The 229,143-nt window shown below is 63.3% G+C and carries 218 protein-coding genes, 1 tRNA gene, 3 rRNA genes and 1 pseudogene (2 of these 223 running past the window's edge); 84 read left to right on the top strand and 139 right to left on the bottom strand.

Annotated elements, in window-relative coordinates:
* Positions 1-1,099, bottom strand: the 5' portion of a protein-coding gene (locus HMI60_RS01360; protein ID WP_227453631.1) for a serine/threonine-protein kinase. The gene continues 8 nt to the left of window position 1, outside the view; 1,099 of the gene's 1,107 nt are visible here — the first part of the coding sequence; its start codon is at positions 1,097-1,099; its stop codon lies off the left edge, out of view.
* Between the two features lie 155 nt (positions 1,100-1,254).
* Between HMI60_RS01360 and lipB the strand changes: the two genes are divergently transcribed.
* From lipB to HMI60_RS01345, 3 genes are all read left to right on the top strand, one after another.
* Positions 1,255-1,923: a lipoyl(octanoyl) transferase LipB gene (gene lipB / locus HMI60_RS01355; protein WP_018778719.1), complete on the top strand. Its 669-nt coding sequence runs from the start codon at positions 1,255-1,257 to the stop codon at positions 1,921-1,923.
* A complete protein-coding gene (gene lipA / locus HMI60_RS01350; RefSeq protein ID WP_064722886.1) occupies positions 1,920-2,927 on the top strand; it encodes a lipoyl synthase in 1,008 nt (335 codons plus the stop codon). The genes lipB and lipA overlap by 4 nt, the downstream gene beginning before the upstream one ends.
* Before the next feature lie 102 nt (positions 2,928-3,029).
* Entirely contained in the window at positions 3,030-3,791 is a 762-nt protein-coding gene (locus tag HMI60_RS01345) for a DUF4191 domain-containing protein (RefSeq protein ID WP_018779321.1), read from the top strand.
* A 115-nt stretch (positions 3,792-3,906) separates the two neighbouring features.
* Here the strand turns inward: HMI60_RS01345 and HMI60_RS01340 are convergent, their stop codons facing one another.
* Positions 3,907-4,344 (bottom strand): RDD family protein, encoded by a 438-nt coding sequence (locus tag HMI60_RS01340; protein ID WP_055977749.1) that lies wholly within the window; start codon positions 4,342-4,344, stop codon positions 3,907-3,909.
* Positions 4,345-4,657: 313 nt separating this feature from the next.
* Between HMI60_RS01340 and glnA (HMI60_RS01335) the strand changes: the two genes are divergently transcribed.
* Positions 4,658-6,082: a type I glutamate--ammonia ligase gene (glnA, locus tag HMI60_RS01335; RefSeq protein WP_018779319.1), complete on the top strand. Its 1,425-nt coding sequence runs from the start codon at positions 4,658-4,660 to the stop codon at positions 6,080-6,082.
* Between the two features lie 72 nt (positions 6,083-6,154).
* Here the strand turns inward: glnA (HMI60_RS01335) and HMI60_RS01330 are convergent, their stop codons facing one another.
* Entirely contained in the window at positions 6,155-6,508 is a 354-nt protein-coding gene (locus HMI60_RS01330) for a hypothetical protein (protein ID WP_064723205.1), read from the bottom strand.
* A 105-nt stretch (positions 6,509-6,613) separates the two neighbouring features.
* A complete protein-coding gene (locus HMI60_RS01325) occupies positions 6,614-7,183 on the bottom strand; it encodes a GNAT family N-acetyltransferase (RefSeq protein ID WP_055977755.1) in 570 nt (189 codons plus the stop codon).
* Between the two features lie 60 nt (positions 7,184-7,243).
* Between HMI60_RS01325 and HMI60_RS01320 the strand changes: the two genes are divergently transcribed.
* A complete protein-coding gene (locus HMI60_RS01320) occupies positions 7,244-8,731 on the top strand; it encodes an arylsulfatase (protein WP_193590408.1) in 1,488 nt (495 codons plus the stop codon).
* Positions 8,732-8,749: 18 nt separating this feature from the next.
* Here the strand turns inward: HMI60_RS01320 and HMI60_RS01315 are convergent, their stop codons facing one another.
* Together HMI60_RS01315 and glnA (HMI60_RS01310) are read right to left on the bottom strand one after the other, a co-directional pair.
* Positions 8,750-11,761 (bottom strand): bifunctional [glutamine synthetase] adenylyltransferase/[glutamine synthetase]-adenylyl-L-tyrosine phosphorylase, encoded by a 3,012-nt coding sequence (locus HMI60_RS01315; protein WP_193590407.1) that lies wholly within the window; start codon positions 11,759-11,761, stop codon positions 8,750-8,752.
* A 9-nt stretch (positions 11,762-11,770) separates the two neighbouring features.
* On the bottom strand, positions 11,771-13,111 hold the full coding sequence (gene glnA, locus HMI60_RS01310; protein ID WP_018779314.1) for a type I glutamate--ammonia ligase: 1,341 nt from the start codon (positions 13,109-13,111) through the stop codon (positions 11,771-11,773).
* 190 nt (positions 13,112-13,301) lie between these two features.
* Between glnA (HMI60_RS01310) and panB the strand changes: the two genes are divergently transcribed.
* Positions 13,302-14,207, top strand: a complete 906-nt coding sequence (gene panB, locus HMI60_RS01305; protein ID WP_055977763.1) for a 3-methyl-2-oxobutanoate hydroxymethyltransferase — start codon at positions 13,302-13,304, stop codon at positions 14,205-14,207.
* An 11-nt stretch (positions 14,208-14,218) separates the two neighbouring features.
* Here the strand turns inward: panB and HMI60_RS01300 are convergent, their stop codons facing one another.
* Complete coding sequence (locus HMI60_RS01300) at positions 14,219-14,383, bottom strand: SPOR domain-containing protein (protein ID WP_011774435.1); 165 nt, start codon at positions 14,381-14,383, stop codon at positions 14,219-14,221.
* A gap of 108 nt (positions 14,384-14,491) precedes the next feature.
* Between HMI60_RS01300 and map the strand changes: the two genes are divergently transcribed.
* The 3 genes from map to HMI60_RS01285 all read left to right on the top strand — a co-directional run bounded on the left by map (position 14,492) and on the right by HMI60_RS01285 (position 17,021).
* Positions 14,492-15,370, top strand: a complete 879-nt coding sequence (gene map / locus HMI60_RS01295; protein WP_055977766.1) for a type I methionyl aminopeptidase — start codon at positions 14,492-14,494, stop codon at positions 15,368-15,370.
* 72 nt (positions 15,371-15,442) lie between these two features.
* Positions 15,443-16,246, top strand: a complete 804-nt coding sequence (ppgK, locus tag HMI60_RS01290; RefSeq protein WP_018779311.1) for a polyphosphate--glucose phosphotransferase — start codon at positions 15,443-15,445, stop codon at positions 16,244-16,246.
* Positions 16,247-16,253: 7 nt separating this feature from the next.
* Positions 16,254-17,021 carry an SDR family oxidoreductase gene (locus HMI60_RS01285; protein WP_193590406.1) on the top strand — a complete coding sequence of 256 codons (768 nt, stop codon included), beginning with the start codon at positions 16,254-16,256 and terminating at the stop codon, positions 17,019-17,021.
* 60 nt (positions 17,022-17,081) lie between these two features.
* On the opposite strand, the gene nrdR is transcribed toward HMI60_RS01285, so the two are convergent.
* The 3 genes from nrdR to HMI60_RS01270 all read right to left on the bottom strand — a co-directional run bounded on the left by nrdR (position 17,082) and on the right by HMI60_RS01270 (position 19,655).
* On the bottom strand, positions 17,082-17,585 hold the full coding sequence (gene nrdR / locus HMI60_RS01280; protein WP_193590405.1) for a transcriptional regulator NrdR: 504 nt from the start codon (positions 17,583-17,585) through the stop codon (positions 17,082-17,084).
* 173 nt (positions 17,586-17,758) lie between these two features.
* Positions 17,759-19,117, bottom strand: coding sequence for a histidinol dehydrogenase (gene hisD / locus HMI60_RS01275; RefSeq protein WP_193590404.1), 1,359 nt, complete (start codon positions 19,115-19,117; stop codon positions 17,759-17,761).
* Positions 19,118-19,121: 4 nt separating this feature from the next.
* Positions 19,122-19,655, bottom strand: a complete 534-nt coding sequence (locus HMI60_RS01270) for a hypothetical protein (protein ID WP_193590403.1) — start codon at positions 19,653-19,655, stop codon at positions 19,122-19,124.
* A 108-nt stretch (positions 19,656-19,763) separates the two neighbouring features.
* Between HMI60_RS01270 and HMI60_RS01265 the strand changes: the two genes are divergently transcribed.
* Positions 19,764-20,264 carry a flavin reductase family protein gene (locus HMI60_RS01265; protein WP_018779306.1) on the top strand — a complete coding sequence of 167 codons (501 nt, stop codon included), beginning with the start codon at positions 19,764-19,766 and terminating at the stop codon, positions 20,262-20,264.
* Between the two features lie 18 nt (positions 20,265-20,282).
* Here the strand turns inward: HMI60_RS01265 and dnaE are convergent, their stop codons facing one another.
* From dnaE to HMI60_RS21220, 24 genes are all read right to left on the bottom strand, one after another.
* The gene (dnaE, locus tag HMI60_RS01260) at positions 20,283-23,840 is read right to left on the bottom strand and encodes a DNA polymerase III subunit alpha (RefSeq protein ID WP_193590402.1); all 3,558 of its coding nucleotides are present in this window, start codon (positions 23,838-23,840) and stop codon (positions 20,283-20,285) included.
* 70 nt (positions 23,841-23,910) lie between these two features.
* Positions 23,911-24,837 carry an RluA family pseudouridine synthase gene (locus HMI60_RS01255; protein WP_018779304.1) on the bottom strand — a complete coding sequence of 309 codons (927 nt, stop codon included), beginning with the start codon at positions 24,835-24,837 and terminating at the stop codon, positions 23,911-23,913.
* The gene (lspA, locus tag HMI60_RS01250; RefSeq protein ID WP_055977774.1) at positions 24,830-25,429 is read right to left on the bottom strand and encodes a signal peptidase II; all 600 of its coding nucleotides are present in this window, start codon (positions 25,427-25,429) and stop codon (positions 24,830-24,832) included. Before lspA ends, HMI60_RS01255 begins: the two co-directional genes overlap by 8 nt.
* 98 nt (positions 25,430-25,527) lie before the next feature.
* Positions 25,528-26,217 (bottom strand): DivIVA domain-containing protein, encoded by a 690-nt coding sequence (locus HMI60_RS01245; RefSeq protein WP_018779302.1) that lies wholly within the window; start codon positions 26,215-26,217, stop codon positions 25,528-25,530.
* A 155-nt stretch (positions 26,218-26,372) separates the two neighbouring features.
* Complete coding sequence (locus HMI60_RS01240; RefSeq protein WP_018779301.1) at positions 26,373-26,660, bottom strand: YggT family protein; 288 nt, start codon at positions 26,658-26,660, stop codon at positions 26,373-26,375.
* Positions 26,661-26,767: 107 nt separating this feature from the next.
* Entirely contained in the window at positions 26,768-27,304 is a 537-nt protein-coding gene (locus tag HMI60_RS01235; RefSeq protein WP_018779300.1) for a cell division protein SepF, read from the bottom strand.
* 85 nt (positions 27,305-27,389) lie between these two features.
* On the bottom strand, positions 27,390-28,139 hold the full coding sequence (locus HMI60_RS01230; protein WP_193590401.1) for a YggS family pyridoxal phosphate-dependent enzyme: 750 nt from the start codon (positions 28,137-28,139) through the stop codon (positions 27,390-27,392).
* Entirely contained in the window at positions 28,132-28,845 is a 714-nt protein-coding gene (locus HMI60_RS01225) for a polyphenol oxidase family protein (RefSeq protein WP_193590400.1), read from the bottom strand. The genes HMI60_RS01230 and HMI60_RS01225 overlap by 8 nt, the downstream gene beginning before the upstream one ends.
* A gap of 25 nt (positions 28,846-28,870) precedes the next feature.
* Entirely contained in the window at positions 28,871-30,091 is a 1,221-nt protein-coding gene (gene ftsZ / locus HMI60_RS01220; protein WP_018779297.1) for a cell division protein FtsZ, read from the bottom strand.
* Positions 30,092-30,309: 218 nt separating this feature from the next.
* Complete coding sequence (locus tag HMI60_RS01215) at positions 30,310-31,293, bottom strand: FtsQ-type POTRA domain-containing protein (RefSeq protein ID WP_018779296.1); 984 nt, start codon at positions 31,291-31,293, stop codon at positions 30,310-30,312.
* On the bottom strand, positions 31,286-32,656 hold the full coding sequence (gene murC, locus HMI60_RS01210) for a UDP-N-acetylmuramate--L-alanine ligase (protein ID WP_193590399.1): 1,371 nt from the start codon (positions 32,654-32,656) through the stop codon (positions 31,286-31,288). The genes HMI60_RS01215 and murC overlap by 8 nt, the downstream gene beginning before the upstream one ends.
* Positions 32,653-33,768, bottom strand: coding sequence for an undecaprenyldiphospho-muramoylpentapeptide beta-N-acetylglucosaminyltransferase (gene murG, locus HMI60_RS01205; RefSeq protein ID WP_193590398.1), 1,116 nt, complete (start codon positions 33,766-33,768; stop codon positions 32,653-32,655). Before murG ends, murC begins: the two co-directional genes overlap by 4 nt.
* A 6-nt stretch (positions 33,769-33,774) precedes the next feature.
* Positions 33,775-35,076 (bottom strand): putative lipid II flippase FtsW, encoded by a 1,302-nt coding sequence (gene ftsW, locus HMI60_RS01200; protein WP_018779293.1) that lies wholly within the window; start codon positions 35,074-35,076, stop codon positions 33,775-33,777.
* Positions 35,077-35,078: 2 nt separating this feature from the next.
* Entirely contained in the window at positions 35,079-36,668 is a 1,590-nt protein-coding gene (murD, locus tag HMI60_RS01195) for a UDP-N-acetylmuramoyl-L-alanine--D-glutamate ligase (protein ID WP_055977788.1), read from the bottom strand.
* Positions 36,650-37,759, bottom strand: a complete 1,110-nt coding sequence (gene mraY / locus HMI60_RS01190) for a phospho-N-acetylmuramoyl-pentapeptide-transferase (RefSeq protein WP_018779291.1) — start codon at positions 37,757-37,759, stop codon at positions 36,650-36,652. Before mraY ends, murD begins: the two co-directional genes overlap by 19 nt.
* Entirely contained in the window at positions 37,756-39,246 is a 1,491-nt protein-coding gene (murF, locus tag HMI60_RS01185) for a UDP-N-acetylmuramoyl-tripeptide--D-alanyl-D-alanine ligase (protein WP_039240734.1), read from the bottom strand. Before murF ends, mraY begins: the two co-directional genes overlap by 4 nt.
* Before the next feature lie 6 nt (positions 39,247-39,252).
* Positions 39,253-40,896: a UDP-N-acetylmuramoyl-L-alanyl-D-glutamate--2,6-diaminopimelate ligase gene (locus HMI60_RS01180; protein WP_193590397.1), complete on the bottom strand. Its 1,644-nt coding sequence runs from the start codon at positions 40,894-40,896 to the stop codon at positions 39,253-39,255.
* Between the two features lie 102 nt (positions 40,897-40,998).
* Positions 40,999-42,795, bottom strand: coding sequence for a penicillin-binding protein 2 (locus HMI60_RS01175; RefSeq protein WP_018779288.1), 1,797 nt, complete (start codon positions 42,793-42,795; stop codon positions 40,999-41,001).
* Positions 42,796-42,837: 42 nt separating this feature from the next.
* Complete coding sequence (locus HMI60_RS01170) at positions 42,838-43,509, bottom strand: hypothetical protein (RefSeq protein WP_039240731.1); 672 nt, start codon at positions 43,507-43,509, stop codon at positions 42,838-42,840.
* The gene (gene rsmH / locus HMI60_RS01165) at positions 43,506-44,534 is read right to left on the bottom strand and encodes a 16S rRNA (cytosine(1402)-N(4))-methyltransferase RsmH (protein ID WP_051088534.1); all 1,029 of its coding nucleotides are present in this window, start codon (positions 44,532-44,534) and stop codon (positions 43,506-43,508) included. Before rsmH ends, HMI60_RS01170 begins: the two co-directional genes overlap by 4 nt.
* Before the next feature lie 133 nt (positions 44,535-44,667).
* Complete coding sequence (gene mraZ, locus HMI60_RS01160) at positions 44,668-45,099, bottom strand: division/cell wall cluster transcriptional repressor MraZ (RefSeq protein WP_018779285.1); 432 nt, start codon at positions 45,097-45,099, stop codon at positions 44,668-44,670.
* 448 nt (positions 45,100-45,547) lie between these two features.
* The gene (locus tag HMI60_RS01155) at positions 45,548-45,916 is read right to left on the bottom strand and encodes a DUF3040 domain-containing protein (RefSeq protein ID WP_039240730.1); all 369 of its coding nucleotides are present in this window, start codon (positions 45,914-45,916) and stop codon (positions 45,548-45,550) included.
* 238 nt (positions 45,917-46,154) lie between these two features.
* The gene (gene dinB / locus HMI60_RS01150; protein WP_193590396.1) at positions 46,155-47,417 is read right to left on the bottom strand and encodes a DNA polymerase IV; all 1,263 of its coding nucleotides are present in this window, start codon (positions 47,415-47,417) and stop codon (positions 46,155-46,157) included.
* 92 nt (positions 47,418-47,509) lie between these two features.
* Positions 47,510-47,788 (bottom strand): hypothetical protein, encoded by a 279-nt coding sequence (locus HMI60_RS21220; RefSeq protein ID WP_306765510.1) that lies wholly within the window; start codon positions 47,786-47,788, stop codon positions 47,510-47,512.
* Between HMI60_RS21220 and HMI60_RS21215 the strand changes: the two genes are divergently transcribed.
* Together HMI60_RS21215 and HMI60_RS01140 are read left to right on the top strand one after the other, a co-directional pair.
* Positions 47,787-48,077 carry a hypothetical protein gene (locus HMI60_RS21215; protein WP_370584080.1) on the top strand — a complete coding sequence of 97 codons (291 nt, stop codon included), beginning with the start codon at positions 47,787-47,789 and terminating at the stop codon, positions 48,075-48,077. The genes HMI60_RS21220 and HMI60_RS21215 overlap by 2 nt on opposite strands.
* The gene (locus HMI60_RS01140; RefSeq protein ID WP_110504070.1) at positions 48,074-49,168 is read left to right on the top strand and encodes a polyprenyl synthetase family protein; all 1,095 of its coding nucleotides are present in this window, start codon (positions 48,074-48,076) and stop codon (positions 49,166-49,168) included. Before HMI60_RS21215 ends, HMI60_RS01140 begins: the two co-directional genes overlap by 4 nt.
* A 122-nt stretch (positions 49,169-49,290) precedes the next feature.
* Here the strand turns inward: HMI60_RS01140 and HMI60_RS01135 are convergent, their stop codons facing one another.
* Entirely contained in the window at positions 49,291-49,644 is a 354-nt protein-coding gene (locus HMI60_RS01135) for an Rv2175c family DNA-binding protein (protein WP_018779279.1), read from the bottom strand.
* Positions 49,645-49,902: 258 nt separating this feature from the next.
* Between HMI60_RS01135 and HMI60_RS01130 the strand changes: the two genes are divergently transcribed.
* On the top strand, positions 49,903-51,246 hold the full coding sequence (locus tag HMI60_RS01130; RefSeq protein WP_026267378.1) for a LysM peptidoglycan-binding domain-containing protein: 1,344 nt from the start codon (positions 49,903-49,905) through the stop codon (positions 51,244-51,246).
* Positions 51,247-51,323: 77 nt separating this feature from the next.
* Positions 51,324-53,378, top strand: coding sequence for a Stk1 family PASTA domain-containing Ser/Thr kinase (gene pknB, locus HMI60_RS01125; protein ID WP_193590395.1), 2,055 nt, complete (start codon positions 51,324-51,326; stop codon positions 53,376-53,378).
* A 91-nt stretch (positions 53,379-53,469) separates the two neighbouring features.
* Here pknB and HMI60_RS01120 read toward each other — a convergent pair whose 3' ends face one another.
* Together HMI60_RS01120 and HMI60_RS01115 are read right to left on the bottom strand one after the other, a co-directional pair.
* Complete coding sequence (locus HMI60_RS01120) at positions 53,470-54,873, bottom strand: class II 3-deoxy-7-phosphoheptulonate synthase (RefSeq protein ID WP_039240719.1); 1,404 nt, start codon at positions 54,871-54,873, stop codon at positions 53,470-53,472.
* Between the two features lie 66 nt (positions 54,874-54,939).
* Complete coding sequence (locus HMI60_RS01115) at positions 54,940-55,731, bottom strand: 1-acyl-sn-glycerol-3-phosphate acyltransferase (protein WP_026267377.1); 792 nt, start codon at positions 55,729-55,731, stop codon at positions 54,940-54,942.
* 109 nt (positions 55,732-55,840) lie between these two features.
* On the opposite strand from HMI60_RS01115, the gene HMI60_RS01110 reads away from it, so the two are divergent.
* The 3 genes from HMI60_RS01110 to HMI60_RS01100 are packed head-to-tail and all read left to right on the top strand — an operon-like array spanning position 55,841 to position 57,940.
* Positions 55,841-56,626 (top strand): carboxylesterase, encoded by a 786-nt coding sequence (locus tag HMI60_RS01110; RefSeq protein WP_026267376.1) that lies wholly within the window; start codon positions 55,841-55,843, stop codon positions 56,624-56,626.
* Positions 56,623-57,426, top strand: a complete 804-nt coding sequence (locus HMI60_RS01105) for a carboxylesterase (RefSeq protein WP_064723224.1) — start codon at positions 56,623-56,625, stop codon at positions 57,424-57,426. The genes HMI60_RS01110 and HMI60_RS01105 overlap by 4 nt, the downstream gene beginning before the upstream one ends.
* Positions 57,413-57,940, top strand: a complete 528-nt coding sequence (locus HMI60_RS01100) for a hypothetical protein (protein ID WP_079582337.1) — start codon at positions 57,413-57,415, stop codon at positions 57,938-57,940. Before HMI60_RS01105 ends, HMI60_RS01100 begins: the two co-directional genes overlap by 14 nt.
* 28 nt (positions 57,941-57,968) lie before the next feature.
* On the opposite strand, the gene HMI60_RS01095 is transcribed toward HMI60_RS01100, so the two are convergent.
* Entirely contained in the window at positions 57,969-59,027 is a 1,059-nt protein-coding gene (locus tag HMI60_RS01095) for an ROK family protein (RefSeq protein WP_018779271.1), read from the bottom strand.
* Positions 59,028-59,213: 186 nt separating this feature from the next.
* On the opposite strand from HMI60_RS01095, the gene HMI60_RS01090 reads away from it, so the two are divergent.
* Entirely contained in the window at positions 59,214-61,028 is a 1,815-nt protein-coding gene (locus tag HMI60_RS01090; protein ID WP_193590394.1) for a long-chain fatty acid--CoA ligase, read from the top strand.
* 97 nt (positions 61,029-61,125) lie between these two features.
* On the opposite strand, the gene HMI60_RS01085 is transcribed toward HMI60_RS01090, so the two are convergent.
* On the bottom strand, positions 61,126-64,521 hold the full coding sequence (locus HMI60_RS01085; RefSeq protein WP_064723227.1) for a pyruvate carboxylase: 3,396 nt from the start codon (positions 64,519-64,521) through the stop codon (positions 61,126-61,128).
* A gap of 303 nt (positions 64,522-64,824) precedes the next feature.
* On the opposite strand from HMI60_RS01085, the gene HMI60_RS01080 reads away from it, so the two are divergent.
* Positions 64,825-65,634 carry a ParA family protein gene (locus HMI60_RS01080; protein WP_018779267.1) on the top strand — a complete coding sequence of 270 codons (810 nt, stop codon included), beginning with the start codon at positions 64,825-64,827 and terminating at the stop codon, positions 65,632-65,634.
* Positions 65,635-65,727: 93 nt separating this feature from the next.
* Here the strand turns inward: HMI60_RS01080 and HMI60_RS01075 are convergent, their stop codons facing one another.
* The 5 genes from HMI60_RS01075 to gcvH form a co-directional block, all read right to left on the bottom strand.
* A complete protein-coding gene (locus tag HMI60_RS01075; protein WP_193590393.1) occupies positions 65,728-66,321 on the bottom strand; it encodes a MerR family transcriptional regulator in 594 nt (197 codons plus the stop codon).
* Positions 66,322-66,556: 235 nt separating this feature from the next.
* Positions 66,557-67,060, bottom strand: coding sequence for a bifunctional nuclease family protein (locus HMI60_RS01070; RefSeq protein WP_018779265.1), 504 nt, complete (start codon positions 67,058-67,060; stop codon positions 66,557-66,559).
* On the bottom strand, positions 67,060-67,776 hold the full coding sequence (locus tag HMI60_RS01065) for a MerR family transcriptional regulator (RefSeq protein WP_079582343.1): 717 nt from the start codon (positions 67,774-67,776) through the stop codon (positions 67,060-67,062). The genes HMI60_RS01070 and HMI60_RS01065 overlap by 1 nt, the downstream gene beginning before the upstream one ends.
* A 20-nt stretch (positions 67,777-67,796) precedes the next feature.
* Positions 67,797-68,273: an FHA domain-containing protein gene (locus HMI60_RS01060; protein WP_018779263.1), complete on the bottom strand. Its 477-nt coding sequence runs from the start codon at positions 68,271-68,273 to the stop codon at positions 67,797-67,799.
* Between the two features lie 138 nt (positions 68,274-68,411).
* Complete coding sequence (gene gcvH / locus HMI60_RS01055) at positions 68,412-68,798, bottom strand: glycine cleavage system protein GcvH (protein ID WP_018779262.1); 387 nt, start codon at positions 68,796-68,798, stop codon at positions 68,412-68,414.
* A 117-nt stretch (positions 68,799-68,915) separates the two neighbouring features.
* Here gcvH and HMI60_RS01050 point away from each other — a divergent pair, with 117 nt between their 5' ends.
* Positions 68,916-69,503, top strand: a complete 588-nt coding sequence (locus tag HMI60_RS01050) for a hypothetical protein (protein WP_189075748.1) — start codon at positions 68,916-68,918, stop codon at positions 69,501-69,503.
* Between the two features lie 95 nt (positions 69,504-69,598).
* On the opposite strand, the gene HMI60_RS01045 is transcribed toward HMI60_RS01050, so the two are convergent.
* Positions 69,599-70,807: an MFS transporter gene (locus tag HMI60_RS01045; RefSeq protein WP_018779260.1), complete on the bottom strand. Its 1,209-nt coding sequence runs from the start codon at positions 70,805-70,807 to the stop codon at positions 69,599-69,601.
* Positions 70,808-70,979: 172 nt separating this feature from the next.
* Between HMI60_RS01045 and HMI60_RS01040 the strand changes: the two genes are divergently transcribed.
* Positions 70,980-71,426: a MarR family winged helix-turn-helix transcriptional regulator gene (locus tag HMI60_RS01040; protein ID WP_039240712.1), complete on the top strand. Its 447-nt coding sequence runs from the start codon at positions 70,980-70,982 to the stop codon at positions 71,424-71,426.
* Between the two features lie 388 nt (positions 71,427-71,814).
* Entirely contained in the window at positions 71,815-72,387 is a 573-nt protein-coding gene (locus HMI60_RS01035) for a hypothetical protein (RefSeq protein ID WP_193590392.1), read from the top strand.
* 279 nt (positions 72,388-72,666) lie between these two features.
* Here HMI60_RS01035 and HMI60_RS01030 read toward each other — a convergent pair whose 3' ends face one another.
* Positions 72,667-72,897 carry a helix-turn-helix domain-containing protein gene (locus tag HMI60_RS01030; RefSeq protein ID WP_193590391.1) on the bottom strand — a complete coding sequence of 77 codons (231 nt, stop codon included), beginning with the start codon at positions 72,895-72,897 and terminating at the stop codon, positions 72,667-72,669.
* A gap of 202 nt (positions 72,898-73,099) precedes the next feature.
* Between HMI60_RS01030 and HMI60_RS01025 the strand changes: the two genes are divergently transcribed.
* From HMI60_RS01025 to HMI60_RS01015, 3 genes are read left to right on the top strand one after another with little or no spacing between them, the layout of a single operon-like run.
* Positions 73,100-73,369 carry a hypothetical protein gene (locus HMI60_RS01025; RefSeq protein ID WP_193590390.1) on the top strand — a complete coding sequence of 90 codons (270 nt, stop codon included), beginning with the start codon at positions 73,100-73,102 and terminating at the stop codon, positions 73,367-73,369.
* A 7-nt stretch (positions 73,370-73,376) separates the two neighbouring features.
* Positions 73,377-73,895, top strand: coding sequence for a hypothetical protein (locus HMI60_RS01020; protein ID WP_193590389.1), 519 nt, complete (start codon positions 73,377-73,379; stop codon positions 73,893-73,895).
* Positions 73,896-73,897: 2 nt separating this feature from the next.
* Positions 73,898-74,170, top strand: a complete 273-nt coding sequence (locus HMI60_RS01015) for a hypothetical protein (RefSeq protein WP_193590388.1) — start codon at positions 73,898-73,900, stop codon at positions 74,168-74,170.
* Between the two features lie 155 nt (positions 74,171-74,325).
* Here the strand turns inward: HMI60_RS01015 and HMI60_RS01010 are convergent, their stop codons facing one another.
* The 12 genes from HMI60_RS01010 to HMI60_RS00960 all read right to left on the bottom strand — a co-directional run bounded on the left by HMI60_RS01010 (position 74,326) and on the right by HMI60_RS00960 (position 85,874).
* Positions 74,326-75,420, bottom strand: coding sequence for a BNR-4 repeat-containing protein (locus tag HMI60_RS01010; RefSeq protein WP_255520265.1), 1,095 nt, complete (start codon positions 75,418-75,420; stop codon positions 74,326-74,328).
* Positions 75,308-75,865 (bottom strand): BNR-4 repeat-containing protein, encoded by a 558-nt coding sequence (locus HMI60_RS21140; RefSeq protein WP_255520223.1) that lies wholly within the window; start codon positions 75,863-75,865, stop codon positions 75,308-75,310. Before HMI60_RS21140 ends, HMI60_RS01010 begins: the two co-directional genes overlap by 113 nt.
* Before the next feature lie 275 nt (positions 75,866-76,140).
* A tRNA-Pro gene (locus HMI60_RS01005) sits at positions 76,141-76,217 on the bottom strand.
* A gap of 141 nt (positions 76,218-76,358) precedes the next feature.
* Positions 76,359-77,909 carry a ribosome biogenesis GTPase Der gene (gene der, locus HMI60_RS01000; RefSeq protein ID WP_193590386.1) on the bottom strand — a complete coding sequence of 517 codons (1,551 nt, stop codon included), beginning with the start codon at positions 77,907-77,909 and terminating at the stop codon, positions 76,359-76,361.
* Between the two features lie 10 nt (positions 77,910-77,919).
* Complete coding sequence (locus HMI60_RS00995) at positions 77,920-78,654, bottom strand: 1-acyl-sn-glycerol-3-phosphate acyltransferase (RefSeq protein ID WP_193590385.1); 735 nt, start codon at positions 78,652-78,654, stop codon at positions 77,920-77,922.
* On the bottom strand, positions 78,644-79,357 hold the full coding sequence (cmk, locus tag HMI60_RS00990; protein ID WP_079582339.1) for a (d)CMP kinase: 714 nt from the start codon (positions 79,355-79,357) through the stop codon (positions 78,644-78,646). The genes HMI60_RS00995 and cmk overlap by 11 nt, the downstream gene beginning before the upstream one ends.
* Positions 79,357-80,463 (bottom strand): prephenate dehydrogenase, encoded by a 1,107-nt coding sequence (locus HMI60_RS00985; protein ID WP_039240699.1) that lies wholly within the window; start codon positions 80,461-80,463, stop codon positions 79,357-79,359. Before HMI60_RS00985 ends, cmk begins: the two co-directional genes overlap by 1 nt.
* 3 nt (positions 80,464-80,466) lie before the next feature.
* On the bottom strand, positions 80,467-81,681 hold the full coding sequence (locus tag HMI60_RS00980) for a pseudouridine synthase (RefSeq protein ID WP_039240696.1): 1,215 nt from the start codon (positions 81,679-81,681) through the stop codon (positions 80,467-80,469).
* Between the two features lie 152 nt (positions 81,682-81,833).
* On the bottom strand, positions 81,834-82,490 hold the full coding sequence (locus HMI60_RS00975) for an SMC-Scp complex subunit ScpB (protein ID WP_039240695.1): 657 nt from the start codon (positions 82,488-82,490) through the stop codon (positions 81,834-81,836).
* Entirely contained in the window at positions 82,483-83,367 is an 885-nt protein-coding gene (locus HMI60_RS00970) for a ScpA family protein (protein WP_039240693.1), read from the bottom strand. The genes HMI60_RS00975 and HMI60_RS00970 overlap by 8 nt, the downstream gene beginning before the upstream one ends.
* Positions 83,368-83,373: 6 nt before the next feature.
* A complete protein-coding gene (locus HMI60_RS00965) occupies positions 83,374-84,273 on the bottom strand; it encodes a ParA family protein (RefSeq protein WP_018779251.1) in 900 nt (299 codons plus the stop codon).
* Between the two features lie 254 nt (positions 84,274-84,527).
* Positions 84,528-85,874: a C4-dicarboxylate transporter DctA gene (locus HMI60_RS00960; protein WP_018779250.1), complete on the bottom strand. Its 1,347-nt coding sequence runs from the start codon at positions 85,872-85,874 to the stop codon at positions 84,528-84,530.
* Between the two features lie 138 nt (positions 85,875-86,012).
* Between HMI60_RS00960 and HMI60_RS00955 the strand changes: the two genes are divergently transcribed.
* The 6 genes from HMI60_RS00955 to HMI60_RS00930 all read left to right on the top strand — a co-directional run bounded on the left by HMI60_RS00955 (position 86,013) and on the right by HMI60_RS00930 (position 92,750).
* Positions 86,013-87,659 carry a sensor histidine kinase gene (locus HMI60_RS00955; RefSeq protein ID WP_039240744.1) on the top strand — a complete coding sequence of 549 codons (1,647 nt, stop codon included), beginning with the start codon at positions 86,013-86,015 and terminating at the stop codon, positions 87,657-87,659.
* Positions 87,656-88,369 (top strand): response regulator, encoded by a 714-nt coding sequence (locus HMI60_RS00950; protein ID WP_018779248.1) that lies wholly within the window; start codon positions 87,656-87,658, stop codon positions 88,367-88,369. Before HMI60_RS00955 ends, HMI60_RS00950 begins: the two co-directional genes overlap by 4 nt.
* Positions 88,370-88,442: 73 nt before the next feature.
* Complete coding sequence (locus HMI60_RS00945) at positions 88,443-89,084, top strand: GntR family transcriptional regulator (RefSeq protein WP_026267373.1); 642 nt, start codon at positions 88,443-88,445, stop codon at positions 89,082-89,084.
* Positions 89,085-89,106: 22 nt separating this feature from the next.
* Positions 89,107-90,627, top strand: a complete 1,521-nt coding sequence (locus tag HMI60_RS00940; protein WP_039240691.1) for an MmgE/PrpD family protein — start codon at positions 89,107-89,109, stop codon at positions 90,625-90,627.
* Positions 90,628-91,533: a methylisocitrate lyase gene (gene prpB, locus HMI60_RS00935; RefSeq protein WP_064723236.1), complete on the top strand. Its 906-nt coding sequence runs from the start codon at positions 90,628-90,630 to the stop codon at positions 91,531-91,533. It abuts the gene before it with no gap.
* A gap of 77 nt (positions 91,534-91,610) precedes the next feature.
* Positions 91,611-92,750 (top strand): bifunctional 2-methylcitrate synthase/citrate synthase, encoded by a 1,140-nt coding sequence (locus HMI60_RS00930; protein ID WP_018779244.1) that lies wholly within the window; start codon positions 91,611-91,613, stop codon positions 92,748-92,750.
* 78 nt (positions 92,751-92,828) lie between these two features.
* Here HMI60_RS00930 and HMI60_RS00925 read toward each other — a convergent pair whose 3' ends face one another.
* A complete protein-coding gene (locus HMI60_RS00925) occupies positions 92,829-93,326 on the bottom strand; it encodes an 8-oxo-dGTP diphosphatase (RefSeq protein WP_018779243.1) in 498 nt (165 codons plus the stop codon).
* A gap of 56 nt (positions 93,327-93,382) precedes the next feature.
* On the opposite strand from HMI60_RS00925, the gene HMI60_RS00920 reads away from it, so the two are divergent.
* Entirely contained in the window at positions 93,383-94,150 is a 768-nt protein-coding gene (locus HMI60_RS00920; protein WP_193590384.1) for a hypothetical protein, read from the top strand.
* A 48-nt stretch (positions 94,151-94,198) separates the two neighbouring features.
* Here HMI60_RS00920 and xerD read toward each other — a convergent pair whose 3' ends face one another.
* From xerD to HMI60_RS20960, 9 genes are all read right to left on the bottom strand, one after another.
* Positions 94,199-95,158, bottom strand: coding sequence for a site-specific tyrosine recombinase XerD (xerD, locus tag HMI60_RS00915; protein ID WP_193590383.1), 960 nt, complete (start codon positions 95,156-95,158; stop codon positions 94,199-94,201).
* 2 nt (positions 95,159-95,160) lie between these two features.
* Positions 95,161-95,823 carry an NUDIX hydrolase gene (locus tag HMI60_RS00910; RefSeq protein ID WP_018779240.1) on the bottom strand — a complete coding sequence of 221 codons (663 nt, stop codon included), beginning with the start codon at positions 95,821-95,823 and terminating at the stop codon, positions 95,161-95,163.
* 28 nt (positions 95,824-95,851) lie between these two features.
* Positions 95,852-97,597, bottom strand: a complete 1,746-nt coding sequence (locus tag HMI60_RS00905; RefSeq protein WP_193590382.1) for a CTP synthase — start codon at positions 97,595-97,597, stop codon at positions 95,852-95,854.
* Positions 97,598-97,741: 144 nt separating this feature from the next.
* Positions 97,742-99,481 (bottom strand): DNA repair protein RecN, encoded by a 1,740-nt coding sequence (recN, locus tag HMI60_RS00900; protein ID WP_193590381.1) that lies wholly within the window; start codon positions 99,479-99,481, stop codon positions 97,742-97,744.
* A 3-nt stretch (positions 99,482-99,484) separates the two neighbouring features.
* Positions 99,485-100,516, bottom strand: coding sequence for an NAD kinase (locus HMI60_RS00895; protein WP_026267372.1), 1,032 nt, complete (start codon positions 100,514-100,516; stop codon positions 99,485-99,487).
* Positions 100,517-100,529: 13 nt separating this feature from the next.
* Complete coding sequence (locus tag HMI60_RS00890; RefSeq protein WP_039240683.1) at positions 100,530-101,342, bottom strand: TlyA family RNA methyltransferase; 813 nt, start codon at positions 101,340-101,342, stop codon at positions 100,530-100,532.
* Between the two features lie 3 nt (positions 101,343-101,345).
* Positions 101,346-101,606, bottom strand: coding sequence for a hypothetical protein (locus HMI60_RS00885; RefSeq protein ID WP_039240682.1), 261 nt, complete (start codon positions 101,604-101,606; stop codon positions 101,346-101,348).
* A 9-nt stretch (positions 101,607-101,615) separates the two neighbouring features.
* Positions 101,616-102,602 carry an HAD-IIA family hydrolase gene (locus HMI60_RS00880; RefSeq protein ID WP_110504042.1) on the bottom strand — a complete coding sequence of 329 codons (987 nt, stop codon included), beginning with the start codon at positions 102,600-102,602 and terminating at the stop codon, positions 101,616-101,618.
* Positions 102,595-103,419: a hypothetical protein gene (locus HMI60_RS20960; protein ID WP_227453629.1), complete on the bottom strand. Its 825-nt coding sequence runs from the start codon at positions 103,417-103,419 to the stop codon at positions 102,595-102,597. Before HMI60_RS20960 ends, HMI60_RS00880 begins: the two co-directional genes overlap by 8 nt.
* Positions 103,420-103,473: 54 nt before the next feature.
* On the opposite strand from HMI60_RS20960, the gene HMI60_RS20955 reads away from it, so the two are divergent.
* On the top strand, positions 103,474-104,469 hold the full coding sequence (locus tag HMI60_RS20955) for a hypothetical protein (RefSeq protein WP_227453628.1): 996 nt from the start codon (positions 103,474-103,476) through the stop codon (positions 104,467-104,469).
* 243 nt (positions 104,470-104,712) lie between these two features.
* Here the strand turns inward: HMI60_RS20955 and rrf are convergent.
* The 19 genes from rrf to dacB all read right to left on the bottom strand — a co-directional run bounded on the left by rrf (position 104,713) and on the right by dacB (position 127,114).
* Positions 104,713-104,829 (bottom strand): 5S ribosomal RNA (gene rrf / locus HMI60_RS00870).
* A gap of 152 nt (positions 104,830-104,981) precedes the next feature.
* Positions 104,982-108,125: ribosomal RNA gene (locus tag HMI60_RS00865) — 23S ribosomal RNA — on the bottom strand.
* Positions 108,126-108,670: 545 nt separating this feature from the next.
* Positions 108,671-110,189: ribosomal RNA gene (locus HMI60_RS00860) — 16S ribosomal RNA — on the bottom strand.
* Together the 16S, 23S and 5S rRNA genes form the textbook arrangement of a ribosomal RNA operon.
* Positions 110,190-111,017: 828 nt before the next feature.
* Complete coding sequence (locus HMI60_RS00855) at positions 111,018-112,505, bottom strand: DHA2 family efflux MFS transporter permease subunit (RefSeq protein ID WP_018778333.1); 1,488 nt, start codon at positions 112,503-112,505, stop codon at positions 111,018-111,020.
* 105 nt (positions 112,506-112,610) lie between these two features.
* On the bottom strand, positions 112,611-113,513 hold the full coding sequence (panC, locus tag HMI60_RS00850; protein ID WP_018778334.1) for a pantoate--beta-alanine ligase: 903 nt from the start codon (positions 113,511-113,513) through the stop codon (positions 112,611-112,613).
* A 6-nt stretch (positions 113,514-113,519) separates the two neighbouring features.
* Positions 113,520-114,428: a Rossmann-like and DUF2520 domain-containing protein gene (locus tag HMI60_RS00845; RefSeq protein WP_018778335.1), complete on the bottom strand. Its 909-nt coding sequence runs from the start codon at positions 114,426-114,428 to the stop codon at positions 113,520-113,522.
* Positions 114,421-115,965: a PH domain-containing protein gene (locus tag HMI60_RS00840; RefSeq protein WP_227453627.1), complete on the bottom strand. Its 1,545-nt coding sequence runs from the start codon at positions 115,963-115,965 to the stop codon at positions 114,421-114,423. Before HMI60_RS00840 ends, HMI60_RS00845 begins: the two co-directional genes overlap by 8 nt.
* Positions 115,962-116,474, bottom strand: a complete 513-nt coding sequence (locus tag HMI60_RS00835) for a PH domain-containing protein (RefSeq protein WP_018778337.1) — start codon at positions 116,472-116,474, stop codon at positions 115,962-115,964. The genes HMI60_RS00840 and HMI60_RS00835 overlap by 4 nt, the downstream gene beginning before the upstream one ends.
* Positions 116,455-116,976 (bottom strand): DUF3180 domain-containing protein, encoded by a 522-nt coding sequence (locus tag HMI60_RS00830; RefSeq protein ID WP_018778338.1) that lies wholly within the window; start codon positions 116,974-116,976, stop codon positions 116,455-116,457. The genes HMI60_RS00835 and HMI60_RS00830 overlap by 20 nt, the downstream gene beginning before the upstream one ends.
* On the bottom strand, positions 116,973-117,518 hold the full coding sequence (gene folK, locus HMI60_RS00825) for a 2-amino-4-hydroxy-6-hydroxymethyldihydropteridine diphosphokinase (protein WP_055976521.1): 546 nt from the start codon (positions 117,516-117,518) through the stop codon (positions 116,973-116,975). Before folK ends, HMI60_RS00830 begins: the two co-directional genes overlap by 4 nt.
* The gene (folB, locus tag HMI60_RS00820; protein ID WP_193590379.1) at positions 117,515-117,874 is read right to left on the bottom strand and encodes a dihydroneopterin aldolase; all 360 of its coding nucleotides are present in this window, start codon (positions 117,872-117,874) and stop codon (positions 117,515-117,517) included. The genes folK and folB overlap by 4 nt, the downstream gene beginning before the upstream one ends.
* Before the next feature lie 12 nt (positions 117,875-117,886).
* On the bottom strand, positions 117,887-118,792 hold the full coding sequence (folP, locus tag HMI60_RS00815) for a dihydropteroate synthase (protein ID WP_018778341.1): 906 nt from the start codon (positions 118,790-118,792) through the stop codon (positions 117,887-117,889).
* Positions 118,793-118,798: 6 nt separating this feature from the next.
* Entirely contained in the window at positions 118,799-119,431 is a 633-nt protein-coding gene (folE, locus tag HMI60_RS00810) for a GTP cyclohydrolase I FolE (protein WP_018778342.1), read from the bottom strand.
* 10 nt (positions 119,432-119,441) lie between these two features.
* Entirely contained in the window at positions 119,442-121,511 is a 2,070-nt protein-coding gene (gene ftsH / locus HMI60_RS00805) for an ATP-dependent zinc metalloprotease FtsH (RefSeq protein WP_018778343.1), read from the bottom strand.
* 193 nt (positions 121,512-121,704) lie between these two features.
* Positions 121,705-122,550 (bottom strand): hypothetical protein, encoded by an 846-nt coding sequence (locus HMI60_RS00800; protein ID WP_064723247.1) that lies wholly within the window; start codon positions 122,548-122,550, stop codon positions 121,705-121,707.
* A gap of 171 nt (positions 122,551-122,721) precedes the next feature.
* On the bottom strand, positions 122,722-123,273 hold the full coding sequence (gene hpt, locus HMI60_RS00795; protein ID WP_011772910.1) for a hypoxanthine phosphoribosyltransferase: 552 nt from the start codon (positions 123,271-123,273) through the stop codon (positions 122,722-122,724).
* 31 nt (positions 123,274-123,304) lie between these two features.
* Positions 123,305-124,375: a tRNA lysidine(34) synthetase TilS gene (gene tilS / locus HMI60_RS00790; protein WP_055976800.1), complete on the bottom strand. Its 1,071-nt coding sequence runs from the start codon at positions 124,373-124,375 to the stop codon at positions 123,305-123,307.
* 110 nt (positions 124,376-124,485) lie between these two features.
* On the bottom strand, positions 124,486-125,607 hold the full coding sequence (locus HMI60_RS00785; RefSeq protein WP_018778346.1) for a zinc-dependent metalloprotease: 1,122 nt from the start codon (positions 125,605-125,607) through the stop codon (positions 124,486-124,488).
* Between the two features lie 61 nt (positions 125,608-125,668).
* Entirely contained in the window at positions 125,669-127,114 is a 1,446-nt protein-coding gene (dacB, locus tag HMI60_RS00780) for a D-alanyl-D-alanine carboxypeptidase/D-alanyl-D-alanine-endopeptidase (protein ID WP_193591108.1), read from the bottom strand.
* 212 nt (positions 127,115-127,326) lie between these two features.
* Between dacB and HMI60_RS00775 the strand changes: the two genes are divergently transcribed.
* The 6 genes from HMI60_RS00775 to HMI60_RS00750 all read left to right on the top strand — a co-directional run bounded on the left by HMI60_RS00775 (position 127,327) and on the right by HMI60_RS00750 (position 131,852).
* Positions 127,327-127,818 (top strand): inorganic diphosphatase, encoded by a 492-nt coding sequence (locus HMI60_RS00775; RefSeq protein WP_039239147.1) that lies wholly within the window; start codon positions 127,327-127,329, stop codon positions 127,816-127,818.
* Positions 127,819-128,038: 220 nt separating this feature from the next.
* On the top strand, positions 128,039-129,052 hold the full coding sequence (locus HMI60_RS00770) for a hypothetical protein (protein WP_018778349.1): 1,014 nt from the start codon (positions 128,039-128,041) through the stop codon (positions 129,050-129,052).
* Positions 129,049-129,855 carry a hypothetical protein gene (locus HMI60_RS00765; protein ID WP_193590378.1) on the top strand — a complete coding sequence of 269 codons (807 nt, stop codon included), beginning with the start codon at positions 129,049-129,051 and terminating at the stop codon, positions 129,853-129,855. Before HMI60_RS00770 ends, HMI60_RS00765 begins: the two co-directional genes overlap by 4 nt.
* 46 nt (positions 129,856-129,901) lie before the next feature.
* Positions 129,902-130,537: an RDD family protein gene (locus HMI60_RS00760; protein WP_026267254.1), complete on the top strand. Its 636-nt coding sequence runs from the start codon at positions 129,902-129,904 to the stop codon at positions 130,535-130,537.
* Complete coding sequence (locus tag HMI60_RS00755; RefSeq protein ID WP_227453625.1) at positions 130,509-131,159, top strand: hypothetical protein; 651 nt, start codon at positions 130,509-130,511, stop codon at positions 131,157-131,159. The genes HMI60_RS00760 and HMI60_RS00755 overlap by 29 nt, the downstream gene beginning before the upstream one ends.
* Before the next feature lie 93 nt (positions 131,160-131,252).
* Positions 131,253-131,852 (top strand): hypothetical protein, encoded by a 600-nt coding sequence (locus HMI60_RS00750; protein ID WP_018778353.1) that lies wholly within the window; start codon positions 131,253-131,255, stop codon positions 131,850-131,852.
* 81 nt (positions 131,853-131,933) lie between these two features.
* On the opposite strand, the gene HMI60_RS00745 is transcribed toward HMI60_RS00750, so the two are convergent.
* From HMI60_RS00745 to HMI60_RS00735, 3 genes are read right to left on the bottom strand one after another with little or no spacing between them, the layout of a single operon-like run.
* Positions 131,934-132,509 carry a DUF3618 domain-containing protein gene (locus tag HMI60_RS00745; RefSeq protein ID WP_018778354.1) on the bottom strand — a complete coding sequence of 192 codons (576 nt, stop codon included), beginning with the start codon at positions 132,507-132,509 and terminating at the stop codon, positions 131,934-131,936.
* Positions 132,506-132,937, bottom strand: coding sequence for a phage holin family protein (locus HMI60_RS00740; RefSeq protein ID WP_193590377.1), 432 nt, complete (start codon positions 132,935-132,937; stop codon positions 132,506-132,508). Before HMI60_RS00740 ends, HMI60_RS00745 begins: the two co-directional genes overlap by 4 nt.
* The gene (locus HMI60_RS00735) at positions 132,934-133,869 is read right to left on the bottom strand and encodes a hypothetical protein (protein ID WP_193590376.1); all 936 of its coding nucleotides are present in this window, start codon (positions 133,867-133,869) and stop codon (positions 132,934-132,936) included. Before HMI60_RS00735 ends, HMI60_RS00740 begins: the two co-directional genes overlap by 4 nt.
* A gap of 183 nt (positions 133,870-134,052) precedes the next feature.
* Here HMI60_RS00735 and HMI60_RS00730 point away from each other — a divergent pair, with 183 nt between their 5' ends.
* The gene (locus HMI60_RS00730; protein WP_227453624.1) at positions 134,053-135,135 is read left to right on the top strand and encodes an aromatic acid exporter family protein; all 1,083 of its coding nucleotides are present in this window, start codon (positions 134,053-134,055) and stop codon (positions 135,133-135,135) included.
* 13 nt (positions 135,136-135,148) lie between these two features.
* Here the strand turns inward: HMI60_RS00730 and HMI60_RS00725 are convergent, their stop codons facing one another.
* Positions 135,149-136,183 carry an NAD-dependent epimerase/dehydratase family protein gene (locus tag HMI60_RS00725; RefSeq protein ID WP_193590375.1) on the bottom strand — a complete coding sequence of 345 codons (1,035 nt, stop codon included), beginning with the start codon at positions 136,181-136,183 and terminating at the stop codon, positions 135,149-135,151.
* Between the two features lie 10 nt (positions 136,184-136,193).
* Positions 136,194-137,735, bottom strand: a complete 1,542-nt coding sequence (gene rfaE2 / locus HMI60_RS00720; protein ID WP_193590374.1) for a D-glycero-beta-D-manno-heptose 1-phosphate adenylyltransferase — start codon at positions 137,733-137,735, stop codon at positions 136,194-136,196.
* Positions 137,736-137,846: 111 nt separating this feature from the next.
* On the opposite strand from rfaE2, the gene HMI60_RS00715 reads away from it, so the two are divergent.
* On the top strand, positions 137,847-139,013 hold the full coding sequence (locus tag HMI60_RS00715) for a glycosyltransferase family 9 protein (protein WP_227453623.1): 1,167 nt from the start codon (positions 137,847-137,849) through the stop codon (positions 139,011-139,013).
* Here HMI60_RS00715 and HMI60_RS00710 read toward each other — a convergent pair.
* The 7 genes from HMI60_RS00710 to HMI60_RS00680 are packed head-to-tail and all read right to left on the bottom strand — an operon-like array spanning position 138,979 to position 145,740.
* Positions 138,979-139,674 carry an SDR family oxidoreductase gene (locus tag HMI60_RS00710; RefSeq protein WP_018778361.1) on the bottom strand — a complete coding sequence of 232 codons (696 nt, stop codon included), beginning with the start codon at positions 139,672-139,674 and terminating at the stop codon, positions 138,979-138,981. The two genes, HMI60_RS00715 and HMI60_RS00710, sit on opposite strands and share 35 nt — an antisense overlap.
* Positions 139,675-139,703: 29 nt before the next feature.
* Entirely contained in the window at positions 139,704-141,131 is a 1,428-nt protein-coding gene (locus HMI60_RS00705) for a PfkB family carbohydrate kinase (RefSeq protein WP_193590373.1), read from the bottom strand.
* Entirely contained in the window at positions 141,128-141,760 is a 633-nt protein-coding gene (locus HMI60_RS00700; protein ID WP_052247085.1) for an SIS domain-containing protein, read from the bottom strand. The genes HMI60_RS00705 and HMI60_RS00700 overlap by 4 nt, the downstream gene beginning before the upstream one ends.
* A 56-nt stretch (positions 141,761-141,816) precedes the next feature.
* Entirely contained in the window at positions 141,817-143,085 is a 1,269-nt protein-coding gene (locus HMI60_RS00695; protein ID WP_193590372.1) for a glycosyltransferase, read from the bottom strand.
* The gene (locus tag HMI60_RS00690) at positions 143,082-144,104 is read right to left on the bottom strand and encodes a glycosyltransferase (protein WP_193590371.1); all 1,023 of its coding nucleotides are present in this window, start codon (positions 144,102-144,104) and stop codon (positions 143,082-143,084) included. Before HMI60_RS00690 ends, HMI60_RS00695 begins: the two co-directional genes overlap by 4 nt.
* Positions 144,101-145,189, bottom strand: a complete 1,089-nt coding sequence (locus HMI60_RS00685; RefSeq protein ID WP_193590370.1) for a glycosyltransferase family 9 protein — start codon at positions 145,187-145,189, stop codon at positions 144,101-144,103. Before HMI60_RS00685 ends, HMI60_RS00690 begins: the two co-directional genes overlap by 4 nt.
* Positions 145,186-145,740, bottom strand: coding sequence for an HAD-IIIA family hydrolase (locus HMI60_RS00680; RefSeq protein WP_018778367.1), 555 nt, complete (start codon positions 145,738-145,740; stop codon positions 145,186-145,188). The genes HMI60_RS00685 and HMI60_RS00680 overlap by 4 nt, the downstream gene beginning before the upstream one ends.
* 86 nt (positions 145,741-145,826) lie before the next feature.
* Between HMI60_RS00680 and HMI60_RS00675 the strand changes: the two genes are divergently transcribed.
* Positions 145,827-146,789 carry a glycosyltransferase family 9 protein gene (locus HMI60_RS00675; RefSeq protein ID WP_193590369.1) on the top strand — a complete coding sequence of 321 codons (963 nt, stop codon included), beginning with the start codon at positions 145,827-145,829 and terminating at the stop codon, positions 146,787-146,789.
* A gap of 13 nt (positions 146,790-146,802) precedes the next feature.
* Here the strand turns inward: HMI60_RS00675 and HMI60_RS00670 are convergent, their stop codons facing one another.
* Positions 146,803-147,579: a sigma-70 family RNA polymerase sigma factor gene (locus tag HMI60_RS00670; protein WP_018778369.1), complete on the bottom strand. Its 777-nt coding sequence runs from the start codon at positions 147,577-147,579 to the stop codon at positions 146,803-146,805.
* 134 nt (positions 147,580-147,713) lie between these two features.
* Between HMI60_RS00670 and HMI60_RS00665 the strand changes: the two genes are divergently transcribed.
* Positions 147,714-148,454: a GAF and ANTAR domain-containing protein gene (locus tag HMI60_RS00665; protein WP_189076516.1), complete on the top strand. Its 741-nt coding sequence runs from the start codon at positions 147,714-147,716 to the stop codon at positions 148,452-148,454.
* 10 nt (positions 148,455-148,464) lie between these two features.
* On the opposite strand, the gene HMI60_RS00660 is transcribed toward HMI60_RS00665, so the two are convergent.
* Entirely contained in the window at positions 148,465-149,310 is an 846-nt protein-coding gene (locus tag HMI60_RS00660) for a Cof-type HAD-IIB family hydrolase (protein WP_039239123.1), read from the bottom strand.
* 81 nt (positions 149,311-149,391) lie between these two features.
* Positions 149,392-151,575 (bottom strand): RNA polymerase recycling motor ATPase HelR, encoded by a 2,184-nt coding sequence (gene helR / locus HMI60_RS00655; protein WP_193590368.1) that lies wholly within the window; start codon positions 151,573-151,575, stop codon positions 149,392-149,394.
* A 186-nt stretch (positions 151,576-151,761) separates the two neighbouring features.
* Between helR and HMI60_RS00650 the strand changes: the two genes are divergently transcribed.
* A complete protein-coding gene (locus HMI60_RS00650) occupies positions 151,762-152,502 on the top strand; it encodes a class I SAM-dependent methyltransferase (RefSeq protein WP_193590367.1) in 741 nt (246 codons plus the stop codon).
* Here HMI60_RS00650 and serS read toward each other — a convergent pair whose 3' ends face one another.
* A complete protein-coding gene (gene serS / locus HMI60_RS00645; RefSeq protein ID WP_026267258.1) occupies positions 152,503-153,783 on the bottom strand; it encodes a serine--tRNA ligase in 1,281 nt (426 codons plus the stop codon).
* 111 nt (positions 153,784-153,894) lie between these two features.
* Here serS and HMI60_RS00640 point away from each other — a divergent pair, with 111 nt between their 5' ends.
* On the top strand, positions 153,895-154,956 hold the full coding sequence (locus tag HMI60_RS00640; protein WP_018778375.1) for a diacylglycerol kinase family protein: 1,062 nt from the start codon (positions 153,895-153,897) through the stop codon (positions 154,954-154,956).
* Here the strand turns inward: HMI60_RS00640 and HMI60_RS00635 are convergent.
* From HMI60_RS00635 to HMI60_RS00625, 3 genes are all read right to left on the bottom strand, one after another.
* Positions 154,953-155,183: a hypothetical protein gene (locus HMI60_RS00635; RefSeq protein ID WP_193590366.1), complete on the bottom strand. Its 231-nt coding sequence runs from the start codon at positions 155,181-155,183 to the stop codon at positions 154,953-154,955. The two genes, HMI60_RS00640 and HMI60_RS00635, sit on opposite strands and share 4 nt — an antisense overlap.
* A 106-nt stretch (positions 155,184-155,289) precedes the next feature.
* Positions 155,290-156,222, bottom strand: coding sequence for a prephenate dehydratase (gene pheA / locus HMI60_RS00630; RefSeq protein WP_018778377.1), 933 nt, complete (start codon positions 156,220-156,222; stop codon positions 155,290-155,292).
* A 50-nt stretch (positions 156,223-156,272) separates the two neighbouring features.
* The gene (locus HMI60_RS00625; RefSeq protein WP_018778378.1) at positions 156,273-156,599 is read right to left on the bottom strand and encodes a rhodanese-like domain-containing protein; all 327 of its coding nucleotides are present in this window, start codon (positions 156,597-156,599) and stop codon (positions 156,273-156,275) included.
* Positions 156,600-156,752: 153 nt separating this feature from the next.
* On the opposite strand from HMI60_RS00625, the gene HMI60_RS00620 reads away from it, so the two are divergent.
* Genes HMI60_RS00620 through HMI60_RS00610 form a run of 3 tightly spaced genes read left to right on the top strand, consistent with a single transcriptional unit; the run spans position 156,753 to position 160,478 of the window.
* Positions 156,753-157,496: a peptidase E gene (locus tag HMI60_RS00620; protein WP_018778379.1), complete on the top strand. Its 744-nt coding sequence runs from the start codon at positions 156,753-156,755 to the stop codon at positions 157,494-157,496.
* A complete protein-coding gene (locus HMI60_RS00615; RefSeq protein WP_227453622.1) occupies positions 157,489-158,937 on the top strand; it encodes an amidase in 1,449 nt (482 codons plus the stop codon). Before HMI60_RS00620 ends, HMI60_RS00615 begins: the two co-directional genes overlap by 8 nt.
* Before the next feature lie 41 nt (positions 158,938-158,978).
* Positions 158,979-160,478 carry a peptide MFS transporter gene (locus tag HMI60_RS00610; protein WP_079581996.1) on the top strand — a complete coding sequence of 500 codons (1,500 nt, stop codon included), beginning with the start codon at positions 158,979-158,981 and terminating at the stop codon, positions 160,476-160,478.
* A gap of 174 nt (positions 160,479-160,652) precedes the next feature.
* Here HMI60_RS00610 and HMI60_RS00605 read toward each other — a convergent pair whose 3' ends face one another.
* Complete coding sequence (locus HMI60_RS00605) at positions 160,653-161,360, bottom strand: DUF4190 domain-containing protein (protein ID WP_193590364.1); 708 nt, start codon at positions 161,358-161,360, stop codon at positions 160,653-160,655.
* Between the two features lie 251 nt (positions 161,361-161,611).
* Here HMI60_RS00605 and pgm point away from each other — a divergent pair, with 251 nt between their 5' ends.
* Positions 161,612-163,282 carry a phosphoglucomutase (alpha-D-glucose-1,6-bisphosphate-dependent) gene (pgm, locus tag HMI60_RS00600; protein WP_026267259.1) on the top strand — a complete coding sequence of 557 codons (1,671 nt, stop codon included), beginning with the start codon at positions 161,612-161,614 and terminating at the stop codon, positions 163,280-163,282.
* Positions 163,282-163,767: a DUF3806 domain-containing protein gene (locus tag HMI60_RS00595; RefSeq protein ID WP_193590363.1), complete on the top strand. Its 486-nt coding sequence runs from the start codon at positions 163,282-163,284 to the stop codon at positions 163,765-163,767. The genes pgm and HMI60_RS00595 overlap by 1 nt, the downstream gene beginning before the upstream one ends.
* A 100-nt stretch (positions 163,768-163,867) precedes the next feature.
* Here HMI60_RS00595 and HMI60_RS00590 read toward each other — a convergent pair whose 3' ends face one another.
* Complete coding sequence (locus tag HMI60_RS00590) at positions 163,868-164,473, bottom strand: malonic semialdehyde reductase (RefSeq protein ID WP_018778385.1); 606 nt, start codon at positions 164,471-164,473, stop codon at positions 163,868-163,870.
* A gap of 205 nt (positions 164,474-164,678) precedes the next feature.
* Here HMI60_RS00590 and opgC point away from each other — a divergent pair, with 205 nt between their 5' ends.
* Positions 164,679-167,156 (top strand): OpgC domain-containing protein, encoded by a 2,478-nt coding sequence (opgC, locus tag HMI60_RS00585; protein ID WP_193590362.1) that lies wholly within the window; start codon positions 164,679-164,681, stop codon positions 167,154-167,156.
* Between the two features lie 80 nt (positions 167,157-167,236).
* On the top strand, positions 167,237-168,592 hold the full coding sequence (locus tag HMI60_RS00580; protein WP_018778387.1) for a uracil-xanthine permease family protein: 1,356 nt from the start codon (positions 167,237-167,239) through the stop codon (positions 168,590-168,592).
* Between the two features lie 305 nt (positions 168,593-168,897).
* Here the strand turns inward: HMI60_RS00580 and HMI60_RS00575 are convergent, their stop codons facing one another.
* Positions 168,898-169,485 carry a recombinase family protein gene (locus HMI60_RS00575; RefSeq protein ID WP_193590361.1) on the bottom strand — a complete coding sequence of 196 codons (588 nt, stop codon included), beginning with the start codon at positions 169,483-169,485 and terminating at the stop codon, positions 168,898-168,900.
* 295 nt (positions 169,486-169,780) lie between these two features.
* On the opposite strand from HMI60_RS00575, the gene HMI60_RS00570 reads away from it, so the two are divergent.
* From HMI60_RS00570 to HMI60_RS00520, 11 genes are all read left to right on the top strand, one after another.
* The gene (locus HMI60_RS00570) at positions 169,781-169,918 is read left to right on the top strand and encodes a lasso RiPP family leader peptide-containing protein (RefSeq protein WP_018778389.1); all 138 of its coding nucleotides are present in this window, start codon (positions 169,781-169,783) and stop codon (positions 169,916-169,918) included.
* Between the two features lie 103 nt (positions 169,919-170,021).
* Positions 170,022-171,686 (top strand): asparagine synthase, encoded by a 1,665-nt coding sequence (locus HMI60_RS00565; RefSeq protein WP_193590360.1) that lies wholly within the window; start codon positions 170,022-170,024, stop codon positions 171,684-171,686.
* Positions 171,683-171,985: a PqqD family protein gene (locus HMI60_RS00560; protein ID WP_081623356.1), complete on the top strand. Its 303-nt coding sequence runs from the start codon at positions 171,683-171,685 to the stop codon at positions 171,983-171,985. The genes HMI60_RS00565 and HMI60_RS00560 overlap by 4 nt, the downstream gene beginning before the upstream one ends.
* The gene (locus tag HMI60_RS00555; protein WP_110504859.1) at positions 171,982-172,413 is read left to right on the top strand and encodes a lasso peptide biosynthesis B2 protein; all 432 of its coding nucleotides are present in this window, start codon (positions 171,982-171,984) and stop codon (positions 172,411-172,413) included. The genes HMI60_RS00560 and HMI60_RS00555 overlap by 4 nt, the downstream gene beginning before the upstream one ends.
* Entirely contained in the window at positions 172,410-174,230 is a 1,821-nt protein-coding gene (locus HMI60_RS00550) for an ABC transporter ATP-binding protein (protein ID WP_193590359.1), read from the top strand. Before HMI60_RS00555 ends, HMI60_RS00550 begins: the two co-directional genes overlap by 4 nt.
* Before the next feature lie 244 nt (positions 174,231-174,474).
* Positions 174,475-175,347, top strand: coding sequence for a sensor histidine kinase (locus HMI60_RS00545; RefSeq protein ID WP_193590358.1), 873 nt, complete (start codon positions 174,475-174,477; stop codon positions 175,345-175,347).
* Positions 175,344-175,997, top strand: a complete 654-nt coding sequence (locus HMI60_RS00540) for a response regulator transcription factor (RefSeq protein WP_193590357.1) — start codon at positions 175,344-175,346, stop codon at positions 175,995-175,997. Before HMI60_RS00545 ends, HMI60_RS00540 begins: the two co-directional genes overlap by 4 nt.
* Before the next feature lie 65 nt (positions 175,998-176,062).
* Positions 176,063-176,884 carry a hypothetical protein gene (locus HMI60_RS00535; protein WP_193590356.1) on the top strand — a complete coding sequence of 274 codons (822 nt, stop codon included), beginning with the start codon at positions 176,063-176,065 and terminating at the stop codon, positions 176,882-176,884.
* 47 nt (positions 176,885-176,931) lie between these two features.
* A complete protein-coding gene (locus tag HMI60_RS00530; protein WP_227453621.1) occupies positions 176,932-177,630 on the top strand; it encodes an ABC transporter ATP-binding protein in 699 nt (232 codons plus the stop codon).
* Positions 177,627-178,424: a hypothetical protein gene (locus tag HMI60_RS00525; protein ID WP_193590354.1), complete on the top strand. Its 798-nt coding sequence runs from the start codon at positions 177,627-177,629 to the stop codon at positions 178,422-178,424. Before HMI60_RS00530 ends, HMI60_RS00525 begins: the two co-directional genes overlap by 4 nt.
* A 244-nt stretch (positions 178,425-178,668) precedes the next feature.
* Positions 178,669-179,235 (top strand): type 1 glutamine amidotransferase domain-containing protein, encoded by a 567-nt coding sequence (locus HMI60_RS00520; RefSeq protein ID WP_018778399.1) that lies wholly within the window; start codon positions 178,669-178,671, stop codon positions 179,233-179,235.
* A gap of 183 nt (positions 179,236-179,418) precedes the next feature.
* On the opposite strand, the gene HMI60_RS00515 is transcribed toward HMI60_RS00520, so the two are convergent.
* On the bottom strand, positions 179,419-179,625 hold the full coding sequence (locus tag HMI60_RS00515; RefSeq protein ID WP_193590353.1) for a hypothetical protein: 207 nt from the start codon (positions 179,623-179,625) through the stop codon (positions 179,419-179,421).
* Between HMI60_RS00515 and HMI60_RS00510 the strand changes: the two genes are divergently transcribed.
* The 3 genes from HMI60_RS00510 (at position 179,619) to HMI60_RS00500 (ending at position 183,171) form a co-directional block, all read left to right on the top strand.
* Positions 179,619-181,412: an alpha/beta fold hydrolase gene (locus HMI60_RS00510; RefSeq protein WP_193590352.1), complete on the top strand. Its 1,794-nt coding sequence runs from the start codon at positions 179,619-179,621 to the stop codon at positions 181,410-181,412. The genes HMI60_RS00515 and HMI60_RS00510 overlap by 7 nt on opposite strands.
* A 131-nt stretch (positions 181,413-181,543) precedes the next feature.
* Positions 181,544-182,200: a YitT family protein gene (locus HMI60_RS00505; RefSeq protein ID WP_193590351.1), complete on the top strand. Its 657-nt coding sequence runs from the start codon at positions 181,544-181,546 to the stop codon at positions 182,198-182,200.
* A 416-nt stretch (positions 182,201-182,616) separates the two neighbouring features.
* Positions 182,617-183,171, top strand: a complete 555-nt coding sequence (locus HMI60_RS00500; protein WP_193590350.1) for a GNAT family N-acetyltransferase — start codon at positions 182,617-182,619, stop codon at positions 183,169-183,171.
* A gap of 85 nt (positions 183,172-183,256) precedes the next feature.
* Here the strand turns inward: HMI60_RS00500 and HMI60_RS00495 are convergent, their stop codons facing one another.
* The 5 genes and pseudogenes from HMI60_RS00495 to HMI60_RS00475 all read right to left on the bottom strand — a co-directional run bounded on the left by HMI60_RS00495 (position 183,257) and on the right by HMI60_RS00475 (position 186,553).
* Positions 183,257-183,607: a hypothetical protein gene (locus tag HMI60_RS00495; protein ID WP_193590349.1), complete on the bottom strand. Its 351-nt coding sequence runs from the start codon at positions 183,605-183,607 to the stop codon at positions 183,257-183,259.
* Positions 183,608-183,903: 296 nt separating this feature from the next.
* On the bottom strand, positions 183,904-184,284 hold the full coding sequence (locus HMI60_RS00490) for a hypothetical protein (protein ID WP_193590348.1): 381 nt from the start codon (positions 184,282-184,284) through the stop codon (positions 183,904-183,906).
* Positions 184,285-184,383: 99 nt separating this feature from the next.
* On the bottom strand, positions 184,384-184,617 hold the full coding sequence (locus tag HMI60_RS00485) for a hypothetical protein (RefSeq protein ID WP_193590347.1): 234 nt from the start codon (positions 184,615-184,617) through the stop codon (positions 184,384-184,386).
* An 86-nt stretch (positions 184,618-184,703) separates the two neighbouring features.
* Positions 184,704-185,213: an AAA family ATPase gene (locus tag HMI60_RS00480; protein WP_193590346.1), complete on the bottom strand. Its 510-nt coding sequence runs from the start codon at positions 185,211-185,213 to the stop codon at positions 184,704-184,706.
* A gap of 170 nt (positions 185,214-185,383) precedes the next feature.
* A pseudogene (locus HMI60_RS00475) lies at positions 185,384-186,553 on the bottom strand (IS30 family transposase).
* A 459-nt stretch (positions 186,554-187,012) separates the two neighbouring features.
* Here HMI60_RS00475 and HMI60_RS00470 point away from each other — a divergent pair.
* Both HMI60_RS00470 and HMI60_RS00465 read left to right on the top strand, forming a co-directional pair.
* Positions 187,013-187,348, top strand: coding sequence for a hypothetical protein (locus HMI60_RS00470; protein WP_079582011.1), 336 nt, complete (start codon positions 187,013-187,015; stop codon positions 187,346-187,348).
* A gap of 11 nt (positions 187,349-187,359) precedes the next feature.
* Positions 187,360-187,911 (top strand): dihydrofolate reductase family protein, encoded by a 552-nt coding sequence (locus tag HMI60_RS00465; protein ID WP_193590345.1) that lies wholly within the window; start codon positions 187,360-187,362, stop codon positions 187,909-187,911.
* Positions 187,912-187,961: 50 nt separating this feature from the next.
* On the opposite strand, the gene HMI60_RS00460 is transcribed toward HMI60_RS00465, so the two are convergent.
* On the bottom strand, positions 187,962-188,915 hold the full coding sequence (locus HMI60_RS00460) for a DUF5937 family protein (RefSeq protein WP_193590344.1): 954 nt from the start codon (positions 188,913-188,915) through the stop codon (positions 187,962-187,964).
* Between the two features lie 55 nt (positions 188,916-188,970).
* Here HMI60_RS00460 and HMI60_RS00455 point away from each other — a divergent pair, with 55 nt between their 5' ends.
* Positions 188,971-190,230 carry an MFS transporter gene (locus HMI60_RS00455; protein ID WP_193590343.1) on the top strand — a complete coding sequence of 420 codons (1,260 nt, stop codon included), beginning with the start codon at positions 188,971-188,973 and terminating at the stop codon, positions 190,228-190,230.
* Positions 190,231-190,566: 336 nt separating this feature from the next.
* A complete protein-coding gene (locus HMI60_RS00450) occupies positions 190,567-191,688 on the top strand; it encodes a VanZ family protein (RefSeq protein WP_193590342.1) in 1,122 nt (373 codons plus the stop codon).
* Between the two features lie 330 nt (positions 191,689-192,018).
* Here the strand turns inward: HMI60_RS00450 and HMI60_RS00445 are convergent, their stop codons facing one another.
* The gene (locus HMI60_RS00445; RefSeq protein WP_193590341.1) at positions 192,019-192,462 is read right to left on the bottom strand and encodes a YdeI/OmpD-associated family protein; all 444 of its coding nucleotides are present in this window, start codon (positions 192,460-192,462) and stop codon (positions 192,019-192,021) included.
* A gap of 95 nt (positions 192,463-192,557) precedes the next feature.
* Between HMI60_RS00445 and HMI60_RS00440 the strand changes: the two genes are divergently transcribed.
* Positions 192,558-192,800, top strand: a complete 243-nt coding sequence (locus tag HMI60_RS00440) for a DUF2630 family protein (RefSeq protein WP_018778415.1) — start codon at positions 192,558-192,560, stop codon at positions 192,798-192,800.
* A gap of 15 nt (positions 192,801-192,815) precedes the next feature.
* On the opposite strand, the gene HMI60_RS00435 is transcribed toward HMI60_RS00440, so the two are convergent.
* Positions 192,816-193,958 (bottom strand): glycerate kinase, encoded by a 1,143-nt coding sequence (locus HMI60_RS00435; protein ID WP_193590340.1) that lies wholly within the window; start codon positions 193,956-193,958, stop codon positions 192,816-192,818.
* A gap of 105 nt (positions 193,959-194,063) precedes the next feature.
* Positions 194,064-195,026 carry a D-2-hydroxyacid dehydrogenase family protein gene (locus HMI60_RS00430; protein WP_018778417.1) on the bottom strand — a complete coding sequence of 321 codons (963 nt, stop codon included), beginning with the start codon at positions 195,024-195,026 and terminating at the stop codon, positions 194,064-194,066.
* Between the two features lie 73 nt (positions 195,027-195,099).
* On the opposite strand from HMI60_RS00430, the gene HMI60_RS00425 reads away from it, so the two are divergent.
* On the top strand, positions 195,100-196,923 hold the full coding sequence (locus HMI60_RS00425) for a glycoside hydrolase family 2 protein (RefSeq protein WP_110504846.1): 1,824 nt from the start codon (positions 195,100-195,102) through the stop codon (positions 196,921-196,923).
* Positions 196,924-196,938: 15 nt separating this feature from the next.
* Here HMI60_RS00425 and HMI60_RS00420 read toward each other — a convergent pair whose 3' ends face one another.
* Complete coding sequence (locus HMI60_RS00420; protein ID WP_193590339.1) at positions 196,939-197,718, bottom strand: glycerophosphodiester phosphodiesterase; 780 nt, start codon at positions 197,716-197,718, stop codon at positions 196,939-196,941.
* An 82-nt stretch (positions 197,719-197,800) separates the two neighbouring features.
* Positions 197,801-198,049, bottom strand: a complete 249-nt coding sequence (locus HMI60_RS00415; RefSeq protein WP_039239057.1) for a hypothetical protein — start codon at positions 198,047-198,049, stop codon at positions 197,801-197,803.
* A 133-nt stretch (positions 198,050-198,182) separates the two neighbouring features.
* On the opposite strand from HMI60_RS00415, the gene HMI60_RS00410 reads away from it, so the two are divergent.
* A complete protein-coding gene (locus HMI60_RS00410) occupies positions 198,183-199,049 on the top strand; it encodes an NAD-dependent epimerase/dehydratase family protein (RefSeq protein WP_193590338.1) in 867 nt (288 codons plus the stop codon).
* Positions 199,050-199,102: 53 nt separating this feature from the next.
* Positions 199,103-199,984 (top strand): isoprenylcysteine carboxylmethyltransferase family protein, encoded by an 882-nt coding sequence (locus HMI60_RS00405; protein WP_193591105.1) that lies wholly within the window; start codon positions 199,103-199,105, stop codon positions 199,982-199,984.
* Here the strand turns inward: HMI60_RS00405 and HMI60_RS00400 are convergent.
* Entirely contained in the window at positions 199,981-200,790 is an 810-nt protein-coding gene (locus tag HMI60_RS00400) for an HAD family hydrolase (RefSeq protein WP_189076525.1), read from the bottom strand. The genes HMI60_RS00405 and HMI60_RS00400 overlap by 4 nt on opposite strands.
* Before the next feature lie 85 nt (positions 200,791-200,875).
* Between HMI60_RS00400 and HMI60_RS00395 the strand changes: the two genes are divergently transcribed.
* Positions 200,876-201,934, top strand: a complete 1,059-nt coding sequence (locus HMI60_RS00395; RefSeq protein WP_193590337.1) for a glutathione S-transferase family protein — start codon at positions 200,876-200,878, stop codon at positions 201,932-201,934.
* A gap of 13 nt (positions 201,935-201,947) precedes the next feature.
* Here the strand turns inward: HMI60_RS00395 and HMI60_RS00390 are convergent, their stop codons facing one another.
* Positions 201,948-202,883 (bottom strand): carbohydrate kinase, encoded by a 936-nt coding sequence (locus HMI60_RS00390; RefSeq protein ID WP_193590336.1) that lies wholly within the window; start codon positions 202,881-202,883, stop codon positions 201,948-201,950.
* 40 nt (positions 202,884-202,923) lie between these two features.
* Positions 202,924-203,745, bottom strand: coding sequence for an alpha/beta hydrolase (locus HMI60_RS00385; protein WP_039239051.1), 822 nt, complete (start codon positions 203,743-203,745; stop codon positions 202,924-202,926).
* 110 nt (positions 203,746-203,855) lie between these two features.
* On the opposite strand from HMI60_RS00385, the gene HMI60_RS00380 reads away from it, so the two are divergent.
* From HMI60_RS00380 to HMI60_RS00360, 5 genes are all read left to right on the top strand, one after another.
* Complete coding sequence (locus tag HMI60_RS00380) at positions 203,856-204,962, top strand: GTP pyrophosphokinase family protein (protein WP_193590335.1); 1,107 nt, start codon at positions 203,856-203,858, stop codon at positions 204,960-204,962.
* A 6-nt stretch (positions 204,963-204,968) separates the two neighbouring features.
* The gene (locus HMI60_RS00375; protein ID WP_193590334.1) at positions 204,969-206,465 is read left to right on the top strand and encodes a SulP family inorganic anion transporter; all 1,497 of its coding nucleotides are present in this window, start codon (positions 204,969-204,971) and stop codon (positions 206,463-206,465) included.
* A 96-nt stretch (positions 206,466-206,561) separates the two neighbouring features.
* Positions 206,562-207,557: a bile acid:sodium symporter family protein gene (locus HMI60_RS00370; protein ID WP_018778429.1), complete on the top strand. Its 996-nt coding sequence runs from the start codon at positions 206,562-206,564 to the stop codon at positions 207,555-207,557.
* Between the two features lie 115 nt (positions 207,558-207,672).
* On the top strand, positions 207,673-208,077 hold the full coding sequence (locus tag HMI60_RS00365) for a VOC family protein (protein ID WP_018778430.1): 405 nt from the start codon (positions 207,673-207,675) through the stop codon (positions 208,075-208,077).
* On the top strand, positions 208,074-208,373 hold the full coding sequence (locus tag HMI60_RS00360; RefSeq protein ID WP_018778431.1) for a helix-turn-helix domain-containing protein: 300 nt from the start codon (positions 208,074-208,076) through the stop codon (positions 208,371-208,373). Before HMI60_RS00365 ends, HMI60_RS00360 begins: the two co-directional genes overlap by 4 nt.
* A 25-nt stretch (positions 208,374-208,398) precedes the next feature.
* On the opposite strand, the gene HMI60_RS00355 is transcribed toward HMI60_RS00360, so the two are convergent.
* Positions 208,399-209,439, bottom strand: a complete 1,041-nt coding sequence (locus HMI60_RS00355) for a LacI family DNA-binding transcriptional regulator (RefSeq protein WP_193590333.1) — start codon at positions 209,437-209,439, stop codon at positions 208,399-208,401.
* Between the two features lie 125 nt (positions 209,440-209,564).
* Between HMI60_RS00355 and HMI60_RS00350 the strand changes: the two genes are divergently transcribed.
* Positions 209,565-210,812 carry a D-arabinono-1,4-lactone oxidase gene (locus HMI60_RS00350; RefSeq protein ID WP_193590332.1) on the top strand — a complete coding sequence of 416 codons (1,248 nt, stop codon included), beginning with the start codon at positions 209,565-209,567 and terminating at the stop codon, positions 210,810-210,812.
* Here the strand turns inward: HMI60_RS00350 and HMI60_RS00345 are convergent.
* Genes HMI60_RS00345 through HMI60_RS00310 form a run of 8 tightly spaced genes read right to left on the bottom strand, consistent with a single transcriptional unit; the run spans position 210,802 to position 219,973 of the window.
* Complete coding sequence (locus HMI60_RS00345) at positions 210,802-211,512, bottom strand: copper homeostasis protein CutC (RefSeq protein WP_227453620.1); 711 nt, start codon at positions 211,510-211,512, stop codon at positions 210,802-210,804. The two genes, HMI60_RS00350 and HMI60_RS00345, sit on opposite strands and share 11 nt — an antisense overlap.
* Complete coding sequence (locus HMI60_RS00340) at positions 211,512-213,080, bottom strand: M81 family metallopeptidase (RefSeq protein WP_193590331.1); 1,569 nt, start codon at positions 213,078-213,080, stop codon at positions 211,512-211,514. Before HMI60_RS00340 ends, HMI60_RS00345 begins: the two co-directional genes overlap by 1 nt.
* Complete coding sequence (locus tag HMI60_RS00335) at positions 213,077-214,573, bottom strand: arylsulfatase (RefSeq protein ID WP_110504834.1); 1,497 nt, start codon at positions 214,571-214,573, stop codon at positions 213,077-213,079. The genes HMI60_RS00340 and HMI60_RS00335 overlap by 4 nt, the downstream gene beginning before the upstream one ends.
* Entirely contained in the window at positions 214,574-215,449 is an 876-nt protein-coding gene (locus tag HMI60_RS00330; protein WP_110504833.1) for an ROK family protein, read from the bottom strand.
* Positions 215,446-216,780, bottom strand: coding sequence for an alpha-L-fucosidase (locus HMI60_RS00325; protein WP_110504832.1), 1,335 nt, complete (start codon positions 216,778-216,780; stop codon positions 215,446-215,448). The genes HMI60_RS00330 and HMI60_RS00325 overlap by 4 nt, the downstream gene beginning before the upstream one ends.
* 30 nt (positions 216,781-216,810) lie before the next feature.
* Positions 216,811-217,707, bottom strand: a complete 897-nt coding sequence (locus tag HMI60_RS00320; protein ID WP_110504831.1) for a carbohydrate ABC transporter permease — start codon at positions 217,705-217,707, stop codon at positions 216,811-216,813.
* Complete coding sequence (locus HMI60_RS00315; RefSeq protein ID WP_110504830.1) at positions 217,697-218,632, bottom strand: carbohydrate ABC transporter permease; 936 nt, start codon at positions 218,630-218,632, stop codon at positions 217,697-217,699. Before HMI60_RS00315 ends, HMI60_RS00320 begins: the two co-directional genes overlap by 11 nt.
* 48 nt (positions 218,633-218,680) lie before the next feature.
* Positions 218,681-219,973 carry an ABC transporter substrate-binding protein gene (locus HMI60_RS00310; RefSeq protein ID WP_193590330.1) on the bottom strand — a complete coding sequence of 431 codons (1,293 nt, stop codon included), beginning with the start codon at positions 219,971-219,973 and terminating at the stop codon, positions 218,681-218,683.
* A gap of 119 nt (positions 219,974-220,092) precedes the next feature.
* Between HMI60_RS00310 and HMI60_RS00305 the strand changes: the two genes are divergently transcribed.
* Positions 220,093-221,277, top strand: a complete 1,185-nt coding sequence (locus tag HMI60_RS00305) for an ROK family transcriptional regulator (protein ID WP_193590329.1) — start codon at positions 220,093-220,095, stop codon at positions 221,275-221,277.
* A 73-nt stretch (positions 221,278-221,350) separates the two neighbouring features.
* Here HMI60_RS00305 and HMI60_RS00300 read toward each other — a convergent pair whose 3' ends face one another.
* From HMI60_RS00300 to HMI60_RS00285, 4 genes are read right to left on the bottom strand one after another with little or no spacing between them, the layout of a single operon-like run.
* Positions 221,351-223,111 (bottom strand): biotin carboxylase N-terminal domain-containing protein, encoded by a 1,761-nt coding sequence (locus HMI60_RS00300; protein ID WP_193590328.1) that lies wholly within the window; start codon positions 223,109-223,111, stop codon positions 221,351-221,353.
* Between the two features lie 7 nt (positions 223,112-223,118).
* Positions 223,119-224,762, bottom strand: a complete 1,644-nt coding sequence (locus HMI60_RS00295) for a 5-oxoprolinase/urea amidolyase family protein (protein ID WP_193590327.1) — start codon at positions 224,760-224,762, stop codon at positions 223,119-223,121.
* 6 nt (positions 224,763-224,768) lie between these two features.
* Positions 224,769-226,118 carry an MFS transporter gene (locus tag HMI60_RS00290; RefSeq protein WP_110504825.1) on the bottom strand — a complete coding sequence of 450 codons (1,350 nt, stop codon included), beginning with the start codon at positions 226,116-226,118 and terminating at the stop codon, positions 224,769-224,771.
* Between the two features lie 43 nt (positions 226,119-226,161).
* Positions 226,162-226,929, bottom strand: a complete 768-nt coding sequence (locus HMI60_RS00285; protein WP_079582029.1) for a LamB/YcsF family protein — start codon at positions 226,927-226,929, stop codon at positions 226,162-226,164.
* 109 nt (positions 226,930-227,038) lie between these two features.
* Here HMI60_RS00285 and HMI60_RS00280 point away from each other — a divergent pair, with 109 nt between their 5' ends.
* The gene (locus HMI60_RS00280) at positions 227,039-227,737 is read left to right on the top strand and encodes a GntR family transcriptional regulator (protein ID WP_193590326.1); all 699 of its coding nucleotides are present in this window, start codon (positions 227,039-227,041) and stop codon (positions 227,735-227,737) included.
* Here HMI60_RS00280 and HMI60_RS00275 read toward each other — a convergent pair whose 3' ends face one another.
* Entirely contained in the window at positions 227,738-228,463 is a 726-nt protein-coding gene (locus tag HMI60_RS00275) for a LysR family transcriptional regulator substrate-binding protein (protein ID WP_039239037.1), read from the bottom strand. It abuts the gene before it with no gap.
* Between the two features lie 33 nt (positions 228,464-228,496).
* On the opposite strand from HMI60_RS00275, the gene HMI60_RS00270 reads away from it, so the two are divergent.
* The gene (locus HMI60_RS00270; protein ID WP_018778440.1) at positions 228,497-228,946 is read left to right on the top strand and encodes a DUF5997 family protein; all 450 of its coding nucleotides are present in this window, start codon (positions 228,497-228,499) and stop codon (positions 228,944-228,946) included.
* Positions 228,947-229,003: 57 nt separating this feature from the next.
* On the opposite strand, the gene HMI60_RS00265 is transcribed toward HMI60_RS00270, so the two are convergent.
* On the bottom strand, positions 229,004-229,143 hold the 3' portion of the coding sequence (locus HMI60_RS00265; protein WP_079582030.1) for a VOC family protein. The gene runs 241 nt beyond the window's last position; only the last 140 of its 381 coding nucleotides appear in the window; the start codon falls outside the window, past its right edge — the gene reads right to left on this strand; the stop codon is at positions 229,004-229,006.

Below are 229,143 nucleotides of genomic sequence, written 5' to 3'. Positions count from 1 at the left end.
GAAACTCCTTGGCTCGAGACCACCCCCTTGCCACAGGTTCCAAGCCATGACGCCGATCAGCGTGCCGCCCACCCCCCCCCAGAGCCACGCGGACAGCCAGGACGCTCCTGGAGGTACCGGGCCGTCGGGCTCCTGATTGTCCCTCCACCCGGGGCAACGGCAGGAGCCTGCGCATCCAAGAGTGCCCACGGCTTGCCCGGCGTGCCTGACGACCGTGCACTTCGCGCCGGGTGAGCAACTCAGGAATCACGGAATCATGCACCGCTCCGGACAGGTCAAGGGTCTCCGGGGCAGCACTCCTGAAGATAGCCGTGCCGAACTCCTTTGCCGTCGGCCGCATCTGCGGGTCCGGTGCCAACCCGGCCTCAAGGGCTGCGGCCAAGCCTTTCGGCACGTCAGGAACCAGCATTGACAATGGTGGCCTCACCTGGGGCGGCCCGGGTACGACGCCGGTCAGGCAGTACCAGCCGACTGCCGCCAAGGAGTACACGTCCCGTTGCGGCCGCAGCCCATGTTCTGAGGTCCCATGCGTGGATACCGGGCTGAACGGATCCTTGAATCCCGTGGTTCCGGCATCAAGGTTCTGATGCGTATCCCCCACCCTCACTGCAAGGCCCAGATCCGCCAGGACCGGCATGCCCACCGCTGTGAACAGGACGTTTCCCGGCGAAACGTCACCGTGCACGATACCGTTGAGGTGCAAATAGTCCAACGCCTGTGCAATGGGCGTCAGCACCGTCACTGTTTCGCCGACGCTCAACCGTTTTCTCCCCGGCACCAGGTTCGCCAGCGATCCCCCTGCGGCGTAATCCATAACGATCCCGGCCGTCCCGCCGGAACCATCATCCGCTGGGAGGACCTCGTGGATGCGCACAAGATGTTGGTGCACCAGGTGCGACAGCAGCGTGACCTCGCGGGCGGCGCTCCCCAAGGCTTCAGCCTGCACTTCTCCACGCGGACATTTGACCGCCAACAGGGCCCGGTCGCTGAGCCGGTTGACGAGCCAGACGTCGGAGCTGCTGCCCTGACCCAGGAGTCGGGAAATTTCGTAGCCCGGAAGCAGGGGTGCCACGGCATTGGCGGTTTCCAGAGTTTCCATGGATCAGGTCTACCGGACCTTGCGATTCTCTGCAGAAGTTATCCACAGCCACGGCACTTTTGCCGTTGTCGCACTTGTCGCGACAGCACGTGATGCGACTGAGAGCTTCACCACAAAACCATGGGCAATCCCCTGCTGGGTCTAAGCTTGAACGCATGACTCTTGAGTTTTCACAACTGGGTCTTGCCCCGGATTTCGTTGACTACGTACAGGGCTGGGACCTGCAGCGCGAGATCCACAACAAAGTTGTTGCGGGTGAGCAGAACAGCACCGTCCTGCTTCTGGAGCACGCCGCCGTTTACACTGCCGGCAAGCTCACGGAAGATCACGAGCGGCCCTTCGATGGAACCCCCGTGGTTCCCGTGGACCGTGGCGGCAAATTGACGTGGCACGGTCCCGGTCAGCTGATCGCTTACCCGATCCTCAAACTGAAAAACCGAGCCGGCATCCGCGACTACGTCGAGCGCCTCGAGGCCATCATGATCGCCGTCATGGTCGACTACGGAATCAAAGCCGTCACCGTCAAGGGCCGCGCTGGAGTATGGATCCTTGCCGACGACAAGGGACCGGACCGGAAGATAGCCGCAATCGGCATCCGCGTCCTGGAGGGTGTCACCATGCACGGCGTCGCCATCAACTGCAGCAATGACCTGGCACCCTACGACCAAATCATTGCCTGTGGAATCACTGACGCCAGCGTCACCACCATGACGCTGGAAACCGGCCGGACCATCAATCCCGCCGATATCGTTGACCGCTTCGTGGAAGAATTCCGCAAGCATGAAGAAGCACTCGTTTCCACCCCCGAAGGAGCACTCCAGTGACCTTGGCACCTGAAGGCCGTAAGTTGCTGCGCGTTGAGCAGCGTAATTCTGCGGTACCGGTTGAACGTAAGCCTGAGTGGATCAAGGCCAAGGTCCAGATGGGGCCTGAGTTTGTCCAGCTCAAGAACCTGGTGAAGAAGGAAGGCCTGCACACAGTCTGTGAAGAGGCCGGCTGCCCAAACATTTTCGAGTGCTGGGAAGATAAGGAAGCGACGTTCCTGATCGGCGGGTCCGAGTGCACCCGGCGCTGTGATTTCTGCCAGATCGACACCGGCAAGCCCTCCCCGGTGGACATGTTCGAACCCACCAAGGTGGCCCGGAGTGTCCAGGCGATGCAGTTGCGCTACGCCACCGTGACCGGGGTGGCCCGTGATGACCTGGCCGATGAGGGTGTCTGGTTGTACGCCGAAACGGTCCGGAAGATCCATGAACTGAACCCGGGCACCGGGGTGGAGTTGCTGATCCCGGACTTCTCCGGCAAGCCTGAGCACATCGCGGCGATCTGTGATTCCAAGCCCGAGGTGTTCGCCCACAACGTCGAGACCGTGCCGAGGATTTTCAAGCGGATCCGTCCGGCGTTCCGGTACGAGAGGTCCCTGGATGTCATTACCCAGGGCCGGGATCTGGGCATGGTGACCAAGTCGAACCTGATCCTGGGCATGGGCGAGACCCGGGAGGAAATCTCCGAGGCCCTGCGCGACCTGCACCAGGCCGGTTGTGACCTGATCACCATCACCCAGTACCTTCGCCCGTCCGAACGGCACTTGCCGGTGGACCGGTGGGTCAAGCCGCAGGAATTCGTGGACCTCCAGCACGAAGCCGAAGAGATCGGCTTCCTCGGTGTCATGTCCGGGCCGTTGGTGCGGTCCTCATACCGGGCCGGCCGCTTGTGGGCCACCGCGATGCGGAAGAAGGGCTGGGAAATCCCCGAAGCCCTGGCACACATCGAGTCCTCCGGCACCACCCGCCAGGAAGCCTCCACCATCCTCGCCGCCCACGGCTAACCCAAAACGGCACAGAAGTAACAGCAAGCAGTTCTGAAGGACCGGATGCCCCACGTAACGGCGTCCGGTCCTTCGACGTACATCACGTAGAATTAAGGCACTATGGCGAACTCCTCTGATTCCAGCAATTCGACCCCCTCGGCCGACGCACCCAAGCGTGGGCTGTTCCAGCGCAAGCCCAAGGAAGCCAAGGCCAAGAAGCCGAGCCAGCTGAAGCAGATCGCTGAAGTCTTCAAGATGACCCGGCGAAATGATCCCCAGGTTGTCTGGATCATGCTGCTGGCATTCCTCGCTGTGGTTGCCGTTGCCTTCCTTATCGGCTTCCTGTTGGAGAACTGGGTCACCGGCCTGATCATCGGTATCCCTTTGGGCCTTCTCGCAGCCGTCTTTATCCTTTCCCGCCGCGCGGAGAAAGCCGCCTTCGCGCAAATCGAGAACCAGCCCGGCGCCTCCGGTGCTGCATTGGGCACGCTTCGGCGCGGGTGGGTCACCCAGGATCAGCCGGTTGCTGTCAACCCCCGCACCCAGGATGCCGTCTTCATGGCGATCGGACGTCCCGGCGTCGTTCTCGTCAGCGAAGGACCCAGCCACCGCGTGAAGACGCTGGTGGATGCGGAGCGCAAGCGCCTTACGCGCATCCTCCCCAACGTCACCATCCACGTCCTGGAGTCAGGCCGCGGCGAGGGCCAGGTCCCTCTCAACAAACTTGCTAAGACCATGGGCAAGATGAAGAACGAACTGACCAAGGTTGAGGTCAACGCAGTTTCCAAGCGCATCAACTCCCTTGGCAACCGTCTCCCGATCCCCAAGGGCATCGACCCCTACAAAGCTCGTCCCGACCGCAAAGCCGCACGCGGCCGCTGATATTCCTGAACCAGGCACAAAACCGCCCCCGCCTCTGGGTAACAGAGGCGGGGGCGGTTTGTTTTGTCGTTGGTCCGGGGACAACCGGCGGTCTTCACCGCCCGGTCCCACAGAATCACATGCGGATAAGGATGGTGTTCATGGCTTTGTCGTGAAGACCGCGTTGGTCGGGATCGAAAACAACGGCCGGTATGACCAGGCACAGCAGGAGGGTTCGCACTACGGCGGCCAGCGGGCCTGCAGGACCGCCGCCCAAGCGGACCACATGGATACCGGCAATCCTGTGTCCCACGCTGTATCCCAACGTGCCGATCAGCAGGATCTGTTCCACGGCAAAAATGGCCAGCGTTGCCCACTGATTTCCGCCGAAGGCAAAGTTGCTGATGACCAAGGCGATGGTCCAGTCGATCACGATGCCGAGGATCCGGCGCCCGGCACGCGCCATGGAGCCAGGACCGGACTCGGGCAGGCCGAGCCTTTCACCAGGATATTTGGAGATGCCGGAAGTGTCCGGACCGCTCAACCAGGAGCCAATGTCTTTTCGATCTACCACCCTCCAAGCCTACCGCTGGAGGATGGTTGGGCATGCCGGGCGGAGGCCCCGGGACAGAGTCCGAACCGGCCGGGTGTTCGACCAGCGGACCCGCGTGGACCTGGCACCGGAAAGCAGACTACCGTTTACACAACAGATGATTCTGTAACCTGCCGGAAACAATACTGACACCCCCGGGAAATCCCACCTCCCTATGGTGGTATGAGTTGCCAGCCGCCATGGCAAGGGGACCGTTTTGTGTTTCCTGCGTCTTGGTCTGGGCTGCACCACGCGGCCTTCCGGGCCTGTTACTTGATATGCATAAGGAGCATAGATGTTCAAGACTGCGGACGAAGTCCTCAAGTTCATCAAAGACGAAGACGTCAAATTCGTCGATATCCGCTTCACCGACCTTCCTGGTGTCCAGCAGCACTTCAATGTGCCTGCCAAGAGCGTTGACCTGGACTTCTTCGTCCACGGCCAGCTCTTCGACGGATCCTCCATCCGCGGCTTCCAGGGCATTGCCGAGTCGGACATGCAGCTCATCCCGGATGTGACCTCGGCCTTCATCGACACCTTCCGCATCGAGAAGACCCTTGCCCTGAACTTCTCCATCGTGAACCCCCGCACGGGCGACCCTTACCACCGCGACCCCCGTGGCGTGGCAGAGAAGGCAGAGGCCTACCTGGCTTCCACCGGCATCGCCGACACCGCATTCTTCGCGCCGGAAGCCGAGTTCTTCGTCTTCGACAACATCCAGTACGAGTCTTCCCCGCAGGGCAGCTTCTACAAGATCGACTCTGAAGAAGCACACTGGAACACGGGCCGCAAGGAAGAAGGCGGCAACCTCGGTTACAAGACCCCCGTCAAGGGCGGTTACTTCCCGGTGTCCCCCACCGACAAGCAGGCTGACCTCCGCGACGCCATGTGCGTTGAGCTGGACAAGGCCGGCCTCGAGGTCGAGCGTTCCCACCACGAAGTTGGTTCTGCCGGCCAGGCGGAGATCAACTACAAGTTCACCACCCTGACCGCAGCTGCTGATGACCTGCAGAAGTTCAAGTACGTCATCAAGAACACCGCTGACGCCTGGGGCAAGTCCGTGACGTTCATGCCGAAGCCCGTCTTCGGCGACAACGGCTCCGGCATGCACTGCCACCAGTCGCTGTGGAGCAACGGCGATCCCCTGTTTTACGACGAGAAGGGCTACGCCGGGCTCTCCGACACCGCCCGTTGGTACATCGGCGGCCTGCTCAAGCACTCCTCGGCAGTTCTGGCGTTCACCAACCCGACCGTCAACTCCTACCGCCGCCTGGTCAAGGGCTTCGAGGCTCCCGTGAACATGGTTTACTCGCAGGGCAACCGCTCTGCCGGTATCCGCATCCCGATCACGGGCACCAACCCGAAGGCCAAGCGCATCGAGTTCCGCGCTCCGGACCCCTCGTCCAACCCGTACCTGGCGTTCGCCGCACAGCTGATGGCCGGAATCGACGGCATCCGCAACCGCATCGAACCCCCGGCTCCCATCGACAAGGACCTCTACGAGCTCCCGGCCGAAGAAGCCAAGGACATCCCCAAGGCTCCGGGTTCCTTGGAAGAAGCCCTGGAGGCCCTGCGCGAGGACAACGAGTTCCTGCAGGCCGGCGGCGTCTTCACCCAGGACCTCATCGATACTTGGATTGACTACAAGTACGAAAACGAGATCCGCCCGCTGTCGCTCCGCCCGAACCCCTACGAGTTCGAGCTCTACTACGGCGTCTAAGCCCTTGGGCACATACTGAGAAGGCCAGCCCCATCCGCGAGGATGGGGCTGGCCTTTTTCAATGCGCAGGGATTACTGCCCAGGCTTCCCCTGTTCACGGTCCCTGATGTTCCGGGTGATCTCATCCAACTTCTCTTTCACGAAGCTTGCTGCCTCGGAAAGACCCTTTTCTGCGCTTCCCAAGGGGTCGAGCTGGAGATAGACCTTGTGGTCGATCGACAGGTCGTATTCATCCTTCAGATGCGTTCCGCCGCCGACTCCGTCGAGAGACAGATAGACGAGGGCCTCAGTCCGGGCGATGCCTGCGATGGTGCCGAAGACAACTGTGAAGTCATTTGGTTGAAAGCTAACCGATTGACCCACGTGGCGCCGGTCGAGTTCTCCGGCAGGAATTGCCCTTTCAGTGGGGCTTCCGTTGTATTCCATGGACGTTCCCTCCGATTCGAGATCAGTGACACGCCAAGTCTATAAGGTTGCTTAGTTTTATGTGCAACGCGTGACTCCGGCCAGCCAACGGCGATGCATACCGCGTCACAGGAAGGACTTGAACATCGTCCTCTGCGGTCCGGAATTGCCGCCCGAATACCGCCCGGCGTCCACAAAGCCGGCCTTCTTGTAGGCGGCCAACCCTGCAGGGTTGCGCTCATTGACAGAAAGCACGACGCCGGACTGGCCGCCTCCCAGCCTCGCTGTCAGCTTGCGGGCTTCGGCCACGGCAGCGCGGGCAGCCCGGGTACCCAGACCACGCCCCTGGCTCCCGGCGTCGATAAGGAAACCCCTGAGCAGCCATGCCGAATCGTCATCTCCCCAGCCCGCCAGCGACGCCGCACCGGTCTGCAGTGTCAGCACCCCTACACCCACACCACCCGACTCAATGACAAAGGGCAGCCTGGACTCCTCCTCCAGAGCTATCAGCATCATGCGCAACGGATCCCCCACAAACTCCCGCTGCCCATCCCCAACGGACAGTTCAGCCACGGCGCCAAGCTGGATGGCACGGGCGTCGGCGTCGAGCATCTTCAGCGGAATCAACCACACATCGCCAACAGGATCTTGATCGCTTCCGATTGAAAAAGCTTTTTTTGAGTCATATTCACGCATTAAGTGCTTTCCTCCCCTTAGGGTTGTCTCAACAGTTTCCTACGGCAAAGGAACCCTTCGATGAGCCAGCCCAACGTCATCCTGATCTGCGTTGACGAATGGAGGGGCGACTGCCTGTCCTCGGACGGTCACCCTTATGTGGAGACACCCCACCTCGACGAACTCGCCAGGAACGGCGTCCGATTCTCCAAAGGCTATTCTGCTACGCCGTCGTGTGTGCCAGCCCGCGCAGCACTGTTCACCGGACAGTCCCAGGAGAGGCATGGCCGGGTTGGCTACAACGATGGCGTTCCTTTCCATGCGGTCCACCCGGTGACGGTACAGGAGGAGTTCAGAAAGGGCGGGTACCACACGCAGGCCATAGGAAAGATGCACGTGTGGCCCGAACGCTCCAGGCTCGGTTTCGACGACGTCATCCTCCACGATGGCTACCTCCACCACGCCCGCCGGGAGCACCAACAGCATTTCGCGATGTTTGATGACTACGTGCCATGGCTCCGCAGGCAACCCGGCATGGGCCCCGACGCCGAGTACTTCGACCACGGCGTCAACTGCAATTCCATCGTCGCCCGCCCGTGGGACAAGGCTGAAAGTCTGCACCCGTCGCACTGGGTCGGCACGCAAGCCATTGAATGGATGCACCGCCGGGACCCCGTGAAGCCCTTTTTCCTGTATCTGTCCTTCCACCGCCCCCATCCGCCGTACGATCCGCCGTCGTGGGCTTTCGAACAGTACCTCGGCATTCCCGCCTACGAAGCCGTGGAGGGCAACTGGGAACACCACTGGGACGCCCACCGGCAGGACAGCGACTACCAAGCCAGCTACGGCACCATTCCCGACCACGTTGTACATAGAGCCAGAGCGGGGTACTACGGCCTGATGGCCCAGATTGATCTGCAGATCAACCGGATCAAAGAGTCGCTGGCGGACTTCGGTCTCGACCTGAATACCGTGATCGCTTTTACCAGTGACCACGGGGAGATGATGGGCGATCACCATATGTTCCGCAAGGCCGTGCCCTATGAGGGGTCGGCCCGGGTCCCGTTCATCATCGCCAATGCACCCACCGCGGAGCATGCCGTCCGCGGAGCCGTGGTGGACCACGTAGTGGAACTCAGGGACATCATGCCCACTCTGCTGGAACTCGCCGGACTCCCGATCCCCGATTCCGTGGACGGCAAGTCCCTGGCATCAATCATCCGTGGTGAAAACACTGACGCCGTTCGGGAGGTACTGCACGGCGAACACGTGTACTGGGGGCAAAACCTGCACTGGCTGACGGACGGCCGTTACAAGTACATATGGGGCTCGGCCGAAGGCACTGAGGAACTGTTCGACCTCGACGCCGATCCGCAGGAACGCAACAACCTCGCCGACGACGCAACCCATCAGGCGGAATTGACGATGTGGCGCCAACGCATGGTGGAGGCACTGACAGACCGCGAAGAAGGGTACGTCGTTGACGGCGAGCTGGTCACCGGGGTGCCGGTGGTGACGATGCTGCGGCATGCCCGGGAGCTGGCCGCCTCGGCCGCTGTCACGAGGTAACCCGTAATCCCTTTGGCCTTAGGTGGCGTAGAACATCTTCTCGAAAACCGCCCTGGCCCGACGACTCAGCCGGAGGTAGTCCTCCTCAAAATGGCCGGCGTTCCCGGGCGGGTAGCCGCACCAACGCGCAACAGCTTCAAGGTCCTTGCGCGAGGAAGGCAGGACATCGGAGGCACGCCCGGTCACGATCACATTGGCCGACCGGATGCGGCTGGCCAGACGCCAAGCATCCCGCAGCAGTGACGCGTCGTCCCTGCCGATGAACCCCAACTCCCCAGCGGCAGCCAGGGCCTCAAGGGTGGAGCTGGTCCGCAAAGCGGGATGCTTCCCGGCATGCTGCAACTGAAGCAGCTGCACCAGCCACTCGACGTCGCTCAGACCACCACGGCCAAGCTTGACGTGCCTGGCGGGATCTGCGCCCCGGGGCAGCCGTTCAGACTCTACCCGCGCCTTGATCCGCCGGATCTCCCGAACATCCTGCTCCTGCAGTTTCTGCGGATACCGGATGGGATCGATCAGCTTAACGAAGTCTGCCGCCAACTCATCGGAACCAGCCATGGGACGGGCACGCAGCAGCGCCTGGGCTTCCCAGATCAAAGACCACCGGCGGTAATACTCAGCATAGGAGTCCAAGGACCGCACCATCGCACCGTTCTTGCCTTCCGGCCGGAGGTCGGCGTCCACCATCAGCACCCGCTCGGCCATGATTGCCGGCTTGAGCGGCTGTGTGAGGAAGCCGGAGACCTTGGCGACGATCGCCGTCGCCTGTTCCTGCGCCTCGGCATCGCTGAAGCCAGGGCGGGCACGGTGCACATACATCACATCCGCGTCCGAGCCGTAGCCGATCTCGCGGCCGCCCTGCCTACCCATGGCAACCACAAGTACATCGGTTTTCAACGGGCCTGAGCCAGCCACTACGGCCTCGGCCACATGCAGGGCTCCCAGTACGGCAGCGCGGTCAGTCTCGGCCAAAGCCAAACCGACGGCGTCCTGGTCAAGGAGTCCGGCGCTGTCCGCAATGGCTGTCCTGAGGATCTCGCGTCGCCGGATCAACCGGATAAGCCTCATGGCACTCTCAGGGTCAGGATGCCGGGACAGCTTGGATTGGATTTCCTGCCATTGGGCTTCGAAACGAACGGGGGCCAATTCCTTGTCGCTGCCAAGCCACGCCACGGACTCCGGTGATACTTCCAGGAGGTCCGAAATCAAACGGGAATTGGCCAGGACCTGGCATAGGCGTTCGGCGGCAGCCTGCGAATCACGGAGCAGGCCCAGGTACCAGTGCGTGGTGCCAAGGGCTTCGCTGACCCGGCGGAACGCAAGCAGGCCGGCATCGGGGTCGACGCCCTCAGCAAGCCAACCCAGAAGGATCGGCAGCAACTGCCGTTGCAAAGCAGCACGGCGGCTGACGCCCGCCGTCAAAGCTTCAATGTGTCGCAGAGCTCCCTGGGGATCCAGGTAGCCGAGAGCCGCCAGCCGGCCCTGGGCTGCCTCAGGACTGAGCTTTGCGTCTTCGCTGCTCAACTTCGCAGCAGTGTTGAGCAGCGGACGGTAGAAGATCCGTTCATGGAGTTCCCGCACGGACTTCTTGGTCTTTTGCCATGCAGCCATGAGCTGGTCCGGATGGGGGCGCTCAAGGGAAAACGGACCCAGGACAGCTTTGGCCAGGAACCGCTGGGCATCCTCAGCCACTGGCATCAGGTGGGTGCGCCGCAGCTGGAACAGCTGGATCCGATGCTCCAGCAAGCGGAGGTACCGGTAAGCGCTGTCGAAGGCAGCGGCATCGGCACGCCCGATGTAGCCACCCGCCGAAAGTGCGGCGATGGCCGACGTCGTGTCTTTGCAGCGGAGGGATTCATCGGACTTGCCGTGTACCAACTGCAGCAACTGGACGGTGAACTCGACATCCCGCAGTCCGCCACGTCCCAGCTTGATCTGCCGCCGCTCCTCGGATGCGGGGATGTAGTCGGTCACCCTGCGGCGCATCGCCTGCACGGACTCCACAAAGCCCTCACGGCCGGCAGAAGACCAGACCAACGGCTCCACGGCCTTTTCATAGCGCTGGCCAAGTTCCCGGTCGCCGGCGATGGTCCGCGCCTTGAGCAGCGCCTGGAACTCCCAGCTTTCGGCCCACCGTGCGTAGTAGCTCAGGTGGGAAGGAAGGGTGCGTACAAGAGGGCCAGATTTTCCTTCCGGGCGGAGATTCGCATCCACTTCCCAGAGGCCCGGTTCGGGAGCAAAGGAGGAAATTGCCCGGGAAATACCCGAGGCCAGGGCGGTCCCGATGGTGGACGCCCGGGCATCCTCCAGCTCTTCGGACTCGATGACATAGATGACATCGACGTCCGAAATGTAGTTCAGCTCGCGGGCTCCGCATTTGCCCATTCCGATGACGGCCAGTCCGACGTCGGCGATGTCGTCAGCGTCGTAATGGCCTGCCGCTTCAGCCCGGGATACGGCAAGGGCGGCTTCGATCGCGGCACCGGCGAGGTCGGCCAGTTCAGCTCCGGCTGCAGGCATGAAGTCCTGGGGCGAAGCTGCACACAGGTCTTTGATGGCGAGCTCAGTCAGGCCCCGGCGGTACGCCGTCCGCAATGCGGCATAGGCGGGCTGCCCGGTGATGCCTGCCACGGGCCTGTGGGCGCCGGGCTCAGCCTTGACGGAACGAAGCAGTGTGGCGCGGAGCTCGTCGCTGGAAGCCTGCAGGGGCTCCGGACTGACAGGAGCATCAAAGACATCCAGGTGCTCAGGCCGGCGCATCAGGAACTCCCCCAGCGCCTCCGAGGCCCCCAGCAAACGGTACAGGGGCTCGCAGGTGTCCGGATCCGCCGCGGCCAGCTTCTTCAGGCCAGGATTCTTCTCAATGAGCCGGACCAGTGACTGCAGGGCTGTATCGGGACTGGCCGCCATGGAAAGGCCGGCAAACAGTGCGTCCTCGTCAATACCCTCAAGCTCGGGGGCAGCAAGGAAGCGCTCCCCCTTCTCAAGGTCGCTGAATCCGGCTGAGATGAGCCGTCGTGCAAGGCTCACTGGCCCTGCCTAAAGAATGCCGAGGTTGCGCTGCAGCTCATAGGGGGTGACCTGGAGCCTGTAATCCTGCCACTCTGCCCGCTTGTTGCGGAGGAAGTGCTCAAAAACCTGCTCGCCGAGGATTTCGGCCACCAGTTCGGATTCCTCCATGGCCCGGATGGCGTCGTGGAGGCTGGCCGGAAGAGGCGCGTGCCCCATCGCCTTGCGCTCCGCGGTGGTCAGTGACCATACGTCGTCCTCAGCGGCAGCGGGAAGCTCATAGCCCTCCTCGATGCCCTTCAGGCCCGCCCCGAGCAACACGGCGTAGGCCAGGTAAGGGTTGGTGGCGGAGTCGATGCCACGGTATTCGATCCGCGCAGACTGTCCCTTGCCGGGCTTATAGAGCGGAACGCGGACCAGCGCAGACCGGTTGTTGTGTCCCCAGCTCAGGTAGCTCGGGGCCTCGCCGCCGCCCCAAAGCCGCTTGTAGGAGTTCACGAACTGGTTGGTGACAGCCGTGAATTCCGGAGCGTGCTTGAGGATGCCGGCAATGAACTGGCGTGCGGTCTTGGAGAGCTGGAACTCCGCACCGGCTTCGAAGAAAGCGTTGGTGTCGCCCTCGAACAGCGAAAAGTGCGTGTGCATGCCGGAACCGGGGTGGTCGGTGAACGGCTTGGGCATGAACGTGGCGTAGGTACCCTGCTGGAGCGCAACTTCCTTGATGACGGTACGGAACGTCATGATGTTGTCCGCGGTCTGAAGCGCATCGGCGTAACGAAGGTCGATCTCGTTCTGCCCCGGGCCGCCCTCGTGGTGGCTGAACTCCACGGAGATGCCCACGGATTCGAGCATGGTGACCGCAGTACGGCGGAAGTCCTGTGCCACACCACCGGGAACGTGGTCGAAGTAGCCGCCCTCGTCCACAGGTACCGGCGAGCCATCCGGGCCCAGGTCCTTGGACTTGAGCAGGTAGAACTCGATCTCAGGGTGGGTGTAACAGGTGAAGCCCATGTCCGCGGCCTTGGCCAAGGTCCGCTTGAGGACGTTGCGGGGGTCCGCGGCCGACGGTTCGCCGTCCGGAGTCAGGATGTCGCAGAACATCCGTGAGGTTTGTTCGGTCTCACCACGCCAGGGCAGGATCTGGAAGGTGGAGGGATCCGGCTGCGCGAGCATGTCGGATTCGAACACACGCGCCAGGCCTTCGATCGCTGAGCCATCAAAGCCAAGGCCTTCTTCAAAGGCACCCTCGACTTCGGCGGGCGCAAGCGCCACCGATTTAAGGGAACCCACGACGTCGGTGAACCACAAGCGTACGAAGCGCACGTCACGCTCTTCGATTGTCCGCAGAACGAACTCTTGCTGGCGGTCCATAGGGCCTCTTTTCCGATTCGTTGTCCATGCCGCTGGTTTCAAGGGACAGAAGCCACGGCAGCTCAGCCTTCACTCTACTAAGAGTTCCCCCCTAAAGCCGCAGCAGTAGCTGCGTGTAACACACCGTTTACAAAAGGTGACGCTGGGCACACTGCTGGCAGCCGCCGTCGGCACCGCTTAGGCTCTATCCATGGCCCCGAGCAACCTTCCTGAGTCCACCACGCCCGCCGAAGTTTCCGCCCCTTACGGAAGCGGTCCCGGAACCGGTGCGCAGGCGCCATCAGCGACCGGCAGGAAGCCGGCCGGCCGGATACGGATCCACCACCTCCAGCAGGCCAAGGACAACGGCGAACACTTCGCCATGCTGACCGCGTATGAGCAGTACGCGGCGGAGATCTTCGACCAAGCGGGAATCGAAGTGCTGCTTGTCGGCGATTCGGCGTCCAACAACGTCTTCGGCAACGAAACCAGCCTTCCCGTCACCGTGGATGAGCTTCTTCCCCTGACCCGGGCAGTGAGCCGCGCAGCCAAGCGGGCATTGGTCATTGCCGACCTGCCTTTCGGCAGTTATGAGGTCTCTCCCGGCCAGGCCGTGGCTACCGGCGTGCGCTTCCTGAAGGAAGGCCTTGCACACGCGGTCAAGATCGAGGGAACCGCGTACTACGCGGACACTGTCAAAGCGATGGTCCAGGCAGGCATCCCCGTCATGGCGCATATCGGCTTCACACCGCAAAGCGAACACTCCCTCGGCGGTTACCGCGTCCAGGGGCGTGGGGATGACGCGCAGCGGCTCGTGGACGACGCTGTGGCCCTCCAGGATGCCGGAGCGTTCAGCGTCCTGATGGAAATGGTCCCCGCGGAAACGGCCGCCATTGTGGACGCTGCGTTGCGCGTACCAACGGTGGGCATCGGAGCAGGCAAGAGCACCACGGGCCAGGTCCTCGTCTGGCAGGACATGGCGGGACTCCGGGGCGGCAAGATGGCCAAGTTCGTCAAGCAGTACGCAGACCTGCGCACAACCCTGACCGACGCAGCTGCCGCATTCGGCGAGGACGTCCGGTCCGGGCAGTTCCCCGGACCGGAACACTCCTTCTAGGCAGGCCTTGGCTAATCGTCGTCCTGGGCATCCCAGGCGTCATTGCGGGCTTTGACCTTCTCCAATGCGTGCTCGGCTTCTTCCCTGGTTTTGTAGGGGCCAATCAGCTGGGTCCAATCGGACATGGCGTCCTCTTCGATCTCGTGCGTCTTGACGTTGTACCAGTACTCCGTCACGTCTCCTCCTCATCGCCGGGGCCGTTGAACGCGTAACGTTGGCGCGGCCACAGGAGCCTTGCCGTGCATTGTTACTTACGTCTCTTGCGTGCCTTATATGATCAATCTATGCCTTCTCTTGCTTCGACTGCACCCATTGGCGCCCTCACCCCGGGAACCATCAGCCCTGAACGCCCCGTCCCCGCATCGATTCCCCGGCCGGAGTACGTCGGCAAGAAGGCGCCTGCGAAGTTCACGGGCTCCGAAGTGAAGTCGCCGGAGACGATTGAGAAGATCCGCGTAGCAGGCAGGATTGCCGCCCAGGCGATAGTAGAAGTAGGAAAGCACATCCAGCCGGGTGTCACTACCGACCAGCTGGACAAGATCGGCCACGAGTTCCTCCTGGATCACAACGCCTACCCGTCCACCCTGGGCTACCGGGGGTTCCCCAAGTCCCTCTGCTCCTCCCTCAACGAGGTGATTTGCCACGGCATCCCGGACTCCACCGTGGTCCAGGACGGCGACATTCTTAACATCGACATCACCGCCTTTATTGACGGTGTGCATGGGGATACCAACTACACTTTCCTGGTTGGCGACGTGGATGAAGAGTCCCGTCTGCTGGTTGAGCGTACGCAGGAGTCGCTCAACCGGGCCATCAAGGCCGTGGCCCCGGGCCGCGAAATCAACGTAATCGGCCGTGCCATCCAGTCCTACGCCAAGCGCTTCGGTTATGGTGTGGTCCGGGACTTCACAGGCCACGGCGTGGGTGAGGCCTTCCACACGGGCCTCATCATTCCGCATTACGACGCAGCCCCGGCATACAACACCGTGATCGAGGCGGGCATGGTGTTCACCATCGAGCCCATGCTTACCCTCGGCACCATCGAATGGGATATGTGGGCAGATGACTGGACAGTCGTCACCCGCGACCACAAACGAACGGCCCAGTTCGAACACACGCTGCTGGTCACTGAGACCGGCGCGGAAATCCTTACCCTTCCCTGAGCTCACCGGAAGGTCCAAGCAGCCCGGCCGGCTGTGCCTTGCCCATCCCCTCCTGCCATGATCGGAAATGCATTGTCCAAGAAGGATGAGAAAACCCACAAGAACGCGCCGCTGATCGGTATCGACATCGGCGGTACCGGCATCAAAGGCGGCATCGTCGACCTCAAGAAGGGGAAGCTGATCGGCGACCGCTTCCGGGTCCCCACACCGCAGCCTGCTACACCGGAAGCGGTGGCCGATGTCGTAGCCGAGATTGTCGCGGAGCTGTCCAAGCGTCCCGAGGCCCCGGCAGCGGACTCCCCGGTGGGCGTCACTTTTCCCGGCATCATCCAGCACGGCGTTGTCCACTCCGCAGCAAATGTGGACAAGTCCTGGCTCGAAACCGACATAGACAAGAAGTTCACCGAGCGCCTCGGCCGTCCGGTTGAGGTCATCAACGACGCCGATGCAGCGGGCCTCGCGGAAGCACGTTACGGAGCCGGTGAAGGTGTCGACGGTACCGTCCTGGTGATCACCCTGGGAACGGGCATCGGGTCAGCATTCATCTTCAACGGCCAGCTGGTCCCCAACGCCGAGCTCGGCCACCTTGAGGTGGACGGACATGACGCCGAAACCAAAGCATCCGCCGTGGCCCGCGAACGGGATGGCCTCAGCTGGGACGAGTACGGCGTGTTGCTCAACCGCTACCTCCAGCACGTGGAATTCCTGTTCTCCCCTGAGCTCTTCATCGTGGGCGGTGGCATCTCCAAGCGCTCGGACGAGTACTTCCCGCACCTGGACCTCCGTACCAGGATCGTGACTGCAAAGTTGAAGAACGACGCCGGCATCGTGGGCGCAGCCCTCGAAGTTGCCCTGCACCACAAACTCGCCAAGTAACCCGGACATGGCCGAGGCTACAGAAAGCGGCTCAGGCATCGCGATCGTCACCGGCGCAAGCCGCGGGATTGGCGCTGCCGTCGCCCAAGCAGCGGCCTTGGCGGGATACGGTGTCGTCGTCAATTACTCGTCTGACGCCGCGGGCGCGGATGCCGTGGTTAACAGCATCCGCGCCCGCGGCGGCGAGGCACACGCCGTCCGGGCAGACGTCAGCCAACCCGCCGACGTCGAGCGTTTGTTTGACGAAGCTGCGCGCCGCGGACCCGTGACTGCCGTTATCAACAACGCAGCCATCACGGGCGATCTGATCGGGCCGCTGGTGGACGTACCCTCGGGGACTGTTCAGCGGGTATGCGACGTTAACATCGCCGGCCTGATCTATATGTGCCAGGAAGCTGTCCGGAGGCTCTCGTTGGATTCCGGCGGACCCGGCGGTTCCATCATCAATATTTCGTCGACGGCCACCAAAGCCGGTTCTCCCGGAACCTGGGTCCACTACGCCGCAACCAAAGGCGCAGTGGACGTTCTGACCGTGGGCCTGGCTGCCGAGGTCGCCAAACAGGGAATCCGGGTTAACGCCGTAGCGCCCGGAAGCACGAACACCGGGTTGCATGCCGCAGCCGGAATGCCGGATCGTGTGGAGAGGCTCAATCCCACCATTCCCATGGGCCGCGGAGCCGAACCCGAGGAAATCGCGGCAGCTGTGACGTGGCTGATGTCCGATGACGCCGGGTACATCACGGGTGCAGTGCTGCCGGTCTCCGGCGGCCGCTGATACGGCCATGCCTTGGTGCCGGTGGCGGCTGCGGCTTCCCCTCCGCTGCCGCCACCGGAGCTAGAGTTGGCTCGCCTCGGAGCCTTTGGGTTGCTTGCTGCCCGTTTTTGCGTGAGCTTCATGCTCGTGTCGGAGCAGCGAAATAGCGGATTCGAAGTCTTCCAATGATTCGAAGGCCTGGTACACACTGGCGAAGCGGAGGTAGGCAACCTCGTCCAATTTGCGGAGCGGTCCAAGGATGGCGAGCCCGACCTCGTGGGCATCAATCTCCGCCGCGCCGGATGAGCGGATGTTTTCTTCAACTTCCTGGGCAAGCATGGCGAGGTCGTCCTCGGTCACCGGCCGCCCCTGGCAGGCCTTGCGGACGCCGCTGATGACCTTGATGCGGCTGAATGGTTCACCCACGCCGGAGCGTTTGATGACGGAGAGGCTGGTTGTCTCCACCGTGGTAAACCGGCGGCCGCATTCCGGGCATTGCCGACGGCGGCGAATGGAAGAGCCGTCGTCCGCCATGCGGCTGTCGACAACACGGGAATCGGGATTCCGGCAGAACGGACAATACACGCTGGGCCTCCCCTGACAACTCCGGCACGGGCACCACCCGGCAAGCCGCCGGATGCGCAAAAGGTGCCGGAAGATTCACTTCCGGCACCAGTTTACGTAGGTACACACCGTAATGACAAGCTTGTAATTACTACATGTAGTGGTGGTGACCCTTATATGTAGTGGTTGACCTGCTATTCGAAGCGGATCCGCACCGCATCTCCGTGACCCGGCAGGTCCTCGGCACCGGACAGGCTCACGATGTGGCTGCTGACCTCCTCCAGGGCACCGCGGTCGTAGTTGATGACCTGGACGGCCCGCAGGAAGGTGGTCACGTTCAGTCCGGAGGAGAACGCCGCCGTGCCGCTGGTGGGCAGGACGTGGTTGGATCCGGCGCAGTAGTCGCCGAGGCTGACAGGGCTGTAATCCCCCACGAAGATGGCCCCGGCGTTGTGGATGCGTCCGGCTACCGCTGCGGCATCCGCCGTCATGATTTCCAGGTGCTCCGCAGCGTAGGCGTTGCAGACTGCAATCCCCTGCTCAAGGTCATCCACGAGGACCACGCCGGACTGCGGGCCGGAGAGGGCCTCAAGAACACGGGCGCTGTGCTTGGTTGCCGCCGCCTGACGCGCCAGCTCACGCACGACGGCGTCAGCGAGTTCGGTCGAATCCGTCACCAGGACTGAGGCTGCTTTGGGATCGTGCTCTGCCTGGCTGATGAGGTCGGCCGCCACAAGCGGGGCTTGGGCAGTGGAGTCAGCGAGGATGGCGATCTCCGTAGTGCCCGCCTCCGAGTCAATACCCACCACGCCCTTGACCAGCCGCTTGGCCGTGGCCACGAAGATGTTGCCCGGGCCTGTCACGACGTCCACAGGTTCGATGGGCAGTTCGTCCCCCGAGCCCGGAATCCCGTAGGCGAAGGACACAATGGCCTGCGCACCGCCGATGGCGTAGACCTCATCAATGCCCAGAAGCTTGGCGGCCGCGAGAATAGTGGGGTGCGGAAGTCCGCCAAAGTCCTTCTGCGGCGGTGAGGCCAGGGCGATGGATTCGACGCCGGCGGCCACCGCAGGAACGACGTTCATGATGACGGAGGACGCCAACGGAGCGAGTCCCCCGGGAACGTACAGCCCCACCCGGCCCACCGGAATCCAGTTCTGGCTGACGACTGCACCGTCCCCCAGCGAAACGTCCACGTTGCGGGGTCGCTGCCGGTCGGCAAACTGCCGAGCCCTGCTGATTGACTCTTCAAGGGCGGCCCGGACGTTGGGATCAAGCCCGGCGAGAGCCTGGGTCAGGGCCTCCGCGGAAACCCTTGGATGCGACTGCTCAACGCCGTCGAACGTGCGTGCCAGCTCGGCCAAGGCACTGAACCCGCGGCTGCGAACGGCGGCAATGATGTCCTGGACCTTCTGTTCCGCATCCGCCATGGTCTGATGGCGCGCCCTGGGAACAGCTCCGCGGAGTTCCGCCAGGGTGAGGCGACGACCCCGGAAGTCAATGCTCCGGAAGTTAAGGGCGGCTGGGGCGGAAGTATCGGAGGAAGTGGTCACCCCGCTATTTTACGGGCTTCTTGGAGAGAACCCCGAATAAAGACAGGACGAAGGTGACAAACGCCGTCGCACCGGTCCATAGCAGGAGGACAGCATAGGACCGGAGCGTGAACCCATAACCAGGGCCGAGGGCCGGGTTGGCTGGAGGACCCCATAGCTGGGCGGCCAGCAAGCCGGTCAGCCATGCGAGGAGTGCACCCGCCGCACCCCCGAGAAGCGCCAACACCAAACGCCGGGAGGCGCTGGCACCCTCGAGCTTGCCATCGAGCATGAGCCCGGCAGCGCATCCCGATACCAGCATCAAGGCCGCCAGGATCAGGTCACGCGGGAGCCACGACTCAGGGTTGTCAGGATTCGACAGCTCGGGATTGCCGGAGACGAGGTTGAGGCCGCCCGGAGCCAGCAACCACCAGAGCAGCCCCACAACAATTCCGGAAGCGGCCAGGACAACCAGCCAAAGGAAGTCCCGCGCCGGGCGGGAAGCGGTGGCCGGAGCCGGTTCGGAAGCAGCTTGGAGGTTCACACTGGGCTCGGTCATGCACTCACATTAACAAAGGTTCACGCTGGCTCCGCAAAATAGGGGAACCGCTGCGTGGGAGGAATACTCTGGGAGGAGAGCATAGGCCCACCCCAGGAGAACACCACCGTGGCAAGCGAACCATCCGGCTTCGAACAGACTTTCAGGGAGATGTTCCGCAGGCACGCCGCCGGAGTCGCCATCATTACGGCCAACCTCAACGGCAAACCCTTTGGTTTCACCGCAACATCCGTGGCATCGCTGTCCGCCGAGCCGCCCCGTTTCACCTTCAACATGGCCAGGAGCTCCAGTTCCTGGCCCGCCGTCGCGAACGCGGAATATATCGGTGTCCATATGCTGGGGCTGGAGAACCAGGCGTTGGCCGACAGGTTCGCACGGACCCGCGACAGGTTCGACGGCGACCACTGGGAACCCGGCCCCCACGACGTTCCCATCCTCAAGGACGTCAGCGGCTGGCTGGTCGGCAAGATCCAGATGCGCTTGTCTTTTGAGAACAACGCAGTGGTTGTGGTCGAGGTCGTCGACGGCCAAGTGGGCGGGGAAGGGACCCCGCTGCTGTACCACGGCGGCGCTTACAGCAAGCCTGCGCCGCTCGACTACGAGATCTGACTACCGCGGGCCCGGCTGTCAGTTGTCCAGACAGGCCGGACCGAGCAGGACCTTGAGGTCTCCAAAGAGCGACGGACTGGGATTCACCCGAAGATGCACTGGCAATCCCATGACCTCCACCTTGGTATCACCCATCAGCTTCAACCGGACCTCCGAGTTCCCGCGGTGGGTGCGAAGGACGTCCCGCAGATCCGTTACCACTGCCTCCGTGGCCTTGAACGTGGGAATGGTGATCACGACTGGACCGTTGACGCTTTCGCTCAGGTCCGGCACCGACAGTTCCATGCAGTTCAATGTCACGGCGCCGTCATCCCGGCGCTGCAGGCGCCCCTTGACCACAACGATCAGGTCTTCGGCCAGCACAGAAGCAATGGGGCCGTAGACCTGGCCGAAGAACATGACCTCCATTGATGCACCGAGGTCCTCGATCTCCGCCCTGGCATAGGCATTGCCGCTGGCCTTGGCGATCCTGCGGCTCAGGGAGGTGATCATGCCTGCAATGGTGACAATGGCGCCGTCGTGTGGTCCGTCCTCGGCGATGATCGACGCAATGGACTGCTCGGCGTGCTGGCTCAGGACACCCTCCAGCCCCTGCAGGGGGTGGTCTGAAACGTACAGTCCCAACATGTCGCGCTCGAAGGAGAGTTTGTCCTTCTTTTCCCATTCAGGGAGATCGGGAATTTCCGTGGTCAGCGAAGCTTCCGGTTCCTGGTCTTCGAACCCGGCGAAGAGGTCGAACTGGCCAATGGCCTCGTTTCGCTTGAGCGTGATCACCGAATCAATGGCTTCTTCGTGGATCATCGCCAGCGCCCTGCGATGGTGGCCGAGGGAATCGAAGGCGCCCGCCTTGATCAGCGATTCAATGGTGCGCTTGTTGCACACCACCGCCGGGACCTTGAGGAGGAAGTCCTTGAAGGACGTGTAGTTTCCCTCCGTTGCCCGGGTGGACACCATCGCGTCCACCACGTTGACACCAACGTTGCGGATGGCTCCCATGCCGAAACGGATGTCCTGGCCCACCGGGGTGAAGTTCAGCGACGATTCGTTGACGTCCGGCGGAAGCACCGTGATGCCCATGCGCCGGCACTCATTGAGGTAGATCGCGGACTTGTCCTTGTCATCACCCACCGAGGTCAGCAGTGCGGCCATGTACTCCGGTGCATAGTGCGCCTTCAAGTAGGCAGTCCAGTACGAAATAACCCCGTACGCGGCCGAGTGCGCCTTGTTGAAGGCGTAGTCGGAGAACGGAAGCAGGATGTCCCAGAGCGTTTTGACCGCGGCCATGGAGTAGCCGTTGTCCTGCATGCCTTGGGAGAACCCGGCGAACTGCTTGTCCAGTTCGGATTTCTTCTTCTTACCCATCGCGCGGCGAAGGATATCTGCCTGGCCAAGCGAGTAACCGGCCAGTTTCTGGGCGACGGCCATGACTTGCTCTTGGTAGACGATCAGGCCGAAGGTGCCACCAAGGATCTCCTTGAGCGGCTCTTCCAGCTCCGGATGGATGGGAATGACTTCCTGGATGCCGTTCTTGCGCAAGGCATAGTCCGTGTGGGCGTTGGCGCCCATGGGACCCGGCCGGTACAGGGCCAGGACGGCGGAGATGTCTTCGAAGTTGTCAGGCTTCATGAGCTTGAGCAGCGACCGCATGGGTCCGCCGTCGAGCTGGAACACGCCCAGGGTGTCGCCGCGGGCCAGAAGCTCATACGACGCGGCGTCGTCCAGCGCGAGGTTTTCGAGATCCAGGTCCACGCCGCGGTTCATCTTGATGTTTTCCAGGGCGTCCGAAATGATCGTGAGGTTTCGGAGGCCCAGGAAGTCCATCTTGATCAGGCCGAGGCCTTCAGAGGTGGGGTAGTCGAACTGCGTGATGACCTGGCCGTCCTGGAACCGCCGCATGATCGGAATAACGTCGATGATGGGGTCCGAGGACATGATGACGCCGGCGGCGTGTACACCCCATTGGCGCTTCAGGCCCTCAATGCCCAGCGCCGTCTCGAAGACCTTGGCTGCCTCCGGGTCGGTGGCAATGAGCTGCCGGAAGTCCCCGGCCTCGCTGTAGCGCTTGGACTCCGGATTCTGGATGTCCGCGAGGGGAATGTCCTTGGCCATGACGGCCGGCGGCAGGGCCTTGGTCAGCTGCTCGCCCATGCTGAACGGATAGCCCAGCACGCGGGAGGAGTCCTTGAGCGCCTGCTTGGTCTTGATGGTTCCGTACGTCACGATCATCGCCACGCGCTCGTCGCCGTACTTCTTGGTGACGTAGTCGATCACTTCCGAACGGCGACGATCATCGAAGTCGACGTCGAAGTCAGGCATGGAAACGCGGTCCGGGTTGAGGAAGCGTTCGAAGATCAGACCGTGCTGGAGGGGGTCGAGGTCGGTGATGCGCATGGCGTAGGCAACCATGGAACCGGCACCGGAACCACGTCCGGGACCCACCCGGATGCCGTTGTTCTTGGCCCAGTTGATGAAGTCGGCCACCACGAGGAAGTACCCGGGGAAACCCATTGAGGTGATGACGCCAAGCTCGTAATCGGCTTGTTTGCGGACCTTGTCCGGGATGCCCTGGGGGTAGCGGTACTTCAGGCCGGCGTCGACTTCCTTCACCAGCCACGAGGTCTCGTCTTCGCCTGGCGGGCAGGGGAAGCGGGGCATGTAGTTGGCGCCGGTATTGAAGGAAACTTCGCAGCGCTCGGCGATCAGGAGCGTGTTGTCGCAGGCTTCCGGATGGTCACGGAACAGCTCCCGCATTTCCTGCGGTGATTTCAGGTAGTAGCCACTGCCGGAGAAGGCAAAGCGGGACCCGCCGTTGTCGTAGGTTGGCTCAAGCAGAGTGGAACCGGACTGGATGGCCAACAGGGCTTCGTGCGCCTTGGCATCGTGTTCGTGCGTGTAGTGGAGATCGTTGGTGGCCACCAACGGCAGGTTGAGCTCCTTGGCCAGGCGGAGCAGGTCGCCGGTGACGCGCCGCTCAATGTCCAGACCGTGGTCCATCAACTCGCAGAAGTAGTTTTCCGCGCCGAAGATGTCGCGGAACTCGGCTGCGGCTTCCACGGCCTCCCGGTAGAGTCCCAGGCGGAGCTTAGTTTGGACTTCTCCGGAGGGGCAGCCCGTGGTGGCAATGAGGCCTTCGGAATAGGTGTTGAGCAGTTCACGGTCCAGGCGCGGCCACTTACCGAAAACAGAATCCAACGACGCAATCGACGAGGCCCGGAACAGGTTCCGCATGCCCACGTTGTTGTAGCTCAGCAGGGTCATGTGGGTGTAGGAGCCACCGCCGGAAACGTCGTCCTTGCGCTGGCTCTCATCGCCCCAACGGACCCGCTCTTTGTCACCGCGGGCCGTTCCCGGGGTCACATAGGCTTCGACGCCGATGATCGGCTTGATGCCTTTATCCGTCGCCTTGCGCCAGAAGTCGAAGGCGCCAAACAAATAGCCGTGGTCTGTGGTTGCGAGGGCCGGCATGCCCAGGCGCTCAGTTTCGTCGAACAACTCCCCCAGCCGTGCCGCTCCATCCAGCATGGAGTATTCGGTGTGGGTGTGAAGGTGGACGAACGAATCATTGCTGGAAGTCACCACGACAGTCTACCGTCCCGGGTCGGGGAGGAAACGGACCGCAACGGCACCAGACTTCAGGTCAATGGAATCAGGCCGAACCTGTTTCCAACAGATCCAAGGCGTACTGGAGGTCCGCCGGATAATCGCTGGCAACTTCCACCCATTCGCCGGTGCGGGGGTGCGTGAAGCCGAGCTGGCGGGCGTGCAGCCACTGCCTGGTCAGCCCCAGCGTTGCCGCAAGACGGGGATCGGCGCCATAGGTGAGATCTCCGGCACACGGGTGGCGCAGCGCCGAGAAGTGGACACGGATCTGGTGCGTCCGTCCGGTCTCCAGATGGACTTCCACCAGGGTCGCCTTACCGAAGGCTTCCAGGACCTCGTAGTGGGTAACGGACGGACGACCGTCCTCGATGACGGCGAAGCGCCAGTCGTGGCCCGGGTGCCGGCCGATCGGTGCATCAATGGTTCCGACCAAGGGATCGGGCAGCCCTTGGACAACGGCGTGGTAAACCTTGTCCACGGTGCGCTCCTTGAAAGCCCGCTTGAGCACCGTGTACGCATGCTCGGTCTTGGCTACGACCATGACACCGGACGTGCCAACGTCGAGCCTGTGGACGATGCCGGCGCGCTCCGGCGCTCCGGACGTGGAAATCCTGTACCCCGCCCCGGCGAGACCGCCAACCACTGTGGGTCCAACCCACCCGGGAGACGGATGCGCCGCAACCCCCACAGGCTTGTCGATGACAACGAAGTCTTCGTCATCCAGCAGGATTTTCAGGCCTTCCACAACTTCCTCCACCACTTCAAGGGGGTCACGCCGGTCGGGAACCGTGACGTCCAGCACCGCACCGGCCACAAGCTTTGCCGACTTCCCCAAGGGCGCACCGGCGCTCGTAACGTTCCCTTCGGCGATCAACAGGGCCGCGGCCGAGCGGGATATGTCCAGCAGCTGGGCCAGTCCGGCATCCGCGCGGACGCCGGCCAGATGGTCAGGTACAACCACAGCGTCACTCACCGGCGGGGCCTCCGCCGGCCGGCTTGGCGTCCTTGGAAGACTTCGCGGCGGCGACATGGCGCTTGCCGTCCATGCCAATACCCCGCAAGGTCAGCAAACAGATGATGACGACGCCGGACACCACCGCGGAGTCAGCGATGTTGAAGATGGCGAAATTCGGCAGCTGGATGAAATCGACCACGTGACCCATGGCGAACGAAGGCTCCCGGAACAAGCGGTCCGTCAGGTTGCCCAGTGCTCCTCCCAGGAGAAGGCCCAAGGAGAGCGCCCACCATGCAGAGCCCAGGCGACGAAGCTGGAACAGGATGGCCACCGATACCGCCGCCATAATGATCGTGAAAATCCACGTCACATTCTCGCCAATGGAGAACGCGGCCCCGGAGTTCCTGATGAAGTACCAGTGCAGCAACGGAGGCAGGACCGGAATGCGCTCCCCCTCGGTCATGGTGCTCGTAACCCAGAGCTTGGTGAGCTGGTCAAACGCGTAAGCGAACGCAGCGAAGCCGGCAAAAAGCCACAGCATGGCCGGACGCCACTTACGTTGCACGGTGGGTGCCGGCTGTGAGGCGTCGTCAGTTAGGTCGTCGGTCATAGTGCTTTCATTCGGGAGGCGTGGCGGTCTGTTATTGGTCTTTAACAGCAAAGGCCGGTGGCCGAGGAGTCCTCAGCCACCGGCTTTCAGAATACTTGCTAAACGTCTGCGGTTGCTTCGCCGACCTCGGGGGCAGCAACGGAACCACGGGCATCGAGATCGCGCAGCTGGCCTTCGATGTAAGCCTTCAGGCGTGAACGGTAGTCACGCTCGAAGCCACGGAGCTGCTCAACCTTGCGCTCCAGGACGGAACGCTGCTGCTCGAGTGCACCAAGGATCTTGCGGGACTTTTCCTGGGCATCGTTCACGAGGCTGGAAGCCTCGATCTGAGCCTCGGCAATGATCTTTTCCTTCTGCTGCGCACCGTCGGAGACGTGCTTGTCGTGCATCTGCTGCGCCATGGCGAGCAGGCCTGCAGCGGATTCAGCGGAGGGGGTAACGCTGTTGCTGGCGGCCGGGGCCTTGGCAGCGGCGGCAGCCTGCTCAGCTTCCTTCTTCTTGGCAGCTTCGGCGGCCTTCGCTTCAGCCTCGGCCTTCGCCTCGGCTTCCTTGTCGACCTTGACGGGAGCCGGAACCTTCTCGACGACCGGAGCCGCAGCAGTTGCAGCGGGCACAGCCGAACCAGCCTCGCCGAGCTTCTTGCGGAGCTCGTCATTTTCCTGGTTCAAGCGGCGCAGTTCCACCACGATCTCGTCCAGGAAGTCATCGACCTCGTCCTGGTCGTAGCCTTCGCGGAACTTGGTCGGCTGAAAGCGCTTGTTGACAACGTCTTCTGGCGTCAAAGCCATCTGGTCACCTCGTTGGTCTAGTTAGTCAGTAGGCCTTCCGGCCGTTCAAAACTACGGTACCTAAATAACATCTTGTTCCTCCAATTCAACACCATCGTGTTGATTTGGAGAATTTGCGGCCTGTGAACCATCGGTGGTCCAGGTTCCGCGGGCAATCAGGCCAGGCTGAAGGTCACTGCCATGGCGATGCTCACGGCAATGATCAGGATCAGGAAGCCCAAATCCAGGGATATTCCACCCAGCTGCAATGGCGGTATCAGTCGACGAAGCCTTCCCAGGGGAGGATCCGTGACGGAGTAGACCACATGTGCTGTAACCAACGCCACACCCCTGGGGCGCCACTGGCGCGCAAACATCTGCACCCATTCAAAGACCAGGCGGATGATCAGGGTGATGAAGAACAGAAACAACACAATATGGATAAGGCCGAAAACAATGCCCACGAGTTAGCTCAGATCTCCCACTTGTTCCGGAATGCGGATCGGTCCCTACTATTGCAACACAGATGCCAGGCAGGTTGACCCGCCTGGCATCCGCGAAAAGACTGTTGTCAGCTCTGATTGAAGAAGCTGGCCTGCGTTTCGCTGGCCTTCTTGTCATCTCCGATGACTTCAACGTACGACGGCGACAACAGGAAGACCTTGTTGGTAACCCGCTCGATACTGCCGTGCAGGCCGAAGACCAGGCCGGCGGAGAAGTCCACCAGGCGCTTGGCGTCCGCTTCACCCATGTCGGTGACGTTCATGATGACCGGAATGCCATCCCTGAAACTTTCACCGATGACCTTGGCATCGTTGTAGGAGCGGGGATGAACGGTGGTGATCTGCCTCAAGCCAGAGGCATCTTCGCGGCTGGACGCCGCACGCTTAATTGGTGTCACGGGTGCGCGGTATTCCTCTTCGACCTCAACAGGGGGCATTTCACGGACAACTTCCCGGACGGGAGCGGGCGCGCGTCGCTCTTCCCGATCCTGTGTCTGGGGGCGTTCTTCGTCGTGGTGCGCGGCGACGGACTGCTCAGATTCGTAGTGTTCATCGCCGTCGGCGAGCCCAAGATAGATCATTGTCTTGCGCAGAGCGCCAGCCATGGTGCACTCCTATCATTTCTGCAGTAGGCGGGCCGCCATGACTTGACATATTGGAACCCCGGCCCGTCATTCCAATACTTTGACGCTACCCCACGGCCGGACGTGAACCGAGAATATCGGAGCCAATTCTCAGGTGTGTCGCCCCGAACTTCACAGCGGCCTCCAGGTCCTGGCTCATGCCGGCGGAAATCGCCATCGCGGACGGATGGTCGGCACGCAGTGCGGCAGAAATGCCGGCCAGGTTCGCGAACGCTTCTTCGGGGTCCGCGCCGAGTGGCGCAACCGCCATGAGCCCGCACAAACGCAGGCCGGCCGCCGACTCGATCTGGGCGGCGAGGTCCCCGACCATTGCCGGAGCGGCACCGCCCCGGTGGGTACCGGCGTCGTTCTCCAAGCTGACCTGGATGAAGCAATCAAGGTCTGCCCTGCCCGTGGCGTCCTGCTCACGGGCGACAGCCTTTGCCAGGGCATCAACGAGTTGGGGCCTGTCGATCGATTGGACCGAAGACGCATATTTGGCCACGGATTTGGCCTTGTTGCTTTGAAGCTGGCCGATGAAATGCCAGCGGATGTCCAGTTCAGTAAGCCCGGCAGCCTTTGCGGCGGCCTCCTGGTCGCGATTTTCTCCAACATCGGTGATCCCGAGGGCGGCCAACCTGCGGACATCGTCCGCGGGATGGAACTTGGTCACGACGATCAGCCGGGGAGTGTCGGAGCGGGCGGCGGCAACAGTAGCGGCCTTGATCCGGTGACTTACAGCATCGAGACGCTCCGCAAGTTCCGCAGAACGCGCGTCACCGTGCCGCGGGGCGTCGCCGTTGCCTGGGCTAGTCATGCGTCCACACCAATCCTGCGAATCGACCGGTACGGGAGTCCCGCCGGTATGAAAACAGCGAGTCGCTCTCCAACGTGCACTCCCCCAGGTACTCCACGGCAACGCCGGCAGCGTCCAACTGGGTCCGGACACCCGCAGGCAGGTCCAGGGAAGGAGTTCCCCACGACGTGGAAGACCACGTCGCAGGAACCTTTTCCGCAACCTCGGACCGCAACTGCTCCGGGACCTCATAGCAGTTTCCGCAAATTGAGGGACCCACCCATGCCTGGATATCCAGTGCACCCCGGTGCCGCATTTCGGCCACCGTGGAAGAAACGATTCCGGCGGCAACACCCGGGCGACCGGCGTGGGCCACGGCGATAACGGGGCGATCTCCGGAGTCGATCCCTACCAGAACCACCGGTACGCAATCGGCGACCATGACTGCCAACGGTTGGGGCGCACCGTTGGGCAGTACGGCCGCAGACACCATGGCATCGGCGGTGGGCCCGGAACCGTGCGAAGCGATGAACTCCACATGGTTTCCATGCACTTGGTCCATGAATTGGAATCGCTTGGAGCCCAACCCTGCCGACTGCTCCACCCCGGTACGGCGGAGCTGCACGTCGCCGGGATTGTCCCCCACGTGGAGGGCCAGGTTCCCGGCGCCCGTGTCAGTGAATGCTACGGAGACGCCGGGCCGGACCTCATCGCGCCACAAAAACACCAAGTACTTCTTCTCCGAACGGGGCTTACTTCAGGAAGTCAGGAACATCGAGATCGTCCGAGCGGCTGCCCGAAAGATCGGGCTCCACCACTGCGGGGAGGTCGACGTCGAAGCCTGAGTCCGCGGGCAACGCGGCAGGACGCTGCTGGCCCCAGTTGCTCAAGCCGGCGGCGCCGATGCCAGCCGTTGCGTGCTGCGGAGCCGCAGCGTTCGACGGCGCGCTGGACGGCGCAGCAGGGCGGTCGGCCGGTACGGGGTTCTGGGCCGGACGGGACTGATCCATGGAGGGCGAAGTGGCCTTGACGTCGTCAAAGCCTGCAGCGATGACAGTTACGCGTGCTTCGTCGCCAAGGGCGTCGTCGATAACAGCACCGAAGATGATGTTGGCCTCAGGGTGGGCAACTTCCTGGACAAGGCGTGCTGCCTCGTTGATTTCGAAGAGGCCGAGGTCCGAGCCACCCTGGATGGAGAGCAGAACACCATGCGCACCATCGATGGAAGCCTCCAGGAGCGGCGAGGCAATGGCAAGTTCCGCTGCCTTGACCGCGCGGTCCTCGCCGCGGGCCGAGCCAATGCCCATCAGGGCCGAGCCGGCACCCTGCATGACCGACTTGACGTCGGCGAAGTCCAGGTTGATGAGGCCGGGGGTGGTGATGAGGTCCGTGATGCCCTGGACACCTGAGAGGAGCACCTGGTCCGCGGAACGGAAGGCGTCAAGGACAGAGACATTGCGGTCGCTGATGGACAGGAGGCGATCGTTGGGGATCACGATCAAAGTGTCGACTTCATCGCGGAGGGCGTCGATTCCGGCCTCGGCAGAACCTGCACGGCGACGGCCCTCGAACGTGAACGGACGGGTGACCACACCAATGGTCAGCGCGCCCAGGGAGCGGGCGATGCGTGCAACAACGGGGGCGCCACCGGTTCCGGTGCCACCGCCCTCGCCGGCGGTTACGAAGACCATGTCAGCGCCGCGGAGAACTTCTTCGATCTCATCAGCGTGGTCCTCGGCGGCCTGCTTGCCGACCTCAGGGTTTGCGCCGGCGCCAAGGCCGCGCGTCAGCTCGCGGCCGACGTCAAGCTTGACATCGGCGTCGCTCATGAGCAGCGCCTGCGCGTCAGTATTGATGGCGATGAACTCGACTCCCCGAAGGCCGACCTCGATCATGCGGTTGACTGCGTTCACGCCACCGCCGCCGATGCCGACGACCTTGATGACGGCCAGGTAATTCTGCGGTGCTGCCACGTTTCGTGCCCCTTGCTTGTGTCCTATAGCGAAACTGATCGAGTCCAACTTGAATCCTTGGACCTTAACCCTCTAGTTGAAGGTTATAGTTATGTCAAGTAACTCTACTGCGACGGTATTTCCTATGGTTCGCACATGCAATGACCGCTTGCGCGTGTCGTGGGAATGTCGCAAATTAAGGGCTACCGGCGGCAGTGGATTTACATCGGCAAAGCTGCCTATTTGGTGAATGGATGCCGTGGAACACTGACGTCATAGACGCTGACGGGAACCTTCGGATCGGCAGGCATCTTGAGCAGTGCCTCAAGTGCCTTCGCCTTCAGCTCCCTGTCCTCGGCATTGCCCCACACTACAGTCTTTCCGTCCACGAGTTTGAGTTCCACGGCGTCGACCGAAGCCGCAGACGCCGTCGACATCCGGGCCCGAACATCCGCAGGCAAGGTATCCAGGACCGCGGCGATCGCCTTGAACAATTCCGTATTGGTCGATCCGGCACCAGCATCGATCAACGGCAGTGCCACGGCAGAGGGATCCTGCGTCGCACCTAACTGGACCCCATCAACGTCAACCATGATGTAGGAATCGCCCTGCTTCAACAGCGCCACCGGAACACGCTCATTGATGTGCACCAACAGCCCCGACGGCGGCCGGGCCTCCATCGTTGCCGATCGGACCTGGACCAGGGGTTTGAGCAGCTCATTGATGTCCTGCTCAGTGACCTGCGGCAGCGGCTTGCCCTCGAGGCCGGACAACGCCTTCTGCACGGCGTCGGGCGTCAGCAGGGTGGTGCCGTCAACCGTGATGGTCCGTACTGCCAATACCGGCGAGAAGATGGCCCCGGCAATAAGCACGGCAATAAATGCGGTCACCACGGAAACCGTCCACCACACGATGCGGCGTTGGCGCCTGCGCTTGGGTTCGGGGAACGCAATGATGTTGTCCCCGGATGACGCAGCAGACTTGGTTGCCGTCGCGCCTGCCTTCCCGCCGGACTTCCCGGCAGGTTTTCCGGGGGCTTTGTCAGCAGTCTTCTCAGGCAACTTGCGGCCGGCTTTATCTGCCGGTTTCACGTCAGGTTCAAGATCCCGTTGCGCACTGATGATGGCGCCGGAGTCACGGCCCCCGGGCTTGGCCGAACGGCCCGCCGCAGGTTCCGGTTGGCGGGCAGCCGGCTTGAAAGTGGGCTTCCGGGTGCTAGCCACCCAACGCCTCCACAATGGCGGGACCATAGGCTGTAACGTCCCCGGCCCCCACCGTGATCACCACGTCGCCCTCCGTTGCAACCGCCGCAATGGCGTCCACGGCCTCGGCCCCGGTCACAATGCGCCCATTCGACAGCCGGTCGGAGATCAGCGAACTGGTCACGCCGGGAATCGGGTCCTCGCGCGCCGGATAAATATCCAGGACCAGCGCTGTATCTGCCGCCCCGAGTGCCGAGGCAAACTCCCCGGCGAATTCCCGCGTGCGCGAGAAGAGGTGCGGCTGGAAGAGAACGTGGACTTTGTGGCCGCCGGCTACCGAACGGGCAGCAGACAGGGCGGCACGGACTTCCGTGGGGTGGTGAGCGTAGTCGTCGTAGACCCGCACGCTCCTCCCCTGCCCCTTCAGCTCGAACCGGCGCGAGGCTCCAGTGAAGTGTCCCAGCGCTGCCGCGGCAGCCGCAGGTGCCACCCCCAGTTCAAGCGCGACAGCGAAGGCAGCCGCTGCGTTAAGCGCGTTGTGGCGTCCGGGTACCTGGAGTTCGAGGCGGTGAATGTCGTTGCCAAGACCCACCGACACTTCTCCGGGTCCACCATCGTGGAGCCTGATGTCGGCGTCGGGTGACGTTCCGTACGTCAAGACCCGGGTGCTTTCCTTGGCCGCTGTTCGTTCGGCGAGTGCCAGCGCTCCAGGGTCGTCGGCGCACGCCAGCAGTACGCCGTCGGCGGGCAGCAGCGCTGCGAACGCGTCGAAGGAAGCAAAGACAGCTTCGGGTGTGCCGTAGTGGTCCAAATGGTCCGCTTCGACATTCGTCACGACGGAGATGAGCGGCTGGTAGTTCAGGAATGAGCCGTCTGATTCGTCCGCCTCGGCCACGAAAATATCCGAGGAGCCATGCGCTGCATTGACCCCAAGCGCGGGAACGTTCGCCCCAATGGCGAAGGACGGGTCCAGGCCGGCCTCCTTGAGCAGGACTGCAACCATGGACGTTGTGGTGGATTTCCCGTGCGTACCGGCTACGGTGACCACCCGGTGTCCCGCCATGGTGGCCGCCAGGCCTTCTGAGCGGTGCAGGACAGGCAGCCCGGCACTTCGTGCCGCCACGAGTTCAGGATTGTCGGCCCGGATGGCTGATCCAGCGACGATGGTCTGTGCGTCACCCAGGTTTGCCGCGTCGTACCCGACGGCGATGCGTGCTCCGGCAGCAGCCAGATCCTGCATGACCGGCAGATCCTTGGCGTCGCTGCCGCTTACGGTAACTCCACGGGCAACCATGATGCGTGCAACGGCGGACATGCCGACACCGCCGATACCAATGAAGTGGACCCGGCCGAGGGTCTCAAGGGGTGCGATGCTGGTGGTCATGCGGATACCGCTTCCAGGACGAGATCAGCCATGCGCTGATCGGCGTTTCTAATACCAAGGGCCTCGGATTTCCGGGCCATGTCGTTCAGTCGTTCGCGGTCCGAGAGCAGGGGAATGAGCTCGCGTTCCAGCCACTGCGGGTCAAGGTCCTGGTCCGCGATCAACAACGCACCGCCGGCTTCCACCAAGGGAGCCGCGTTCAGGGCCTGCTCCCCGTTTCCGATCGGCAACGGCACAAAGACCGCCGGCACGCCGACTGCTGCCACTTCGCTGACCGTTCCGGCTCCCGCGCGGGCCAGCAGGACGTCAGCAGCAGCGTAGACGTTCTCCATCCCGTCCACGTACTCAACCTGCCGGTAGCCTTCACCGGCCAGCAGGCCGCCGTCGTCGTTCTTGACGGCTTTGCCAACACCTGTGATGTGGAGCGTCTGGACCCCTGCAGCCCCGAAGGCAGGCAAAGCTGCGGCGATGGCACGGTTGATGCTGAGCGCTCCGGAAGAGCCTCCGGTCACGATCAGGGCCGGCCGGTCCGGATCGAGGCCGAGCATGGCTTTGGCAGCCGGACCCGCTGCGCTCCGGTCGAGAGTGGAGATGGCACGCCGCATGGGCATGCCTACATGGCGGGCGCCCCTCAGGCGGGTACCGGCAAAAGCCACGGCGACGTGGTTGCTGAACCGGGCGCCGACCCGGTTGGCCAGCCCTGCCTTCATGTTGGCTTCGTGGACCACGATCGGGATGCCGAGCTTCCGTGCTGCAAGGTACATGGGGGTGCAGACGTAGCCGCCCACACCCACCAGGACGTCGGCCCGTGCGTTCTCCAGGATCCGACGGGCTTGCTTGACTGCCCCGCCCAGGCGGCCCGGAAGCTTGAGCAGATCAACGGAAGGCCGTCGGGGGAACGGGACACGGTCAATGGTGGCGAGCTCGTAACCGGCCGCCGGGATGAGCCTGGTTTCCATTCCCGACGGCGTGCCAACAGTCAGGATGGACGCCTCCGGACGCTTTTCCCTGATGGCATCAGCAATGGCGAGCAAAGGGCTGATGTGCCCGGCAGTTCCGCCGCCTGCGAGGACGACGGACAAAGGCTTGGTCGCGTGGGAATCAGAAGTCATGAAGTGCTAGGTACGCTTTCGTGCGGGTTTGGGTGAGCGGCGCGGCAGGAATCGTGGACGTTGCTGGGGTGGCAGCTGGCCGCGGGCCAAGGACAACACTACGCCCACACCGCACAGGGACATGATCAGCGCCGAACCGCCATATGAGATGAACGGCAAAGGCACTCCCACCACTGGCAGCAACTGCGTTACCACCGCCATGTTCATGCTCGCCTGGCCCAGGAGCCACACCATGATGCCGCCGGCAAGGGTCCGTTGGAACGGGTCCGTCTGGCGGACCACGACCCGGAAAATCGCAATGCCCAGGATGGCAAACAGCACCAGGACCACAATGGTTCCCACAAGGCCGAGCTCCTCACCGATGATGGCGAAGATGAAGTCGTTGTGGGCTTCCGGAAGCCAGTTGTACTTCTGCCGGCTCTGGCCAAGGCCCAGGCCTGTCCAGCTACCCTGGGCCAGGCCGTACATGCCGTTCGTTGACTGGAAATCGAAGTCGAACTGTTCGGTGCACGTCGCGGACGCCGTTCCGAGCCATGACGTGATGCGGCAGATCCGGTTGGAGCTGCTGACGGTGGCCAGCACAGCCCCGACGATACCCACGGCGCCGGCGATGCCGAGCATGCGCCCCGGAACGCCGGCGAAGTAGAGCCCTGCGGCGGCGATGGCTGCAATGACAATGACTGTTCCGAGGTCATTACCGAGCATCACCAAACCGATGACCAGTCCGGCACCCGGCACAACCGGGATGATCACGTGCATCCATCGGTTAAGGAGCTTTTGTTTCCGGGCAAGCACGGCGGCAATCCAGACACAAAGGACCAGCTTGGACATCTCCGAAGGCTGGAGTGTGACACCGCCGATGTCGATCCAGTTCTTGTTTCCGTTGACGCTGTTGCCCATGACCTGGACCAAGGCCAGGAGGACCACGACGGCGCCAAGAGCCCACCAGGAAAGTTTCTTCATCCAGTTCACGTTGGTTCGTGAAATGACGTACATGGCGACCAGGCCGACGACGCCGAACACGGCCTGCTTCAACGCATCCGCGTAGGGGGACTTTCCCTCCGAGATGGCTTCGACGCTGGAAGCGGACAACACCATCATGATGCCAATGGCCGTCAACGCCAGGGCACAACCGAGAATGAGGTAATAAGTGGAGCTGTTGGGCGCCTTGCTTTTGCCCTCTAGGCTCTCCCAGAAGCTGCGCCAGTGCCGGCGTAACCCTTTGGGCTGCCTGGCGGCCGGGGGCGTGGCCTTGTTCTTCCCGTCCCGTGGCTCTTTGCCGCGGGTGCGGGTGGGCGTGCTGACCATTGTTACTCCTCGGTGGTCTGTGCCTGCCCTTCCACAAGCTCGCGAACTGCCTGGACGAATGCGTCGCCACGGTGAGCGTAGGAAGAGAACTGATCCATGGATGCAGCCGCTGGTGCCATGAGGACGGTATCGCCCGAGGTTGCCACTCCGGCTGCGGACGCCACGGCCTGGGCCATGATGGTCTCGCCGAAAATTGGCGAAGCGGCGTTACCGGCTGCGGTCTGCACACTCTCAGTGTCACCCTTGGCCTGGGCTATCACCGGGACATCCGGCGCGTGTCGCTGGAGGGAGGCCTCCAGCGAGGCGGTGTCGGTTCCGATGAGCACCACGGTCTTGAGCCGCCGTGCATGTTCCTTGACCAGCTCGTCGTAGTTGACGCCCTTGGACAGGCCGCCGGCAATCCACACCACGTTCTGGAAGGCCGAGAGTGCCGCCGATGCCGCATGCGGATTCGTCGCCTTCGAGTCGTTGATCCACAGGATGTCGTTGTGCTTGGCCACCAGCTGAATCCGATGCGCGCCGGGGAGGTAGTTGACCAGTCCCTGCTTCACAGCCGAGGGTTCCACACCGTAGGCCCGGACCAATGCCGCGGCGGCCAGCGCGTTCGCTACCATGTGGCGCGGGGCCACCGGGCCAAGATCTGTCATGGCGGCCAGTTCCGCTGCCGAATCCTTGCGTTCGGCGATGAAAGCGCGGTCCACCAGCAGACCGTCCACGACGCCCAGCATGCTGATGGCAGGCGTGTTGGTGGTAAAACCGATGGCCCGGCAACCCTCCACAACATCCGCATTCTCGACCATGCGCTCGGTTTCGATTTGCTCGGCGTTGTAGATCGCTGCCTTTTGGGTGTTCTCGTACACCTTGGCCTTGTCCGCGAGGTAGGACGCATAGGAACCGTGCCAGTCCACATGGTCCTCGGCGACATTGAGGCACACACTTGCCACCGGTGAGAGCGAGTGGCTCCAATGCAGTTGGAAGCTGGACAGTTCCACAGCGAAGACGTCATAGTCCACCGGGTCCCGCAGGGCGTCCAGGATCGGCGTTCCAACATTGCCGACCGCGATAGCCTTCAAGCCGGCAGCCTGCAGCATTGACTCGGTCATCCCCACCGTGGTGGTTTTGCCGTTGGTGCCGGTGATGGTTAGCCAGTCGGTGGTCTTGCGCCCTTCACGGACCCGGAGACGCCACGCCAATTCGACGTCGCCCCACACGGCGATGTGCTTGCGCTTGGCCGCCGCCAGCAGGGCCTGATCCGGCCGCCAGCCGGGAGAAGTTACCACGAGGTCGGGCAGGCTGTCCTCAATCAGCGGGAGGGTGCTGACAGCGTCCTCCCCCAGCAGGACGTCAACGGCGCCGACAATTTTCAGGGTGTCTGCCTGAGCTTTGGCTTTGTCGGTGGTTGCGGCGTCCACCACTATTACCTTGGCTCCGAGCTCAATCAGGGTGTCGGCAGCGGAAAAGCCGGACAGGCCGATACCCGTCACCACGACCCGCAGCCCGCTCCAGTTGGAATCCCAGCTGGTCAGCTCCTTGAGCCGGTCGGATGAAGAAGACATGGTTCCAGGGGCCTCGTTCACAGCAGCACCACCCATTCAGCGTAGAAAATTCCCAGGCCTGCGGCCACGAACAGCCCGGCGAGGATCCAGAAGCGGACCACCACGGTGACCTCGGCCCAGCCCTTCAGTTCGAAGTGGTGCTGGAGCGGGGCCATTTTGAACACACGTTTACCGCCTGAGAGCTTGAAGAAGCCCACTTGGATGATGACCGACAGGGTGATGAGCACGAACAGGCCGCCGATGAAAGCCAACAGCAGCTCAGTCCGGGAAAGGATGGCAAATGCTGCCACAGCTCCGCCGATGGCCAGCGAGCCGGTGTCGCCCATGAAGATCTTGGCCGGTGACGTATTCCACCAGAGGAACCCGACCAGGGCTGCGCTGAGGATGGCCGCGAGCAAGGCCAGATCCATGGGGTCGCGGACCTGGTAGCAACCGCTGCCTGCTTCCTTGGGTGAACCGCATGCTTGGTTGTTCTGCCAGATACCCATGATGGTGTAGGCGCCGAAGACCATGATGGATGCTCCGGCGGCCAGCCCGTCCAGGCCGTCTGTCAGGTTCACGCCATTGGTTGCTGCCGTGATGATCAGGTTGGACCAGACAATGAACAGGATGGCGCCCAGTACTGTCCCGCCGAAGGCGAGATCCAGCCAGGGAATATCCCGTACCAGCGAGATCTGCGTCGAGGCCGGACGGAGCCCGTCCTCATTCGGGAACTGCAGGACCAGCACGGCGAAGATGATGCCAACGGCTGCCTGGAGGATGAGTTTGGCTCGGGCGTTCAGGCCCAGGCTGCGTTTGTTCGAGATCTTGATGTAGTCATCCAGGAATCCCACGAAGCCCATGCCGACCATGAGGAACAGCAGAAGAAGACCTGACGCCGATGGCCCGGCGGACCGCGGGTTCATCATCCACATGATCAGGTGCGTCACAAAGTAGCTGATGAGCACAGCCGCCACCACGACGGTCCCGCCCATGGTGGGGGTGCCGCGCTTGGTGTGGTGCGAAGTGGGGCCGTCATCGCGGATGAACTGCCCGTAGCTCTTGGCTACCAGGAACCTGATGAAGAGGGGTGTGCCTATCAAGGCCACCAGAAGGGCGACGCCGGCGCCGATCAAAAGTGCAATCACAGCTGCTCGTTCCCTTCGCTTGCGGCAGCTTCAGCCGCGCTTTCTCCGGTGGGCTCGGCCCGTGGAGGTAATGCTATCCGATCCCCCAAGTGCCTGAGCCCCACACCATTGGAGGACTTGAACAACACGAGGTCGCCTGGTCTGAGTTCGTTCTGCAGGAGTTCGTATGCTTCCTCCACAGTCTCGGTGAAGGAACATTCATCCCCCCAGGAGCCTTCCTGGATGGCAGAGACGTAGAGGGCGCGGGCTTCGCGTCCCACCACCACCAGCCTGGAGATGTTCAGCCGGACCACCTGAGTGCCAACCGCAGTGTGTTCGCGGATGGAGTCTTCGCCCAGCTCGAGCATGGCGCCAAGGACAGCCCAGGTCCTCCTGCCTTGTCCAAGGTCTGCAAGAGTGCGCAGAGCAGCGCGCATGGATTCCGGGTTCGCGTTGTAGGCATCGTTGATGATGGTCACGCCGTCTTCACGTTCTGTTCGCTCCATGCGCCAACGGCTGGCTGCCGACTGGGAGCTGAGTGACGAGGCGATGTCGACGGCTGGGATCCCGGCCGCAAAAGCCGCTGACGCAGCTGCGAGCAGGTTGGTCATGTGGTGGCCACCGATCAGGCGGCTCCGCACCGGAACAGAAGGACCGCCGTCGGGAAGTATGAGGTCGAAGTCGGGGAAGCCCTGGTCGTTGACCACGACGTTGCGGGCTTCCACCTCTTCGGTCGTAGCGGGCGAGGCCGTGAACCCCAGGACCTTGGCCTTGGTGCGGGCGCGCATGGCAGCTACGCGGCCGTCGTCGAGGTTGATGACCGCAGTGCCGTTTTCGCTAAGGGCTTCGACCAGTTCACCCTTGGTTTTGGCGATGTTCTCCACACCGCCGAATTCGCCGGCATGGGCGGTCCCGACTACCAGGACTACACCGATGTCCGGCTTGACCATCTCCGCGAGGTACTTGATGTGGCCCAGGCCGGTGGCACCCATCTCGATGACAAGGAAGCGCGTATCGGTGTCAGCGGCAAAAACCGTGAGCGGAACACCCACCTCGCCGTTGTACGAACCCTGTGGCGCCACAGTGGCGCCTGCCGTCGACAACACGCCGGCAAGGAGATCCTTGGTGGTGGTCTTGCCGGCTGAGCCGGTGATTCCAATGACCGTGAACTGCTCGCCGCGCTGTTCGCGGTCGGCCCGGATGCGCCGGACCGCTTCAGCCGCCAGGGCGCCCATGGCCAGGACAGCGTCATCGACCACGACGGCGGGATATGGGCTGCCGTGGGCATCGGTCACCTCACGTTCGGCGAGGACCAGAACGGCGCCACGCTCAAACGCGGCGTCGACGAAGTCGTGGCCATCGGCGTGCTCGCCGGGTTTGGCCACGTACAACGAGCCGGGCGTCGCCTCCCGTGAGTCAGTAACCACAGAGGAGGGCACGATGCCCGGATCTCCGGTCAAACGGCCATGGGTGATGTCGGCGATCTCCGCCGCAGTAAGTGCAATCATCTCGGTTTAGGACTCTATCCGCTGGTCGGATGAAACGCTGAATCCCTTGGATGTCAAGGCGGCCCGCAACTCGACCCTGTCGTCCAGGGCGAGGTTTACGCCTTGTACTTCCTGCCACACCTCGTGGCCGCGTCCTGCGATGAGGATGGTGTCCTTCGCCGTCGCCAGGTCAACGGCGAGGCGGATGGCAGCATCCCTCGGGTAGGACTCGATGATCTCGCTGCCCAGGTTCTCTCCCTCCCGCGCAGCAAAGGCGCCCGCCAGCACCTCAGCGCGGATGGCGGCGGCATCCTCATCGTGGGGGTCGTCATCGCTGATAATCACGACGTCGGCCAGACGGGCCGCGATTGCGCCCATGGTAGGCCTTTTGCCTTGGTCACGTTGTCCTGTGGCGCCAAAAACCACGATGACGCGCGACTCTTCCTCCGGTGACCGGACCGCCATCAGTGCACGGGCCAGGGCATCGGGATTGTGGGCAAAATCAACAACGGCGGCGGGCTCCGTGGAGACGAGCTGCATGCGCCCGGGAACAGCAACCGTAAAAGGATCGTGGGCATCCAAGGCGTCCTGGAGCTCGGATTCATTCACCCCGGACGCCAGGACCATGACGGTAGCCAACGCCGCGTTTGCCACGTTGAAGTCGCCCGGCAAGCCGGTGTGGACCCGCAAGGTCCGGCCGTCCGTGTGGTGCAGTTCGAATTCCGAACCCAACCCGCGCGGGTTGATGGACGCGACGTGCCAGTCAGCGTCCGGGGCGCCACTGGAAGAAGCCGCTGAAAGTGTGGTGACCGGAATGTCCGCCAGGCCGGCAAGCTTGCAACCCCATTCGTCGTCGACCGTGACAACAGCCTGGCGTGCGCGTCCGGCGGTGAAGAGTTCGGCCTTGGTGTGGAAGTACTCCTCCATGCTGCCGTGGAGGTCCAGATGATCCTGGGTGAGGTTGGTGAATCCAGCGACGTCGAACATGACAGAGTCCACCCGGCGGTAGGAGATCGCGTGCGATGAAACCTCCATGGACGCCGCGTCCAGGCCCCGCTCCCGCATCAATGCGAGCAGTGCGTGGACATCCGGGGACTCCGGGGTGGTCAGGAGGCTCGGGATGGGTTCTCCCCCGGCCACTATCTCGATGGTCCCGATCAGGCCAGGCTGCTTGCCCAAGGCACGCAGCAGCGAGTTGATGAAGTAAGTGGTGGTGGTCTTGCCATTGGTCCCCGTGACGCCGAAAAGCGACGGGAAGGCCGCATCCTCCGGTTGGCTGCGATAGATCAGCGCGGACAAAGGCCCGACGGCGGCCCGCGGCTCCGCAATGATGAGGACAGGGACGGGCTGCTCGGTTGCCAGCGCAAGCTGGCGTGCACCGGCGTCGTCCGTAACCACTGCGACGGCACCGGCCTCCACGGCTTGGGGTACGAAATCGGCACCATGGCGCGTGGCGCCCGGCAGGGCCATGTAGAGGTCGCCCGGTTCAACGGCACGGGAATTGAGCGTGATGCCGGTGACGCCAAGGTCCTGGCTGCCGTCAGGGGCCGTTACTCCCAGCGCTCCCGCTATGGCCGCCAGGGGCACCGCAGCAACGGATGCGGGACGGAAAGCTGACCGTCCGGCATCCGGCGTCGCGGTATTGGAAGCTGCCTCTTTGTGCTCTGACACGTGGTTCTCCGTTGGTGCTCGTGGAACGACCGGCCGGGGGCCAGCGGCGCCCGGGCCGTTAGTGGTGGATCGAATGGTGGCCGAAACAGACGCCCAAGAAGCTTACTTGACGAACTGGGGCAGCCGCGCGGGAGTCCCGGTGGATGGGGCCACGTTGTAGGTCCTCAGGACCTGTGCCATCACTGACCGGAACACCGGGCCGTTGGTGACTCCATAGATGTTTCCCTTGGGGCGCTGCAAGACCACTTCCACGATGAACCGGGGGTCATCCATGGGGGCCATGCCAACCATCGAGGCAGTGTAGCCATCGAAGCCCGGCAGTCCGTCCTCACGGGGGGCCTGGGATGTACCGGTCTTGGCGCCGACACGGTAGCCGTCGATGGCGGCGTCCTTGATCTGTCCCTCGGTCACTGCGCTCTCCAGGATGTCCCTGACCTGTTGGGCGGTCTCCTTCGAGACCACTTGGCGCGGATCCTTGGCAGGGGCCTTCTGCTCCTGGCCGTCGGGGCCGATGTAACCGTCTATCAGCCGGGGTTGGAGCATCACGCCGTTGTTGGCGATGCTCTGGAAGGCCCGGACCGTCTGCAGCGTCGACTGCGACACGCCCTGTCCGAAGAGCACCGTGTACTGCTGGCGTTCATCCCATTGGTCTGGCGTGGCGAGGATGCCCGTCGCTTCGGCCGGCAGCCCGATGTCCGTCTGCTCTCCGATGCCGAACTTCTTCAGCCAGTCATACCGCTGCTCTTTGCTCAGGCGGCTCCCGACCATCACGGTGCCGGTGTTCATGGACCAGCCCAGGATGCCGGCGAGTGTGCGTTCTTCGGTGCCGTGCTCGAAAGCGTCCGTGAAGGTCTGCCCGTCAATGGTGTATGCGGGCGGAATGGTGAAGTGGTCCAGCGGGAAGGACTTGCCCTCCTCGATTGCCGCCGCAGCGGTGATCATCTTCTGGACGGAGCCGGGCTCGTAGGCGGCAGTCACCGAACGCACGCCACGGTCCTTGGCGTCGACTTTGCCGGGGTCGTTCGGGTCCGGGGCATTGGTGTCGGCCAGGGCGATGAGGTTGCCGGTCTTCGTGTCGATCACGACGATCGAACCCCACTCGGCATTCATTTTGTTGACCTGGCTCTGAATAGCCTGTTGAGCGAAGTACTGGATGTCGGTATTGATGGTCAGTTTGACGTCACTGCCGTCGACGGCGGGTGTGAGTTCGTCAGTGGCCACGGGAATACGGAGGCCGTCGGCACCGATCTCGAAGACGCGCTTGCCTTCAGTACCGCGGAGAATCTCGTCCTGGGTTTGCTCGATGCCCGCCTGGCCGGTGGTCCCGTCCTTGAGGAAACCCACTACCCCGCCGGCCACACTGCCATTCGGGTAGACGCGTTTGCTGATGCCTTCAGCTTTGAGTCCCGGGATGTAGAGCTTGGTAATCCGGTCCTCCAGCTCAGGCTTGATGTCCTTGGCGACCACAAAGTAGCGCTTATCCCCCGTCAGGGACTCCCGGACCTTGGCGACGTCGGTCCCGAGCAAGGCCGCAAGATCAGCAATGCCCTGGTCACGCGTGATTTCGTCGAGCTTTTCCGTTTTCTCGTTGTAGCGGTGGAACGTCTCGGTGTTCGTATTCACGGTCTGGTCTACGACGATGTTGTACCGGATGACGCTGCTGGCCAGAACAGTGCCGTTCGCGTCCAGGATCTGCCCACGCTCAGCAGGGAGGACCTGGGGGGTCAGGCGCTTGGCAAGGGCAGCCTCGGCCATCCCGCCCATGTCCAGGCCCTGGACCATGAACAACTTGCCCCCGACCACCAGCAGCAGGGTCAGCATGATGCCGAGCCCAACGCGCAGCCGCCTTCGTGCCGCCGGCGTCTTCGTTTTATTCGATGTGCCGGGGTTCTGAGCCACGTTGATTCCTTGCTGCTGGCCTTGGTTCAGTGGACGGGTGGACTACTGTCCGGGAGTCTTCTGCTGGGGGGCCGGGACCGACCCTCCATGAAGATCCACCGGCGGTTTCGCTGCCGGGGACGCCGGAGCTGCCGGCGCAGTTGCCTGCGCGGCCGACGCTGCCGGCGCCGCGGGGGTGACTGGCTTGAGGTTCTCCAACGGATCCTTGGTGGTCACCGAGGGAACAACATCCAATACGCCCCCGACGGCCGGAGGAGCAAGAACAGCCCCGGGGTTGTCGCCCTTGACTGCGGGAGTAGCCTTCCCGGTCACCGTCATGGTGTTCAGGTCGATCTGGCCTTTGACCGTGGAAGGAACCATACCCAATTCTGTAGCCTTGGCGGCCAGATTCTGGGGAGCTTCGAAGTTCTGCTTCTTCTGTGTCAGGTCCTGGTTTTCCTTGTTAAGGGTCGCGGCCTGCGCCTTGAGCTGCACCAGCTGGTACTGCGCCGTCGACACGGAGATGTTCAGCACCAGGACCGTCAGGAGCGCCGCTGCCATGGCCACGAAGCACAGAACCACGAAGGGGGTCCTCCGCCTGCCGGGAGCACTGCGTACAACGGAGAGCGGCGTGCGCGGCCGGCGGGCGACATCCGGCTTCCCTGCCGGTGTTGGAAGCGCGCGGGCAGTGTTGCCCACCACGGAGGGCAAAGTCCTCGCTGCGGCGTTGCTCATGCGTCTCTCCTCGATTTGATGCGTTCGACGGCCCTCAGCCGCGCAGAAGCCGCGCGCGGGTTCTCTGCGATTTCTGCCGCTGTAGGCACTTCCGTGCCTTTGGTGATTGTCTTCAATTCAGCTTTGTGTTCCTCAAGCTCCACCGGGAACCCGAGCGGCGCCGAGGATTTCGAGCCCTTCTGGAATACGGACTTCACGATCTTGTCTTCCAGCGAGTGATAGGACATCACCACCACGCGGCCACCCAACGCCGTGGCGGCCACCGCGGCCGGAACTGCGCGTTCCAGGACATCGAGTTCCTCGTTGACCTCGATGCGCAAAGCCTGAAAGGTCCGCTTGGCAGGGTGTCCCCCGCTTTTGGCTGCGGCGGCAGGAACCACGCTGCGAATCTGCTCCACGAGCTCACCCGTGGTGGCAAATGGCTTCTCCGCCCTCGCGTTGACGATCCTGTTGGCAATCCGTCCGGCGAACTTCTCCTCGCCCCATTTGCGGATGATGCGGACAAGATCTTCTTCGCTGTAGGTGTTCACGACGTCGGCGGCGGTCTGCCCGCGGCTTGTGTCCATGCGCATGTCCAGAGGAGCGTCATAGGAGTAGGCGAATCCACGTTCGCGTTCGTCCAACTGCAGCGAGGAAACTCCCAGGTCCATCAGGATGCCGTGGACCTCCGGAATTCCGAGGTCAGCCAGCACGTCCTCGATCTCGTCATAGACGGCGTGAACAAGGTCAGTGCGCTGCGAAAAGGGCTCCAGCCGGGCGCCGGCCAGTGAAAGTGCTTCTTCGTCCCGGTCAATGCCAACGAGGTGAAGATCGGGAAAGCGCTGCAGCATCGCTTCGGAGTGCCCACCCATGCCGAGAGTCGCATCGATGGCAACAGGAGTCTCTCCCCTGCTCCTGGCAGCTTCGAAGCCGGGAGCGAGCAGGTTGATGCAGCGGTCTTTCAGGACGGGCACGTGGCGCTCCGATGTGGGCTTTGCCGCGTCCTGCTCTTCCACGCTGCCTCCTCTTTCCTCAGTTACGTGCATGGTGATTCTTGAACCGGATCCCCATCCGCGCCTATCGTCCGCCGGCCTGGCTCAGGGGAAGTTGAGCCAGGAAGACTGTCCGATGGGCGGCTGGAGATCCCATTCAAGAAGCGGTACTGCTTCCACCGACCGGTTAGATGAACCCGGGCAGATTGTCGTCATCCGTTTCCGAGAAGGCTGCTTCCTTCTCGTTGAGGTACTCGTTCCAAGCGTCTGCATCCCAGATCTCGGCCCGGGTGCCGGCACCAATCACTGCCAGCTCCCTTCCCAAGCCTGCGTATGCACGGAGCGCCGGTGGAATGGTCACGCGCCCCTGCTTGTCAGGTACTTCGTCCGAGGCTCCGGACAGAAAGACCCGGATGTAGTCACGTGCCTGCTTGGAAGACAATGGCGCTTCCCGCATCGACTCGTGGATACGTTCGAATTCCTTCTGGCTGAAGACGTAGATGCAGCGCTCCTGGCCCCTTGTGAGGACCAGTCCCTCTGCAAGCTCCTCACGGAACTTGGCGGGAAGTATGATCCGGCCCTTTTCATCGAGACGCGGCGAGTGAGTGCCCAGAAACACTGGCCCCACCGCCCCTCAGTCAAGGTGCCCGTACATACCCAACACTGCCACTACCCTCTTATGTGCTCCACTTTACTCCACAACGCACCACAGTCAACGCACCCGTGGGCGTTTCTCCACCACTTTGAGATTCCTCGGGGCCGAATTGCCGCGGGTTTTCCGGGGGTGGAGTGAAGTGGAGGTATCGACGCATCGGCCGACGTCCAAGTCCCGCGCCGGCAAGCTGAAAGGCGCCTGGGAAGCGCTCTGCACCCCAAAACCGCTTTCGGCGGGAGGAAAGTGGAGCTGGTGGTGGGAAATGGAGGGTCCCGGCGTGGCAACCCTTAAATGCGAAAGGACCCGCTTGGCGGGTCCTTGTCAAAGCTTTGGAAGTGTTTGATCCACGAGCGGACTCAGGGGCGCGACTGACTCACGATGGCCTGCTGCCGGAGAAGTGACACGCCCTCCGTCAGTGGTCGTCGCGGCGCCGTTCATCCCAGCGCTCTTCGAGGCTGCTCATGAATGTGCTCTTGGGCTTGGCCTTGGCGGGCTTTCCCTTACCGGATTTCCCGAAAGCCGCTCCACGCAACGTCGCGAAGTACACGCCAGCACCCATGACTATGAAGCCGAGGACACCCACAGGTATCGCCTGCAGCGAGACGCCGACCAGCAGGAGAAGAATGCCGGCGATTGCCCCAAGGACGCCAATGATGACGTGCCTGGTCGACCAGCTGCGGATGGGATCCGAACCCATGGTGTTGGCAAACTTCGGATCGTCCTCATGAAGTTGCTTTTCAAGTTGCTCAAGCAGCTTCTGTTCGTGCTCCGAGAGGGGCATCGCGACCTCCTTTAGTCAGCCAGCGTCTGGACATAACGCGTCCTGTGCGTCTGTTTACCCCAACGATCGGACCAAGAATTTCGTTCCCAAAATACCCTCTTGTTCAGCGGATACCTCAGGGCCGACTGTTCAGGAAACAGTTTGTCCAGACGATCTAAATCTCTGTAATAAATAGGATAGTTTGTCCGGGGCCGTTCTGAAAGACGCCTGGGGCCGTGCGGGACCAAGGTCACAGGGTTCAGGCCTCCGAGGCAGGTTTACCGGGTTCCAGGAGCCGGGCCGGAAGCAGGGTTTTGGAACCAAATCGCTGGGAAACCCTGTCCAGGGCCTGCTCGGCTGCCCGCCAGTTGTCATCCCGGCGGTCCAGGCTCAATTGCATCGACGTCTGACCTGCCGGTTCCAATTGCTCCGCCCGCACTCCCACCAGCCTGACGCTCATGGAACGCGGACCCAAGGAGTCGAGCAGCTGCATGGCCACCTGGTAGATCAACTGGGCACTGTCTACCGGCGTTTGCACAGTGCGGCTCCGGGACACCGTGGAGAAATCGGCATACCGGAGCTTCAAGGCGACCGTCCGTGCGAGCATTCCGGAACTCCGGAGACGGCTGGCCGTCCGGTGGGACAACCTCAACAACTCCCTGTGCAGCAGTTCTTCATCTGCTGTGTCTACGGAGAAGGTCTCTTCAGCACCAATGCTCTTCTCAACCCTGGTGGGCGTCACTGGACGGGGATCAATTCCCATGGAGAGCCTGTACACATGTTCCCCGCTTGCGCCAAGAACCTTCTTCAGCGAGGACAAGGGTGTGGCGGCCACATCGGCGACCGTTCGGATGCCCATACGCGCCAGGACCTCCCCGGTCTTGCCACCCACACCCCAGAGGGCACTGACAGGAAGGCTGTGAAGGTAGGAAAGGGTGTCCTCGGCGTCGATCTGCAAAATGCCGTCGGGTTTGCACCGGGTGGAGGCGATCTTGGCAACGAACTTGGTGCCGGCAATCCCCACGGAAGCCGTGATGCCAAGCTCTGATTGGACCCTGCGCCTGATGAGGTGGCCAATTTCCAAGGGCGTGCCCAGCCGGCGGATGGCCCCGCCAACGTCCAGGAAAGCTTCGTCCACGCTCAAAGGCTCCACCAGGTCCGTAATGGACCCGAAGATCTCCATGAGCTGCGCTGAGACCTCGTAGTACAGAGTGTGGCGGGGATTGATGACAACCGCCGCTGGACAGCGCCTCATCGCAATGGACATCGGCATGGCCGACTTGACCCCTGCGGTCCGGGCTTCATAGGAAGCAGAGAGGACCACGGACCTGTCCGCGGGGAATCCCACGATCACGGGCTTGCCCCGCAGTTCGGGACGGCTGCGGAGTTCGACGGAGACAAAGAATGCGTCCATATCCACGTGCAGGATGCTGGTTCGCCTCAATTCCCGCAGGGCTTCTTCAGCGCTGCGGGCCGGTCTGTGTCCAGCGCTTGACTCGCCGCCGGGTGCTTCCTGCCTCACAACGGCAATACTATGCCCGGGCACTGACTAAACTGGAGGCAAAGTCCGGCTCAGCCCCAGGAAGGATACCCTGTGAAGCTCTTTGGAACTCCTCAATCGCGAGGGTTTGCCCTGCTCGCAGTCAGTGTCGCAGTGGCGGTCTCCGCATGCACGCCGTCCCCCAGCGGTTCGGCGGCTCCGTCATCCACCGGCGCTGCTTCATCTTCGTCAGCTTCGCCGGCGCCCTCACCCTCCGGGACAGCGTCTTCGGCGAGCAGCACCCCCTCGCCTGAAACCACCGGGTTCACCGAGTCCAGCGCACCCGACCCCAATGCCACGGCCACGGTCAATGCGCTTGTTCCCGGATTCCCTGAGAAGCTCATTCCCGTCATGCCAAAGACCTCGGTACGGTCCAGCAGCTTCGACAAGAACGCCTCCCTGGCCACCGTGGCGCTGGTAGGGACCATCAAAGCGCCTCCGCAGGGCGTGGTGGACTACTACAAGTCCTCGCTCGAGGCCCAGGGCTTTAAGCTTGTCCCCGGACCGGAAGCGGTGGGCAACGTCACCTCCCTGGACTTTGTCCGCGGTGATGGTGAAACAGTGAATGTCTCGATCATGCAAAAGGAAGGCGTCTCTACCTTCACCATCGGCGCCAATGTGGCAGCCGGGTCCATCAAGTGACGTCAACGTCCCCCGTCGCGTCCGAGCAGGCCCGATACATTGAAGGCGTCGCCGGCAGCCTCAGCAGTTTCCTGTCGGGACAGCGCGACGTCATGGCTACCGTTTCACCCGACGTCGATCCGCTCATCGGGTCGATCTCGACGTTGGTAACCGGCGGCAAGCGGCTGAGGGCGTTGATGTGCTACTGGGGTTGGCGCGGCGCAGGCGGCCCCGCCGGCGACGCGGACATTGTCACAGCCGGATGTGCCCTGGAACTTTTCCAGGCTGCGGCACTGATACACGACGACATCATCGACCGTTCCGATACTCGGCGCGGCGGCCCAAGCGTGCACAAACGGTTCAGCCAGCTTCATGAAACGAACGGCTGGGCCCTGGACAGCGAACATTTTGGAGATGCTGCCGCAATTTTGACCGGTGACCTCTGTCTCTCCTTCAGCGAAGAGGCTTTCACCGGGATTGGGCCCCGCGCCGTTTCAGGGAGCCCTGCCCGCCGCATCTTCAACGTGATGCGGGCAGAGGTGATGGCCGGTCAATACCTTGACATCCTTGAAGAGGTGGCCGGCCCCGTGCGCGATCGGGCGGGATCGGTGGACCGGGCCCGCTCCATCATCCGCTACAAGTCAGCCAAGTACTCCACGGAACATCCGTTGGCATTGGGCGGTGCCCTTGCCGGCGCTTCCACGGAACTACTTGCCGGGTACTCCGGTTTTTCGCTCCCGCTCGGTGAAGCGTTCCAAATGCGCGATGACGTTCTTGGGGTCTTTGGAGACCCAGCAACGACAGGAAAGCCGGCCGGAGATGACCTGCGGGAGGGCAAGCGCACTGTGCTGGTTGGCTTTGCCCTTAATCAGGCTTCGGCGGCCGAAGCCGATTACCTTGACCGCATGCTGGGGAACCCGGAACTCGCTGAGGAGGACGTTGCCAGGATCCGCCATCTCATGGTTGATTGCGGGGCTCTGGACGCGACGGAATCGCTGATCGCGCAGCTGAGCACTGACGCATTCGAAGCGTTGGAACGCCTGCCACTGGATGCACTCCCGCTGCAGGCTTTGGGAGAACTGGCCGAAGCGGCCGTCAGCCGCGCAGCCTGACACCGGGTGCAGGTCAGCCGCGCGGAGCAAGGCAAAGAAGACATGAGACGACGACGGCGGTTTGGGGACCGCCGTCGTCGTCGCTTTAAGTAGTTGCCGCTTTAGGAAGTGAACCGGCGCAATTACCAGGCCAGGGACTGGGCGCGGCGCCTGATCTCCGTTTTACGCCCCTCACGCAAGGCGTCAATGGGACGGCCACGCAGTGATTCATCGGGAGTAAACAGCCAGGTGATCAACTCTTCGTCGTTGTAGCCGGCGTCACTAAGGACCGCAATGGTCCCCTTCAAGCTGTCCACAACATGGCCATCCTGAATAAACAAGGCCGGGACGGAGCGGATATTCCGTTCTCCCCGCCTGACGGCGACGAGCGCACGCTCATCCAAAAGTCCATGGACTTTGGTGATGGAAACTTCCAGCAACCCGGCAACATCCGGAAGCGGCAACCACTCGGAAACAAGGCTTTCTACATTACTCACGGATCAAGGTTGCCATGCCGGCCCACCCGTCGCCTAGCCGGAGCCCGAAAGGGACCACGTCGAAGCCCTCATTACCTGCAATTCCCATACCAACAAATGGCATCAAGAATCTTCCCCCGCGGGAATTGTTGTGTCCACGGAATAAGTATGAGAGATTCACACTGATCACACTTGCACCATTGATAACATCAGTAACATTGGCAACACTGACAACAGCGTTAACAATCAACCCCCGCTGTTTGAGATGAGGACTCCTTCATGACGACGCCCCGCTCGCCGAAACGAACCATGAGCATGCCCGTTATCGCGGCAACCACGGCCGCGCTTCCCGCTGTGGTTTTGTCGTCGCTTGCGCTGGCCCAACCGTCCATCGCAGCGCCCGCACCCCAACCCCGCAAAATTCCGGCCACGCTCGCTGCCGCCATGAAGGCCCAGGCAGTCACGACCGGTACGGTGATCCCCGCGCAGGCAGTGGCCGCCACGCTTCCTGCGGCGCTCCGCCCGATGGCCCCCGCAACTCCGGACAGCTACACCGTGGTTCGAGGCGACACCATCAGCGCCATCGCCCGACGTTTCAACCTCGACACCTCCGCGGTGCTCCAGCTGAACAACCTGACTCCCACCACGCTGATCTACCCGGGGCAGAGCATCAAGCTCACCGGAACGGCTGCGTCGGCCCCGGCGCCCAGCGCCCCGCCTGCCTCCGGCACCGCGAGCACCGCCACCGTCTACACGGTTGTCTCCGGCGATACCCTCGGCGGCATTGCGGCCAAGCACGGCGTTCCGCTGTCCAGCATCTTCAGCTGGAACAACCTCAATGGCAGCTCCATCATCTACCCGGGCCAAAAAATCAAGGTCAGTGGCGGATCGGCGCCGTCCGCGCCCGCAACTCCGGCACCCGCACCAGCGCCGGCACCAGCACCTGCCCCCCTGGCAAGCACGGGTTCCTACACCATCAAGGCCGGCGACACCCTCAGCTCCATCGCCTCACGGTTGGGCGTTTCGCTTTCCGCACTCATGTCGGCCAACAACGTGAACGCCAGCACGGTCATCTACCCCGGCCAGAAGCTGACCATCCCCGGCGGCAGCCTGCAGCCTGCCGGAGAGACCACACCGCTGGTGCCCAGCACATTCCTGGGGTTCACCTATCCCCCGGCCGTGGTCAGCTCCGCGAATGAAAACAAGGCACTCCTCAACGCTTCGCCGGTGCCCAGCCGCGCTGAAATGAAGACCATTGTGGCTGACACGGCACGGCGCATGGGCGTCAGCCCGTCGCTGGCCCTCGCGTTCGCAGAGCAGGAATCCGGTTTTGACCAGCGGGCCGTTTCCCCGGCCAACGCCATTGGCACCATGCAGGTCATTCCGTCCTCCGGCCAGTGGGCCTCTGACCTGGTTGGCCGGAAACTCAACCTCCTGGACCCCTACGACAACGCCACGGCCGGCGTCGCGATCATCCGCGTCCTGGTGGCCACCAGCAAGGATCTCGATACGGCCATTGCCGGTTACTACCAGGGACAGTATTCGGTGAGCAAGTACGGTATGTACGAGGACACCAAGCGCTACGTCGAATCGATCAAGGCACGTCAGCGCACGTTCGGCTAGGCCTGTTGCAGCACCCTCGGAAGGGGCCCGCATCCCACCGGGGATTCGGGCCCCTTCCCTGTCTCGTTTAGGATCGTATGGTGCAAGAAGCAACGCAGGACCACCTCATCGGTACCACCGTGGACGGGCGCTACGTGGTCCGTTCCCGCTTGGCGAAAGGGGGAATGTCCACCGTCTACCTGGCCACTGACAGACGCCTGGAGCGCGACGTGGCCCTCAAGGTCCTGCACCCGCATCTGGCAAACGACCAGACCTTCCTGGAGCGCCTGAGCCGCGAAGCAAAAGCCGCAGCCAGCCTCTCCCACCCCCACGTTGTCGGCGTCCTGGATCAAGGCGAAGACGGCCATATCGCGTACCTGGTCATGGAGTACGTCAAGGGGCACACCCTCCGTGATGTCCTCAATACCCAAGGAGCGCTGCCCCCGCGCCTCGCCCTGGCCTTGATCGATCCCGTGATCGAAGGTCTGGCGGCCGCCCATTCATCAGGCTTGATCCACCGCGACATCAAGCCTGAGAACGTCCTGATCGCAGACGATGGGCGGATCAAGGTCGGGGATTTCGGTTTGGCCAGGGCCATCTCTGCCAACACCAGCACCGGGGCCCTGATCGGGACTGTGGCCTACTTGGCTCCGGAGCTTGTCCTTGGCCGGCCTGCCGATGCCCGCAGCGACATCTACTCGGCCGGAATCATGCTCTACGAAATGCTGACCGGCAAGCAACCGTACAACGGCGACTCCCCCATCCATGTGGCCTACCAGCACGTGAACGCCTCTGTGGGCCGCCCATCGGACGCAGCCCCCGGGTTGGCCGAAGACCTGGACGAACTGGTGCAGTGGTGCACGTCCGTTGACGCAGAGAACAGGCCCATAGACGGGTCCGCACTGCTGACTGAACTGCGCCACATCCGTACGACGCTCACCGACGAACAGCTGGATCTCAAGCAACAGTCAGCCACCGCTGTCCTCCCTGCCGCTCCCACCACAGCCATGGCAGCCTCCGGGCCGGACACGAACGCCACTGAAGCCATTGCCACCACTGCATCACCAACGGAATTCATTGCCCGGCAAAGCAACCCCACCACCATCATGGCCGCCGGTGGCGCGTCCTACCAGTCGCCAAAGGGTGCCACGGAGGTGGAGTCACGCCCGCCCGGAAAAAGGGACCTGAAACGGATCGAACGGCAGCAGGCAAAGGACCAGGCCCGGGCGGCGGCAACCCCGGTCCGACCACTGCGGGAAGGTAATCCACGCCGTCGTGGCTTGATCTGGACCGTGGTGATCGTCATTCTTGCGCTGCTCGCGGCAAGCGCCGGCTGGTTCTTCGGCATGGGGCCGGGGTCGCCAGGCACCGTTCCGGACGTCAAGAACAAGACTGTCGCCGAGGCCCAGCAATTGCTTCGCACTGCCGGCTTCCAGTCAGAACCCCAGGATGTTTTCGATGACGATATCCTCTCCGGCCTCGCTGTTGGCACCAAGCCGGAGTCAGGTGCCGAAGTCCGGAAGTTTCAGCCCATCACCCTTTTCGTGTCCAAGGGAGCCCAGCTCTTCCCTCTCGAGGACCTCACCGGCGGCACCCTGGACGAAGCCAAAACTGCCTTGAATTCAGCCCAGATGGCCCTGGGCAACGTCACTGAGGCTTTCGATGACAAAGTGCCTGCCGGCGTGGTCATCGCCCAGGATCCCGCGAAGGGCACGGAAGTCAGGCACGGCACTCCCATTGCCCTGGTCGTCTCCAAGGGTCCCCAGCCAATCCCGGTCCCGGATGTACGGGGTCTTGCGCAGGACGCGGCAGTCAAGGCCATCCAGGATGCCGGGCTGAAGGCCGTGATCGCCCCGGAGACGGTGAACGACAAGTCCGTCCCCAAAGGCTCGGTTGTCTCGCAGGCGCCCGCCAATGGCACGCTCGTCAAGGGTGAGACGGTGACGTTGACGGTCTCGAAGGGACCAAAGATGGTCAAGATACCGAGTTTCATCGGGAAGCAGGCCGCCGAAGCGGAGAAAGAACTCAAGAAGCTGGGCTTCAAGGTAGAGATCAACAAGATCCTGGGCGGCTTCTTTGGAACGGTACGGGATCAGAATCCCGTCAATACCGAGGCACCCGAAGAATCGGTCGTGACGCTGACAGTGGTGTAGTAACCCGGCCACGCAGCGACCCAGTACCCAAGAAGGCGCGGCCCGGAGAAATCCGGACCGCGCCTTCTTCTGTGGCAGCAGGGACTGTCAGCTACCGCTTGGACAGGGCGCCGGCCACCAGGAACGCCATCTCCAGCGACTGCATGTGGTTCAGGCGCGGGTCGCATACGGACTCGTAGCGGTCCAGGAATGCGTCCTGGTCGATCGGGTCTGCGCCGCCCAAGCACTCAGCGACGTCATCGCCCGTCATTTCAACGTGCAGACCACCGGGGACGGTGCCGAGCGAGTGGTGCACCTCGAAGAAGCCACGGACTTCATCGATGACGTCGTCGAAGTTGCGGGTCTTGTAGCCGTTGGGTGAGGTCACCGTGTTGCCGTGCATCGGATCGGTCACCCACAGCACCTGGGCACCGGATGCCGTGACACGCTCGACGACGGCCGGCAGCTTTTCGCGGATGTTCCTCGCGCCCATGCGGGTGATGAACGTCAGGCGGCCGGGTTCGCGGTTCGGGTCCAGCTTGTCGATGAGGCGCAGGGCGTCGTCACCGCTGGTGGTCGGCCCGAGCTTGACGCCAATGGGGTTCCGGACACGCGACAGGAAGTCCACGTGCGCGTGGTCAAGTTCCCTGGTCCGCTCCCCGATCCAGAGGAAGTGGGCGGAGGTGTCATAAGGGAGGCCGGTACGGGAGTCGATGCGGGTGAGGGCGCGCTCATAGTCCAGCAGCAATGCTTCATGGCTGGCGAAGAATTCAACACGCTTCAGTGCCTCGAAGTCTGCCCCGCAGGAATCCATGAACATAATGGCGCGGTCGATGTCACGGGCCAGCGACTCGTAGCGTGCATGGGCAGGGTTTTCAGTGAATCCCTTGTTCCACTGGTGCACCAGGCGCAGATCAGCAAAGCCGCCCTGGGTGAAAGCACGGATCAGGTTCAGGGTGGAAGCCGAGGTGTGGTAGGCCTTCAACATGCGACCGGCATCGTGTGCGCGGGACTCAGGTGTGAACTCGTAGCCGTTGACGATGTCCCCGCGGTAAGCGGGCAAAGTCACGCCGTCGCGGGTCTCGTCATTGGACGAACGCGGCTTGGCGAACTGGCCGGCCATCCGTCCCATCTTGATCACGGGCATTGCTGCGCCGTAGGTCAGCACCACGGCCATCTGCAGGATGGTTTTGACGCGTGCGCTGATCTTGTCGGCCGTGGCAGCCTCGAACGTTTCTGCGCAGTCTCCGCCCTGGAGCAGAAACGCCTTGCCCTGGGCTGCGGCAGCCAGACGTTCCCGAAGAACATCCACTTCTCCGGCAAAGACCAATGGCGGAACAACGGAGAGTTCGTTGACCGAGGCCTTGAAGACATCGGCATCCGACCACGTTGGCTGCTGCGAAATCGGCAGGTCACGCCAGGCATCCAGCCCGGGATAGTTTGCCGCTCCGCTCTGGGCGGTGCTGGCGAGGGGATCTACTGTGGAAGGTGCGGTGTTCGCGGTTAGCTCAGTCACCCTTCAAGAGTAGTAGCCTCCGGCGGGGTTGAGGCACTGCAGGCGTAACTGATGCCGCCGTCTGCGTCACAGTTTCCTCGGTGGTTCCTGGCCTTCGGGATTGGGGTCGTCCCTGTCTTCGGCGATGTCCGCGACGGCGTCTTCCGTCCCTTCGAGCTTGTGGAGGGGCTCCGGCCCCTTACCGGCCAGCCGTGCCTTGACGACGGCGGCATACTCGTCCACATATTCCTGGCCGGAGAGGCGCATCAGTTCGTACATGATTTCGTCGGTGACCGCCCTCTGGACCAGGCGGTCGTCCTCCATGCCGTAATAACGGCTGAAGTCCAAGGGTTGCCCAAAGATGATGCCAATGCGGCGAATGCTTGGAAGCCTCTTGCCGATGGGTTGGACCTTCTCCGTGCCGATCATGGCTACCGGAACCACCGGAACACGGGTCTGCAGGGCAAGCCGGGCAACGCCCACCTTGCCGCGGTAGAGCCGGGCATCGGGGCTTCGCGTGCCTTCGGGGTAGATACCCAGGAGGCCGCCCGACGTGAGGACGTCTTTGCCTGCCTGCAGCGACATCTCGGACGCGGCGCCTCCGGACCGGTCCATGGGGAGCTGGTTGCTCAGCCTGAAGAACAATGCCGTCAGGCGTCCTTTAAGCCCTTTGCCGGTGAAGTACTCCGACTTCGCCAGGAAGATCACCGGACGATGCACCATCAGGGGAAGGAAGATGGAGTCCGAAAAGGAAAGGTGGTTGGAGGCCAGGATTGCTGCGCCGTTCTCAGGGACATTGTCCAGGCCTTTGACCCAGGGGCGGAACAGGAGTTTGAGGATCGGACCCAGAAAGATCCTCTTCATGACCCAATAGAACACGTTTGTCCTCTCACGGCCGTTGGCAGGCATGCGTCCGGCAACCCGGCCGGCATTCAACTGCAACCCTACTCCAGTGTGAAATGTCCGGAACAATGACACGATGGAACGCATGACGGAACGCAAACCACCAGCCGCGGCCGCTTTCCACTACGCCGGACATGGGCCGAACGCCTCCACTGGCGTAGCGATCTGCCACGGATTTACCGGCAGCCCGTTGAGCATGCTGCCGTGGGCTGAATATCTGGCCGCGCAAGGCTTCGCTGTCACGGTCCCCCTGCTTCCAGGACACGGGACAAGTTGGCATGACCTGGCCACAACCCGCTGGCAGGACTGGTACCGGGCCTTTGAAAAGAGCTACCTGGACCTCGCTGCCACAACGGAAACCTGTTTCGTGGCGGGGCTGTCCATGGGTGGGGCCGTAGCCCTCCGTCTGGCGTCCCTCCACGATGTTCCGGGCGTCGTGCTGGTCAATCCGGGTTTGAGCTTCTATGACCGCCGTGTGAAGTACGTGGGCGCGTTGAAATACGTCATGCGCACCACGGATCCCATCGTGGAGGATTCCCCGGCACCTGAGCTCATCGAAGACAGTGACTACTCCAAGACACCCTTGAAGTCCGTGCACGAGCTCAAGAAGCTGTTCCGGTCCGCGACCCGGGGATTGACCCAGGTGAAGGCGCCGGCATTGGTCTTCAAATCGTCGGTGGATGGGGTCATTCCGCCCAGCTCGGTGGACACGATCCGCAGGCACATCGACTCGGCGCGCCTGAAAGTTGTGACCCTCCCACACAGCGGGCACGTGGCCACCCTGGACGTTGACGCACCCACCATTTTTGAAGAATCAGCAGCATTTTTCCGCCGGCACGCCAATCACAGAGTAGCCTCGGAGTCATCATGAAGATGACCCCGGATTTCTCACCGTTCCTCAGCAGCTGGAGCGGAACTGGACCGCGCGTCGGCGTGGTCATGTCCCACGGCTTCACCGGGAGCCCGCACAGCGTGCGGCCCTGGGCTGAGCATTTGGCCGCTGCCGGCTATGCCGTCCGCCTGCCGTTGCTGCCGGGCCACGGCACTACCTGGCAGGATATGGCGAAGCGATCCTGGCAGGAATGGCACAGGGCAGTGGATGATGCCTACCTTGAACTGGCTGCGGAGTGCGACTACGTCTTCGCCGCGGGCTTGTCCATGGGCGGCACCCTGGCATTGCGAATAGCAGCCACGCGGCCCGTCGCGGGGACTGTGGTGGTCAATCCCGGCCTCGTCCTGGACGATCCACGCGCCGTGATCGTCGCCGCACTCAAGTACGTGGTGAAGACGACGCCGGCCATCGCCAACGACATCCTCAAACCGGACCAGGACGAAGGTGCGTATGCACGCACCCCTGTTGCCGCGGCCCATCAGTTGAAGAAGATGTACAAGGACACGGCCGCGATCCTGCCACGCATCAGCGCCCCGGTGCGCGTCTACCGGTCAACAGTGGACAACGTCATATCGAACGCCAGCCTGGAATTTCTCCGCTCCCGCGTGAACGCTCCGGTTGACATCAGCTATCTTCACAACAGCCACCACGTGGCCACCCTCGATAACGACGCACCGGAAATCTTCTCCGGTACGGTCGATTTCATTCAACAGACACTTGCCGCCTTGGCCGGACAGGGGCCATCTCCCGATAAGGACGCAGCCCATGAACAGGCCTGATCCCAACTCCGCCGACCAAAGCGCCAATAAAGACGACGACGCGGTCTGGCAGGACCTCGTGGCCCGGCTTGAGGCAACCAGGTCCACGCCTGATGAACAAGAACCGGAGCCCACCGCCGGCCCCGGCGAGGCTCCGGCGGGTCCAGCCAGGTCTTTCCGGGATTTCGATCCCCTCGGCCTTTCCACCCCCGCTGCAGTGCCGGCCGCTGATCCCATGGCCGGAGAGGGTCAGGGGCGTGCGCCGGGACCGCGTGACTTTGAGGTGGACGACGACGACGAGTCGTTCGTCCCGGAAGAACCGCCGAGCCTGGCAGGTACCGAACCGCTGACCATGCTGGCCTGGGTAGGCGCTGTGGGCGGACCCATCGCGCTGCTCTTCACTGCCATGTTCTGGCGATCAGCGCCGCTGGCAGCCATCCTCGGAATCGTCGCCGCGTTTGTGGTCTCGGTGGTTTTCCTCATCATGAGGCTTCCGCAGGAGAAGAACGAGGACGACGACGGCGCCCGCATCTAGGTGCCGACGCTCCAGGTCCCGCTGAGGCTTAGCTGTGCGTCCGGCCGCTGACCCGTGAGAGGTCGGCGGCGCCAATCATGCCGGCACGTGGGCCCAGGGCGGCAAGTTCAATCCTGGCCATGGGCCGGAAGCCACGCCCTGTGAGGTTCTTGGCAAAAGAGTCGCGGGCAGGACCAGCCAAAAGGTCTCCGGCGTCGCAGAGTCCACCACCGATGACAAACATTCCCGGGTCCAGGGCAGCTGCAAGGTTGGCCAGGCCCAGGCCAAGCCAGTCGCCCTGGTCCGCCAGCAACTCCCGGGACGTAGCGTCCCCGGCCAGGGCGAGGGCGGTGACGACCGCCCCCGTGATGTTGTCGGCGGTGCCTCCGGCGCGATCCAGCAAGGCCCGGCCTTCGGGCGAATTTGTCCTCACCAGCTGGCGGGCTTCACGTCCCAGCGCGTTGCCCGAAGCGTATTGTTCCCAGCACCCTCGGTTCCCGCATTCGCATCGGTGGCCGCCGGGAAAAATGATCTGGTGACCGAATTCGCCGGCGACACCGTAGCGGCCCCGTTCCACCCGGCCGTCCATCACCATGGCACCGCCAATGCCAGTACCAAGGGTGATGCACACAAGCCGGCTCTCTCCTTGACCGGCCCCGAAGCGCCATTCCGCCCATGCTGCGGCATCGGCGTCGTTGGTGAGCAGGACCGGGCGCCTGAGCAGTTTCTGCAGGCTGGCCCTGAGCGGTTCGTTACGCCAGGCGAGGTGCGGGCTGAAAAGCACCGTGCCGCCGTCGAGGTCCATCCAACCGGCGGCGCCTATCCCCACGGAGGCCACCCTGTGCCCCGCACTGAGTTCGTCCACGAGTTCCACAATGGTCTGTTCAACTGCCCGCGGATCGGCGCCCGGGGTGGACCGGCGCGCCTCGGCGAGGACCCTGCCGTCGGCGTCCACCACACCGGCGGCAACTTTGGTGCCCCCGATATCGATTCCGATGGCCAGTCCCCTGCGGCCCAAGTGGCTTCGCCGGGCGGCCCAGGGGACGTCCTTCCAGGCAGCGGCCGGGGGCCTGGAGTTTACGCGGGTGCTGGACCGAAATGCGGGCATCCCATCATCCTATTCCGCCATCGGGCACGCCCCCGCATCGCCGGGTCCAGAAGTCCCCGAGTTGCTTGAAATGGGGCCTGATCCGTAAAGTTACTCGCCAGTAGGTGAAATAGAACACACCTCCGCGAGCGGGCATACTAGAGTGGAAGAAGCCCCTCGTGGCCCGTGGATATCAAAGGAGCTACCGTGCGTGAAATCAGTGTTCCTCCCCTCGTGAACATCTCCCCTGAAACCAACATCACGGACCTCGTGCTTCGGGAGGCGGGAAAGGCGTCCAATCCCCCGCTGTTCTCCAAGCTGGATGCCAGCGGGCAGTGGGCGGACGTCCGCGCCACCGACTTCCTCGCTGACGTCCGGGCTCTGGCCAAGGGCCTCATCGCCAGCGGCGTAGGACAGGGCGACCGTGTAGGCATCATGTCCCGGACACGCTACGAGTGGTCGCTGGTGGACTTCGCGATCTGGTTCGCCGGGGCCGTCTCCGTCCCGATCTACGAAACGTCGTCGCCGTCGCAGGTGGCATGGAACCTTGGTGACTCAGGCGCAGTAGCCGCCTTCGGCGAGTCAGCCCACCATGAGGACATCATCCGCCAGGCCGTCGTCGCGGAGGACATCACGTCCGTTGCCAACGTCTGGCAACTCGAAGGCGCCGGCCTCGATGCCCTGCGCACTGCGGGAGCGGGAGTTCCCGACGACGAACTCGAGTCCCGGCGGTCCGCGGCAGGCCTGCGGGACATCGCCACCATCATCTACACCTCCGGAACCACGGGCAGGCCGAAGGGCTGCGAACTGACCCACGGAAACTTCGTGGAACTTTCCGAGAATGCCCGCGCCTCGTTGCCGGAAATCATCAACGAATCCGGCAAGACCATCATGTTCCTGCCATTGGCCCACGTTTTTGCCCGCTTTATCTCTGTGCTGGCCGTGGCCGGCGGCGTCAAGGTTGCCCACACCCCGGACATCAAGAATCTGCTGGGCGACCTCCAGAGCTTCCAGCCGACGTTCATCCTCGCCGTGCCCCGCGTGTTCGAGAAGGTATACAACTCGGCGCTCACGAAGGCCGAAGACGGTGGCAAGGGCGCCATCTTCCACCGGGCGGTAGACACCGCGATCGCCTATTCCAAGGCGCGCCAGGACGGGAATCTTGGCCTGGGGCTGAAGATCAAGCATGCCGTGTTCGACAAGCTGGTCTACGGAAAGCTCCGGGCGGCGATGGGTGGCCACGTGGCCCACGCGGTATCCGGTGGCGGGCCGCTCGGCGAACGCCTGGGCCACTTCTTCCAGGGCATCGGCCTGCAAATTCTCGAAGGGTACGGGCTGACCGAAACCACGGCTCCGATCTCCGTCAACACTCCATCCATGATCCGGATCGGCTCGGTGGGCGCTCCCCTTCCGGGGAACTCAGTGAAGATCGCGGACGACGGCGAGATTCTCGCCAAGGGCGTCTGCGTGATGCGCGGCTACTACAAGCGACCTGACCTCACGGAAGAGACCTTCACGGCCGACGGATGGTTCCGAACCGGCGACATCGGAGAGCTGGACAGCAACGGCTTCCTGAAGATCACTGGCCGCAAGAAGGAGATCATCGTCACCGCAGGCGGCAAGAACGTGGTCCCTGCGCTGTTGGAGGACCAGATCCGCGCAGACGCCTTGGTGTCCCAGGTCCTGGTGGTTGGTGACAACCGTCCTTTCATCGGCGCGCTGGTGACCTTGGACGAGGAAGCCCTGCCCGGCTGGCTCGAACGCCACGGACTTCCGGCCGGCACGACTTTGGCCGAGGCCACCGAAAACTCCGTGGTCAAGGCTGCGGTGCAGGAGCTGATCAGCAAGGCGAACCAGTCCGTCTCCCAGGCAGAGGCCATCAAGGCCTTCCGTGTGGTTCCGGCTGACTTCACCGAGGCCTCCGGTCACCTGACACCGTCGTTGAAGGTCAAGCGCGCGCAGGTCATGAAGGACTTTGACGCCGTGATCGAGGAAATGTACTCGGCTCCCCGCGCCTCCTAGACCGCCTTCCGGCCAAACAGCCGGACAGCACAAAGCAAAAAGCAAAAAGTACCCCGCCCGGATGACTCCGGGCGGGGTACTTTTTCGTGGCCGCTAGCTAGCTGATGACCAGCAGCAGATCGCCACCCTGCACTTGCTCCACCGCTGAGATGGCCAGGCGCGAAACCGTGCCGGCCACCGGCGTCGTAATTGATGCCTCCATCTTCATCGCCTCAATGGTGGCCACAGTGTCACCGGCCTTCACGGCATCGCCGGCCTTGACCGTAACGGTCACGGCACCGGCGAACGGTGCTGCAACCTGTCCGGGCTGGGCGGGGTCGGCCTTTTCTGCAGCCTTGACGTTGCTGACCACGGAGCGGTCGCGGACGACCACGGGCCGGGACTGGCCGTTGAGCGTGCACATGACCGTGCGCATGCCCTTCTCGTCGGCTTCGGAAACGGCTTCGAGCTGCGCAATGAGGCGGACGCCCTTTTCCAGTTCGATGACGTGCTCGGAGCCCTGCTGGAAACCGTAGAGGTAGTCACGGGTGTCGAGAACGGAAAGGTTGCCGTAGGTGTCCACGCTCTTCAGGTAGTCCTTGGTGGGACCAGCGAACAGCAGGCGGTTCAGCGTGTGCTGGCGCGTCTTGGAGTCGCCCTTGAGGGCTGCGCTGTCTTCCGGGCTGATATCGACGTCGCGGACCTTCACGCTGCGGCCCTGGAGGGCCTTGGTGCGGAAGGGTTCGGGCCAGCCACCGGGAGGATCACCAAGTTCACCGGACAGGAAGCCGATGACGGAATCCGGAATGTCGTAGTTCTGCGGGTTCTCGTTGAAGTCCGCCGGGTCTGCGTTCAGTCCCACCAGGTGCAGGGCGAGATCGCCCACGACCTTGGAGGACGGTGTCACCTTGACGAGGCGGCCGAGGATGCGGTCTGCCGCGGTGTACATGTCCTCGATCGCTTCGAACCGCTCCCCCAGTCCCAGGGCAATGGCCTGCTGGCGCAGATTGGACAGCTGGCCGCCCGGGATCTCGTGCTGGTAGACACGGCCGGTCGGGCCCGGGAGGCCGGATTCGAAGGGTGCGTAAACGCGTCGCACAGCTTCCCAGTACGGTTCCATGGCGCCGACGTTGGCCAGGCTGAGGCCGGTGTCACGGGGAGTGTTGGCCAAAGCGGCAACCAACGCGGAGGCAGCAGGCTGGCTGGTGGTACCGGCCAGGGAAGCCGCGGCGACATCCACCGCATCCACGCCGGCGTCGACAGCTGCCAGCAGGGTGGCCAGCTGGCCGCCGGCGGTGTCGTGCGTGTGCAGGTGCACGGGCAGGTCGAAACGCTCACGGAGTGCGGTAACGAGCTTGGCCGCGGCGGCCGGGCGAAGGAGCCCGGCCATGTCCTTGATGGCGAGGATGTGCGCACCGGCATCGACGATCTTCTGGGCCAGGTCCAGGTAGTAGTCCAGCGTGTACAGGTCCTCGTTGGGATCCAGGAGGTTGCCGGTGTAACACATGGCCACTTCCGCTACAGCTGTTCCCGTGGCCCGAACCGCCCGGATGGCCGGAGCCATCTGGTTGACGTCATTGAGGGCGTCGAAGATCCTGAAGATATCGATGCCCGTAGCGGCGGCTTCCTCGACGAAAGCTTCCGTCACTTCTTCCGGGTAGGGCGTGTACCCGACGGTGTTTCGTCCGCGAAGCAGCATCTGGAGGCAGGTGTTCGGAAGGGCCTGGCGCAGTGCGGCCAAGCGGTCCCAGGGATCCTCGCCCAGGAACCGTAGGGCGACGTCGTACGTCGCGCCACCCCATGCCTCCACTGAAAGCAGCTCAGGCATCAAAGCTGTCACGGCCGGACCGGCCGCGACCAGATCGCGGGTGCGGACCCGTGTGGCAAGGAGCGACTGGTGGGCGTCACGGAACGTGGTGTCCGTGACCGCCACAGCGTTCTGCTCGCGCAGAGCCTTGGCGAAGCCCTCCGGACCGAGCTCGATCAGCTTCTGCCGCGAACCCGACGTCGGAACAGGACCGTCGACGGCGGGCAGCTTGCTTGCGGGATCGCTGTGGACCTTGAGTTCGCCGTTCGGCTTGTTGACAGTCACCTCAGCCAACCAGGTGAGCAGCTTGGTGCCACGGTCGGCGGAGATGTGCGACTTCAACAGTTCAGGACGCTTGTCGATGAAATCCGTCGCCACATTGCCGGCGTTGAAGTCCGGATCGGCCAGGACGGCCTGCAGGAACGGGATGTTGGTGGACACGCCACGGATACGGAACTCGGCGAGTCCGCGCCGGGCGCGGGCAACAGCGGCCGGGTAGTCGCGGCCGCGGCAGGTCAGCTTCACCAGCATGGAGTCAAAGTGGGGGCTGATCTCGGCACCCGAGTAGACCGTGCCGCCGTCGAGCCTTACACCGGCGCCACCGGCTGAACGGTAGCCGGTGATCTTTCCGACGTCAGGCCGGAAGCCGTTGGCGGGGTCTTCAGTGGTGATACGGCACTGCAGGGCAGCGCCCTTGATGGAGACGGTTTCCTGGCTCAATCCCAGATCCGCCAGGGTCTCCCCCGACGCAATGCGCATCTGCGCCTGCACGAGGTCGACGTCGGTGATTTCCTCCGTCACGGTGTGCTCCACCTGGATGCGGGGATTCATTTCGATGAAGACGTGCTGTCCCGCACGCTCACCTTCGGTGTCCACCAGGAACTCGACCGTTCCGGCGTTGACGTAGTTCAGTGCTTTGGCGAACGCCACGGCATCGCGGTAGAGCGCCTGGCGGATGTTCTCATCCAGGTTCGGTGCCGGGGCGATTTCAACGACCTTTTGGTGGCGGCGCTGCAGGGAACAGTCACGCTCGAAGAGGTGCATGACGTTGCCCTCGGCGTCAGCCAGGATCTGTACTTCGATGTGACGCGGACGCAGTACGGCCTGCTCAAGGAACATCGTGGGATCACCAAAGGCCGCGTCCGCCTCGCGCATGGCAGACTGCAATGCTTCGGGGAGGGCCTCGCGCGTCTCAACGCGACGCATGCCGCGACCGCCACCTCCGGCAACAGCCTTGGCGAAGATGGGGAATCCGATCTCGTCGGCTGCCGCAATGAGTTCGTCAAGATCCTTGGAGGGCTTGCTCGACTTCAGGACGGGAACACCGGCCTTGCGGGCGGCTTCCAGTGCTGCGACTTTGTTGCCGGCCAGTTCCAGGACCTCGGCGGGCGGGCCCACGAAGGTGATGCCCGCAGCCTTGGCCGCTCGCGCGAGATCCGGGTTCTCCGAAAGGAAGCCATAGCCGGGGTATATGGCGTCTGCCCCGGCTTCCTTGGCGACGCGGACAACCTCCTCGACGTCCAGGTAGGCGCGGACGGGGTGACCCACCTCGCCGATCAGGTAAGCTTCGTCGGCTTTCTGACGGTGGATCGAGTTACGGTCCTCGTGCGGAAAGACGGCTACGGTCTTGGCGCCCAGTTCATAACCAGCGCGAAACGCCCTGATCGCGATTTCGCCGCGATTGGCCACCAGAATTTTCGAAAACATACTTCTCCTGCATCATTGCGGGTGGATCGGTCGGTGGTCACAGTGTGTAGTGCCGCCAGCATCAAACACAAATCTTTGTGGCAACCATCACAAAGGAATCGTCATGTGGGCTGTATATGCGTGCGCGCGATCCAACGGCATGCTATTGCCAACTGCGATCTCCCTTGGCCGGGCGCGTAGAAAGCGGGATTCGATGCCGAAGCACCATATGATGTTGAGGGGGCTTCGGCAAGCCCCGGCTCCGGTGATTCCGGAGGCGAATGAGCGCGATACGGCAACCGGCGTTAGGTTTTGGGTTTTCAAGTGCAAGTAGTCAGCATCAGCAGCCTCAAAGGTGGAGTGGGAAAGACGTCCGTGACCACCGGTCTGGCGTCCGCGGCCCTCGCTGCCGGCATATCCACCCTGGTGGTGGATCTCGATCCCCATGCCGACGCCACGACGGCACTTGGTGTCCAGCCCGGCGGCCAGCAGGACATCGGTCGGATGCTGAAAAGCCCTCGGCGTGCCAGGCTCCAGGACAACGTCGCCGGCAGCAGCTGGGTCTCCAACGGCTCCAGCAACGGCACCCTGGACGTCGCAGTAGGCTCAGCGTTCACTGGAATCTACGACCGCCCCGACCTCGGCCGCCGCGACCTCCGCAGGCTGTCCACGGTTCTGGCCGGCACCACCAACTACGAGTTGGTACTTGTCGACTGCCCGCCGTCCCTGAATGGATTAACCCGCATGGCCTGGAGCGCCAGTGACCGCGTGGTGCTCGTGGCCGAGCCCGGGCTGTTTTCCGTAGCGGGCACCGAACGAACCATGAGGGCCATTCAGCTGTTCCGCCAGGAATTCGCCCCCAATCTGGCCCCGGCAGGTATCGTGGCCAACCGCGTGCGCAGCGGATCCGCCGAGCACACCTTCCGCTTGGCCGAAATGGAGTCCATGTTCGGAGAGCTGCTGTTGACTCCGCACATTCCGGAACAAGCCAATTGGCAGCAGATCCAGGGTGCGGCGCATTCCGTCCACCACTGGCCGGGAGATTCTGCGAAGAATGCCGCAAAACTTTTCGATGCCCTGCTGGAGAGTCTTCTTGAGGGGCAGGGTTCCACCAGGGAACGCCGCCAACGCTGACGGGCACGGGGCTCCGTCAGTGGCCCCGGTCTGCACAACAAGAAAGCCTCTTCCCTGTGGGAAGAGGCTTTCTTCATGTCCTTTGTCGGTTGCCTAGCCTATGCGGCGGGCAACGCGGCGCTTGCTCAGTTCGTCGTCGGGAAAGGATTGCTCGACGGCGTGCTCGCTCGGCAGCGCGGCCAAGCTGCCCTCAACTTCCCGCCATACGCGGCCAACGGCTATGCCGAAGACTCCTTGGCCACCCTGCACCAGGTCGATGACCTCATCTGCGGAGGTACATTCGTAAACACTGGCACCATCGCTCATGAGGGTGATCTGCGCGAGGTCCTCCACGCCACGTTCGCGGAGGTGTTCCACCGCGGTCCTGATCTGCTGGAGTGATACGCCGGTGTCAAGAAGTCGCTTGACCACTTTGAGAACCAGGATGTCGCGGAATCCGTAGAGCCGCTGTGATCCGGAGCCGGCAGCTCCACGGACAGCAGGTTCAACGAGTCCTGTGCGTGCCCAGTAGTCCAGTTGGCGGTAGGTGATGCCTGCCGCCTTGCATGCGGTGGGGCCGCGGTATCCCGCGTCCTCGTCCAGCACGGGAAGATCCTCGGTGAAGAGCAGACCTTGGGCGCCGGATGCGGGCGCAGCAATGCTGGCAGAGGACTGCTTCAGCTCGCCTGCTTCGCCTTTCGGACTCACGTGACCTCCTTGTTCTCAGCTCCCTTGGGGACGGTGCATACCCCTGACACAACAACAAAATGCAGCAGTGTAATTCCCACAAGTCGGCACCTTCCAGTGTGACTTGCGCGGGCAGTGTATGCAACGGGAACTTGATACTTCGACGTTAGGCCCGTGAAGCGCCGAGGTCAAAGACCTCGGGCCCAAAATCCAGTCGTGTCGAAACTTTCACCCTCAACTTTAGGTTGAGGGTGTTTCAACCTTCGAAATCTTCAGGTTCCACATCGTCGAGGAACTCGCGGAACCGGCGCATTTCTCGTTCTTCGTCCACCGTGGGATCCGGCTCCGAATCCTCGCCTTCATCGTGCTCGGTGATCCGGACACCCGCTTCTTCCATGACGGCGTCAGCGCACCAGATGCGGCACTTGGCCCGCAAAGCCAGGGCGAGGGCGTCCGAGGCGCGGGAACTGACCACCGTGCCGTCGTCGAACTGCAGCTGGCCATAGAAGATGTTGTCCTCGACCGCCACGATGTTCACGCTGATGATTGTGTGACCCAGCGATTCCACGACATCGATCAGGAGATCATGCGTCATGGGCCGGGGCGGGACCACGCCCTGCTGGGCGAGGGCGATGGCACTGGCTTCCGGCGTGCCGATCCAGATTGGCACATGCCGTTCACCGTTGAGTTCGCGAAGGAGCACCAATGGCTGGTTGGACGGCAATTCGATCCGCACACCGACAATTTCGACTTCGATCATCAGCTGTCCATCCGGGAGATTCGGTCGTGGACGAGGGCCCGGTGGAGGGTGAGGCACAGCTCGCTGATCTCGCGTGCCGCTTCTGCGGCCCTTGCCTGGGATGCTGCGTCGCGCCGTGAGGTCAACGGCGCGACGGCCCTTTCAACCAAGCCGAACTCCCGCTCGGCTGCAGCCTGGAAGGGACGAAGGTGCCGGGGCTCAAGGCCGTGGCCCTCCAATTGAACGCAAGCCCTGGCCACCTGGAGGGCATGTTCGTCGAACTTGCCACCGACATGGGAGATCAAGCCAAAGCTCAGGAGCGCTTCCAGCAGCGGCACGCTGGCGCCGGACTCGGCACGCAATTGCTCCTCCGTGAGGGCCCGGGCTCGTCCTTGCATCTCCGCCGCCATTTCCGGCGAGACAACCCTCGGGGAGACAGTGACCCCCGGAGGAAGATTCTCCGGCCGTTCACCGCGGTCGATGGCGTCGAGGTAGTCCTTGATGACCTTGAGCGGCAGGTACTGGTCACGCTGCAGGGCAAGGACGAAGCGCAGGCGCTCCACGTCGCTGTCCGAATACTGCCTGTATCCGGCAGGAGTCCTCTTCGGATTGATGAGGCCCTTTTCCTCCAGGAAGCGGATCTTGGACGCAGTCATTCCAGGGAAGTCATCGCTCAATTGGGCGAGGACTTCCCCGATGTTCAGGACCTGCGGCCCGCGACGGTCCGGCTGGGCAATAGCCACAGGCAGGTTCCCCGTCAGACTTGGCCTGCTGAGCGGACAGGGCTGATGTAGTAGGTCAACCGGAACTTACCGATCTGGACCTCGTTGCCGCTCTTGAGCTGCACGCGGTCAACGCGGTCGTGGTTGACATACGTACCGTTGAGGCTGCCCATGTCCACGAGCTCGAATCCCGACGCAGTGCGGATGAACTGCACGTGCTTGCGGGACACCGTGACATCGTCAAGGAAAATGTCCGCGTCAGGGTGCCGGCCGGCAGTTGTGGTGTCCGCGTCCAGCAGGAACCGGGCTCCGGCGTTGGGTCCGCTGTGTGCAATGAGCAAGGCCGAATTCGGCGGAAGAGCATCCACGGATGCACGCTCTTCAGGAGCCAACTTGGGGGCAATGCTCGGCTCGTCCCACGTTGGCGTGATGCTGATCGAGGTGGTCTCCGACGTCGGCTGTTCCTCCGCGCCGTTCCCGACATTGGCTTGATTCTGTTCGCCGCCAACCATGGAATTTCCTCCTCATCCGCTGACAGTTCCAAACCCTGCCAGCAACTTCCGCATCCCGGTACCGCCGGGCAAATCGGTTCCTGGCCCGCCCTTCCATTTCCCCTGTAATGGGAAAACAGCCTGGCGGGCCAGATAACTTTAGCCTACCTGTTGTTCGTACTCCGATGCACTGAGCAGGGAATCCACTGCGTCAGGTTCTGCGAGCTTTACTTCAATGAGCCAACCTTCGCCGTACGGGTCGGAGTTAATCAGTGCGGGATCCGTATCCAACGCGTCATTGCGATTGGTGACCTCGCCGGAAACCGGAGCATAGATGTCGCTGACGCTCTTGGTGGATTCGACTTCCCCAACAACTTCATTGCCGGTGATTTTTGTCCCCGGCTCCGGCATCTGGGCGTAGACCACGTCGCCCAGCGCGTCCTGGGCGAAGTCGGTAATGCCAATGCGCACAACGCCGTCGGCATCCGGAGCGGTGACCCACTCGTGTTCTGCAGTGTAGGAAAGTTCTTCAGGAATATTGCTCACGGGTGGCCTTTCATCGGGACAATGACGAACCTCGGCGACGGCCTGCGCAGCTGGCCGCCGCTGAAAGTATAGGCACAATTCCCCTGCGCCTGATGGGGTCTCTGCCATGATTGACCCATGACTGAACAAGCACAAGTACCAGCCGGGAAAAAGAGCAACCTGGGCGCCAAAATAATCCTGGTCCTTGTGTTTTTGCTGGTTGCTGTGGCCGCCTGGTTCATTCTTGGGGCAATTCTTCCCAGATGGTGGTCCGATGTCATCGCAGGACAAATCAGGCGTGACCTTGGTGCCAGCGTGCTGGTCGGCATGTTCTACGGCTTCGTATTTACCTTCATTCCTTTGCTGGTCGCCTGGCAGGCCACCAGGAAAGCCGTAAGCTGGCCCTGGAAAACAGCCATCGTCCTGCTGGCAGTTGCCATCGCAACTCCCAATCTGCTCACTGCCGGAATCGTCTTTGGCTCCACGGAATCAGCCCACGCCGGCCAGAGGACCCTCAGCGTGGATGCAGGCTTCTTCACCACCTGGACAGCCATCTCCGCCGTTGCCGCGGTAGTTGTCTTTATTGCGGTGACGGTCATGTGGTCGATCTGGCGGCGCCGGGGCAAACAGATGAAGGCCCTGAAGCAGGCGGAGAACGAACGCATCAAGGCTGCCGGGAACCGGAACGCCGAACCGGAACCGCAGAACCCCACGCCCACCCCGTAAGAGCCGAAAATGCCCGCCACGGACTTTCCGTGGCGGGCATTTTCCTGCCTGCGTCAGACGTGACGCTCCAGGCGTCGGGATCCAGGCCTCATGACTTAGGCGACGATGGCCCCATCAGGTTCGCGTTCGACGTCGGGAGTTGCCGTCGGGGCGGCCCCTCCCCCGCGCTTGGCGGCCGCAGCGGCAGCAATCATGACCAGCAGGGCAGCAACCGTGATCCCTGCGCCCGCCCAGATGGGCGAGGTGTAGCCGAGACCGGCGGTGATGGTGACGCCGCCCAGCCATGCGCCCAGCGCGTTGCCCAGGTTGAAGGCACCAATGTTCGCACCCGATGCCAGCGTTGGTGCCGTGGAGGCGAAGTGCATCACGCGCATCTGGAGGCCTGGAACGGTTGCGAAGCCGAATCCGCCCATCAGGGCCAGGGACACCAGGGTTGCAATGCTGCTGGCAGCCGTCAGGGCGAAGAAGACCAGAACCACCACAAGTCCGGCGAGGATCACGATGAGTGACTTGTCCAAGGCCTTATCGGCAGCCTTGCCGCCGAGGAAGTTGCCGACGAACAATCCTCCACCGAACAGCACCAGCAGCCATGGGACGGCGCCCGGCTCAAATCCGGAGACCTCGGTGAGGGTGAAGGCAATGTAGGTGAAGGCGCCGAACATGCCGCCGAAGCCGAGGATGGTCACGATGATCGACAGCCACACCTGGCCGGATGCGAAGGCGCCCAGTTCGCTGCGTAGGCCCTTCGTGGGTTCCGTGCCGGCCTTGGGGACCATGAAGGCGACGCCGAGCAGCGCCACTACGCCGATCACGGTGATAGCCCAGAACGTTGAACGCCAGCCGAAGTTCTGGCCCAGCAAGGTCCCGAAGGGAACACCCAGGACGTTGGCCGCCGTCAGGCCGGTGAACATGATCGCGATGGCGCCGGCCTTCTTGTGCGCCGGCACGAGGCTTGCGGCCACCACTGAGCCGATACCGAAGAAGGCCCCGTGGCACAGTGCGGCCACGATGCGTCCGAGCAGCATGGCCGAGTAGGTGTCGGCGATCGCGGAGAGGAAGTTGCCTGCGATAAAGAGCACGAGCAGGCCCATGAGTACAGGTTTGCGGGGCAGCCGGGTCACAGCGGCAGTCACCAGCAGGGCACCGACAGTGACGCTGAGGGCGTAACCGGAGATGAACCAACCGGCCGAAGCCTCGCTGACGTCGAAGTCGGCGGCAACCTCGGGCAAGAGGCCCATGATCACGAATTCGGTCAGTCCGATGCCGAATCCGCCGAGGGCAAGGGCAATCAACCCTGCGGGCATGTGGAACTCCTTAGATGGCCGGTTCCCCTGGGAAGTGGAAGTGCGTCGCCGGGAACCGTAGAATAATAGTTGCAGACGCTCTATATATAGTTGCATACGCTAGGTACTTGCGCAAGCAACTACTTTCGAACGTCCGCGATCGACTCAACATCAAGGCAGGAGCACAGCAGACATGGGCATCAAGGATGACGCCGTAGAAGTACGGGCACAGGGCTGGCGGACCCTTGCCGCCCTGCATGGAAGCATCGAAGCGGAGCTGGAACGAGCGCTTCAGGCCTCGAACGAGCTCTCTGTCGTGGAGTACACGGTGCTGGATGCCCTGAGCCGCCAAGACGGCTGGCACATGCGGATGCAGCAGCTGGCCCGCGCCACCGCACTCTCAAGCAGCGCCACAACGCGCCTGGTCAACCGCCTGGAAGACCGGGGGCTGCTCACCCGCATCCTCTGCGCCGACGACCGGCGAGGGATCTACACGGAGCTGACGGGCGCCGGCCAGAAGCTCCTCGAAGCGGCCAAGCCTGTCCATGACGAGACTCTGGCTGCAGCCTTGGACGCCGCGGAGGCCGTGCCGGAGCTTGAGCCCCTGGTGCGGGCGCTCGGAGCGTTGCAAAAGGCTTAGGCCGGACCCCGGGCTCGTAGGCGCAATTCCGCCCTGAATGACGGGCGTGGCGAACGAGCCCGGGAAGTCTTGCGCCTTAGCGACCCGACTTAACGACCAAAGGCCGGAATCACGCGTTTCCACGTGATTCCGGCCTTTTTGGTCGGGCTGACAGGATTTGAACCTGCGACCCCTTGACCCCCCAGTAATGAGGCCACTGTACGTTCCAGTATTTGCGAGGAATGTACCGTGCCTTCTCCCCTCTATATACAAGGGAAAGAGCACCGGGCCGTTCCGGCCTGTTTCTTTCTCTATCCGGCAGTGTGCACACACAGCTGCACACACCCAAACCAAAGGAGATCCAAGGGCCGAGCGGTATCTGCGCCCCACTCCGTTAAAGTGGTCCCTTATGTGGACAGACGTTATACAAGTCGAGATCATCGGAAAAGCCTGGTGGGATGACCCCCTGCCCATCGCGGCCATACTTATCTCGCTGGCAACATTCGCCTACACGTGGTGGTCGCGGCGCAGAGATAGGGCGAGTCTGAAAGTAAAAGCCACTTCGTTCGCGACAACAAGCGGGAGTCAGCAGTGGAACATTGGAGTGCGGGCCACGAATACTGGGCTGACGGGATCCGCTGTCGTTGACGGCGTTCATTTCAAAATCGCAAGGAAGACCTTCGTTCACGCTACGGAGAGCTTCATTCCCACCGTGACGCTTCCTGCGACCATGGCTCCTGACGCCAGCATCACTTACGTAGTCAGCTCGAAGGGCTTAGCCAAGGAACTGGTAAAGCATGGTCGCAAACCAAAGGACGCCGTCCCCGTCGTAACCACTGGCCGGAAGCACTACCAGGGAAAATGGGACGCGACTGGCAGGGAAGTTCTCGCGGGAGACTACAACCGAATCAAAGCTGAACACGACAAGAGGAATCCTAAGCCGACTCTCGGGGCCCGTCTCCGAAAGCTCTGGCCGCTATAGCCAGAAAGCCCCCGTCCGCCAGTCAAGGCAGTCGGGGGCTTCTTATTGGGCCATGCCTTGGCTTCGATGCGCCGGACTGTTATCGCCCCACCTCGGACCAACGTAAGCTGCCCCAGAGGTCAGCCTGATCACGTCAGCGCCGGCCCTGGGGCAGAACGTTCAAAACGGCCTCTGGGAGTGAACAGTTCCCTCGGGCTTGCCAGTCAACCACCACGGAGGCTAGCAAGATGTAGAAAACATACATGAACGATCGCCAATAGTTAAGTGATCGCTTATGCGTCAGCCGTCTCGTCCTTGGTAGGCTTCCGGGTCGATGATCTTCGGAGGGATTCCGAACACTGCGGCGAGAGCATCAACCCTGGCCGCGGGAAGGCGTCGCCGGCCTGCCTCGTAGCCGCTCAGAGTGGAGTGATCACAGCCTACAAGGTTACCTAATTGGTCCAGCGTCAAGCGATTCTTCTGGCGCTCCAGTTTGATGATGTGCCCGATTCGAACATTCAAGAGATCCATGGCGGCTACGTTGCCAAAAAGAGCTTCACTGCTCGAATGGGCTGCAGGATCCAGCCGAAATATGCAACATAATCCAACCTCTTGCAGCGTTCTGCATGCCCTCGTTCCTCTGGAAGCGTACGCGCACCTATTTTGTCCAGCCTTTGTGATTACTATGAGCTGCGGCACACCGCCAGCGAACAACAACCACCAAAGGGGTCAAGTGGAACGCGCAGTACCGAAAATCATGACTGCTTTCATCAGCTCAGACGGCGAGGAGTGGTACGACGAGTACGCAGAGACTCCACCTGCCGCTGGACAATTCATCTGGCGCGGAGCCAAGGGCGGCTACCAGGCATACAAGGTGGCGGAGGTCTGGAACATCGAGGAGAAGCACGGCGCAGTAACCCACGGACTCACCGCCTTTGTCGATCCGGTCGACGTCATGAAGACCCGGCTTGGCAAGCACGCACCCGACTACTACGGAGACTGAGGCTCAAATGGTAGAACCGCACCGCCAGAAAGCAATTGACCTGATGGCCCGACTCAATGAGTCCGGATACTCAGTGTTAACGGTTTCCACGGAGCACCCGAAGTGGCTCTCCGTCGCGGTCTCCCAAATCCTCGCCCTCACCGGTGAGGACGAAATCATCACGGCCGGCCACACCCTTGAGGGTTACGACATCCACAGTGTCATGGACGACGAGCAGGACACCGCGGAAGGAAAGATCCAGGTCCTCACCGAGAAGATGCTTATAGTCGCGGAGTTCGGGCCTCAAAAGGTCAAAACCATCGCCTTGCCGCTGCATGCGACGACGTCAGTGGTTGTAAACACTATCCGGGACGCAATGACCACCAGGGGCCCTGAGAACTGGCCAGACCGGGTCGCCTTCGAATTAGACGTAGCCGGAAGCACCTTCAACTTCCCTCCCGGGCAGGTATCCACATACCAGCATGACGAACTGCCACGCGCGCTAAAGGTGGTTACCTCGGCGTTGACCTCCAAGGTAAAGGAGTAGGCATGGCGAGGAAACCGCCAAACTTCGAGTGGATAGGATTCACAAAAGCGCAGGTCGAACTGCTGGATTTCCTTGACCACCTCGGCAACAACGGATGGGACCGGAACGGGCAAACGGATGAGCTAATGCCCGGCCTCTTAGCGGACTGCGCAAAAGAGGGACTGTCAATTGACCGGGTGATTGAGGCCATGATGTCCATTGGCTACGACCGGCGAACAGTGCACCAGATCAAACGCTGGGAGAACAAACGGCTCACCGGCAAATTCGGTAAGTAGGAGTCCCCACCCCCGGAAGTCGGGTGGGGACTCCGTACCGTAACATCACCGGTCTTATTTGCCCTAGTACACGGGGCCGTCCAGCACGCCTATCTCAAGCGTTGCTGCGCTGATTGTGCCAGTGAAGGTTGCTGAGACGTAGGCATGGATTTGAACTAGGGAGTCTGCTCCGAGGACAGGGCCGTAGGCGAGAGGCATCCAGGGCGTTGCGCGGAGGGCGGTGGAAGTACCCGCGAATCCAATCGCGCCAAGGGCACGGTTACTGCCCCCCCCTGCTGTGACTCGAAGACCTGCACCGTCAACGTGCCACCCGTGGTGGACGCCCTGGCGGTGAGCCGAACAAACACCGGGCGGTTACGCACATCCGGAGTTGTAAGGCTGCCAAGTGACCCAGTGACAGCGGCAGCAGAAGTGTTGGTCACGCTGGCGTTGGTTGGGACCGCCACCGTCTGCATGGTGCGGATCCGCGGCGCCCGCACCTCACGGCGAAGAACCGAGCCAATCTGAGCGACGTCAACAGTCAGGATGCCTCCCCACTGCCGGTCCCAGTTGTTGACGTTCCAATACTCCGGTCCGGGGTTATTCACGTCCGCATTTGCCTGCGAGAGCAGGAACACCAGTTCGTTGCGTTCCCGCAGTGCCCGCCCGTCGTAGGTGGGTTCGTGGTCCCGCATGTCCAGGTCACTAAGTGGAACCTCAGTGTTGGCGCCGCCTGTCACGTCGACAAGGCGTAACAGTCCGCGGAGGCTGCCAAACCTGGGCGTGCTGTAGGTGATGAGCGTACAGCCGTCGTTAGTGCAGGCGATGGTGGGGCGGGTTGTCCAGTTGGTTATGGAAAATCCGTTGCCAAGGTCGCTCACTTGGTCATTGACCCACGCTCCACCGTTCCACCACAGGTGATGGATGTTCCGGTCGGGGGTGGCGCCGTCAGCGAGCATCCGGGCAATGTGGGGGTTGTTGTTGATGTCCGTGTCCAGTCCGAACTGGTTGATGATGCCTGAGTTCGTGGCGGCAGTGTCAAGCGCCAGGGCGGTGGTGTTGGAGTGGACGAACGGCAAAGCCACGGTGGTGCAGTCAACGGACTTCCATGTGGCGCCCTTGTCCGCTGACCGGATGAAGTGAACATCGTTGTTGCTGTTAGCGTCCCCGCCGTTGGGTCGCCACGTGATCGCAAGGTTCAATGACCCGTCCCGCCCGATCACAAACCTGGACTCGTACGGGTTCTCGCTGGTGGTCTTGCCGTCTGCCAGCTTGCCCACCTGCGTCCACGCAGCCGTGCCGCCCGCGCTCTTTGTTCAGGAACAGATCACCGAAGCCGGACGCGCCGTCCCTGTACAGGAAGAACACCGTGCCATCAGGGTGCAGAGCGAACCGCGTGTAAGTCATCTGCGCTTCGTTGAGCCCGGTCATGCCAGGGGCCGTCCATGCCGTGATGTCGTGCGGGTTGGTGGAGCGCACGTAGCGCAGCACGTCGCCATGCATGTTCGCTGCGACGTGGATGTATCCGGCAGCGTCCACGATGATGGAGGCGGAATTGTGGGGGTCGTTGTCCACCGGCAGCACCAGCGGGTTGGCGGCCACGGTGGACAGGTCGAACGTGGTCCACGCGCCGTTGGGCAGGGTCCGCTTGCCGATGATCAGCGCCCCGGATTCGTTGTACCAGACCGCGTACCTCTTGCCGCCGCCCGTAGACACTGAATCCTGATTGTAGGAGGTTCCGTTGTACTGGCTCTTACCGGACAGCGAGCCCGGCAGGGAAACGAACTTCAGCGGCCATCACGATAACTTCCGACACCTATGGGCATTGGTTGGTTCTGCGGCGTCGACCGCTGCTGAGAAGGCAGCGGCTTTGGTTCCTGCGAAATCAAGTGGCGCACGCACTCTGCACATACAAGCCCCTGTTTCGAGTGGAACTTAAACAAAAACCGCCCCACCTCCGGGATACTTCCCAGTGATGGAGCGGATTTTGCTGGTCGGGCTGACAGGATTTGAACCTGCGACCCCTTGACCCCCAGTCAAGTGCGCTACCAAGCTGCGCTACAGCCCGCTGATTCCACCGTTCTCCGCCTAAGTTTTCCTCCGAAGAGTCCCACCTAAGCAGTCCGGCCGAACCACCTCCAAAAGCTTACACGAAGTTGGAGGTCGGAGACGCCATCACAGCCAAAGTGGGCTGTGATGCGCGTCTCACTTAGCGCTTCTTGCCGCGCTTTTCGCGTACGCGCATGTTGACCTCGATGGGCGTGCCCTCGAAGCCGAACGTTTCGCGCAGGCGGCGGGTGATGAAGCGACGGTATCCCGGGTCCAGGAAGCCGGTGGTGAAGAGCACGAACTTCGGCGGACGGTTGGAAGCCTGGGTACCGAAGAGAATGCGGGGCTGCTTTCCACCACGGACCGGGTGCGGGTGGGCTGCGACGAGTTCACCCAGGAACGCGTTGAGGCGTCCGGTGGGGATACGGCGGTCCCAGCTCTCCAGGGCGATGTCCAAGGCAGGAACCAATCGGTCCTTGTGCCAGCCGGTCTTGGCTGAGATGTTGACGCGGGGAGCCCATTCAACGTGGGCCAGGTCCTGCTCGATCTCACGCTCAAGGTAGCGGCGGCGCTCGTCATCCAACAGGTCCCACTTGTTGAACGCAAGCACCAGGGCGCGGCCGGACTCGATGGCCAGCTGAAGGATGCGGACGTCCTGCTCGCTGAGGACCTCGTCCACGGCTAGAAGCACGACGGCGACCTCCGCCTTTTCGAGGGCGGCCTGCGTACGCAGGGATGCGTAGAAGTCGGCGCCCTGGGCCATGTGCTGGCGGCGACGGATACCGGCGGTGTCCACGAATCGCCAGGTGCGGTCACCCAGCTCGATGAACTCGTCAACGGGATCGCGCGTGGTGCCGGCCAGCGGATCCACCACTACGCGCTCGGAACCTGCGAGCTTGTTCAGCAGCGAGGACTTGCCAACGTTCGGGCGTCCGATCAGGGCGATACGTCGCGGGCCGCCGGAGCGCTCCACTCCTTCGACCAGGGAGTACTCGGGAAGGGTGTCCATGACGTGGTCAAGGAGGTCGGCAACACCGCGTCCGTGCAGCGCGGAGACGGGGTACGGCTGACCGAAGCCCAGTCCCCACAGTGCTGCGGAATCGGCTTCCTGCGCAAAGTCGTCCACCTTGTTGGCCACCATGATGACCGGCTTCTTGCTCTTGCGGAGCATCTTCATGACGCCCTCATCCGTGGCTGTCGCGCCAACGGCGGAGTCCACCACGAAGAGAACGGCGTCAGCGAGCTCCACTGCCATCTCGGCCTGCTCGGCTACGCGGGCATGGATGCCCTTGGCGTCATGCTCCCAGCCACCGGTGTCCACCAGGGTGAAGTTGCGGCCGTTCCAGCGGGCCGAGTACATGACGCGGTCGCGGGTAACGCCGGGGGTATCTTCGACAACTGCTTCGCGGCGGCCCAGGATGCGGTTGACCAACGTGGACTTGCCGACGTTCGGACGGCCGATGATGGCCAGGACGGGGTCCAGCTTGAGGGGACCTTCGTCTCCTTCATCGCCGTACTCGCCACTGAGCAGCGCAGCATCTTCTTCATCGAGTTCGTAATCGTCCAGGCCTGCCCGGAGGGTGGCTGCGCGCAGCTCGGCCTCGTCGTCGTCCAGGGCAGCCAGGTTTTCAGCCACCTGGTCGGTGCCGGTGGGCGTGTATTCGTCGTCGCCGGCTCCGTGGAGGCCGGATTTTTGAGTCGTATCGCTCATTGCACTTTCCTTAGTGGTGGTCTGCCGGCGTCCCGGCTACTTCTGATGGGCGGTGCTGCAGAAGGGCTACCCCGGGCGCAGGCTCCGTAGGCAGGCCCTGGCCCGTGGCCCGGATGGCATCCTGGACGTGTCCGGCAAGGGCTTCACGGATCTCCGCAGCTGCCCTGTCCATTGAAACACGCCCCGGTTCGCCCTTCCGGCGCTTCACCGTGATGGGTTCGCCGAAGCTCACATGGAGCTTGCGGCGTGGTTTGGGGATATGGTCGCGGTGCTCGTCACCCTGGCGGGTTCCGAGGATGGCGACCGGAATTACTGTTGCTCCGGAATTGATGGCGAGCCATGCAACCCCGTTGCTGATGTTTTCGGCGGCGCCGCTCCCCCGGGTTCCTTCAGGAAGAATCCCGACGCAGCGGCCGTCGTCGAGCAGTTGCTTGCCGATGTGCAGCGCCGTGCGGTCGCCGGTCCGGTCCACTGGAATTTGCCCGGAGCCCCTGAGGACCTTGCCCAGGAATCCTTTGAACATCTCTTTCTTGACCAGGATGTGCATGTGACGCGGCGAAGCGCCGAACATCACCGGTCCGTCCAGAAAGCTGATGTGGTTGGCGGCGAAAATCACCGGGCCGGCAGCGGGCACGTTGGTCTTGCCCGATACCTCGGTCCGGTAGAGGACGTGGTCCAGGAACCAACCCACAGGCCGGCTCCAGAGGCGCGTCCACGCTGCCGGGAGTTGATTGCTAGTCGCCATAGATGACCTTGCTGACGATTGCCAGGGCGGTGTCGACGGTTTCCTCGAAGTTGAGGTCGGAAGAATCGAGCGTCACAACGCCGTCGGCAGCCTGGGTGAAGTTCACCACCGTGGAGTCCTTGGCATCGCGCTGGATCACCTGGGCCGCGAGCTGCTCTTTGCTCTGCGTGCCACCCAACTGGATTCCACGACGCCGGAGCCTGGCTTCCTCACTGGCGGTCAGGAGCATGCGGACCTCGGCATTGGGGACGACGACAGTGGTTATGTCCCGCCCTTCCACCACCATGCGGTGGTGGTGCTGGTCGATCAGCTCTCGCTGCCGGCGGATCAGTTCGGTGCGTGCGCCGAGGGTTGTCGCCACGGCACTGACGGAGGACGAAATCAGGGGTTCCCGGATCTCATCGGTGATGTCGGTGCCGTCAACGGCCACATAATCCTTGGCAGTACTGGTGCTGACTTCCAAGGGCATGATTTTGGAGGCATGTTCCACGGCGGCGCCGTCCTGCAGGTCCACTCCGGTTTTGAGGCAGTACCAGGTCAAGGCACGGTACATCGCACCCGTATCCAGGTAAGCCAGCTTCAAGCGGCGGGCCACTTCCTTGCTGACGCTCGATTTTCCGGAACCCGAAGGGCCGTCGATCGCAATCACCAAGGGCTTGCCGGGGCGGGCGACCGTCTCGGGGCCAAAGAATTCACGTGTCATTACTGGAGTACCCGCCATCCACGGTCGGTCAAAGCTTCAACAAGGAGGTCATGCTTGCTGGGAAGCACGGAGAGCTCCACCATGCCCACGTTCTGCCCGGACGAATGGTCGAGCCGAAGGTCTTCAAGGTTCACGCCGATTTCACCGATCTCGGTCAGGAGACGTGCGATCTGGCCTGGCTTGTCGTCCACCAGGATGGTGAGCCACGAGTAGGCCTGCGGTGGTCCGCCGTGTTTGCCTGGAATCCTTGCCTGGCCGGCGTTGCCTTCGCTGATCAGTTGGGCGAGGTCGAGCCTGGCGCCCGGCGCGGACGGTGCTTCCAACGTGCCGATCAGCCGGTTCAGGTCCTCCCGCACACCGTGCAGGATGGACACCACCTTGTCTGCGTTACCTCCCAGGATCTGCACCCAGAGGGTTGGATCACTGGCGGCAATCCGGGTGGTGTCCCGGAGCCCGTTCCCGGCCAGGGAGAGGGCATGCAGTGGCGTACCCTGCAAGCGGCTGGCCAGCAGGGACGACATGATCTGCGGCAGATGCGACACCAAGGCAACGGCTTCATCGTGCTCGTCCGCAGTGAACTGGGAGACAATCGCCCCAAGATCTCCGGCGAGCGAACGCGCTACCTGGACGGCCGCTGCCGAGGTCTCCTCGGAAGGGCAAACGACCCACGGCATGGACGTGAAGAGTTCCCCCCTTGCTGCAACGGGACCGGACTTCTCGCGCCCGGCCATGGGGTGTGTCCCCACGTACCGGGAGAGATCAACTCCGCGTTCGCGCAGCTGCGCCAGGATGGTTGCCTTGACGCTCGCGATGTCGACGACGACGGCGGACGGGTAGTCCCCCAGCGCTTTTTGCACGACGTCGGCCGTCACGTCCGGCGGGGCAGCAACGACTACCAGTTGGGGTACTTCATCCAGCTCAGACAAAGGACGGCCTGCACCGATGTCCACCGCAACCGCCTGGTTGGTGGGCGAAGGATCGAAAAGAAAGACCGGGACCCCGCGTCCGCGCAGCCCGAGGCCGATGCTGGCGCCCAGCAGGCCTGTACCGAGAACGACGACCGGGCCATCAAGATGGCCCCGGCCGTGCGTACCGAATGCCGACATGCCCTAGAGCCCCACAGATGCCAGGAGGTGTCCGACTTCCTGCCTGCCGAGGTTTCGGATGCTGCCCTGGCGCTGGTCACCCAGGCCGATGGGACCAACCTTGACGCGGACAAGCCGTTCTACCGGGAAGCCGACGGCGTCGAACATGCGGCGCACAATGCGGTTCTTACCGGAGTGGAGGACAACCTCGATCAGGACGTGGCCCGGAGTGGAGTCCACCAGCCGGAAGGAGTCCACTGCTGCTACGCCGTCTTCAAGCTCAACGCCGCTCTTCAGCTTGGCGCCGACTCCTTGCGGGAAGGGGCCACGCACCTGGACCAGGTACGTCTTGGGTACCTCGTAGGAAGGGTGGGTCAGACGGTTGGCGAGCTCGCCGTCGTTCGTCAGCAGAAGCAGTCCTTCGGTGGCGACGTCGAGGCGTCCTACGTGGAACAGGCGTTCGCCCTTGTTCTTGCTGTTCTTGAGGAAGTCGCTGATGCACGGTCGGCCCTCGGGGTCTTCCATGGTGGAGACAACGCCCTTGGGCTTGTTGAACACCATGTAGACGAGGGTCTCGTCCAGCTGGATACGGATACCGTCCACGTGGATGACTGCCGTTGCAGGGTCCACGCGCATTCCGAGCTCGGTGGTGACCACACCGTCTACTTCAACGCGGCCTTCGAGGATCATTTCCTCACAGACGCGACGGGAAGCAACTCCGGCCTGGGCCATGACCTTCTGCAGGCGTACGCCGTCGGCATCGTGAAGGTCCGACTGCGGGACCTCTTGGCGGGGCCCGCGGTTGCGGCCCGGCTTGCGCACGGGGCCAAGGTTCTGGCCGAACCGTTCGCTGCCGAAGGCCTTGGAACCGTATTGCCGGGCCGGCTTGGCCTTGGGCTTCAAAGCGCCGGGCGTGCCGGGTGCCTTGCCGAAGCCGGGCTTGTTGGAGCCGGGCTTGCGGAACGGCTTGGCAGGCCTTGCAGCCTGGCCGCGGTCGTAGTCGCCGGCCGTTGTGGGGTTGTCGGGATCGAAGGGTGCCGCTTCGCGCGGCTTCGAAGCCTTGAAGGGGCGACCCTCGCCCTGGGTGAAGTTGCGCTTTCCAGCGCCGGCGCTTCCGCCGCGGCCGGAGAAGCCGCCGGCGTTGGAGCGGCCAGTGCCGCCTCCCTTGGCCTCATTGCGTCCGGAGCTGTTGCGCCCCGAACCGTTACGTGGTGAACTCTGGCGTCCCGCCTGTGTCATGACCCGTCCTTGTGTAGTAATGGCCGGCATTGTGTGCTGCAATCAACACTAGCCAGCCGGGCAGACATCGTCTGCCCCTTGTCGCTGTGCACCTATATAAGGTGCCGAAATTCAGTATGAAGTTGTGTCGCACAGCCTATTGGAGCCCGTGGCTACATCCGGCTTGCGTCGTAGTATTCGTCGATCCCTTCCAAACCCGGAAGGTGCGGCGAGAGCTGTGGCAATTCGGCCACCGATCCAATGCCCATCCGTTCCAGGAAGTACGAGGTTGTCCGATACAGGACAGCCCCGGATTCGGGATCCGTTCCGGAGTCCTCGATCAAGCCCCTCTGTGTAAGGGTCCTGACCACGGAATCGACGTTAACGCCGCGAATGGCGGACACCCGGGCCCTGGAGACCGGTTGCCTGTAAGCAATAACCGCCAGGGTTTCGAGTGCTGCCTGAGTAAGCCTGGTGGTCTGCCCCTCGAGGACGAACCTTCCCACGATGTCGGCGAAATCCGACCGTGAATAGATCCGCCACCCTCCAGCGACGTTCCGCAATTCAAAACCCCGGGGTGCAGTGCTGGCAACGGCAAAGCCGACAGCATCCACGTCCGGGGCTTTAACAGTATAGCCGCTATACTCCCGCCGCAGGTCCTCCAGCAAATCCTCGACGACGGCGACCGTTACGTTGAGTCCGGCGGCCAGCTCTTCGGAGGTTGCCGGCTGGTCGATGACCATGAGCACGGCCTCCAGCGCAGCGCGGGCTCCGCCGGGCAAAGCCTCCAGTTCCGCAAGCCCATCCTGGACCACTTCTTGTTCACTCATTGATGCCTGCCTCGTATTCTTCACTCAGCCTTGAGCTGTCCCATTCGGCGTCGTCGCCGGTCCACCGCACCGTCAGCTCTGCCAGCGGCTCCGGCTGTTCGAATGCGATCACGCGATCCCGGAACATCTCCAGCAACGCCAGGAACCGGGCCACCACCACCAAGGTGGTTTCGGCATCGGCAATCAGCGTCTGGAAGGACAGCGGGGCACCCAGCTTCAGGCGATGGCCGATGATCGCCGCCTGCTCCTTGACGCTCACCGGCGGGGCGTGCAGGTGGCCCAACCCCACCTCTTCCGGAGTCGAGTCCTTGGGCTTGAGCGCTTTGGCCGCCAGTTCACCGAATTGTTCAGGGGTGTGCCGCCACACGAGTTCCGGCAGCAGCGCGGCGAAGTGAGCCTCAAGAGCCACTTGGCGCGGGTATCGCATGGCTTCCTGCTCCAGCGTTTCACCCATGATTCCGGCGATTTGCTTGAAGGCCTTGTACTGCAGCAGACGGGCGAACAAGAGGTCCCTTGCCTCCAGCAACGCAATGTCCTCGGCATCCTCCACCTCTCCTGCGGGCAGGAGGCGGGCGGCTTTGAGGTCAAGCAGGGTTGCTGCGATCACCAGGAATTCGCTGGCTTCGTCCAACGCCCAGTCCTCCCCCAGTTCCTGGAGGCGGCGGATGTACTTGATGAACTCATCGGTGACGGTAGCCAAGGCCACTTCGGTGATGTCCAGCTTGTGCTTGGAAATCAGTCCCAGCAGGAGGTCGAAGGGGCCGGTGAAGTTGGCCAGCCGGACCTCAAAGCCCGCTTTGGGAGCTGCGGAGGTATCGGCGTCGGGTGCTTCCCGTTCGGCGATCGCTTCCGATGCCGGGGCGAGTGACGGTGCCACCGTCGGTTACGGCGCGCCGCCGCGCGAAATCAGTTCCTTGGCAAGGCGGCGGTAGGCGTCGGCACCGATGTGGTTGCCGGCGTAGCTCGTGATGGGCTCCGCCGCCACCGTGGCGTCGGCGAATTTGATGGAGCGTTTGATGACGGTCTCGAAGACTTTGTCTCCGAAGGCTTCCACCAGGCGGGAGATGACTTCACGGCTGTGCAGGGTCCGGGCGTCGTACATCGTGGCCAGGACGCCGTCCACCTGCAGGCGCGGGTTGAGGCGGTCCTGGACTTTCTCGATGGTCTCGACAAGCAGGGCCACGGCGCGCAGGGCGAAGAATTCGCAGATCAAAGGGATGATGACGCCGTGGGCTGCCGTGAGCGCGTTGACGGTCAGAAGACCCAAAGAGGGCTGGCAGTCAATGAGCACGACGTCGTAGTCGTCTTCGACGTTCTTGAGGGCGCGGTCAAGGACCTGTTCCCGGGCTACCTCATTGACGAGCTGCACTTCAGCAGCAGAGAGGTCGATGTTGGCAGGAAGGAGATCCACGCCCTCCACCCCGGTCTGCTGGATGGCGTCACGGATATTGACCTTACGGTCCATCAGGACGTTGTAGACAGTGAGGTCGAGTTCATGCGGATTGGCGCCCAGGCCCGCCGACAAAGCGCCCTGGGGGTCAAAGTCCACCAACAGGACCCGCCGGCCGTACTCTGCGAGCGCTGCTGCAAGGTTGATGGTGGACGTCGTTTTACCGACCCCACCCTTCTGATTGACCATGGCGATGACTCGCGCCGGCCCGTGGGAGGCAAGGGGTGCGGGTTCCGGGAATTCGCGGTAAGGGCGGCCCGTAGGCCCCATGACGGCGTCTTCCAGATCGAGCTCGGTGCCTTCCAGCGTAGCTGTTCCCCGTTCGATGCTCACGTATCTAACCACTCTTTCGACGACGATCTTCCCTGCCGCTGTACCCCCGGCTGCAGCGCTACTACCCCCTTAGGCTACATGTCCCGACACGGTAATCCGGGGAACTTGACTTTGTCCGTTGTTTGAGCCTTGACCCTCTAGTTGAGGTCGAAGGTTGGGATCCGGGAGCCTGCCCGGGGATTGGAAAACGCCGAAGGCCGGCACCTGGATGGTGCCGGCCTTCGGCGTTGCTGTTCTGTTCCGGGACTTGGCTGTTAGACGACAGCCTTGCCGCGGGTTTCGGCTTCTGCGACAACCACGTCTTCTTCGCCATGGGCCATCATCGTCTGCTCGTCGAAGGGCTCGCTTCCGGAGAGGACCCGCTCGACCTGGCCGTTGTCGATTTCCTTGACCCAGGTACCGATGAGGACGGTGGCCACAGCGTTGCCGGTGAAGTTGGTCAGAGCGCGGGCCTCCGACATGAAGCGGTCGATGCCAACGATCATGCCTACCCCGCCCAGGAGTTCGGGCTTGTGCGCCTGGAGACCGGCCGCCAGGGTCGCCAGTCCGGCACCCGTTACGCCTGCGGCTCCCTTGGAGGCAATGATCATGAAGACCAGCAGCGAGATCTGCGCACCGAGGTCAAGCGGCGTACCCATGGCGTTGGCCACGAAGAGGGAGGCCATGGTCAAGTAGATGGCCGTGCCGTCCAGGTTGAAGGAGTAGCCCGTGGGAACGGTGACGCCAACGACCGGCTTGGAAACACCCAGGTGTTCCATCTTGGCGATGAGGCGGGGAAGAGCCGCTTCGGAGGACGACGTGGAGAAGATCAACAGGTATTCGCGGGCCAGGTACTTCATGAGGCGGAAGATGTTCACACCGGCCACGGCGCGGAGCAACGTACCGAGGATCACCACAATGAACAGGGCGCAGGTGATGTAGAAGGCCAGCATCAGGGTGAACATGCTCAGGATGGCCTGGGCACCCGTCGCACCGACGACGGCGGCAATCGCACCGAATGCACCTACCGGGGCCAGCCACATGATCATGATGAGGATGCGGAACACGAGTCGCTGACCGTGGCCGATGGCATTGAGGATGGGCTGGCCTTGCTTGCCCATCTTCTGCAGCGCGAAGCCGACCAGGATTGCAGCAAGCAGGGTGGGCAGGACGGGGATGTCGCCCGGAATGATGCCGAGGAGGAAGTCAACGGTGCTGTCCGTTGCCGCCTTTTTGTTGGGATCGTACGGCGTCAGCTTGAGTCCCTCACCCGGGTGGATGAGGTTGCCGACCACCAGGCCGATGGCGAGCGCGAACGTCGACATCGCCACGAAGTACCCCAAAGCGAGCCCGCCGACCTTGCCGACGGTTGCGGCCTTGGCGATGGAGCCGATGCCAAGGACAATGGTGCAGAAGATCACGGGGGCGATCATCATCTTGATGAGTTTGATGAAGCCATCACCCAGCGGTTTGAGTGACTTTCCGACCTCAGGGAACATCAGGCCGACGACAGCGCCAAGCACTACGGCCAGGATGACCGCGATGTACAGGTAGTGCGACTTGTCGAGCCCCTTGCGTCCACTTTTGGCAGCTACTGCCGACTCTCCTCGTTGAGAGGTCATGGGATTCTCCTTCTGGATACTGTGTAAGGCGCTGCGGTCCTGCACTGATGTCCAATCCGCTGCCCTTGTGTGATATCCATCATTGAGCCGCTGGTGACATACATCACCGTTGCGGTCATATTGGTCATGGAGGTCCATGTGTTTCACAGCTGGAGCATTGCCCGGCGGTTGTTTGTTGCGAACTTGCTGTTCGTCCTGGTGATGACGGCGGTCTTCGGGACCTTTTCGGTGCTGGAAGCCAGGGACCGGGCCTATGACAACGCCGGCGGGCGGATGCTTGCCCTGTCCACGTCGATTGCCAACAATCCCCTGGTGCTGGAGGCGGCCGCCACTGCCAACCCATCAGAGACGCTCCAGCCGTATGCCCTGAAGGTCATGCACGATGCCGATGCGGACTTCATTACGATCATGGCTCCGGACCGGACGCGGTGGACCCACCCCCGGGCCGAGGAGCTAGGCAAGCCTTACATCGGGACGATCGAGCCTGCCCTGCGCGGAGAGACTTTCACTGAAGTCACTGCGGGAACGCTGGGGCCTTCGGTCCGTACCATTGCACCGGTCAGGGCACCGGACGGATCCATCAAGGCTTTGGTTGCCGCAGGGGTCACGGTCCGCACGGTGGACACCGACGTTGCGGAGCGGTTGGGCGTCATTGGCAGCATTGCCTTGGTGGTGCTGGCGTTCGGGTCTTTTGCTGCCTGGCTGCTGGGCCGCTACCTCCGCTCGGTCACCCGCGGTTGGGGGCCGGAACAGCTGGCACAGCTCTTCGCCTACTACGAATCGGTCCTGCACTCAGTACGCGAGGGCCTGATTCTCATCGACACCCACGGCAAGGCCGTGATGTACAACGACCAGGCAGCCGAACTCCTGGGTTTGGAGCCTTCCGACGCCGACAGGTCACCAACGGCGGCGCCAAAGCTGGCGGAGCTGCCGATCGACGGCAGCCTGCGGGCACTGTTCGAATCCGGCAGGGCCGCCCATGACGAAATCCACCTCACCGGCTCCCGCATCCTGGTGATCAACCAGGCTCCGGCGGTCGGACCGGTTCCCGCGCGCAGCCGCCAGAAACCGGCGGTGTATGGGACCGTGGCCACCATCAGGGACCGCACGGAAATCGAATCCCTGGGCACGGAGCTGCAGACCATGAAAACCCTATCCGATGCTCTGCGCGCCCAGACCCACGAACACGCCAACCGCCTCCACATGATCGTCTCCTTGCTGGAACTGGGCCGGACACCGCAGGCCCTGGACTTCGCCACCAAGGACCTGGAACTCAGCCAGCAACTCACCGATGACATGGTGGCCTCGGTGGATGAACCCGTCATGAGCGCTCTGGTGATGGGCAAGGCCGCCGAAGCTCATGAGCGCGGCGTGGAACTGATTGTCCGGACATCAGGGAGTGGAGGTGTCCGGGGGCTGGAAATCCAGGACCTCGTCACCATCCTGGGTAACCTGCTGGACAATGCGATCGATGCCGCGGCAGCCGGGGATTTCCCCCGCCAAGTGGAAATGGACGTGGACGCCGGTCCTGCCGCTGTCGAATTCACCGTGCGCGATTCGGGCGCCGGCATCGACCCTGAATCGATCGACGACGTCCTGCAGTACGGATTCAGCACCAAGTCGTCGGAGGGAAACTCCCGTGGAGCGCACGGCCGGGGCGTGGGTCTTGCCCTGGTGCGGCAGGCCGTCCAGCGGCTGAACGGTACGATGACCATCAGCAATCCCGGCGGTGCACAGTTCCATGTTGTGCTGCCTTCGCCGGTTCCCGAGGAAGAGAAGGCATGACAGACATCCGCGTCCTGGTTGTAGAGGACGAGCCGATCGCTTCGGATGCCCACTCCGTCTACATCGGCCGCCTGGACGGATTCACCCTGGTGGGAACAGCGCCAGACGGACAATCGGCCCTCCGCATCCTTGGTGAGTTCGCAGCATCAGGCTCCCCCGTGGATCTGGTCCTGCTGGACATGAACCTCCCGGACCTGCATGGGCTGGACGTCGCCCGCCGCATGCGCTCAGCAGGTGTCTTCGCCGACATCATCGCCATCACGGCCGTCCGTGAACTGAACATTGTCCGCAGTGCCGTATCCATCGGCGTCGTGCAGTACCTCATTAAACCGTTCACGTACGCCACCTTCGCGGACAAGCTGCGCAGTTATCGGACATTCCGCGAACAGTTGGCGGGTTCACTGTCCGGGATTTCCAAAGCCGGCGCGTCACAGAGCGACGTTGACCAGGCGTTCGCGAGCCTCCGTGCCCCGACGGAACTGCCGCTGCCCAAGGGTCTGTCCGGGTCCACGCTCGAAGCGGTCAAGGAACTGGTGCGGGGGCGCGAGGATCCCATTTCCGCGAGTGAAGTCATGGACGCGCTGGGCATGTCCAGGGTGACCGCCCGCAGGTATCTGGAGTACTTGGCCGACGCCGGAACGGTCACCCGGGCACCGCGGTACGGTACTCCTGGCCGACCGGAGAACGAGTATGGCTGGAACCGCAATTGAATGAATGTATACAAAGCATCGCTCTATAGCCCTAATGCTGGCGTAGCTCGTCCTCAATGTATACACTGAGGTCATGCGCGCCAGTGATCGGGCTTACAGGGCCCTCCGGGAAGACATTCTCGAGTGGCGCCTCCGCCCCGGCACCGTCCTCGCTGAGGTCGAGCAGTCCGAACGCCTTGGAGTCTCGCGCACTCCCGTCAGGGAAGCGCTGGGGCGACTCACCGCGGAAGGTCTGACGACGGCGGCGGGCGGCCGCGGCGTCGTCGTCACCGATATCTCGCTGGACAGCATCGACGAACTGTTCGAACTGCGCGAAACCCTGGAGGTAAGGGCCGCTTCCCTCGCCGCGCAACGCGGCGAACCCGGAGTGTTCGCGGAACTGCACGCAGAACTGCTGCTGGCTCCCACGCTGCTGGGCGACGACGATCCCGCCAGGCACGAGTACTACGCCCTGGTGAGCCGTTTGGACGAAGCCATCGACGCCGCGATCTCCAATGTGTACATGGCCAACGCCATGCGAAGCCTCCGCGTCCACCTTGCCCGCGTCCGCCGCCTGGCCGCCGACGACACCGCCAGGCTCCAAGCAGCGGCCGCCGAACATGCCGCCATCGCCGAAGCAATCGCCGTCGCCAACCCGCGCCTGGCCGAAGCCGCCACGATGGTCCACCTGCACCGCAGTCTCACCCACCTCAAAGCCGCTCATTCAGCCGGCTGAACGTCCCACCAGAAGGAGCACCATGGTCAAGTCCAACCACGTCCGTGTTTACAAGTCCGAGGAGAACCTTCCCCGGGAGGAGCAGCTGGCGCACAAGATCGCCGTGGTCGCCGCCGACCCCGTCGAGGTCACCCCGGAGGTCACCGACATGGTGATTAACCGCATCATCGACAACGCTTCCGTTGCCATCGCCTCGCTGAACCGGGCACCGATCGTCGCAGCCCGTGCACAGGCCCTGACCCACGGCCCCTCCGCCAACGGCAAGGGTGCCCACGTCTTCGGCATCACAGAGCAGGTCTCTCCGGAGTGGGCTGCCTGGGCCAACGGCGTAGCCGTGCGCGAACTCGATTACCACGACACGTTCCTGGCCGCCGACTACAGCCACCCGGGCGACAACATCCCGCCGATCCTGGCCGTTGCCCAGCACGTTGGCTCCAACGGCGCTGACTTGGTCCGTGCCATCGCCACCGGCTACGAGATCCAGGTGAACCTGGTCAAGGCCATCTGCCTGCACAAGCACAAGATCGACCACGTCGCTCACCTCGGCCCATCGGCCGCCGCAGGCATCGGCACCTTGCTGGGGCTGGATGTCGAGACGATCTTCCAGTCCGTGGGCCAGGCTCTGCACACCACCACCGCCACGCGCCAGTCCCGCAAGGGCGAAATCTCCACCTGGAAAGCCCATGCCCCGGCGTTCGCAGGAAAGATGGCGATCGAAGCCGTGGACCGCTCCATGCGCGGCCAGACCTCCCCTGTGCCGATCTACGAAGGCGAAGACGGCGTGATCGCCTGGATGCTCGACGGACCGGACGCCTCCTACGAGGTCCCGCTGCCGCTGCCCGGTGAAGCCAAGCGCGCCATCCTGGACACCTACACCAAGGAACATTCCGCCGAGTACCAGGCCCAGGCCTGGATCGACCTCGCCCGCAAACTGCACCGCGAGCACCCCGAAACCACCGACCCCGCCAACGTGGAATCGGTGCTGATCAAGACCAGCCACCACACGCACTACGTGATCGGCTCCGGCGCGAACGACCCCCAGAAGTACTCCCCCACGGCATCCCGCGAAACCCTGGACCACTCCATCCCGTACATCTTCACCGTCGCCCTGCAGGACGGCGCGTGGCACCACGTGGACTCCTACGCCCCCGAGCGCGCCGCCCGCCCGGACACTGTGGAACTCTGGCACAAGGTCACCACTGTGGAGGACCCGGAATGGACCCGCCGCTACCACTCCTTGGACATCGCGGAAAAAGCCTTCGGCGGCACTGTTGTCATTACACTCACGGATGGGTCGGTTGTCACGGACGAGATCGCCGTAGCCGACGCCCACCCGCTCGGTGCCCGGCCGTTCGCCCGCGAGCAATACATCAACAAGTTCCGCACGCTTGCTGCCGGGCTCGTGGAGGAAGCCGAAATCGAAAGGTTCCTCGCCGCCGTCGAACGCGTCACCGAACTGGGCGAAGGCGAACTGGACCAGCTGAACATCACCGCAGCCCCCGGCGTGATCAACCTCAACAACGCACCCAAGGGACTGTTCTAAATGCTGTACTCCAAAGTCACCCCCGAACAGAAGCGGCTGAAACTCCGGGAACTGCTGGCCTCCGGGACCGTGCAGCAGTTCCCGGGCGCCTTCAACCCGCTCTCGGCCCGGCTCATCGAGGAAAAAGGCTTCGCCGGCGTCTACATCTCCGGCGCCGTCCTCGCCAATGACCTCGGCCTGCCGGACATCGGCCTCACCACCCTCACCGAGGTAGCCACCCGGGCAGGGCAAATCGCCCGCATGACCGATTTGCCGTCGCTGGTGGATGCCGACACCGGCTTCGGCGAACCGATGAACGTGGCACGCACCATCCAGGAACTCGAAAACGCAGGCCTGGCCGGTTGCCACATTGAGGACCAGTTCAACCCGAAACGCTGCGGACACCTGGACGGCAAGAACGTCGTCGACATCGACACCGCCACCAAACGCATCCGCGCCGCAGCAGACGCCCGCCGGGACCCGAACTTCCTCATCATGGCCCGCACCGACATCCGCGCCGTTGAAGGAATCCAGGCAGCACAGGACCGCGCCAAAGCCCTCGTAGACGCCGGCGCCGACGCAATATTCCCTGAAGCCATGGCCACCCTGGACGAATTCCAAGCCATCCGCGACGCCGTGGACGTTCCGATCCTGGCCAACATGACCGAGTTCGGCAAAAGCGAGCTCTTCACCGTCGACCAGCTCCAAGGGGTGGGCGTCAACATGGTCATTTACCCCGTCACGCTCCTCCGCATTGCCATGGGCGCTGCAGAGCGTACTCTGGAATCGATTAAGGCTGCGGGGACCCAAGAAGCGCAAGTGGAAAACATGCTCACGCGTGCGCGCCTCTACGAACTCGTCGACTACGAGGCATACAACCAATTCGATACCGGCGTTTTCAACTTCCAGGTTCCTGGCGTCCGCTAGGTTCCGGATTCATCAAGGGGAACGCAGGCGTTCCGGATCGACCCGGTGCACCTGCACAATGAACGAAGGAGAGCAGCATGGCAGCTGTTGACATCAAAAAGGGCCTTGCCGGCGTCGTGGTGGACTACACCGCCGTCTCGAAGGTCAACCCGGACACCAACTCGCTCTTGTACCGCGGATACCCGGTCCAGGAACTGGCCGCCAAATGCAGCTTCGAAGAGGTCGCCTATCTGTTGTGGAACGGAGAACTGCCCAACGAGGCACAGTTGGCCGAATTCACCGCCCGCGAGCGCGCAGGCCGCGCGCTCGACCCGGTAGTGAAGCAGGTTATCGATGCCCTGCCCACCACAGCACACCCCATGGATGTGTGCCGCACCGCCGCGTCCGTACTCGGCGCCCGGCACGAGCTGGCCGAGGATTCATCACCCGAAGCCAACATGAAGAAGGCCATCGACTTGTGGGCTGCCATGCCCGCCGTCGTCGCTTACGACCAGCGCCGCCGCCACGGCCAGGAACCCGTGGAACCCCGCGAGGACCTGGACTACTCCGCCAACTTCCTGTGGATGACCTTCGGCGAAGAACAAGTGCCCGAGGTAGTGGAGGCTTTCAACGTCTCGATGATTCTCTACGCAGAGCACTCCTTCAACGCTTCGACGTTTACCGCCCGCGTAGTCACCTCCACGCTCTCGGACCTGCACTCGGCTGTCACCGCAGCCATCGGAGCACTCAAGGGCCCGCTGCACGGCGGCGCCAATGAGGCCGTGATGCACACGTTCGACGAAATCGGCATCCGCAGCGAGGAGTCCCTCGAAGAAGCCGCCTCCCGGGCGAAGACGTGGATGGAAGACGCGCTGGCGCAGAAGAAGAAGGTCATGGGCTTCGGGCACCGCGTCTACAAGCACGGCGACTCCCGCGTTCCCACCATGAAGGCCGCCCTGGACAAGATGATCGCCCACTACGGACGACCCGAGCTCCTCGGTCTTTACAACGGCTTGGAGCAGGCCATGGACGAGGCCAAGGCCATCAAGCCCAACCTTGACTACCCTGCCGGACCCACGTACCACCTCATGGGCTTCGACACCCAAACCTTCACACCGTTGTTCGTCGCCAGCCGCATCACCGGTTGGACCGCGCACATCATGGAGCAGGTGGCTTCGAACTCCCTGATCCGCCCGCTGAGCGAATACAACGGACCCGAAGAGCGCCACGTTCCGTAAGGCTTTTTGGGCGCCAAAAAGCGGTAAGTACGACGTCGGGCCGGTCACCGAAAGGCGACCGGCCCGACGTCGTACTCTTTAGGCCTCAGGTTCCGCCCACTCCACAGTGTGGACCTCAGCGACATTCTCGTTGTCTGCCGCCAGGTCGACGCGCACGGCGATGCGCTGACCGGAAATCATGGCGGGCAACCAATGCTCGGCATCTGCCCACATCCGCTCCACCGGAAGCCGGCCAACGGGGAACCAGGCCGGAGCGATCTCCTCGCTCTCGGAGGGCTCGCCTTCCCAGGCACGGGTGAGGAAGACCGTGGTGGCCATGTTCCATTCGGGCCTGGCCGGAAAAACGAAGTCTACGGTTCCCGCGGGAATCAGGTCATGCGCATGGACCACCACGTTGATTTCTTCCATAACCTCACGGCAGGCGGCCTCGGATGCAGTCTCCCCCACTTCGACGTGTCCGCCTACGCCCACTACTTTTCCCCGGCCAAAGCCGGTCTTCTTGGTGCCGAGAAGTACGTGTCCGCCGTCCGCACCGTCGCGGAGGAGGAAGCACAAAGTCACATGGGCTGCAGTCATGCTGCCTACCTTAACCTGATCTCCCCAGCCGTTGCCGCCATTGCTACAGTGAGCCCATGAGCGAAGGTGGGGGTGAAGCGGGCGCCAAAGCGGCCGCCGTCGATGAGGTTGGCGGGATGCCGTCCACAGCGGAAAGCACCCGGGACTGGACAACAGTCAAAGACGCCGAAGCCAAAGCCGAACGGGACGCCTGGCTCCCGCGCTGGCTTGTGGCTCATCCGCTGTACGCCGGGTGGGCATGGACCCTTCTCTGGGCCGGGCTCATTGTCCTGGACGAAGTGCTGGACCTGGCCGGCTGGACCTGGTATCTGCTGGTCCTGGTTGCTGCCTTGCCGACGCTGATCTCCACGCTGGTGGTGCTGCACGCCACCCCACGGAGCCATCTCCGCGCGGTCGACGCGACCGTGCTCGGACACTTCTTTGTCCGGTTCCTGGCATTGGTGGCGGCCTTCATGGTGTGGGCTGCGTCAGTGGTGATGAGCGCGTCCATCTCCACCACAGTCCAGTCAGTAATCGGCGACTCGGAGAAGGAAGTCACTGCCCTTGGCTTCAACCTCATGCTGGCGGCCGTTCCCCTGGTGCTCTCCGTGCTCTGGATGGCCTTCATCGTGCGGTGTGCCTGGTTCCTGCGGCGGCTGCGCGGTTGGCGGCAGGTGCCGGTCAAGACCAGGGTTCCCAAGAAGTTCCTCCGGGGACGTCCACGGCTGAAGCGCGTGGTGGTGGGACTCGCCCATCCGGGTTTGCTGCTGGTGGCCGGACTGGGAACTTCTTTGTTGGCGCTGTTCGTGGACGCCGTCGAATTGACGCTGAACGTTCTGGAGTAGCCTGCTTCCGGCGGAGTGGTTCCAGTAACGGTTTCCAGCCGAGGATGGCTAGCCGAGCGCCCTGGGGTGGGCCGCTGCGTAAATCTCGCGCAGGGTGTCGGCGGTGACCAGGGTGTACACCTGTGTGGTGGTCACGGAGGCGTGGCCCAGCAGCTCCTGCACCACCCTTACATCAGCGCCACCCTCCAACAGGTGCGTGGCGAACGAGTGCCTCAGCGTGTGCGGCGAGACATCCTTGGTGATGTTCGCCCTCTCGGCCGCCGTTTTCAGAATGGTCCATGCGCTTTGCCGGCTGATCCGGCCTCCCCGGGCATTGAGGAACAGCGCCGGGGTGCCTTTGCCCTTGGAGGCAAGCAAGGGCCGACCCCGGACGACATAAGCTCCGACGGCGCGGGCACCGTATGATCCCAGCGGCACCAACCGTTCCTTGGAACCTTTGCCGAACAACCGTACGATCGCCGGACCGGCTCCAGGGTTTTCCAACGAGACATCGTCCACGTCCAGCCCGACGGCCTCGCTGATGCGGGCTCCGGTGGAGTATAGGAACTCAAGAAGCGCCCGGTCCCTGAGCCCTGTGGCCGTGTCCGAACCTGCAGCCTCCAGGATCCGCGTCACTTCTCCTACACTGATGGCTTTCGGAAGCCGTTTGCCCGGCATGGGTGGGTGGACATCGCTGGCGGGGTCCGCCGTCGTAGTCCCTTCCAAGGCCCAAAACTTGTGAAGTCCGCGGACGGCAACCACGGTGCGTGCCGCTGAACGGACGCCCAGAACGGCGCCTCCATCCGAACCGTCGGACAACGCCTGGACGAAAGCTGTCACATGATGGCGTGTGATGTCGCTTGGGCGCTCCACCCCCTGCGCTGCAAGGAAATTGGAGTATCGGGCCAGGTCCCGGCGGTAGGCAGCCAAGGTGTTCGCCGCCAGGCCGCGCTCCACGCCAACGTGCTGCAGGTAATCCGTTACCGCACGGTCAATCCCGTTGATGGGTCGGGCAGCGGCTTCGGTCATGCTCAGCGCTGGCTCGGGTGTGCCGGCCACGGCGCGTTGGCAGGGCGGAGGCTGGTGAATCCGTCGGCCTTCGCTGCTGCGGCGGCAAGGATGCCGAGCACCGCGGAGGGGTTGTGCAGACGCCCCTCCAGGACGGCCTTGACCGCATCTTCCAGCGGAACCCAGTGGAGTTCGATCTCCGCTTCCTCGTCCGTACGGACGTGGCGCTCGGCCTCGGGAACATCCCGCAGCCCGCGCGCCAGGTAGATGCGGACTGCCTCGCTGGAGGAGCCGGGCGAGTTGAAGAAATCGACCAGGACATTCCACGTCGCCGCCACAAGGTCAGCTTCCTCGGCAAGTTCCCTGGCAGCACCCACCACGAAATCCTCACCCTCCACGTCCAGCAAACCGGCCGGGATCTCCCAGAGGTCCATGCCCACAGGGTGACGGTATTGCTTCAACAGCAGGATTTCCCCGTCGACGTTCATGGGAAGCACCGCTACTGCACCTGGGTGGTCGATGTAGTCGCGGACCAGGGTGTTCGTGCCCTCACTGAGTTGGAACGAGTCACTGACCACGTCCCAGATGCGTCCTTCGTAAACCTTGCTGGTAGACAAAAGACGGCGCGGGCTCGGCATGTCCGAAACCTGCCTTGATGTGCGAGGGGTTTCAGAAATACCGGGCATCGCGCCGTCCTTCGTTAGTGCTTGCTGTTTACTTGGCTGCTACCGTGCGGTCGCCGGTCTTGGTGGCAACGGGGGCTCCTTCACGACGCTCGAGCGCAGCCTTCACCAGACCTGCGAACAGCGGGTGCGGGCGCGTCGGGCGGGAGCTGAGCTCCGGGTGCGCCTGGGTTGCCACGTAGTACGGGTGGACTTCGCGGGGAAGCTCCACGTACTCCACCAGCTTGCCGTCAGGAGAGGTACCGGAGAAGACCAGTCCTTCCGCGGCGATCTGGTCACGGTACTTGTTGTTGACCTCGTAGCGGTGGCGGTGGCGTTCGCTGACCGTTGTGGTGCCGTAGGTCTCGGCAATGACCGAGCCCTCGTCCAGCTTGGCTTCGTACAGGCCAAGGCGCATGGTGCCGCCCAGGTCTCCCTTGCCATCGACAATGTCCAGCTGCTCTTCCATGGTGGCGATGACCGGGTACTTGGAATCGGGTTCGAACTCGCTGGAGGAAGCGCCCTCAAGGCCAACCACGTTACGGGCGTACTCGATGACCATGCACTGCAGGCCGAGGCACAGGCCCAGGACCGGAAGCTTGGATTCGCGGGCGAACTTCAAAGCACCCAGCTTGCCTTCAAGCCCACGGATGCCGAAGCCGCCGGGAACACAGATGGCGTCGACGCCGGCCAAGGACTTTGTAGCACCGGCCAGGGTCTCGCACTCATCCGAAGGTACCCAGCGGATCTTGACCTTTGCCTCGTTGGCGAAACCACCGGCGCGGAGGGCTTCGGTCACCGAGAGGTACGCGTCGGGCAGGTCGATGTACTTGCCCACCAAAGCGATCTCGACTTCGTGCTTGGGGTTGTGGACAGCCTCAAGCAGCTTGTCCCACTTGCTCCAGTCGACATCCTTGAACGGCAGGTCCAGCGCGCGGACGATGTAGGAATCCAGGCCCTGGGAGTGCAGGGTCTTGGGGATGTCGTAGATGCTGGGTGCGTCTGCGGCGTTAACCACAGCGTCGATGTCGACGTCGCACATGCGGCCGATCTTCTCGCGCATGGCTTCGGGGACTTCACGGTCCGAACGGATCACGATGGCTTCAGGCTGGATACCGATCGAACGGAGGGCCGCCACGGAGTGCTGCGTCGGCTTGGTCTTCAGTTCCTGGGAGGGGCCGATGTACGGCACCAGGGAAACGTGCAGGAAGAAGACGTTGTTGCGTCCCACATCCTGGCGGACCTGGCGGGCCGATTCCAGGAACGGCTGGGATTCGATGTCGCCCACGGTGCCACCGATTTCGGTGATGATGACGGCCGGAGCGTTCTTGCCTTCGGCAGGAAGGCGCATGCGGCGCTTGATTTCATCCGTGATGTGCGGAATGACCTGGACAGTGTCTCCCAGGTATTCGCCGCGGCGTTCCTTGGCGATGACGGTGGAGTAGATCTGGCCGGTTGTGACGTTGGCCGAACCTTCGAGGTTTTCATCGAGGAAGCGCTCGTAGTGTCCGATGTCGAGGTCGGTTTCGGCGCCGTCATCCGTCACGAATACTTCGCCGTGCTGGAAGGGGTTCATCGTGCCCGGATCCACGTTCAAGTAGGGATCGAGCTTCTGCATAGTTACAGACAAACCGCGTGCCCGCAGCAGGTGGCCGAGGCTGGAAGCCGTCAGACCCTTACCGAGCGAGGACGCCACACCACCGGTGACGAAGATGTGTTTGGTCGTCTTGGACGAGCCCGGGAACCGGGAATTTACACGGGAATTTGATCGCTGCACCACGGAATTCGAGCTTATCATCAATTACGCCTTCCAAGCGTCCTGTTCGGATTCCCCAAATGGTCAATGGTTGCCCAGGACCGCGTTCCAATCAAGAGCCGGGCGGCCAAAAGCCTCTTGATGTGATGGTGCTCGCATCGCGTTTCGCACCGCACCGCTGCGGCATCAGGCACTCTGAGGCAGGAGCTTCGCATCATCCAGCAATTCCTGGGCGTGGGCTTGCGCGGATTCGGAATCTTCCTGGCCTGCCAGCATGCGCGCCAGCTCCTTGACGCGTTCGTCGTCGCTGAGGAGCTGAACGTCGCTGGAAGTGAAGCCGGTGGCCGTCTTGCCGTCCGAACCCCGCACCGAGGTCTTGGTGACACGGATGTGCTGGTCGGCGAAAGCTGCCACTTGCGGCAGATGGGTGACCACCAGCACTTGGACGTGCCGTGCCAGCATGGCGAGCCGACGGCCGATTTCGACGGCGGCGCGGCCGCCCACGCCTGCGTCCACCTCATCGAAGACGAAGGTCGGGACCGGGTCCACGGCGGCCAGGACAACCTCGATCGCCAACATGACCCGGGACAGTTCACCTCCGGAGGCTCCTTTGCCCAGCGGACGGGCAGGAGCCCCCGAGTGCGGCTGCAGGAGGAAAGCGATCTCGTCGGTTCCCCAAGGGCCCAGTGAATCGGTGCTTTCCACTTCGATCACCAGGGTTGCATCGGCCATGGCCAGTGCCTTGAGCTCCGCACTCACGCGTCCGGACAGGTCCTTGGCGGCCTTGGCACGTGCCTTGCTGATAGCCGCCGCCTGCTTGCGGAGCGCCACCTCAGTGGAGGCCACCTCGGCGTCGAGGGATTCGATACGGCTGGAGTCATCCTGAAGCTCGTCCAAGCGGGTCCGGGCTGCGGCGGCCCACTCAAGTACCTCGTCAATGCTGGGCGCATACTTGCGGATCAGCTTGGCGAGGGCCGCGCGGCGGTCCTCGATTTCGGAAAGGCGTTCAGGGCCTTCCGTATCAAGCGCTGCCTGGTAGCTGGAAAGCTCCGCTGCAATGTCGTTGAGAAGGAAGCCCACCTCGGCCAGCCGTGCAGCAGCGGAGCGCAGCTCTTCATCGTGGTCGGCAACATGCTCCAGCGTCCGCTTCGCCGCATCCACCATGGTGGTGGCATCTCCCGACTCACCGAATTCCTCGGCAATGAGCGACTCGTGGGCCGCTGCTGCAGCAAGCCTTAGTTCTTCGACGTTGGCCAGCTTCACGGCTTCGGCCTTGAGGGTCTCGTCCTCGCCCGGCTGCGGATCCACCTCGTCGATCTCCTTGAGGGCCGCGTCCAGCGATTCGGCCTCGCGCAAGCGTTCGCGGGCTTCCCTCCGCAAAGTCTCCAGCTCCGACTGGATCGCTTTCCAGTGGTTGTACTTCTCCTGGTACTCTCCCAGGATTTTGGCCAGGGGCGCTCCGGCAAAGCGGTCCAAAGCGTGACGCTGTGCCGTCGCGCTCTTCAACCGGATCTGGTCCGATTGGCCGTGGACCACCACCAGGCTCTCCCCCAGTTCGGCCAGCACCCCTACCGGTGCCGCGCGCCCGCCAACGTACGCACGGCTGCGTCCATCCGCGCCCACCGTGCGGGCCAGCAGGAGTTCAGCCACGCCGTCGAACTCCTCGGCGTCTCCCCCCGCGTCCTTGGCCCGCTGCACAGCACTGTGCGCGGGATCAAGCTTCAACACGGCCTCAGCCGACGCGGACTTGGCGCCACTCCGGACGGCCCCGGCATCCGATCGGGCACCTAGAAGGAGCCCGACGGCGGTCACCACCATGGTCTTGCCGGCACCGGTCTCGCCGGTGACGACGCTGAGGCCAGGGCCCAGCGGCAGGGCAGCGTCAGTGATGACGCCCAGGTCACGGATTCGGAGTTCTTCAAGCATGGTTCACTTCGCATTCGTGGGGTCGGAAGGTTCACCGTCCTGGGGACTGTCAACATCCCGCGGACTGGGCAAGGGAGCCGGCGACAAGGTCCGGATCACAGGGATGGGACCTGTGTGGACTTCGCCGCTCCGGGGGGCCGGACCACGCCAGCCATGGATCGGAAGCTCGAACTTACGCACGAGCCTGGCCGAGAACGGCGTCTTGTGGGTCCGGGCAAGCCGCACCGGAGTAGCTGATCGGGTTACCTCCACCCGGGCACCGGGCGGCAGATCCACTGAGCGCCGCCCATCGCACCAGAGAACACCCAGGGCATCCGTGCGGTTCATGATTTCAACGGCCAGCTTGGAGCGCGGAGACACCACCAGGGGCTTGGCGAAGAGTGCGTGTGCGCTGATGGGGACAATCACGAGCGCTTCAACTTCCGGCCACACCACGGGTCCGCCCGACGAGAAAGCGTAGGCAGTGGACCCGGTGGGGGTAGCCATCACCACGCCATCACAGCCGAAGGACGTCAGGGGACGCTCGTCCACTTCCGTCACCACCTCCAGCATCCGCTCCCGGTTGGCTTTCTCGATGGCTGCCTCGTTCAAAGCCCACGTGTGCCAGATCTTTTGACCCTTGATCCACACCTGGACATCGATGGTCATGCGCTCTTCCACCGTGTACTGGCGGCTCGCGATCCACTCCACCGTCTGGGCGAGGTCAGCCCGTTCGCTTTCGGCCAGGAAGCCCACATGCCCAAGGTTCACCCCAAGCAGAGGGACGTCGACCTCGCGGACCAGCTCAGCGGCGCGCAGGATGGTGCCATCGCCACCCAGGACCATGACAAGTTCCACGTCCTCCAAGCTGACGTGGTCGTTCAAAATCTCAATCGGGGTGTCCAAAGCACCGAAAAACCGCTCGATATCTGCAAGTTCGGACTTCTGCAGCACAGGAACCAAACCTGACGAGTGCAATTGCGTACAGGCATCCCATGCAGCGCGGAGCGATTCCTCCCGCCCAGTGTGGGCAAGGACAAGTACACGCCTGCTCATCGGGTTCTGCTTTCTAGTGGTTTGGCCAGAGGTTCTTCAACAAGGCAGCTACGTGCTGGTCCCGCTCTTCGATCTTAGGCAACGCAGCCGACATCCGGCGCGTCATCCACAGGAAGTATTCAACATTTCCGTCCTGGCCCGGCAACGGACTGGCCGCAAGGCCCCGTAGATCCAACCCCGAATCAACCGCAGCCCGGGCAACCTGGGCAACAGCCCGGCGTCGTTCATTGTCGGAAGAAACAACGCCGGTCCGGCTCAGCCGCTCCTTGCCGACCTCGAACTGGGGCTTGACCATGAGGACCAGGTCACCGCCTGGATCAGTGCAGTACGCCAGGGGCGCCACCACCAGAGTCAGCGAGATGAAGGACAGGTCCGCGACAGTCAGCGCGGCCGTGCCGCCGATCTGCTCCGGGGTCATGTACCGGACGTTGAGGCCCTCATGGACGTCCACGCGCGGATCGTCCCGAAGGTGCGGCACCAGTTGTCCGTGCCCGACGTCGACCGCCACAACCTGCGCTGCACCTTGCCGGAGCAGCACGTCGGTGAAACCACCGGTGGAGGCACCGGCGTCGAGACACCGCTTCCCTGCCACCGCGACGGCGGGAAAGGCCTCCAGCGCACCGGCCAGTTTGTGACCGGCACGGCTGGCGTAGATGTCTTCGAGATGGGCCTCGACGGAAAGCTCCGTCTCAGCGTCGACCTGCAGGGCTGCCTTGGCGAGGACGCTGCCGGAGGAGCTGACCTTGCCATCGCTGATGAGCTTGGCCGCATGGGTACGGGACCTCGCCAGCCCGCGGGTGACAAGTTCCTGATCGAGTCGTGCCATGCGTTAGCTGTCGCCTTCCGGGGTGATGGGCCTCGGCGCGGCAGGGAGTCCAGGTTCCGCGTCCAACGCCGCCAAGAGGGAGTCGTGAATTCCGGCGTACAGTTCACCGTGCTCTGCTATGGGTGCTTCCCGGACTCCTTCGAGCAAGCCGAGGGCCCTGTCGACGAGTGCGTCGCCGGTGGTCTCGGAGTCGTCAGGCCACTGGATGTCGCGGGTTTCGGGCTCGGGCGTCCCGGGCTCGGGTGAACTGTTCGGCACGGTCATCGCACCAGTCTAGTTAGTTCGCCATTCCAGCTGCGGCGCCTGCGCTGTCGACGCGTACGGGACAGCTGCCCACCATGCCGCGCACGCGGCGCGCCATGCGTCGAGATCGCCCTCTTCGCCGGTCACCGTCACCGTGCCGCCATCAGCAACCGCCGACGCCGACCCGCAACGGAACGAGCCGCCGTCGTCGATAATTCCGGGATACGGAGCGTAGAGGTCCTCGAGGTTCGCCAGCAGGTAGTCGGGACGCTCATCGGTCCTTGCAGCCAGGATGGTGTGCTTGGTGTCAACACCGGTGAGGACGGCCGCCGTCGCATATCCTGCACGGTTGCCGCCCAGGATGTCAGTGTCCAGACGGTCGCCCACCACCAGTGGCCGGTCCGCCTTGAGTCGCTTGGCTGCCGCATGGAACAACGGCGCTTCCGGCTTCCCCGCCACCAACGGGGACTTCCCTGTGGCAGCAGCGACGGCGGCAACGAGGGTTCCGTTGCCCGGCGCCATGCCGCGTGCCTGAGGAATGGACATGTCCGTGTTGGTGGCGAACCACATGGCTCCCCCGGCCACCACGTACGACGCCTCGGCCAGATCCTTCCAACCGATGTCCGGGTTGAACCCCTGGACGACAGCAACCGGAGACTCAGCGGCACTGTGCACCGGTTTGAGTCCCACCAATTCGATCTCATGGGCCAACGCCGCACTGCCTGTGATGAGGACATGCGCCCCCGCGGGAAGCATGGAAGCCAGGAGCTCCCCTGCTGCCTGCGAGGAACTGACTACCTGATGGTCCTCAGCCGGCGCACCGAGCTCACGCAGATGCGCGGCGACCTGGGCGGGGGTCCTGGATGCGTTGTTGGTGACATAACCCAGTCCAACCCCCACGGACGCCAGCCGCTGCAGCGCTTCTATGGCGCCCGGAATGGCGTGCGGTCCAGCGTAGACCACGCCATCCAGGTCCGACAGGACAGCATCAAACCTCGAGATCAGTGAATCAGCCATGCTGGGAGTCGGTACCCTCGTTGTCCGCTTCCTTGTGCTCTTCCTCGTCCTCGACGGAATCAACGTCCGACTCGGCGTCATCCGACTCGAAGTAGTCCGACTCAGCGTCATCAAGTTCAACCTCGTCGTGCTCAACATCAGCAGCTGCGGCTTCCACGATGACCGTTTCGGTTTGTGCTGTCGCGGCTTCTGCCGTTGCGACGTCGGCCTCCGGGGCCGGCGTCTTGAAGCGCGGCCTGCGTTCGGCTTCTTCTTCCTGCTCATCCCAGCCGAGGTCAAGAATCTCAGGCTCAGCGAAATCGCCAACGCCCAAAGCATTCTCGGCCACGAGGGCCTGACGGGCCCACTTGTCGGCTTCCTCAGTACGGCCAACAGCGCTCAGTGCCTCAGCGTAAGCACGGAAGAGACGGGGGCTGTAGGAGAACGCCCGGTTGATGTCCAACTGCGGGATCTCAAGCTCGCTGACAGCAGCGTCCAATTGATTCAGGTCCGTACGTGCACCGGACGCCACAATCGCCAGCTCCACCTTGCCCGGAGCGTCAAGATCCTGGGCTTCGGGCGAACGGACCATATCCAATGCACGGTCCGGGCGGCCGAGGCCACGTTCGCAGTCGGCCATCACCGGCAGGTGTACGTTGGATCCACTGATACGGCGGTAGGTACGGAATTCACGCAGTGCCTCGCCATAGTGGCCGGCAGCGTAGGCCGTCAGACCCACAGCTTCACGGACAGCCGAGAGACGGCCACCGCGGCGGCTTGCAGCCAGGGCGTGCTGGAACGCAAGCTCCGGTTCAATGTCTATCAGGCGGCCGGCCATGACCAAGTGCTTTGCAACCCAGCCTGCGCTCTGCTCTTCAAGGGTCTTGATCTGGTGACCCGTGGCACGGTCGAGTTCCTTGCCCGTGACGTCGTCATCGATCTCGGGGGAACGTTCGCGGTCAGGACGGTTTGCGCTGCGGATGTCCTTGGCGTTGGGCACCCGTGCAGGACGCTCTTCCCAGGAATTGCCGCGGTCACTGCCGAAGGAGCGACGCTCACCATCACGGGCCGGGCGCACGGGACGGTCGCCGCGGGCGGGGCGGTCACCACGGTCGGGGCGGTCGCCGAAGGGCTTGCGATCGCGGTCGCCACCGAAGGAACGACGCTCACCATCACGGGCCGGACGGTCGCCGAAAGGCTTGCGATCTCCACGATCGTTGTTGAAGGGACGGCGGTCATCGCCATCACGACGAGGACCGTCAAAGTTCCGCGGGCCGCGCTCGGGGCGGTCACCAAAGGGCTTGCGGTCACGGTCGCCACCGAAGGAACGACGCTCACCATCACGGGCCGGACGGTCGCCGTAAGGCTTGCGATCTCCACGATCGTTGTTGAAGGGACGGCGGTCATCGCCATCACGACGAGGACCGTCAAAGTTCCGCGGGCCGCGCTCGGGGCGGTCACCAAAGGGCTTGCGGTCACGGTCGCCACCGAAGGAACGACGTTCACCATCACGGGCCGGACGGTCACCGAACGGACGACGTTCGCCGTCACGGGCCGGACGGTCACCACGATCACCAAACGGCTTTCGATCACGATCCCCACCGAAGGAACGACGCTCACCATCACGGGCCGGACGGTCACCACGATCGTTGTTGAAGGGACGACGCTCACCATCACGAGCCGGACGATCGTTGCTGTCCCGGTTTTCCCTGGAACGGAATCCGCGAGGATCTCCGCCGGAATTGTTGTTGGGGCGGTACGAACCGCGGTCGTCCCGGTTCCCGCCGAAGTTTCCGCGATTGCCGCCGCGATTGCCGCCGTTGTGCTCAGCCATGGTGGATTCCTCCTGTTGCGAGCCGACCACTGGCGCGTGCGTAGTCGCTCATAACCCTTATTTCGTTGTCACGCCGCCGGCAGCCCGAAGCTCCCGACTCGTATATCTCATTCAATTCTATTCGACCCCGCCATCAGTCCCGAACGTGGAACCCCGATTTGGGGCACCCGTGGCAAGTCTCACAAGCACGAAGGCCCACAGGAACAGCCACGAGTGGGCAGGGCCGGTGCTTGTGTGGGGGTTGTGTGTGTTAAATGGAAGAGCCCCAACCGTGGTTGGGGCTCTTCGTTAATGGTTGTCCGGCGGTGTCCTACTCTCCCACACCCTCCCGGGTGCAGTACCATCGGCGCTGTGGGTCTTAGCTTCCGGGTTCGGAATGGGACCGGGCGTTTCCCCCACGCTATGACCGCCGTAACTCTGTTACCCGTCCCAACCCCGCCTTGGTGTGGGGGTGGGTGGGAAGCTTTGTGGTTACAACTGTGGTGTTATGTAGTTGTTGTTGTTGTTGGTTCCTGGAACGGTTGTTGTTCGGGAACCACATAGTGGACGCGTGCAGTGTTTTGTGTGTGGTGTAAGTTGTTGGCCTATTAGTACCGGTCAGCTTCACGAGTCTTTAGTCCTCGCTTCCACATCCGGCCTATCAACCCAGTGGTCTGGCTGGGGGCCTCTCACACGTAATGTGTATGGAAATCTCATCTTGAAGCGAGCTTCCCGCTTAGATGCTTTCAGCGGTTATCCCATCCGAACGTAGCTAATCAGCGATGCACTTGGCAGTACAACTGACACACCAGAGGTTCGTCCGTCCCGGTCCTCTCGTACTAAGGACAGCCCTTCTCAAATTTCCTGCGCGCGCAGCGGATAGGGACCGAACTGTCTCACGACGTTCTAAACCCAGCTCGCGTACCGCTTTAATGGGCGAACAGCCCAACCCTTGGGACCTACTCCAGCCCCAGGATGCGACGAGCCGACATCGAGGTGCCAAACCATGCCGTCGATATGGACTCTTGGGCAAGATCAGCCTGTTATCCCCGAGGTACCTTTTATCCGTTGAGCGACGGCCATTCCACAATGTACCGCCGGATCACTAGTCCCGACTTTCGTCCCTGCTCGAGATGTCTCTCTCACAGTCAAGCTCCCTTGTGCACTTACACTCGACACCTGATTGCCAACCAGGCTGAGGGAACCTTTGGGCGCCTCCGTTACTTTTTAGGAGGCAACCGCCCCAGTTAAACTACCCATCAGGCACTGTCCCTGACCCGGATCACGGGCCGAAGTTAGATGTCCAAAGTGACCAGAGTGGTATTTCAACGATGACTCCACCCGAACTGGCGTCCGGGTTTCAACGTCTCCCACCTATCCTACACAAGCCACTCCGAACACCAATACCAAACTATAGTAAAGGTCTCGGGGTCTTTCCGTCCTGCTGCGCGTAACGAGCATCTTTACTCGTACTGCAATTTCGCCGAGTTTATGGTTGAGACAGCGGGGAAGTCGTTACTCCATTCGTGCAGGTCGGAACTTACCCGACAAGGAATTTCGCTACCTTAGGATGGTTATAGTTACCACCGCCGTTTACTGGGGCTTAAATTCTCAGCTTCGCCACAAGTGGCTAACCGGTCCTCTTAACCTTCCAGCACCGGGCAGGAGTCAGTCCGTATACATCGTCTTGCGACTTCGCACGGACCTGTGTTTTTAGTAAACAGTCGCTTCCCCCTGGTCTCTGCGGCCCACACCCGCTCACGGAGAGCAAGTCTCCATCACGGGGCAGGCCCCCCTTCTCCCGAAGTTACGGGGGCATTTTGCCGAGTTCCTTAACCATAATTCTCTCGATCGCCTTGGTATTCTCTACCTGATCACCTGTGTCGGTTTGGGGTACGGGCGGCTAAAACCTCGCGTCGATGCTTTTCTTGGCAGCATAGGATCACCGGATCCCCCCTTACGGGAGTCCCATCAGATCTCAGGAACGTGCTCGAAGCACACAGGAACGGATTTGCCTATCCCTGACCCTACATCCTTAGACCGGGGCAACCATCGCCCGGCCCGGCTACCTTCCTGCGTCACACCTGTTAATACGCTTACCTCCCGGGATCAGGTCCCGCGCTCGGCCAAAACCCACAACACCACAAGGGTGAGCGGGCAGGCTCCGGGCGGTTAGTATCCCCCGCTTGGCATGGGCGGTTTTTCGCCGGTACGGGAATATCAACCCGTTGTCCATCGACTACGCCTGTCGGCCTCGCCTTAGGTCCCGACTTACCCAGGGCAGATTAGCTTGACCCTGGAACCCTTGATCATTCGGCGGACGGGTTTCTCACCCGTCTTTCGCTACTCATGCCTGCATTCTCACTCGTGTAGGCTCCACCGCTGGTTTCCACCGCGACTTCACTGCCCACACGACGCTCCCCTACCACTCCACACCCCTGAACCACGAAGGCTAGGGTACTGTGTGAAATCCACAACTTCGGCGGTGTACTTGAGCCCCGCTACATTGTCGGCGCGGAATCACTTGACCAGTGAGCTATTACGCACTCTTTCAAGGATGGCTGCTTCTAAGCCAACCTCCTGGTTGTCTTCGCAACTCCACATCCTTTCCCACTTAGCACACGCTTAGGGGCCTTAGTTGGTGGTCTGGGCTGTTTCCCTCTCGACTATGAAGCTTATCCCCCACAGTCTCACTGCTGCGCTCTGACTTACCGGCATTCGGAGTTTGGCTGACGTCAGTAACCTTGTAGGGCCCATCGGCCATCCAGTAGCTCTACCTCCGGCAAGAAACACGCAACGCTGCACCTAAATGCATTTCGGGGAGAACCAGCTATCACGGAGTTTGATTGGCCTTTCACCCCTACCCACAGCTCATCCCCTCCATTTTCAACTGAAGTGGGTTCGGTCCTCCACGACGTCTTACCGTCGCTTCAACCTGGCCATGGGTAGATCACTCCGCTTCGGGTCTAGATCACGCCACTACACTCGCCCTATTCAGACTCGCTTTCGCTACGGCTACCCCACACGGGTTAACCTCGCGACGTAACACTAACTCGCAGGCTCATTCTTCAAAAGGCACGCCGTCACAGTAACAAGACTGCTCCGACGGATTGTAAGCACACGGTTTCAGGTACTGTTTCACTCCCCTCCCGGGGTACTTTTCACCTTTCCCTCACGGTACTGGTCCGCTATCGGTCATTAGGAAGTATTTAGGCTTATCAGGTGGTCCTGACAGATTCGCACGGGATTTCTCGGGCCCCGTGCTACTTGGGATACTCTCCAGGCGGCACACAACATTACGGTTACGGGGCTCACACCCTCTCTGGCCGGCCTTTCAAGACCGTTCACCTATGCACGCACTCTCACCTCACTGGCCCGGCAGAACCAGAACGGAAAGTCCCACAACCCCGCCCATGCAACGCCCGCCGGCTATCACACATGGAAACGGTTTAGCCTGATCCGCGTTCGCTCGCCACTACTAACGGAATCACTCTTGTTTTCTCTTCCTGCGGGTACTGAGATGTTTCACTTCCCCGCGTTCCCCCCACGCACCCTATGTGTTCAGATGCGGGTCACACAATCACCATGACAGCGTTGTGCGGGGTTTCCCCATTCGGACATCCTGGGATCAACGCTCGGTTATCAACTCCCCCAGGCTTATCGCAGATTCCTACGTCCTTCTTCGGCTCCTAATGCCAAGGCATCCACCGTGTGCCCTTAAAAACTTGACCACACAAACATGATCAAAAACTTACTCGAGAGAACCACGAGCCACTACGGCCCAAGGTTCATTCATAAGAAATTGCTGTATGGAACACACACACCAAAGCGTGTATGTCCCAGATGCTCGCGTCCACTATGTAGTTCTCAAACAACAACCCCATCAACCAACCCCCCAACCCGCCACAACCCACACACGCAGGCCGCAACACAAAGACCGGAGGAACCGGCTGCAGGAACAAAAGAAACACCAGAAGTGCCCCCCTGCATTGCTGCAAAAAGGTCCTGTTGCCTCAGGACCCAACAGTGCGCCAAACACAACCCCCACCAGCCGCACCCCGGACACGTTCCCAACAACCCACACCCCCACACAAAGCAGGAGCACGAACCGCCGTACTAGCACCAGGACACAACCACGAAAGCCATGCCAAAAAAATGATTCGTTGATATTCCACCCATGAGCACCCACCGCAGAACAAACGCCTGCGCAATGGGCAACACTGACAACAACCAGACACCCCATGCAGGGCACCAATCATTGCAAGCAGCTCCTTAGAAAGGAGGTGATCCAGCCGCACCTTCCGGTACGGCTACCTTGTTACGACTTAGTCCCAATCGCCGGTCCCACCTTCGACGGCTCCCCCCACAAGGGTTAGGCCACCGGCTTCGGGTGTTACCAACTTTCGTGACTTGACGGGCGGTGTGTACAAGGCCCGGGAACGTATTCACCGCAGCGTTGCTGATCTGCGATTACTAGCGACTCCGACTTCATGGGGTCGAGTTGCAGACCCCAATCCGAACTGAGACCGGCTTTTTGGGATTAGCTCCACCTCACAGTATCGCAACCCTTTGTACCGGCCATTGTAGCATGCGTGAAGCCCAAGACATAAGGGGCATGATGATTTGACGTCGTCCCCACCTTCCTCCGAGTTGACCCCGGCAGTCTCCTATGAGTCCCCGGCCGAACCGCTGGCAACATAGAACGAGGGTTGCGCTCGTTGCGGGACTTAACCCAACATCTCACGACACGAGCTGACGACAACCATGCACCACCTGTAAACCGACCGCAAGCGGGGCACCTGTTTCCAGGTCTTTCCGGTTCATGTCAAGCCTTGGTAAGGTTCTTCGCGTTGCATCGAATTAATCCGCATGCTCCGCCGCTTGTGCGGGCCCCCGTCAATTCCTTTGAGTTTTAGCCTTGCGGCCGTACTCCCCAGGCGGGGCACTTAATGCGTTAGCTACGGCGCGGAAAACGTGGAATGTCCCCCACACCTAGTGCCCAACGTTTACGGCATGGACTACCAGGGTATCTAATCCTGTTCGCTCCCCATGCTTTCGCTCCTCAGCGTCAGTTACAGCCCAGAGACCTGCCTTCGCCATCGGTGTTCCTCCTGATATCTGCGCATTTCACCGCTACACCAGGAATTCCAGTCTCCCCTACTGCACTCTAGTCTGCCCGTACCCACTGCAGAACCGGAGTTGAGCCCCGGTCTTTCACAGCAGACGCGACAAACCGCCTACGAGCTCTTTACGCCCAATAATTCCGGATAACGCTTGCGCCCTACGTATTACCGCGGCTGCTGGCACGTAGTTAGCCGGCGCTTCTTCTGCAGGTACCGTCACTTACGCTTCTTCCCTACTGAAAGAGGTTTACAACCCGAAGGCCGTCATCCCTCACGCGGCGTCGCTGCATCAGGCTTGCGCCCATTGTGCAATATTCCCCACTGCTGCCTCCCGTAGGAGTCTGGGCCGTGTCTCAGTCCCAGTGTGGCCGGTCACCCTCTCAGGCCGGCTACCCGTCGTCGCCTTGGTAGGCCATTACCCCACCAACAAGCTGATAGGCCGCGAGTCCATCCAAAACCACAAAAGCTTTCCACCCCCCACCATGCGATGAGGAGTCATATCCGGTATTAGACCCAGTTTCCCAGGCTTATCCCAGAGTCAAGGGCAGGTTACTCACGTGTTACTCACCCGTTCGCCACTAATCCCCCAGCAAGCTGGGATCATCGTTCGACTTGCATGTGTTAAGCACGCCGCCAGCGTTCATCCTGAGCCAGGATCAAACTCTCCGTTGAAGTAAAACAAAATCAAACAGACACAACCACACCCACCGGAAATAACGGCAAACACGGCTGCACAAAATTCGAAACCAGCTGAAAACCAGACCACCACACACGGGGGTGCGCAGCAACCTGGCAAAAATTCAACCAATCAATAAAACAATCGGTATCAACAAACTTGGCACACTATTGAGTTCTCAAACAACAGACACTACCGGCACCACCCACACCCCACAGGGTCCAGGATCGCTCCGGAGCAACTTTCCAAACTTACCCGAACCGGCCGCACAAAGCAAACCAAACCCCGGGCCTCCCCCACCCACCAGAAGCACACAAAAGCACAACCGGAACCGGTGATTTGAAAGGGAGTCGGTCGCTATCTTTCCGCATCAGCGGCGGCGACTCGAATAACTTTACACGCGCCCCACCCCCACACCAAATCCACCCCAACACCACCCAAAAACCCCGCAAACACAACCCAAACAACCCCACCAACCCAACAAACCACCCCCAAACCCACCAAAACAACCACCGTGAACCCCATCACAACCCACCCACACCCCCCGGACACCCACGCACCCAACCCAACAACCGCCGTCGAACACCCAAAGACGACACCCGACACCAAAACAACAACGCTCCCCCACCAAAGTGAGAGAGCGTCGAAGAAAATGAGCAAGCGACCGGCTCAAACCCGCGAGGATATGAGCAAGCGACCGGTCCAAGCCCGCGGAACGTGAACAAGCGTCACACCCAAACCCTAGGGATGTGAGCGAGCGTCACACCCAAACCCGAGGGATATGAGCAAGCGTCCGGTCCAAACCCGGGGGATGTGAGCGAGGGTCAGTGGCCGCCGTGGCCTCCCGCACCTTCGGTCTTCCGCATCATGGCACTGAGCACCACGGCGGCGAGGGCAATGACGGTCGCGGCCAGGAAGGCCGCCTGCATGCCGGCAACGAGACCCGACGAAGCAGAAACCACAGCGTAAATGGACACTAGCAGCGCGGTACCGGCTGCACCTGAAACCTGCTGGGCCGTGCTGATGATCGCCGAACCGTGCGAGTAGAGGTGCGGCGGCAGCGGGTTCAGGCCCGTGGTGAATGCCGGAGTAAACAGCAGCGCAAGGCCGAAGCTCAGGGCCACGTGAAGGGCAATCACCCAACCAAGCGAACTGGCCTCATCAAGCCGCGAGAACTGCCACAAGGTCAGCACCATCAGGACCGAACCGGACAGGGTCAGGGGCAAAGGGCCCACCTTGTCGAAGATCCTGCCGATGACGGGGCCCAGCAGGCCCATGGCCAAACCGCCGGGCAGCAAGGCCAGCCCGGTCTCCAGGGGCTGCAAGTGCAAGGTGTTCTGAAGGTACAGCGGAAGCAGGATGACGCCGCCAAACAGCGCCATCATTGCCACCACCATCAACAACGTGGACACCGTGAACATGCGGAACTTGAAGGCGCGCAGGTCCAGCAGCGGAGCATCGGACTTCTGCAGCTTGAGCTGCCGGACGACAAACAGCGCCAGGCATAGAAGGCCAACCACCAGGGCGATCACCGGAACAACCCCCGCGTTGGAACCACCGATCTGGCTAAGGCCATAGACCAGTCCACCGAAGGCCGGAACCGTCAGGATCACGGACGTGACGTCGAGGGTCGTCTTCTCGCGCTCCCCCACATTGGTGAGGTACTTGGCACCAATCGCGAAAGCAGCCAAGGCGACCGGCAGCACGAATACGAACATGAAACGCCACGAGAAATGGTCAAGGATGATGCCGGAAACGGTGGGCCCCATCGCAGGCGCCACGGAAATGGCAATGCTCACGTTGCCCATGACGGCGCCGCGCTTGGACATGGGCACCAGCGTGAGGATGGTGGTCATCAGCAGCGGCAGCATGATGGCCGTTCCGCCGGCCTGGACGATGCGGGCCAGCAGCAGCACCAGGAATCCGGGTGCCAACGCCGCCAGCAAAGTGCCACCGCTGAAGAGTCCCATGGCCAGCATGAACGCGCCCCGGGTACTCATGCGTTGCAGGATGAAGCCCGTGGTGGGGATGACCACTGCCATGGTGAGCATGAACCCGGTGGCAAGCCACTGAACCGTGGAAGCACTCACCTGAAGATCCGTCATGAGGCGCTGCAAGGCAACGTTCATGATGGTCTCGTTGAGGATCACCACGAAGGTCGCCACCAGCAGCGTGACGATGACCGTCACGGACTCACGCGACATCTTTCCGGAGGCCGGAGCCTGCGTGGACGTTGTCCCTGCCGAGGCAGCGGCTCCGGAAGTGCCGGATTCGGGTTTGCCGTTAGCGTCGGACGTGACGTCGGTAGACATGAGGATTCCCCAAGGTTTGGATTTGGTGTCCGGCGAGCGGTGCCGGTGAAGACTTGAACAGTCTAAACGCCCAGCGAATTCCCGTCACGGGGGAAAAACCAAACCTTAGGAAAACAACGGGGCGTTGTCGATGAGCCGGACCGGACCGACTTTGGCCGCGATGATCGCCAGCCCTTCGCCGCGGAACGGCGTTTCCTTGCAGTTTTCGGCGAGGGGTTCCAAGGTGGCGGGGTCGACGACGTCGAAGTAGTCCAGTTCCACCAACGGCTGGGATTCAACAAGCGCGACGGCGGAATCCAGGTCAAGCGGTTCGTGCGCGTTTGCGCGCGACTCAATAAGGCGCAAAGCCCGCGACAACACCAGGGCGGCCTCGTGCTCTTCGTCCGAGAGGAACCGGTTGCGGCTGGACAGCGCCAATCCGTCGTCGCTCCGGACAATCGGCACGGGAACAATCTCCACGGGGAAGTTCAGGTCCGAGACCATCCGCTTCACCAAGGCCAGCTGCTGCGCGTCCTTCTGCCCAAAGTAGGCACGGTAGGCCGCCGTCGTGCCGTCCGCTGCCGCACCGCCGGGGAGTCCATAGTGCAGCAGCTTGGCAACCACGGTCAGGGCGCCGTCGAAATGCCCGGGACGCGAGGCGCCTTCCCACTTTTCGCCCAGCGGACCGGCGGTCACCCGCACCAACGGTTGCCCGCCCGGGTAGACCTCCTCCACGGACGGCGCGAAAACAAGGTCCACGCCTTCGGCATCGAGGAGGTCCATGTCGGCCTCAAGCGTGCGGGGATAACGGTCCAGATCCACGGCATCACCGAACTGCAGCGGGTTGACGAAAATGGTTGCCACCACAACATCGTTATCAGCCACCGCAGTGCGGGCCAACGCTGCGTGGCCCTGGTGCAGTGCGCCCATGGTGGGGACCAGGCCCTGAGAACTCCCGCGTTTTTCAGCGAGAAGCCGGGCACTTTCCGCACGCAATTCCGATGCTGTGGTGACGAGTTTGATGGCCATTGTTGTTCAGTTTCCTTCCGGCGCCTTGGGATCTGCGTCCAAAGCCTCGTCGATACCAGTCAATTGTTCCGGGCGCAGCAGTCCCCTGTTGCCTGCCCTGCGTGCGGTGGCCCGGGCCATGGCCTGGTAGGCGGCGAGGACATCGCCGCCCGCGCCGGCGTCGTACTCCTTCAACGCCTGGGCGTGCGCCGTTACCGTACCCACATCTCCGCGGGCCACCGGGCCGGTCAGTGCGGATTCGCCCGACGCGAGGGCATTTTCCAGCGTGGCGCGCAGCAGCGGACCGAGCATGGATTCCGGTGTCTCAACGCCGATTTCCCGCAGCATCTGCGAGGCCTGGGCCACCAAGGTGACCATGTGGTTCGAGCTGTGTGCAAGGGCTGCGTGATAGAGGGTGCGGTCGGCTTCGGCGATCGCCACGGGCTCGGCTCCCATCTCCACTACGAGCGCCTGGGCAATCGGCAGCATGGCAGCGTCCGCGGTGACGCCGAAAGTGCAGTCCATGAGGCGGGTCAGGTCCAGGCTCATGCCCGTGAAGGTCATGGCCGGGTGAAGGGCCAGTGGAATCGCGCCGGCGGACCGCACAGGGTTGAGGATTCCGACCCCGAACCGGCCCGAGGTGTGGGCCACCAACTGGCCGGGCTGCCAGGCTCCCAGCTTTGCCAGGCCCGCCACCAATTCGCCCAGCGAATCATCCGGCACGGCCAACAGCACCAGCTCGGAACGCTCGACGATGTCCTGGATTTCAAGGATCGGAACGCCCGGCAGCAGATTTTCGGCCCGCTCGCGGCTCGCCTCGGACACAGCGGAAACCCCGACGACGGCGTGCTCGGCCGCGCGCAAAGCCGCGCCCAGGACGGCGCCCACTTTGCCTGCACCTACGATCCCGACTCCGAGTCGTCCTGGCTTAGCCATCGTGGCGGTCCTCCTGGTTAGGTGTTTGGGGTTCTTCTGGCTGTGCTGCCGCTGCGGCAACTTCCGGGGCTTGCGGCGCCACCTGCGCCAGCCATTGTTCGCTGGTCTGCCGCTTCCGTGCCTCCCGGGCACGGGCGGCCTGCTGGTCGAAAAGCTCAACTGCCTGGGACACCCCGGCCTGGAACACGCGGGGAAGCACCGGGCCCGCTGTGGTGTGGAGGACAAGATCAGCCACACCAAAGCGCCGTGCCAGCGGCCCTTGGTGCAACGCCATGGACTGTGTGCGTTGATGCGGCACCATTACCAGGGTGCGCCACCATCGGCCGGACCGGATCAGCAGGGCGGTCCCGGTGGCCAAAAAGCCGTTCCGACGCCAGCCCAACGGAGCCAGCAACCGTGCACGGCGGGGTGTCGTAACGAATCCATCAGTGCCGGCCGGGACGCGGCCCGACGGCGCCAGTCCCTCCAAACCGGCATCAAAGACGGCCGCGGGTTCGTCCACCCCGGGATCCGGCAACACCAAGGACATCATCCGCAGGACGTCCGGTTTCAACCCCACGGGGAGCAGCATGGTGCGGGCAGCGCCGTCGGAATTCCCCGCGGCGCCGTAGCCGGCCACATTGACGTGCATCCGGTACCAACCGAAGAGCCTCCAGATGGGGGGCTGCCTGACCATCACGGCCTGGATACGCCCCGGGGGGAGCGTCTGGGCCTGCGTATCCAGGAGTCCGTAGCGGAGCCGGATGCCGTCCGGCGATATGGCCGCGGTGAAGTTGTAGCCCTTGTTGAATGAACTCCAATACGAAGCGCCGATACCAAGGATGGCGGGGATGAGGGCCAGGAAGATTGCTGTGTTGTCCAGAAGGACCGAGGTTGAGACCACCGCGGCGGCCCCGAGGAGGATGCCCACGGTCTGTTCACTCAGCAGCAGGGAACCGAGGAGGCGCGCCGGAGGCACGGACAGGACAACATGCTCCGGGGCTTCCGGGATCTCCTGCTCCGACCCGGCCCCGCTGACCACACCCGCCGCCCGCGCAAGGATCGTGGCGCGCAGCTGCTTGGCCTGGTCGATGGGAAGGTACGCCAGCCGCACGGCCGACTCGCCGGCGTCGGCCACCTCAAACTTGAGTTCTGCGAGACCGAAAATCCGCGCCAGAAGCGGCTGCACAATGTCGATGGCCTGAACGCGGTCCAGGCGCGCCTGCCGCTGCTGCTTGAACAGGAAACCCGTGTTCACCCGGACAAAGCCTTCGGCCACCTGGTAGCGGGTGAAGTACCAGCTGAGAATGAAACCGCCGACTGTCAGGAGCAGCACCACAGCGCCACCGGCCAGGAGCCACGGCACCCGGCCGCTCAGGTGCGGATCCACAAAATCCCGGCCCTGCAGCATCCGCTCGAAAGCGTCCCTGCTGAAGAAGAACCCGACGGCGGCCAACGCCACCCAGCCGCGGACGAAAGGCGAGGCAGGATGGACCCGCTTCCAGTCGCCGTCGACGGCTTTGTCCGGTAACACCACCGCAGAGTCTCCCGGGCTCACAGCCCGGCCAGCCTGGCTTCTCCGCGGGCCGAAAGCTGTTCGCGCAAGCGGGCGCCTTCCTGGGCGGGAAGGCCGGGGAGCTGGGCATTCGTACCGGTGGAAGCGGTGTGGAGTTTCAGCGTGCACAGCCCCAGGCTGCGCTCAACCGGCCCGACGGCGACGTCAACGTATTGCATGCGGCCGTACGGAACCACCATGGTGCGCTGGAAGAAGATGCCCCGGCGAATGAGCAGGTCATCGTCGCGTTCGGCGTATCCAATGGCACGCACCTGGCGCGGAATGAGGGCCAGACGCCAGAGTGCAAGCACCAGCATCACGGCAGGAACAGCAATGGCCAGCCACAACGGGGGCCACCGCCACCATCCCAGAAGCACGAAGACAAGCGGCAGGCTGAGGACGGCAACCATCAGCACATTTCCGATGGCCCACTCCACCAAGCGGACAGTGACGTACTTGGGGGAAACCCGGAGCCACTGGACGCCGGGAGGATCAATCGCCTCGGTAGGCATATTCGCCTTCGCCTTTGGTTTCGCCCCGGCGGGTTTCAGGACCGGCGGAGCCGCCTTCGATGTCCTCCGGCGGTATCCGGCAAAAACGCTCCACTACCAGGCCGACGACCACCATCACCACACCGCCACCACCCATCAGCAGTGCATTCCACAGGATGCCTTCACCGCTGCGCAGCGTGCCGATCCGCAGGAGGTCCACGCCGATACCCGCATGCCAGCCAAGGAGGAGCGTTCCAGCGTAAGCGCAGGCCTGGGCAAGGATCAGGGTCCTGGCGGCAAGAATCGGATTCAGCATGTTCTTCTTCTTGCCGTTTCGCCACCGCAGGACCCGCACGCCCATGACGAGCGTGAGTCCGGCGATGACACCCATGGTGATCAACGCGGACGTTGGCAGGACAGGGGTGGGCATGCTGAAACGGTTGGTAGAGACAGTGGCCAGCCAGCCTACGACGGCAGCGATGACGGCGATGAGCACCAAAACAACCGGGCGCATGGCTTTCACTGCGGCTCCACCGCCCCTGTGGCCGGTACGCCGGCGACGTCGCCAAAGCCGTCGAACCTGCGGATGTCCGGCATGTCGGCTGCGACGGCGGCCAGTTCAGCCACGCTGTGGCCATTCAGCCGGGCGTGTGGCTCAAGCAGCGACCAGGGGTAGAGCACGAAAGCCCGCTCGGCTGCCCTGGGATGCGGGATGGTGAGGACGGGGTCGTCGCTTGCAAGGTCCCCGAAAACGATGATGTCCACATCCAGGGTCCTGGGACCCCAACGCACTTCACGGGTTCGGTGATGCTTCTGTTCGATCTCGTGGCAATGCTTGAGCAGCTCCAAGGGAGTGAGCGTGGTCTCCACCGCCATGACCATATTCAGGAAATCAGGCTGTCCTTCCGGCCCCCCGACGGCTTTGGTCTGCACCACCGGAGAAACCCCCAGGAGGCGGACCTCCGGCGGATCAACGAGGTCGGCAACGGCCGTGGAAAGAGTGTCGTTGCGCTCCCCCAGGTTGCTGCCCAAAGCCAGAATGACCTTGGTATAGCCAGGGCTCATGATCGCTCCCTGTGGACGCTGACGGTCACATCGCCGAACGGAACCTCAATGGGCGCCTTGGGTTTGTGGACGGTAACGTCGACGGCGGTCACGCTGTAGTTCGCGAGGATGGCCTCGGCGATCCTGGCCGCGAGACCCTCGATCAGGTTCAAGGGCTCGCCCTCGATGTGCTTCGTGATCAACTCGGCGACTTCGCCGTAGTGCGCTGTGTACTGCAGGTCGTCGGTCTCGGCAGCCTTGGTGAAATCCGTGTGCAGCACGGCATCCACGACGAAGGGCTGGCCGTCACGGCGCTCGAAATCGAACACCCCGTGATAACCGACGGCGGTGACGCCGGTCAGCGTAATCCTGTCCACAGCGTTATCCAATCAGCGGGCGATACGGGCGGCAACCTTGACGGCGTCAAGGCTGGGGCCGACGTCGTGGACGCGGACAGCCCAAGCGCCTTGGGCAGCACTCAGAGCGGTGATGGCGGCGGTGGCGGAGTCGCGCTCCAACGGCGCTGCCGACTTGCCGGCCACTGTGAGGAGCGAGCCAAGGAAGCGCTTGCGTGAAGCGGCCACCATCACCTTGTGTCCCAGGACGAACAACTGGTCCAGGTTCTTCAGGAGTTCCCAGTTCTGGTTCTCGTTCTTGGAGAACCCGATACCGGGATCGACGATGATCTGCTCCGGGGCAACGCCGGCGGCATACAGCTTGTCGCGGACGCCGCTGAGCTCGGCCACCACGTCCTCGGTGACGTTGTTGTAGTCCGTCAGGCTGTCCATGGTCAGGGCGTCGCCCCGGCGGTGCGTCAGGATGTACGGGACCTTGGTGCGGGCCACGAGCTCGGGCATATCGGGCTCGATGGTCAGGCCGGACACATCGTTGATGATGGCAGCTCCGGCCTCAACAGCGGCGGCCGCCGTGGAGGTGTGCATGGTGTCGATGCTGACCAGCGCACCGGCCTTCACCAGGGCCTGGATCACCGGCAGCACGCGGCGCTGTTCTTCCTCGGGGGAAACAGGTTCCGCGCCCGAACGGGTGGACTCGCCGCCGACATCGATGATGTCAGCGCCGGCGTAGAACATCCGCAGGCCCAGCGCAATGGCTGTGTCCGGTGTGCGGTGCGTGCCGCCGTCGCTGAAGGAATCCGGGGTGACGTTGAGGATTCCCATGACGAGCGTGCGGTCCGTGGGCAAGTCCTCGAACCTGGCCGCGGGCCGCGGCTTGCGGAGAACCGGCAGCGGGCTTGTGGCCGGGCCGGTTCCGGGTGCTGCAGCGAGGGAGTCCATAAATGCTTACCTTCCGATGATGAGGCTCATGGCCTCGGCGCGGGTGGCCGGGTCATGGAGTTGACCGCGCACCGCGCTGGTGACGGTCTTCGCGCCGGGCTTGCGGATGCCGCGCATGGACATACACATGTGTTCACATTCGACGACGACAATCGCCCCGCGCGGGTTGAGGTGCTTCACCAGGGCCTCCACGATCTGCGTGGTGAGGCGCTCCTGCACCTGCGGCCGGCGGGCGTAGATATCCACCAGCCGTGCCAGCTTGCTGAGGCCGGTCACCTTGCCGTCATGTGACGGAATGTAACCGACATGCGCTACTCCGTGGAACGGCACCAGATGGTGTTCGCACGTGGAGTAGAAGGGAATGTCCTTCACCAGGACAAGCTCTTCGTGGTCGAGGTCGAAGGTGGTGGACAGGACGTCCGCGGGGTGCTGGTGCAGGCCCGCGAACACCTCGGCATAGGCTTTGGCCACGCGCTTTGGCGTGTCCTGCAGCCCGCCACGGTCAGGGTCTTCACCAATTGCCAGCAGGATCTCGCGGACAGCCGCTTCAATGCGCGGACGGTCCACCTTGGAGTGGGCCTTGGAGCCCGTGGCGGAACCGTGGGCGGCGGCGAGGTCGTCGTCGTCGAAATGAGTCACAGCAGAAAGCTTAGCCGTGATGCGGGTGGTCGTTGCCGCCGTCGGGCTGCGGCGCCTGGAAGGAGTCCTGGCTGCTGACGCCCTGTGCGTGCGGAGCTACGGTGTCCAACGGTTCGTCCAGGCGAGCCTTCTTGGCCTCCTCTTGGGCTTCCCGCTCGGCCTTTTCTGCACGGCTTTCCACCGGGGGAATGGACTGGACCGGACGGGATTCCTTGGACAACCAGATCTCGCGGAAATCGCGCTTCCGGATGTCGTGGAAGATCTCGGCGATCTCAGCCTGGTTCAGGGTTTCCCGTTCCAGGAGTTCCAGTGCCAGGCGGTCCAGGACGTCCCGGTTTTCGGTAAGGATGGCGTAGGCCTCGTCGTGTGCCTGGTCGATCAGGCGACGAACTTCCTCGTCCACGACGTACGCGATCTGGTCCGAGAAGTTGCGCTCCTGTGCGGCATCGCGGCCGAGGAACGGCTCGCCGCCACCTTGGCCCAGCTTCACGGCACCGACGCGTTCGCTCATGCCGTACTGCGTCACCATCTTGCGGGCAGTGGAGGTGGCCTTCTCGATGTCGTTGGAGGCACCCGTGGAGGGGTCATGGAACACGATCTCCTCTGCGACGCGGCCGCCCATGGCGTAGGCCATCTGATCGAGCAGCTCGTTGCGGGTGACCGAGTACTTGTCATCCTCGGGGATCACCATGGTGTAGCCGAGTGCACGGCCGCGGGGAAGGATGGTGATCTTGGTGACCGGGGCGGAATTCCGCAGTGCTGCCGCCACCAAGGCGTGGCCGCCCTCGTGGTAGGCGGTGATCTTGCGCTCGAGTTCCTTCATGACGCGGCTGCGCTTTTGCGGGCCGGCCATGACGCGGTCGATTGCCTCGTCCAACGCACGGTCATCAATGAGGTTCGCATTTGAACGGGCGGTCAGCAGCGCGGCCTCGTTCAAGACGTTGGCCAGGTCGGCACCTGTGTAGCCGGGGGTCTTCTTGGCAACAGCCCTGAGGTCGATGCCGGGAGCCATGGGCTTGCCCTTGGCGTGGACATTGAGGATCTGTTCGCGACCGATCATGTCCGGAGCTTCCACGGTGATCTGGCGGTCAAAACGGCCCGGGCGCAACAGTGCGGGGTCCAGGACGTCGGGACGGTTCGTCGCCGCGATGAGAATGACGTTGGTTTTGACGTCGAAGCCATCCATCTCCACAAGGAGCTGGTTCAGGGTTTGCTCACGCTCGTCGTTTCCGCCGCCGATGCCGGCACCGCGGTGACGGCCGACGGCGTCGATCTCATCCACGAAGATGATTGCCGGGGAACTGGCCTTGGCCTGCTCGAAGAGGTCGCGGACGCGGGAGGCACCCACACCGACGAACATCTCCACGAAGTCCGAGCCGGAGATGGAGAAGAACGGAACACCGGCTTCGCCTGCGACAGCACGGGCGAGCAGGGTCTTACCGGTACCCGGAGGGCCGTAGAGCAGCACACCCTTGGGGATCTTGGCGCCGACCGCCTGGAACTTCGCCGGTTCCTGGAGGAATTCCTTGATTTCCTGGAGCTCTTCCACGGCCTCGTCAGCACCGGCGACGTCGGAGAACGTCACCTGGGGCATGTCCTTGTTGACCAGCTTGGCTTTGGACTTGCCGAACTGCATGACCTTGGAGCCGCCGCCCTGCATGCGGGACAGCAGGAACCAGAACAGGACACCGAGCAACAGCACCGGGATAAGGAGCGAGAACAGGCCGGAGAACCAGTTGTTCTCGACGGGCTGGTCAGTAAAGCCCTTGTCCGGGTTGGCGTTGGTAACAGCCTTCACGACATCCGGACCACGATCCGTGACGTAGAAGAACTGGACGTTCTTGCCCTTGTCCTGTCCATCCAGGTTCAGGTTGTCCTTCAGCACCAAGTCGACGCGGTTCTCGGCGTCGAAGATCTTGGCCTGCTCGACCTTGCCGCTTTGCGACAGCAGATCCAGGCCTTCCTTGGTGTCAATGCGTGTGGAACCGCCCGGAGCCAGTGTTGCGAATGCCACCAGGAGCAAGCCAACGACGACAACAATCCAGATGCCCGGGCCCTTGAAGAAACTCTTAGCTTTCATCTGATCGGGGTTTTGCCCCGTCCCTCCTGGTAGTGCTGCAAGGCGCAACTTCTGCGCGCGAGTGGTGCTGCTTCGGTTTCAAGCTATACACCGTTCCCAGTAATTCACGCACTGGAAAGTCCAAAAGTTCCCTCTGGGCGTACACAGGATACTCGCGGTGGGCTCGAGTGGACAGGGTTTGTTGCTGGTTCGTTCAGGCCGCAGCGACGGGGAGGACCAGCAAGTAGCCGGTCGGGAGTCCGCTGCTCCAGCGTCGGGGCTCCCGGACCACGAACTGCGTGGCCAGCTGCTCCGGACTGAGCAGGCTGTTGGGCTCGGGCGATGGCCCCCACTGCCCGCTGCCGTATGGGTACAGCGGATCCATGACGTGAATCCCCGTTACCTTGAAGTCCGGGAACTGGGCGGGATCGCCCATCGATTCGAATCCGCTCATGACCCACGCGTGGCGGCCGCTCCACATGACCAGGCCAACCGGTCGCCCGGTACCCGCCATGGCGCGCGCAGCCGTTTGCAGGGCGCCGCCATAATCCGCGACGCTCACCACCGTGTACGGCCCCATGCCGGATTCGGTCAGCACCTGCGCCCAACCGAACGGGTTGGCACCGTTGAACGAGTCGGATGATCTGGCCCTTGCCATCTCCCACAGCTGACCCTGCTGCGCAGAGTCGGTCCAGGAAGCCCCCCCGGTGTCGTCAAGGAGGTTGTGGGCCATCTGGACGCTCGCCGCAACGCACCAATCGAAGGTGTACTGCGGTACGAAGTCACCCGCCTGGTACAGGTTGAACGCGAACGGCTGGGGAATCGCCGGAGGCGCCGCCGGGACGGGGGGCGCAGCTGGGATTGAAGCCACAGCCGGAGCGGGAGGTTGGGTGTTCGTAGACGGGACCGCGGCGGTTTCCCTTGCAGTCGGCATGGCGGAAGAGGTCACGACCGGCTGGCCGGCATCGGTCCCGGGGAGGTCGACGGCGGGAGTGCAGGCCGTGAGGAGCGTCGCCATGACGGCAAGCCAGGTCAGAAGACGGGCAGAAGCACCGGTCATGGTTCAGTTTAGCCCCGGCAAGCGGAGAGGCGGCAGGCCCGGCCAAGCCAAAGATCAACCACCCAGGCCATTCGCACCCTTTAAGCAGCAACGCCGCGCCCCTTCCGCCAAAGGCACCAGGTTGCAGGTGCGGTCGGCGGAAAGTGGCGCGGCGAAGCGGGAACCGGGTGGTTACTCGTAAACGTGCGGGGCCAGGGTGCCCACGAAGTCGAGGTTGCGGTACTTCTCGGCGTAGTCCAGGCCGTAGCCGACAACGAACTCGTTGGGAATGTCGTAGCCGACGTACTTGACGTCGATTTCCACCTTGGCGGCGGTCGGCTTCCGGAAAGCGGTGCAGATCTCGACGCTGGCGGTACCGCGGGATTCGAGGTTCGACTTCAGCCAGGAAAGAGTGAGGCCGGAATCGATGATGTCCTCAACAATGAGCACGTCTTTGCCCATGAGGTCGGTGTCGAGGTCCTTGAGGATCCGGACGACGCCGGAGGACTGGGTGCCGGAGCCATAGGACGAGACAGCCATCCAGTCCATGCTGACGTGGCTGTGCAGTGCGCGGGCAAGGTCAGCCATGACCATGACCGCACCCTTGAGGACCCCGACAATGAGGATGTCGCGGCCTTCGTAGTCCTTGTCGATCTGCGCTGCGAGTTCCGCGATACGCGTTTGGATCTGCTCTTTGGTGTAAAGAACGTGCTTGAGATCTGCCTGGACGTCGTTTGAATCCACCAATGGCTCCTGTTTTGATGCTCGGGTGCGGCTACTGCTGGGACGGTTTCTGATGCCGGAATACTAGCTTCCCACAGCGCGCGGCTTCGCGGGGACCGGCGTTGGCCGAATCACCGGTCGCATCCGCCGGCGGAGCGCCCGCGGAAACGGTCCTTTCCTGCGCCAGATCGCTGAGGGACAGACGTGAAACGCTGACGTGGCCGGGAAGCTGCACGGGCCCGGCCGACCCCTGCCTGCGCAGCAGGGCTTCCGCGGCTTGAAGCCGACCGTACCCGGGTTGTTGACCCCCGACGTCGGCTGCAGCCTTGGCGATGACCCGGAACCTTAGCGCCGGCGGAAGTCCGCGGACGGTGTCCTCCGGCAGCCAGACGCCCCCATCCTCACGATGGACGAGTGAGAGATAGGTCTCGTTGGCCAAATCCTCGAGGAAATCCGCATCCTGCTGAAGGATCGCCGCAGTCCGGGCCAGGGATTCAGCCACCCCGGGCCCAAGCTTTTCTTCGAGGACCGGCATGACTTCCACGCGTGTCCTGGAGCGGGCGAAGGCGGGATCGGCGTTGCTCGGATCGTGCCAGGGGTCCAGTTCCTCGACGTCGCAGATCTCCACTGTTTCCTGGCGGCGGAGACCGAGGAATGGGCGGAGAAGCCGGCCGCGGGCAGGGCGCATGCCCGCCAAGGAGCGTGTCCCGGAACCCCGGGCCAGGCCCAGGAGCACCTGTTCAGCCTGGTCATCCAAGGTATGGCCGAGCAGGATCGCATCACACCCCAGGTCATCGGCGGCGGATTCAAGGGCCGCATGCCGGGCGTCCCGCGCTGCGGCCTCGGGGCCATACCCGGTTGCTGCGACGTCCACTGTCCGCACTTCCACGGGAGAAAGCCCCAGCTCGCGCAAAACAGATGCGGTCCTGGCAGCTACTTCCGCCGATCCGTCCTGCAGTTGATGGTCAACCACGACGGCGGCAACGGACACCGGATGCCCATCCACGTGGCCGCGCCTGCCGAAATAGGCTGCAATGGCTGCGAGCGCCAGGGAATCCGGACCTCCGCTGCAGGCCACGAGCACCCGCGCGGGGTACCCGGCAGCGGCGAGGGCGTTCTGCAACTGTTTCCGTGCTTTGCCGACGACTGGCGCCAGTCGTCCGGGCCGGCGTCGTCCTTTGCCTGCTGAACCCACCCCGGAACCTGAACCAGCACCGGAACCGGCCGGAAGGCTCAAAGGCCCATCCGCTCTAGCCACAGCCGGGAGTTATGGATTTCTTCTTCGGTGGGCAAGTACTCTGCGGATTCCCAGACCTTGTTGAAGCCTTCCATCCCGGCCACGGCAACAACTTCGCGGACGAATTTGGCGCCGTCGGTGTACTGGCGCATCTTGGCATCCAGGCCGAGGAGGTTGCGGATGAACTTCTCCACAACGCCCCGGTCCTTGCCGCGGTCGTTAAAGCGCTGGCGGATGGTCTTCACGGAGGGGACGATGCTGGAATCGACGGCATCCATCACGACGTTGGCGTGGCCCTCGAGGAGGCTCATGACAGCGGTGATGTGGGAGAGGGACGCTTTTTCTTCGGGATTCTGCAGGAGGTCCAGAATGGCGCCACGGCCCGGAGTCTTCTCTGTGGGATTGCGGTCCCGGAGGGACTTGGCCACTGCGCCGGCCCGTTCAACGAGGGAGTCCATGTTGCCCAGGAGGTTGCCGCTGAGTTTCTCGATTTCGTCGAGCATGTGGTGCCTGAGCCAGGGTGCGGCCGCGAACTGGACGCGGTGCGTTTGCTCGTGGAGGCACACCCAAAGGCGGAAGTCGTCCGGGTGGACGTTGAGTTCGCGTTCCACGGAGATGATGTTCGGCGCCACAAGCAGGAGGCGGCCGCCCGGGGGCACAGTGGAATCGGGTGCCAGGGCAGCGAAGGGATCATACTGGCCGAGCACTTTGCTGGAGAGGAAGGCCAGTACGGCGCCGAGCTGGGTTCCGGTGATGGCCCCGCTGGTTGCAGCTGCCGCCGGTGTCATGGCAACCCCGCTGCGGCTTTCCAGCATCTTCTTCAGCGCAGGCTGGAGCATCACCGAAAAACTCTGGGTATTGGCCTTGGACCACGAGGCCCGGTCCACCACCAGGACATGGGAATCGCGCAGGTCCCGCGCGGCGTCCAGCCCTGTGATGTCGTGCACGTGGGGCACGGAGATATCCGCATTGAAGCGCAGGTTCTCTACCGCCTTGCCGATTTCCCCGGCGCTGAGCTCAGGGCCGGAGGGGGCAAGCCGGGCAGCCGTAGCGGCGGCCAGATCCCAATTGATCAGGGACTGGGCCCCTGCTGACGATTCGCGGGCAGATGACACCATACGGTCCATCACACCACACGTGGCTGACAGTGAACCCTTAAGTTCGCTGGACGCGGAGCTTTCAGCCCCGGCAGCCGCAGGAGGCCAGTACGGACGCGGATCGGTCCATGGCCACTTTGTTGCCGGCCGCACCGGGGTCCAGCCCGTTGCCGATGAAGGAGAACACCAGGAGCCGTCCGTCCGCATCCACCACATAACCGCTCAGGGCGATGACGGTGTTGAGGGTTCCGGTCTTGGCGCGGACCAGTCCCGCTCCCCCGGCGGTGCTGGCGTCGCCGTACCTGTCGTTGAGGGTGCCGGTGAGTCCTGCAACGGGAAAACCGTCCAGGGCTGAACGAAGCGCAGGATCCGGACCACTGGTGATGGCCCGGACGACCTCGGCGAACTGCCGGGCACTGACCTGGTTCTCCAACGCCAGTCCCGAAACGTCGGCCAGCTGCATTGAGTCCGTGGCGATACCCAACTCCCCCAGCCTTTGCCGCACGGCTGCAGTGGCGGCGTCGTACGTGGTTTCCTTGCCGCTGGCGGCAGCGGTCATCCGCCCCAGGGCCTCGGCCAGGAAGTTATCGGAGGTCTCCAGCATCAGGTCCACTTGCTCGCTGACCGTGGCGGATTCAGCGGTGGCCAGGACTTTGGTGGGGAGGCCTTTGGCGCGTTCGACGCCGGGACTCACCACGACGCCGGCCGCCGCCAACTGCTCCGCGAAAGCCTGGGCGGTGGTCATGGCAGAGTCCTGGGGCCTGGGACCTGTTTGAACGCCGGGTGAATAGCGTCCGGAGTTCAGCGCGAGGGAATACAAGGGAGCGGTTTCGCCGGCCGCCACGTCGTCGAGGCTCCAGGCCGGGTTCAGGGCCGGTCCGGTGAAGAGGGAGTCGTCCACCTTCACCGTGATGGGGCCCTGCACGCCCGCTGCGGCCAGGGCTGTCGCAGTGTCCGCGGCCAGGGAAGCCAGGCCGGCACGTCCAAGAATGGCGGAAGGGTCGGAAGCGGACGCACCCAGCAGCACGTCCCCGCCGCCGGTCAGGACCACTGTGGAGGGATTGTCGGATCCGAGAACCTTGGTGGTGAACCCCGCGTCAGGCCCGAGTGCCTTCAGGGCTGCGACGGCGGTCAACAATTTCATGTTGGACGCCGGGATCCTGTTGGCGTTGGCGTCGCGGTCGAACAGGACCTTCCCCGTGATGGCGTCGATGACCATGCCGCTGATGTTGCCCGCGCCATCTGGTTTCAGGGTCCCGTCCAGGAGCCGGGACACTTCGGACGTCAGGGGGACGGGCGCTTTGTCATCCAGGGGCAGCAGCGCGCTGGAGCCGGACAGTTGCGTGGGTTGCTGCTGCCACGCGGGGATCGACGGCGAAGGCCGGGGAACACTGAACAACCCGGGCGCCATTCCGGACACCACGACGGCGCCGACACAGAGCAGGACAACTGCCAACAGCACCGGCCACATCAAGCGCCCCCACACCGTGGGCACCCTCTTCCGGGAACCCCCGTTTTTAACGCCCATCATGGAAGTTGCTTGGTCCTGTCAGTCCTGAAATGTCCCCGCCGGTTCAAGAAACCCGGGCCTCTCGCTATATCCTCAATAGTAGTCGGCGGCACCGGCTGTACTTTTGCCTGCCGCCAGCCCCGGGCTAAGCAGCCTGCCTGAGGCACCGTCACCTGTGGCGGCCGCTTCGGCGGAGCAACGCCCCACCCTCACCCGTCAAGGAGCATTCCATGAAGCACGACGTGACCATCGAGATCCCCAAGGGATCGCGCGTCAAGTACGAAGTTGACCACGAAACCGGCCGTGTCCGCCTGGACCGCGTCCTGTTCACCTCCATGCAGTACCCCACGCACTACGGTTTCTTCGAGAACACCCTGGGCGAAGACGGCGACCCGCTGGACGCACTGGTGCTCCTGCAGGACTTCGACCTCCACCCGGGCGTCATCGTTGAATCCCGCCCCATCGGCGTCTTCAACATGACCGACGACGGCGGCGGAGATGCCAAGGTCCTTTGCGTTCCCGTTGACGCACGCTTCGACCACATCCAGGAAGTCAGCGACGTCAGCGAATTCCTGATCAAGGAAATCGAGCACTTCTTCACCCGTTACAAGGACCTGGAGCCCGGCAAGTGGGTCAAGGCCGAGGGTTGGGGCGACCGCGCCGCCGCCGAAGCCGAGCTGGAAGCCTCCATCAAGCGCTACGTTCCGGCCGCAGGCCACTAACGCAGACCACGACGGCGGTTGGCGGGGTTCCCTGGAACCCCACCAACCGCCGTCGTGCTTTTAAAGCAACGCGGGGTCACTTATGGCCCATTCGGGAGTCGAACATGGGCCATAAGTGACCCCGCGTTGCTTTGATGGGCATGACTACCCATCGCGGGAGCTTGCCCGGCCCCCTAGGCTGGGATGAGACTTTTCGATGCTTGCACACAGGGGGTTCCATATGGCTGGGTTTTACGGCGCGGATATCGCGCAACTTCGCAGTCTGGCGGGTGTGATGGGCAAAGCCGCCGACGCCATCAGCCTGCAAAGCACGCAGCTGTCCAACGCGATCAATTCCACGACAGCCTGGCAGGGCCGCGACGCCACGGTCTTCAAGGGTGACTGGAACAGCCAGCACCGGCAGAGCCTGGTCAAGGCCGCCAACATGCTCCGGGAAAACGCGAGCCAGCTGAAGAAGCACGCCAACCAGCAGGAATTCGCCAGCCACAATGACGGCTCGGGCACGTCGGTGGGCGTCCTCAAGGATGTCTACGACACCGCCATGGGCGCCAAAGGTGTGGCTGCTCCGCTGTGGACGGCCTTCAAGTACCTCCTTCCGGTCAAGCCGGACGCCGCCGGAAATGTCATCCCCCGGCACCTGCGGTACGGGCAGACCAAAGAGATCCTGACCAACTGGCGCGCCGGTGGCAGCGTGCTGCGGGACGGCATCACCGCGCTGCGCAACGGCGAAAAGGTCACGGACGTCATCACCGACCTCAAAGCCAACATCCCGTACAGCACGGCATTCCAGGAGGCGAGCAAGTTCTCCAAGGGGCTCCGGATCGCCGGGGCTGTCGCTGCACCACTGAACATCGTGGGCGGCATCAGCGACATGATCAGCCCCCAGCATGACGGTTGGCGCGGAACCGGCGACAGGGTTGCCGGCGGGCTGTCCGTGGTGGGCGGCGTGGGCAGCATCATGCTCATGACGGCCGGCGGCGCGGCCCTTCTGGGTCCCATCGGTGCGCCGATCGTCATTGGTGCCGGGCTGGTTGCCGGAGCGTGGGCGCTGGGCAACCTGGTGGCTGACAATTGGGATTCCATCTCCAACTTTGCCCGCAACCCCGGCAGTTACATTGCCGACGGCGCCAAGGAAGTGGGCAATTTCGCCAAGGATGTAGGCAGTAAGGTGGCAGACGGAGTCAGTAATGCCGCCAAGTCGGTCGGAAACTTTGTCGGAGGGATATTCGGATGACAACGAGCACCATGAATTGGACCGAACGGGATGTCCAGGCCGCAGCCAAGGTCCTGGCATCAGCCAGCGCCATCGGAGCGCCCCTGCCCACGCTGACCGATGAGGAAGTCGTGGCACTGGACGGCGTCCAGCACGAGCAACTGGTGGCATTGCCGTGGCTTTCAGCCCAGGACGCCAACAAGGACATCATGTGCGCCGTGGCCTTGCGCGGGCTGCTCGCCAAGGAACTCGTCTACCCGGTGATCTTTGAAGGCGAAATGGAACCCTCCCGTTTGCACGCCACGGAGGAAATCACCGGCGCCCTGACCCTTCGCCGCAGCGGCAGCAACGTTGTTTCCGTTGAACGGACCGTCTCCACCGGCAAGCGCTGGCTGTACGGCTACGTCCATGACGAAGGCGTCCTGCTGGAGGAAGTGGACGAAGGCGGCCTTCACGGCTTCACCGTTGTCACCCGGGACCAACTGGTACCGCGCCTCGCCGAATTCGTGGATCCCGAGCACGCGGCCGCCCGCGACTCGGACCCTGCGGTGTACACGGAAGCCCAGTTCGAGGCCCATGCCGCCACGGCCCTGGCCGATACGCAGGCCGCAAGCAACGTTGTTGCGTTCAACTCCGACACCAATGAATTTCCTACCGTCACCGTTTACACCGGCCCGTCCGGCGTCCACGTTCTGACGCCTCGCGTGGAGGGCTCGCAGGAGCCCGGCCTTCCGGAGCAGGGCGAGGGCGTTTCCTTCGAACTGAAGGAAACATCTGCCCCGTCCCTGGCCCGCGTCCTGGGCGGACTTGCCGGGCTGGCCTGATCTCCCGCACCCAAGCCGCAACCCGCCGTCGAACCGAAAGCCCCTCATGAGCGCTACGAAGCCCACAACCGCAACCGGCATGGTGGACCCCCTCACCGGACGTGCCGTACGCCGCCACCCCGACACGGGCGCGTACTTCGTCAAGGCATCCGGAGCAGCCCACTTTTGGGGCCGCGTGCTGGATGCGGTCGTGTTCCTGGTGGGCTACGTCATCCTGGCAGCCATCGCCGCAGTGGTCCGTGAGTCCATGATGAACAACGGCTCGACGCTCGGGTTCAATGACGGCTTCTGGCTGACCCTGTACGTCGTCCTGTGGTTCGTGGGTCTGTTCATCTACGGCATGATCTGGGGAACTGTGGGCAGCGTCGGTGACGCCGCTGCAGGCATGCGCTCGGTGCGGATCAAGAACGGCACGACGGCGGGTGCCTGGTTGGGCGGATGGCGCGCCATCTGCTGGTCGTTCTTCCCGTTCTTCGTGGTGATGGTTATCGCTGCTGCATTGAGCGGCGGCGGAGATGACACCTGGGATCCCAAGTTTGCTGCCATGGACCGGCGCTCCGGCATCGCCAAAGGCCAGCAGCCGGTCCCGGATCCCAAAGCCGTTGCCGCGGAGCAAGCGGCCTCGGCACAACAGCAAAACCTGCCCAACCTCTATGGCCAGCGCCCGGATGCGCGGCCGTAACTGGCTGGTACGACGTGTTGAGCGCCGGCTTGGACCCGGGCTGGGGCGACTCCGGTATGTCGCTTCTTCGCGGCGCATCTACTGGAAGGCGCTGATTCCATGCCTGCTGGTTGGCTTCCTCTTTGGAACCATCGCCGAGTTCGTCAGCCCGCTCCGCTCCACCCGGGAGGCCGGACATTTCGGTGATCCCCTGCTCTTTATTGCCGCCAGCGCCCTCACCGGTTTGGTGCTGTGGTCCATGACCCTGCTGGGCAGTTTCCGGAAACTCCTGGTCTTTGACGGGGGAATCGTGGCCAAGTACTCGCAAAAGAGCACCCTGCTGGTGTTTCCTTGGAACGCGATCGCGCCCGGGACGCTCAAGGCCGTGACTACCGCCGACAACACTGATCCGGACAGGCGCCTGGTGGCAAGGAACAAGGTCTCTCTGGGTGCGGGCGGCAGGAACGCAGTAGTGTTCCAGGCCCGCGATACGTTCTGGGTCTTCGCCGCGAACGAGGATCCGGCCCCGCTGGTGAAGGCCATCCAAGGAGCCATGTGGGACTCCGGCACACCCGGCGCCGGCCGTCCAGCGGCAGGTGCGCTGCCCGCCGTCGTACTGACTGGACCCACCGCCTTGGACTGAGCCGCCGGAAGTTCGCGGAGCCCGTCACGAAGCAAGTAACAGGGGAATTGTGCCCTTGCAGAGCTGCTACCAGCCGGTAGCATGTGATCCACTATGTTCACTCTCACCATCAACCAGCGCGACAGCCGCCGCGACGGCGATCTTGTGCCGCAGTTGCTCAAGGACCTGCGGCACATTCCTGCCCGCCTGGATTTCGACCGCTCGGTTGAGGATGAGGTACAGGGCATCGTGGAATCCAGCCACCAGGCCGTAGAGACCGCCTTGATCGCGCTCCGGACCGGCCAGTGGTATGTGGGAATTGGTGTTGGCCCCATCAATGAGCCGCTGCCCAACCTGGTGAAAGACGCCTCAGGCCACGGGCTGGTATATGCCAGGCGGGCCGTGGACAGGCTCCGCTCCAGCAAGGAGCGGATACCCGTCGCGGTGGACGGCCCTCTGGCCGCCCTGGCTTCCGAAGCAGAAGCCGTACTGCGGCTTCTTGGCCATATTGTTCAACACCGCAGCGCTGCGGAGTGGCGGGTGCTGGACCTGCTGACGCCCGGAGTCCGGGGCCAGCAAAAAGCCGTTGCGCAGGAACTGGGTATCACTACGCAGGCTGTGAGCAAGGCACTGGCCCGCGCGCAATGGGCCGAAGAGCATGCAGCACGCCCGGCTGCTGCGCGGCTGCTGCAAATGATCCTCGAAGTGCGCTGACACCCGGAAAGGGGACAACTTACGTCGCAATGAGGATGCACTGCGGCGTTTGCTGTCCCCTTCCCGGGTTGGCAGGCCGGCTTACTGGTTGCTGACGTTGTCCTTGGCTGTCTCTGCCCGGTCCTGGACGTCGGCGGCCGCAGCCTGGCCTTCATCCTTGACGTTGGCAGCAGCTTCCGTGGCGCTGTCCTTGACGTTCTGCATGGCGTCCTGGGCGGGCTCGCGAAGGTGCTCCGCGACTTCCTGTGCCGCGTGGCTCAGCTCATCGGTCAGCGGCTGGGCTGCTTCCTTGACTGCCTGCGCTGCTTCGCGCTCCTTTTCAGACGCGGGGAACAGCGAGGAGACCAGAAGGCCGGCGCCGAAAGCAATCAGCCCTGCGGCGACAGGGCTGCCCTGGGCCTTGCGGGTGATGGCCTGCGGGGCATCGCCGATATCCGAAACCACTCCGGACACAGTGTCCTGTGCTTGGTGGGCGGCGGTGCTTGCCCGGTCCTGGACGTCGTCGCGGGCGCCGAAAACAGCTGTCTTGATCTTGTCCACCCGGCGGTTGACGATGTGTGACGGCGTGACTTTGTCAGCCACGGCATCAACGTTGGTGCTGAGCCGGCGGCGCGTTTCTTCAATGTCCGCGCGCAGGGCGTCGGGGTTCTGCGTCATCGTGTCTCCTCAGTGTTGGGTTTCAAAGCGGGTGGTATTTCCTTGACCGTCTCAGCGGTCCGGGGCATGCCTTTGATGGTGTTCAGTTCCTTGCGGCCCTTGACCGCCAGGACAGCAGCGACGATTCCCCAGATGACCGCGACGATGACGGCGGACCACCCGAGTCCAACGAGCTGGCCCAAGGCCCACCAGAGGGCTATGGACAGGAACAGCATCGTGATGTGGCCGGCGTAGGCAGCTCCGCCCAGCAGTCCGGCGCCCTTCCCTGCCTTGGTGGCGGACTCCTTGAGTTCCACCTTGGCCAGCTCCACTTCCTGGCGCATCAACGTCGAAACGTCACGCGTCAGGTCGCCCAGCAGCTCGCCGAGTGGCAGGTTTTCCGCCTTCTCGTGGGCCGCGGTGGGGGGCAAATCGGTGGGACTGCTCATCGGTTACCTCCGTACGGGGGGTTGTCCGGATCAAGCGGGCCCGCGAGCGGATCGCCCTGGGCCTTGATCCCACCGGCTTCGGTCTCCGGGTACGGGAGCGTGGAGCCTTCGAAGCCTCCGGTGGTTCCGGCGTCGTACCCAGGCGTTCCGGGAGTTCCCACGGTGGTTGCCGAGCCGTATCCTGCAGTGGTTGCCTGCGGTCCGGGCAGATCCACGGCCGGAGGCGTTACCGCTCCGCCGGAAGAGGGGTAGTACTCTGCGCGGGGGGTGGTTGCCGGCGTCGTGCTTTGCGCCGAGGCGGCGTCGGAGGCGTTACCGGCCATGCCGCGGCCCAGTCGACCTGCAAGGACACCGGCTCCGGCGGCCAACAGGAGGAACGTCCCTGGCTTGCGGCGGGCGAAGCCCTTGACCTCGTCGAGCAGCGAACCGGGATCGCGGCCTTCCAGCCACTGCGCAACGGATGAAGACCGCTGGGCAGCCTGTTGGACGAGATCCGTGGCAACGCCGCCGTCCTGGGTGGAATTTGCCATGGTCGACAGTTCGTCAGAGATGGAGCGCAGCCCTTCGGCAACGCGCTGCTGCTGGACCTGGGCCTGGTCGGCAAGCTCACCCTTGGTCTGGGTGAGCAGCTGGCGGGCGTTCACCTTGACCTCACGGGCTACGTGGCCGGCCTCGGTTTTGGCGGTGTCCACCACTCCGCTGGCCGCGTCACCGACGGCTCCGGCCACACCCGCGGCCTCTTGCTTGGCAGTTTCAACGGTGCCGGAATCCGCAGATCCGGTACCGGAACCTGCGGAACCAGTTGTTAACGTGGCATCGGTTTCAACGTCCGGCGAGTCCAGGTAGCTTCCGGAAAAAGGCTCGGTCCCTGCGTGGGCTCCGCCTCTCGGCGCCGCGAAGCTTCCGTCCTGCGGCGATTGGCGCTCAGTCATTGTTGCTCTCTTTCCACAGTTGGCAGGCTGCGGACAGCAGCCGGAATAGTAAGCATCGTTACTATCAATGGGTGTGTACCCGGATGCCGTGGTTCTAATCACATGTATCCAGTAATCATGGTTCCGCTCACGTTCAGCGCTTTCCGCTCGACACCAGGGCACATACCTGCGACCGTTGGATTGATGAGCCCCATGCCCTCCAGGCGACGGCTGATTCCCGCGCTGCGTAAAACCGTCACACGCCATCGACTCCTGTTCGCCGCCAAAACAGCCATCGCCGCTGGATTGGCCTGGTACATCGCCCCCTTCATGCCCGGCCCCGCCGCTGAGTACCCGTACTACGCGCCCCTGGGTGCCTTGGTCAGCATGCACCCCACCGTGGCGGACTCCGCCAAGCACGGACTCCAGAGCCTGGCCGGCCTGGTGCTGGGTATCGGCATGGCCTTCGCCATCACCACGGTCACCGCACCAACAGCCTTTGCCGTCGCCCTGGTCGTGGGACTTGGCGTGCTGATCGGCGGCCTGCCCCGGCTGGGAAGTGCCTCTGAATGGATTCCCATGGCTGCGTTGTTCGTCCTGGTGTTGGGCGACTCGAACACGGAGGGGTTCTCCTTCGCGTACGTCCTGCAGATGGCACTGGGCGTCGCCGTGGGGTTCGCCGTCAACTGGCTGGTGGTTCCGCCCCTGCACCTGGACGACATCGACCCCGCGATCGCCGGCCACCAGGAAGCACTTTCACGGCAGCTCAAAGACATGGCGAAGGCCATGGAGGAGTCCTGGCCGCCCAACCACGAAGCATGGGCGAGCCGCAGCGACGAACTGTCCCTCACTGCGGCCGCGGTGCGGACAGCGGTGCACCAAGCGGAGCTGAGCGCCAAAGCGAATCCCAGGTCCCGGCGTCGTGCGACCCGCCTACCGGCCGATCTCTCAGGTTTGCGGACCCTCGAACGGCTCACTTTCCACGTCCAGGACATCACCGACGTCCTGGCAAGTGCCATCTGGGAAGAAGGCGCCGGAACAGTCATCCCGGACGCTGTGGTGGGCTACCTTTCGGAGTCTTTGGAAGCCGTGGCCTCTGTTGTGGACCATTGGCGGGACGGGGAATCCGGCGAGCTGACCAGACGCATGGCTGATGCGAAGGACAGCATCACCGCCCTGAGCAACGCCGTGGCCGAGGCTGCGGCGGGCCAGGCACCCGTGAACGCACCGGCTTCCGTGGCCATGAGCCTGCGCCGGATCCTGACCGTGGTGCTGTCGTCGGAATAGGGCTGGATCTACCTCAGCGCGGCCTCAGTGGCGGCGAACCCGACCGGCCCTTGCCCGCTCCGATTCCCTCCAGCATCTCTGCCAGGGACTCCAGCGAAGAATGCTTCGGCGACCAGCCCAGCAGGCTGTGCGCACGGGAACAATCCATGATGGGCACGTTGGCCGCCATGTCCACCCAGCCGCCGTCGGTCACCTGCAGGCGCAAACGCCACGTGGCCTCGACGACGGCGCGAAGCACCGCGAGCGGGAACGGCAGCAAACGCCTGGCCTTGAAGATCCATGCGAGCGCGTTGGGGTCTATCACCGGTTCGGCGGCAATGTTGTAGGCGCCCTCGGCCTTGTGCTCCAACACCCGCCAGTACGCATCCGCGGCGTCCGCCGTGTGTACGGCCTGGAACACCAACTCTTTGGGTAGGGCCAGCACCGGGAGCCATGGCTTACGCGGAACCAACCGGGGCAGGAGCCGGCCGAGGAAGTAGCGGCCCACTTCGCTTCCGCCTCCGGAGCTGAACATCAAAGCCGGGCGGAGGCGGGCCACCACAATGTCCGGGTTCTCTTTGGCAAACTCGTCCAGGAGGCGTTCCTGCTCCGCTTTGTCCGCGCTGTAGTGCGAGCTGCGGATACCGCCAGTGGGCCAGCCTTCCTTGGTGCGTTGGTCCTTCGGCGCCGGCGAGTAGGCTCCCACGGAGGAAGCGCAGACAAAGTGCCCCACCCCGGCTTTGCGCGCGGCGGCCAGGACGTTGGCCGTGCCCTCCACGTTGGTGCGTCGCAGCAGTTCCCTGTCGTGGTTGGGCTGGATGAGCCAGGCCAGATGAACCACGGCGTCGGCCCCGGCGAGGGCAGTTTCGAGTGCCGGTTGGTCCGTGGGCGAGCCGATGTCCAGGGTGTGCCACTCCACCCCGTGGTAGGGGGCGGCATCCGGATCCGGTTCCCGGCGTACCACGCCCACAAGTTCCAGGTCCGCGCCCTCTTCGGAACGCGCCTTCTGCAGCCGTTTGAGCAGTTCCGTTCCGCCGTGTCCGGTGGCTCCGATGATCGCAATGCGCATGCGTGGTTCCTCAGCCTTCATGGTTCTCGCCGCTTGAGCGGATGCGTTCGAGCACCGCTGTGGTGGAATGCTCGGGCACGTAGTCCAGGATGGTCACCGTGCCGCCGTAGCTTTCCACGGCTTCCGTCTCCTGGAGCATTTCCGGGGTGTAGTCCCCGCCTTTCGCGTAGACATCAGGCTGCAGGAGTTCGATGAGCGGGATCGGCGTGGGGGTATCGAAAATAGTCACATGGTCGACGCAGCTCAGGGCGGCGATGACGGCGGCCCGGTCGGCTTCGTGGTTGACCGGGCGGTCGGGACCTTTGAGTTGCCGTACTGAGGAGTCGCTGTTCAGTGCCACCACCAGCACGTCGCCCAGCTGCTTGGCCTGGTTCAGGTAGCGGGTATGGCCGCGGTGGAGGACATCGAAGCAGCCGTTGGTGAGCACTATCCTGCGTCCTTCCCTGCGGTGCTCCTGGATGTGTGCAGCCAGCTCTGTGTCCGTCAACGCCGTGTCCGCGAAGCCGCTGAGGTGTTTGGTGAGTTCGCTGGTGGTGCAGACAGAGGTTCCCGGTCTGTGGACCACGACGTCGGCGGCCGCTTGTGCCAGATCCACACTGGTGGTCAGGGGCAAGCCTGCCGCCCGGGCCAGGGTCAGGGCCGCGACGAACGTGTCGCCGGCTCCGGAGGCCTGCTTCTCCGCCTGCGGCCGGGCCCAGGTCCGGTGCGTCGCCGGTTCCGTTGGCGTGCTGTCCGGACGGATGGTCAGCGTCCCCTCCCGGTCCAGGGTCACGACGACGGCGGCCGCACCTGAGGCGCGAAGGAGCTGGTCCGTATGCGCTTCCACGAAGGGGCACCGGGCAGCACCGCCCGGGAATTCCGAACCGATCAGCCTTGCCGCTTCCTGGGCGTTGGGGGTAGCCAGGTCCGGTCTGAGTGCGGCCCAGTCGGCTGGGTTGTGGGCATCCACCACAACAAGCGTGTCCTGCCGGGGCTCCGGTATACCGCCGTCAACGCCGGGGGCCAAGTGATCCAGGATCGCACTGCGCACCGGGCCTTCCAGTGCCCCTGCGCCGTAGTCGCACAGCACCACGGCAGCGGAGCCACGAAGTGCCTCCGGCACTGCGGCGGCCATTTCCCCACGGCCCGCGTCGGGAATTTCCGTGGCGGCATCGTCCAGCCGCAACATCACTTGCCCGGCGCTGCTCACCCGGAACTTGGTAGTGGTGGTCATGGCAGGGTGCCGGACCAGATGGGAAACGTCGACTCCTGCTGCTTCGAGGGCGGCGGCCAGTGTTGCCCCGGCAGCGTCCTCGCCGATCAACGACACGAAGCGCACCTCGGCGCCCAAGGCTGCGAGGTTCATCGCGGTGTTGGCAGCACCGCCGGGAGCGAAGTCGCGGCGCTGGACCTGGACTACGGGAGCGGGGGCTTCGCGGCAGAACCTTTCGATGGTTCCCTCCCACCAACCGTCAAGGATGGAGTCGCCGATGACCGTCACGACAGGGCGTTCCTCGGCCAAACGGCCCGGCAACCAGTCAGCCAGGCCTTCTTGATTGGATAGGCGTGCCATGGGGTACCTTCCGGTAGAACGGCATGTTCCTGTTCCCGACAGGTACCCCGCGGCACGCGCTTCACACGCCGGACCCGGGAGTTTTCGCTACCTTGAAGAAAGAAACCGCTCATGGATGTTCGTTTGTGTCCCGGAATGGGGCCCGTGCTGGAAAAGTTCCGTGGAGTCCAGCGGATCGCGGTGCTCAGGGGCGGCGGACTGGGCGATTTGATCTACACCTACCCCGCCCTGAATGCACTGAAAAGCGCCTATCCGCAGGCCACCGTCACGCTGCTGGGCACGCCCGTGCACGCAGCCCTGGCCGCCGCTACGGACGGTCCGGTAGACGACGTCGAATTGCTTCCGGTGGCGCGCGGCGTCCACGACGGTCCCCGCAACGGCGAGCACTTCGAGGACGATGCTGAGGACACGGCCGCCCAGGAAGCCTTCTTTGAGGCGATGCGGGCCAGGGAGTTCGACCTTGCGCTCCAGATGCACGGTGGTGGCCGGTTTTCCAACCCCTTCCTGCTCCGGCTGGGGGCGCGGCACACGGCCGGAACGCGCACCAAGGACGCCGAACATCTGGAGCGGAACCTGGACTACGTCTACTACCAGAACGAACCGGAGCGCTGGCTGGAAGTAGCCGGCCTGGCCGGGGCACCCGGCAGTGTCCCCGCTGTCCTGCTCCCCAAGCACGGGCACCGGCAGAACATTGCCACGTTAAGGGACCCTCTGCGGTCATCGCTGGTGGTGGTCCACCCGGGTGCCACCGATCCGCGAAGGCGGTGGCCGGCGTCGAACTTTGCCGAAGCTGCGGCGGGCATCGCGGCGGAAGGGGCGCAGGTGCTGGTCGTCGGCGACAGCTCGGAAAAGGCGTTGGCCCAGGAAGTTGCCGGGCTGGCCCGGCGGCAGCTCACGGAGGCCCATCGGCAGGCCGTGACGTCCGTGGCCGGCGAGCTCGACATCGGAGATCTGGCGGCCCTGCTGGCAGAGGCGTCGGTAATGCTGGCCAGCGACAGCGGCCCACGGCACCTGGCACAAGCACTTGGCACTCCCACTGTGGGGGTCTTCTGGCTGGGCAACGCCATCAATGCCGGCCCGCGCGGGCGGGCCATGCACCGCGTCCACATGTCCTGGGTGACTCGCTGCCCCCGTTGCGGAGCGGACATCACCCAAGTCGGCTGGACGGCTCCGCACTGCGGCCACGACGACACCCTCATCAGGGGCATCGCCGTGGCCGACGTTGTTCAGGACGTGCTGGACCTTACGGCCACGAGCCTTCTTCTGCGGGGCAAATAAGGAGTTCGCGGACCTCGCTGCCGAACGGCTGCGAGAGGGCGAACACCACGGCCTGCGCCACATTGGCGGGGTCGTTGAGCTTGGAGTCGTCCTGCGGCTTGTACTGTTCGTCGCGGTCATCGAAGAAGTGGGTCTTCATGCCACCCGGGATGATGGTGGTGACCCCGATGACTCCCCCGGTTTCGGCCGCGAGTGCGCGGCTGAACCCGATCACGCCGAACTTTGACGCGCAGTACGCGGTGGCATCCGGCAGTGCCCGAAGGCCAAGGGTGGAGGCGATGGTGATGACCCGGCCACGGGATCCCTTGAGGTACGGCAGGGCTGCCCGGACCACGGAGACCGTTCCCAGGAGGTTGACTCCGATGACCTTTTCCCATTCCTCGGCCGGAACGTCGCCCAGCTTTCCGCAGCGGTCGATCCCTGCGGCAGTGACCACTCCGTCCAGGCCGCCCAGGCTTTCGGCGACTTCCTTGACGGCCGATTCCACGGCCTGCCGGTCGGAGACGTCCACTTCCAGGGCTTTGGCCCCCGAGACGTTGCTGACATCCCGGTCAAAGACGAACGGCGTACCGCCGGCGTCGCGGATGGCCTCAACGATCGCAGCGCCAAGGCCGGAGCCGCCTCCGGTGACGATGACGCGTCCAGGTGTTTGCGTGTTCATGCGGTTCCTTTCGTTGATCCTGCTGATGGTCAGCTGACCTTGGCAAGGGCTGCAGCCAGGCCGCTGGTGGAGCGTGCCGGATGGAAGGGCACTGTGACACAGCGCCCTCCCCACGCCTCAAGGACGCGGGCTTCCGGCAATTCTTCGGGGGTGTAGTCGCCACCTTTGACCCAGATATCGGGCCGGATTCCGCGGAGGCAGGCTTCGGGGGTGTCTTCGTCAAAGACCACCACCGCGTCAACGCATTCGAGCGCCAGCAGCAACTCGGCACGGTCTTCCACACTGACAATGGGCCGATGCGCGCCTTTGAGCCGCCGGACGGATTCGTCCGAGTTCAGGCACACGATCAGGCAGTCGCCCATGCTTCGCGCCGCTGCCAGCGTCCGGGCGTGGCCCGCGTGGAGGAGGTCGAAGCATCCACCCGTGGCCACTACGGTGCCTCCGGCTTCGCGGGTGGATCGGGCCAGGCGGACTCCGTCCTGGCGGAGGTCGGCGCTATCCACCAGTTCCAGACCCTTGGGTTCGACGACGGGTCCCGCCCCGGGCGCCACCTGGACCGCTGTTTCGTCCCCCACCATTGCGAGCGCCGCCGCACCGCCGGCGGCCAGGAATGCTGAAGCGTCCCCCACGGCCCGCGCGGCAGCTTCCGCCAGGCCCAGTCCTTTGCCCAGGTGAACAGCGAGGCTCCCGGCAAGACGGTCGCCGGCACCACAGGGATCGCTGACGTGGGTCTTCGGGGCCGGAATGCCCTGCGGCTGAGCGCCCGCCGCGAGCAGGACGGCGCCGTCCTCGCCCTTCGTCACCAGCACGGACGCGCTTCCCCACGCGTCCAGCAGGAACCGCCCGGCAACTTCGGCCCCAAGGTGGTTCCCCTCCAGGCCTGCGGCCTTGGCAAAGGCGAGTGCTTCGGCAAAGTTGGGTGTCACCATGGACACTCCCGCCACGGGGACCGACCCGGAAGGGTGCGGATCCCACACCACCGGAACATGCCGGGCAGCTTCCGCGAGCGACGCCCGGATAGCCGGGTTCGCGGTGATTCCCCGCCCGTAGTCTGCCACCACCACGGCGTCCGCCGACACGATGGCTCCGAGCATCTCCCCGGTGCTGGACGGGACGGGGGCTGGTGAACATCCTTGATCGAACCGGACCATCGGATGCGTTCCGATCCGCACCCGGGTCTTGGTGGGCGTGGGAGCCAGCGGGGCTCCGGCGAGCACGGAAACACCAGCCAGTGCGCGCCTGAGGTGGCTTGCGCCGTCGTCGTCCGCCAGCGCGGTGACCAGCGTGACGTCGTGGCCGTCGCGCGCCAGCACGGTGGCGACCAGCCCGGCGCCACCCGCTCGACGCCGGACGTCCGCGACGTCGACCACCGGCACCGGCGCGTCGGGGCTCAGCCGGGTGGCGGCACCGTTGATGTCGACATCCAGGAGCAGATCGCCAACAACCGTGATCTTCATGGTCGGCCACCCACCTGAGTGCCGGCACGCCGTGCGATCTCCGCGTCAAAGGCCCGGCACACGGCGTGGACCGCGATGAGGTGGCCTTCCTGCGCGTTGGCTGCGATGGCGTCCACTGTGACGGCTTGGTCGCAGGCGTCGGCGAGCGGGTTGGGGCCAGGGCCGGTGAGGGCCCAGGTAACGATGCCGCGGTCACGCGCCGCACGGACAGCTTTGAGCAGGTTGGGACTGCGTCCGCTGGTGGACAGAAGCATCAGTACGTCACCTGCCCGGCCGTGGGCCCTGACCTGGCGCGCGAACACTTCCTCATAGCCGTAGTCGTTGGACAGTGCGGTGACCGCGGATGACTCGGCGTGGAGGGAGATCGCGGAGAAGGGCGCCCGTTCGTCGTCGAACCTGCCCACCAATTCGGCCGTGAAGTGCTGGGCTTCCGCCGCTGATCCGCCGTTGCCCGCCGCCAGAAGGCGCTGCCCGGACAGCAGCCTGGCTGCCAGCTCCGTTCCCCACCCGGACAGCCGGTGCGATTGCGAGCGCAAGGACTCCAACGCGGGGAGGACGTTGTCCAAGTGCCGGGTGACTTCGGTGTTGTGGGTGGGATCGCCGGGATCGGTGGCCCAACGCGCCGGCATGGCGCCGGGTACGCGGCCCGGGAGCACGGACTCGGTAGTCACACGGCTTTCAAAGGTCACAGCGCCGTTCCTTCCAGTGGTTCCAGGACGTCATCGGCTTGCCGCGACAACCCGGCAGCCAGAACAGATCTGTACGCTTTCTCGGTGTCCGCGGCGATGCGTTCCCAGGAGTACCGGGAACGTGCCCGGCGGGCACCGGCGCGGCCCATGTCAGCACGAAGCTCCGGGTTTCCCAGCAACCTGGCCAGTGCTTCGGCAAGGGCTTCGGGATCCTTGGGCGGGACATGCAGTCCTGTCTTCTGGTCCACGACCGTTTCCCGGAGTCCGCCCACCGCTGCAGCCACCACGGGCACGCCGCAAGCCATTGCCTCGAGGGGAACGATGCCGAACGGCTCGTACCAGGGCGCGCAGACCACGGCATCCGCGCTGCGGAAAATCGCGGGCATGGAACCACGGGGCACTTGGCCGCGCATGGTCATCTTGTCCTCAACGCCGAGCTCTTTGGCCAAGGACCTGAGCCGTTGGGCTTCGGGATCCTCTTCGAGATTGAGGGCGTCCCCGGAACCACCAACAATCAGCAGCTCCACGTCGTTGAAGCCGGCCTCGGCCAGCAGGGGCAGGGCCTGGATGATCAGGTCCACTCCCTTGCGTTGCACCAGGCGACCCACGCTCAGGATCCGGTGCGTGCGGGACTTGGGCTCGGCGTCGGACGTTCCTGTGAAGAGGTTGAGGTCCACGCCGCAGGGCGCGATGGAGATTTTTGACCGGCTGATGCCCAGGGCTTTGAGTTCGAAGACCTCGTCCGGGCACGTGGCGATCACCCAGTCAGCGGTGCGGCCCACCCAGGGTTCCAGCCACTGCCGGGCGGGCGGGCTGGTGTCTGCGGCCCCCTGGTGCCTTCGTTTGACCGAGCCCAGCGCGTGGAAGGTCTGGACCACGGGCACGGGATCGGCAGCTCCCGCCCGACGCGATGCCTGGATTGCCGCGAGGCCGGACATCCAGAAGTGGGCATGGACCACGTCCGGCAGTTGGCCCGCCCAATCGGCGCAGATACCGTCCGCCAACTCGCCCATGAAAGGCAGCAGTTCGTCCTTGGGAACCCTTTTGGCCGGACCCGCGTCAACGTTGACCACGGTGAGTCCTGGACCAACCTGCACCTTTGCGGGCAGTCCGGGATCGTCACGCCTGGTGTACACCGTGACCTGATGTCCACGGTCGGCCATGGCCGAGGACAGTGCCGCAACGTGGACGTTCTGTCCTCCGGCATCAACGCCTCCCAGGGCAGCCAGCGGACTGGCGTGTTCGGAAACCATGGAGATTTTCATGGGTGCGTCCTCTCTGTGTCATGGCTGGCCGCTGTGTGGCGGCCGGCGGGCAGCCCGGCCAGGAGTTCGTCCCAGGCCCGGTGGAATTTGCCCAGACCGTACCGTTCCAAGGCAGCCTCCCTCGCGACGATCCCCATCGCGTACGCGTCCTCGGGGTCATCCAGCAACCGCTTTGCGAACCTTTGGAGTTCGCCGACGTCGTTGGAGACCAAGCCTGCTCCGCGCGGTATCGCCCGGGCCGCTTCGGTGGTGGCCAGGGCCAGTACGGGCATGCCCAGGTGCATGGCTTCCAGCAACGCCAGGCCCAGCGAGGTCCACCGCAGGGGATGCAGGTAGAGGCGGCAGCGGGCCAGCTGCCCGTGGAGTTGCCGGGCGGGCAGGTCTCCGGAGATCCGGAGTCTGTCGTTGCCGAACCCAAGGCTCTCCAGGTCCAGTTCCCGGGGCAGTGCTTCGGCGCCCATTCCGAAGACCCTCAAAGGCCCCACGCCCGCGAATCCCGGGAGCAGGTCCGTTCCGGTGACGCGGCCGCGCCGGACGGGTTCGTTGACCACCACACCCATTTCTTCCAGCTCGCCGGTGTAGAGATGGCCAGGATCCGGGATGCCGTGTTCAATGACCGTGGTGCTTGCCGAGCCCGTGTCCCAGAAAAGCTGGTTGAAGTAGGTCACGTGGACCACCGGTATGCTGCTCTGGTCCGCCAACGGATGCAGCGTGAACGGAACGTCGCCTTTGGGGGTGTTGTGTTCCAGGTACACCGCTGGAAGATCGACACCCGGCCGGCGTCCCAGAATCCGCGCCACTGCCGCGATTTCCTCGGGGCGTTGCAGGACCACTGCGTCCACACTGTCCGGATCGAGTCCGGCCAGGTCCACTTCCTGAGCCGCGGCTGGCCAGTCACGGCCACCGCGCCCCAACCCCCAGGCGCCGCCGTCGGACGTTTTCGGAAGCAGGTATTCATGCCGGCCGCGGACGAAAGCCTCCATCCACCCGCCGTGGACGTGCCACACCAGGATCCTCATGGTTTCCACACCTTTCGCCGGCTGGTCAGGGAGGAGATGCCTCCCAGGAGCCTTTCCACCGCTTCGACCACCTGTTCCGGGGTTACGGAGCTCAGGCATGGGTGGCCGGGGACGGGACAAATGCGGGCACGGGAGTTCTTGCAGGCAGCGTCCTGGTCACCCAGCAGCTCCAAGGGGACGCCGTAAGGAGCCCAACGGATGGCCGGGACCACAGGCGCGAACAAGCACACCACCGGGGTTCCAACCGCTGCCGCCAGATGGGCGGGCCCGGTATTTCCGGTCACTACGACGGCGGCCCCGGCCAGTATCGCCGCCAGCGTCCGGAGGTTGGTTCCGCCGCCGAGGTTCCTGGCAGAAGGGCCGGCCACCGTTGCCGTGAGAGACGCTTCGCTGGGGCCGCCCGTGACCACCACCCGGTGACCGTAGGCTTCGAGCAATTCCACGGTTGCCGCATGGTGCAGTGCAGGCCATGCCCTGGCCGGTGCCGCAGCGCCCGGGTGCACCACGATGTAGGGTCCCGCTTCAGCCAGTTCACCCGCCAATCCCTCATGGTCCGGGCCCGGGGTGATGCGCAGTTTGCCGTCGTCACCGTTGGGCAGGACGTAGCCGCCGGCTTCGGCGATGGTGAGGGCACGCACGGTTTCCGGCTGGTCTTCGGGGAAGTCCTCGCCAGGTTTCAGGCGGACGTCCAGGAGGGAGCCGGCGTAGTCCGTGGATGCGCCGGTGATTTTCGTGACCCCGGCGAGCCGCAGGAGCAACGCCAGCGGGAGCGGAGATTGGTGGAAGGACGTGAGGATCACGGCCTCCTGGATGCGGGAGCTGCGGACGAAATCAATGAGTCCGTTGGTCATTTCCCCGGTTACGGGCGGGGCCGGATTCACTATCCAGGGCGACGCCCACGTGTGCACCTGGGTCGCCCCTGGCAGCATCCCTGCGGCGGCTGCCCCGTCCGGGCCGCAGAGGAGGACGACGTCGTTGGGCCGGCTGCCGTCGGAACGGTTTCCGTTCGCCACAGCACGCAGGGCGGGCCCTGAGAGAAGGACGTCACCCATGCTGTCCAAACGGGCTACCAGGACGCGGCTCATGCAGGGGCGCCCTGTTCTTCCGGCGTCCCTGCGAGAAGCAGTTCCACGGCGTGGCCCAGGTCCATGGCCACCAGCCCTGCAGCGTCGATCTCCTCTTGCCGGGTCACAGGCGTGGGCACCAGCACTCCACGGGAGCCGGCAGCCGTGGCAGCCTCGATGTCGGAGCCGATATCGCCAATGAAGGCAATCTCTTCCGGCGCGATGTCCAAAGTGGTGCACGCGGCCAGGATCATTCCGGGAGCGGGCTTGCGGCACGCGCAGCCGTCTTCCGGTCCATGGGGGCAGATTTCCCACACGTCGAACGGGCCCAGCAGCTGCTCCACCTGGCGGTTCACCGATGCCACCTGGTCCAGGGTCAGCAGCCCGCGGGCCACGCCTGACTGGTTGCTTAACACTCCGGTGGCCAGGCCCGCCGCGCGGACTCTGTCCAGTGCTTCCAGGGCGCCGGCCATGGGCCGCACCAGCTGCGGATCGCCGTTGTACGGCACATCGACAACGAGTGTTCCATCGCGGTCAAACAGGACCGCCTTCAACGTTCCGGTTCCTCCCATACCCGCAACGTTCCCCAGTTCTCCTGACGCTAAACAACGCGGCAGTGAGAAGTTTCGTACCGCTAGACTCACAGCGGGAGGCCTCTATGGACATAGCTTTGGACAGTGACGGGAACCGGAACCAACCCCTGCTGCTTGCCCTGCGCGCCCTGAAACTCGGCGACCTCCTGGTGGCGGTTCCGGCCCTGCGGGGCTTGCGGCGGGCGTTTCCGGAGCACCGGATTTTGTACGCCGGGCCGGCCTGGATCGCGGGGGCCTTGGAGTTGGTGGGCGGTGTTGAACACCTGCCAACACCAGGGTTGGACGAGCCTCTCACCCTTCCGCACGGTTCGGTGGATGTGGCCGTCAACCTGCACGGAAACGGCGCGGAGAGCCGGCTCCGCATTCAGGAACTGGGCGCCAACCGCGTTGTTGCACACGCATCCGACGGAATCGCCGGACCTTCATGGATCACCGGCATTCCGGAACGTGAACGCTGGACCCGCCTGCTCACCTGGCATGGGATCGACGCCGATCCCCTCGACTACCGCCTCAACCGCCCCACCGTCTCCTCGCCACGCCCCGGCGCCACCGTGATCCATGTGGGTGCCGCGTACGGGAGCAGGTTGTGGCCCGTGGAACGGTTCGCCGACGTCGCTGTCGACCTCGCCGCTGCAGGGCACCGCATCGTCCTCACAGGGGGCGCTTCGGAGCGTGCCCGGGCGGAGGAGGTGGCCGCTTTGGCAAGGCTCAAGGGAGCAAACCTCGACGACGGCGTGCTTGCCGGGCAGCAGGGCCTCGCCGAATTCGCGGCGACCATCGCAGAAGCGCGCCTGGTGGTTTCCGCCGACACCGGCGCAGCCCACCTGGCATCCGCCTACGAGCGCCCTTCCGTGGTCCTCTTCGGGCCGGCGCCAGCGGAGGAGTGGGGACCGCCGCCGGGACCGCACGTGGTGCTGACCGCCGTCGAACTCCGCCGCGGTGATGTCTTCTCGGCCGAACCCGACCCCGCACTGTTGGCCGTCAGCGTCCGCGACGTCCTGGACGCCGTGGAGCGTCTTGGCTGCTAGGCAACAGCGGCGGTCAGGGGGCCGTCCCGTTCCGGAGCTGGGCTTCGTCGTCCAACAGTTGCTTCTGGAGGGCAACCAGAACCCTTGAGAGTTTCCGTGACACCTGCATCTGCGAGATTCCCAGGGCTTCGGCGATGGTGGACTGCGTTTCCTCCCGGTAATAGCGCCGGTAGAGCAGGTGCCGGTCTTCCGCACTCAATCCGCGGATGGCGTTCCGCAGCGCAAGAACGTCTTCGAGCCTGTCTGTCGGGCAACCGAAGGCGGACAAGGATCCGTGAAGTCCGTCGCGGCCTTCCGCGGCGGGGGCATCCAGCGAATCGGGCCGCTTGCTGGTTCCAGCCGTCAGGGCTTCCTGCACCAGGCCCGGCTCAAGCTTCAGGTCCGTTGCCACATCTTGCGGTGACGGCGTCCGCTGCAGGGTTTGGGTCATCTCTTCCGTGCGGGCCAACACTTGGCGCCGCACGTCCTGGATGGGACGCGGTGGCCGCACTACCCAGCAATGGTCGCGAAGGTACCTTTTCACCTCGCCGGCAATTGTTGGGGCTGCGTAGGCCGGGAAGCTGACGCCCTTGGCTTTGTCGTAGCCACGTGCCGCCTTGATCAGGCCCATGTAGGCAACCTGGCGGACGTCATCCAGGTCATGGGTGTGGGCGGAGTATCGGGCGGCAATGGACTTGGCCAGATTGAGATGGTCCAGGACCAGGCTGTCCTGGAAGCTTTGCCGGATGCTCCCTTCGGGTGCATTGGCGGGGGGACGTGTCAGGACGTCGGACGGTGGGATTTGTCGCATGGGGCTTCAATCCTCAAACCTGCTGGGGTGGTGAGCCCACGGCAAGACTCCTTAAAAAGAGAAGCACACTTACTATTAGCTTTCAACGGGTTTAGGCTCAAAAGGTAGCCGCGTCCACCGAATCGGAGATTTACATGGAAGAACCACAGCTCGCAGCGCCGAGCACGGTCCTGGCCGATATCCAGGACATGCTGCTCAACACCCCGGATGTGGAAGTGTTCCTCGAGGAGTTGGCACGGCACTCGGCCGGCATGTTCAGCAACTCCGATTCAGAGGTCTACTGCGGAATTACGCTGATGCGTCAGAGGACCGCGGGCACGGTGGCCAGCAGCAGCGAACGTGCGCGGCGACTCGACGAGGTTCAATACGCGTTCGCCGATGGACCTTGCCTCCACGCCTGCCGCGAGGGCACCCAGGTCCACATACCCGACTTTGAGAAAGACAACACCTGGCCGGAATACAACGAGGCCATCACTGGCCACGGCGTACGTTCAGTGTTGGCCGTTCCCTTCCCGCTCCCGGACGACACGTCCACGGCGGGCCTGAACCTGTATTCCGACCGCCCCAACGCCTTCGACGCAGCGGCCGTGCAGCGCGCCAACGACTACGTGGTGCAGGCTTCCAAGGGTCTTCAGCTGGCCATACTGCTGGCACAGCACAGCCAAACAGCGGCAAACCTGCGTGCCGCCATGGAATCCCGCACCGTTATCGACGTGGCGACCGGCATCATCATCGCCCAGAACCGTTGCACCCAGGAAGAAGCGATCGAACTGATCAAGAAGGCTTCGAGCAACCGGAACGTCAAGCTCCGGGCGGTGGCACAGGCAATCGTCGAGTCAGCCGGGGGCGGGCAGGTTCAGACGTACTTCCAGTGAGTGCGGATCCTTACAGCAGGCCGCGCAAAACCAGCGCCGCGCCGTCGTCGAGCACGGACGCGGTGACCTCGTCCGCAACGGCGAGCACCTCATCGGGGGCTTGGCCCATGGCGATGCCGCGACCGGCCCAGGTGAGCATCTCGATGTCGTTGCGGCCATCGCCCACGGCCACTGTGTTGGCCTGGTCCGTGCCGAGCCGGCGACGGAGAGCCTCCAAGGCGCTGGCCTTGGTGACACCCTCAGCGGCGATGTCCAACCAGGCCGTCCAGCCGACGGAGTAGGTCACGCCGGAAAGCCCGATGTGCCGGATGGCCTCGTTGAACTCCTCGGAAGTGTTCTCGCTGCTGAATACCACTACGCGGACAGCTGTGGCATCGAGCATCGTCTGGAAATCGACACCGATGGACTCCACGCCGAAGCTGGCATCCTGGAAACGCTCCGTGGAAAGGAAGTTGCCGTCCTCGTCCTCCAGGGCGTACTTGGCGTTGGGCAGCCGTTCCCGCAGCGCCTTCAGGGCGGGAGCGGGGTCGAACGTTGCTTTGTGGATGATCTCGTAACCGGATTCCAAGGCGGGATCCAGTCGGAGGGTCACGCCGCCGTTGCAGCACACTGCATAGCCCCGCTCCATGCCGATCTGCTGGATGATCGGCAGCGTCGCGTTGAGGGACCGGCCGGTGGCGATCATGACGTCGTGCCCCTTGGCGACCACTGCCTGGGCAGCGGAGCGAACCTCTTGAGTCATGTGGCCGTCATGGTCAACCAGGGTGCCATCGACGTCCAGGGCGATCATGAGCTTGGTGTTTTCGTTGGGCTGGTCATCGATGCCAGCAACTGGAGTATCAGTCAAAATAGTCATGCTTCCAGTAGACCAGACACCGCCGACACTCAACTAGGACCGGCGCCACAGCGGGCGATTAACGGAGCGTGAACAGTGTCATCACAGTGCGCTCCGGAGGACGGCGAGTTGCTGCGTCGCCCGGGTCATCGCCACGTACCGGTCCACGGCGCCTTCGATCCCGGCACCGAAATCGTCCGGGTCGATCAGGACCACGAGGTCGAATTCAAGGCCCTTGGACACCTCCGGGGTGAGCCGGCTGACCCGCTCCCACTGCGGGTTTTCGCCCACGACCGGCTGGCTGATGACGCAGGCGGTGCCCTCACTGTTCGCATCGAGCCACGCGTCCAGGATCGTTTCCAGGTCCTCTCTCACGCCATGGACCACCGGGATCCCGCTGCTGCGGACCGAGGTGGGTACGTTCGCGTCCGGGAGGGCGGCACGGATGACGGGTTCGGCCTCCACCATGACTTCTTCGGGAGTGCGGTAGTTGATGCTGAGGCCGGCCAGGGCAACATTTTCCATGCCCACCCGGTGAAGGCGTTCCTCCCACGATTCCGTAAACCCGTGCCGGGCCTGGGCGCGGTCCCCCACCACTGTGAAGCTACGGGACGGGCAGCGCTGCAGCAGCATCCGCCACTCTGCGTCCGTCAGCTCCTGGGCCTCGTCCACCACGATGTGCGCGAAAGGTCCGGTGAGGACATCCGGATCGGGTATTTCCACAGCGTCCTGGCCTGCCAGCTTCTCCCTCATGTCGTCGCCGCGCAGCATGTACATTTCCAGGTTCTCGGAATCATCGGCGGCAATGAGGTCGTCCACCACCCGGTCCATGAATTCGCGCTCCGCCGCCAGGACCGCCGCCTGCCGCCGGCGTCGGGTGGATGCCTCCGGGTCGCCGAGGCGCAACCGCGCCGAATCCAGCAACGGGAGGTCGGCCGTAGTCCACGCCTCCGGGTTTTCGCGATGAAGCATCTCCCGCTCCCCGGGCTGCAGGTGCGGAGCGCACAACCGGAGGTAGGCCGGCACGCGCCACAGGTCCGCCACCAGCGCCGCGTAATCGAGAAGCGGCCACGCCCTGTTGAAGGCCGACTGCAGCTCCGCGCCCTGGCTCAAAGCCCTGCGACGCATGGCCTCCGGCACATCGTGCTCGCCCAGCTTGTCCGCCAGGATCTCAAGCAAAGCATCCCAGACGTCGTCCCTCGCTTCGTTGTGCGGCGTACCGGGCTCGGCCGCTTCAAAAGCCTCCGCCCAATCGTCGCTGCCCAGCCAAATGTCGGCATAGGGGGTCTCCACTTCCATGCCCTCGGTTGGCGGCTCTTCGTAAAACCTCACACCGCGTTCAATTGCCTTGATCATCTCCACGGAAGATTTGAGCCGGGCCACCTCGGCATCGCGTTCGACGCCGGCACCGGCACCTTCGGGGACAAGGTCCCGCAACGTGCACGTTTGCACGCCCTCCTCCCCCAGGCTTGGGAGGACATCGGCCACGTACGCCAAATAGCGCTGATGCGGTCCGACGAACAGTACGTCGCTTCTTCCGTGGTTGTTGCGGTGGCTGAGCCGGGGATCGGAGTACAGAAGGTAGGCCGTGCGGTGCAGGGCAACCACCGTCTTACCGGTACCAGGACCGCCGTCGACCACCAGCGCCCCACGCGAGCCGGCACGGATGATCCGGTCCTGGTCGGATTGGATAGTCCCCAGGACATCCCGCATCCGCGGCGAGCGGCTGCTCCCAAGGCTCGCGATAAAGGCGGACTGGTCATCAAGCGCGGCATTTTCTTCCATGCCGGCAGCGGTGAAAACTTCGTCCCAGTAGTCGGTCACCCTGGCACGGGTCCAGCGGTACCGGCGCCGGCTCACCAGGCCCATCGGGTTGGCATGTGTTGCTCCGAAGAACGGTTCGGCAGCGGGTGACCGCCAATCGATCAGGAGCCTCTTCCCCTGGCTGTCGGTGAGGCCCAGCCTGCCGACGTAAACCGGTTCCGGGCTACCGGCTGTCACCATGCGGCCAAGACACAGATCCAATCCAAAGCGGCGGAGTCCCCGCAGCCGGGCAGTAAGCCTGTGGATCTCCTGGTCGCGGTCCAAGGCAGCCTGGCCACGGCCGCCGGGCTGCTTGCGGGTGACCTCCAACCGGGCGGACAGTTCAGCGATCGATTCCTCAAGGCTGGTTGCAATGGCGTCGAACTGCCGCTCATCAGCGCCGATCAGTTGCGGATCCGCTTTGCGTGCAAGGTGCCCGGGCAGGGCAAAGGCACTGGTTCCCAGGCGGTTGTTTTCAGGCATCCCACGACTCCCTTTTGCGTTGGTTATGGGGTTCGGGGATCAATTGTTCGGCACCAGGGGGGCCTTGCCGCAAGCCCCCGGGTGGGTTATACATTGAATATGGAAGGGATAATTCCCTTCCTTTTTTGTGCCCGTTTCATGCCCGGGTTGCGTGCCCGCCCCTTGCGCGTTGGGTAGGGTTGCCGGATGCGTTCACGACTGACCGGAGCCCAGCTCTCCGCACTCTACGACCTGGAAAACCGCTGGGCAGAGGACGACGATTTCTTCTTCGACTTCGTGAACGAGCAAGCGAACCGACGGGTCCTGGACCTGAGGTGCGGGACGGGGAGAATCACCTTGGCGTTGGCCGCCCAGGGGCATGACATGGTGGGCGTCGACCCGAACCCCGACTCCCTCGCGGCAGCCCGCGGCAAGCCTGGCGCTGATGGTGTCAGGTGGATCGCAGGCACATCGGCCCAGATCCCGGAGGGGGAAGTTTTCGACGTCGCAATCATGACGGCGCACGTCGCCCAGGCCATCCACGACGACGGCGAATGGTCCCGTACGCTTGCCGACGTTCACCGCGCGTTGATACCCGGGGGGCGGTTGGCCTTCGATTCCCGGGACCCTGATGCCAGGGCGTGGGAGGGCTGGACGCCGACGGCGACGCGGCGCCGGCACACGCTTCCCGACGGTACCGCGGTGGAAACGTGGATGGAGAGTGATCAGCTCCGCGAAGGACTCGTAACCCTCACCGAATACCGAGTCCTCGACGAAAGCAGCAGTGAGACAGGGACCTCGATGCTTGCGTTCCGCCCAGAGGAACAACTGCGCCGGGATCTGGGCGCAGCGAGATTCACCGTGGAAAGGATCCTCGGCGGCTGGGCCGGCGAAAGCGTGGGCAGCGGCCAAGGCGAGCTGATCGTCCTGGCGCGCAAGCCCAGCTGACTAAAGAACCGGAAGGACCTCAAGGCCACCAAGGTACTTCTGCAGCGCCTTGGGAACATTGACCGAACCATCAGGGTTCTGGTGGTGCTCAAGGATGGCCACGATCCAGCGCGTAGTGGCCAGGGTGCCGTTCAGCGTTGCAACGGCACGTGTTCCCTTGGCTACGCCTTCGTCGTTGACCACGCGTTCGCGGATGTTCAGGCGGCGGGCCTGGAACGTGGTGCAGTTGGACGTGGACGTGAGCTCACGGTAGGCGTTCTGCGTGGGGACCCAGGCTTCACAGTCGAACTTCCGGGCCGCGGACATGCCGAGATCACCGGCAGCGGTGTCGATGACGCGGTAGGGAAGCTCGCACTTGGCCAGCATCTCCTCTTCCCAGGCCAGCAGGCGCTCGTGCTCGGCGGCTGCTTCTTCAACCGTGGTGTAGATGAACATCTCCACCTTGTTGAACTGATGCACACGGATGATGCCGCGGGTGTCCTTGCCGTGCGAACCGGCCTCGCGGCGGTAGCAGGAGCTCTGGCCGGCGTAGCGGATGGGGCCTGCTGAGAGGTCCAGGATTTCGTCTGCGTGGTAGCCGGCGAGGGCCACCTCCGAGGTTCCCACCAGGTAAAGGTCGTCTTCAGCGAGACGGTAGATCTCGGCGTCGTGCTTTACGTCGAAACCGGTGCCCTGCATGGTCTCCGGACGCACCAAAGTGGGGGTGATCATGGGGACGAAGCCGGCGTCGATGGCCTGCTCCATGGCCATCTGCAGCAGTGCCATTTCCAGCCGGGCGCCCACGCCGCGGAGGAAGTAGAAGCGTGAGCCGGAAACCTTGGCGCCACGCTCCATGTCGATCGCGCCGATCAGTTCACCGATTTCCAGGTGGTCCTTCGGCTCAAAGTCGGTGAACTCACGCGGTGTACCGACGGTCTTGACCACAACGTAGTCGTCCTCGCCGCCCTCGGGAACGCCGTCCACTACCAGGTTGGGGATGACGCGCAGCAGCTCATCCTGCTTGGCCTGGGCAGCGGCTGCCTCTGCGGACGCGGCCTTCACCGAGTTGGCAAGTTCCTTGACCTCGGCCAGCAGGGCCTGCTTCTCCTCGCCCTTGGCCTGGGCCACCTTTTTGCCGAAGGCGTTCTGCTCGGCGCGGAGGGTCTCGTGGCGGATCAGCGCAGCACGGCGGTCGGAGTCAGCGGAGATGATCGCGTCCACAACGGACTCGTCGGCGCCACGGGCGCGCTGGCTGGCACGGAACTTGTCCGGATTTTCGCTGAGGTCTTTTACGTCGATCACCACACAAGACTATCGAATCAGCCACGGATTTCCGGTCCGCAGGGCCAAAAGCGGGCAGCTCTGCGGACGCGGCAAAGTCAGGGGTGCCCATGAGGATAGTGTTGGAGCACGATGAACGACTGGATCCTGTACGTGATTCTCGCTGGGGGCGTGGCTTTTGCCGTCTCGAGCTGGTGGGGCGTGCGCAGGCTGAAAGCCAGGCACATCAGGAGCGCGGTACGGGAGGAAGCACACAAGCCCGGCCCGGGAGACCAAAAGGTCGCCGTGATCCTCAACCCCGTCAAGAACAACGCCGCCGTGGCCCGCCAGGCGATCATTGATGCTTGCGACCTCGCCGGTTGGGACGCTCCGAAATTCTTCGAAACCACGGTGGAGGATCCCGGTTACGGCCAGTCGCGCCAGGCCTTGGCGGACGGGGCCGACGTCGTTCTGGCGTGCGGCGGCGACGGTACCGTACGCGTTGTGGCCGAGTCGCTGGCGCATAAGGACGTTGCCATGGGCCTGGTCCCGTTGGGCACGGGAAACCTGCTGGCACGCAACGTGGACCTGGACGTCACGAACCTCGCCGAGTGCATCCAGACAGCCTTGTTTGGCCACCAGCGCTACATCGATACTGCCACCATGGGGATCGAGAACGACATCACGGGGACCAAAGGGGAACACACTTTCCTGGTCATCGCGGGCATGGGCCTGGACGCTGAGGTCGTCGGAGACACGAAGGAAGACCTAAAGAAAAGCGTCGGCTGGCTCGCCTACACGGAGGCGGGTGTCCGGCACCTGCCCGGCCGCCGAAAACGCGTCACCATCACCATGGATGACGAGCCCGAGCAGGCACGCAAAATCCGCAGTGTCCTGTTTGCCAATTGTGGTTTGATCCCCGGCGGCATCGACTTCATCCCGCAGGCCATGATCGACGACGGCATGCTGGACATCGTGGTGATGAGCCCCCGCAGCGCCTTTGGGTGGCTGGCCATGTACACAAAGGTCCTGTTCAAGCACAACCGGAACCTACCCATGATGAGCTTCTACCGGTCCGGCAAAGTGGTGATCCGCAGCCAGGAACCCATGGCCACACAGCTCGACGGCGACCCGTCGGGTGAAGCGACGACCGTCACCGTTCAGGTGGCCCCGGGTTCCCTGCTGGTGCGGGTGCCGAAGGCAAAGTCCGTCTAGACCGAACCGGCGTCCGGCTGGGCGGCCTTCTCTCCAGCTTCCTCAGTGGCGGCTTTTGCGGCCGCGCGGGCCTCGGCCTGCTCCTTGATCATTGCTTGTTCTTCTTCAAAGCGGAGCCGGTCTGCCCGATCGGCTTCATCGCCATTCCAGTCGTCCTGGTTTTCGCCTGTGGGCTTCGGATTGACGATCATGCCCTGGCCGTCTTTGTCATCCCGGTGTACAGACATGACCGCTCCTTTCGTTGATGCATTCATCCATCGTTTGTGGATCAAGCAAGCATACGCACAGTTCTGCCAAGGGGAAAGGGCGTTGGCCGTGCCCTGTGGAGAAGGCTTACTGGCCCTTCAGGATCGAGTCGACCCAGGCGTGCGCGGACGCGAAGGCAGCGTCTGAAGTGTGTGGGGCAACCACAGCAGGCTGCTTGTCGGCCCGCGCGTAGGAGCCAAGGAAGCGCGTTGCCGGGCTGATCCGGTGAAGGCCGGCCAAGGCATCAGCCACCCGCGAATCGGAGGCGTGGCCGTCGGCGTCGATGCTGAAGAAATAGTGGCCAAGGTACTGACCCGTGGGCCGGGATTCGATGCGGCTGAGGTTCACGCCCCTGGAGGCGAACTGGTCCAGGATCTCCATGAGGGCGCCGGGGTGGTCTTCGGGCAGCGGAACAACGACGGTGGTCTTGTCGGCACCGGTCCGTTCCGGCAAAGCTCCGGGCCGGCTCACCAGGATGAACCTGGTCACGGCGTCCGGGTTGTCTCCGATGTTCCGTGCCAGGACGTTGAGGCCGGGTTGCTCGTCGGCAATCAGCGGGCCGCAGATGGCGGCTTCGTAGGGCGCATCCTCGTCCAGCAACCCCATGGCCGCCGCTGCCGTGGACGAACCCGGAACGTAATCGGCCCCCGGCAAATGCGTATCCACCCAGAGCCGGCATTGCGCCCAGGCGTGCCCGTGCGTGGAGATCCGCTTGATGTCGGACAGCCCGACGCCGGGCCTCGCCACGAGCACGAAGGTGATGGGAACAAGGGCCTCGCGGATGATCCGCAGCTCCTGTCCCGTGGCAATCGCGTCCAGGGTGGCAGTAACCCCGCCCTCCACCGAGTTTTCGATGGGAACCATGGCCGCGTCCGCTTCGCCCTGGCGCACCCGTTCGAGTGCCGTATTGACGTTGGTGCAGGGAATCCGTGTGGCGTCAGCAGCACCCGGAACCTGCAGGAGGGCCGCTTCAGTGAACGTGCCTTCAGGTCCCAGGAAGGTGTACGTAGCTGCTGGCATTGAGTATTCCTTGCTGGTTATATACGAGGTTGGTGACGGCCGGACGGGGGCTACAGCACCACGGGCTTGAGGCCGTTGTCAGAGACCATCGGCTTGCCGGCTTCGAACCACATGTCCATTCCGCCGGCGACGTTCACGGCCGAGTAGCCCTGGCCCACCAGCCACTGGACCGCGCGGAAGGACCGCCCACCGGTCCTGCAGATGACGAAGAAGTCCTCGTCCGGATCAAGTTCGTCCAAGCGCGCGGGCAACTGGTCCATGGGGATATGGCGTGCACCTTCGGCGTGCCCGGCCACCCATTCGTAGTCTTCGCGGACGTCCAGGATGCTGGCACCGGCCGGAATATCGCCCACAGGCACGGTATCGAAGTCGCTCATGGTGGATCCTTCCCATCGATTAAGGTCAGCATCCAGCCTAGTCCCCGGAGCCTGACCCCGTAACGCGGCGGACGGCTTCGCTTGCGCGCAGTGGCTTGGGCGTTAAGACTGGTGACCAAGCACTCCCCCACAACCGGCTACTAGGAGCAACCCATGGCTGCTGGGCAACCCACGATTCTGGCCACCTCCGGCGGGTACAAGCCGGGTGAGCGGACCAGGATCGAGTTCAACCACCTGATGCACTACGCCGTGGAACTGTCCGGCGTGACGGGCCGGGCGCCCCGGGTGACGCACATCGGCACGGCATCCGGTGATCAACGATGGTGGGCCGCTGAGATGGACCAGGCTGCGCGCATCGCCGGGTTCGACTTCAGCCACCTCAATCTCTTCACCATGCCCAACATCGACGATCCGGAAGCCCATCTGCTGGAGCAGGACGTGGTGTGGGTCAATGGCGGCTCTGTGGTAAACCTGCTGGCCGTTTGGCGTGCACACGGACTGGACCGGATCCTCCGCAAGGCGTGGGAGGGCGGGGTTGTCCTGGCCGGCGTTTCAGCGGGATCGATTTGTTGGTACCAGGGCGGTGTGACGGACTCCTTCGGGCCGGAGTTGCGCCCGGTCACCGACGCCCTGGGCTTCCTCCCTTACGGCAACGGTGTCCACTACGATTCCGAGCTGCGCCGGGCGCCCGCAATCCACAAGCTCGTGGCCGACGGCACGCTGGGCGAGACGCACTGCACGGACGACGGCGTGGGGCTGGTTTACCGGGGCACGGACCTTGTGGAGGTGGTGTCCGAAATCAAGAACAAGGCCGCGTTCCGCGTGACTGCGGGCGCCGGCGAGAGCGTGGATGCCGTGGCTGTGGAGGAACGGTTGGAGTCGCGTTTCCTTGGCTGATCCGTCGACGCAGGATCTTTCCGGCCTGACCGCGGTCCAGCTCCGCGACGCCCTCGCCGCCGGGAAGCTCTCCGCCCGCGAGGCAACAGCGCACTTCGTGTCCATGATCGGGCAGCGCAACCCGCACCTTGGCGCCTTTGTCACTGTTACGGCCGAGCAGGCACTCCTCGATGCCAAGACGGCCGACACCCTCCGTGCGCGGTTGGTCCGGGAGGGCCGCCTGGAAGAGCTGCCGCTGCTGCACGGCATGCCGACGGCTTTCAAGGACCTCACCGATGTTGCCGGCGTCCCCACTACTCACGGCAGCGCCGCGCTGGACCACAAACCGGCACCGGAGGATGGAGCCCTGGCGTCAACGCTGAAAGCCCAGGGTGTGGTTTCCCTGGGCAAGACCCAGGTGCCGGAATTCGGCTTGACGGCCTACAGCGAAAACCGCGTCGCACCGCCGTCGCGCAATCCGCATGCTCCGGGGCGAAGCTCCGGCGGCTCGTCGGGAGGCAGCGCTGCCGCGGTGGCCGCGGGACTTGTCCCGTTCGCACCAGGGACCGACGGCGGCGGCTCCATCCGGATTCCCGCCGCCGCCTGCGGGCTCGTGGGACTGAAACCGGGGCGGGGCCTGGTTCCTGCCGGGGTGGGCGCCGGGGATGCCGCCAAGTTGGTGGTTGCCGGGCCACTCGCACGGAATGCAGCGGACGCGGCGCTGCTCATGGACGCGCTGGTTCCCCCGGAACAAGCGCCCGACGGCGGCTTCCTCGCCAATGTCGGCCGGGCGCCGGAATCCCTGAGAATCGGCGTCAGCTTGGACAGCCCGTGGGCCGGTGTGTACCCCTTCGAGATCGGGCAGGAAGCGCGGGATGCCCTGGAACTGGGCGTGAAGCTGCTGGAAGAAGCCCGACACAGCGTAGGCGAAGCGGAAATCCGATACGACAACCGCTACCCGGAAGCGTTCACCACCGCCTGGACTGCCGGCGTCGGGAGTGCCCGGATAGCACCCCCGCGCGAGCCACTGCTGACCCCGCTGACCAGGACCTTCCGTCGTCGGGCACAACAACGCAGCGCTTCCAAAGTCAGCGAGGCCTTGGCCTTTCTCCGGCAATTCGAACACGACACCATCGCGCAGTATGCGGAATGGGATCTCATTCTGATGCCTGCCTTGGCGCAAACGCCGCGCCCCATCGGGTGGTTCACGGGCGGTGGGCACAGCGGCGAGCCCTGGCCGAGCGAGTGGGCGGGCGACGCGGATGAGGATTACAAACGGCAGTGCCAGTATGCACCGTGGTCGTCAATGGTGAACGTGTGCGGACTGCCCGCTGTCAGCATTCCTGTTCACACCACGGCGGCCGGATTGCCCATGGGAATCCAGCTCATTGGCCCGGCAGGTTCAGAACTGAAACTCCTGCAGCTTGCGTGTTCCCTGGAGGCCGCAAAAATGCCTGTCTAGTATATGGAAGGTGGTTGCCTGGGGCATTCATCGATGTGACAATGCCCGCAGTCAGTGCCAGCATTAAGAAAATGAGCACACCCCAAACCACGGCTGAGTCCGCAAAGCCAGCGGGCGATACGTCGTTCTTCGGCCACCCAAAGATGTTGGCCAGCCTCTTCTCCGTGGAAATGTGGGAGCGTTTCTCCTTCTACGGCATGCAAGGAATCCTGCTCTACTACATGTACTTCACCGCCGAGCAGGGCGGTCTCTCCATCGACCAGGGCCTCGCCGCTGGTTTGGTGGGCGCGTACGGTGGCGGCGTTTACCTGTCGACGATCCTCGGCGCCTGGCTCGCCGACCGTCTCTTCGGTTCCGAGAAAGTCCTTTTCGGTTCGGCCATCATGATCATGGCCGGGCACATTGCCCTGGCTCTCCTCCCGGGAATACCGGGCCTCATTGCCGGCCTGGTGCTGGTTGGCATTGGCTCCGGTGGCCTGAAAGCCAACGCAACGGCGCTGGTAGGTACCCTTTACGGTGAGAAGGATGAGCGCCGCGACGCCGGCTTCTCCATCTTCTACATGGGCATCAACCTGGGCGGTCTTATTGGCCCGCTGGTCACAGGATGGCTGCAGACGAGTTACGGCTTCCACATCGGCTTCGGCGCTGCAGCGGTGGGTATGGCGATCGGCCTGGTCATCTACTCCTTGGGCCGCAAGCGTCTCCCGGACGAAGCACACCGCGTTCCCAACCCGCTCCCGGCGAAGGACCGCACCAAGTACGGCCTGATCTTCCTGGGCATCCTGATTGTGGTGGCCGTCCTGCTCGGCACTGGATTGGTCAACGCCAACAACCTGGCCAGCAGCATGGCTTACGCCGCGATCGGCGCCGCAGTGATCTACCTCTTCCTGATCTTCCGTAGCCCGTTGGTGACCGGCCTGGAGCGCAAGCGCGTAGTGGCCTTCATCCCCTTGTTCATTGCATCGGCCGGGTTCTGGGCGCTGTTCCAGCAGCAGTTCACGTTCATCGCCGTGTACTCGCAGGAGAAGCTGGACCGTAACCTGTTCGGCTGGGAAATGCCCGCCGCATGGGTCCAGTCCATCAACCCCGTCTTCATCATCATCTTTGCCGGTGTGATGGCTGCCCTGTGGACGAAGCTTGGCTCCAGGCAACCGAGTTCACCGTTGAAGTTCTCCGCGGGCCTGCTCATCATGGGCCTGGCGTTCCTGGCGTTCATCCCGCTGGCCGGAGAAGGCAAGACCCCGCTGCTGGCCCTGGTGGGGATCCTGTTCCTGTTCACCCTGGCCGAGTTGTTCCTGTCTCCCATCGGCCTGTCCGTGAGCACCAAGCTCGCCCCGCAGGCATTCCACACCCAGATGGTGGCACTGTTCTTCCTGTCGGTCTCGCTCGGAACCACCTTGGCAGGCATCCTCGCGGGGCTGTACAACCCCGACGACGAGCTCCCCTACTTCCTGGGCATCGGCGGCGTGGCAGTGGTCCTGGCCGTTGGACTTGCCGCGGCATCGCCGGCAATCAAGAAGTTGATGGGCGGCGTTCGCTAAGACTTTGCCCAGCGACACGCAAACGGACCAGCGCCGCCCACATCCGGGCAGCGTTGGTCCGTTTCTCTGTCCCCGGCGAATTTGGGTGGCGTAGCCTGCGTTAACCAACGACGGCGCCCCTTGCGTCAGGCGGGATTCCCACCTGACGCAAGGGGCGCCGTCGAACGTTTTTGTTTAGTAGTTGTACCTGTTGGTGGAGGCACCGATGGCGGCGAAGAAGATGATGCCGAACACCACCGTCAGCGCGATTCCGAGGTAACCCATCACCAAACCGGCGATCGCCATGCCCTTGCCTGCAGGTTCACGCTTAAGTGCGAGGTGGCCCAGGATCACGGCAGCGATCTGCGGGAGGATGAAGAATCCGAAGCCGATGTAGACGGCGATACCGCACACCATGCTGGCGATGCTCAGGCCCTTGGGCTGGGTGGGCGTTGCGTAGTAGGCGGGCTGGCCATACGGAGACTGCGGCTGGCCGTAGGGCTGCTGGCCGAAAGCCTGCTGCTGGTACGGGCTCGGCGGCTGGCCGTACGGCGAGGCAGGCTGCTGGCTGTAGTCGCCCGGGGTGTAGGCGTCCTGGTTGCCCGGCTGGCCGTAGGTGTTCTGCTGGCCGTAAGTGTTCTGCTGGCCGTAAGCGTTCTGCTCATACGGCGGCAGCGGCTGGGTGGCGTTGCCCTGGTCGAACGACTGGGCTGGCGGCTCGAACGCCGGCGGGACGGGAGCGCCCGGGGCCGGCGGCACGGGAGCGCCCGGGGCCGGCGGCACGGGAGCGCCCGGGGCCGGCGGGTTCTGCTCGGGAGCGCTGAACTGCGCCGGAGGAACGTACTGCGGCGGCTCGTAGCCGGCCGGCTTATCCTCGTTACCCTTGGATGGCTGATCTGACATAGGAATCCCCCTGAATGTGGTCTTTGATCCCAACACTACCGCCGTCCGGGGCCGCATATAAGGTAGCGCGCATTGTGGCGGCCGGCTGTCTTGGCGGAAGGCCGGCACTAAGGTCACTTATGGTAAACGCGGAGTGAACCTTTGGCGATACCGGGAGATATCGTCCGAAGAAGTCCGCCATTCGGCGTCACAGGGGCCGGATCACGGACATTTCGTGTCAGCGGGGCCCTCGGTCTGGCATGCTGGACCCCATGGCTAGCCGAGCGGGCACAGTTGCCCTTCCCCAGGACCTTGTTGACATCACAGCCCTGCTGGACGCGTATTTCGACGTAGCTCCGGACTTGGGCGATCCCGCGCAGCGCGTGGCGTTTGGAACTTCGGGGCACCGCGGTTCCAGCTTGAAGGCGTCGTTCAATGAGCCGCATATCCTTGCCATCACACAGGCAATCGTTGAGTACCGTGGCCGTCAGGGCATCACCGGGCCGCTGTTCATTGGCCGCGACACGCATGCCTTGAGCGAGCCGGCGCAGAACTCCGCGTTGGAGGTGCTGGCCGCCAATGGTGTGACCGTTCTGGTGGATGCCCGCCACGGATACACACCCACTCCGGCCCTGAGCCACGCGATCCTCAAGTACAACCGTGAAGCTGCGCCGGGCACACCCCAGGCCGATGGCATCGTGGTTACCCCCAGCCACAACCCGCCGGGCGACGGTGGCTTCAAGTACAACCCCCCGCACGGTGGCCCGGCCGACACCGACGCCACTGGCTGGATCGCCGACCGCGCCAACCAGTTGCTCGAGAACGGGCTCCGCGGCGTCAAGCGCATGCCGCTCAACGATGCCCTGGCTGCTGACACCACCGGCAAGTTCGACTTCCTCAGCAGCTACGTCGACGACCTCCCGTCGGTGCTGAACCTCGACGCCATCCGCGAGGCCGGCGTCCGCATCGGCGCCGACCCCATGGGTGGAGCTTCCGTGGACTACTGGGGCGAGATCGGCGAGCGCCACCAGCTCAACCTGACCGTGGTGAACCCCACCGTGGACCCGCAGTGGGCCTTCATGACCCTCGACTGGGACGAGAAGATCCGCATGGACTGCTCATCGCCGTCGGCCATGGCGTCGCTGATCAAGCGGATGTCCGATTCCACCGGCTCCTCGGGCGCGGGCTCAGCGTTCGACATTGCCACGGGTAACGACGCCGACGCCGACCGCCACGGGATCGTGACGCCCGACGGTGGGCTGATGAACCCGAACCACTACCTCGCCGTCGCCATCGACTACCTGTACCGCAACCGCAGCGGCTGGAACCCGGACTCAGTAGTCGGCAAGACGCTGGTGTCTTCCTCGATCATCGACCGCGTTGCCGCCGGACTCGGCCGCAAGCTGGTCGAAGTTCCGGTCGGCTTCAAGTGGTTCGTCCCGGGCCTCCTGTCCGGCGAAGGGGCATTCGGAGGCGAAGAATCTGCCGGCGCCTCCTTCAACAAGCTTGATGGCAGCGTGTGGACCACGGACAAGGACGGAATCCTGCTGGCCTTGCTGGCGTCGGAGATCACCGCTGTGACGGGCAAGTCGCCGTCGCAGTTGTACAAGGGCCTCACCGACCAGTTCGGCGCGCCTGTCTACGCCCGCATAGACGCTGCCGCCACGCGTGAGCAGAAGGCCAAGCTGGGCAAGCTCTCCGCTGCCGACGTCACTGCCACCTCCCTTGCCGGCGAAGAGATCACTGCCAAGCTCACCGAGGCTCCCGGCAACGGCGCTTCGATCGGTGGTCTGAAGGTCGTCACCGAGAACGCCTGGTTCGCGGCCCGCCCCTCCGGCACCGAGGACGTCTACAAGATCTATGCCGAGTCGTTCAAGGGCGCAGACCACCTAAAGCAAGTTCAGGAAGAGGCCAAGGCGCTGGTGGACGGGGTCATCGCGTAGTGTCGGGGCCGCTGATCGAGGAGATGTCCCCAGCGGAGGAAGAGTGGATTCAGGATCTTCTCCGTTCATTCCAGCAAGTGGGTTCGGCGGTGGACGGCCCTGGGAGCGATCATCCACGCACTGATCTCGAGTACATCGACGCCCTGTGGCAGATGACTGTCAACCATGTCGAGGATGAGCCCGATTTCGATCCCAACGCGATGATCAACATCATGGGCGCAGCTCTTGGAGATCACCTCATCAGGGAGGTCCCCGGGCTTCGGTGGGTTCTGGGCACCTACCCGGACGGCGTAACGGAAGCCACAGTGCACCACCAGACCGGCAACATTGTGGTGCATCCGATGAACTTCATCGGCAAACGCTGGCCCGCCCGCTCGGAGGAACCGGGCACCTGGATATCGCAACAGGCAGCTGGCCTGGTCCAGGGGATTCAGGGGGCGCTTGCGGCGGCATCTGGTGGTACCAACGCCGCGCAAAACAGCTAGCGACACCCAAACGGATTGAGGACACCTGAATTTGGGTGTCCTCAATCCGTTTCTGCGTCATCAGGCGTTATGGGTGTCCTGGACGACGGCCCCGGGATGACTAGACGGTGCGGACGACATCGTCGTAAGCGAACTTCGGCTTGGCTTCGCCCCAGGCGTCCGGGCCGGGCTGTCCGATGTTGACCACGAGGAAGCTCTTCTGGTCGCCGGCCGGGAAGAACTCGGCGTCGATGGCGGCGAAGTCAGCGCCGGTCATCGGGCCAGCGGCGAAACCGAGGGAGCGCACGGCCAGGATGAAGTAGCCGGCCTGGAGGTGGGCGTTGTTGTTGCCGGTGGAGGCAGCGAAGGCGGGATCGGCGTCATACATTGCCTTGGGGGCGCCGTACTCGGGGAGGAACTTGTCCCACTGTCCCTGCCAGTCGGTGTCGTAAGACAGGATGGCGACCAGCGGAGCTGAGGCGGTCTTGGCCTGGTTGCCGCGGGACAGGTGGTCTACCAGCTTGGCCCGGGCTTCGTCGGAGCGGACGTACGTCACGCGGAGCGGCTGGGAGTTGAAGGCGGTGGGGCCGAACTTGGTGAGCTCGTAGATGGCGCGGGCCTGCTCCTCGGTGACCTCACCGGAGAAGCTGTTGGCGGTACGGGCTTCGGCAAAAATGGCGTCGACTGCTGCGGCGTCAATGACTGCTTCTTCGTGGGCAATCGTCATTTGTGAACCTTTCGCTGGGCCCTGACCCTGGGCTGGCCGGGCACTTCTGCTTTCCATGGTTGCAACTTCAACTTCCGCTGTCCTCTTCCCATGACGGCCCGTGACGTTGGGCACAGCGGGAAAATGGGTAGCATCGTTTTTACGAGCCGGCGTCCGTGTGGGTTGGCGTCTCAACTGTGGGAATGACGACACCAGAAGGGGCCTGATGCCTACCTTTCCCCTGGCGGCCCCTCGACGGGCCCTGGCAGTACTTGTCCTGCTGCTTCTGGCGTTCCTGCTCCCCTCCACGCAAGCTTGGGCCTTGGACCGGCAACCGGCCGACGGCGACGATCCCGGTCAGCGCTACTTCGGAACTTTGCTCGACTGGGACAAGGACTCAGCTGCGGACTACGCCCAGCGCCTCGGCGAGCCAGCTGCCCTGTACGGACAGAACGTATCCATGCCCATGGACGAAGGCGGTCTGGATTACCTCAGGGATTACTTCTCCCAGGTAGCCGGCCAAGGCTCCCACGCGCTGCTCACCGTACGTCCCGGAATATCCCTCCGGGACGTCAGCGACGACGCCGCGGCCACTTTTGCACGTCAAATCACGACGGCGGCTGCCGGCTTCAGGGGCAAGGTCTTCGTCCGCTTCGCACCGGAAATGAACGCCCCATGGGTGGCTTGGGGCCAGGAACCCGAAGCATACCGGGCAGCATTTGGCCGGGTTGCTGCCGCGCTCAAGAGCAGCCTGGCAGATCCCGTGATGGTGTGGTCGCCGACAGCGGAGAAGGACTACCCGTTCCAGACGGCCACGTCCACGCCACCCAAAGGCGTCCCCTTGGCCTCGCTGGACACCAACGCTAACGGCGTCTGGGACCTCGACGACTCCGCGTTTGACCCCTATTACCCGGGCGATGACGTTGTGGACTGGATAGGCCTGTCCATTTATCACGACACCACCGGTGCAGGCTCCGCCCAGAACACCCTCCCTGCGGCCGACGAGTTCAACGATTCCCTGCACGCGTCCAGTGGTGGCACCGGAACGGACAATTTTTATGGCACCTATGCACAAGCCCGGAACAAGCCGCTGCTGATCGAAACCGGGGCTTTCTACTCGCCAGGAGCCGGCGGCGCCGCAGAGATTGACGTCAAGCAGACGTGGTGGCACCAGGTCTTCGCGTCGGTGGCCCAGCCCGAGAATGGGTCCGTCCGGGCAGTGGTCTGGAACGAAACCACCGATGCACGCGATCAGAGCAAGGTGTCCATTGACTGGCGCGCCACCGCCCAACCGTTGCTGGCCGCTCCATTCCGAACCTCTTTGGACACCTCCGGCCTAAGAGTCGGTCCTGTCACCGAGAAGGGGCTGAAGGACGTTCCGGGTCTTGAGATCCCGCAAGCGAAGTCCGACACTGTGATCCGTGGATGGGCTGCATGGGCCACCGCCGGAACGGTCCTCGTGGCCGTCGCGGCACTCTGGCTTCTGTCATCGCGGGCGGCCCCCAACAAGTGGTCGTACACGGGTTCCGGCAGGCGGGATGCCAGGATCGACATGCTCCGCGGACTGGCGATCGTCTTCGTGGTGGTCAACCACGTGGGCATCAACTCGGTTTTCCAACTGCTGAGCCAGGAGACCATCGGAGTGGTCTCCGGGGCGGAACTCTTTGTCATGCTCTCCGGGGTGGTGCTGGGCATGGTCTACGGGCCGCGCATCTCCACGGAGCTGGGGGACGTGGTGGACGGGACAACCAAACGGGCGTGGAAGCTCTACTTCACCGCCCTGGCCGTGGTCCTGATTGTCTACGGTCTGAGCCTGCTCCCCTTCATTAACGCCGCTGCCGTCACCACCTTCACCGATCAAGGCACAGGCGCAGCCGGGCATTCAGCCGCCGGAACGACCTATGACCTCTACGCCGGGATGGAAGGTTTGCTGCAGTTTCCGGTCCCGCAAGGCCTGATTCCGGCCCTGCTGTTGTTGCAGGTCGGTCCGTGGCAGTTCAACATCATGGGCCTCTACGTCATCCTGTTGTTGATCAGCCCTTTGATCCTGGTGGCACTGTCCCGCGGACTCACCTGGCCGGTGCTTACGGTCAGTCTGGCGCTCTACATCGGTGGATCCGTGTTCCGGTTCCGGTTGCTTCCCTCGCAGTTCGAGGACTCCTTTCCCCTGCTCGTATGGCAGTTGCTGTTCGTCCTCGGCATGACTGCGGGGTTCCACCGCCAACGAATCATCGACTGGTTCGCCCATCCCCGTCAGCGGATTCTTCTGGGCGTGTGCGTTTTCCTGGCCGCAGCCTGCGCGCTTTTCTCGTGGAGCGGACCCTATCTGACAAACCAGTTGGATGTGCGCCTTGCCCTCATCCCGGAGACCACGTTCAGGTACCTCTACGACACCTTCTTCGGCCGCACTTATCTGGGCCCGGGCCGTGTTGTGAATGTCCTCGTCATAACCATCGCCCTTTATGCCCTCCTGAGTGCGTTCTGGAAGCCGCTCTCACGCGCTGTTGGCTGGTTCTTCATACCTCTTGGCCAAGCCACCCTGTACGTGTTCATCATGCACGTGTTCTTCATCGTGGCTATCGCCAACATCCCGGCGCTGCGGGACGGCAACCTCTGGCTGAACTCGGCCGTGTACGCAGCTTTACTCGCCATTCTGTGGGTCATGGTGAAAACGAAGTTCCTCTTCAAGCTGGTTCCACGGTAAGCAGCTTTAGCGGGGCGGCGCGGGTACTTTGGCGGTAATGTTGCACCGAATCCCAATACTCTTCTGAGGAAGGCTCCGCCATGAGCATGCTCGGCACCAAATGGAAGCTCCACGGTAATGGCAAGTCCATCCGCCCCGGTCACGTGGTGGCACCCGATGAGCGGCTCGCCTGGCCCCTGACCATCGGCATCGGCATGCAGCACGTGGTTGCCATGTTCGGCGCGACTTTCCTGGTCCCGATCATCACGGGCATGCCGCCGGCCACCACGCTGTTCTTTTCCGGTATCGGAACACTGCTGTTCCTGGTGATCACCAAGGGGCGAGTGCCCAGCTACCTGGGATCGAGCTTCGCGTTCATCGCCCCGATCATGGCGTCCCAGCAGCAGTACGGCGTTGGCGGCGCCTTGGGCGGCGTGGTGCTTGCCGGCGTCGTACTGGCGCTTATTGGTGCGGTGGTCCAGAAGTTCGGCGCCGAATGGATCAACCGGCTCATGCCGCCGATCGTCACCGGCGCCATTGTCGCGCTGATCGGCCTGAACCTGGCTCCGGCGGCGAAGGCGAACTTCGACCTCGCGCCCGTCACCGCGCTCATCACGCTGGTGACGATCATCCTGGTTTCTGTACTGTTCCGAGGCATCCTTGGGCGCCTGAGCATTCTGGTGGGCGTCGTTGTCGGCTACCTCGTGGCGATGATGCGCGGCGAGGTCAGCTACGAAAAGATGGATGCCGCAGCCTGGGTTGGCTTGCCGTTTTTCCAGACGCCCGAATTCCACATCGGCGTAGTGGGTCTGTTTGTGCCGGTGGTGCTGGTGCTGGTGGCTGAGAACGTGGGGCACGTGAAGTCGGTAGCCGCCATGACGGGCCAGAACCTCGACGGCGTCTCCGGCCGCGCGCTGATGGCCGACGGCGCCGCGACGGTACTTGCCGGGTTCGGCGGCGGTTCCGGTACCACGACGTACGCGGAGAACATCGGCGTCATGGCGGCCACCAAGGTCTATTCGACGGCGGCCTACTGGGTGGCCGGCGTCTTCGCCATCCTGCTGAGCTTCTCCCCGAAATTCGGCGAACTGATCGCGACCGTCCCGCCGGGTGTCCTGGGCGGTGCCGCGACCATGCTCTACGGCATGATCGGCGTGCTTGGCGTGAAGATCTGGGTTCAGAACAAGGTCAACTTCTCCAACCCGATCAACCTCACCACCGCTGCTGTGGCCTTGATCATCGGCATCGCGGACTACACCTGGACCATCGGTGAGCTGAAGTTCACGGGCATTGCCCTTGGCTCCGCTGCTGCGCTGGTGATCTACCACGGCATGAAGGGACTGGCTCGCTGGCGCGGGACCGTCGCTGAGCCGGAAACCGAGACGGCGGGGCTGCCGCCAGCGGTGAAGTCGGCGATGAACGCTGCGGCCAAGCGGGGCGGGAAGAAAGGGAAGTAGGCGGTAGCAAGCGAGGCGCCCGGGATTCGCCCCTGAACAAAATCGCCTCTGAACAAGGGAACGGCACCCGCTGGCTGAGTCGGTGACTTGAGTCTTCATGCCGTCGCAGGACCGGGACAACGCCTGCTCGTAGGCCTTGTCCCGGCGCTTTCAGTACCCTGCCGGCGTAGCCCCGCCTAAGAGGCGACACCCGCTGGATAGCCGTACACAGTGACCGGCATAAACATCGACGCACCGTCATCAATTCATCAGCTCGCGTCGTTGTGCGAGCAGCTGGGGTACTGATACCGCCGATCCGCAGCGGCTTACAGAGGACCACTCAGGGCTCTTGCTACCGTCGACGTGCTGACCCCCAAGGTATCCGCAATTTCACTGAGGGTCAGCTTCTTGCTTCTAAGGTTGCGCGCCGTCTCAAGCTTGTGTGGGGTCATCGCCGGAGGTCGGCCGCCAAGGCGCCCACGCGCACGTGCGGCTGCGAGCCCCACAGTTGTTCGCTCCGACAACCTGCTGCGTTCATAGTTCGCGATGGACTCGAATAGCTTGAGAATGACAGGGCCGTACTGGCCATCGGTATCCAACCAAGGTTCTCCCACTACACGGAAGCTCACGCTCCGCTGGGCCAGCAGCGCCATGATGCCCGCCAAGTCTGAGGTACTCCGCCCCAGCCTGGTCAGGTCACTCACAAGCAGCGAGTCCCCCGGCTGGAGCACCTTGTAACAGGCCCCCCATTGCTCCCTCAGCTCGGTAGCTCCGGTTGCACGCTCCTCATAGACATCCACAGCTCCGGCTGCCTTGAGCATTCGAACCTGATCCGCCAGCGACGGACCAAGCGTGCTTTCCCTGGCGTAACCAATAGAAATATTGCGCCTATCCAATTTCCCAAAAACCCCCATTTTTGAGTTGAAACTATTTGAATATCGAATTGAGTTTTGACAGATAGAGACCGGCGGATGGGCCCGGCAGGCTTACTGCGTTCACAAGTGATCGATAATGACTTTCGGGAAGCGCGCCAGCGATCCTGACCTGGCCTGAAGAACAGCATCCGCATCGCCAGTATGGCATAAGGAAATTAGAAACTAAAACAACTTTAAGAAACCCCTTGATGGCTCTTGTCACGTTCTCAACCAGAAGTGATACTCGAGTTACAACCGGCAAAGTAGCCGTGTAATTATCACCTAGGGAGGAGGGATGATGATGAAAAGCAACTATTCTGCTCCGCGTGTAGCGCGGGTGGGTTCGTTCCGTGAAGTGACAAACGGTGTTTGGTTCGGACGCTGGCGCGACATCTTCGGCGGTCGGGCATTCGTTAAGGTCGACGTCGGCTGATAGCAGTACAGAGGTACGAGCGGGAGCCTCGTCATCGCGACGAGGCTCCCGTTCTGCATCAGGCTTTCCATTCGCTCCATTACACGTCAGGTGTCAGGACACAATGCCGCAACTCTTCTTAGCCAACAGGGGCAGCGCCTCGGGATTGATCGACGAATCCTCGGCGTCGCTGTCCAGCGCCGCTGTCACGATCCTCGATTCCAGGCTCAGTGAGCGGCAAATGCGGGATTCTGTCGTCTCCCACCAACATTTGCGTGCCGCCCCAGGCGCAATCCCGGGCTACGCTCGCGACATCACCGGATCAATCTCAACCGCGGAGACACTGTACTGGACCGACATCGACGGAACACCGGTTGCCTCGATGTCGCAGGGAGCACTGCGACGCATTGCCCACAGCAAGCTCGATGACAGCAGGGTCCGGCTTGCCCTGTGCACAAATTTGCCCGGCTTCCTACGCCATCTTCCGTTCTGGGAAGGAATCAATGCAGTTAAACCAGGTTCCACGCTCACCTACCACGATGGGCGTCCCAAGGTGCTGGATCAGGCGATTGCGACGGAGCACCCCAAGCTGGATCTTTCCGAGGCGGCTGAACTGCTGCTGGCTGAACTGACACGGTCCATGGAACGCCGCATCCTGTCCTACGGGAAATTGAGCGCTGATGTGTCCGGCGGCATGGATTCAACCAGCCTGGCCTACATTCTGGATTCACTTCAGGAAGAGAGCATTTACTACCATGCGGGTACGGACGATCCCCATAACCGGGATAGCCAGTACGCGCGTCGAGCAGCATCGGAACTACGCGGGCAATTCACTGAGCTGGAGTCACTGACCGCCACATCAGGCGCGTTCAGCGAATTCGACCAGAACATCCGGAGCCTCGATGACGGTCCGCTGGCATGGGCCGGGAATTCCAAGCACCTCGGATTTTTGCTCACAGATGCCTCCCGGCGTGGCGTCAAGGCTCACCTGACGGGCGTTGGTGGCGACGAATTGTTTGATCCACTTCCCACAACCGCCCTGGATCTCCTCACGACTTCATCGTGGAGGGCCGGTCTGCGGATCATTCGGCGGTTAGGCAAAATGCAGCGGTGGTCCACGCTGGCAGTAGCCCGCGCGGTGGGATCCAACGTCAACTTTGAAACTGAGATGCTACGGCGTATTGAAGCCCGGGCGGGGAACATCGTGGGGCCGGCCGAGGCCTTCTCATGGGCGCCCGGCTTCGGCATTTCTAAATTCGCCACAGCAGAAACCCGGGAAGTAGTGGCGCAAAAAGTGAAGGATGCGCTCACACAGGGAGCCCGCCCGCACCATAAGGATCGCTTCAGGCATCAGATGACCGAGGCAGTCATGTTCCAAGGCGAAGTTGTGCGGCAAGTGGGCCATGCCTACGAACACCTCGGCGTCGCTTGGGAGGCGCCCTTCTTGGACGATGCGGTAGTCCGTCTCATTCTGAGCCTGCCTACTGACATCCTCGTTGGAACCCGCGATAGCAAACCGCTCCTGGCGCGGGCGACGGAGCCTGTTGCCCCCCGTTGGCTGTTCACCCGCGAAGACAAGGGTGAATACAGCTCCGACCTGTTCACCGAGTACAAGAAGCGCCGGCACGATCTGTCCCGCCTTTTCGACGAAAGCTATCTGGTGGACATGGGCCATATCAACGCTGACGCTGTACGCGATGCTTTGAGCATGCCGGTCGTCAGCACGGACGAGCTCTTTGAAATCGAACAACTCGCCGGCGTCGAGAGATGGGTTAGGGCCATTCAATGAGGAAGAAGACAACCCGCACCGTCGAGGCTGGAGACGTATTCCGGCCTTCACCGAAAATTACCTTCAACGTAGATGATGACGGGGTAACGGTGTTCGACGCCCGAGGCGGCACCTACTGGCGTGGAAATGCCACAGCAGCGGACGTCATGGCCGGAATCGAGCAAAATCTCAACGTCGGTGCCGTCGTTGACAGAATTTCTGAATCCTACGGAGTTGACCACCACCGCGTGCGTCAAGACGTACACGCTTTGATTGACGAGCTCCAGCAGTCAGGAATCATTCGGAGGGCCAGCTCATGAGTCTTCCCATCAGCCCGCAGCCGACCGTCATGCCACAGGGGCTGTTCCGATTGCGGACTCACGCGGTAGTCGGCGTCGCCTGGGTCATGACCTTGCTGCCACCGGCGCTGCTCCAGTCAGTTCTCCATGGCCTTTCACATTCACACCGTTCCACCAACGCCCACCAAGCGCGCCTCATGCGGGCAGCTGTATGTGCCGTCAGCGCCCGCTGCGCCGGCGAGGGGTGCCTGCAGCGGTCGATCGCAGCCTTCATGCTGTGCCGGATGGAAGGTCACTCTCCGGGATGGAAAACGGGGTACCAACTTGAGCCCTTCGCCGCCCATGCATGGATTGAAGTGGATGGGTTGCCGATCGATGAGCCCCACCGCATCCGCAGCTACGTCCCCGTCCTCACCGTGGCCCAGCCCGGAGAAGCGAGTAACAAATGAAGACCGCAGCCAATGCTTCCCGACGCGCCGGGCTGACCGAACTGTTCCGCCACGTAGCCGTTCAACGCCGGCTCGTTGCCCTCATCGTGCTCCTCAGCCTTCTGGGATCCGCGCTTTCCTTGGCGCAACCTTTGCTGGTCCGTGAAGTGATCGACCGAGTCAGTGCTTCCAAGCCGTTGGACCTCTTGCCGTGGCTTGTGGGTGGGCTCATCCTTGTGGGAGGAGTTCTTGGTGGCATCCGGCAGTACCTGATCCAGCGCACTGCTGAGACGGCCATCAGGAGGTCGCGCCACAATCTCATCGACCACATCCTTCACCTGCCGGTACCAACATTGGACCAGCGCCGTGTAGGCGATCTCGTCGCCCGTGTCACCACCGACACCACCGTGATCCGGAACATGCTCAGCCAGGGCTTTGTGGAGTCCTTCGCTGGCGTTTTCACCATCATCGGCGCGCTCGTGGCAATGCTCTTTCTGGACCCGGTTCTGGTGATCATTGCCCTGGGAGCCGCCCTGGTCTCGGTCGCAGCGGTCGTTTGGGTCACCTCCTACATCGAACGCGCCAGCCTCGGGGTTCAAACTGCCCTGGGGAAACTCTCGTCCTCAATGGACCGCGCCATCCGGGCGACACGAACTGTGCGCGCAGCCAACGCAAGTACACGTGAATCCCAACGCGTTAAGGAAGACGCGAACGGCGTCTGGACCATTGGACTGCGTGTTGCGGCCACCACAGCCTTGGTATCCCCGATTTCCTCCATCGCCATGCAAGTGACTTTCCTCGCCGTTATCGGGGTTGGCGGGCTCAGAGTGGCATCGGGCGAATTGACGGTGGCGGACCTCGTTTCCTTCATACTCTTCCTGTTCCTCCTCATCATGCCCCTCGGCCAGCTCTTCGGAACCGTGAGTGCCATCGGGGAGGCCCTTGGAGGCGTGGCGCGCATTAACGAGATCCTGCAGCTCCCCACCGAACAGGACGCGCCCGTCGTTGTGGGCAACGTGGTCCCCACCATCAGGGATTCCAGCTTGGTTTTCCGTGGGGTGAGCTTTGAGTACGACCATCCTTCCGGGGAGACGGAGGGGCCCAGTCTGCGTTCAACTTTGAGCGATGTCTCATTCCAGATCGAATCCCGTCAGCGGGTTGCAATCGTCGGCCCCTCCGGCGCCGGCAAGAGCACCATCCTGAACCTTATAGCCCGCTTCTACGATGCTTCCGATGGGCAAATCCTGTTCGGCGGAACCGACGTTGACCAAGTAGCAAGGTCGGCGGTCCGGGCCAACATTGCCTATGTGGAGCAGGACGCTCCCGCTGTTGCCGGAACCCTCCGGGACAACCTGAACATAGGGAATCCGGATGCATCCGACAAGGACATGATGGCCATTCTGGAACGGCTGAATCTCACGGCTGTCCTTCAGAGGTCAGAACTTGGCCTCGACGCGGAAGTAGGCGAGGGAGCGGTGCTCCTCTCCGGGGGAGAACGGCAGCGAATTGCTGTGGCCCGAGCCTTGCTCGCAAACCCTTCAATGCTTCTCCTGGACGAATCAACCTCCAACCTGGACGGAGTGAGCGAGGAAAAGGTGCGGGAGCTCATCGCCGACGTAACTTCGGGCTGCACCTTGGTCATCGTTGCCCACCGCCTCGCCACCGTGCAAAGCTCTGACTTGATCCTGGTGCTCGATGAAGGCAAGGTCGTGGCAAGCGGTACCCACACAGAATTGATGCAGACGTCGCCTCTTTATCGGGAACTCGCTCAGAACCAATTCCTGACAAATGAGATGGCCTATGAACCAACGACACCCGAGCACGACGCAAAGCGCTGATCCAGACAACGTTCACGTCTCCGTAGTCCGGGAAACGATCATTCCCGTTCTACTGAACGGCTTGGTCGGCATCATCGTGGTGGCAGGGCTTTGGATCACCGTGGTTCCGCCGGAATCACCGGGCAGGCTGGTCCAACTGGCTTTGGGGGGCCTTGTTGTTCTGGGACTCTGCCTTCGGTCAAGGTTTCCTTGGCTAGCTGCCGCTTGGACCGGCGTTGTGACGGCCGTTGGCTGGAGCTTGGGAATGACCGAGGATCCTTTCCTGGTGACAGGGCTCTGCCTGTACGTTGCCGCGGAACGATTCGGGACACGCCTCTTTCCTGCATGGCTGATCGTGCTGGAAATTCTTCTGTTTGCGTCCTTGCTTCTGGTCTCTGCGGAGGGCGCCGAAGCGAGCATCCGGGGCATCATCCTGGGCGCCGTCATCATCGGGGCCGCATGGGTTTTGGGAATTCGCACCCAACGCATGCGTTGCGAAACCGAGCGCAATGCCCGGGCGCAGGAACGGCTTCGCCTCGCACGGGATATCCACGACGTACTGTCCCACACCCTGGGAGGGATTGGGGTGCGGGCGGGCGTCGTGGCCCATGTAAAGTCGTCCACCCCCGACGATCTGCGATCTGCACTGCAGGGCATCGAGTCCGACGCCCGTGATGCGTTGGGCCAACTTCAGGTGTTGATGCGACAGGAACGTAGCGAAACGGCTGATGACGCTCCGCCGGGAAGCCTTCCGGAACTGGTGCGGGAGCTGTCGCAGCCGGCCATACGGGCCGGTATATCTGTCGTGATCGACGCCGACGAAAGTGCCCACGATCTTCCGGCCGCGCAGCGAACCACCGCGTATCGAATCATTCAGGAAGCCCTGACGAACGTGATCCGGCATTCCGGAGCAGGAACCTGCCGGATCACCATCAGGACTGAAGGCGACGACCTGCGGATCAGCGTCCTCGACGACGGCCCGGGGGCGGCTTTGGCCTCCAAGAACGGTCACGGACTCACAGGCATGCGTGAACGGGCTCAGTTATTGGGCGGGACCTTCGAAGCAGGACGGGAGACCAATGGATACCGTGTGGCTGTTTCACTGCCGGGAACTGCAGGGAGGGCGCACAGCCGATGAATGAAATCAGTGTGCTCATCGCAGACGACGATGCTCACATCAGGACGTCACTGCGCCTCTTGATCGACGACGAGCCGGACATGACCGTGTCCGCCGTGGCTGTGGACGGCGCGGAGGCCGTGGAGTCCATCTTGGAGCATCAACCGGATGTGGCCCTCATGGATGTTCGAATGCCACGGATGACAGGCCTTGAAGCTGCAGGCATTCTGGCCTCCCGGAAATCCAGCACCCGGTTGGTCATGCTGACCACCTTCGATATGGACGATTACGTGTACCAAGCTCTCCGACAGGGCGCCTCCGGCTTTCTCCTCAAGAATGCGCCGCTGCCGGACATCCTCAAGGCAATCCGGACCGCACATGAAGGTAACGCCCTCCTCGCCCCGGAGATCACCCGCCGCCTCATAGACCGCTTCACCCAGAGCCCGGCCGCACACGACCGCATCAGCGAACTGACAGTCCGCGAACGCGAAACCTTGACCCTCATCGGACAAGGCGCCTCCAACAACGAAATAGCGGCTGCCCTGTTTCTCACGCGAACCACGGTGCGGACCTATGTGAGTAGAATCCTGACGAAACTGGACGCGCGGGACAGAGCCCAACTTGTTGTCATCGCCTACGAAGGCGGCCTGGTGGGCCCTTCGCCCGTTTAGGAACGTGCCACGACTGTCAACACCTGCAGACAGACAAGCGATGCCGGTCCGGATTGACTTGAGTCATGCCAGCATCTTCCACAGCGACCCTCGACGTGCGGCCGGGGTTACGAACCACCATGGCCCGCGCCGTCAGGGCCGAGACCACCAAACTCCTGACGCTGCGTCTTTGCCTCAACACCATGGCGGGAACGGTGCTGCTCACGGTGTTTCTTTCCTGGATACTGACAAACCTGATCGACGCTGCCCATAAGGCAGGGAGGCCGGAGGAGGCAGCTGGCCTTGAGGGAGGTACGGCCTTTCTGGTCATCCTTCACTATGGACAAATAGGGGTCATCCTTCTTGCTGCGTGGTCGATGCACCAGGAATCGGACAGCGGCTCGCTTCGTAGCACCTTGATCAGCCTCCCGCAGCGCAGTGCCGTGTTGGCTGCCAAAGCGATCGTGATTGTCGCTGCCGTATTCATCACGGCCGTCCTGAGCGTGTTCGGGTCGGCAGGTATTCGTTGCGCGGTCATCGACTGCACCACCGAAACAAGCCAGATAGCAGCAACTCCACAAGCGGCATCAGGAATCCTATGGGGCGTGGTCCTTTACTGGATACTCATCGCCCTGTTCACCTACGCCTTGTCGGTGGTCCTTCGCAGCGGATTGGCGGCCATGGGCACGGTCTTGGCGATGGCCCTCATTGTCTCCACCTACATGGTGAACATCACCCCCCTGGCCAAGTTCCTGCCGGATCAGGCGGGCGCCCAGCTCTACCAACTGCCCCCTTCCGCGCCGGACGATTTGGGACCTGCGACGGGCGGATTGGTCCTCGTGGTGTGGGTGGTCGCAGCGTTGGTCGCTGCTCTTGTTCTGTTCCGCCGCCAACCAGTTCGCCGCTAAGTGACATCGACTACCGAGGAGATCAGACAGTGATCGAGATTAAGAATTTGAGCAAGAAATACGGGCAGTCGGACGGAATTATCGACGTCTCACTGACGGCCGAGCCCGGGAAAGTCACCGCCTTTCTCGGCCCGAACGGGGCTGGCAAGTCGACCACGTTCCGTCTGCTTCTCGGCCTCGACCGGGCGGACAGCGGGTCCGCGCTCATCGAAGGAAAGCCTTACCGGGACCTCATCGCCCCCCTCTGGACCGTTGGAGCTCAGTTCGATGGCTCAGGAGCCCACAAGGGTCGCACAGCCAAGGCCCATCTCACTTGGCTGGCTCAGTCCAATGGCATCCCGCATTCGAGGATCGGTGAAGTCCTGGAGCTCGTCGGACTTGCGGACGCCGCCCGGAAACGCGTGGGAGCGTACTCATTGGGGATGGGTCAACGGCTGGGGATCGCCGCGGCCCTCCTCGGCGATCCACGCATTATTGTTCTCGATGAGCCGACCAACGGCTTGGATCCCGAAGGTATCCGCTGGATCCGGGGGCTTCTGAGAACCCTCGCGTCCAACGGCAAGACTGTCCTTATCTCCAGCCATCTCATTAACGAGGTCCAGCACGTAGCTGACCATATCGTCGTCATTTCCGGTGGCCGCATCGTCCAGTCCGGAAACGTCGTTGATCTGGTAGCCGGTCACCATGACCTGGAAGCCGCCTACTTTGACTGGACCGGCAACGCAGCTAAGGGAAGCGCCGCATGACGACACTCGTCGACACTGCCCGAACGCCCAGTCTGTTCCGCGCCGAACTCACCAAGCTCGTCACTTTAAGGTCCGTGTGGATCACTGCCGCCCTGACGTGGCTCATCGTCGTCCTCGTCGGGTGGTCCCAGGCGGGTCCGGTGGGGGAAGCGCTCCGAACGAATGACCCCGGACTTGCCCCAGGGGCGAGTCCGGAGACGGTGGGCTTCGACTGGGTTGCGCTGGGACTGATTGGAATCATTGTTATCGGCGTCATTTCCGCATCGAGTGAGTACGTGTCGGGCCAACTGCGGACCAGCCTGGTGGCCGCGCCGAACCGCGAGCGCCTGTACTTGGCGAAATGCACTGCGTTGACAGCGTTCGTCACGCTGCTGGGCCTGGTGACCATCCCGCTGTTGAGCCTGCTGTCCCAATCCGGTCTCGGCGAACTTTCCGTGGTGAACGGAAGCGTTCCGGCAAGCCTTATTCTCCGCTGGGCTGGTGCCATCGCTTTCTGGGATGCCATAGCCCTCATTGGGTTCGCGCTGGGCATCTTGCTCAAGCAGACGCTGATACCGCTGTTTGCGCTGATTGTAGTGTCGCAACTGTCGTTGATGTTGCTCTTGCTGACTCCGTCTTTTGCCTACCTGCCCACAGTGGCCGGGGTCCTGCTGTTTGATCCCGGCTTGGTGACGGGGTCATACCCGGCCGCGGACCTGGGTGCTCTCACCGCTGCGATAGTAACCTTCACCTGGACAGCCGGCCTCGTGGGTTTTGCAGGGTTCAAGTTCAGCACGCGGGACGCCCGCGGATAGCTGAACCACGACGGCGGTCCTCACCTCAGACTGAGGCGGGGACCGCCGTCGGGCTTGGCTTAGCGACGTTCGAGGCCGGTTTTCGCTGCGACTGAATATGTCCGGTTAGGCGTATGTTCACCAACGCCATCGAAATAGTCAGCTTGCTTACTAAAGCATCCTTCCCTAGGCTGGTTCAGGTCAGACAAACAACTCTCGCAGCACCGGCACATGCCCAAAAAGCAGCCGAACAAGAGGAGGAACAATGTCAGAACACAACATCGCAGGCAAGAAGGTCGCATTCCTTTTGACGGACGGCGTGGAGCAGGTGGAACTCACCAGCCCGTGGCAGGCCATCAAGGACGCCGGAGGCGAGCCCACCCTGGTAGCCCTCGACAAAGGCAAGCTCCAGGGTTTCAACGGCGTGGACAAGGGCGACACGTTCGACGTCGATCTCGCAGTTGCGGACGCCAACGCCTCGGACTTCGACGCCCTGGTTCTCCCGGGCGGCGTCGTCAACGCGGACAACCTCCGCGTGGACAAGGACGCCCAGAACTTCACGCGCTCCTTCTTCGAGCAGCACAAGCCCGTGGCTTCGATCTGCCACGGACCGTGGATCCTCATCGAAGCCGGAGTGATCAAGGGCCGCAACGTCACCTCGTACCACACGCTCCAGACGGATCTGAAGAACGCTGGCGCCAACTGGAGCGATGAAGAAGTGGTGTGCGACCAGGGACTGGTCACCAGCCGCAACCCGGACGACCTCCCCGCCTTCAACGCCAAGGTTGTTGAAGAGATCTCGGAAGGCCAGCACGCCGGCCAGACGGCTTAGCGGCCACCAGCGTCCTTAAGGCGAGTGCCGCCGTCGTACTTTCACAAGAAGTACGACGGCGGCACTTGCGTTTAACTGCCAGGAAGGCTCGTTCGCCCGGGCACTTGAGTGATTTGCAAAATATATAGACTGGTCTATTATTTCTTCATGCCATCCAAAGGAACCCTGACAAGAGAACGGCTCTCAGAGCCCCTGCTCCAGCCCGTCCAGACCAGCGGTGTTGACGCCGAAGACGCGCGGCCGCCGGTAGCCGTTCTTGTGCCGTCGGCGGAGACTGCGACCATAGCCTCTCGCACCAGGCAGAGCACCCAACCCCTTGCTGCGGCTGCTGGTGCGGTAGCGGAGCTTGTCAACCAGCGTTGCCAGACCGCCGGGAGGACGCGATGACACCCCACGCAGACTCCCGCAACGCCCTGGTCTTCGGGGCCTCGGGAATGGTCGGCCGGCACCTCGTCCTGACCCTTGCAAAGGCTGGCGCGAACGTGACTGCGGCAGTCCGGACCGCCGAGTCCGGAGCGCGTGTGGAGCGATGGGTCAGGGAGCATGGCCTGGAACGTAGCATCAGGACGACGATCGTCGACTTCGATGCTCCCGGGATCGTCACGGGTGGACCATCGACATTGCCGTTCATCACCGAGATCCACAACTGCGCCGGGACCTACCGATTCGGGATGACCGCCCAGGAGGCACGCAGCGCAAATGTTGGCATCGTCGAGAAACTGATCGACTTCGCAAAGGACCTCCCCAACCTGCAGCGCGTCGTCCACGTGTCGGGCTACCGGGTGGGCGGACAGGACCCCGCCACTGTCCCATGGTCAGATGACCACCGCATCGCGGTCTACAAGGAACTTGGCGCCTACGAGGCGTCGAAAGTGGAATCCGACGCCATCTTCCAAGCACGTGCCTTGGAGCACGGAGTCCCCTGGACGATCGTCAATCCGTCCAGCCTGATCGGCGACAGCGTGACCGGGGAGTCCGACCAGCTCATCGGCCTGGCTACCACCATCGCGCAAATCTGGGAGGGAGCCGTGGCCGCACTGCCCGGAAACGGATCGACGTTCCTCCCGGTCGTCACGGTCGACTACTTGGCTGCCTTCATGACGGCAGCAGCGGTCGATCCCACTGCTGCGGGCAAGGCTTATTGGGTTCTCGACGACGCTACCCCGCCGCTGGCTGACCTGCTCACCCACGTCGGGCGGCACCTCGGAGTCAAGGTTCCGCGGGTACGGATGCCGGTCGGCGTCATCAAGCGACTCCCGCAGCGGATCACCAGGGCGGATCCCGAGACACTTTCCTTCATGTCCGCCGACCGCTATCCGACAGAGTCAGCCATCGAGTTCGCAAACAGACACGGGATACAGATGCCGGACGTACTGGTGTCCCTGGAACGGTGGGCCGACTACTTGGCCGCACACCGGTTTGGCGACGCCTTGGCTGACGGCCGCCGATTCGTCGACGCCGGCGGTGTAAGGACATTCGAGCTCGGAGTAGCCGGATCCAGCCGGGTGGTCCTCCCCGGCTTGCCGGTCAACGCAGACACATGGGCCGGCGTCGCTTCGGGTGTCGGCGCGCGCGTCGTCGACCTTCCCGGACTCGGCCTCAGCGGAGGAACAGGCATTCAGGACTGGGAGCGGTGGCTTCCCGATGTGCTGGGCGGTGAACCTGCTGACCTCATCGGCCATTCCATCGGCGCGGCTGCGGCAGTGGTCGCGGCGGACCGGTTCCCGGAGCGGGTCAAGTCCCTGACACTGGTCGCACCGTTCTTCCTCCAAACCCCAACGGGCGTCCCAGCCGGGCTTCGGCCGCTCGTATCCACCTACCTGCGACACACCAATCCGGCGCGGCTGTCACGCCAACTGACCGGATCAGAAGCGAACGCGGCTGCTCTCCAGTCCAGCCTCAGTGACATCAAACGAAGCAGCGCCAAGAAGGTGGCCAGGCAACTCGCCCTTGCAGGATCGAAACAGTGGCGTAGCGAACTCCAGGAGGCCCTGGGGCGATTCACCGGCCCGGTCCGCATCATTACGGGAAGCGAGGACCCAATCGCCCCGGGCATGGTTGGGCAGCTCGAATCACTTCCGAACGTTGAGCTCGTCTCGATGCCGGGCGCAGGGCACCATCCGCAGCTGACTCATATAGATCCACTCGTCACACTCATCACGCAATCCGTCGGGTGAACAGGGGCCCCCGGTCCATGTTGAGAAATACACATGCCGATTGAGATCCGTCAACGAGCTCTGACCAGGAAGATAGCCAGAGGTTCAAACTGGCTACATATTTCAAAGCCAGTTCAGGGGATGCTGAGGTGATGTTGACACGCAGAATCGCTCAATTGCTTGCCGGACTGTCGCTCTTCGGCTTTTCCATCGCAGTCCTTATCAAGGCTGGGCTTGGGATCTCCCCATGGGACATCTTCCACCAAGGTCTGGCTCGGCTGACGGGGATCAGCACCGGAATGGTCATCGTCGCAATCAGCTTTCTGGTGCTCCTTCTGTGGATCCCACTGAAGATGCGGCCAGGCTGGGGCACCCTGGCGAACGCCGTCCTGATCGGCGCTTTCGTCGACTTGTCGATGCCTCTGATTCCGCAAGCCAGCGGGCTTCTCTGGCAACTCGTCTATCTTGCCGGGGGACTGGTGCTCCTGGCCGTCGCCAGCGCCAGCTACCTTGGGGCCTCCTTCGGCCCGGGCGCACGGGACGGGTTGATGACCGGCCTGGCCCAACGGACCGGCTGGTCGATCCGCAACTGCCGCACATTGATCGAGATAACTGTCGCCGCAGCTGGCTGGCTGCTGGGCGGAACCCTCGGGATCGGCACCATAGCCGAAGCGTTTCTGATCGGACCGCTGATTCAGTGGCTCATGCCCTTGTTCAGTGTTCCTTCAAGCCGTCAAGACCTCTCATCTCCGACCATTGGCAGCCGAACCGGCCGACCAGCATCAACGACGACGACATCAAACTCGTAAACTCCTACTGGGTCCAAACGATGTGTTCGTCGTACCCCGCGGGTGTGCTCACACAAGTGTTGGTGGCGGCAAGAAAGTCCACGGAGCGCCCTTCCGTCACTGTCTTCTACTTGCGGCTTTCCTGGCTCCTCAGGTCGGAACCCTGGGTACAACACAACAATTGTTGGCCCAATCCACGTGCCGCCTGCATTGCGAATCTCCCGCTCCTTGGACCATAACTTCTGGTAGCACGACGAGCTCGGCATCGCCGCCATGATGCTTGCCCTGGCGCGAAGAAATACAAACGCACACAAGCCAACGATCTCAAGCAGCACTGTAAATCACTGATCCGCACGACGTTTTACTTCCCTGGGAGTGGGACGGTGGGGAGTTTCGGTATCTCCCATGCCGCCCAGGGGCCCGCGTAGAGTCTGAGAATGAATCCTCTGGAGCAGCCTGTACTCGTTGCGCCCCCTTACAGGCTCCGCCCATTTACGGCAGCCGATGTTCCTGTGGTCCAGGAAGCCTCGAGCGATCCACTAATTCCTGCCATCACGACAGTTCCCGCCAGCGGTTCACGCCAGGCAGCTCTGGCCTTCATCCAAAGACAACACCAACGCTTAGTTGATGGCACCGGGTACTCCTTCGCTATTGCTGATTCCTCCTCTGATCAGGCAGTTGGCCAAATCGGACTGTGGCTAAAGAACCTCAGCCAAGGCCGGGCGAGCATTGGCTATTGGGTCGCGCCAATTCATCGGGGGAAGGGAGCTGCCTCCTCTGCTTTAGGTGCCCTCGCCGCCTGGGGTCTTGCGCACGCCGGGATTCATCGACTGGAACTCTACGTCGAGCCTTGGAACGAGGGCTCCTGGCGCGCAGCCGAGCGCAACGGGTTCGTACGGGAAGGAACAATGAGGAGCTGGCTAGAAATTGGCGGCCAACGCAAGGACATGTACATGTACTCGCGCCTTCCTGCTCGCCAGGAATCACGCTAAGCGAGGCCTCCCTGCTCTGCCGCGGTTTCGCTGTCCCACTTCCTTGGAAGTGGGCCGATCAGGGAAGGGACGCGGGCCGGCACGTTCAGCCACTTCTGTGTTCGGAGATGGCTTCCAAGGCAAGGAGCATCGCGTGGGCTTCCTCAACCGAGAAGTGCGTGACAAGAGGCCACTCCCACCCGGGACCGTAGTAGTCGTCGGTCACGGCAATACGAGCGATACGGATTGCTCCCGGCAAGTCACTGACGTCCAAACCTTCCCCGCTGTCCAGTGCATCGATAAGGCTGTTGCGCTTCGAGTGGAAGGCCGCGTTATCCGCAAAGTCCAGCTTTCGAGCGAAATGGTCCGACGATGACGCTGGACCGCTCCAAACACGCAGTGCCGTTAACAGGAAATCGCATAGGTCATCGGTGGGGTTTGTCAGCACTCTGGTCACACATGAAGCTAACCATGCTCGGCTGAGGGATGTTCCAGTTCCTTAGAACTGGGACGGCGTACGGCATTGGAACAATCCTCGTGGACGTAATTGTTAGGCAGGACTTCGTTGATCACGTTTCGATGAGGCTAGGTGTCCGCAAGGGGATCCTCATCCGGACGGCGGTGAGTCGCCGCAACCGCAGGAGCAACGGGATCCTCGACGGGGCGTTGCTTTCATCCGGTACAAGGTCCACCTAAGGCGCCTTTTCGGCGTACTCCTGGCGGGTAGTGCCATTGAGCAGCCTCCCTCCCTGGTTACAGGGATCGGATGACTTGAAGCAACTCTTCTCCCGTGCGAACAAATGACACGTCCTGGTCGAGACCTTCGGGCAAGTGAAAGCGCTGCGCCTCTTCCGTGATGCACGTTGGGGATCCAACTGGAAGGATGACCCAGCCGGCCGCCCGAGCTCCTTCAACGAGTAGGTCCCAAGGCCTCTCACCTCCGACGTGGTTAGCCAACATACTGTCGCCATCGAGGTAGACGTCGACGGAACCGTCTCCGTACTCCACGAGTGCGAAATTCTGCTCAGGATTCTCACGCACGATGAATGGCTGAAGAATCTGGCGCACTATCTCCCCTCCGCCAGAGGCCTTATCGCCGTCTTTGAAGCGTTGGAAGTACACATCGAAGGACACGAACACATATGGTCACATCGGCAGGATGAAGATACTGGTCACCGTCCGGTAAAGGATCCTTTACCGTGCGCCCATCACAGTCGCCTGAGATCAACCCTCTTAGGCAAGATTTTCCAGCGTTGAAAGAACTAGAGGACGAACGTCTGATGCTTCGGAGTACGGCACACCGCTTCCAGGCGAATACAGCGAAAGAACGTACAGCAACTCTTCCGTCCGGTCGTCGCCGAAATACTCGTCGATAAGAACTCCTTCCAACGCCTGTGCAGCACGCATGGACTCGTCGCCGTAAAGGAACCGATCGGCTGATTCCTGGAGTCTTTCTGAAACGCTCATGATGCCGTTACCGTAGCAAGACTTCTGGTCATGAGGCGCTTCCCGCAAAGGGATCCTGGACCGGATACTCCGCAGTGCTGGCGATATTAGTCCCAGCCTGCAGCTCGACGAACGGCCTTCGCCAGCTCACTTGCTGGAATGTCGGACGAATCCAACACGAGGTCTTCAATGTCAGCGGATTCCAGAATGTTTGAAAGTTCCTCGACTCGATCCAAATGCCAGAGAAGCCCTTCAGGATCGTTGCGATGGCGGAAGCGCAGACGTGACTCCAGCACGTCTGAACGAGCCACGAGGCGACAAACAAACATTCCCTCAGAACTCAGTGCGTCAACGTAGCGAGCTATCTCGGCTTCTGTCTCAATGACCCCCGCGATGATGAACCGCTGTGCACCTGCAACCCGATAGTTGTCCGTGAGGCTTTGAAGATTGAGCAGCTCGAGCTCGTGGTTGAATCGGTCTGAACTTGGCGCGGGGCTCAACCTTCGAATCGCGTCCAGATCGATTACTGCATGACTGACCTTTTCAGTCGCACTAAGCGCATCCGCGAGAGTTGACTTTCCGACGCCGACGGTTCCATTCACGAAGATCGAGTCCATGCCCTGATCTTCTCAGGAACGAAGAGGCTGTGCCTGATGCGACGCCCGTAAGCCGGTCCCCCACCGGCCGCATCTGACGTGCGTCCACGCCCCAGCCGTTTCAGCGGTACGGGATTCCCGTAAGACCCGCCCGCAAAAATGCCCGGTGAAGGTGCGGCGGATTCAGGCGGTCATTGCAACAGGAGTCCTTCGATCATTTCGATCGGTTTTCTGAACTCTAGTCTTTTGCGTGGCCGGTCGTTGAGTTCCTGGGCGACCCAGTCGAGGTCTTCGGCGCTGTGGATGCTCAGGTCGGTGCCCTTCGGGAAGTACTGCCGTAGCAGGCCATTCGTGTTTTCGTTGATGCCCCGCTGCCAGGGTGAGTGCGGATCGCAGAAGTAAATGTCGATACCGGCGTCGATTTTCACGGTTTTCCAGTCCTGCATTTCGATGCCCTGGTCCCACGTGAGGGAATGCCTCAGCGCCTCGGGGAGCGTCTTGATCTTCGCGGCCAAGGCGTCGCGCATTTGTTCTGCTTTGTATCCGTCCACCAACTACACGAGCATCGTGTAGTTGGTGATTCTCTCCACGAGGGTCCCGATCGCGGACTGGTTGCCCTTGCCGATAATCAGGTCACCCTCCCAATGCCCTGGCACCGCACGGTCCTGAACCTCGGCGGGTCGCTCGGAGATATTGATCATCCCCGGGATCCGGTTCTTCCGCTGGCCGGCCTTCCTGCAGGGCTGCCTGAGCGCACGTCCGGTGCGTAAACACACGGCCAGATCACGGTTGAGCGCTCCGCGGGACTGAACGTAGAGCGATTGGTAAATGGTCTCAGGTGACACCCGCATCTCCGGCTCATCGGGAAACTCAACCCGCAGGCGTCCAGCGATCTGCTCAGGCGAGTACTTCTTTTTCAGGTCCTCTTCCACCTTCGCACGCAACACAGTGTTGGTGTGCAGTTTCGCCGGTTTCGGCCGCGAAGCCCGCTCATACGCCAGAGCGTGAGCCGACGTCGCCCGGTAAGGCAACCCAGCCACCGAATTGCGCCGCAGCTCCCTGGACACCGTCGAGGCCGACCTGCCGACCACGGCCCCGATCCGGCGCAGCGAATGTCCCTGAGCGCGCAGCACCGCGATCTCCTCACGCTGAGCGAAGGTCAGGCACCTTCCCTTCAGACCCCGGCCGCGGCGTGGCCGGACACCGCCGGCCTCGGCCAGGACCCGGCGCCCGGTCCGCCTGCTCGTATTGATCGGCGCAACAGCGTCAGTGATGAAATCACCGGCCTGCATCCCGGCCCAAAAGAGCTGCAAAAGATCCGGCCTTACGTAAATCGAGTACCTCGCCACGACAACACCCATCCGCTAAGTGTTGCAATCACCGCAAGAACCCAAGGTGCCCTAAACGCTACACGGTTAGCCGTCCCACTTCCTTGGAACCGGGACGCCCCCGGCGGGACACCGCCCATCCGCGGATTCCGGGCCGTTCGCAGCATTCCCGCCGGAGCCCTTTGCCGTACAGGCGCTGTGGGCATTCGTTCAGTCGCGCCGGGGCCTGATGAAATCCCAGTCCAGCGTCCGCGTAACACTGTCGTCCCGCATGTTGTCCCAAAACATCCCCTTCCAACAGCTGTCACAAAGACAACTTCCGGGACAGCTGGGTCGCCGACTCACGAGCGAACCCGCACCCATTCCGGGTACGCAGGGACCCGGCCAAGCGGCCTGGCTGGGGATCAAACCCGTGCCAGCTCCCGCCGTCGTAATGTTGCGCAGGTCACACCTGGCACATACGCTGGGGTGCGCTGCAGCGTGGCAGCAAGGATGAAAGGCAGAAAATTGGCCAGCGACAAGCTCTCCGTAGTTGTTCGCGTCGACGTAGACGGCGAACAGATCCAGATCGCAGCAACGGGCCGCGTCACCACCTCGAGCCTTCAGGGGCTTTACCCCGTGGTTCAGCGGACAAAGGGCCTGGGCGGCGGGCTCGGCGTGGAAATGGACCTTTCGGAAGCGACCATCGACGCAGATGCGCTGGACCAACTGAGGATCTACGCTGAACTCCATGAGGTGCCTGTCCGCCTCAACACTGCGCCCGGCAACGTCGGCAATGTGACCGCCCTGCCCTCCCGGAAACTCCAGACAGCAAGCCGGGCAGCCTAATAGGAGAACGCATGCGAAAAGTAACCGCCGGACTGTTCCATTCCGTGGATGGCGTGGTCCAGGATCCGTTCAAGTTCCAGTTCGACAGCTTCGACGAGGACCTCGGCAAGGGCCTGACCAAGATGATCAACACCGTGGATACCGTGGTGCTGGGCCGGGTCAGCTACCAGGAGTGGGCCGGATACTGGCCAAACGCCACCCAGGACGATGATTTCGCCGCCTTCATCAATCCTGTCGAAAAATTCGTGGCGTCCCGGACCCTGACCGAACCGCTGGAGTGGCAGAACTCGCACCTCATCAACGGTCCGTTGGAGGACTTCATCACCGATCTCAAGAACCGCTACGGCGGAGAGATCGCCGTATGCGGCAGCATCTCGGTGGTCCGCCAACTCCTGTTTGCGGGCCTGCTGGACGAGCTGACCCTGATGACGCACCCGGTGGTGGCGGGCAGCGGCCGCCGCCTTTTCGAGGACGGCGATCCCCAAAACCGGCTCGTCCTGGAGGACCAGTACGGCACCAGCAAAGGCAACGTTGTGAGCACCTACAGCCTGCGCAAGGACTAGGGAACGCTCGACGGCGGCAGCCGGCTGCCGTCGTCGACCCGCCTCAGCGCTCACCCCAGCAGCAACGCCGCGCCCAGCTCGCTCCGGAAGTAGAGCACACTGTGGCCGTAGCGCGTGGAAGTCACGAGCCCGGCATTCCGGAGCACCCTGAGATGCTGATTGACCGCGGACGTGGTCACGCCAAAGCGCACGCCAAGCTCGGTGGATGAGGCAGGCGCAGCGAGCGCCGTCAACAGGCTGGTTCGGACCTCGCCGAGCACCGCCACCACAGCGGCAGGGCTTCTCACTTGCTCCGCCTCCCACATGGCTCCTTGACCGCGGGCCGGGTACATCAGCATCGGCGGGTCACCGTGGTTCACGGGAGCAGAGGCCCTGCGGGTGAACATGGTGGGTACGAGTGTCAGCCCCAGGCCATCAGTCTTCTCGGTCCGTGACGCAGGGTTCTTCAACCGCACGGAGATGACCCGGCCGTCGAATTCCACGGCACCGGACAAGTCGTTGAGCATTGTGAACAGCCCGCCATGGGCGAGTTGCCTGCCGCGGTAGACGATGTCTGCTTCCAGGATGGTGCGCATGCGCAGCCAGTGCGGTGCGAAGCACGTTTCCCAAAAGTCCTTGAGGATTTGCACGAGGCGCCGGATCGCCGGGCCAACGGGTCCGGCAAAGACTGCGGGCACTTCACCATGCACCCGGATCAGGTCGCCGTGGAACTGCTCGGCTGAAATTCCCTCCAATGCCGCGAACTCGTCGTCGATCCTGGTGAGAGGGGAATCAGGCCTGGGATTCAGGAAGTCCGGCGTCCAGAGCCGGTGGTCAACCAGCGCCAGCAGACCATCCAGATCCAGGCGCGAACGGGCTTCCTCCGTGCGGCGCAACCACGGCAGCTGAAGAGGGTACTGGCTGGGATCACGGATGGCCCTCAGGGAGAGCCCCAGTTCACACATGGGCGAGATGCCGAAGCGCACCCCGCCCAGGTCGGCGCCCGACAGTACGTACTTCAACATGAAGCATAACGCTACATCACTACCGGCCATCCTCGGCGGGTGACAGAACTAGGGGGTGACCAAAACTCCGGCAGACACCATTACCCCTCCCCGGCACGGCCTCCGCGCCGCCCTTTCCGAACCCAGCCTTAGGATCCTCGCTTCGGCCATTCTGGTCTCGACGGTGGGTCGCGGCATCTTCCTTACCCTGACGGTTTTGTACTTCAGCCGCTTCGTCGGACTCAGCGCCGTGGAAATCGCCGTCATCCTCTCTGTTTCTAGCGGGGTCGGCGTCGCGACGTCGTACATTGGCGGCCGCCTTGCGGACCACTTATCCGCGCGCCGACTGCTGGTGGTGATGGTCGCCGTCGAAGGTCTCGCTATCGCAAGCTATACGTTCGCCGGGAACTTCGGCACCGCCGTCGTGATTGCCTGTATTACGGTAGGCGTGGACCGGGCCGCGAACGCCACGCGCTCAGCGATCATCGCGCGTGCCTTCGATGGCCCGAACCGCGTCAACGCCCGCGCTGTCCTCCGCACCATCACAAACCTGGGCATCGCGACGGGTGGCATGATCGCCGGATTGGCGTTGCTGGCCGGGACGGCCGACGCGTTCCGGGTGATGATGATCAGTGCCGGCGTCGTCTATGTCCTCAGCGCACTGCACCTCCGCCGCCTTCCCAGCCGCGTCGACGCGCCGCGACACGACCCCGCCAACCCTGCGCCGAAGCGTGGCATCTCCCCCTTCAAGGATCGCCGCTACGTTCTGTTGACGGTGCTTTCCGGTATTTTCGGCATGCAGTTCGGACTCGCCGAGATGGGCGTTCCACTGTGGATTTCACAGGACACCAGCGCGCCGGATGTGCTGATATCGGTGGTCCTGGTCATCAACACTGTGTGCGTCGTCCTGCTGCAGGTGCCGCTCTCCCGCGGCACAGACCATCCTGCCCGTGCCGGGAAGATCGTGCTGACCGGTGGGGTGCTCATGGCCGCGGCTTGCGCGCTCTACGCACTAGCGGGCGGAGTGCCGGTGGTCGCCGCCATCATTCTCCTGTGCGGTGCCGCACTCCTGCACTCGTTAGCGGAAATCCTTTCGCAAGCGGGGGCATGGGGACTCAGCTTCGAGCTCGCCAATCCACTCCAGGCCGGCGCTTACCAGGGAATGTTCGGCATGGGATCCGCCCTGGGGGCCATGCTCGCACCTCTCGTGGTGACGGCTACCGTCGTCGAACACGGCACGCTCGGTTGGGCCATCCTGGGCGCGGTCTTTGTTGCCTCGGCGGCGGGCGTAGCGCTGATAGCGCGGAAAGCCACGACGACGGCGGTACTCGCCTAACGGGGCGGGCGCAGGGTCCGCCGCCGCCCACCGGCGGGCTGCGCACTTGGTTCCGGCGGGGGTTCCTCGTCCGAGCATTCCGGACACTGCCCATCAGGAAACTCGCCCACTTGCGGCCAGATCCACCCCTCCAAGCACCGGTCATTCCTGCACGACTCTTGCGTCATTGACTGTCCCCCTAAGCCCCGTTCCTTTCTACTAAGGTGCACAAAAGCACTGATTCGTTACGCGAAAATCCGACCCCAGGGCGAGACCGCCGCGAGCAACATCACCACGGAGACGGAGGAATTGAGCCGCCCACCCTGAAACCATGGAAGGAACGAGTGAAGGGGAATCATGGGGGAATGGGTCTGGCCGGCGTACGTGGGCGTGTTGGGAGGAGTGGCCCTCTTTGGCATGTTCATGGTGCCGATCGTGGCCATCCAGTACAGGATGTACGGCCGGTTCACGTGGCGCCGCTTTCTGGGTGCCGCGGGGCTCAGCATCTACGGCGTTGCTCTGGTGGCTTACACGCTGCTACCCCTGCCTGACCCCACCCTGTTGAAATGCGGCCCGGGCGGAAGCAACTTCCAGGCGGTCCCCTTCCAATTCCTGGACGATATCCAACGTGAGACCTCGGGCTTGGGGATCACGGGGACACTGACCAGCCGTGCCATGTTGCAAGTTGTGTTCAACGTGGTGCTTTTCGTTCCTTGGGGTGTGATCGCGCGCCGCTACTTGTCGTGGAACATTGCCGTCTCTACGCTGACGGGCGCCCTCGCCTCGGGCCTCATCGAAGCGACTCAATTCACTGGTTTGTGGGGCATTTACGACTGTGCCTACCGCCTTGCCGATGTCGACGATCTCATCACCAACACCCTGGGTGCCCTGATCGGTGCCATGATTGCGCCTTTGGTCCTCTGGTTCATGCCGCAACGACGCGACCTCCGCGCAGCCCGTGGCCAGAGCCGCCCCGTCACTGTCCGCCGGCGCTGGCTCGGGATGATCATCGACTACGTGGCGCTAACGTTCCTTGGCTTCGGCTTCGTTGTGATTTACAGGGTGGGGTTGCTCGCGATCGGTGCGGACCTTCCCGGAGCGGACGACGCCGTCTCCCTCGTCCTCATGCATCTCGTTCCCGGGTTCCTGGTGTTCTACCTGCCGGCGCTTGTGGGTTCCGGCGCATCACTCGGCCAGCGCGCCGTGTGGCTGCAACCGCATTGGCCGGCCACCCGCCGTCGGGCGTTGCTCCGGGCCAGCACCACCGGCGGACTCTATGTTGTGTTGTCGTTCCTGACTGCCCTGATACCGGGAACGGCGTTCGGTCCGCTCTCCGGCCTGCTGCTCCTGGCCGCCTTCGTGGCGGTTCCCCTGACAAAATCGCGGGGACTTTCGGGCGTCCTGACGGGTGCGGAGATGGTTGACTCGCGTGAAATCGAACGACGCCGGGTGGCTGGCCCAGCTCCTCGACCCGCCTAGGGGCCGCACGCCACCTCGGCAGCCGGCTGGTGCGCGAGGTGCGTGTGGCCGGCTCGAGGGGGGGTCTGCTTTCGGGCCGGCCACACTGTCCACTTGGGCAAGCGGACGAGCGCACCTCCAGCTCGCCGACAAAAAGCGGCATGGATCGTTGCGCCGTGACCGGCCGAGGAGGGGGTCTCAACACCTCATAGGCCGTGGCTGCTGTTCTACATCCGGAATGCGCTCTGCAACCTGTCACTACTTAGTAGTGGCGCCACCTGATGGAACGTGTCATGGTCCAGGTCACTTTCTTTTTATTTTTTTCCGGGTCCGTCTTTCGGGACCCTCCGGCTACTTTTTCCCGGCCTTCAGATCGGAGACAACTTTGGCGATACGTCGCGCGCGGGTCTCAGCAGTCCTGGCGTCTCCGATCGGTTCTACATAACGCCGCTGGGCACTGTAGTTGAGCGTCCCGTAGAAGGCTCTGGCTTCGGGTTCGGCATCCAGGGCTGCAGCGAGATCGTCCGGGACTTCCACTACACGCGGCTGGGTGTCGACCTCCAGGCCGACCTCCACCGTGTCACCGGCAGCAGCGCCGGTAAGCTCGCGGTTCGCCGCGCTCACGCCCACCATGTACTTTCCACCCATCACCGCGATGCTGCTGCGATAGCTTTGGCCGTTGATGGTCACCACCACGGGCGGCTTCTTCCCAGCCCCCAGCGCATCAACGACATCGGCGGGAACCTCTATGCCGGCCTTGTTTCCATCGCCCACGATGGTGGTTGTGAATTGCATGACCCCAGTATGCCGTCAGCCGCCAGTAGACGCACCCGGTCAGTAGTACTAGGTTTCACATAACGCCCGGAACAGCCAACCCAAGGAGCAGGACCATGGACGAGCAGGATCTTCTGGAACGAATCCAGGCATTGGTGGAAGAAGAGCATCATCTGCGCGACTCGGCGGGATCGGAGACCGACGGTGACGACAGCCGCGCGCGTCTCTCCCAGCTGGAAGCCCAGCTGGACCAGTGCTGGGACTTGCTGCGGCAGCGCCGGGCCAAGAAGCATGCCGGGGAGAACCCGGACGACGCCGAGGCCCGCCCGATCAGCGAAGTCGAGGGCTACAGGCAGTAGTTCTGCCGGGCGAACCTAGGCGCCCTCGAGAACCTGGCTCGTCGCCCACGCCAAGTACTTGGCGGCGTTGGCGACTGCATCGGCAACATCCGGAACGCCGTCTTTGCGCTGCGCGACGTCCAGCAACTGCGCCGCAGCCACGATCCCGTGCTTCGCGAGATCCTCGGGGGTCACAGTGATACGGCCTGCCACCGCGATCACCGGAATGCCGTGCACGCTCGCCGCGTCAGCCAGTGCAATGGGCGCCTTTCCGGTGAGGGACTGTTCATCCATGGACCCCTCCCCGGTAATCACAAGATCGGCCTCGCTCAAGTGCGAGGCGAGCCCGGTGAGACCGGCCACCAGCGCGAAACCACCTTCCAGCGCAGCATCCGTAAACGCCAGGAACGACGCCGGGAACCCGCCCGCCGCTCCAGCTCCCGGAACGTTCACGTCGCGGCCGGTGGTTTCCCGAAGGAGCGATGCCCAGTTGCGGAGCCCGGCGTCGAGCTTTTCGACCGCGTCCTCATCCGCACCCTTTTGCGGACCGAAAACGTGCGCGGCACCTTCCGGCCCGTACAGCGGGTTCCGGACGTCGACGGCGATGCGGAACTTCACGGCCGACAGCCGGGGATCCAGCTCCGAGACGTCGAGGGCAACTGCGTCTGCGAGTGAGCCGCCGCCCAGCGGGACCACATTTCCTGCCGTATCGACCGGTTTGAGCCCCAGCGCACGCAAGGCTCCGCTGCCGCCGTCGGACATTGCCGAGCCGCCCACACCGAGCACGATCTCAGTGGCCCCGGCATCCAGGGCGGCGGCGATCAGTTGCCCGCAACCGTAGCTGTGGGCGCGCAGGGAGTTCTCCGGAGTCGGCTCCATATGCGCCAGACCTGAGGCCATGGCCGTTTCGATCACAGCGGTCACCCCGCCGAAGGAGTCCTTCCGGATCCCCCACGAGGCACCGACCGGCTTGAGGATGGGACCAACTACGGCGTTGTTCCGTTCCTCATAGCCCGCGGCAATGGCGGCATCCAGCGTGCCTTCGCCACCGTCGGCTACCGGGAACTGCGTGGTCACGGCATCCGGGTAAACGCGGAGCGCGCCCTCGGCCATGGCTGACGCGGCTTCGGCGGCGGTCAGGGATCCCTTGAACTTGTCCGGGGCAATGAGGATACGCATGGGACCATCTTGCCAGCTTTACCGGGAAAGCGCTTGCCCGAACGTAACGTTGCGTTGACGGCGTCGCAGTAGTTCCCGCCGCACGTCTCCCCTCGCACCAGGGGACTACCCGCCCAGCACCCGCACAGGGTCACCCGCCAACCAGGCCTTGACGTCCTCAAACGCCTCTCCGTAGAACTTCCGGTAGCTCTCGTGCGTCACGTACCCGATGTGCGGCGTGAGGACAGTCCGCCGGGAATGCAGGAGCGCGTGCCCTGCGGGAAGGGGCTCCTCCTCGAAGACATCAAGGGCGGCGCCCCGGATCCAGCCCTCCTCCAGGGCGCGGATCAGGGCAACCTCGTCAACCAAGGGGCCTCGGGCGGTATTGACCAAGACCCCGTCGGGACCCAGAAGGCGCAGTTCCTCGGAGCCCACAATGCCCTCGGTTCGCTCGGAGAGCCGCAGGTGCAGCGTCACGATGTCCGACTCGCTGAACAACTCCTCTTTACTGACCAAGCGGGCACCTGCCGCCTCAGCGGTCTCCGCGGTGAGGTTCTGGCTCCATGCGAGGACGTCCATGCCGAACGCCTTGGCGTACCCGGCCATGCGCTTGCCGATCTTCCCCAGGCCAACAATGCCAAGCGTCTTGCCTTCAAGTTCAAATCCGACGCCGGTCTGCCACTCCCCCGCCCGCAGTGAGTTCTCCTCCACAGGCAGGTTCCGTGCGAAAGCGAGCAGCAGGGCCCAGGTTAGCTCCGGCGCCGCGGCAGGTGATCCACCCGTTCCGCACACCACGATCCCCCGCTCGGATGCGGCCTCCATGTCAATCGCGGCATTGGCCATGCCGGTGGTCACCAGAAGCTTCAGATTGGGCAAGGAATCCAGGACACTTTGCGGAAAGCGGGTCCGCTCACGCATCGCGACAACGATGTCGAACGGCGTCAACGCGGCCACGGCCTGCTCCTCCGAGACGAACGGTGCGCTGAAAACGCTGACCTTCACGCCGTCGTCGGGCAGTGAATCCCAAGGCGCGTAGTCCCCGGAAACCTGCTGGTAGTCGTCAAGAATGGCTAAACGGAACTTCGTCACGGCTGTCTCCTCCCGCAGCGGCTGGTGGTACTGACCACCATCTCACGTTAGGTTTTTGAGTGTGACGCAAAATGTGACCTCCGCCATGCCCAAGCCCGAGCATCCCCGCCCGCAACTGGTCCGCGACAAGTGGATGAACCTCAACGGCACCTGGGGTTTTGAGATCGACGCCGGGGACTCCGGCGTGGAGCGCGGGCTCGCCACCCGCGAACTCAACAGTTCGATTCTGGTCCCGTTCGCCCCGGAATCGGCCCTTTCCGGGATCGAGCACGTCGATTTCATGGAAGCCGTCTGGTACCGCAGGACCGTGAGCATTCCCCCGGAGTGGTCCGGACACAACGTGCTCCTCCACTTCGGCGCTGTGGACCACGACGCGACAGTCTGGGTGAATGGCGTCGAAGTTGCGCGGCACAGGGGTGGTTTCACTCCGTTCACGGCCGATCTGGGTGGCATCGCGGAGCCTGGGACGGATGCCGTTATCGTTGTCCGCGCCAGGGACTCGCGGCACGGGATGCAGGCACGCGGCAAGCAGGCCACCTGGTACAACAACACGCATTGCCAGTACACGCGCACCACCGGAATCTGGCAGACGGTGTGGATGGAGGCCGTGCCCGAGGTTTACATCAAGCGCCTCCGGATGACCCCCAGTCTGGCCGATTCAAGCATCACGGTGGAGGTCCCGCTCAGCCGGAACCGGAGCGGGCACACAGTCACTGCCGTCCTCAGCGATAAGGAAGACCTGCGGATTGAGGCGGAGGTCAAGGCAGACCTGGACCTCACGCCGTCGCTCCGGCTCACCGTCCCAGCCGAAGCGATGCGCCCCTGGTCGCCGGAGGACCCGTTCCTTTACGACCTTGACGTGAGCGTGCGGGACGGCGCCGGCGAGGTGGTGGATCGAGTGAGCAGTTATGCCGCCATCCGCTCGATTGCCTTGGACGGCAAGGTTGTCCGCATCAATGGCAATGCGGTTTTCCAGCGGCTGGTCCTGGACCAGGGCTACTGGCCGGACTCGTTGATGACCGCCCCCGATGAGGCCGCCTTGGTCAAGGACATCGAGCTGTCCATGGCTGCGGGATTCAACGGCGCCAGGTTGCACCAGAAGGTTTTCGAAGAGCGTTTCCTGTACCACGCAGACCGTTTGGGCTATCTGGTGTGGGGCGAATTCGGTGACTGGGGCGTGTCGGGCGGCGGCACCATCGGCCACAACCAACAACCGACTGCCAGCTTTGTGGCGCAGTGGTTGGAAGTCCTGCAGCGCGACTTTAACCACCCGTCCATCGTCGGCTGGTGTCCCCTCAACGAGACCCACCAGGTGCTGCATGACCGCCTCACCGTTCTGGACGACGTCACCCAGGCCATGTTCCTGGCCACCAAGCTCGCGGACCCCACACGGCCCGTGATCGACGCATCAGGCTACTCCCACCGGATCCGGGAAACGGACATCTACGATTCCCACTCCTACGAACAAGATCCCGACCGCTTCCGCATGGAACAACAGGGCCTTGCTGACGGGAAGCCATACATTAACCGGAAGGACGACGGCGAGGAGTACTCGGTACCGTACGCCGGGCAGCCATACTTCGTCTCCGAATTCGGCGGTATCTGGTGGAACGAGGCCGAAGCGCGCCAAGCAGCAGAGGCGGCAGGCACCGACGTCGAAAGTTCCTGGGGCTACGGCCAGCGCGTCAGCAGCGAAGAGGAGCTCTATGCCCGCTTCGAGGGACTCTGTGGCGTCCTGCTGGATAATCCGGACATGTTTGGGTACTGCTACACGCAGCTGACGGATGTCTTCCAGGAGAAGAACGGCATCTTCACGTTCGATCGCAGCCCCAAGTTCGACCTCGAGAGGATCCGGGCGGCGCAAGTCCGGCCGGCAGCCATCGAAACCCGGAACTAACCCCGCCGAGTTTGGCTAGACCCACTGGCCTCGACGGACCAGGACTTTCTTGAGCAGATCCAGGCGGTCGGACACGATCCCGTCCACGCCAAGATCCAGGAGCCGCTCCATCTCGGCGGGTTCGTTGATGGTCCACACATGCACGTGACGGCCCAGGCGGTGCGCGCGGCGCAGGAACCCGGCCGTCACCACCTGCACCGGCCCGTAGCGGACAGGAACCTGGAAAACGTCGACGCCGGCAAGCAGCCTGCGTGCCAAAGGTGCCGGCAGCACGGGGCCCAGGAGGACGAACAGAGCGGTGAGGGAGCTGCCCGCCGACGAAGCAACGCGATTCGACAGCTTGGCCAGGACTGCCCTGCGGCGCCTGTCGGAAAAGCTGGTGACCAGTACGCGATCATGGATTCCGTGCCGCTCAATGGCCTCGGCCAACGGGCGCACCGAATTCCAGTCCTTGATATCCAGGTTCAACCGGGCATCCGGCAACGCGGCCACCAGCTCATCAAAGGTCGGAACAGGTTCCACACCACCGATTCGTGCCCCGGCTACCTCTGCTGCCGTCAACTCCGCGATCTTGCCGACAGAATCGGTCACGCGGTCCAAGGAGGAGTCGTGGAAGACCAGCAGCACGCCGTCCGACGTGGTGTGGACGTCCGTTTCCAGGTGCACGGTGCCGAGTTCCGCCGCGGCTTTGAAAGCCGCCATGGAGTTCTCCAGGCCATCCAACGAGAAACCGCGGTGCGCGAAGGCCAAAGGGCCCAGCGAACCGTCCTTGCGGAGGAAATAGGGCAGCGTCACACCCGTAGCGTAACCGAACGGCTCTCCCGACGGCGCGTGTGCCAGGCGCGTGCGTCACGCGCCACACGTCAGGCCTGGCGCGTCAGGCTTCGTGCGGAACTATCGCCACGCCGTCGCTGACGTGAACCAGCGTCCTGCCGCGGCCGCCGTCGAGCTCCACCCACACGGCGGTGGCATCGCCGGTGACGGCGTCAATCACTCCCGCCGACTCATACCCGGGCGTGAGCGTGACGCTGACACGGTCGCCCTGGCGCAAGGAACGCCAGTGGTGATCCGGTTCGACGCGCCGCAGCGGCGCCGTGTTGAAATCGTTGATCCTGCGCTTGGCCATGATTCCCCCTGCATTTCGACTGGTAGACACGATGCGAACGGGTCCGTGGCTGGAAGCCTACGGGCGCAAGGTGAACGCCGGTTGTATGGAGGCTGGGAAGTCGGTGACAGCCTGAAACTGCAAGACTAGGGACATGACTGTGTTGATTGCCGGATGCGGCGACCTTGGAACCGAAGCCGGACTTCGCTTCGCTGCGGCGGGCCACGAGGTTGTGGGCTTGCGGCGCTCCCCCGGGAAGCTGCCTCCGCAGATCCGTGGCGTCTACGCGGACCTTTCCGTGGAGCTCCCGGAGTTGCCGGCCGACGTGGACATTGTGGTGGTGGCCGTCGCAGCCGACGCCTCCACAGAAGAGGCCTATCGCGCGGCCTACCTGAACGGCGTGAAGAACGTCCTGGATGCGCTGGAACGGCAATCCATTGAACCGCGGCGGATCCTCTTCGTCTCCTCCACCGCTGTGTACAAGGATTCCGGTGGAGCTGTTGTGGACGAGTCAACACCCACGGAGCCCACGCGGTTCAGCGGCAAGGTCCTGCTGGAAGCGGAGGAACTGCTGTTCGCCCGGACACGCGGAACGGGCACCCGGCCAATCTCCCTCCGGCTCGGCGGGATCTACGGCCCGGGACGCACCCGGCTGATCGACCAGGTCCGGAGCGGCAAGGCCGTCATCCCCGCCCAACCCCGGCACACCAACCGCGTCCACAGGGACGACGCCGCCGCCATGATCGTCCACCTGACTACCATGGGAGCTGCCCCGGACGAGGTTTACGTGGGCGTTGACGATCACGCCGCCGAAATGGGCGACGTCATGCGGTTCCTCGCGTCCGAGCTGCAGTGCCCTGAACCCCCGACGGCGGCACCTGAGGGCCCGTCCGACGCCGGCCCCGGCGATAAGCGCTGCTCCAACAAACGGCTCCGCGCGACGGGTTTCGAGTTCACTTTCCCGAGCTACAAAGAGGGCTACCGCGCGTTGCTTTCCGGCGAGGGCGTACGCCACCCGTGAAGCCCGTGCTGCGTGCCACAGGACAGCAGGGATGGGGACGGGCCTACTTCGCAATGCAGGCGGTTGCCGGGCTGGCTTGGTGGACCCTGGTTTTCCTGGCATCCCCGGTGCGTGCAGCCACCCTGGGCACCCTTGACCCCGTCGCTGTGGCCGCCCTCGACATTCCGCTGTTCGTGCTCTGTTCGGCCCTCGCAGCTTGTGGCATCCGGTGGGCGGCCGTGGTGGCCACGGGCTGGACTGCTTTGGTGGCAGCCGCGCTGGCTGTCTACGCCACATTCACCACGGAAGCGGGCCTGGGCGTCCTGATGATGATTGCCGCTACCGCCTGCTCAGGCCTGGCGCTCTGCTTCGTCCTGCTGGGGCGGGTTCCCACGGACTGGATCATCCGCGGCCCGTTCGCGTTCCGCTCCGCCGCTTCGAACCGGCCTGCAACGGCCCACGTGAGCGCGACCATCGCGCAAATGATCCTCTTCTGGGGCTTGTTCCTTGTTGCAGTCCCGCTGGCCATCTCATGGTTGGAAGGTCGATGGCTGGTGTCCCTGCCTGTCCCGCAGTTTGCCGTCACCGCAGGTGCCGTGATCCTGGTGCTGGCGAGCATTCTCGGCGTCTCGTCCGCCGTAACCATGTCATCCAAGGGCCGCGGCACCCCGCTGCCGTCGGCCATGCCCAACCACCTCGTCATCGCCGGGCCGTATCGCTGGGTCCGCAATCCGATGGCCGTTGCCGGCATCGCCCAGGGCGTAGGGGTGGGCCTCCTCCTGGGGTCCTGGCTCGTGGTCGCCTACGCGATGATCGGCTCGTTGGTCTGGAACTACGCCGTTCGGCCGCTGGAGGAAGCAGACCTCGAAAACCGCTTCGGACCCGAATTCCGCCGCTACCGTTCGTCAGTGAGCTGTTGGCTTCCCCGCGTCGGGCGGAACTTCGGGCGGAACTAGACCCGCTGCTCCGTCAGTTTCGCCTCGAGAACCTGGGCCACGCCGTCGTCGTCGAAATGCGGCGCCTGCCGGCCGGCAGCGAGGATCGCTTCGGGGTGCCCGCTGGCCATGGCGTAACCGTGGCCAGCCCAGCGGAGCATCTCGATGTCATTGGGCATGTCCCCAAACGCCACAACATCGGCGGCTTCGATCCCCAGGGACTCTGCGTACTTGGCCAGCGTGACTGCCTTGTTGATCCCCGGCACGGACATTTCCAGCATCGCAGTCCGGGGAGCTGAGTGCGTTGTGGACACGAGGTGCGCGACAGCCGGCTGCACCTCGGCCAGGAACTCGTCCGGCGTCCCCTTGCGGGTAATGGCAAGGAACTTTACGACGGCGTCATCCGCCGTGAGCGTCTGGTCCAGCGGTTTTGGGGTGAACTCGGCAAGCAGTTCGCTGGTTTCGTTTTCGATGAACCCCGGCTCCAGCTGGAAGCCGGTGAGCGTCTCCACAGCGAACAGGGCGTCAGGCCGGATGGACTTGATGATCCGGCGGGCCTCAAACACCGACACCGCTTCCAGAGCGGACGAAGAAAGTGCCTTCTCCGATTCCAAGTCCCACACCACGGCGCCGTTGGAACAGATCACGATTCCGCTGTGCCCGAGCTGCTCCTGGAGGGGGTACAACCAGCGCGGCGGACGGCCCGTGACGAAGACGAGTTCCACTCCGGCATCGCGGCATGCCTGGAATGCCTTGATGGTCCGGTCACTGATTTTTCCGTCGTGACCGAGGATGGTGCCGTCTATATCGCTTGCTACGAGCCGCATCATGCCAGTCTACGTTGGAGCGAAACAGGCGGCTGCGCACCGGAAAGCCTCCACATTTCCAAAACCGGGAGCATAGGCTGAGTTGATGAGTGACAAGACCATGAGCGAAGAACACAGCACACGCGGCGCGTACGTCACCGGCGGTGAGTTCACCCGCGACACCAACTACATCGAGGACCGCATCACTCGCGACGGCGCTGCCGGCCCAAACGGAGAACCCGGCTGGCCCGTAGAGCCCGGGCGCTACAGGTTGATCGCGGCCCGCGCTTGTCCGTGGGCCAACCGCTCCGTAATTGTGCGGCGGCTCCTGGGACTTGAGGATGTCATCAGCCTCGGCCAGCCTGGCCCCACCCACGATGCCCGCTCCTGGACTTTCGACCTTGATCCCGGCGGCAAGGACCCCGTACTGGGGATCGAGCGCCTGCAGGAGGCGTTCTTCCGCCGCTTCCCGGACTACCCGCGAGGCATCACCGTCCCGGCCATTGTCGATATCCCCAGCGGCGAAGTAGTGACCAACAACTACCCGCAGATCACGCTCGACTTTTCCACGGAGTGGACGGAGTTCCACCGCCCCGGGGCGCCCCAGCTGTATCCGGAGCACCTCCGCGAGGAAATCGACCAGGTCAACAAGCGCGTATTTACCGAGGTCAACAACGGCGTCTACCGATGCGGCTTCGCAGGATCACAGGAAGCCTACGATGCCGCCCACGCGCGCCTGTGGACTGCTTTGGACTGGCTGGAAGAACGGCTCAGCAGCCAGCGGTATCTTGTGGGCGACTCCATCACTGAGGCTGACGTCCGGCTCTTCACCACCTTGGCACGCTTCGACGCCGTCTATCACGGACACTTCAAGTGCAACCGGAACAAGCTGAGCGAAATGCCTGCGTTGTGGGGCTACGCAAAGGACCTCTTCCAGACACCCGGCTTTGGGGACACCATCGACTTCGTCCAGATCAAGCAGCACTACTACATCGTCCACGAAGACATTAATCCCACACAGATTGTCCCCGCCGGTCCGGATCTGTCCGGCTGGCTGACGCCCCATGGACGGGAATCCCTGGGCGGCAGTCCGTTCGGAGACGGCACTCCCCCGGGTCCGGTGAAGGCCGGGGAAGAAGTAGCTCCGGGGCATGGCGCCGGCTAGCCGCTGGTGCGTGTCAGGCCAGCCCGTGGTTCAGCTCGGCACGCGTCGGCGGGTTGGCGCCCGCGCGTGAAACGGTCACGGCGGCGGCGCGACTGGCATGCTCCATGATCGCCGCGAGCATTTCTGCGGGCATGGCCCGCAGTTCCCCGCGGTTCTGCGCGCCGTCCAAACCATGATCCACAATCGCGGACAGCAGCCCTGCCATGAACGAGTCGCCGGCACCCACGGTGTCCACGACATTCACGGACGGGGCCGGAACTTCGGTTTCGCCTGCCCGGGTGATACCCCACGGGCCGCGTGAACCGCGCGTCACCACTACCAGGGCCGGTCCTTCCTCGCCGCCCAGGGACAGCCAGCGACGCGCGGATTCCGTAGGATCGACGCCGGGATACAGCCACTCAAGGTCTTCGTCGGAAGCCTTCACGACGTCGGCCAGCGCTACGAAGCGCTCGGCCTGCGTCCGCGCGTACTCAACGTCCGTAATGATGCTTGGCCGGCAGTTGGGGTCGAAGCTGATGGTGCTGTTCGGGTGGGCATGCTCGACGGCGGCAAGAACCTCCGCGGCACCAGGCTCCAGGAAGGTGGCAATGGAGCCCGTGTGCAGCAACGTGGCGCCCTGCAGCATCAGGGGCAACCTACCGGCGAGGCCGGGGAGTTCCCAGGTCAGGTCGAAGGCGTAGGTGGCGGCGCCGTCGTCGTCGATCCGGGCGGTGGCCACGCTGGTTGGCTTCTCATCCGGCGGAAGCGGCACCATCACGGAGCTTGAGCGCAGGTGCGCTGCGACGGAGTCTCCGTAGGCGTCCTTGCCGTAGCGGCCGATGAACTGCACCGGGTGGTCCAGCCTGGCCAAGCCCACGGCAACGTTGAGCGGACTGCCGCCAACGTGCGCCTCAATTCCAGAGGAGCGTTGGACGACGTCTACCAGGGCCTCACCAATGACTGTCAGCATGGGTCAACTCTGCCAGAGGTGAAGCGCAGCGGCCCAACAATTACGACAGCAGTCGCTGCACCAACTCGCGGCACTTCTTGTAGGCAACGGCCTTGGGGTCGATGAGGTCGAAATGGTCGCCCGGGACCCGCAGCAGCTGGGCGGAGCTCCCGGCCGCCGTGGCTGCGGCAACGTAGGCCTCGGACTGGCTTGCAGGAACGTCCTCGTCTTCCGTGGCGTGAACGGCGTAGACGGGGACGTTGATCGGCAGCGAGCTCATGGGGTCGGCGTATTTATGCCGTTTGGGGAATCTGGCCGAATCCCCGCCCATCAGGTTGCAGACGGCGCCGTTGCTGAGGTTGAGCTTCTCGGCTGCCGCAAGGTTCAGGAGGCCGGACTGGCTCACCACGCCCGTCAGGTGCACGGCGTTGTCCTCAGGTGCCCGCTGGAGCTGACGGTCGGCGTCGGGGGCTCCGATCGCAGAGAGGCGGTGCCTGCCCGCAGCCCATACCGCGAGGTGTCCTCCGGCGGAGTGGCCCAGTGCCACCACTTTGCCGAGCTGGAGGTCGTGGTCCCCGGCTATCTGCGACAGGTGGTCGATCCCGGCCAGGATGTCCTCGAACGTATGGGGCCATCCACCGCCGTTCCCGGCGCGCCGGTATTCAAGGTTCCAGGCGGTGATTCCGTGCGCTGCGAGGTCCCGCGCCAGCGGTTCGCCGAGCTCCGCGCCGTATTGCGAGCGCCAGTAGCCGCCATGGATCACAACGGCTACTCCACCGGCCACAGCTGATGCGCCGCGATGGTTTCCGTTGTTCGGTTCAGGTATGAAGAGTTCGCCCCACTGACTGGGGTGTTCGCCGTAGCTGTACTTGTGCCGCAACATTGCGCCCTCCTTTGTACTGAGCCTATCGTGACGGTTCCGAAGTTTGGCTAGAGGCACCCCGACGGCGGGTGGCCCGGTTCAGTGTCGCAGCCGCCACGTAAGCTGGGGGCATGGCAAGCAATTGGGACAGCCTGGACCAGGCCCAGCGGGATGCAGTGGATGCGAATGTGGCCCTCTACGAGCGTGTCCGCCCTGCTTTGAAGCGGGTCACGCGGGACGTACTGCTGACCCTGCGGGACATGTTGAACGACGCTGAAGTCACCCCGTTGTTCGTCACCGGCCGGACCAAGACCGTGGAGTCGTTCCGGGAAAAAATCTCCCGCACGGATGATCCCCTGGAACCGGGTGGTCCGCGCGTCCTGAAATTCCCGGACCCTTTCCGCACGTTGAACGACATGGTGGGCATCCGTGTCATCACCAAGCTCCCTGCGGAAAACGCAGCGGTGGCCAACATCATCAAGCGTCAGCGCCAGCTCTTCGATTGCCGGGGCGACCGCGAGAAGGACATCGGTTCCATCGAGTCCGGCACTTATGGCTACTCCAGCCGCCACCTCATCCTGCGCACCATCCAGAATGAAACGGTCAAGGAGTACCAGCACGTCTTCAATCCGGACATGCCAGCCAACGGCAGCTACTTCTTTGAATGCCAAATCCGTACTGTTTTCGCGCACGCCTGGAGCGAGATCGAGCACGACATCCGCTTCAAGGCGGAGGACCCGCGCGCATGGACCCCGCATTTCGACCGGCAGTTCACGGCCACGGCGGCCATGTTGGAGACGGTTGAGAGCGCTTTCGCGGACCTTCACGAGCGGTACGAGGAAGTCCGCGGCTACTGGGATCTGGAGGGTGAAGGCGGCTCGCCCCTGACTCCCAACCGGGTTCGTGACGTCTGGGGTACGCTCCTGCCGCACGTTGACCGTAAAGTTGATGACGACTGGGGATGGGCCGCCGAACTGCTCGCCGCCCACGGACTTACCAAGACCGTGGAACTGGCCGGGCTTCTCAGCGCCAACCGGATCACAGAGGTCCGCAAGGCCCTGGACCATCGCTACTCACCCGGTCCCGACCGCCTCCTGGATGACCTCCTCTTGTGGCAGTACGGAACCGAACACATTGATCTCACTGCTGAGGCGCCCGACGCCGTTCCGCACCCGCGGCGCGACAGCCTCCAGCGTCGTCTTAAGCAGATTGAGCGCTACCGCCAGACTGCACTGTAAGGACCCATGACTCCGGAGCAACTCATGTCATTGCGGGCGACTTTTCGCTCGCCCCGCCGGCTGCTGACGGAGTCCCTCGCGGGACTCGTGGTGGCTTTGGCCTTGATCCCGGAAGCCATCGCATTCTCGGTGATTGCCGGCGTGGATCCGCGTATTGGCTTGTTCGCATCGTTCACCATGGGCGTGGTGACGGCTCTGGTGGGTGGCCGCCCGGCCATGATCTCCGCTGCGACGGGAGCCGTGGCGTTGGTGATCGCCCCCGTCATGAAGGAGCACGGACTCGACTACCTGATCGCTACGATCATCCTGGCCGGCGTCTTCCAGGTCATGCTGGCGGTCCTCGGTGTGACGCGGCTGATGCGGTTCATTCCCCGTTCGGTGATGATCGGCTTCGTCAATGCCCTGGCCATCCTGGTGTTCATGTCCCAGATGCCGGAACTCTTCAACGTGCCCTGGATGGTCTACCCGATTGTCATTGTTGGTTTGGTGATCGTGTTCGGGCTGCCTCGGCTCACCACTGCCATTCCCGCACCGCTGGTGGCGATCGTGGCCATCACCCTGGTGACAGCCCTCGGCAACATCGATGTTCCCACCGTCAGCGACAAGGGCGAACTCCCGGACAGCCTGCCAGGATTCTTCCTGCCCAACGTTCCACTGAACCTGGAGACGTTCCGGATCATCGCTCCCTTCGCCCTTTCCATGGCGCTGGTGGGCCTGCTGGAATCACTCATGACTGCCAAACTGGTGGACGACATCACGGACACCCGCTCCGATAAGACCCGGGTGTCTTGGGGGCAGGGTGTGGCCAACATCGTCACCGGTTTCCTTGGTGGCCTGGGCGGCTGCGCGGTGATCGGGCAGACCATGATCAACGTGAAGGGCTCCGGTGCAAGGAGCCGGCTCTCGACCTTCCTGGCCGGGGTGTTCCTGCTGCTCCTGGTAGTGGTGCTCGGTGACGTGGTGGGCATGATCCCGATGGCTGCCCTGGTGGCCGTGATGATCTTCGTTTCACTGATCACGTTCGATTGGCACTCCGTACGGCCATCGACGTTGAAGCGGCTGCCCAGGTCCGAGACCGCCGTCATGATCCTGACTGTTGCCGCTGTGGTGGCGACGCACAACCTGGCGGTGGGGGTCGGCGTCGGCGTCCTGGCCGCCATGGTGCTGTTCGCCCGGCGCGTGGCGCATTTCGCGACCGTCGAACGGACCGAACTGGAGCTGAACGGCGAGAGGGTTGCGACGTACACCGTGGATGGGGAGTTGTTCTTCGCTTCCTCCAACGATCTCTATACGCAGTTCGACTACGCGAAGGATTCCTCAGACGGCATAGATCGGGTAATCATCGACCTGCATGGATCGCATATTTGGGACGCGTCCTCCGTGTCGGTGCTGGATTCGGTGACGGAGAAGTACCGGAACCATGGCCGCGAGGTGGAGTTCATTGGACTGAACGAGGCCAGCGTCCGCATGCGTGAGCGCCTGGCGGGGAAGCTCAACTCCTGACCCGGCTGGGTTCGGAAACAGCGGTCATCTGACATATACGCCTGCCTGCAAGTAAAGAATTCGTTCGGGCTGCCGGGCAGGTGTGAGCATGGATGAATGCTTGAGGCAACCAATAACGCACCAGAGTCTGAAGAAACAGCCGCGCCCGTGAACGCCGCCCTCGCCGCCGAGGCCAGGATTGCGCGGGTTGCCGTCACGGTGTTCCCGCTCCTTGTTGTGGCTGCCGGTGTCCTTGGCTTCCTCGTACCGGACCTCTTCAAACCCATGGGCGTCTCGGTCCCGTATCTGCTGGGCGTCATCATGTTCTGCATGGGCCTGACCCTGACCCCTCCGGATTTCGCCTCAGTGGCCCGGCGTCCGTGGGCCGTGGCACTCGGCATCGTGGCACACTACGTGATCATGCCCGGCGCCGGCTGGCTCATTGCCGTGCTGCTCCAGCTGCCCCCGGAGCTGGCGGTGGGCCTGATCCTGGTGGGCTGCGCGCCGTCGGGTACCGCGTCCAATGTGATGGCCTTCCTGGCCAAGGGCGACGTTGCGCTCTCTGTTGCCGTGGCATCGGTTTCAACGCTGATCGCTCCTCTGGTGACACCCGCGTTGACGCTGTTCCTGGCCGGTTCGTTCCTCCACATCGACGCCGGCGCCATGGTCCTGGACATCGTCAAGACCGTGCTGCTTCCCGTCATCGCAGGCCTCCTGGCGAGGTTGTTCCTTTCCAAGCTCGTTGCCAAGGTGCTTCCGGCACTTCCGTGGGCATCCGCCGTCGTGATTTCCCTGATCGTTGCAATTGTTGTGGCCGGCAGCGCCAGCAAGATCGTGGCAGCAGGCGGCATCGTGTTCCTGGCTGTTGTCCTCCACAACGGCTTCGGTCTTGGCCTCGGCTACCTGGCAGGCAAGCTCGGCCGCCTGGATGACAAGGCGCGCCGTGCGTTGGCGTTCGAGGTCGGAATGCAGAACTCCGGACTTGCCGCGACCCTGGCCACAGCACACTTCGGTGCTCTGGCCGCGCTGCCCTCCGCCGTGTTCTCGCTGTGGCACAACGTTTCCGGTGCGATCGTTGCAGCGTGGCTCGCGCGACGTCCGCTGAAGGACTGACTTCTGCACTCTTGGGGACTGGCTTCCGGCCTCAGTCCTTAAGGCTTCCACGAGGCCCGAAATTCGCGGGCATCGGGGTCTTGACGCCGCACTTGCATTTTGCAAGTATGACCGCATGAGCCTCTTTATTACTTGCCCGGTTGAGAGCGTCGAACGTGCCACCGCCTTCTATACCGCCCTCGGCTGGACCCTCAACACCGAGATGTCCGATCACAACGTGTCATGTTTCGCGATCGCACCCGAGCAGTACGTCATGCTCGGCAGCCGTGAGATGTACGCCAGCGTCGGTGGCGCCGAGGAGCTGGTCGGCGGACCTGACACTCCCTCGAAGGTCACGGTCTCCTTCGACCTCGGCAGCCGCGAAGCAGTGGACGAGCTCACCGAACGCGCCGGCGCCGCCGGCGGGCGGATCGGTGACACCGACGACTACCCCTTCATGTACCAGCGCCAGTTCGACGACCCCGATGGCTACCACTACTCACCGTTTTGGATGAAGCCGGACTCCGATCCGACCGCGTGAGCAACCTCGCCGCGGCCCTCGACGTCGTCGGCTCACGGTGGGCCCTGCTCATCGTGGAACGGCTGCTCGACGGGCCACAACGCTACGGCGATTTGCAGCGGGACCTCGGAGTGCCGACCAACATGCTCGCGACGCGCCTGCGTGAGCTCGAAGCCGCCGGCGTCCTGTCCCGGCTGCCCCTGCGCCACAACACCCGGGCCTACACGCTGACCGATAGAGGGCGGGCCCTGGGCGAAGCAATCAACGCGCTGGCCCGTTGGGGCGAGGAGTTGCCCGGGAACGACGCCCAGACGTAGACCTTTTTGCGCCGCGGTCGTGACGCTACTGCGCCGCCGTCTTGCTGCCGTCCACCGTGGTGGCGTCCACCGTGGTACCGCGACGGTGCAGCTTCCATGGAGAGGCGACCCGGACGCCGTCGGCGGGAGCCGTTCCCTCCAGGCGGTCGAGCAGCATCCGGACCACCTTCTCGAAAATAGGATCGGGACCCACCGTCGTCAGTGCGGGATCGAACTCCTGCCCCTCGGTGGAGTTCCCCACTCCTACGATCTGCACGTCCTCGGGCACGCGCAGGCCCAGCCGGAAGGCGGCCCGTACCGCCTGGAGCGCTTCCATGTCGTCAGTGCAGAGGATGGCCGTGGGGCGGACCGGAAGCTGCAGCAATTCAAGCGCCGACTGATACGCCTCGGCCGGGCGATGGTGAGAGGTCCGTACGAGGGACTGATCGAGCGGAATGCCCGCCTTTTCAAGCCCACTGGCGTAAGCAGCGAACCGGCTCTTGGGCCGGTCAGTGGAATCTGACCTCCGAATGCAAGCGATCCTTCGATGCGACGCCGTCAGGAAGTCCATGCAGTCCGCCAGCCCGGCGTCGGTCTCGGGCGCGAGGACGTCGAACCCGGCAGGATTCATGGTTTCCGAAATCACCACTTGGGCTACGCCGCGGCGAGCCAGTTCCGTGACGGTCTCGTCCTCCGTTTTCGCCTCCGGGAAGTACCCGATAATGACACCGTCCGCGCCGCCGGACATCATGAATTTCCGCCAGTCCTCGCCCAAGAGGATCACAGGCTGATAGCCACGTTCCGGAAGGATGTTCGCCGCTGCAGTGGCCAACGCCCGATCCCACGGCCATTCGAGGTTTCCAATCGCGACGGCCACCACGTCTGTCTTGCCGCGCCGCATCCCGCGCGCGGCCTGGTTGGGAACGTAGCCCAACTCCTTCACGGCCGACAGGACGCGGTCCTGGGTGGGCTGGCTGATCCGGGTAGTGCCTCCGTGGCGGCCGGAAAGCACGTAAGAGACGGTGGTCAGCGATACGCCCGCTGCCGTGGCAACATCCCGGATGGTGGGCTTGAGTCCCTTGCTCACGGCGGCTCCTGACAGACGATTGATTCTTGAACTCTATCTTCACCGAGGTGGACTCCCCTTGACGCACTTAGTTGTGAACGTTAACAATTGCGGGAGCCAACACGTATTCAAAAGGGAAGAATTCAATGAAGAACTGGGCAGGAAACCTTGAGTATTCGTCCGCGGGCATCCAGCGGCCCGCGTCGGTGGAGGAGCTGCGCGAGCTGGTGGCCCAGGCGACCCGGATCAAGGCCTTGGGCTCCAGGCACTCGTTCAATACGGTCGCGGACACCGAGGGCACGCACATTCTCTTGGATGCCCTCCCCCAGGAAATCGTCCTCGACCTGGAAAAGAGCACGGTAAAGGTCAGCGGCGGCATCAGCTACGGAGCCTTGGGCCGCTCGCTTGAAGAGCAGGGTTACGCCATCCACAACCTCGCCTCTCTTCCCCACATCTCCGTAGCGGGCGCCATCCAAACCGGCACGCACGGCAGTGGAGTCAATAACCCCTCCCTGGCTGCCGCCGTCGTGAGTGTCGACCTTGTGCGCGCCTCAGGCGAGCTGGTCACCCTAGCCGCCGACGACGACGAATTCCTCGCCACAGTGGTGGGCGTGGGAGCCCTGGGCATTGTGACAGGACTGGAGCTTGCCGTCCGGCCCAGCTACGAGGTCCGGCAACGCGTGCTCACGGATCTGTCCTGGGATGCGGCGTTGGCCAACTTCGAAACCATCGCTTCCAGTGCCTACAGCGTCAGTTTCTTCACGAACTACACGGGTGACACCATCGCCCAAGTGTGGCTCAAGGCGCTGGACACCGAAGCTCCCCTGGCGGAGCTGTTCGGAGCAACGCCGGCGACGGCGGCACTGCACCCGCTCCCGGACATGTCAGCCGAGAACTGCACCGAACAACTCGATGTCGCGGGAAAGTGGCTGGACCGTTTGCCGCACTTCCGCCACGAATTCACCCCAAGCAACGGGGAAGAACTGCAGAGCGAATTCCTCCTGCCGCTGGAACATGCACCCGCTGCTCTGGCCGCCGTCCGAGGTCTCGCGGACAAGCTAGCACCCCTGCTGTTCATCTCCGAAATCCGGACGATTGCCGCCGATGACTTCTGGCTCAGCCCGTTCTACCAGCAGCAAAGCGTGGCGCTGCACTTTACCTGGAAGCCGATGCAGGCCGAGGTCGAGGCCGTGCTCCCAGAACTCGAGGCAGCCCTGCGCCCGTTTGGCGCACGCCCGCACTGGGGCAAGCTCTTCACTCCCGGCGAGTACGACTTCGCCACCCTCTACCCGCGTTTCGAGGACTTCCGGGCTCTCGTTAGCGCCAACGATCCCACGGGCAAATTCCGAAACGCCCTGCTGGACACGGTGCTGGGCGTGACGGTTACTTCATAGCGCGTCGGGCCGCGGCCACGATCCCGGAGTCTGTGGCGTCCAGCGCCTGTGCCCCACCTCCAGGCCCTGCCGGGTGGGGGTCCACGTAACTCGTACGCGCTGACAAGTGCACGGCTGCGATTCCCGTTGCAAGCAGCGCGGGAATGTCTTCAACACGCACGCCTCCACCTGCCATGATCTGTACCCCGTCAGGTGCCTGGCGGACCATGTTCGCAAGCATTTCCACGCCTTGGATACTCCGGACCGCCCCGCCGGACGTGAGGACCCTGCCCACACCGGTGCCTTCCAGCCGGGCCAACTCGGCGAGGGCGTCGCTGCTCGCATCCAGGGCGCGGTGGAACGTCACCGGAAGCTCTCCCGCGGCATCGACGAATCGTTCCAACGCGGCCAGGTCAATCCGGCCATCGGGAGTGAGGGCACCCACCACCACGCCACCCACTCCAGTACCCCGGAGGGCGGCGATGTCCGCGCACATGGTGCGGACGTCGTCGTCGGAATAGACGTAACCACCGCCGCGGTTCCGCACCAGTACTTGGACGTAGCCCTCCGGGGCCACGTCGACGGCCAACTGCACAGTGCCCATGGACGGCGTCAGGCCGCCAACACCCAGGGCCGTGCACAGCTCTACCCGGGTGGCTCCACCCTCCAGTGCGGCCCGCACACCGGCAACGTCCTGAACGGCTATCTCCAGGTCAACCATCAGCGGCGGTGCACCACGGCCGACAATGCCGGTTGCGCGTCTGTGTCGGAGAAGGGAAAGACGCCCTCGGCCAAGTGGGAGTGGCCCAGCCGCAGCAGGTCCTGGTCCACGCCTCCGGGTGTCAGGAGGAGTTTCCAGCCGGCTGCGGCGTCATAGAGTTCCGGTTCCAGGTAGCCGATCTTGACCACGATGATGTCGAACGACGCCGGATCCAGCCCGAGCTGGGCGAAGTCGCCGATGTGGTGGAACGGCTTTCGGCGCTCGGTCACGATGGCGAAGACGTTGCCTACTTGTATCACTGCCTGGGTCCCCGCCACGGGGTCCCCTTCGGTGATGGAGTAGACAATGCCGTTGAGGCGGACGGGGCCGTGGACGTTGGCGTCAACGCGGGCACCAGCCTCGACGTCGATCTCACTTCCGACGCCGGCGGCCACGGCGGCTGCCACGGCATCGGCGTCGAAAATGGAGGCGTGCACCAAGCGGAACGGACCGGCAGCAAGTTCAGGACTCGTGACAAGTTGCTGCAACGTCCAGGTGACGTCCCCAGCGCCGCCCGCTGTCGGGTTATCTCCGGTGTCCGAGAGGAAGTACGGGCGCGGCGCTCCAGGGTCGAGGGCTGCGGCGAGCCCCTCGGCCAAGGTGGCGGTTTCGGCCACGAACTCGAAATCCCGGCGCGCGTCCCAGTACAACCGGGCGAGGCGTTCCGCTTCGGAGCTGATGAGCTGTTCGTCGTCGCCTGTGACCACTACATAAGCCTGGCAGCGCGGCTCGTCGGCCCATGCGTAGCCCACCCAGATGGCCGCATCCACTACGCCGTCCAGCGCGGCCACCAGCGGAACTTCCGCGTAGATGCTCCGGGCCGGTTCGATGCGCGTGCTGGTCTTTTCACCCGGCAGCAACACCGGAACGGGTACCCAGGCCTTGGCTGGACGTCGGGCTTGCACGTCAGCGCCAGTTGCGGCACGAAGGCGGGTCAGCAGGTTGAAGACCGCGCGTTCCTTGGTGTTCATGGCGTCCTCGTGAGGTGCCATCCGGTAGCACGTGATCAGGTCCACCGCGCTGAGCAGTTCGAAGGAAACGTTGCCGTGCAGGTCCATGGATGTGGAAACCAACATGTCATGCCCCAGTGCGGCGCGGACATGGCGGGCGAGGTCGCCTTCGGCATCCTCCATTCCCAGCACGCTCATGGCGCCATGGATGTCCAGGTAGAAGGCGTCGAACGGGCCCTCTTGGTGGATACGGTCAACGATCTCGTCGCGGAAGGCAGCGTAGAGGTCCGAATCCACGGCACCGCCCGGCAACGAGCGTGCGTGCATCAACGGAACCCAGTCGGCGGCCTCACCCAGGTCCCTGCCGGCATCCAGGAACGGGTAATAGGCCCGGAGCGTCGCGCCGCGACGAACCGTGAAGGCCTCAGTCCCGCTGATGTGGGGAGAAAACGTGCTTGATTCGATGGAGATCCCGGCGATGCCGATCCGCGGCCGGGCGAGCCCCTCTTCATGGAGTGGAGCCAGGGCGGGGCACCAGACCTCGGACTGTTCAGGGGCGGTGTGTAAAAGTGAAGTCATCGTGTTCCTCGTACGAATCCAGTGCGTTGTTCAAAAGTGTGAATCATGGCGCGCGCTTCCGTGGCACGCTCCTTCCAGATGTTGACGGTTTCGGCCGGGTCCGAGGACAGGTCGAAAAACTGCCCCGGACCGTGGCCGGAGTCGTCCGGCTCACCTTGGGGGGCCGAGAATCCGCCGGAACCAGTGCCGTATATGGCCTTTGCCGGACCGCTGCGGAGTACCAGGGTCCCGTCAAAAGCCTGTTGGGCCAGAAGCCGGCCCTGTTCAGCATCCCGTTCGCCGGCGAGCAGGCCTGCGAAAGACTCTCCGTCGCCGTACTCGGATTGCGCGCCGGCGGCCGCTTCCTCGGAGCCGGTGGAAGAGGGCTCGACGGCGGCGCCCGCGGCTCCGGCAGTTACGTCCGACACGGTGGCGCGAACGTCCAGGAGACTCACGAGGGAATCACAGACTCCGGCTGCGGAGCCTGCGCCAGCGACGATCAGCGGAACCCGGTGCCCTGCCTCCCAGGCGTCCGCTTTCTGGCCGCGCCACGGACCGTTGGGGAGGTGCCCCGTGAGTCCGCCATCGGCGTCGAGCATGTCTTCCGTGAACATCGTCGGTGCGCCGTTGTCGCTGGTGAAGACCACCAGCGTCCGCTCCAGGTCGTCCCCCAACGCTTCCATCAACTGCCCGACCATCCAGTCCACCAGGACCACGGCGTCGCCACGAGGACCGGCAGCCGTGGAGCCGTGCACGAAAGCTGGCGGGACGCAGGGGCGATGGGGTGCGGCCGTGGCGATGTACGCGAAGAACTCCTGGCCCGCGCGCCGCTGTTCCCCGATCCACGCGACCGCCTGCTCAGTGACAGTGGTGTCCACGGCGTCATCCCGCCAACCTGGCGATGCCAGGCCTGGACGTTGCGAGGAGACCAGGTCCGTCTTCTCCACCAACGGCGTGCCGACGGCGTGATCCTGGTCCAAGAAGCAATACGGCGGCATATCAAGTGATCCGGCGATGCCGAAGAAGCGGTCGAAACCCAAGGCCGTGGGCCCTCCCGTGAACGGCGCCGAGTAATCGATGCCACGACCGTTGCCTTGCATGTCAGGGGCGAATCCCGCCGCGAAGGCATCAGGCGCGCTGCCATCCAGCCAGGTCCACCCCAGGCCCAGATGCCATTTGCCGAATGCCCCCGTGCTGTAGCCGCGGGCTTTCAGGTCACGGGCCAGCGTTGGAGCATCGTGGGCAATGATCGCCGGATCCGCGCCGCCCAGGACGCCGCTCTTGAGCGGGCTTCGCCAGGGATAGTCGCCGGTGAGCAGCGAGTATCGGCTGGGCGTGCACACCGCTGAGGAGGCATGGGCGTCGGTAAACCGCATTCCGCGGCGGGCAAGCTCATCGATGTTGGGCGTTTGGATGGCCTCGGCGCCTTGGCAGGAGAGGTCGCCCCAACCGAGGTCATCAGCCAGGATGACCACCACGTTGGGACGGCCGTGCCCGGAAGATCCGACGTCCATCTAGGCTCCCACCTGGTCGACCAGGGACACGCTTCCGGGTACGCTGCCGGACAGCAGGTCCACCGCGTACGCCGCGGCACCAATAAAGCCGGCGTCCGGTCCAAGCTGCGCCAACCGCACCGGCGGGGTCTGTTCGCGTCCGCGCTCAGCCAGCAGCCCCGCAAGCCTCAGCTCAGTGGGGTCGGTCAAGGCGGCACCGGCAGCGCTGACGCCGCCTCCAAGCAGGAACAAGTCCGGGTCCAACAACATGGCCACTTGGCTGAGGCCATAGCCCAGCCAGTGCCCCAGTTCAGCGAAGTCTGCCTCGCTGGCCGCCGGGTGCCCCAAGGCCGTTCCGCTGGCATAGCGATCCAGGCAACCCCGGCTCCCGCAACCGCACGGGCGGCCATCCGGGACCACCGTCATGTGCCCTGCCTCCCCGGCCCAACCATGCGCCCCGGAGACCAGCTGACCGTTGACCAGCAGGCCACCGCCGATGCCCGTGCCCACGGTCAGCATGGCCACGTTGCTCACACCGCGCGCCGCGCCGAACCGGAACTCCGCCCACAGCGCGGCGTTGGCGTCATTGAGGACGACGGCGCGCACATCGGCGCGCTCTTCGATCCAGTCCGCGAGCCGCGCCTCCTTGAGGGCGAGGTTTGCCGCGTTGGCGACGCTGCGATGGTCAGTGGACACATATCCGGGGACGGCTACGCCCACTGTGGTGCCGCCGTCGGCGTCCAATTGTCCCAGCATCCACGCCACCGCAGCGGCGATATTTACGCCACCCTGGGGAGTTGCGAGCTGTTCGCGGGCAAGGATGTTTCCCTTGGAGTCGATGACACCGGCGGCGATTTTGGTACCGCCGATGTCGATGCCCACCAACCGCTGGCTCATACGGGGTGTCCCTGCTTGTTGGTGTGCGGAATGGCGAAGACGGCCACTGCCGAGTCCTTCAGGGTCTCAGGAACAACGAACTTGTCGCCCGCCTCACTGGCACCAAGCCAGTGCCCGCCGGTGGTGGGAAGCGGCAATACAGGGAGTTCCGCGGCAGGATCCATCACCAACACATAGGTGGCGCGGGCGCCAACAGTCAGCGCCACGTGTTCCCGTCCCAAAGGGTCTCCGGCGAACGGACGAGTACAGTAGATCGCTTCCCCGTTGACGTCCATCCAAGCGGCCAGGCCCTCCAGCCTGTCGCGGTAGATCGCAGGAATGGTGCCATCGGCATTAAGCCCGATATTCAACAGCAGGTTGCCGTTGCGGGACACCACAGACACCAAGTGACGGACAATCTCCGCGACGCTGAGGACGTCCGATTCGGTTTCGTTGCGGTTGACGCCAAACGAACGGCCCAGCCCCCGGCAAGACTCCCAATTCTTGTCGGACAGCGAGCCGATGTCGCTGTATTCGCGCGTCAGATACCCGTGCGACGGAACGCCCCAGCGGTCGTTGACGATGCCCTCCGGCACCGCTGCGAGGTACTTGCGGAACAGTGCGGCGACGCCGAAATCTGCGGCCGACTTGCCGGCGTCGGGCCATTCGATATCGTTCCACAAAATGTCCGGAGCAAACCGGTCCACCAGCTCACCAACCTGGTCAAAGGCGTAGCGGGCGAACTGCTCGTCGTTCCGGCGCAACCGGAAAACATCGGGATCGGAGTTGATGGCACGCAGATCGCTCACATGCCAGTCCAACGCGCCGGAGAAGTATGCACCGAACTTGAGTCCGGCGTCGCGTGCTGCCGCCGCGAATTCAGCCAGCAGGTCCCGGCCCGGGCCTCGGCGGACACTGTTGAAGCCAGTCGTCTCCGTATCCCAAAGGCAAAAACCGTCGTGGTGCTTGGCAGTAGGCACAACGTAGCGCGCGCCGGCCCGTCGAAACAGCTCGACGCATTCATTGGCGTCGAAGGACTCCGCTGTCCACAGTTCAGCGAGGTCCTCATAGCTCGTACCTGGTCCGAATGTCTCGCGCTGGTAGGCCTCGGCGCTGCTACCTGGAAGCCGGACCGTGTTGCCGTACCACTCAGCATATTTGTGATCCCTATAGGCATCCTCCACGGGGGTGGGCGCATTGCCTGTCTCGGCAAACGCCGGCACTGAATAAAGTCCCCAATGGACGAAGATTCCGAATTTGGCGTCTTTGAGCCACTGCGGGAAGGTCCAATCGGGGTATTCCGGTGCTTCCGCGCCGAAGTCGGGACCTACTCGGTCCTCAAAATAGAACATGTTCAGCCTTGGAGTTAGAAGGAATGTGGGCTAACGGCCGGCCAGGCCAACTGTTGCGATGCCCTTGACCAGGTGCTTTTGGAGTGCGACCACCAACAGCAACGTGGGCAGGATGGCAATGACCGATGCCGCCATGACCAGATTCCAGGAGCTGCCATGCTCGCCGAAGAAGGTCTGCAACCCCAGTGAGACGTTGCCTAGCTCGTTGACGTCGTTGACCACGATCAGGGGCCACAGGAAGCTGTTCCAGAACGTGATGAACGTCCACACGGCCAAGACAGCCAGTGAAGGCTTGGCCAGCGGCAGGATGATCCGGCTGAAGGTACGCCATTGGCTGCACCCGTCCATCCTGGATGCCTCCACCAGCTCATACGGGATATTCACGAAGAACTGGCGGAGCAGGAAGGCGCCGAACGCCCCGAAGGCCCACGGCAGGATCAGTGCCTGCCAGGTATTGATCCAGCCCAGCTTCTGCATGAGCAAAAACATCGGAATGACAAGGACTTCCTGCGGGATCATCATGGTTGCCAGATAGAGCAGCATGAACTTGTCACGCCCGCGCCAGCGAAGGATGCCGAAGCTGTAAGCCGCCAACGCGGATACCGCCACCACGATGACCGTGCCGATGATCGAGACCACCAGGCCGTTGAAGATGAAGCGCAGGAATGGCGTGTACTCGAAGACTTCCACAAAGTTCTGCCACCGGAACTCCGCTCCGAACAGTGACGGCGGCTGGGCGAAGATCTCGCCGTTGGACTTGAAAGCGGAGAAGAAGGTGAAAACGATCGGGAAGAGGAAGAGCAGGACCACCCCTGCAATCAAGATTTCGCTGACCAGTTTGAATGGGCGGAAGCGCCCTTTGGCCTTCTTGCCCGCACGTTCCGCCGAAACAGCGGACGCTCGCGACGTTGTCTGGTTACTGGTCATAGTGGACCCATTTCTTTTGTCCCAGCCACTGGATCATCGTGACTACAAGAATCAAGGCGAAGAGGATAATGGCAGGTGCTGCAGCGGCACCAAGCTCGCCACCCTGGAAGGCTGTTTGGTAGACGTTCATGACCACTGTGACCGTTGACGTGCCCGGACCACCGGCAGTGAGCACGAACGGTTCGGAGAACATCTGGAACGCCGAGATCATAGTGACGGTGGAAGCGAAGAAAATTGCCGGGGTCAGGAGCGGCAGCTTGATCTTCAACAGCGCTGTGAGACCCGATGCGCCGTCGAGCATGGAGGCATCAAGTACGTCCTGCGGCAATTGGTCGATGGCTGCCGAGAAGATGAGCATGTTGTAGCCGAAGCCCTGCCACAGGATCACGACGACGACGGCGAGCATGGCCGTACTGCTGTCCCCGAGCAGGTTGGGCATGTGGAGGCCGAACATGGACTGCAAGGTCGAATCCAGGATGCCGTCCGGCTGATAGATCAGCTTCCAAATGACAGCCGTAGCAACAGACGGTGTCACTACCGGCAGGAAGAACAAGACACGGTACAGCTTGGAAAACCGGCTGGTTGAAACCCAAAATGCCGTAGCGATGGTCAGGACCAGGTTGAGTGGCACCACGATGACGGTGAACAACAGCGTGTTGGTGAGTGCCGCTGGGAACTGGCTTCCCGCAGCAAACAAGTCCTTGTAGTTGTCGAGCCCGGCGAACGTGACGTCACCATACGTAGGCCAATTGAAGAAGCTCGTGGCAATGGCCAGGAGCGTGGGCAGAAGGATGAAGAGCGTCATCCCCACGGCACTGGGCGTCAAAAAGCCCAGTGCCGCGCGGGAGTCCGTCTTCTTCTTCCGTGGCACGCTCACCGGCTCCGGCGCAGGGCGCCGCGGCGGTGAAGCAATGGTGGCCGTCAAGGTGATGCCTTTCTCGTCGGGCTCGGGATTCGGAAGAAACAGCGGACGCTACTTGGCGCCGCTCTCCTGGACGTTTTTGAGGGCTTCCTCCGGGGAGATCTTGTCCGTGTAGGCCTGCTGGAACTGCTGTCCCATCAGCTTGGTGACCTTGTCCCAGTTGCCCGTGCTGATGAATGGCACCGCCTTCTCCGAGGAAGCCTTCACCACTGCGGCCACCTGGTCCGAGTAACCCGGATTGGTGGGATCGATGTCTGTCTTCAGGCCCTGGATGAATGCGTCCGTAGCGGCGAGTCGTGCCGGCTGGTTGCCGGCCTTGGCCGAGGCGGCCTGTGAGGCCGCGTCGGTCAGCACGCCAATGGCCTTGGCCGCCGCTTCCTTGTTCTTGCAGGTCTTGGAGATACCGAAGCCTGAGTTGGCCGAGAATGTACCGGCGCCGTTCGCGCCCTGCGGCAGGGCCACTACTCCCACCTTGAACCCGGCAGCATCGGTGACGTTGCTCTTGATGTTCCAGGTTCCGTCCACAGCCATCGCCGTATTGCCCGCAACAAACTGTTGTTCACCCCAGGCAACATCGGAGGAGCTGGCCGGAACTGAGCTGATCTTCTCGTCCGTCGCCAGTCCGGTGTACCAGCCGAACGCGTCGGTGACCTTATCGTCCGTCAACTGCAGGGCGCCGTCGTCGGAAACCGGTCGGGCTCCGTTGAAAGCCAGCAGCTGGGAGTACATATGCAGGTCCGAGAAGGACTCACCGAAAGCGGGCTTACCCATGGAGGCCGAAACCTTTTTGCCCGCGGCGATGAATTCGTCCGTGGTCCAGCCGCTCTTGGGCTCTTCAACACCTGCGGCCTTGAATGCATCTTTGTTGTAATACATGACCATGGTGGACAGGCCGTAGGGAAGTGCGTACTGCTTGTCCGAAGACTGCAAAGCCTTGAGAGCGCCGGGGCTCCACTCATCGGCCTTGAAGCCGGCGGCTTCGGCCAGCGGTCCCTCCATGGGCTCCATGGCTTTGGCGAAGGCGGGAAGGCGCAGGGACTGCATGCTCACAATGCAGGGAGCAGTACCGCCGGCAAGTTGGGACTGCAGCTTGGTGAAGTAATCGGCGAAGGGCGCGGTGGTCAGGTTCACCTTGATGTTCGGGTACTTCTCAGTGACCTGCGCTGCCAGTTCTTTCCAGGTCCTATTGCCCTCTTCACCCTGGGACCAGAATGACCAGTCGAGCGTGACGTCCGAGCTGGATGCGTCGGAGGAACCGGAGGTGTTTGAGGAACCGCAGGCTGCAGCGCCGAACATGACGGCGGTGCCGGCGACGACTGCGGCTAGCTTCGTTGCTAATTTCATTCTTCGTCCTTCTGAGTTTGGTGGAGGGTGCGGGAACCCGGTCCTATAATTAATTCGGTACCGAATTAACTACGGTCCGGTTAGACTATGCGGACGCTCCGGCCGGAGTCAAGAGAGAGGTGTTTCACATTTCGAGCACTCGCCCACGCGCCCGTCCGACCCCTGCCAGTGAGGTTGTCAGCCGCGCCGAGATCCTGGGACTGCTCGCCGACAGGGGCCCACTCAGCCGTGGTGAGATCGCCAAGCAACTCGGCCTCGGTGCGGCAACGGTGACAGCACAGGTACGTAACCTCATGGCCGAGGGCATGGTCCGCGACCTCCCTGCCGGACAAAGCGCCGGGGCCGGACGCCCCAAGGTGCCGGTCCAGCTGGTGCCGGATGCCGCCGTCGTCATCGGACTGGGAATCACACCCCGCAGCGTAGCTGTGGTGACTATGCTGCTGGACGGAAAGATCCTCACGTCAGACGTCGTCCCTTTCAGCCCCGATAACGACCCCGTGGACCAGCTGGCCGGCGTGGTGATGGGGCAGATGCGGGCCATGGCACACCCCGGGCGCACCGTCGCAGTGGGCATTTCGGTCTCGGGCGCTGTAGACCAGAACTCCTCCACGGTGATCATTTCCGCCACCCTCAATTGGGAGAACTTCGACCTCGGCCAACAGCTCCGACGGGCAGTGGACCTGCCCGTCTTCGTTTCCAACGACCTGTTTGCCTTGGCAACCCGGGAGATCAGTTTCGGCCTGGGCCGCCGGCACGATGACTTCCTGCTGTTGGGCCTCGGGCCCGGCGTGGGCATGGGTATCGTTAACCGCAGGTCGGTTTTCTACGGTCCCGGCGGCGCCTCCACCGAGTTCGGCCACATGTCTGTGGATCCCGAGGGGCCCCGCTGCGTTTGTGGAAACCGGGGCTGCCTCCAGGTCTACGCGGGGCTGCGGGAGCTGCTGGCAGCCGCGCCCGATCTGGCCCCCGAAGCGACACTGGAAGATCTTGCCGCCCAGGCCAGGGACCCGGGCTCTCCTGCGGGTTCATACTTGGACCGGACCGGGCGGCTGCTGGGCCGCTCCCTCGGCGGCACGGTGAACCTGCTCGGCATCTCAACCATCATCGTCACGGGCGAGACGACCGCGTTGTGGGGATATCTGCGCAACGGCTTTGAGCAAGGGCTTCAGGAGACTGTGCTGCGCTTCCACCACCCCCTGACCATCACCGTCCGGGAGTGGACCGAAGCTGAAGGTGCCATCGGGGCGGCGGGCATGGCCCTGCACAACGCCGTTGTGTTGAACCGTTCAGACCCGGCGGCGTAAGACGGTTGCATCACACCCTGTTCCCCTGCCGTTCAGCGAGGGAACAGGGTGTGGAAACGCGCTGGCGAACCCGCTACTCGATGTGGGCGAGCACTGCGCCCGCCGAGACCACTCCGCCGGGGGCCGAGAGCACTTCCGAGAGGGTGCCTGCGCGGTGTGCCGGGACCTGGGTTTCCATCTTCATGGCTTCCAGAACCACCAGGGGGTCTCCGGCAGCTACCTCGGCTCCGGGTTCCACCAGCCACTTGACGATGGTGCCGGACATGCTGGAGACGAGGGCGGATTCGGCGGGTGAATCATCGGCGCCGAGGGAACCCGGCAGCCCCGTGACATCCGTAGCGGCCGGAAGCCCTTGTCCGGAGCGCGCCCAGCCATCCAGCAAATCGGCAGGAAGTCCCACGGCAAGCCGCTTGCCGTCAACGTCAACAGTGATGGTCCGGCGTTCTCCGCCCGGCGCCACCGCGCTGTAGTCAGGGTCCACGGGGATCTGGGCGGCGAAGTCAGTCTCGATCCACCGGGTGTGTACGCGGAGTCCGGCCACTGAAGTGAAGTCGTCAGCCTCCAGGACCGCCCGGTGGAATGGCAGCACCGTGGCCAAGCCTGTGATGGTGAAATCGGCCAGGGCCCGACGCGCGCGACGAAGTGCCTGCTGCCGGTCAGCTCCGGAGACGATCAGTTTCGCCAACAGGGAATCGAACTGCGGCGGAACGTTCGACCCCGCACGCACTCCGGTATCCACCCGGATGCCCGGCCCTGTAGGCACCTCGAAAAGTCCGACCGTGCCAGGGGACGGCAGGAATCCACGGCCGACATCTTCAGCGTTGATCCGGAATTCGAAGGAGTGCCCCTTGGCGACGGGGTCCTCGGACACACTCAAAGGCAGGCCTGCAGCCACGCGGAACTGTTCCTGTACCAGGTCGATCCCCGCTGTTTCCTCGGTGATCGGGTGCTCCACCTGAAGTCGGGTATTGACTTCAAGGAACGCGACGGCACCGTCTGCCGAAACGAGGAACTCCACTGTTCCGGCACCGTAGTAGCCGGCTTCACGAATGATCGCCTTGGAACCGTCGTAGATCTTTTGCCGCTGTGCATCGCTGAGGAAGGGCGCGGGTGCCTCTTCCACGAGCTTTTGGTGGCGGCGCTGGAGGGAGCAGTCACGTGTACCCACCACAATGACGTTGCCCTGCTTGTCGGCGATGATCTGCGCTTCCACGTGCCGCGGCCGGTCCAGGTACTGCTCCACAAAGCACTCGCCACGGCCGAATGCGGCCACGGCTTCACGGACGGCGGAGTCGAAGGCTTCTTCCACTTCAGCGAGCTCGCGGACTACCTTGAGTCCCCGTCCGCCGCCACCGAAAGCAGCCTTGATGGCCATCGGGAGCCCGTGTTCCTCGGCAAAAGCGCGTGCTTCCGCCGCTGAGGACACAGGTCCGTCGCTGCCCGCGACCAACGGCGCACCGGCCCGGACGGCAATCTCGCGGGCAGTAATCTTGTTGCCCAACTGACGGATGGACTCCGGAGAGGGACCGATCCACTCCAGCCCGGCGTCGATCACTGCTTGTGCGAAGTCCGCGTTTTCGGAGAGGAAGCCGTATCCGGGGTGGACCGCGTCCGCGCCGGACTGCGCGGCGATGCCAAGCAGCTTCCCGATGTTCAGGTAGGTGTCAGCAGGGCTGTTTCCGCCCAGGCTGTAGGCTTCATCGGCTGCGCCAACGTGCATGGCGTCGGCGTCGATATCCGCGTAGACGGCTACCGACGAGATGCCGGCATCGTCGCAGGCTCGGGCGACGCGGACTGCGATTTCGCCGCGGTTCGCGATCAGGACCTTACGCATCAAATACTCACTTCTCTGGGGTTGTGCTGAAGTCTGGGGAATCGTGGACGAACCGGAATCGGATACGGCCGCCGATGGGCACCTGCGCTGCGCGGTCCAGGTGCTCATCACGCACCACGCCGATCACGGGATAGCCACCGGTAATCGGATGGTCCGCCAGGAACAGGACCGGCAGTCCGGCAGGCGGGATCTGGAGCGCACCCGCCATGGTGCCCTCACTGGGAAGCTCGCCTTCGCGGGTCCGCTTCAACGGGGTGCCGTCCAGTCGCATGCCCACACGGTTGGACTGCGGCGTGACCAGCCAGTCCTGGCTCGTGAGGGAGTCGAGCGCAGCCTGGTCGAACCAATCGGCGCGCGGGCCGGGAACGACGTCCAGCACCGTGACGCCCTCGTCCGGGAAGCCGGGTTGCAGCTCAGGGCTGCCCACCGCTGTTGATTCGGTGGCGTCACCGGCGGGAAGCTCCTGGCCGATGACCAGCGGGGCAGGCCCGATGCCGGACATCGTGTCTGCCGAACGGCTCCCAAGAACCTCGGGCACATCCACTCCGCCGCGGATTGCCACGTAGTTCCGGAATCCCGACTCGGGGGCGCCCAAGGTGAGGACTTCGCCGTCGAGCAGTGCGAAAGGTGCAGCCATGGGAACGGTCCGCTGGCCGCCGGGACTGACTTCGTCGCCGTCGTCGTCAAACCACGACGGCGACTGGACGGTCAGCGTTGTCGGCGCACCGGTGACGGCAAGGACTTGGTCTCCAACAGCTTCCACAGTCAGCCCGCCGTTGACGGACTCAATGGCCGCCGCAGAAGGGGCATTGCCCACCAGGCGGTTGGACCTGCGGAGGGAGGCCCGGTCCAGGGCACCGGCCGCGGAGACGCCGAGCGGGCCGAATCCGCGGCGGCCGAGGTCCTCTATGAGGCTCAGGGCACCTGGGTTGAGAATCCGCAGGCCCGGTCCCGTGTGGTGGTCTGAATCGGCGTCGGAATCATGGGCCGAGGCAGTGACAACCTCGCGGACGGCCCGGTATTGGACCCGGTCGCCGGGCCTCACGAGTGCCGGTTGCGGACGGTTCAGGTCCCACATCCGTGCACCGGTCCGGCCGATCAGCTGCCAGCCGCCCGGGGAACGGCGGGGGTAGACGGCCGAGTACTGGCCACCGAGGGCGACGGAACCGGCCGGGACCGCTGTGCGCGGGGACGAACGTCGAGGCACGGTAAGGACCTCGTTTTCGCCCACCATGTACCCAAAACCCGGTGCGAAGCCCGCGAAGGCAACGGTCCAGACCTGACCGGCGTGGGCCGCAATGACGCCGTCGACGCTCAGGCCGGTCAGCTCCGCGACGTCGGCGAGGTCGTCGCCGTCGTACACGGTGTCGATGACCACCAGCCCGGAGTCAGTAACCTCCGGAACGGTGAGTTCCAACTCGAGCAGCCGGGCGCCGATGGCGCGGGTAGCGGCGGCGGACTCACCCACCACCATCACTGTTTCAGCAGCGGCGAGAACGTCCACCTGTCCCGGGAGCGGGGACTTGTACAGCATGTCCTGGAGGGCCAGGACATCCTGCAGTCCGTCCAGTTCGGCCAGGACAGCACGCGTGCCAACCGGCCTGACGGAGAGTACCTTTTTTGCGGTGGTGGTGTGCATTGCGGTTTCCATGACTCGTTACACTGCCGGCTGGGACTGCGCCGCCTGCAACAAGCGCTCTTCCTCTTCAGGCTCCGGATCGCGACCCAGGAGCATGCCCACGATGGTGACAACGGATGCCACCAGAATGTAAACAGCAATCAGGTACCAGCCGTGATTCGCCGCACCGTAGAGCGCTGTGAAAATGATCGGTGCAACCGCTCCGCCGATCACGCCGGCCAGGGTGTACGCCAGCGAGCTGCCCGCATAACGGAGCCTCGCCGGGAACTGTTCGGTGATGAAAGCCGCCTGGGGACCGTACATGAAGGCATGCAATGCCAATCCGATGACCGTGCCGATGGTCAGCATGAGCACAGACCTGCCCTGGATCATCAGGAAGAACAGCGGGATGAACGCAGCGGTTGCGGCTGCAGCGATGCCATAAACCCAACGACGGTTGAAGCGGTCAGTCAGTGAGCCGGCCAGAGGGATCAGGAAGAGCTGGAAAGCTGACCCGATCAGGATGGCGGACAGTACGTTGCCGGTGGTCATGCCCAGTTCCTTGGTGGCATAAACGGCCACGAACACTGTGAACAGCGCGTAAAGGATGTCGGGGCAGACCCGGGAGAGGGCGGCTGCCACCAGGGCCTTGGGCTGTTGGGTGAAGACTTCCTTGATGGGGGCCTTCGGGCGGTCGCCTTGGGCCTGGATGGCTTTGAAGACCGGGGTTTCTTCGAGCTTGAGGCGGATGACCAGGCCAAACACCACGAGGAGTGCGGAGGCAAGGAAGGCTACGCGCCAACCCCAGGAGAGGAACGCTTCGTTGCTCAAGCTGGCGGCAAGAATGGCGAGGACGCCGTTGGCCATGAGGTTGCCTGCGGGCGGGCCGATCTGGGCTGCCGAGGACCAGAATCCGCGCTTGTTGGGATCGCCGAATTCACTGGACAGCAGTACCGCGCCTCCCCACTCACCACCTACGCCGATGCCCTGGGCGAGCCGCAGGAGGACAAGGATGGTGGGAGCCGCAACACCGATCACGGAGTAATCGGGCAGCGCACCGATGAGGACAGTGGCCACGCCAATCAGGACCAAAGTGAAGACCAGGACGTACTTGCGCCCGACCTTGTCGCCGAGGCGGCCGAAGATGATGCCACCGATCGGGCGTGCAAGATAACCAACTGCGAACGCTGAGAAGGAGAGGAGCAGCGCAACGAATTCGTCGTTGCCCGGGAAGAAGATCTTTGGGAACACGAGGGCCGAGGCCACCGAGTAGATGGCGAAGTCGTAGTACTCCAGCGAGGTGCCGGTCAGGCTTGCGACGTAGGCCTTGAGTGCGCCGGGCGGTGGCTTCCTTGTCACTGCCTTTGCTGCGTTGTTGGTGCTGGTCATGATGCCCTCCGGGGGGATGAGGTGTGTGGTGCGGAGCCCAGGTTCAAACGGATGGGAGGAACGAGCCGACGGCTACGCCGGCCTCGCCCAGTACGGACTTCACCGCGGTAGCCATAGCAACGGCTCCCGGTGAGTCACCATGCACGCAGATGCTCTCTGCGCGGATCTTGAGGATGGAACCGTCGATTGCCTTTACCGACTGTTCGGTGGCCATGCGCAGGACGTGTTCGGCCACTTCGGCCGGATCATGCAGGACGGCACCCGGCTGGGAACGGGAAACGAGGGTTCCGTCCGGGTTGTAGGCGCGGTCCGCGAAGGCTTCGGAAACGCCCCGAAGGCCGGCTTCCTCAGCGATACGCAGGACTTCGGAGCCGGGAAGGCCAAGAATCGGGAGGTTGGGGTCCACCGATTTCACAGCTTCCACTACTGCCCGCGCCTGGGCTGTGTGCTTCACGATTGCGTTGTACAGGCCACCATGGGGCTTGACGTATTCGACGCGCGCTCCCGTAGTGGCCGCCAGAGCCTGCAAGGCCCCGATCTGGTACACGACATCGTCCGCCAACTCCTTGGGATCGATATCCATGAAGCGGCGGCCGAAACCCGCGAGGTCGCGGTAGCCGACATGGGCACCAATCACGACGCCGGCCTGGACCGCCTTCGCGCAGGTGCTGCGGATGACGCTGGGGTCGCCGGCGTGGAATCCGCATGCAACGTTGGCACTGGAAACGGACTGGAACATGGCAGCGTCGTCCCCGAGTGTCCAGCGCCCGAAGGACTCGCCGACGTCGCTGTTCAGATCGATGGTTGCCATGGTGTGATCCCTGCCTCGTGATGTGCGTTACATCCAGCATGCACCAATTCGCTGGATTGTTCAACAATCCAGCGATCCGAATTTTCGGCAATCGTGTAATTTTGGAGTCATGGCCAGTGCAGATCAGGAATCAAGCGAACATGCTGGCTTCGACGGCGCGCGCGCCAGGATGCGCCTCAGGGTGCCGTCCGTGGCTGAGCGGGTCGCAGAGGAACTGCGCTATCAACTGGCCGAAGGCTTCCTTGTTCCGGGCGCCAAACTCACTGAAGCCACCATCGCAGAAGATCTGGGAGTCTCCCGGAACACCGTGCGTGAAGCGTTTGCCGAACTCGCCGGCGAGAGACTGCTCATCCGGCAGCCAAACAAGGGCGTATATGTGGCCACCCTTGAAGCCGGTGACATCCACGATGTCTACACCGTGCGCCGTGCCATCGAGGTCAGTTCCATTCGCGCAGGCGGCTCACCGGAGCGCGTCGCCGCCGTCAGGGCCGCCGTCGAAGAGGGAAAGCTGGCTGCGGCCGCCAATGACAATGAAGGTCTGGGCAGCGCCAACCAGCATTTCCATGGAGCGATCGTTGCCCTCGCGGAAAGCAACCGGCTGAACACGATCATGGCCCAGATCCTGGCCGAGATGCGGCTCTATTTCCACAAGGCCACCATGAACGCACATTTCTACAGTGACTGGCTCGCAGAAAACGAGCAGATCTGCGCTGCACTGGAGGCCGGCGAACTGGAACGTGCGGGCGACCTGCTCCTGGCCTATCTCAACCGTTCGGAACAGCAGCAGGCTGCCATCCACGGCGAGTAGTCAGCGCTTGCCCTTCTTGCGCGAACCCTTGCCCCGGCCCTTGTCAGGATTGGGAGCGTAGCGCTGTGCGACGGCAGGCTTTTTGGGGCCCCCGCCACGACGATCAGGCTTGGGTGCTTTCTTGGGCTTTTCCTGTTGGGCGGATGGTTGGCGCGAGCTCTGGGCCGTCCTGCCCCGCACGATTCCAATGAATTCCTCGATCACCGGCGAATCCGTTCCCACCGGCCACGCCAAGCCGATCTGTGTTCCGGGCGCACCCGTCAAACGCCGCATGACAGTGTCCTTGGCGTTCAAATGCCTGGCGACCGACATGGGCATGATCACCAGCCCGGCTCCGGAAGCAACCACCTGGAGGGCCATGTCCGGGCCACCCATTTCCCCTACGTCAAGGAAGTTTTCCTCCGCCAGGTCATCCAGCGCCACTTCCTCGAACACCGAGATTTCGTGGCCTTTGGGCGCCACGACCACCGGCTGCTCTTCATACAAAGGGATGACGTTCAGACCTTCGCGGTCCACGGGCAACCTGACAAAGCTGAGGTCCGCGGAACCGTCGCGCAGCACCGAAAGCTGCGCGTCGTCGTCGGACATGAACGCGTGCAGCGCGACATCCGGCATCCGTTCTTCCCACCGGCGGATCCACTTGCCGGGGGTAACGCCCGCCACGTAGGCGAAGCGAAGCCCGGGTTGGGACTCGGAGGTTTCGGCGGAATCTTCAGCATCTGGCACACACTCACAGTACCGGCCAGATACCCTTGAAGCATGACGTCCTCGAACTCCCAGTCCATGAAGCCGGCAACAGTCGCCAAGAAACTCGGCATCTACCTGCCCGCGACACCCCAGGAATTCCAGGATTCGTCCATCACCCGCGAGGAATTCGCCGAACTTCAGGCAAACCCGCCGGAGTGGCTCGCCGAACTCCGCCGCAACGGCCCGCACCCGCGTCCCGTCGTGGCACAGAAACTCAACGTCTCCATCAGCGGCCTGGCCCGCGGCGGCGTTGAAGATGCACTCACGACGGCGGAAATCACCGAGCTGCTGCAGGCTCCCCCGCAGTGGCTGGTCACCGAGCGTGCCACCCACGCCGCTGTCCGCTCCGAGGCACAGCGTGTGAAGGAAGAGGCTGCCAGGAAGGCCGCCACCAAGGAAGCCCGGGACAACGCCGCCGCAAAGCGCGACGCTCCCAAGACGTCCAAGCGCGACCACGCGTAAGTTTTCTGAAAGGTGCGGCCGGGGACCGGTGGTCTCCGGCCGCAACTCTTTTAAGCGCTAGTCCTGGTGGAGCTGGACGAAGTTGCCGCAACCGTCGTCGAAAACTGCGCTGATTCCTGACGGATCCTCGGCCGGCTCGCCCTTGAAAGTCACTCCTGCAGCCAGCAGGCGTTGGTACTCGGCCTGGACATCCGGAA

Origin of the sequence: Paenarthrobacter sp. YJN-D, from assembly GCF_015040335.1 — a bacterium.
Taxonomy (GTDB): Bacteria; Actinomycetota; Actinomycetes; order Actinomycetales; family Micrococcaceae; genus Arthrobacter; species Arthrobacter nicotinovorans.
The sequence above is the reverse complement of the archived record's forward strand: the minus strand, read 5'-3'. Positions and strand labels throughout refer to the sequence as shown.

Coding starts and splice junctions, on each gene's coding strand:
- lipB (WP_018778719.1), top strand. CDS start 1,255: ATGACTCTTGAGTTTTCACAACTGGGTCTTGCCCCGGATTTCGTTGAC.
- HMI60_RS01345 (WP_018779321.1), top strand. CDS start 3,030: ATGGCGAACTCCTCTGATTCCAGCAATTCGACCCCCTCGGCCGACGCA.
- glnA (WP_018779319.1), top strand. CDS start 4,658: ATGTTCAAGACTGCGGACGAAGTCCTCAAGTTCATCAAAGACGAAGAC.
- HMI60_RS01330 (WP_064723205.1), bottom strand. CDS start 6,508: ATGGAATACAACGGAAGCCCCACTGAAAGGGCAATTCCTGCCGGAGAA.
- HMI60_RS01325 (WP_055977755.1), bottom strand. CDS start 7,183: ATGCGTGAATATGACTCAAAAAAAGCTTTTTCAATCGGAAGCGATCAA.
- HMI60_RS01320 (WP_193590408.1), top strand. CDS start 7,244: ATGAGCCAGCCCAACGTCATCCTGATCTGCGTTGACGAATGGAGGGGC.
- glnA (WP_018779314.1), bottom strand. CDS start 13,111: ATGGACCGCCAGCAAGAGTTCGTTCTGCGGACAATCGAAGAGCGTGAC.
- panB (WP_055977763.1), top strand. CDS start 13,302: ATGGCCCCGAGCAACCTTCCTGAGTCCACCACGCCCGCCGAAGTTTCC.
- map (WP_055977766.1), top strand. CDS start 14,492: ATGCCTTCTCTTGCTTCGACTGCACCCATTGGCGCCCTCACCCCGGGA.
- HMI60_RS01285 (WP_193590406.1), top strand. CDS start 16,254: ATGGCCGAGGCTACAGAAAGCGGCTCAGGCATCGCGATCGTCACCGGC.
- HMI60_RS01270 (WP_193590403.1), bottom strand. CDS start 19,655: ATGACCGAGCCCAGTGTGAACCTCCAAGCTGCTTCCGAACCGGCTCCG.
- lspA (WP_055977774.1), bottom strand. CDS start 25,429: ATGACCGACGACCTAACTGACGACGCCTCACAGCCGGCACCCACCGTG.
- HMI60_RS01245 (WP_018779302.1), bottom strand. CDS start 26,217: ATGGCTTTGACGCCAGAAGACGTTGTCAACAAGCGCTTTCAGCCGACC.
- HMI60_RS01235 (WP_018779300.1), bottom strand. CDS start 27,304: ATGGCTGGCGCTCTGCGCAAGACAATGATCTATCTTGGGCTCGCCGAC.
- HMI60_RS01230 (WP_193590401.1), bottom strand. CDS start 28,139: ATGACTAGCCCAGGCAACGGCGACGCCCCGCGGCACGGTGACGCGCGT.
- murC (WP_193590399.1), bottom strand. CDS start 32,656: ATGACCACCAGCATCGCACCCCTTGAGACCCTCGGCCGGGTCCACTTC.
- murG (WP_193590398.1), bottom strand. CDS start 33,768: ATGACTTCTGATTCCCACGCGACCAAGCCTTTGTCCGTCGTCCTCGCA.
- ftsW (WP_018779293.1), bottom strand. CDS start 35,076: ATGGTCAGCACGCCCACCCGCACCCGCGGCAAAGAGCCACGGGACGGG.
- murD (WP_055977788.1), bottom strand. CDS start 36,668: ATGGGTGGTGCTGCTGTGAACGAGGCCCCTGGAACCATGTCTTCTTCA.
- murF (WP_039240734.1), bottom strand. CDS start 39,246: ATGATTGCACTTACTGCGGCGGAGATCGCCGACATCACCCATGGCCGT.
- HMI60_RS01170 (WP_039240731.1), bottom strand. CDS start 43,509: ATGAGCAACGCCGCAGCGAGGACTTTGCCCTCCGTGGTGGGCAACACT.
- rsmH (WP_051088534.1), bottom strand. CDS start 44,534: ATGCACGTAACTGAGGAAAGAGGAGGCAGCGTGGAAGAGCAGGACGCG.
- HMI60_RS01155 (WP_039240730.1), bottom strand. CDS start 45,916: ATGCCCCTCTCGGAGCACGAACAGAAGCTGCTTGAGCAACTTGAAAAG.
- HMI60_RS21215 (WP_370584080.1), top strand. CDS start 47,787: ATGCCAAAGACCTCGGTACGGTCCAGCAGCTTCGACAAGAACGCCTCC.
- HMI60_RS21220 (WP_306765510.1), bottom strand. CDS start 47,788: ATGACGGGAATGAGCTTCTCAGGGAATCCGGGAACAAGCGCATTGACC.
- HMI60_RS01130 (WP_026267378.1), top strand. CDS start 49,903: ATGACGACGCCCCGCTCGCCGAAACGAACCATGAGCATGCCCGTTATC.
- pknB (WP_193590395.1), top strand. CDS start 51,324: ATGGTGCAAGAAGCAACGCAGGACCACCTCATCGGTACCACCGTGGAC.
- HMI60_RS01110 (WP_026267376.1), top strand. CDS start 55,841: ATGACGGAACGCAAACCACCAGCCGCGGCCGCTTTCCACTACGCCGGA.
- HMI60_RS01105 (WP_064723224.1), top strand. CDS start 56,623: ATGAAGATGACCCCGGATTTCTCACCGTTCCTCAGCAGCTGGAGCGGA.
- HMI60_RS01100 (WP_079582337.1), top strand. CDS start 57,413: ATGAACAGGCCTGATCCCAACTCCGCCGACCAAAGCGCCAATAAAGAC.
- HMI60_RS01095 (WP_018779271.1), bottom strand. CDS start 59,027: ATGCCCGCATTTCGGTCCAGCACCCGCGTAAACTCCAGGCCCCCGGCC.
- HMI60_RS01085 (WP_064723227.1), bottom strand. CDS start 64,521: ATGTTTTCGAAAATTCTGGTGGCCAATCGCGGCGAAATCGCGATCAGG.
- HMI60_RS01070 (WP_018779265.1), bottom strand. CDS start 67,060: ATGATCGAAGTCGAAATTGTCGGTGTGCGGATCGAATTGCCGTCCAAC.
- HMI60_RS01060 (WP_018779263.1), bottom strand. CDS start 68,273: ATGGTTGGCGGCGAACAGAATCAAGCCAATGTCGGGAACGGCGCGGAG.
- HMI60_RS01050 (WP_189075748.1), top strand. CDS start 68,916: ATGACTGAACAAGCACAAGTACCAGCCGGGAAAAAGAGCAACCTGGGC.
- HMI60_RS01045 (WP_018779260.1), bottom strand. CDS start 70,807: ATGCCCGCAGGGTTGATTGCCCTTGCCCTCGGCGGATTCGGCATCGGA.
- HMI60_RS01040 (WP_039240712.1), top strand. CDS start 70,980: ATGGGCATCAAGGATGACGCCGTAGAAGTACGGGCACAGGGCTGGCGG.
- HMI60_RS01035 (WP_193590392.1), top strand. CDS start 71,815: ATGTGGACAGACGTTATACAAGTCGAGATCATCGGAAAAGCCTGGTGG.
- HMI60_RS01030 (WP_193590391.1), bottom strand. CDS start 72,897: ATGGATCTCTTGAATGTTCGAATCGGGCACATCATCAAACTGGAGCGC.
- HMI60_RS01020 (WP_193590389.1), top strand. CDS start 73,377: ATGGTAGAACCGCACCGCCAGAAAGCAATTGACCTGATGGCCCGACTC.
- HMI60_RS01015 (WP_193590388.1), top strand. CDS start 73,898: ATGGCGAGGAAACCGCCAAACTTCGAGTGGATAGGATTCACAAAAGCG.
- der (WP_193590386.1), bottom strand. CDS start 77,909: ATGAGCGATACGACTCAAAAATCCGGCCTCCACGGAGCCGGCGACGAC.
- HMI60_RS00995 (WP_193590385.1), bottom strand. CDS start 78,654: ATGGCGACTAGCAATCAACTCCCGGCAGCGTGGACGCGCCTCTGGAGC.
- cmk (WP_079582339.1), bottom strand. CDS start 79,357: ATGACACGTGAATTCTTTGGCCCCGAGACGGTCGCCCGCCCCGGCAAG.
- HMI60_RS00985 (WP_039240699.1), bottom strand. CDS start 80,463: ATGTCGGCATTCGGTACGCACGGCCGGGGCCATCTTGATGGCCCGGTC.
- HMI60_RS00980 (WP_039240696.1), bottom strand. CDS start 81,681: ATGACACAGGCGGGACGCCAGAGTTCACCACGTAACGGTTCGGGGCGC.
- HMI60_RS00975 (WP_039240695.1), bottom strand. CDS start 82,490: ATGAGTGAACAAGAAGTGGTCCAGGATGGGCTTGCGGAACTGGAGGCT.
- HMI60_RS00960 (WP_018779250.1), bottom strand. CDS start 85,874: ATGACCTCTCAACGAGGAGAGTCGGCAGTAGCTGCCAAAAGTGGACGC.
- HMI60_RS00950 (WP_018779248.1), top strand. CDS start 87,656: ATGACAGACATCCGCGTCCTGGTTGTAGAGGACGAGCCGATCGCTTCG.
- HMI60_RS00945 (WP_026267373.1), top strand. CDS start 88,443: ATGCGCGCCAGTGATCGGGCTTACAGGGCCCTCCGGGAAGACATTCTC.
- HMI60_RS00940 (WP_039240691.1), top strand. CDS start 89,107: ATGGTCAAGTCCAACCACGTCCGTGTTTACAAGTCCGAGGAGAACCTT.
- prpB (WP_064723236.1), top strand. CDS start 90,628: ATGCTGTACTCCAAAGTCACCCCCGAACAGAAGCGGCTGAAACTCCGG.
- HMI60_RS00930 (WP_018779244.1), top strand. CDS start 91,611: ATGGCAGCTGTTGACATCAAAAAGGGCCTTGCCGGCGTCGTGGTGGAC.
- HMI60_RS00925 (WP_018779243.1), bottom strand. CDS start 93,326: ATGACTGCAGCCCATGTGACTTTGTGCTTCCTCCTCCGCGACGGTGCG.
- HMI60_RS00920 (WP_193590384.1), top strand. CDS start 93,383: ATGAGCGAAGGTGGGGGTGAAGCGGGCGCCAAAGCGGCCGCCGTCGAT.
- xerD (WP_193590383.1), bottom strand. CDS start 95,158: ATGACCGAAGCCGCTGCCCGACCCATCAACGGGATTGACCGTGCGGTA.
- HMI60_RS00910 (WP_018779240.1), bottom strand. CDS start 95,823: ATGCCCGGTATTTCTGAAACCCCTCGCACATCAAGGCAGGTTTCGGAC.
- HMI60_RS00905 (WP_193590382.1), bottom strand. CDS start 97,597: ATGATAAGCTCGAATTCCGTGGTGCAGCGATCAAATTCCCGTGTAAAT.
- recN (WP_193590381.1), bottom strand. CDS start 99,481: ATGCTTGAAGAACTCCGAATCCGTGACCTGGGCGTCATCACTGACGCT.
- HMI60_RS00895 (WP_026267372.1), bottom strand. CDS start 100,516: ATGAGCAGGCGTGTACTTGTCCTTGCCCACACTGGGCGGGAGGAATCG.
- HMI60_RS00890 (WP_039240683.1), bottom strand. CDS start 101,342: ATGGCACGACTCGATCAGGAACTTGTCACCCGCGGGCTGGCGAGGTCC.
- HMI60_RS00885 (WP_039240682.1), bottom strand. CDS start 101,606: ATGACCGTGCCGAACAGTTCACCCGAGCCCGGGACGCCCGAGCCCGAA.
- HMI60_RS00880 (WP_110504042.1), bottom strand. CDS start 102,602: ATGGCTGATTCACTGATCTCGAGGTTTGATGCTGTCCTGTCGGACCTG.
- HMI60_RS20960 (WP_227453629.1), bottom strand. CDS start 103,419: ATGGCCGGCCGCCTGATAGACATTGAACCGGAGCTTGCGTTCCAGCAC.
- HMI60_RS00855 (WP_018778333.1), bottom strand. CDS start 112,505: ATGTCTACCGACGTCACGTCCGACGCTAACGGCAAACCCGAATCCGGC.
- panC (WP_018778334.1), bottom strand. CDS start 113,513: ATGGCCATCAAACTCGTCACCACAGCATCGGAATTGCGTGCGGAAAGT.
- HMI60_RS00845 (WP_018778335.1), bottom strand. CDS start 114,428: ATGGCTAAGCCAGGACGACTCGGAGTCGGGATCGTAGGTGCAGGCAAA.
- HMI60_RS00835 (WP_018778337.1), bottom strand. CDS start 116,474: ATGCCTACCGAGGCGATTGATCCTCCCGGCGTCCAGTGGCTCCGGGTT.
- folK (WP_055976521.1), bottom strand. CDS start 117,518: ATGAGCCCTGGCTATACCAAGGTCATTCTGGCTTTGGGCAGCAACCTG.
- folP (WP_018778341.1), bottom strand. CDS start 118,792: ATGGACTCCCTCGCTGCAGCACCCGGAACCGGCCCGGCCACAAGCCCG.
- ftsH (WP_018778343.1), bottom strand. CDS start 121,511: ATGAAAGCTAAGAGTTTCTTCAAGGGCCCGGGCATCTGGATTGTTGTC.
- HMI60_RS00800 (WP_064723247.1), bottom strand. CDS start 122,550: ATGACCGGTGCTTCTGCCCGTCTTCTGACCTGGCTTGCCGTCATGGCG.
- HMI60_RS00785 (WP_018778346.1), bottom strand. CDS start 125,607: ATGGTGTCATCTGCCCGCGAATCGTCAGCAGGGGCCCAGTCCCTGATC.
- dacB (WP_193591108.1), bottom strand. CDS start 127,114: ATGGGCGTTAAAAACGGGGGTTCCCGGAAGAGGGTGCCCACGGTGTGG.
- HMI60_RS00775 (WP_039239147.1), top strand. CDS start 127,327: ATGAAGCACGACGTGACCATCGAGATCCCCAAGGGATCGCGCGTCAAG.
- HMI60_RS00770 (WP_018778349.1), top strand. CDS start 128,039: ATGGCTGGGTTTTACGGCGCGGATATCGCGCAACTTCGCAGTCTGGCG.
- HMI60_RS00765 (WP_193590378.1), top strand. CDS start 129,049: ATGACAACGAGCACCATGAATTGGACCGAACGGGATGTCCAGGCCGCA.
- HMI60_RS00760 (WP_026267254.1), top strand. CDS start 129,902: ATGAGCGCTACGAAGCCCACAACCGCAACCGGCATGGTGGACCCCCTC.
- HMI60_RS00755 (WP_227453625.1), top strand. CDS start 130,509: ATGGCCAGCGCCCGGATGCGCGGCCGTAACTGGCTGGTACGACGTGTT.
- HMI60_RS00750 (WP_018778353.1), top strand. CDS start 131,253: ATGTTCACTCTCACCATCAACCAGCGCGACAGCCGCCGCGACGGCGAT.
- HMI60_RS00745 (WP_018778354.1), bottom strand. CDS start 132,509: ATGACGCAGAACCCCGACGCCCTGCGCGCGGACATTGAAGAAACGCGC.
- HMI60_RS00740 (WP_193590377.1), bottom strand. CDS start 132,937: ATGAGCAGTCCCACCGATTTGCCCCCCACCGCGGCCCACGAGAAGGCG.
- HMI60_RS00735 (WP_193590376.1), bottom strand. CDS start 133,869: ATGACTGAGCGCCAATCGCCGCAGGACGGAAGCTTCGCGGCGCCGAGA.
- HMI60_RS00730 (WP_227453624.1), top strand. CDS start 134,053: ATGAGCCCCATGCCCTCCAGGCGACGGCTGATTCCCGCGCTGCGTAAA.
- HMI60_RS00725 (WP_193590375.1), bottom strand. CDS start 136,183: ATGCGCATTGCGATCATCGGAGCCACCGGACACGGCGGAACGGAACTG.
- rfaE2 (WP_193590374.1), bottom strand. CDS start 137,735: ATGGCACGCCTATCCAATCAAGAAGGCCTGGCTGACTGGTTGCCGGGC.
- HMI60_RS00715 (WP_227453623.1), top strand. CDS start 137,847: ATGGATGTTCGTTTGTGTCCCGGAATGGGGCCCGTGCTGGAAAAGTTC.
- HMI60_RS00710 (WP_018778361.1), bottom strand. CDS start 139,674: ATGAACACGCAAACACCTGGACGCGTCATCGTCACCGGAGGCGGCTCC.
- HMI60_RS00705 (WP_193590373.1), bottom strand. CDS start 141,131: ATGAAGATCACGGTTGTTGGCGATCTGCTCCTGGATGTCGACATCAAC.
- HMI60_RS00700 (WP_052247085.1), bottom strand. CDS start 141,760: ATGCCGGCGCGTTGGGCCACCGATCCCGGCGATCCCACCCACAACACC.
- HMI60_RS00695 (WP_193590372.1), bottom strand. CDS start 143,085: ATGAAAATCTCCATGGTTTCCGAACACGCCAGTCCGCTGGCTGCCCTG.
- HMI60_RS00690 (WP_193590371.1), bottom strand. CDS start 144,104: ATGAGGATCCTGGTGTGGCACGTCCACGGCGGGTGGATGGAGGCTTTC.
- HMI60_RS00685 (WP_193590370.1), bottom strand. CDS start 145,189: ATGAGCCGCGTCCTGGTAGCCCGTTTGGACAGCATGGGTGACGTCCTT.
- HMI60_RS00680 (WP_018778367.1), bottom strand. CDS start 145,740: ATGGGAGGAACCGGAACGTTGAAGGCGGTCCTGTTTGACCGCGATGGA.
- HMI60_RS00675 (WP_193590369.1), top strand. CDS start 145,827: ATGGACATAGCTTTGGACAGTGACGGGAACCGGAACCAACCCCTGCTG.
- HMI60_RS00670 (WP_018778369.1), bottom strand. CDS start 147,579: ATGCGACAAATCCCACCGTCCGACGTCCTGACACGTCCCCCCGCCAAT.
- HMI60_RS00665 (WP_189076516.1), top strand. CDS start 147,714: ATGGAAGAACCACAGCTCGCAGCGCCGAGCACGGTCCTGGCCGATATC.
- HMI60_RS00660 (WP_039239123.1), bottom strand. CDS start 149,310: ATGACTATTTTGACTGATACTCCAGTTGCTGGCATCGATGACCAGCCC.
- helR (WP_193590368.1), bottom strand. CDS start 151,575: ATGCCTGAAAACAACCGCCTGGGAACCAGTGCCTTTGCCCTGCCCGGG.
- HMI60_RS00650 (WP_193590367.1), top strand. CDS start 151,762: ATGCGTTCACGACTGACCGGAGCCCAGCTCTCCGCACTCTACGACCTG.
- HMI60_RS00640 (WP_018778375.1), top strand. CDS start 153,895: ATGAACGACTGGATCCTGTACGTGATTCTCGCTGGGGGCGTGGCTTTT.
- HMI60_RS00635 (WP_193590366.1), bottom strand. CDS start 155,183: ATGTCTGTACACCGGGATGACAAAGACGGCCAGGGCATGATCGTCAAT.
- pheA (WP_018778377.1), bottom strand. CDS start 156,222: ATGCCAGCAGCTACGTACACCTTCCTGGGACCTGAAGGCACGTTCACT.
- HMI60_RS00625 (WP_018778378.1), bottom strand. CDS start 156,599: ATGAGCGACTTCGATACCGTGCCTGTGGGCGATATTCCGGCCGGTGCC.
- HMI60_RS00620 (WP_018778379.1), top strand. CDS start 156,753: ATGGCTGCTGGGCAACCCACGATTCTGGCCACCTCCGGCGGGTACAAG.
- HMI60_RS00610 (WP_079581996.1), top strand. CDS start 158,979: ATGCCCGCAGTCAGTGCCAGCATTAAGAAAATGAGCACACCCCAAACC.
- HMI60_RS00605 (WP_193590364.1), bottom strand. CDS start 161,360: ATGTCAGATCAGCCATCCAAGGGTAACGAGGATAAGCCGGCCGGCTAC.
- pgm (WP_026267259.1), top strand. CDS start 161,612: ATGGCTAGCCGAGCGGGCACAGTTGCCCTTCCCCAGGACCTTGTTGAC.
- HMI60_RS00590 (WP_018778385.1), bottom strand. CDS start 164,473: ATGACGATTGCCCACGAAGAAGCAGTCATTGACGCCGCAGCAGTCGAC.
- opgC (WP_193590362.1), top strand. CDS start 164,679: ATGCCTACCTTTCCCCTGGCGGCCCCTCGACGGGCCCTGGCAGTACTT.
- HMI60_RS00580 (WP_018778387.1), top strand. CDS start 167,237: ATGAGCATGCTCGGCACCAAATGGAAGCTCCACGGTAATGGCAAGTCC.
- HMI60_RS00575 (WP_193590361.1), bottom strand. CDS start 169,485: ATGGGGGTTTTTGGGAAATTGGATAGGCGCAATATTTCTATTGGTTAC.
- HMI60_RS00570 (WP_018778389.1), top strand. CDS start 169,781: ATGATGATGAAAAGCAACTATTCTGCTCCGCGTGTAGCGCGGGTGGGT.
- HMI60_RS00565 (WP_193590360.1), top strand. CDS start 170,022: ATGCCGCAACTCTTCTTAGCCAACAGGGGCAGCGCCTCGGGATTGATC.
- HMI60_RS00560 (WP_081623356.1), top strand. CDS start 171,683: ATGAGGAAGAAGACAACCCGCACCGTCGAGGCTGGAGACGTATTCCGG.
- HMI60_RS00555 (WP_110504859.1), top strand. CDS start 171,982: ATGAGTCTTCCCATCAGCCCGCAGCCGACCGTCATGCCACAGGGGCTG.
- HMI60_RS00550 (WP_193590359.1), top strand. CDS start 172,410: ATGAAGACCGCAGCCAATGCTTCCCGACGCGCCGGGCTGACCGAACTG.
- HMI60_RS00545 (WP_193590358.1), top strand. CDS start 174,475: ATGACCGAGGATCCTTTCCTGGTGACAGGGCTCTGCCTGTACGTTGCC.
- HMI60_RS00540 (WP_193590357.1), top strand. CDS start 175,344: ATGAATGAAATCAGTGTGCTCATCGCAGACGACGATGCTCACATCAGG.
- HMI60_RS00535 (WP_193590356.1), top strand. CDS start 176,063: ATGCCAGCATCTTCCACAGCGACCCTCGACGTGCGGCCGGGGTTACGA.
- HMI60_RS00525 (WP_193590354.1), top strand. CDS start 177,627: ATGACGACACTCGTCGACACTGCCCGAACGCCCAGTCTGTTCCGCGCC.
- HMI60_RS00520 (WP_018778399.1), top strand. CDS start 178,669: ATGTCAGAACACAACATCGCAGGCAAGAAGGTCGCATTCCTTTTGACG.
- HMI60_RS00510 (WP_193590352.1), top strand. CDS start 179,619: ATGACACCCCACGCAGACTCCCGCAACGCCCTGGTCTTCGGGGCCTCG.
- HMI60_RS00505 (WP_193590351.1), top strand. CDS start 181,544: ATGTTGACACGCAGAATCGCTCAATTGCTTGCCGGACTGTCGCTCTTC.
- HMI60_RS00500 (WP_193590350.1), top strand. CDS start 182,617: ATGAATCCTCTGGAGCAGCCTGTACTCGTTGCGCCCCCTTACAGGCTC.
- HMI60_RS00485 (WP_193590347.1), bottom strand. CDS start 184,617: ATGAGCGTTTCAGAAAGACTCCAGGAATCAGCCGATCGGTTCCTTTAC.
- HMI60_RS00480 (WP_193590346.1), bottom strand. CDS start 185,213: ATGGACTCGATCTTCGTGAATGGAACCGTCGGCGTCGGAAAGTCAACT.
- HMI60_RS00470 (WP_079582011.1), top strand. CDS start 187,013: ATGAAAGGCAGAAAATTGGCCAGCGACAAGCTCTCCGTAGTTGTTCGC.
- HMI60_RS00465 (WP_193590345.1), top strand. CDS start 187,360: ATGCGAAAAGTAACCGCCGGACTGTTCCATTCCGTGGATGGCGTGGTC.
- HMI60_RS00460 (WP_193590344.1), bottom strand. CDS start 188,915: ATGTTGAAGTACGTACTGTCGGGCGCCGACCTGGGCGGGGTGCGCTTC.
- HMI60_RS00450 (WP_193590342.1), top strand. CDS start 190,567: ATGGGGGAATGGGTCTGGCCGGCGTACGTGGGCGTGTTGGGAGGAGTG.
- HMI60_RS00445 (WP_193590341.1), bottom strand. CDS start 192,462: ATGCAATTCACAACCACCATCGTGGGCGATGGAAACAAGGCCGGCATA.
- HMI60_RS00440 (WP_018778415.1), top strand. CDS start 192,558: ATGGACGAGCAGGATCTTCTGGAACGAATCCAGGCATTGGTGGAAGAA.
- HMI60_RS00435 (WP_193590340.1), bottom strand. CDS start 193,958: ATGCGTATCCTCATTGCCCCGGACAAGTTCAAGGGATCCCTGACCGCC.
- HMI60_RS00415 (WP_039239057.1), bottom strand. CDS start 198,049: ATGGCCAAGCGCAGGATCAACGATTTCAACACGGCGCCGCTGCGGCGC.
- HMI60_RS00410 (WP_193590338.1), top strand. CDS start 198,183: ATGACTGTGTTGATTGCCGGATGCGGCGACCTTGGAACCGAAGCCGGA.
- HMI60_RS00405 (WP_193591105.1), top strand. CDS start 199,103: ATGCAGGCGGTTGCCGGGCTGGCTTGGTGGACCCTGGTTTTCCTGGCA.
- HMI60_RS00400 (WP_189076525.1), bottom strand. CDS start 200,790: ATGCGGCTCGTAGCAAGCGATATAGACGGCACCATCCTCGGTCACGAC.
- HMI60_RS00395 (WP_193590337.1), top strand. CDS start 200,876: ATGAGTGACAAGACCATGAGCGAAGAACACAGCACACGCGGCGCGTAC.
- HMI60_RS00390 (WP_193590336.1), bottom strand. CDS start 202,883: ATGCTGACAGTCATTGGTGAGGCCCTGGTAGACGTCGTCCAACGCTCC.
- HMI60_RS00385 (WP_039239051.1), bottom strand. CDS start 203,745: ATGTTGCGGCACAAGTACAGCTACGGCGAACACCCCAGTCAGTGGGGC.
- HMI60_RS00380 (WP_193590335.1), top strand. CDS start 203,856: ATGGCAAGCAATTGGGACAGCCTGGACCAGGCCCAGCGGGATGCAGTG.
- HMI60_RS00375 (WP_193590334.1), top strand. CDS start 204,969: ATGACTCCGGAGCAACTCATGTCATTGCGGGCGACTTTTCGCTCGCCC.
- HMI60_RS00370 (WP_018778429.1), top strand. CDS start 206,562: ATGCTTGAGGCAACCAATAACGCACCAGAGTCTGAAGAAACAGCCGCG.
- HMI60_RS00365 (WP_018778430.1), top strand. CDS start 207,673: ATGAGCCTCTTTATTACTTGCCCGGTTGAGAGCGTCGAACGTGCCACC.
- HMI60_RS00350 (WP_193590332.1), top strand. CDS start 209,565: ATGAAGAACTGGGCAGGAAACCTTGAGTATTCGTCCGCGGGCATCCAG.
- HMI60_RS00345 (WP_227453620.1), bottom strand. CDS start 211,512: ATGGTTGACCTGGAGATAGCCGTTCAGGACGTTGCCGGTGTGCGGGCC.
- HMI60_RS00340 (WP_193590331.1), bottom strand. CDS start 213,080: ATGACTTCACTTTTACACACCGCCCCTGAACAGTCCGAGGTCTGGTGC.
- HMI60_RS00335 (WP_110504834.1), bottom strand. CDS start 214,573: ATGGACGTCGGATCTTCCGGGCACGGCCGTCCCAACGTGGTGGTCATC.
- HMI60_RS00330 (WP_110504833.1), bottom strand. CDS start 215,449: ATGAGCCAGCGGTTGGTGGGCATCGACATCGGCGGTACCAAAATCGCC.
- HMI60_RS00325 (WP_110504832.1), bottom strand. CDS start 216,780: ATGTTCTATTTTGAGGACCGAGTAGGTCCCGACTTCGGCGCGGAAGCA.
- HMI60_RS00320 (WP_110504831.1), bottom strand. CDS start 217,707: ATGACCAGTAACCAGACAACGTCGCGAGCGTCCGCTGTTTCGGCGGAA.
- HMI60_RS00310 (WP_193590330.1), bottom strand. CDS start 219,973: ATGAAATTAGCAACGAAGCTAGCCGCAGTCGTCGCCGGCACCGCCGTC.
- HMI60_RS00300 (WP_193590328.1), bottom strand. CDS start 223,111: ATGCGTAAGGTCCTGATCGCGAACCGCGGCGAAATCGCAGTCCGCGTC.
- HMI60_RS00295 (WP_193590327.1), bottom strand. CDS start 224,762: ATGGAAACCGCAATGCACACCACCACCGCAAAAAAGGTACTCTCCGTC.
- HMI60_RS00290 (WP_110504825.1), bottom strand. CDS start 226,118: ATGACCAGCACCAACAACGCAGCAAAGGCAGTGACAAGGAAGCCACCG.
- HMI60_RS00285 (WP_079582029.1), bottom strand. CDS start 226,929: ATGGCAACCATCGATCTGAACAGCGACGTCGGCGAGTCCTTCGGGCGC.
- HMI60_RS00280 (WP_193590326.1), top strand. CDS start 227,039: ATGGCCAGTGCAGATCAGGAATCAAGCGAACATGCTGGCTTCGACGGC.
- HMI60_RS00270 (WP_018778440.1), top strand. CDS start 228,497: ATGACGTCCTCGAACTCCCAGTCCATGAAGCCGGCAACAGTCGCCAAG.